General features: G+C 74.5%; 187 protein-coding genes, 3 pseudogenes and 1 riboswitch (2 of these 191 cut by a window edge). Of the genes and pseudogenes, 113 read left to right on the top strand and 77 right to left on the bottom strand.

Going from position 1 to position 230,686, the window contains the following annotated elements:
• Both ACZ7LK_RS13235 and ACZ7LK_RS13230 read right to left on the bottom strand, forming a co-directional pair.
• Nucleotides 1–2,517: the 5' portion of an nSTAND1 domain-containing NTPase gene (locus ACZ7LK_RS13235; protein ID WP_471140331.1), read on the bottom strand. 1,443 nt of this gene lie to the left of the window's left edge; 2,517 of the gene's 3,960 nt are visible here — the first part of the coding sequence; its start codon is at nt 2,515–2,517; its stop codon lies beyond the left edge, outside the window.
• Nucleotides 2,518–2,685: 168 nt separating this feature from the next.
• On the bottom strand, nt 2,686–3,051 hold the full coding sequence (locus ACZ7LK_RS13230; protein ID WP_469463445.1) for a hypothetical protein: 366 nt from the start codon (nt 3,049–3,051) through the stop codon (nt 2,686–2,688).
• Between the two features lie 228 nt (nt 3,052–3,279).
• Between ACZ7LK_RS13230 and ACZ7LK_RS13225 the strand changes: the two genes are divergently transcribed.
• Entirely contained in the window at nt 3,280–4,035 is a 756-nt protein-coding gene (locus tag ACZ7LK_RS13225; RefSeq protein WP_392272781.1) for a ZIP family metal transporter, read from the top strand.
• Nucleotides 4,036–4,058: 23 nt separating this feature from the next.
• Here the strand turns inward: ACZ7LK_RS13225 and ACZ7LK_RS13220 are convergent, their stop codons facing one another.
• Both ACZ7LK_RS13220 and ACZ7LK_RS13215 read right to left on the bottom strand, forming a co-directional pair.
• Nucleotides 4,059–4,283, bottom strand: coding sequence for a hypothetical protein (locus ACZ7LK_RS13220; protein WP_392272782.1), 225 nt, complete (start codon nt 4,281–4,283; stop codon nt 4,059–4,061).
• Between the two features lie 191 nt (nt 4,284–4,474).
• On the bottom strand, nt 4,475–5,140 hold the full coding sequence (locus tag ACZ7LK_RS13215) for a TOPRIM nucleotidyl transferase/hydrolase domain-containing protein (protein ID WP_392272783.1): 666 nt from the start codon (nt 5,138–5,140) through the stop codon (nt 4,475–4,477).
• 182 nt (nt 5,141–5,322) lie between these two features.
• Here ACZ7LK_RS13215 and bdeA point away from each other — a divergent pair, with 182 nt between their 5' ends.
• From bdeA to ACZ7LK_RS13200, 3 genes are all read left to right on the top strand, one after another.
• Entirely contained in the window at nt 5,323–6,282 is a 960-nt protein-coding gene (gene bdeA / locus ACZ7LK_RS13210) for a bis(hydroxyethyl) terephthalate hydrolase (RefSeq protein ID WP_471140327.1), read from the top strand.
• 232 nt (nt 6,283–6,514) lie between these two features.
• The gene (locus tag ACZ7LK_RS13205) at nt 6,515–9,334 is read left to right on the top strand and encodes a helix-turn-helix transcriptional regulator (protein WP_471140324.1); all 2,820 of its coding nucleotides are present in this window, start codon (nt 6,515–6,517) and stop codon (nt 9,332–9,334) included.
• Nucleotides 9,335–9,503: 169 nt separating this feature from the next.
• Nucleotides 9,504–17,096 (top strand): SDR family NAD(P)-dependent oxidoreductase, encoded by a 7,593-nt coding sequence (locus ACZ7LK_RS13200; RefSeq protein WP_471140322.1) that lies wholly within the window; start codon nt 9,504–9,506, stop codon nt 17,094–17,096.
• A gap of 69 nt (nt 17,097–17,165) precedes the next feature.
• Here ACZ7LK_RS13200 and ACZ7LK_RS13195 read toward each other — a convergent pair whose 3' ends face one another.
• Together ACZ7LK_RS13195 and ACZ7LK_RS13190 are read right to left on the bottom strand one after the other, a co-directional pair.
• Nucleotides 17,166–17,960 (bottom strand): VOC family protein, encoded by a 795-nt coding sequence (locus ACZ7LK_RS13195; protein ID WP_392272786.1) that lies wholly within the window; start codon nt 17,958–17,960, stop codon nt 17,166–17,168.
• Between the two features lie 146 nt (nt 17,961–18,106).
• A complete protein-coding gene (locus ACZ7LK_RS13190) occupies nt 18,107–19,795 on the bottom strand; it encodes an FAD-binding oxidoreductase (protein ID WP_392272787.1) in 1,689 nt (562 codons plus the stop codon).
• Between the two features lie 102 nt (nt 19,796–19,897).
• Between ACZ7LK_RS13190 and ACZ7LK_RS13185 the strand changes: the two genes are divergently transcribed.
• Together ACZ7LK_RS13185 and ACZ7LK_RS13180 are read left to right on the top strand one after the other, a co-directional pair.
• A complete protein-coding gene (locus ACZ7LK_RS13185) occupies nt 19,898–20,446 on the top strand; it encodes a DUF2165 domain-containing protein (RefSeq protein ID WP_392272788.1) in 549 nt (182 codons plus the stop codon).
• 144 nt (nt 20,447–20,590) lie between these two features.
• On the top strand, nt 20,591–23,734 hold the full coding sequence (locus ACZ7LK_RS13180; protein ID WP_471140319.1) for an AfsR/SARP family transcriptional regulator: 3,144 nt from the start codon (nt 20,591–20,593) through the stop codon (nt 23,732–23,734).
• 64 nt (nt 23,735–23,798) lie between these two features.
• Here ACZ7LK_RS13180 and ACZ7LK_RS13175 read toward each other — a convergent pair whose 3' ends face one another.
• Complete coding sequence (locus ACZ7LK_RS13175; protein WP_392272790.1) at nt 23,799–24,395, bottom strand: Type-2Aa cytolytic delta-endotoxin; 597 nt, start codon at nt 24,393–24,395, stop codon at nt 23,799–23,801.
• 144 nt (nt 24,396–24,539) lie between these two features.
• Here ACZ7LK_RS13175 and ACZ7LK_RS13170 point away from each other — a divergent pair, with 144 nt between their 5' ends.
• The 3 genes from ACZ7LK_RS13170 (at nt 24,540) to ACZ7LK_RS13160 (ending at nt 27,389) form a co-directional block, all read left to right on the top strand.
• Entirely contained in the window at nt 24,540–25,490 is a 951-nt protein-coding gene (locus ACZ7LK_RS13170) for a glycoside hydrolase family 5 protein (RefSeq protein ID WP_392272791.1), read from the top strand.
• Between the two features lie 233 nt (nt 25,491–25,723).
• The gene (nadE, locus tag ACZ7LK_RS13165) at nt 25,724–26,554 is read left to right on the top strand and encodes an ammonia-dependent NAD(+) synthetase (RefSeq protein WP_469463452.1); all 831 of its coding nucleotides are present in this window, start codon (nt 25,724–25,726) and stop codon (nt 26,552–26,554) included.
• A 91-nt stretch (nt 26,555–26,645) separates the two neighbouring features.
• Nucleotides 26,646–27,389: a PIG-L deacetylase family protein gene (locus tag ACZ7LK_RS13160; protein WP_469463453.1), complete on the top strand. Its 744-nt coding sequence runs from the start codon at nt 26,646–26,648 to the stop codon at nt 27,387–27,389.
• On the opposite strand, the gene ACZ7LK_RS13155 is transcribed toward ACZ7LK_RS13160, so the two are convergent.
• Nucleotides 27,379–28,830 (bottom strand): pyridoxal phosphate-dependent aminotransferase, encoded by a 1,452-nt coding sequence (locus ACZ7LK_RS13155; RefSeq protein WP_471140316.1) that lies wholly within the window; start codon nt 28,828–28,830, stop codon nt 27,379–27,381. The genes ACZ7LK_RS13160 and ACZ7LK_RS13155 overlap by 11 nt on opposite strands.
• A gap of 201 nt (nt 28,831–29,031) precedes the next feature.
• Here ACZ7LK_RS13155 and ACZ7LK_RS13150 point away from each other — a divergent pair, with 201 nt between their 5' ends.
• The 11 genes from ACZ7LK_RS13150 (at nt 29,032) to ACZ7LK_RS13100 (ending at nt 39,666) form a co-directional block, all read left to right on the top strand.
• Nucleotides 29,032–30,009: an NADPH:quinone oxidoreductase family protein gene (locus tag ACZ7LK_RS13150; protein ID WP_392272795.1), complete on the top strand. Its 978-nt coding sequence runs from the start codon at nt 29,032–29,034 to the stop codon at nt 30,007–30,009.
• Nucleotides 30,006–31,187, top strand: coding sequence for an acyl-CoA dehydrogenase family protein (locus tag ACZ7LK_RS13145; protein ID WP_392272796.1), 1,182 nt, complete (start codon nt 30,006–30,008; stop codon nt 31,185–31,187). The genes ACZ7LK_RS13150 and ACZ7LK_RS13145 overlap by 4 nt, the downstream gene beginning before the upstream one ends.
• Complete coding sequence (locus ACZ7LK_RS13140; protein WP_471140313.1) at nt 31,166–32,242, top strand: acyl-CoA dehydrogenase family protein; 1,077 nt, start codon at nt 31,166–31,168, stop codon at nt 32,240–32,242. Before ACZ7LK_RS13145 ends, ACZ7LK_RS13140 begins: the two co-directional genes overlap by 22 nt.
• Nucleotides 32,243–32,361: 119 nt before the next feature.
• Entirely contained in the window at nt 32,362–33,966 is a 1,605-nt protein-coding gene (locus ACZ7LK_RS13135) for an ABC transporter substrate-binding protein (protein WP_392272798.1), read from the top strand.
• A 23-nt stretch (nt 33,967–33,989) separates the two neighbouring features.
• Entirely contained in the window at nt 33,990–34,955 is a 966-nt protein-coding gene (locus ACZ7LK_RS13130; protein ID WP_392273261.1) for an ABC transporter permease, read from the top strand.
• Nucleotides 34,948–35,814 (top strand): ABC transporter permease, encoded by an 867-nt coding sequence (locus ACZ7LK_RS13125; RefSeq protein WP_469463459.1) that lies wholly within the window; start codon nt 34,948–34,950, stop codon nt 35,812–35,814. Before ACZ7LK_RS13130 ends, ACZ7LK_RS13125 begins: the two co-directional genes overlap by 8 nt.
• A 41-nt stretch (nt 35,815–35,855) precedes the next feature.
• The gene (locus ACZ7LK_RS13120; RefSeq protein ID WP_471140654.1) at nt 35,856–36,755 is read left to right on the top strand and encodes an ABC transporter ATP-binding protein; all 900 of its coding nucleotides are present in this window, start codon (nt 35,856–35,858) and stop codon (nt 36,753–36,755) included.
• Complete coding sequence (locus tag ACZ7LK_RS13115; RefSeq protein ID WP_392272799.1) at nt 36,748–37,410, top strand: ABC transporter ATP-binding protein; 663 nt, start codon at nt 36,748–36,750, stop codon at nt 37,408–37,410. Before ACZ7LK_RS13120 ends, ACZ7LK_RS13115 begins: the two co-directional genes overlap by 8 nt.
• A gap of 95 nt (nt 37,411–37,505) precedes the next feature.
• Nucleotides 37,506–38,318, top strand: a complete 813-nt coding sequence (locus ACZ7LK_RS13110; protein ID WP_471140310.1) for a hypothetical protein — start codon at nt 37,506–37,508, stop codon at nt 38,316–38,318.
• A gap of 41 nt (nt 38,319–38,359) precedes the next feature.
• Nucleotides 38,360–39,226: an ANTAR domain-containing protein gene (locus ACZ7LK_RS13105; protein WP_392272801.1), complete on the top strand. Its 867-nt coding sequence runs from the start codon at nt 38,360–38,362 to the stop codon at nt 39,224–39,226.
• Nucleotides 39,227–39,471: 245 nt separating this feature from the next.
• On the top strand, nt 39,472–39,666 hold the full coding sequence (locus ACZ7LK_RS13100; protein ID WP_392272802.1) for a hypothetical protein: 195 nt from the start codon (nt 39,472–39,474) through the stop codon (nt 39,664–39,666).
• Nucleotides 39,667–39,692: 26 nt separating this feature from the next.
• Here ACZ7LK_RS13100 and ACZ7LK_RS13095 read toward each other — a convergent pair whose 3' ends face one another.
• Nucleotides 39,693–40,940, bottom strand: coding sequence for a phosphodiester glycosidase family protein (locus ACZ7LK_RS13095; RefSeq protein WP_471140305.1), 1,248 nt, complete (start codon nt 40,938–40,940; stop codon nt 39,693–39,695).
• Nucleotides 40,941–41,102: 162 nt separating this feature from the next.
• The gene (locus ACZ7LK_RS13090; RefSeq protein WP_392272804.1) at nt 41,103–41,870 is read right to left on the bottom strand and encodes an AAC(3) family N-acetyltransferase; all 768 of its coding nucleotides are present in this window, start codon (nt 41,868–41,870) and stop codon (nt 41,103–41,105) included.
• A gap of 283 nt (nt 41,871–42,153) precedes the next feature.
• Between ACZ7LK_RS13090 and ACZ7LK_RS13085 the strand changes: the two genes are divergently transcribed.
• Both ACZ7LK_RS13085 and lysA read left to right on the top strand, forming a co-directional pair.
• Complete coding sequence (locus tag ACZ7LK_RS13085; protein WP_471140302.1) at nt 42,154–42,525, top strand: SAV_915 family protein; 372 nt, start codon at nt 42,154–42,156, stop codon at nt 42,523–42,525.
• 12 nt (nt 42,526–42,537) lie between these two features.
• Nucleotides 42,538–43,875 (top strand): diaminopimelate decarboxylase, encoded by a 1,338-nt coding sequence (gene lysA, locus ACZ7LK_RS13080; protein ID WP_471140300.1) that lies wholly within the window; start codon nt 42,538–42,540, stop codon nt 43,873–43,875.
• A gap of 27 nt (nt 43,876–43,902) precedes the next feature.
• Here lysA and ACZ7LK_RS13075 read toward each other — a convergent pair whose 3' ends face one another.
• The 5 genes from ACZ7LK_RS13075 to pgm form a co-directional block, all read right to left on the bottom strand.
• Nucleotides 43,903–44,493 carry a GTP-binding protein gene (locus tag ACZ7LK_RS13075; protein ID WP_392272806.1) on the bottom strand — a complete coding sequence of 197 codons (591 nt, stop codon included), beginning with the start codon at nt 44,491–44,493 and terminating at the stop codon, nt 43,903–43,905.
• On the bottom strand, nt 44,480–44,845 hold the full coding sequence (locus tag ACZ7LK_RS13070) for a DUF742 domain-containing protein (RefSeq protein ID WP_392272807.1): 366 nt from the start codon (nt 44,843–44,845) through the stop codon (nt 44,480–44,482). The genes ACZ7LK_RS13075 and ACZ7LK_RS13070 overlap by 14 nt, the downstream gene beginning before the upstream one ends.
• On the bottom strand, nt 44,845–45,243 hold the full coding sequence (locus tag ACZ7LK_RS13065) for a roadblock/LC7 domain-containing protein (protein ID WP_392272808.1): 399 nt from the start codon (nt 45,241–45,243) through the stop codon (nt 44,845–44,847). Before ACZ7LK_RS13065 ends, ACZ7LK_RS13070 begins: the two co-directional genes overlap by 1 nt.
• A complete protein-coding gene (locus ACZ7LK_RS13060; protein ID WP_392272809.1) occupies nt 45,240–47,609 on the bottom strand; it encodes a sensor histidine kinase in 2,370 nt (789 codons plus the stop codon). The genes ACZ7LK_RS13065 and ACZ7LK_RS13060 overlap by 4 nt, the downstream gene beginning before the upstream one ends.
• Nucleotides 47,610–47,994: 385 nt before the next feature.
• Entirely contained in the window at nt 47,995–49,635 is a 1,641-nt protein-coding gene (gene pgm / locus ACZ7LK_RS13055) for a phosphoglucomutase (alpha-D-glucose-1,6-bisphosphate-dependent) (protein WP_471140294.1), read from the bottom strand.
• 159 nt (nt 49,636–49,794) lie between these two features.
• Between pgm and ACZ7LK_RS13050 the strand changes: the two genes are divergently transcribed.
• The gene (locus tag ACZ7LK_RS13050) at nt 49,795–50,229 is read left to right on the top strand and encodes a DoxX family protein (protein WP_392272811.1); all 435 of its coding nucleotides are present in this window, start codon (nt 49,795–49,797) and stop codon (nt 50,227–50,229) included.
• Here the strand turns inward: ACZ7LK_RS13050 and ACZ7LK_RS13045 are convergent.
• Nucleotides 50,226–51,113: an oxygenase MpaB family protein gene (locus tag ACZ7LK_RS13045; protein WP_469463466.1), complete on the bottom strand. Its 888-nt coding sequence runs from the start codon at nt 51,111–51,113 to the stop codon at nt 50,226–50,228. The genes ACZ7LK_RS13050 and ACZ7LK_RS13045 overlap by 4 nt on opposite strands.
• A gap of 154 nt (nt 51,114–51,267) precedes the next feature.
• On the bottom strand, nt 51,268–51,663 hold the full coding sequence (locus ACZ7LK_RS13040) for a DUF5997 family protein (RefSeq protein ID WP_392272812.1): 396 nt from the start codon (nt 51,661–51,663) through the stop codon (nt 51,268–51,270).
• Between the two features lie 57 nt (nt 51,664–51,720).
• Here ACZ7LK_RS13040 and ACZ7LK_RS13035 point away from each other — a divergent pair, with 57 nt between their 5' ends.
• The 4 genes from ACZ7LK_RS13035 to ACZ7LK_RS13020 all read left to right on the top strand — a co-directional run bounded on the left by ACZ7LK_RS13035 (nt 51,721) and on the right by ACZ7LK_RS13020 (nt 55,731).
• Nucleotides 51,721–52,482 carry a LysR family substrate-binding domain-containing protein gene (locus ACZ7LK_RS13035; protein WP_471140290.1) on the top strand — a complete coding sequence of 254 codons (762 nt, stop codon included), beginning with the start codon at nt 51,721–51,723 and terminating at the stop codon, nt 52,480–52,482.
• 185 nt (nt 52,483–52,667) lie between these two features.
• A complete protein-coding gene (locus ACZ7LK_RS13030) occupies nt 52,668–53,441 on the top strand; it encodes a maleylpyruvate isomerase N-terminal domain-containing protein (protein ID WP_471140288.1) in 774 nt (257 codons plus the stop codon).
• Nucleotides 53,442–53,601: 160 nt separating this feature from the next.
• Nucleotides 53,602–54,810 (top strand): RNA ligase, encoded by a 1,209-nt coding sequence (locus ACZ7LK_RS13025; RefSeq protein WP_392272815.1) that lies wholly within the window; start codon nt 53,602–53,604, stop codon nt 54,808–54,810.
• 3 nt (nt 54,811–54,813) lie between these two features.
• Complete coding sequence (locus ACZ7LK_RS13020) at nt 54,814–55,731, top strand: phosphatase domain-containing protein (RefSeq protein WP_392272816.1); 918 nt, start codon at nt 54,814–54,816, stop codon at nt 55,729–55,731.
• A gap of 111 nt (nt 55,732–55,842) precedes the next feature.
• Here the strand turns inward: ACZ7LK_RS13020 and ACZ7LK_RS13015 are convergent, their stop codons facing one another.
• Nucleotides 55,843–56,229: a transglycosylase family protein gene (locus ACZ7LK_RS13015; protein ID WP_392272817.1), complete on the bottom strand. Its 387-nt coding sequence runs from the start codon at nt 56,227–56,229 to the stop codon at nt 55,843–55,845.
• Nucleotides 56,230–56,303: 74 nt separating this feature from the next.
• Nucleotides 56,304–57,158, bottom strand: coding sequence for an alpha/beta fold hydrolase (locus tag ACZ7LK_RS13010; protein ID WP_471140284.1), 855 nt, complete (start codon nt 57,156–57,158; stop codon nt 56,304–56,306).
• Between the two features lie 81 nt (nt 57,159–57,239).
• Between ACZ7LK_RS13010 and ACZ7LK_RS13005 the strand changes: the two genes are divergently transcribed.
• From ACZ7LK_RS13005 to ACZ7LK_RS12995, 3 genes are all read left to right on the top strand, one after another.
• Complete coding sequence (locus ACZ7LK_RS13005) at nt 57,240–58,463, top strand: MFS transporter (protein WP_471140281.1); 1,224 nt, start codon at nt 57,240–57,242, stop codon at nt 58,461–58,463.
• Nucleotides 58,464–58,538: 75 nt separating this feature from the next.
• Nucleotides 58,539–60,668 carry a SpoIIE family protein phosphatase gene (locus ACZ7LK_RS13000; RefSeq protein WP_392272820.1) on the top strand — a complete coding sequence of 710 codons (2,130 nt, stop codon included), beginning with the start codon at nt 58,539–58,541 and terminating at the stop codon, nt 60,666–60,668.
• 2 nt (nt 60,669–60,670) lie between these two features.
• Nucleotides 60,671–63,136: a SpoIIE family protein phosphatase gene (locus tag ACZ7LK_RS12995; RefSeq protein ID WP_392273263.1), complete on the top strand. Its 2,466-nt coding sequence runs from the start codon at nt 60,671–60,673 to the stop codon at nt 63,134–63,136.
• Here the strand turns inward: ACZ7LK_RS12995 and ACZ7LK_RS12990 are convergent.
• The 5 genes from ACZ7LK_RS12990 to ribA form a co-directional block, all read right to left on the bottom strand.
• Nucleotides 63,108–64,658, bottom strand: a complete 1,551-nt coding sequence (locus tag ACZ7LK_RS12990) for an urease accessory protein UreH domain-containing protein (RefSeq protein ID WP_471140277.1) — start codon at nt 64,656–64,658, stop codon at nt 63,108–63,110. The genes ACZ7LK_RS12995 and ACZ7LK_RS12990 overlap by 29 nt on opposite strands.
• A complete protein-coding gene (locus tag ACZ7LK_RS12985; RefSeq protein ID WP_471140275.1) occupies nt 64,655–66,031 on the bottom strand; it encodes a tetratricopeptide repeat protein in 1,377 nt (458 codons plus the stop codon). Before ACZ7LK_RS12985 ends, ACZ7LK_RS12990 begins: the two co-directional genes overlap by 4 nt.
• A 98-nt stretch (nt 66,032–66,129) precedes the next feature.
• The gene (locus ACZ7LK_RS12980; RefSeq protein WP_392272823.1) at nt 66,130–67,683 is read right to left on the bottom strand and encodes a DUF4331 domain-containing protein; all 1,554 of its coding nucleotides are present in this window, start codon (nt 67,681–67,683) and stop codon (nt 66,130–66,132) included.
• Nucleotides 67,684–67,771: 88 nt separating this feature from the next.
• Nucleotides 67,772–68,326, bottom strand: a complete 555-nt coding sequence (locus ACZ7LK_RS12975) for a hypothetical protein (protein ID WP_471140270.1) — start codon at nt 68,324–68,326, stop codon at nt 67,772–67,774.
• Between the two features lie 106 nt (nt 68,327–68,432).
• The gene (ribA, locus tag ACZ7LK_RS12970; RefSeq protein ID WP_392272825.1) at nt 68,433–69,131 is read right to left on the bottom strand and encodes a GTP cyclohydrolase II; all 699 of its coding nucleotides are present in this window, start codon (nt 69,129–69,131) and stop codon (nt 68,433–68,435) included.
• A gap of 65 nt (nt 69,132–69,196) precedes the next feature.
• On the opposite strand from ribA, the gene ACZ7LK_RS12965 reads away from it, so the two are divergent.
• Both ACZ7LK_RS12965 and ACZ7LK_RS12960 read left to right on the top strand, forming a co-directional pair.
• Nucleotides 69,197–69,958, top strand: a complete 762-nt coding sequence (locus ACZ7LK_RS12965; RefSeq protein ID WP_469463475.1) for a creatininase family protein — start codon at nt 69,197–69,199, stop codon at nt 69,956–69,958.
• A complete protein-coding gene (locus tag ACZ7LK_RS12960) occupies nt 69,955–70,902 on the top strand; it encodes a RibD family protein (RefSeq protein WP_471140266.1) in 948 nt (315 codons plus the stop codon). Before ACZ7LK_RS12965 ends, ACZ7LK_RS12960 begins: the two co-directional genes overlap by 4 nt.
• Here ACZ7LK_RS12960 and ACZ7LK_RS12955 read toward each other — a convergent pair.
• From ACZ7LK_RS12955 to ACZ7LK_RS12935, 5 genes and pseudogenes are all read right to left on the bottom strand, one after another.
• Nucleotides 70,834–71,742, bottom strand: a pseudogene (locus ACZ7LK_RS12955) (lysylphosphatidylglycerol synthase domain-containing protein); the annotation flags it as partial. The gene ACZ7LK_RS12960 and the pseudogene ACZ7LK_RS12955 overlap by 69 nt on opposite strands.
• Complete coding sequence (locus ACZ7LK_RS12950) at nt 71,739–72,605, bottom strand: class I SAM-dependent methyltransferase (RefSeq protein WP_471140263.1); 867 nt, start codon at nt 72,603–72,605, stop codon at nt 71,739–71,741. The pseudogene ACZ7LK_RS12955 and the gene ACZ7LK_RS12950, both read right to left, overlap by 4 nt.
• Entirely contained in the window at nt 72,602–73,717 is a 1,116-nt protein-coding gene (locus ACZ7LK_RS12945) for a glycosyltransferase family 4 protein (RefSeq protein WP_471140652.1), read from the bottom strand. Before ACZ7LK_RS12945 ends, ACZ7LK_RS12950 begins: the two co-directional genes overlap by 4 nt.
• Before the next feature lie 101 nt (nt 73,718–73,818).
• Entirely contained in the window at nt 73,819–74,217 is a 399-nt protein-coding gene (locus ACZ7LK_RS12940) for a 6-pyruvoyl trahydropterin synthase family protein (RefSeq protein WP_392272829.1), read from the bottom strand.
• Between the two features lie 82 nt (nt 74,218–74,299).
• Nucleotides 74,300–75,280 (bottom strand): zinc-dependent alcohol dehydrogenase, encoded by a 981-nt coding sequence (locus tag ACZ7LK_RS12935; RefSeq protein ID WP_392272830.1) that lies wholly within the window; start codon nt 75,278–75,280, stop codon nt 74,300–74,302.
• A gap of 127 nt (nt 75,281–75,407) precedes the next feature.
• On the opposite strand from ACZ7LK_RS12935, the gene ACZ7LK_RS12930 reads away from it, so the two are divergent.
• Nucleotides 75,408–76,349: a CDP-alcohol phosphatidyltransferase family protein gene (locus tag ACZ7LK_RS12930; RefSeq protein ID WP_471140258.1), complete on the top strand. Its 942-nt coding sequence runs from the start codon at nt 75,408–75,410 to the stop codon at nt 76,347–76,349.
• Here ACZ7LK_RS12930 and ACZ7LK_RS12925 read toward each other — a convergent pair.
• On the bottom strand, nt 76,327–78,018 hold the full coding sequence (locus tag ACZ7LK_RS12925) for an alkaline phosphatase family protein (RefSeq protein WP_471140255.1): 1,692 nt from the start codon (nt 78,016–78,018) through the stop codon (nt 76,327–76,329). The genes ACZ7LK_RS12930 and ACZ7LK_RS12925 overlap by 23 nt on opposite strands.
• 269 nt (nt 78,019–78,287) lie before the next feature.
• Between ACZ7LK_RS12925 and ACZ7LK_RS12920 the strand changes: the two genes are divergently transcribed.
• Entirely contained in the window at nt 78,288–78,854 is a 567-nt protein-coding gene (locus tag ACZ7LK_RS12920) for a PadR family transcriptional regulator (RefSeq protein ID WP_392272833.1), read from the top strand.
• Nucleotides 78,855–78,915: 61 nt separating this feature from the next.
• Nucleotides 78,916–80,646: an acyl-CoA dehydrogenase family protein gene (locus tag ACZ7LK_RS12915; protein ID WP_471140253.1), complete on the top strand. Its 1,731-nt coding sequence runs from the start codon at nt 78,916–78,918 to the stop codon at nt 80,644–80,646.
• 85 nt (nt 80,647–80,731) lie between these two features.
• Here ACZ7LK_RS12915 and ACZ7LK_RS12910 read toward each other — a convergent pair whose 3' ends face one another.
• Nucleotides 80,732–81,355 carry a TetR/AcrR family transcriptional regulator gene (locus ACZ7LK_RS12910; RefSeq protein ID WP_392272835.1) on the bottom strand — a complete coding sequence of 208 codons (624 nt, stop codon included), beginning with the start codon at nt 81,353–81,355 and terminating at the stop codon, nt 80,732–80,734.
• Between the two features lie 209 nt (nt 81,356–81,564).
• Between ACZ7LK_RS12910 and ACZ7LK_RS12905 the strand changes: the two genes are divergently transcribed.
• Entirely contained in the window at nt 81,565–83,019 is a 1,455-nt protein-coding gene (locus ACZ7LK_RS12905; protein ID WP_392272836.1) for a glyceraldehyde-3-phosphate dehydrogenase, read from the top strand.
• Between the two features lie 105 nt (nt 83,020–83,124).
• Here ACZ7LK_RS12905 and ACZ7LK_RS12900 read toward each other — a convergent pair whose 3' ends face one another.
• The 8 genes from ACZ7LK_RS12900 to ACZ7LK_RS12865 all read right to left on the bottom strand — a co-directional run bounded on the left by ACZ7LK_RS12900 (nt 83,125) and on the right by ACZ7LK_RS12865 (nt 89,959).
• Entirely contained in the window at nt 83,125–83,481 is a 357-nt protein-coding gene (locus ACZ7LK_RS12900; RefSeq protein WP_392272837.1) for a DUF6204 family protein, read from the bottom strand.
• Between the two features lie 64 nt (nt 83,482–83,545).
• Complete coding sequence (locus ACZ7LK_RS12895) at nt 83,546–84,532, bottom strand: TauD/TfdA dioxygenase family protein (RefSeq protein ID WP_392272838.1); 987 nt, start codon at nt 84,530–84,532, stop codon at nt 83,546–83,548.
• 74 nt (nt 84,533–84,606) lie between these two features.
• Nucleotides 84,607–85,941 (bottom strand): LLM class flavin-dependent oxidoreductase, encoded by a 1,335-nt coding sequence (locus ACZ7LK_RS12890; protein ID WP_471140249.1) that lies wholly within the window; start codon nt 85,939–85,941, stop codon nt 84,607–84,609.
• A gap of 89 nt (nt 85,942–86,030) precedes the next feature.
• On the bottom strand, nt 86,031–86,945 hold the full coding sequence (locus ACZ7LK_RS12885; RefSeq protein WP_471140246.1) for an ABC transporter permease: 915 nt from the start codon (nt 86,943–86,945) through the stop codon (nt 86,031–86,033).
• The gene (locus ACZ7LK_RS12880; RefSeq protein ID WP_469463482.1) at nt 86,942–87,799 is read right to left on the bottom strand and encodes an ABC transporter ATP-binding protein; all 858 of its coding nucleotides are present in this window, start codon (nt 87,797–87,799) and stop codon (nt 86,942–86,944) included. Before ACZ7LK_RS12880 ends, ACZ7LK_RS12885 begins: the two co-directional genes overlap by 4 nt.
• An 8-nt stretch (nt 87,800–87,807) precedes the next feature.
• Nucleotides 87,808–88,923 carry an ABC transporter substrate-binding protein gene (locus ACZ7LK_RS12875; RefSeq protein ID WP_471140243.1) on the bottom strand — a complete coding sequence of 372 codons (1,116 nt, stop codon included), beginning with the start codon at nt 88,921–88,923 and terminating at the stop codon, nt 87,808–87,810.
• An 88-nt stretch (nt 88,924–89,011) separates the two neighbouring features.
• Nucleotides 89,012–89,572, bottom strand: a complete 561-nt coding sequence (gene ssuE / locus ACZ7LK_RS12870; RefSeq protein WP_392273265.1) for an NADPH-dependent FMN reductase — start codon at nt 89,570–89,572, stop codon at nt 89,012–89,014.
• 288 nt (nt 89,573–89,860) lie between these two features.
• A complete protein-coding gene (locus ACZ7LK_RS12865; protein ID WP_391815688.1) occupies nt 89,861–89,959 on the bottom strand; it encodes a putative leader peptide in 99 nt (32 codons plus the stop codon).
• A 377-nt stretch (nt 89,960–90,336) separates the two neighbouring features.
• Between ACZ7LK_RS12865 and ACZ7LK_RS12860 the strand changes: the two genes are divergently transcribed.
• The 7 genes and pseudogenes from ACZ7LK_RS12860 (at nt 90,337) to ACZ7LK_RS12830 (ending at nt 98,702) form a co-directional block, all read left to right on the top strand.
• Entirely contained in the window at nt 90,337–91,107 is a 771-nt protein-coding gene (locus ACZ7LK_RS12860) for a GntR family transcriptional regulator (protein ID WP_469463484.1), read from the top strand.
• Between the two features lie 36 nt (nt 91,108–91,143).
• On the top strand, nt 91,144–91,371 hold the full coding sequence (locus ACZ7LK_RS12855) for a 4Fe-4S dicluster domain-containing protein (RefSeq protein ID WP_392272844.1): 228 nt from the start codon (nt 91,144–91,146) through the stop codon (nt 91,369–91,371).
• A 13-nt stretch (nt 91,372–91,384) separates the two neighbouring features.
• Entirely contained in the window at nt 91,385–92,746 is a 1,362-nt protein-coding gene (locus ACZ7LK_RS12850; protein ID WP_392272845.1) for an ABC transporter substrate-binding protein, read from the top strand.
• Nucleotides 92,743–93,576, top strand: a pseudogene (locus tag ACZ7LK_RS12845) (ABC transporter permease); the annotation flags it as partial. The gene ACZ7LK_RS12850 and the pseudogene ACZ7LK_RS12845, both read left to right, overlap by 4 nt.
• 248 nt (nt 93,577–93,824) lie before the next feature.
• Nucleotides 93,825–94,592: an ABC transporter ATP-binding protein gene (locus ACZ7LK_RS12840; protein ID WP_392272846.1), complete on the top strand. Its 768-nt coding sequence runs from the start codon at nt 93,825–93,827 to the stop codon at nt 94,590–94,592.
• Between the two features lie 11 nt (nt 94,593–94,603).
• On the top strand, nt 94,604–97,321 hold the full coding sequence (locus ACZ7LK_RS12835; RefSeq protein WP_471140236.1) for a fumarate reductase/succinate dehydrogenase flavoprotein subunit: 2,718 nt from the start codon (nt 94,604–94,606) through the stop codon (nt 97,319–97,321).
• Between the two features lie 625 nt (nt 97,322–97,946).
• Nucleotides 97,947–98,702, top strand: coding sequence for a DUF2637 domain-containing protein (locus ACZ7LK_RS12830; protein ID WP_471140234.1), 756 nt, complete (start codon nt 97,947–97,949; stop codon nt 98,700–98,702).
• A gap of 76 nt (nt 98,703–98,778) precedes the next feature.
• On the opposite strand, the gene ACZ7LK_RS12825 is transcribed toward ACZ7LK_RS12830, so the two are convergent.
• Both ACZ7LK_RS12825 and ACZ7LK_RS12820 read right to left on the bottom strand, forming a co-directional pair.
• On the bottom strand, nt 98,779–99,036 hold the full coding sequence (locus ACZ7LK_RS12825; protein ID WP_392272849.1) for a helix-turn-helix domain-containing protein: 258 nt from the start codon (nt 99,034–99,036) through the stop codon (nt 98,779–98,781).
• Nucleotides 99,036–99,533, bottom strand: a complete 498-nt coding sequence (locus ACZ7LK_RS12820; protein ID WP_392272850.1) for a DUF2975 domain-containing protein — start codon at nt 99,531–99,533, stop codon at nt 99,036–99,038. Before ACZ7LK_RS12820 ends, ACZ7LK_RS12825 begins: the two co-directional genes overlap by 1 nt.
• Nucleotides 99,534–99,723: 190 nt before the next feature.
• Here ACZ7LK_RS12820 and ACZ7LK_RS12815 point away from each other — a divergent pair, with 190 nt between their 5' ends.
• The 8 genes from ACZ7LK_RS12815 (at nt 99,724) to ACZ7LK_RS12780 (ending at nt 107,218) form a co-directional block, all read left to right on the top strand.
• Nucleotides 99,724–100,782, top strand: a complete 1,059-nt coding sequence (locus ACZ7LK_RS12815; protein ID WP_471140230.1) for an RICIN domain-containing protein — start codon at nt 99,724–99,726, stop codon at nt 100,780–100,782.
• A 683-nt stretch (nt 100,783–101,465) separates the two neighbouring features.
• Entirely contained in the window at nt 101,466–101,888 is a 423-nt protein-coding gene (locus tag ACZ7LK_RS12810) for an acyl-CoA thioesterase (RefSeq protein WP_471140649.1), read from the top strand.
• Nucleotides 101,889–102,021: 133 nt separating this feature from the next.
• Entirely contained in the window at nt 102,022–102,636 is a 615-nt protein-coding gene (locus ACZ7LK_RS12805; RefSeq protein ID WP_392272852.1) for a hypothetical protein, read from the top strand.
• A gap of 285 nt (nt 102,637–102,921) precedes the next feature.
• A complete protein-coding gene (locus ACZ7LK_RS12800) occupies nt 102,922–103,323 on the top strand; it encodes an ATP-binding protein (RefSeq protein WP_392272853.1) in 402 nt (133 codons plus the stop codon).
• Between the two features lie 57 nt (nt 103,324–103,380).
• Complete coding sequence (locus ACZ7LK_RS12795) at nt 103,381–103,728, top strand: STAS domain-containing protein (RefSeq protein ID WP_392272854.1); 348 nt, start codon at nt 103,381–103,383, stop codon at nt 103,726–103,728.
• Between the two features lie 133 nt (nt 103,729–103,861).
• Entirely contained in the window at nt 103,862–105,070 is a 1,209-nt protein-coding gene (locus ACZ7LK_RS12790; RefSeq protein ID WP_471140225.1) for a phospholipase D-like domain-containing protein, read from the top strand.
• Between the two features lie 168 nt (nt 105,071–105,238).
• Nucleotides 105,239–106,087 (top strand): RNA polymerase sigma factor SigF, encoded by an 849-nt coding sequence (locus ACZ7LK_RS12785; RefSeq protein WP_392272856.1) that lies wholly within the window; start codon nt 105,239–105,241, stop codon nt 106,085–106,087.
• A 165-nt stretch (nt 106,088–106,252) separates the two neighbouring features.
• Nucleotides 106,253–107,218, top strand: a complete 966-nt coding sequence (locus tag ACZ7LK_RS12780; RefSeq protein ID WP_469463489.1) for a YihY/virulence factor BrkB family protein — start codon at nt 106,253–106,255, stop codon at nt 107,216–107,218.
• Between the two features lie 55 nt (nt 107,219–107,273).
• On the opposite strand, the gene ACZ7LK_RS12775 is transcribed toward ACZ7LK_RS12780, so the two are convergent.
• From ACZ7LK_RS12775 to ACZ7LK_RS12760, 4 genes are all read right to left on the bottom strand, one after another.
• A complete protein-coding gene (locus ACZ7LK_RS12775) occupies nt 107,274–107,789 on the bottom strand; it encodes a MarR family winged helix-turn-helix transcriptional regulator (protein WP_392272858.1) in 516 nt (171 codons plus the stop codon).
• A 221-nt stretch (nt 107,790–108,010) separates the two neighbouring features.
• A complete protein-coding gene (locus ACZ7LK_RS12770; protein ID WP_392272859.1) occupies nt 108,011–108,436 on the bottom strand; it encodes a DUF6003 family protein in 426 nt (141 codons plus the stop codon).
• A gap of 86 nt (nt 108,437–108,522) precedes the next feature.
• The gene (locus ACZ7LK_RS12765) at nt 108,523–111,006 is read right to left on the bottom strand and encodes a GAF domain-containing SpoIIE family protein phosphatase (RefSeq protein WP_471140219.1); all 2,484 of its coding nucleotides are present in this window, start codon (nt 111,004–111,006) and stop codon (nt 108,523–108,525) included.
• Between the two features lie 80 nt (nt 111,007–111,086).
• Complete coding sequence (locus ACZ7LK_RS12760; RefSeq protein ID WP_392272861.1) at nt 111,087–115,601, bottom strand: HAMP domain-containing protein; 4,515 nt, start codon at nt 115,599–115,601, stop codon at nt 111,087–111,089.
• Nucleotides 115,602–116,008: 407 nt separating this feature from the next.
• Between ACZ7LK_RS12760 and ACZ7LK_RS12755 the strand changes: the two genes are divergently transcribed.
• Entirely contained in the window at nt 116,009–116,359 is a 351-nt protein-coding gene (locus ACZ7LK_RS12755; protein ID WP_392272862.1) for a PRC-barrel domain-containing protein, read from the top strand.
• A gap of 408 nt (nt 116,360–116,767) precedes the next feature.
• On the opposite strand, the gene ACZ7LK_RS12750 is transcribed toward ACZ7LK_RS12755, so the two are convergent.
• Nucleotides 116,768–117,271: a MarR family winged helix-turn-helix transcriptional regulator gene (locus ACZ7LK_RS12750; RefSeq protein ID WP_392272863.1), complete on the bottom strand. Its 504-nt coding sequence runs from the start codon at nt 117,269–117,271 to the stop codon at nt 116,768–116,770.
• A gap of 102 nt (nt 117,272–117,373) precedes the next feature.
• Here ACZ7LK_RS12750 and ACZ7LK_RS12745 point away from each other — a divergent pair, with 102 nt between their 5' ends.
• On the top strand, nt 117,374–118,540 hold the full coding sequence (locus ACZ7LK_RS12745; RefSeq protein WP_392272864.1) for a PP2C family protein-serine/threonine phosphatase: 1,167 nt from the start codon (nt 117,374–117,376) through the stop codon (nt 118,538–118,540).
• A 92-nt stretch (nt 118,541–118,632) separates the two neighbouring features.
• On the opposite strand, the gene ACZ7LK_RS12740 is transcribed toward ACZ7LK_RS12745, so the two are convergent.
• On the bottom strand, nt 118,633–119,070 hold the full coding sequence (locus ACZ7LK_RS12740) for an ATP-binding protein (protein WP_392272865.1): 438 nt from the start codon (nt 119,068–119,070) through the stop codon (nt 118,633–118,635).
• Between the two features lie 226 nt (nt 119,071–119,296).
• Here ACZ7LK_RS12740 and ACZ7LK_RS12735 point away from each other — a divergent pair, with 226 nt between their 5' ends.
• Together ACZ7LK_RS12735 and ACZ7LK_RS12730 are read left to right on the top strand one after the other, a co-directional pair.
• On the top strand, nt 119,297–119,512 hold the full coding sequence (locus tag ACZ7LK_RS12735) for a hypothetical protein (RefSeq protein WP_392272866.1): 216 nt from the start codon (nt 119,297–119,299) through the stop codon (nt 119,510–119,512).
• An 82-nt stretch (nt 119,513–119,594) separates the two neighbouring features.
• Nucleotides 119,595–120,773 carry a PP2C family protein-serine/threonine phosphatase gene (locus ACZ7LK_RS12730; RefSeq protein ID WP_392273267.1) on the top strand — a complete coding sequence of 393 codons (1,179 nt, stop codon included), beginning with the start codon at nt 119,595–119,597 and terminating at the stop codon, nt 120,771–120,773.
• 7 nt (nt 120,774–120,780) lie between these two features.
• On the opposite strand, the gene ACZ7LK_RS12725 is transcribed toward ACZ7LK_RS12730, so the two are convergent.
• Both ACZ7LK_RS12725 and ACZ7LK_RS12720 read right to left on the bottom strand, forming a co-directional pair.
• Nucleotides 120,781–122,010 (bottom strand): DUF418 domain-containing protein, encoded by a 1,230-nt coding sequence (locus ACZ7LK_RS12725; protein ID WP_392272867.1) that lies wholly within the window; start codon nt 122,008–122,010, stop codon nt 120,781–120,783.
• Nucleotides 122,007–123,068: an alpha/beta hydrolase family protein gene (locus ACZ7LK_RS12720; protein WP_471140211.1), complete on the bottom strand. Its 1,062-nt coding sequence runs from the start codon at nt 123,066–123,068 to the stop codon at nt 122,007–122,009. Before ACZ7LK_RS12720 ends, ACZ7LK_RS12725 begins: the two co-directional genes overlap by 4 nt.
• 123 nt (nt 123,069–123,191) lie before the next feature.
• On the opposite strand from ACZ7LK_RS12720, the gene ACZ7LK_RS12715 reads away from it, so the two are divergent.
• The 21 genes from ACZ7LK_RS12715 to ACZ7LK_RS12615 all read left to right on the top strand — a co-directional run bounded on the left by ACZ7LK_RS12715 (nt 123,192) and on the right by ACZ7LK_RS12615 (nt 145,260).
• The gene (locus ACZ7LK_RS12715) at nt 123,192–123,830 is read left to right on the top strand and encodes a GNAT family N-acetyltransferase (protein WP_471140209.1); all 639 of its coding nucleotides are present in this window, start codon (nt 123,192–123,194) and stop codon (nt 123,828–123,830) included.
• Between the two features lie 125 nt (nt 123,831–123,955).
• The gene (locus ACZ7LK_RS12710; RefSeq protein ID WP_471140646.1) at nt 123,956–124,786 is read left to right on the top strand and encodes a PaaX family transcriptional regulator C-terminal domain-containing protein; all 831 of its coding nucleotides are present in this window, start codon (nt 123,956–123,958) and stop codon (nt 124,784–124,786) included.
• Between the two features lie 852 nt (nt 124,787–125,638).
• On the top strand, nt 125,639–126,544 hold the full coding sequence (locus ACZ7LK_RS12705; protein WP_471140206.1) for a nucleoside-diphosphate kinase: 906 nt from the start codon (nt 125,639–125,641) through the stop codon (nt 126,542–126,544).
• Nucleotides 126,537–127,292, top strand: coding sequence for a YqcI/YcgG family protein (locus ACZ7LK_RS12700; protein WP_469463294.1), 756 nt, complete (start codon nt 126,537–126,539; stop codon nt 127,290–127,292). The genes ACZ7LK_RS12705 and ACZ7LK_RS12700 overlap by 8 nt, the downstream gene beginning before the upstream one ends.
• Nucleotides 127,289–128,410, top strand: coding sequence for a GNAT family N-acetyltransferase (locus ACZ7LK_RS12695; protein ID WP_471140203.1), 1,122 nt, complete (start codon nt 127,289–127,291; stop codon nt 128,408–128,410). Before ACZ7LK_RS12700 ends, ACZ7LK_RS12695 begins: the two co-directional genes overlap by 4 nt.
• Nucleotides 128,407–128,928 carry a hypothetical protein gene (locus tag ACZ7LK_RS12690; protein ID WP_392272873.1) on the top strand — a complete coding sequence of 174 codons (522 nt, stop codon included), beginning with the start codon at nt 128,407–128,409 and terminating at the stop codon, nt 128,926–128,928. Before ACZ7LK_RS12695 ends, ACZ7LK_RS12690 begins: the two co-directional genes overlap by 4 nt.
• A 7-nt stretch (nt 128,929–128,935) precedes the next feature.
• The gene (locus ACZ7LK_RS12685; RefSeq protein ID WP_471140200.1) at nt 128,936–129,529 is read left to right on the top strand and encodes a thiamine pyrophosphate-dependent enzyme; all 594 of its coding nucleotides are present in this window, start codon (nt 128,936–128,938) and stop codon (nt 129,527–129,529) included.
• Entirely contained in the window at nt 129,526–131,541 is a 2,016-nt protein-coding gene (locus ACZ7LK_RS12680; RefSeq protein WP_471140197.1) for an alpha-hydroxy-acid oxidizing protein, read from the top strand. Before ACZ7LK_RS12685 ends, ACZ7LK_RS12680 begins: the two co-directional genes overlap by 4 nt.
• Entirely contained in the window at nt 131,538–132,227 is a 690-nt protein-coding gene (locus tag ACZ7LK_RS12675) for a class I SAM-dependent methyltransferase (RefSeq protein WP_392272876.1), read from the top strand. Before ACZ7LK_RS12680 ends, ACZ7LK_RS12675 begins: the two co-directional genes overlap by 4 nt.
• On the top strand, nt 132,224–133,495 hold the full coding sequence (locus ACZ7LK_RS12670) for an MFS transporter (protein ID WP_392272877.1): 1,272 nt from the start codon (nt 132,224–132,226) through the stop codon (nt 133,493–133,495). Before ACZ7LK_RS12675 ends, ACZ7LK_RS12670 begins: the two co-directional genes overlap by 4 nt.
• Nucleotides 133,492–134,337, top strand: a complete 846-nt coding sequence (locus tag ACZ7LK_RS12665) for a hypothetical protein (protein WP_471140193.1) — start codon at nt 133,492–133,494, stop codon at nt 134,335–134,337. The genes ACZ7LK_RS12670 and ACZ7LK_RS12665 overlap by 4 nt, the downstream gene beginning before the upstream one ends.
• Nucleotides 134,338–134,339: 2 nt before the next feature.
• Complete coding sequence (locus ACZ7LK_RS12660) at nt 134,340–135,215, top strand: nucleotidyltransferase domain-containing protein (RefSeq protein ID WP_392272879.1); 876 nt, start codon at nt 134,340–134,342, stop codon at nt 135,213–135,215.
• Between the two features lie 17 nt (nt 135,216–135,232).
• A complete protein-coding gene (locus ACZ7LK_RS12655) occupies nt 135,233–136,294 on the top strand; it encodes an amidohydrolase family protein (RefSeq protein ID WP_392272880.1) in 1,062 nt (353 codons plus the stop codon).
• Between the two features lie 17 nt (nt 136,295–136,311).
• Nucleotides 136,312–137,484, top strand: coding sequence for a hypothetical protein (locus tag ACZ7LK_RS12650; RefSeq protein ID WP_471140189.1), 1,173 nt, complete (start codon nt 136,312–136,314; stop codon nt 137,482–137,484).
• Nucleotides 137,477–138,751 (top strand): ATP-grasp domain-containing protein, encoded by a 1,275-nt coding sequence (locus ACZ7LK_RS12645; RefSeq protein ID WP_471140186.1) that lies wholly within the window; start codon nt 137,477–137,479, stop codon nt 138,749–138,751. The genes ACZ7LK_RS12650 and ACZ7LK_RS12645 overlap by 8 nt, the downstream gene beginning before the upstream one ends.
• Nucleotides 138,748–139,527 carry an inositol monophosphatase family protein gene (locus ACZ7LK_RS12640; RefSeq protein ID WP_471140183.1) on the top strand — a complete coding sequence of 260 codons (780 nt, stop codon included), beginning with the start codon at nt 138,748–138,750 and terminating at the stop codon, nt 139,525–139,527. Before ACZ7LK_RS12645 ends, ACZ7LK_RS12640 begins: the two co-directional genes overlap by 4 nt.
• Complete coding sequence (locus ACZ7LK_RS12635) at nt 139,524–140,849, top strand: ATP-grasp domain-containing protein (protein ID WP_471140181.1); 1,326 nt, start codon at nt 139,524–139,526, stop codon at nt 140,847–140,849. The genes ACZ7LK_RS12640 and ACZ7LK_RS12635 overlap by 4 nt, the downstream gene beginning before the upstream one ends.
• A 91-nt stretch (nt 140,850–140,940) precedes the next feature.
• The gene (locus ACZ7LK_RS12630; RefSeq protein ID WP_392272885.1) at nt 140,941–141,708 is read left to right on the top strand and encodes a metallophosphoesterase family protein; all 768 of its coding nucleotides are present in this window, start codon (nt 140,941–140,943) and stop codon (nt 141,706–141,708) included.
• A 246-nt stretch (nt 141,709–141,954) separates the two neighbouring features.
• A complete protein-coding gene (locus ACZ7LK_RS12625; protein ID WP_392272886.1) occupies nt 141,955–143,046 on the top strand; it encodes a sugar ABC transporter substrate-binding protein in 1,092 nt (363 codons plus the stop codon).
• A 130-nt stretch (nt 143,047–143,176) separates the two neighbouring features.
• The gene (locus tag ACZ7LK_RS12620) at nt 143,177–143,956 is read left to right on the top strand and encodes an ATP-binding cassette domain-containing protein (RefSeq protein WP_392272887.1); all 780 of its coding nucleotides are present in this window, start codon (nt 143,177–143,179) and stop codon (nt 143,954–143,956) included.
• Complete coding sequence (locus ACZ7LK_RS12615; RefSeq protein WP_471140177.1) at nt 143,953–145,260, top strand: sugar ABC transporter permease; 1,308 nt, start codon at nt 143,953–143,955, stop codon at nt 145,258–145,260. Before ACZ7LK_RS12620 ends, ACZ7LK_RS12615 begins: the two co-directional genes overlap by 4 nt.
• A gap of 48 nt (nt 145,261–145,308) precedes the next feature.
• On the opposite strand, the gene ACZ7LK_RS12610 is transcribed toward ACZ7LK_RS12615, so the two are convergent.
• Genes ACZ7LK_RS12610 through ACZ7LK_RS12595 form a run of 4 tightly spaced genes read right to left on the bottom strand, consistent with a single transcriptional unit; the run spans nt 145,309 to nt 150,474 of the window.
• On the bottom strand, nt 145,309–146,340 hold the full coding sequence (locus ACZ7LK_RS12610; RefSeq protein WP_392272889.1) for a DUF5914 domain-containing protein: 1,032 nt from the start codon (nt 146,338–146,340) through the stop codon (nt 145,309–145,311).
• Nucleotides 146,337–147,368: a phytoene/squalene synthase family protein gene (locus ACZ7LK_RS12605; protein ID WP_471140174.1), complete on the bottom strand. Its 1,032-nt coding sequence runs from the start codon at nt 147,366–147,368 to the stop codon at nt 146,337–146,339. Before ACZ7LK_RS12605 ends, ACZ7LK_RS12610 begins: the two co-directional genes overlap by 4 nt.
• On the bottom strand, nt 147,365–148,951 hold the full coding sequence (gene crtI / locus ACZ7LK_RS12600; protein WP_469463269.1) for a phytoene desaturase family protein: 1,587 nt from the start codon (nt 148,949–148,951) through the stop codon (nt 147,365–147,367). The genes ACZ7LK_RS12605 and crtI overlap by 4 nt, the downstream gene beginning before the upstream one ends.
• Nucleotides 148,948–150,474, bottom strand: coding sequence for a polyprenyl synthetase family protein (locus ACZ7LK_RS12595; RefSeq protein WP_469463266.1), 1,527 nt, complete (start codon nt 150,472–150,474; stop codon nt 148,948–148,950). The genes crtI and ACZ7LK_RS12595 overlap by 4 nt, the downstream gene beginning before the upstream one ends.
• 238 nt (nt 150,475–150,712) lie before the next feature.
• On the opposite strand from ACZ7LK_RS12595, the gene ACZ7LK_RS12590 reads away from it, so the two are divergent.
• From ACZ7LK_RS12590 to ACZ7LK_RS12575, 4 genes are all read left to right on the top strand, one after another.
• Entirely contained in the window at nt 150,713–152,008 is a 1,296-nt protein-coding gene (locus ACZ7LK_RS12590) for a lycopene cyclase family protein (protein ID WP_469463264.1), read from the top strand.
• A 54-nt stretch (nt 152,009–152,062) separates the two neighbouring features.
• Nucleotides 152,063–152,833: a methyltransferase domain-containing protein gene (locus ACZ7LK_RS12585; protein ID WP_392272894.1), complete on the top strand. Its 771-nt coding sequence runs from the start codon at nt 152,063–152,065 to the stop codon at nt 152,831–152,833.
• A complete protein-coding gene (locus ACZ7LK_RS12580) occupies nt 152,830–154,392 on the top strand; it encodes an FAD-dependent oxidoreductase (RefSeq protein ID WP_469463262.1) in 1,563 nt (520 codons plus the stop codon). The genes ACZ7LK_RS12585 and ACZ7LK_RS12580 overlap by 4 nt, the downstream gene beginning before the upstream one ends.
• Before the next feature lie 151 nt (nt 154,393–154,543).
• Nucleotides 154,544–155,788: an NAD(P)/FAD-dependent oxidoreductase gene (locus tag ACZ7LK_RS12575; RefSeq protein WP_471140644.1), complete on the top strand. Its 1,245-nt coding sequence runs from the start codon at nt 154,544–154,546 to the stop codon at nt 155,786–155,788.
• A 133-nt stretch (nt 155,789–155,921) separates the two neighbouring features.
• Here ACZ7LK_RS12575 and ACZ7LK_RS12570 read toward each other — a convergent pair whose 3' ends face one another.
• The 3 genes from ACZ7LK_RS12570 to ACZ7LK_RS12560 all read right to left on the bottom strand — a co-directional run bounded on the left by ACZ7LK_RS12570 (nt 155,922) and on the right by ACZ7LK_RS12560 (nt 157,671).
• Entirely contained in the window at nt 155,922–156,185 is a 264-nt protein-coding gene (locus tag ACZ7LK_RS12570; protein ID WP_471140167.1) for an HU family DNA-binding protein, read from the bottom strand.
• Nucleotides 156,186–156,466: 281 nt separating this feature from the next.
• A complete protein-coding gene (locus ACZ7LK_RS12565; RefSeq protein ID WP_392272897.1) occupies nt 156,467–157,324 on the bottom strand; it encodes a hypothetical protein in 858 nt (285 codons plus the stop codon).
• On the bottom strand, nt 157,321–157,671 hold the full coding sequence (locus ACZ7LK_RS12560; RefSeq protein ID WP_392272898.1) for a hypothetical protein: 351 nt from the start codon (nt 157,669–157,671) through the stop codon (nt 157,321–157,323). The genes ACZ7LK_RS12565 and ACZ7LK_RS12560 overlap by 4 nt, the downstream gene beginning before the upstream one ends.
• Before the next feature lie 106 nt (nt 157,672–157,777).
• On the opposite strand from ACZ7LK_RS12560, the gene ACZ7LK_RS12555 reads away from it, so the two are divergent.
• Complete coding sequence (locus ACZ7LK_RS12555) at nt 157,778–160,804, top strand: CHAT domain-containing protein (protein ID WP_471140164.1); 3,027 nt, start codon at nt 157,778–157,780, stop codon at nt 160,802–160,804.
• An 18-nt stretch (nt 160,805–160,822) separates the two neighbouring features.
• On the opposite strand, the gene ACZ7LK_RS12550 is transcribed toward ACZ7LK_RS12555, so the two are convergent.
• The 4 genes from ACZ7LK_RS12550 to ACZ7LK_RS12535 all read right to left on the bottom strand — a co-directional run bounded on the left by ACZ7LK_RS12550 (nt 160,823) and on the right by ACZ7LK_RS12535 (nt 166,786).
• Entirely contained in the window at nt 160,823–161,488 is a 666-nt protein-coding gene (locus tag ACZ7LK_RS12550) for a DUF5825 family protein (protein ID WP_471140161.1), read from the bottom strand.
• A 73-nt stretch (nt 161,489–161,561) separates the two neighbouring features.
• The gene (locus ACZ7LK_RS12545; protein WP_471140158.1) at nt 161,562–163,511 is read right to left on the bottom strand and encodes a RiPP maturation radical SAM C-methyltransferase; all 1,950 of its coding nucleotides are present in this window, start codon (nt 163,509–163,511) and stop codon (nt 161,562–161,564) included.
• 144 nt (nt 163,512–163,655) lie between these two features.
• Nucleotides 163,656–165,482, bottom strand: a complete 1,827-nt coding sequence (locus tag ACZ7LK_RS12540; protein WP_471140641.1) for an alpha/beta hydrolase family protein — start codon at nt 165,480–165,482, stop codon at nt 163,656–163,658.
• Nucleotides 165,483–165,544: 62 nt separating this feature from the next.
• Nucleotides 165,545–166,786: an MFS transporter gene (locus tag ACZ7LK_RS12535; RefSeq protein ID WP_471140155.1), complete on the bottom strand. Its 1,242-nt coding sequence runs from the start codon at nt 166,784–166,786 to the stop codon at nt 165,545–165,547.
• 595 nt (nt 166,787–167,381) lie between these two features.
• On the opposite strand from ACZ7LK_RS12535, the gene ACZ7LK_RS12530 reads away from it, so the two are divergent.
• A complete protein-coding gene (locus ACZ7LK_RS12530) occupies nt 167,382–167,744 on the top strand; it encodes a hypothetical protein (protein ID WP_392272903.1) in 363 nt (120 codons plus the stop codon).
• Nucleotides 167,745–167,877: 133 nt separating this feature from the next.
• Nucleotides 167,878–169,692: a serine/threonine-protein kinase gene (locus tag ACZ7LK_RS12525; protein WP_471140152.1), complete on the top strand. Its 1,815-nt coding sequence runs from the start codon at nt 167,878–167,880 to the stop codon at nt 169,690–169,692.
• A 25-nt stretch (nt 169,693–169,717) separates the two neighbouring features.
• Here ACZ7LK_RS12525 and ACZ7LK_RS12520 read toward each other — a convergent pair whose 3' ends face one another.
• Nucleotides 169,718–170,701, bottom strand: a complete 984-nt coding sequence (locus ACZ7LK_RS12520; RefSeq protein ID WP_392272905.1) for a LuxR family transcriptional regulator — start codon at nt 170,699–170,701, stop codon at nt 169,718–169,720.
• Nucleotides 170,702–170,910: 209 nt separating this feature from the next.
• On the opposite strand from ACZ7LK_RS12520, the gene ACZ7LK_RS12515 reads away from it, so the two are divergent.
• A complete protein-coding gene (locus ACZ7LK_RS12515) occupies nt 170,911–172,323 on the top strand; it encodes an aminopeptidase P family protein (RefSeq protein ID WP_469463246.1) in 1,413 nt (470 codons plus the stop codon).
• Nucleotides 172,324–172,422: 99 nt separating this feature from the next.
• Here ACZ7LK_RS12515 and ACZ7LK_RS12510 read toward each other — a convergent pair whose 3' ends face one another.
• Nucleotides 172,423–174,267 (bottom strand): cholesterol oxidase substrate-binding domain-containing protein, encoded by a 1,845-nt coding sequence (locus ACZ7LK_RS12510; RefSeq protein ID WP_471140148.1) that lies wholly within the window; start codon nt 174,265–174,267, stop codon nt 172,423–172,425.
• A 614-nt stretch (nt 174,268–174,881) separates the two neighbouring features.
• On the opposite strand from ACZ7LK_RS12510, the gene ACZ7LK_RS12505 reads away from it, so the two are divergent.
• Genes ACZ7LK_RS12505 through ACZ7LK_RS12485 form a run of 5 tightly spaced genes read left to right on the top strand, consistent with a single transcriptional unit; the run spans nt 174,882 to nt 179,096 of the window.
• Nucleotides 174,882–176,288, top strand: a complete 1,407-nt coding sequence (locus ACZ7LK_RS12505) for an ATP-binding protein (protein WP_392272908.1) — start codon at nt 174,882–174,884, stop codon at nt 176,286–176,288.
• Nucleotide 176,289: 1 nt separating this feature from the next.
• Nucleotides 176,290–176,697: a roadblock/LC7 domain-containing protein gene (locus ACZ7LK_RS12500; protein WP_392272909.1), complete on the top strand. Its 408-nt coding sequence runs from the start codon at nt 176,290–176,292 to the stop codon at nt 176,695–176,697.
• Entirely contained in the window at nt 176,694–177,050 is a 357-nt protein-coding gene (locus ACZ7LK_RS12495; RefSeq protein ID WP_392272910.1) for a DUF742 domain-containing protein, read from the top strand. Before ACZ7LK_RS12500 ends, ACZ7LK_RS12495 begins: the two co-directional genes overlap by 4 nt.
• Nucleotides 177,031–177,654, top strand: a complete 624-nt coding sequence (locus tag ACZ7LK_RS12490) for a GTP-binding protein (protein ID WP_392272911.1) — start codon at nt 177,031–177,033, stop codon at nt 177,652–177,654. The genes ACZ7LK_RS12495 and ACZ7LK_RS12490 overlap by 20 nt, the downstream gene beginning before the upstream one ends.
• Nucleotides 177,651–179,096, top strand: a complete 1,446-nt coding sequence (locus tag ACZ7LK_RS12485; RefSeq protein ID WP_469463242.1) for a cytochrome P450 — start codon at nt 177,651–177,653, stop codon at nt 179,094–179,096. The genes ACZ7LK_RS12490 and ACZ7LK_RS12485 overlap by 4 nt, the downstream gene beginning before the upstream one ends.
• Before the next feature lie 60 nt (nt 179,097–179,156).
• On the opposite strand, the gene ACZ7LK_RS12480 is transcribed toward ACZ7LK_RS12485, so the two are convergent.
• Nucleotides 179,157–180,185, bottom strand: a complete 1,029-nt coding sequence (locus tag ACZ7LK_RS12480) for a terpene synthase family protein (protein ID WP_469463241.1) — start codon at nt 180,183–180,185, stop codon at nt 179,157–179,159.
• Nucleotides 180,186–180,630: 445 nt separating this feature from the next.
• Between ACZ7LK_RS12480 and ACZ7LK_RS12475 the strand changes: the two genes are divergently transcribed.
• Genes ACZ7LK_RS12475 through ACZ7LK_RS12435 form a run of 9 tightly spaced genes read left to right on the top strand, consistent with a single transcriptional unit; the run spans nt 180,631 to nt 201,714 of the window.
• Nucleotides 180,631–181,644, top strand: a complete 1,014-nt coding sequence (locus tag ACZ7LK_RS12475; RefSeq protein WP_392272914.1) for a 3-oxoacyl-ACP synthase — start codon at nt 180,631–180,633, stop codon at nt 181,642–181,644.
• Entirely contained in the window at nt 181,641–181,910 is a 270-nt protein-coding gene (locus ACZ7LK_RS12470) for an acyl carrier protein (protein WP_392272915.1), read from the top strand. Before ACZ7LK_RS12475 ends, ACZ7LK_RS12470 begins: the two co-directional genes overlap by 4 nt.
• Nucleotides 181,894–183,120 carry an acyl-CoA dehydrogenase family protein gene (locus ACZ7LK_RS12465; protein ID WP_392272916.1) on the top strand — a complete coding sequence of 409 codons (1,227 nt, stop codon included), beginning with the start codon at nt 181,894–181,896 and terminating at the stop codon, nt 183,118–183,120. Before ACZ7LK_RS12470 ends, ACZ7LK_RS12465 begins: the two co-directional genes overlap by 17 nt.
• A complete protein-coding gene (locus tag ACZ7LK_RS12460; protein WP_471140138.1) occupies nt 183,117–184,193 on the top strand; it encodes an HAD-IIIC family phosphatase in 1,077 nt (358 codons plus the stop codon). The genes ACZ7LK_RS12465 and ACZ7LK_RS12460 overlap by 4 nt, the downstream gene beginning before the upstream one ends.
• A complete protein-coding gene (locus ACZ7LK_RS12455) occupies nt 184,190–186,085 on the top strand; it encodes a non-ribosomal peptide synthetase (protein WP_471140135.1) in 1,896 nt (631 codons plus the stop codon). The genes ACZ7LK_RS12460 and ACZ7LK_RS12455 overlap by 4 nt, the downstream gene beginning before the upstream one ends.
• A gap of 22 nt (nt 186,086–186,107) precedes the next feature.
• A complete protein-coding gene (locus ACZ7LK_RS12450; protein WP_471140133.1) occupies nt 186,108–191,594 on the top strand; it encodes a condensation domain-containing protein in 5,487 nt (1,828 codons plus the stop codon).
• Nucleotides 191,595–191,626: 32 nt separating this feature from the next.
• Nucleotides 191,627–192,682 (top strand): 3-hydroxyacyl-CoA dehydrogenase family protein, encoded by a 1,056-nt coding sequence (locus ACZ7LK_RS12445; RefSeq protein WP_471140130.1) that lies wholly within the window; start codon nt 191,627–191,629, stop codon nt 192,680–192,682.
• Nucleotides 192,675–196,916 (top strand): amino acid adenylation domain-containing protein, encoded by a 4,242-nt coding sequence (locus ACZ7LK_RS12440; RefSeq protein ID WP_471140127.1) that lies wholly within the window; start codon nt 192,675–192,677, stop codon nt 196,914–196,916. Before ACZ7LK_RS12445 ends, ACZ7LK_RS12440 begins: the two co-directional genes overlap by 8 nt.
• A gap of 52 nt (nt 196,917–196,968) precedes the next feature.
• Nucleotides 196,969–201,714 carry an amino acid adenylation domain-containing protein gene (locus ACZ7LK_RS12435; RefSeq protein ID WP_471140124.1) on the top strand — a complete coding sequence of 1,582 codons (4,746 nt, stop codon included), beginning with the start codon at nt 196,969–196,971 and terminating at the stop codon, nt 201,712–201,714.
• Nucleotides 201,715–201,913: 199 nt separating this feature from the next.
• On the opposite strand, the gene exaC is transcribed toward ACZ7LK_RS12435, so the two are convergent.
• Complete coding sequence (exaC, locus tag ACZ7LK_RS12430; protein WP_471140121.1) at nt 201,914–203,437, bottom strand: acetaldehyde dehydrogenase ExaC; 1,524 nt, start codon at nt 203,435–203,437, stop codon at nt 201,914–201,916.
• A gap of 51 nt (nt 203,438–203,488) precedes the next feature.
• Entirely contained in the window at nt 203,489–204,775 is a 1,287-nt protein-coding gene (locus tag ACZ7LK_RS12425) for a winged helix-turn-helix domain-containing protein (protein WP_471140118.1), read from the bottom strand.
• Between the two features lie 158 nt (nt 204,776–204,933).
• A riboswitch (ZMP/ZTP riboswitch) is annotated at nt 204,934–205,022 on the top strand.
• A 22-nt stretch (nt 205,023–205,044) separates the two neighbouring features.
• Here ACZ7LK_RS12425 and ACZ7LK_RS12420 point away from each other — a divergent pair.
• A complete protein-coding gene (locus ACZ7LK_RS12420; RefSeq protein ID WP_469463229.1) occupies nt 205,045–205,905 on the top strand; it encodes a bifunctional 5,10-methylenetetrahydrofolate dehydrogenase/5,10-methenyltetrahydrofolate cyclohydrolase in 861 nt (286 codons plus the stop codon).
• Between the two features lie 206 nt (nt 205,906–206,111).
• Here the strand turns inward: ACZ7LK_RS12420 and ACZ7LK_RS12415 are convergent, their stop codons facing one another.
• Together ACZ7LK_RS12415 and ACZ7LK_RS12410 are read right to left on the bottom strand one after the other, a co-directional pair.
• Nucleotides 206,112–207,434: an SWIM zinc finger family protein gene (locus tag ACZ7LK_RS12415; protein ID WP_471140114.1), complete on the bottom strand. Its 1,323-nt coding sequence runs from the start codon at nt 207,432–207,434 to the stop codon at nt 206,112–206,114.
• Nucleotides 207,431–210,406, bottom strand: a complete 2,976-nt coding sequence (locus ACZ7LK_RS12410; RefSeq protein WP_471140111.1) for a DEAD/DEAH box helicase — start codon at nt 210,404–210,406, stop codon at nt 207,431–207,433. The genes ACZ7LK_RS12415 and ACZ7LK_RS12410 overlap by 4 nt, the downstream gene beginning before the upstream one ends.
• A 279-nt stretch (nt 210,407–210,685) precedes the next feature.
• On the opposite strand from ACZ7LK_RS12410, the gene ACZ7LK_RS12405 reads away from it, so the two are divergent.
• From ACZ7LK_RS12405 to ACZ7LK_RS12390, 4 genes are all read left to right on the top strand, one after another.
• Nucleotides 210,686–211,786 (top strand): fatty acid desaturase family protein, encoded by a 1,101-nt coding sequence (locus tag ACZ7LK_RS12405; RefSeq protein WP_392272928.1) that lies wholly within the window; start codon nt 210,686–210,688, stop codon nt 211,784–211,786.
• Between the two features lie 83 nt (nt 211,787–211,869).
• Complete coding sequence (locus ACZ7LK_RS12400) at nt 211,870–212,052, top strand: hypothetical protein (protein ID WP_392272929.1); 183 nt, start codon at nt 211,870–211,872, stop codon at nt 212,050–212,052.
• Nucleotides 212,053–212,196: 144 nt separating this feature from the next.
• Complete coding sequence (locus ACZ7LK_RS12395) at nt 212,197–212,739, top strand: MOSC domain-containing protein (RefSeq protein WP_471140106.1); 543 nt, start codon at nt 212,197–212,199, stop codon at nt 212,737–212,739.
• 50 nt (nt 212,740–212,789) lie between these two features.
• Nucleotides 212,790–212,984 (top strand): hypothetical protein, encoded by a 195-nt coding sequence (locus tag ACZ7LK_RS12390; protein ID WP_392272931.1) that lies wholly within the window; start codon nt 212,790–212,792, stop codon nt 212,982–212,984.
• Nucleotides 212,985–213,078: 94 nt separating this feature from the next.
• Here ACZ7LK_RS12390 and ACZ7LK_RS12385 read toward each other — a convergent pair whose 3' ends face one another.
• On the bottom strand, nt 213,079–214,089 hold the full coding sequence (locus ACZ7LK_RS12385; protein ID WP_471140103.1) for a hypothetical protein: 1,011 nt from the start codon (nt 214,087–214,089) through the stop codon (nt 213,079–213,081).
• Between the two features lie 108 nt (nt 214,090–214,197).
• The gene (locus ACZ7LK_RS12380) at nt 214,198–214,527 is read right to left on the bottom strand and encodes a hypothetical protein (RefSeq protein ID WP_471140100.1); all 330 of its coding nucleotides are present in this window, start codon (nt 214,525–214,527) and stop codon (nt 214,198–214,200) included.
• 104 nt (nt 214,528–214,631) lie between these two features.
• Here ACZ7LK_RS12380 and ACZ7LK_RS12375 point away from each other — a divergent pair.
• Nucleotides 214,632–215,461 (top strand): annotated as a pseudogene (locus ACZ7LK_RS12375) (alpha/beta fold hydrolase).
• Nucleotides 215,462–215,559: 98 nt separating this feature from the next.
• Here ACZ7LK_RS12375 and ACZ7LK_RS12370 read toward each other — a convergent pair.
• Nucleotides 215,560–216,159, bottom strand: a complete 600-nt coding sequence (locus ACZ7LK_RS12370; RefSeq protein ID WP_392272935.1) for a class I SAM-dependent methyltransferase — start codon at nt 216,157–216,159, stop codon at nt 215,560–215,562.
• Between the two features lie 121 nt (nt 216,160–216,280).
• Nucleotides 216,281–216,937: a dienelactone hydrolase family protein gene (locus ACZ7LK_RS12365; protein WP_469463211.1), complete on the bottom strand. Its 657-nt coding sequence runs from the start codon at nt 216,935–216,937 to the stop codon at nt 216,281–216,283.
• A gap of 257 nt (nt 216,938–217,194) precedes the next feature.
• Between ACZ7LK_RS12365 and ACZ7LK_RS12360 the strand changes: the two genes are divergently transcribed.
• Complete coding sequence (locus ACZ7LK_RS12360) at nt 217,195–217,608, top strand: roadblock/LC7 domain-containing protein (protein WP_392272937.1); 414 nt, start codon at nt 217,195–217,197, stop codon at nt 217,606–217,608.
• Nucleotides 217,609–217,717: 109 nt separating this feature from the next.
• Complete coding sequence (locus ACZ7LK_RS12355; protein WP_471140096.1) at nt 217,718–218,626, top strand: DUF6397 family protein; 909 nt, start codon at nt 217,718–217,720, stop codon at nt 218,624–218,626.
• On the opposite strand, the gene ACZ7LK_RS12350 is transcribed toward ACZ7LK_RS12355, so the two are convergent.
• Complete coding sequence (locus ACZ7LK_RS12350) at nt 218,616–219,677, bottom strand: phosphatidylinositol-specific phospholipase C domain-containing protein (RefSeq protein ID WP_392272939.1); 1,062 nt, start codon at nt 219,675–219,677, stop codon at nt 218,616–218,618. The two genes, ACZ7LK_RS12355 and ACZ7LK_RS12350, sit on opposite strands and share 11 nt — an antisense overlap.
• A gap of 227 nt (nt 219,678–219,904) precedes the next feature.
• Here ACZ7LK_RS12350 and ACZ7LK_RS12345 point away from each other — a divergent pair, with 227 nt between their 5' ends.
• Nucleotides 219,905–221,467 carry an ATP-dependent DNA ligase gene (locus ACZ7LK_RS12345; protein ID WP_469463202.1) on the top strand — a complete coding sequence of 521 codons (1,563 nt, stop codon included), beginning with the start codon at nt 219,905–219,907 and terminating at the stop codon, nt 221,465–221,467.
• On the opposite strand, the gene ACZ7LK_RS12340 is transcribed toward ACZ7LK_RS12345, so the two are convergent.
• A complete protein-coding gene (locus ACZ7LK_RS12340; RefSeq protein WP_392273271.1) occupies nt 221,443–221,973 on the bottom strand; it encodes a DUF6328 family protein in 531 nt (176 codons plus the stop codon). The genes ACZ7LK_RS12345 and ACZ7LK_RS12340 overlap by 25 nt on opposite strands.
• 323 nt (nt 221,974–222,296) lie before the next feature.
• Between ACZ7LK_RS12340 and ACZ7LK_RS12335 the strand changes: the two genes are divergently transcribed.
• Entirely contained in the window at nt 222,297–222,974 is a 678-nt protein-coding gene (locus tag ACZ7LK_RS12335; protein ID WP_471140091.1) for an HAD family hydrolase, read from the top strand.
• 75 nt (nt 222,975–223,049) lie between these two features.
• Here the strand turns inward: ACZ7LK_RS12335 and ACZ7LK_RS12330 are convergent, their stop codons facing one another.
• Nucleotides 223,050–223,376, bottom strand: a complete 327-nt coding sequence (locus tag ACZ7LK_RS12330; protein WP_392272941.1) for a plasmid stabilization protein — start codon at nt 223,374–223,376, stop codon at nt 223,050–223,052.
• A gap of 165 nt (nt 223,377–223,541) precedes the next feature.
• Here ACZ7LK_RS12330 and ACZ7LK_RS12325 point away from each other — a divergent pair, with 165 nt between their 5' ends.
• Entirely contained in the window at nt 223,542–223,937 is a 396-nt protein-coding gene (locus tag ACZ7LK_RS12325) for a hypothetical protein (RefSeq protein WP_392272942.1), read from the top strand.
• Nucleotides 223,938–224,116: 179 nt separating this feature from the next.
• Here ACZ7LK_RS12325 and ACZ7LK_RS12320 read toward each other — a convergent pair whose 3' ends face one another.
• Together ACZ7LK_RS12320 and ACZ7LK_RS12315 are read right to left on the bottom strand one after the other, a co-directional pair.
• Nucleotides 224,117–224,758, bottom strand: coding sequence for a cysteine hydrolase family protein (locus ACZ7LK_RS12320; protein ID WP_471140087.1), 642 nt, complete (start codon nt 224,756–224,758; stop codon nt 224,117–224,119).
• 7 nt (nt 224,759–224,765) lie between these two features.
• On the bottom strand, nt 224,766–225,737 hold the full coding sequence (locus ACZ7LK_RS12315; protein ID WP_392272943.1) for an LLM class F420-dependent oxidoreductase: 972 nt from the start codon (nt 225,735–225,737) through the stop codon (nt 224,766–224,768).
• A gap of 169 nt (nt 225,738–225,906) precedes the next feature.
• Between ACZ7LK_RS12315 and ACZ7LK_RS12310 the strand changes: the two genes are divergently transcribed.
• From ACZ7LK_RS12310 to ACZ7LK_RS12295, 4 genes are all read left to right on the top strand, one after another.
• Nucleotides 225,907–226,668, top strand: coding sequence for a polysaccharide deacetylase family protein (locus tag ACZ7LK_RS12310; protein ID WP_392272944.1), 762 nt, complete (start codon nt 225,907–225,909; stop codon nt 226,666–226,668).
• Between the two features lie 462 nt (nt 226,669–227,130).
• Nucleotides 227,131–227,823, top strand: a complete 693-nt coding sequence (locus ACZ7LK_RS12305; protein ID WP_471140082.1) for a thiaminase II/PqqC family protein — start codon at nt 227,131–227,133, stop codon at nt 227,821–227,823.
• A 130-nt stretch (nt 227,824–227,953) separates the two neighbouring features.
• Nucleotides 227,954–228,391 carry an SRPBCC family protein gene (locus tag ACZ7LK_RS12300; protein WP_392272946.1) on the top strand — a complete coding sequence of 146 codons (438 nt, stop codon included), beginning with the start codon at nt 227,954–227,956 and terminating at the stop codon, nt 228,389–228,391.
• Between the two features lie 38 nt (nt 228,392–228,429).
• On the top strand, nt 228,430–230,151 hold the full coding sequence (locus ACZ7LK_RS12295; protein WP_469463304.1) for a phytoene desaturase family protein: 1,722 nt from the start codon (nt 228,430–228,432) through the stop codon (nt 230,149–230,151).
• A gap of 56 nt (nt 230,152–230,207) precedes the next feature.
• Here the strand turns inward: ACZ7LK_RS12295 and ACZ7LK_RS12290 are convergent, their stop codons facing one another.
• Nucleotides 230,208–230,686: the 3' portion of a hypothetical protein gene (locus ACZ7LK_RS12290; protein WP_471140078.1), read on the bottom strand. 172 nt of this gene lie beyond the right edge of the window; only the last 479 of its 651 coding nucleotides appear in the window; the start codon falls outside the window, past its right edge; the stop codon is at nt 230,208–230,210.

The following is a 230,686-nucleotide window of genomic DNA, read 5'->3' as shown; positions in this document are numbered from 1 at the left end:
CGCGTTGACGCGCCCCCGATGGCCCCGCAGCGTCCCCGCCGCCCGGGGCCGGGCGCCACCGACGTCCCACAGTCCGACCGTGCCGTCGGCGCCCGCGACGGCCAGCGTCCGCCCGCGCGGGGCGAAGGCCACCGCCCGGGCCCCTGCCGTGCGCGCGGGCAGCGCGCCCGCCGGCACCGGCCGGTCCGCCGCCGTGTCCCACAGCCGCACCGGCCCGTCCGTGGACGTCACCGCGAGCACCCGCCCGTCCGGGCCGAAGGCGACCGAGCGCACCCGCCCGGGGACCGGCAGCGCCGCACCGGTCCAGCGGTCGGCCACCCGCCACAGCCGCACCGTCCCGTCCGAACTCGCCGACGCCAGCAGCCGGCCGCCCGGCGCGAACGCCACGGCGTTCACCGGCCCGTCGTGCCCGCGCAGCCGGCCGGAGAAGGGCTGCGCCTGGGTGCTCAGCAGCGCCCCCCGCGCCTCGGTCGTGGGCGCCGTACGGTAGGCCTCCTCGGCGAGCAGCATGGACGCCTCCGGCTGACCGGCGGCCAGCGACGTGGACCGCGCGGCCAGCGCCTGCGAACGGGCGGCCCGCTCCTGGTCCAGCGCGCCCGCGCGCTGCTGGTACGCCACGCCCCCGGCCGTCAGGGCCACGGCCAGCAGGACCACGAGCGTGGCCAGCATCCGCTGCTGCCACCGGACCTGACGCCGTGCCTGCTCGGCCCGCGCGTCCTCCTCGGCCCGGCTGGCCCGGAGGAAGGCGGCCTCCCGCGGGCCGAGCCGGCCGATGCCTTCCCACTCCTGTGCCCAGGCCCGCACCGTGTCCAGCCGGGTCCCCCGGTACAGGGCGGACGGGTCGCGTCCCTCGCGCTCCCAGTCCTCCGCCGCGTGGGTGAGCTGCTGGTGCGCCAGCAGCCCCGCCCGGTCGGCGTGGATCCAGCCGCGCAGCCGGGGCCAGGCGTGCAGCAGCGCCTCGTGGGTGATCTCCACGGTGTCGCAGTCCACGGTGATCAGCCGGGCCCGTACGAACGCGTCCAGCGCGGCCGCCGCCCCGTCCGCGTCCGTCAGCTGCTCCAGCAGGGCCGTCCGGCTCGTGCGGCGCCGGGTCGCCCCGGTGCCGTCCTCCACATGGACCAGCCGCACCAGGATCCGGCGGATGGTCCTCTGCTCGGCCGGGTAGAGGCGGGCGAACACGTCCTCCGCCGTACGGGCGATCGCCCCCTGGATGCCGCCGGTGTCCTCGTAACCGGCCACCGTCAGCGTGCCGTCCTCACGCCGCTGCCACGTGGCCATGAGCGCGTGCGACACCAGGGGCAGGGCACCGGACGGCGCGTGTTCCGCCGCCCGGCCCGGCTCGCCGGCGCCCGCCTCGCGCAGTCCGGCGTCCCGCAGCAGCAGGGGGACCAGGCCCCGTTCGAGCGTGACGCCGGCGAGCCCGGCCGGGCCGGTGATGGACTCGCGCAGCTCCGCCACCGACATCGGCGGCAGCACGAACAGACCGCCGGTGAACACCGGTGCGAGTTCCGGGAGTTCGAGGCAGTTGCCGGTGAAGTCGGCCCGCACCCCGATCACGACGGCCGCGGCGTCCTGGCCGGCCGCCTCGGGCGGGGACGCGGCGAGCGCGGTGAGCACCCGGACGAAGGCGCGCCGCTCGTCCTCGTCGGGGCAGAGGGTGAACAGTTCCTCGAACTGGTCGACGATCAGCACCGGCCGGACGGGTGGCGCCGGCCGGTCGCCGGGCTCCGGCGCGGACCGGCCGTCCGAGAGCCGCCGCACCGCGTCGAGCAGCGCCCCGGGCCGGTCGCGCAGCTCCCGCGTACTGACCCCGAGGTCGCTCCCCACGGCCTTTGCGGTGCGGTCGAGCAGCTCCTGGAGGGGCTGTGCGGTCGGCGTGCACAGCACCACGGGCCACTCGTCGGCACCCGGCATCGGGAAGCCGCCACCGCGCCGGAGGGCCGGTACGAGACCGGCGTTGAGCAGCGACGACTTCCCGGCGCCCGAGGGGGCGACCAGCAACACCGGGCCGGAACCGATCCGTTCGAAGACCCGCTCGACCAGCGCGGCCGTCGCCCGCTCCCGGCCGAAGAACCACCCCGCGTCCTCGGGGGTGAAGGCCGACAGCCCCCGGTAGGGGCAGGGTCCGTCCGGTGGTTCGCCCGGCGGGGGAGGGGGCGCGGGCCCCTCCCGTACCAGGCGCAGCAGCTCGCCCTCCGCCCGCAGGACCTGGTCGCACCGGCGTGCGACGTCGAAGGTGACCCGCTTGGCGCCCGTCTCGATCTTGCTGAGGTAGCCCTTGCTGTAGTGCGTCCGGCGAGCCAGATCGGCCAGCGACAGCCCGCGCTCCAGTCGCAGGTGTCTCAGCCGCGCGGAGAAGGGCGCCGCCGTGTCCCCGGGCGACTCGCGCGGACGGCCGGTTCCGCGCGGACGGCCGGTGTCGTGCGGACTCTCGGTCGCGTGCGGACTTTCGCTCTCGTGCGATCGGTCGGTTGCGTACGGACGGTCGGTCTTCCGTCCGCGGTCCGGATCCCCCAAAGCATCCCCCTGGCAAGGCGCGCCCGGATCGTGAGATGACAGGTGCCCAGGCTACAGCGGGGGTCCGACAACCGGCCAAGTCGTCGGGCCGGTGTGGCGGGAACAGGACTTCCGGAACCGCCGCGCGGGCGGTTCCGGAAGCTGTCCCTCGGGTGGGGAGGCCGGTGACTACGGCTGGAGGGTGATCGAGTTGATGGGCGTCATGTCCTTGTCGATGTACCAGCCGGCCGGCAGGTAGCCCTGGCAGCCGGTGCCGTTGTAGCCGGTGCAGGTCCGCACCGTGGCCCCGCCGGTCTGGTTGTTGTAGATGCGGTAGGTGCCGTACATGTTGCTGAGGTTGTGGGCCCCGTAGGTGTAGTAGGTGTGCGTGGGCCGGTCGTTGTTCCAGCCCGCACCCGGGTAGAGGCAGACGTACCCTGACGGGCACCCGTGGCTCGCGGCCGCCTCGGCCGCCTGGGCCTGGGTCGCGCCTACGGTGGTCATCGTCCCGACGGCCAGTGCGAGCGCCGCGACGGTCCGCATCATCTTGCGCATGTTTCCCCCTTGGTGGGTCGTGTGGAGCGCTGACGACTCCAGACTGTCCACGGGGTCCGCCCGGGTCGACGGGTTTCCTGTTGCCCGTCCGGCCGCCACCCGGGAAACAGCCCCTGACCAGCGCGTCCACCACCGCCCGGTCAACGGCTCCGGGGGTACGGCGGGCCCGCCGCACATGCGACCCGCCCGGGAGGAACGGCGGCCGCCCCGGTGGGTATGAGGCACGGCATGACTGAAGTGGTGCAAGCGGCTCTGTGGGGTGGAGTGGCGGGTTCGGCGCTCCTGCTGGGCGCGCTGGTGGGGTTCGCGGTGCCCGTGCCCCGGTGGCTGATCGCGTCGGTGATGGCGTTCGGGGCGGGCGTCCTGCTGTCCGCCGTGTCGTTCGAACTGGTGGAGGAGTCCTACGAACAGGGCGGTCTGGCGCCCGCGGCCGTGGGCACGGTCGCGGGCGCCGTCGCCTACACGGCCGGCAACCTGTGGCTGGCCCGGCGCGGCGGCCGCCACCGCAAACGGTCCGGGCACCGGCAGGCCCAGCCCTCGGAGGCGCAGGCCGGCGGCTCCGGCCTCGCCCTGGCCCTGGGCGCCCTGCTCGACGGCGTACCGGAGTCGGCGGCCATCGGGGTGAGCCTGCTCGACGGCGGGGCGGTGAGCACGGTGACGGTCGCCGCGGTGTTCCTCAGCAATGTGCCGGAGGGGCTGTCGAGTTCAGCGGGCATGAAGCGGGCGGGCCGCGGCAAGGGGTACGTCTTCGGGGTGTGGGGCGCGATCGCGGTGGCGAGCACCGTCTCGGCGGTGCTGGGCTACACGGTGGTCGGCGCCCTGCCGACGGCCGTGGTGGCCTCGGTGACGGCCGTGGCCGCCGGGGCGATCCTGGCGATGATCGCGGACACGATGATCCCGGAGGCGTTCGACGACGCGCACCTGGGCATCGGGCTGATCACCGTCTGCGGCTTCCTCGTCTCCTTCGCGCTCTCCCACGCGTGACGGAGGCGGCGCTCCGGGAGCCGTCAGCACGACGGGGAGCGGAACGTGGGGGAGGACCACTCGTCCTGGGCCGCCCAGTCGGGCATGCCGTGGGCCCGTTCCCGCAGTTCCCACGGGGCGCGGCGCTCCCAGGGCGACGCGGCGGCCCGGAAACCGGCGGGGAGGCCGGCGGGTAACCCCGGTAAGACGGTCAGTCCCGCGTCCGCCTCCCGGTCCGTCCAGTGATCGGTCCCGGATTCTTCGATCATCCGACTGCCCTCCTGGTGGTTCGGTGCCTGCTGAGCACCGTAGGGGCAGGGCGGCGGCAGCACATCCTCCGCGGTGCGTATACCTCACCGGTCCGGAGCCCGAGCCCGAGCCCGAGCCTGAGCCCGGTTCCGGTTCCCGCTCGCCGGAGCGGGCCGGTGGTGGCGCCCCGGCGGGCCGGCGGCCGGGCGGGTCAGGCCGTCGCGTCGGCGAGCAGGCGCGTCAGCGGTGCGGGGACGCGCTCCGGGTCCAGACGCGTCACGAGCAGCCGCGCGTACCGGGCCTTGCGGCCGCTGTGCGTGCCCATGAACCGGTGGAGCTGTCGCTCGACCGGCCGGTCCCGCTGCGCGGGCTGGTTGCGGAAGGTGCGGAAGGCGCGCAGCTCCCCCGCGGCGGCGATGACCTCACCCACCGCCTCGGCGCCCGACGCCCGTATCAGCTCGTCCTCCAGGTCGGCGTCGCACACGTGGAAACCGCACCGCTCCATGCCGGCACGGCCGAGGCCGCCGCCGAGACCGGCCCGCTCCAGCCCGCGCCGGAACCAGCGCTCCTCCGCCACGTCGCACAACCCGGCCAGACCGAGCCCCAGCCCCCGGGGCCCCACCACCTCCAGGAACCGGCCGATGCTCGTCACGCCACCGAGCGGGACGACCGGGAAGCCCTCCGCGTCCAGGTCCCGGCCCCGGCACGCGGCCAGGGCCTCCACCGCGACCCGGTCGCTGGGACCCTCGACCAGCAGGACCTTCTTCGGCCGGGCCCGCGCGGCCAGTTCGCGCGCCGCCACGGCCGCCGCCGGGGCGTCCTCGCCGCCCGCGGCCCAGGCGATCACCGCCGACCGGAAACGCTGTACGTCGTTCATCCGCGCCAGTCTGGCAAACCCGTACCGACCGCGTCGCCGCGTTTTTCCCGCCGCCGAGACCGGCGATTACACCGATGCCGCAGCCCCCGGGCCGCCGTGACAGTGGCACCCCCACCCGCCACGGCGATGCGGACCGGGCCGCTCCGGGCCGCAGCCGCCACGACAGAGAGGACGACTCCGTCGTGCAGCACGCACCCGCCGGCACCCCCCTCGGCGCCGCCCACCCCACCCAGCAGCCCGCCACCACCGCCTCCGCCGCGCGCCGGCGCCGCCACCGGCCGTTCACGGCGGCCCTGGTGGCGTTCCTGGCCGTCACCGGCCTCAGCAGCGCCATGACCACCGGCGCCCAGGCCGCGGACAACCCCTACGAGCGGGGCCCCGCTCCCAGCACCGCGAGCATCGAGGCCCTCCGCGGGCCCTACGCCGTCTCGCAGACCGGCGTCTCCTCGCTGAGCGTCACCGGCTTCGGCGGCGGCACCATCTACTACCCCACCACCACCGCGGACGGGACGTTCGGGGCGATCGCCATCTCCCCCGGCTTCACCGGCACCCAGTCGTCCATCGCCTGGCTGGGCCCGAGACTCGCCTCCCAGGGGTTCGTCGTCATGACGATCGACACCCTCAGCACCCTCGACCAGCCCGACAGCCGGGGCCGCCAACTGCTCGCCGCCCTCGACTACCTGACCCAGCGCAGCACGGTCAGAGGCCGGATCGACAGCACCCGGCTCGGCGTCATGGGGCACTCCATGGGCGGCGGCGGCACCCTGGAGGCCGCCAAGAGCCGGCCCTCCCTCCAGGCCGCGATCCCGCTCACCGGCTGGAACACCGACAAGACCTGGCCCGAACTGCGCACCCCGACCCTGGTCGTGGGCGCGGACGGCGACACGATCGCGCCCGTCGCCACGCACTCGGAGCCGTTCTACGAGTCGCTGCCCGGCACGCTCGACAAGGCGTACCTGGAGCTGAACAACGCGACCCACTTCACGCCCAACACCTCGGACACCACCATCGCGAAGTACAGCATCTCGTGGCTCAAGCGCTTCATCGACAATGACACCCGCTACGAGCAGTTCCTCTGCCCCCTCCCGCGCCCCAGCCTGACGATCGAGGAGTACCGCGGCACCTGTCCGCACACCTCCTGACCGCACCGCACACCTCCTGACCGCACCGCCCGGCCGGCGGCGACCGCACCCCGCGGCCGCCGCCGGCCCTGGTTGTGCACGCGCACAGAGTTGGCCCACCGCGCTTGGGGACGCGCCCACCGGAACCACCCCACGCGCATCGTCTCCGCAGGTCGACGCGGGTTCACCGGGTCGGTGAAGCCGGTGGACGCCAGGCTTCCGGCACTCGTTACGCGCAAGTAACGTGATCGGCGTGACCACGAAGACGACCGCTCGGACCGCTCCGCGCCTGCACGGCCGCGAGGCCGAACTGGACGCCGTCGCCGCCCTGTCGGAACGCCTGCGCTCCGGCCGGTCCGGCGTGCTGCTCGTGGCCGGTGGACCCGGCCTCGGGCGGACCGCCCTGCTGGACCGGGCGGCGGCCGGCGTCACCGACGGGACCGTCCTGCACACCCGAGCCGCGCCCGCCGAACGCCACCTCGCCCACAGCGGGCTGCACGCCCTGCTGAGCACCGCCCCCACCGCCGCCCCCCTATCGGGCGCTCCCGGCGACCCGGCACCCGCCCCGGCCGCCCCGTGCTCCGCCGCCCCCGCCCCATCGCCCGGCGGCATCCTGCACACCGGACTGCCGCCCACCGCCCTCCTCGACCTGCTGCGGTCCACCGCCGCCCGCCGGCCCCTCCTGGTCTGCGTCGACGACGCCCACCTGTGGGACCCGGCCTCACGCGCCGCCCTGGGCTTCGCCGCCCGGCGCGTCGACTCCGCGCCCGCCGTCGGCCTGCTGCTCTCGGTGGCCGCCCACCGGGCCACCGCACCCGACTTCGCCGGTCTGCCGCTGCTTCACCTCGGCCCGCTGACCGACCGGGCGGCCGGCGGCCTGCTGGACGACCTCACCGGCGGCGCCGCCGACCCCCTCGTACGCGAGGAACTGCTGCACGAGGCGGAGGGCAACCCGGCGCTCCTCACCGCTCTGGCCCGCCGGCTGTCCGCCGCACAGCTCTCCGGGCACGCCCCGCTGCCCCGGCCGCTCGCGGACGGCCCCGCCCTGACGGGCGTCGTGGGCGCCCGGCTGGCCGAACTGCCCGCGGCCACCCGCGACCTGCTGTTACTGGTGGCCGCCGCCCATGAGGGGCAACCGGACGGCGGGGGCGCCGACGCGGCCCTGGTGCTGCGCGCCGCGCACGCCGCCGGTCTCGACCCGGCCGCGCTGGACGCGGCCGAGGTGGCGGGCGTGGCCCGCGGCACCGGCGACCGCATCCGCTTCGACGACCCGCTGGTGCGCCGCGCCGTCCACCGGGGCGCCCCGCTCACCCGCCGCCGCGCGGCGCACACGCTCCTGGCCGCCGCCCTCGACGGCGAACGCCACCGGCTCGCCCGCCTGTCGCACCGCGCCCTGGCCGCCGACGGGCCCGCCCCCCGGCTCGCCGCCGAGCTCGCGGCCGCCGCGGCCGACCCCGACGCGCCCGCCGAACCCCACCAGCGGTCCCTGGCGTTCGCCCGCGCCGCCGGCCTCACCGGCACCGACGGCGACCGCGCCGCCCGGCTGACGGCCGCCGCCGAGTACGCCAGGCTCGGTGGCCGGCCGCGCCGGGCACGGGAGCTGCTGGCGGCGGCCCAGCGGGGCACGGCCGGCCACGACGACGCGGTGCGGGGCGGCGCCGAACTCGTGCGCGGCGCCCTCGCCCTGCGCGACGGCCCCGTGGGCGACGCCCACCAGGCCCTGCTCCTGGCGGCCGCCCTGCTCGACCGGCACGACCCGGCCGGCGCCCGCGACGCCCGGTTCGGCGCCATGGAGGCGGCCTGGGCGGCCGGTGACGTGCCGTCGTGCCTGGCCGCCCTCGGAACCGGACCGGCCGGTCCCGATCCGTACGACGAGGACTTCCGCGCCGGGATGGTCGCGGCGCTGGGCGGCCGGTTCGACGAGGCGCGCGGACCGCTGCGCCGCGCCCTCGACCGCACGGCGGACGACGCCGATCCGGCGCGGCTGATGCGCGCCGGGGCCGCGGCGCTCGTCCTCGGCGACATCACCGCCGCGTGCCGGGTCAACGCCCGCGCGCTGGCGGTCGCGCGGGCTCGCGGCATCACCACCCTGGTCCCGCAGGCCCTGGAACACCTCGCCTACGCCGAGCTGCGGGCCGGGCGGCACGCCCGCGCCCGCGCCCACGCCGAGGAGGGCCTGCGGGCCGCCCACCGCGCGGGCCAGCGCAACGTGGTGGCCCACCACCACGCCGTACTCGCCCTGGTCGCCTCCATCGAGGGCGACGGCCCGGCGCTCGCCGCGCACACCGGCGCCGTCCAGCAGGCCGCGGCTCCGCACGGGCTCACCCAGGCCGCCTCGCTCGCCGAATGGGCCCGCGCCCGCGCCGACCTGGCCCGTGGCCTGGCCCCGGAGGCCGCCGCCCGGCTGGGTCCCCTGGTGCGCCCCGGGCACCGGCGCGGCCACTTCGCCGTACGGATGCTCATGGCGCCGTGCTTCGTCGAGGCCACCGTGCTCGCGGGCCGGTGGGACGCCGACACCGGCACCGCGGTCGAGGAGTTCGCCCTCTGGACGGCCCTGGGCGCCGACCCGCAGGCGCCCGCGCAGCTCGCCCGCTGCCGCGCCCTGCTCGCCCCGGCGGCGGAGACCGAGGCGCTCTACGGGCACGCGCTCACCCGGCACGAACGGGCGGGCGGTGACTTCGAGCGCGCCCGCACCCTGCTGCTGTACGGCAAGTGGCTGCGGCGCCGACGGCGGCCCCGCGAGGCCCGGGGCCGGCTGCTGGACGCGCTCTGCGCCTTCGAGCGCTCCGGCGCCGCGGTGTGGGCCGAGCAGACCCGGGCGGAGCTGCGGGCGACCGGCGGGGCGTCCGCGCCCGGGACGGCCGGCCCGCTGGCGTGCCTCACCCCGCAGCAGCTCAGGATCGCCCGGTGCGTCGCCGAGGGGGCGACCAACCGGGAGGTGGCCGTGCGGCTGTCCATCAGCCCGCGCACCGTCGACCACCACCTGCGCAACGTCTTCGCGCTCCTCGGGGTCCGCTCCCGCGTCGAACTCTCCCGGCTGGTGGCCCGGGAGGAATCCGTTCCCACCGGCTGACCGCCCGTCCCTGCCGTCCCCGGGCCACGCGGACGATTTCCCGCCGGGGGAAGTGCCCCGATCCGGCGGAGTCCGGCGTGTGGGGCGGGCGTCTTCCGCCGACGGCCGTAGGTTGCAGTGCCGAGCACCGTGCCGACCACGGCCGTCGATTTCTACGGGAGGCGTATTCATGGGATTTTCCGACGTCGAGGGTCGCGGGCCCGCCGTCGCCGTGGTCGGTGCCGGATGCCGGCTCCCCGGGGACATCGCCGACCTGGCCGGACTGTGGAGCGCCCTGGACGACGGACGCGACCTCGTGGGCGAGGTCCCCGACGACCGTTTCGACGTACGGAGGTTCGTCGACCCGGCCGCGCCCCGGCCGGGGAAGTCGTACACGGCCGCGGGCGGATTCCTTTCCGACATCGCCGGGTTCGACGCCGCCTATTTCGGCATCTCACCCAGAGAAGCGGCGCAAATGGACCCCCAGCACCGGCTCTTGCTGGAATTGGCGGTCGAGGCCCTGGACGACGCCGGAATTCCCGCCTCTTCACTGGCCGGATCGGACACCGGCGTATTCATCGGAATGTCCGACCATTCCTACGGCACGCTCCAGCTCTCCCTCACCGACGACGTCGACCCCTACACCATGCTCGGCGCGGCGAGCGCGCTCGGGGCGAACCGCCTGTCGCACGTCCTCGATCTGCGCGGACCCAGCATGGCCATCGACACGGCCTGCTCCTCCTCGCTCGTCGCGCTCGACCGCGCCTGCCGCTTCCTCGCCGAGGGCGGCGGCCGCGCCGTCCTGGCCGGCGGCGTCAACATCCTGACCGGTCCGCTGTGTTACGTGGGCTTCGCCCAGGCCGCCATGCTGTCGAAGCGGGGGCGGTGCGCCGCCTTCTCCGCCCGGGCGGACGGCTTCGTACGCGCCGAGGGCGGGGGAGTGGTCGTCCTCAAGCGCCTGGCCGACGCCCTGGCCGACGGCGACCGCGTCCACGCCGTGATCCGCGGCTCCGGCACCAACTGCGACGGCCGGACCCAGGGCGTGGCCCTGCCCAGCGCGAGCGCGCAGGAGCGACTGCTGCGCACCGTCTACGGCGAGGCGGGCGTGGACCCGGACGACCTGGTGTACTTCGAGGCCCACGGCACGGGCACCCAGGCCGGTGACCCCGTCGAGGCCCGCGCCGTCGGCAACGCGCTGGGGCGGCGGCGCGGCGGCGGAGCGCTGCCGCTCGGCTCGGTCAAGTCGAACCTCGGGCACCTGGAACCCGCCTCCGGCGTGGCCGGACTGTTCAAGGCCCTGCTGGTGCTCCGCCACGGACACGTCCCCGCGTCCCTGCACGCCTCGCCGCTCCACCCGGACATCGACTTCGCGGGCCTCGGACTGGCCCCGGCCGTCGAGCCGCACCCGGTGACGGTGACCGAACGGTCCGCCGTGGGCGTCAACTCCTTCGGGTTCGGCGGTGCCAACGCCCACGTCGTGCTCACCCCGCCGCCCGCCCCCGCCCCGCTGCCCCGGCAGGCCACCCCCGCGGACGGCCGGCCGCTGCCGGTGCTCGTCTCGGCGCGGTCGGCACGGGCACTGCGCGAGGCGGCCGCCCGGGTCTCCGAACGCCTCGCCACCGCCGGGCCGGAGGAGTTCTACGACCTCGCCCGCACAAGCTGCCTGCGGCGGGACGCGCACCCCCACCGCGCCGTCGTGTTCGCGACCGGCGCCCCGGAGGCGGCGGCGCGGCTGACGCACCTGTTCGGGGGCGACGAGGGCCCGGAGGCCACGCCCCGGACGGCCGCCACCGGCCCGGCCGACTCGGCCGACTCGGCCGACTCGGCCGAAGCGGTCCGTTCGGCCGGCGCGGTCGGGGAGGCGACCGGGCCCGGCGGCGTGACGTTCGTCTTCTCCGGCAACGGCTCGCAGTGGCCCGGCATGGCCGCCGACCTGATGGCACGCGAGCCGGTCTTCCGGGCGGCCGTCGACGAGGCGGACACGGCCCTCGCCCCCCACCTCGGCTGGTCGGTGGCCAAACGGCTGGAGACGGGCGAGGCCCACCGGTGGGAACGCACCGAGATCGCCCAGCCGATGCTGTTCACCGTGCAGACCGCCCTGGTCGCCCTGCTCGCCGACCGCGGCGTGCGCCCCGCCGCCGTCATCGGGCACAGCGTCGGCGAAGTGGCCGCCGCCCACACCGCCGGGGCACTGGACCTGCCGTCCGCCGCCCGCGTGATCGCCGAGCGCAGCCGTGCCCAGGCCGCCACCACGGGCAGCGGGCGCATGGCCGCCGTGGGCCTGGGCGAGGCGGACGCCCTGGCGGCCATCGCCCCGTACGAGGGCCTCCTGGAGATCGCCGGGACCAACGGCGCCCGGGACGTCACCGTCGCCGGCGACCCCGACGCCCTCGCCGACCTCGGCGACCGGCTCGCCGCCCGCCAGGTCTTCTTCCGCGACCTGGACCTCGACCACGCCTTCCACAGCGCCGCCATGGACCCGCTGCGCGAACCCCTCGCGCACGCCCTCACCGGCCTCACCCCCACCGCCACCCGCCTGCCGATGATCTCCACCGTCACCGGCGCCCCCGTGCGGGGCGAGGAACTGACCGCCGACTACTGGTGGCGCAACGTCCGCGAACCCGTCCGCTTCGCGCGGGCGGTCGAGCACGCGCTCACCGACGGGCCCCGCGTCGTCCTGGAGGTCGGCCCCCATCCGGTGCTGCGCCCCTACGTGCGGCGCGCCACCGGTGCGCACGCCCCGGTCGCGTACGTCCCGACCCTGCACCGCGACTCCGACGGCGTGGCCGCCGTCGCCGACGCCCTGGCCGCGCTCGCCGCGGCCGGCGCCGGCGTCGACTGGAACCGCCACTTCCCGCACCCCGCCCGGCCCGCCGACCTCCCGGCCTACCCGTGGCAGCGCGAACGCCACTGGAACGGCACACCGGAGCAGTGGGTGCTGCGCACCGGCGGCGACGGCCGCGTCGACCACCCCCTGCTCGGCGAGCGGATCCCGGCACCGCAGCCCCTGTGGTCCGGCGCCGTCGATCCCGCCCTGGTCCCGTGGCTCGCCGGGCACCGCGTCTCCGGGACCGTCGTCATGCCCGCCACCGGGTACGTGGAGATGGCCCTGGCCGCCGGCCGGCGCACCGGAAGCAGCCCCGTCGAGGTGTCCCACCTCCGCATCGAACGCCCGCTCGCCGTGCCCTGGCCCGACCCCGGCCGGCTGCGGACCCAGGTGACGCTGACACCGGACGACGGCATCCTCACGATCACCAGCACCGACGCGCGCGCCGCCGAACCCCGCGCCCATGTACGGGCCCGGGTGCGCGCCCTGCTCGACCCGCGCCCCGAACCCCTGGACCCCACCGCCGTGCGCGACCGGTGCCGGCGCACCGTCACCGGCCCCGACCACTACCGGACCTGCGAGCGGGCCGGCCTGTCCTACGGGCCCGCCTTCCAGGTGCTGACCGAACTGCGGGTGGGACGCGGCGAGGTGCTCGCCGCCTACCGGCACGCCCCCGCCGGCGACGGGCGCGAGCCACGGGAGTACGAGGTCCACCCCGCCCTCCTGGACGGCGCCCTGCAAGCCGGGGCACCCCTGCTGTACGACGACCCGGCCGCCCGGTCGGCCCACCTGCCGTCCGCCGTCGGCGCCGTACGCGTCTGGCGCACCCCCGCCGCCACCGGCCTGGTGCACGTCCGCGAGCGGTCCCGCACCGCCACCGACGTCTGCTGGGACGTCACCGTCACGGACGACGACGGCACCGTCACCGTGGAGATGGAGGGCTGCCGCCTGCGCCGGCTCACCGAGGCCGACCCCGCGCCCCTCATGGTCCGCCGGACCGAGTTGCGCGCCGCCCCCCGGCCCGGCGACCCCGCGCCCTCGGCACCCCCGCCCACGCCGTCCGGCCTGGCCGCCGCGGCCGCCGAGCGGATCGCCGCGCTGCGCACCGCCTGGCGGGACATGCCGCACGACCGGTTCTCCACCCGGGCGAAGGAGGCCCTCGCCCACGTCTGGGCCGAGGTGCTGGACGGCTTCCTGCCCGGCCCGGGCACGGCCTTCGACACCCGGACGCTCATCCGCTGCGGCCTCCGGTCCAGGCACCGTTCGCTGGTGGACCTGATGCTCCCGGCGCTGGAGCGGCACGGTCTGCTCGCACCGCTCCCGGACGGACGGTGGTACCTGACCGACCGGGTCCGCCGGGGCGGGGAACTCCTGCGCGCCCTCGTCTCGGACCACCCGGCCTTCAGCGCGGAGGCCGCGCTCTGCGCCCGGCGGGCCCGGCACCTGGACGCGCTGCTCCGCGGCACCCGGGACCCCATGGAACTGGTGGCCGCCGACGCGATCGCCCTGGAACACGTCTACGACCTGTCGCCGGTGACCCGGTTCCACAACCGCATCGCCCAGACGCTGGTGCGCTCCCTGGTCGCCGCCTGGCCGGCCGACCGGCCGCTGCGGGTCCTGGAGGTCGGCGCCGGAACGGGTGGCACCACGGCCGCCCTGCTGCCGCTCCTCCCGCCGGAGCGCACCCACTACACGTACACGGACGTCTCCGCCGCCTTCCTCACCCGCGCCGAACACCGCTTCGCCGCCTACGACTTCCTCGACCACCGCACCCTCGACCTCGACACCGACCCCACCGCCCAGGGCTTCCCCGAAGGCGCGTACGACCTGGTCGTCTCCGCGCACGCCCTGCACACCACCACCGACCTGACCGCCGCGCTGCGCCGGGTCCGCGCCCTCCTGGCGCCGGGCGGGCTGCTGCTGGCGCTGGAGCCGCACGACCCGGAGGAGCTCAGCGGTCTCTTCGGCACCCTGGAGAGCTTCTGGCAGCGTGCGGACACGCACCTGCGGCCCCACTCCGTCCTCCTCGCCCGCGACCAGTGGCCGCCGCTGCTGGCCGAGTGCGGTTTCACCGACGTCGTCGTCACCGGCGACGACCGGCGCCCGACGGGCGAAAGCTGCTCCGTGCTCCTCGCCGCCGCCCCCACCGGCGACCCGGCCCCGCCCCCGCCCCCGGCCGCCCCGGGACCGGACACCGCCTGGGCCGTCGCCGTCGAGACCGACGAGGAGAGCGAGGCCGGCCGGGCGCTGGCCGACCGCCTCCGGGAGGCGACCGGAGCCTCGGCGGACGGCGCCTCAGCCTCCGGCCCGGCCGCCGCCGTCCTGACCGCCGCCGCCGGTTCCGCCCCGGAGACCCTCGCCGGGCTGCTGGCGTCCGGCGCCCGGGAGGTCACTCTCGTCCTGCTGTTCGCCGCACCGGAGACCGACCCCGTCCGGTTGACCGCCCAGGCCACCCGCCGGACGGCCCTCCTGCGCGACCTGGCCGGGGTCTGCCGGGACGGCCTGCCCGAGGACGTCACGCTGCGGCTGTGGCTCGTCACCCGGCCCAGCGGCCTCTTGCCCGCCCCCGAGAACCCCGCCTTCCCCGGCGACGCCGCCGTGTGGGGCACGGCCCGCACCCTCGCCAACGAGCAACCCCGGCTCGGCATCCGCCGGGTCAGCCTGGAGCGCGGCGACGACCTCGGGGCGGACGCCCGGCGACTGGTCGCCGAGCTGCTCGACCCCGGCGACGAGGACGAGATCGTGCTCACCCGGGGCGGCCGCTTCGTCCCGCGCGAGAGCCACGCCCGGCCCGGCCTCACCCGGTCCGCCGCACCGGCCGGGCCCTTCACCCTGCGCGTCTGCGACCCCGGCCTCGGCTACCGCCTCGGCTGGGAACGCGCCACTCCCGCACGGCCCGGCACCGGACAGGTCACCATCGCCGTGCGCGCCGCCGGGCTCAACTACCGCGACACGCTGACGGCCAACGGGCTGCTGCCCCCCGAAGCGGTCGAAGGCACCCCCACCGCCCTCGGCCCCGGGCTGGAGTGCGCCGGTGTCGTCACCGAGGTCGGCCGCGGCGTGACCCGGTGGGCCGTCGGGGACCGGGTGTACGGGCTCGCCCCCGCCGCGCTCGCCTCGCACACCGTCACCTCCGAGCGGTCTCTGGGCCGGGTGCCCGAGGGAATGGGCTTCGCGGAGGCCGCGACCCTCCCGGTCGTCCACGCCACCGTCCACCACGGTCTGCACCGCCTCGCCCGCCTCGCACCCGGCGAGACCGTCCTCGTCCACGGCGGCGCCGGCGGCATCGGCATCGCCACCCTCCAGTACGCCCGCGCCCACGGCGCCCGGCTGATCGCCACCGCGGGCACCGAGGCCAAGCGGGACTGGCTGCGCGCCCAGGGCGTCGCCCACGTCCTGGACTCCCGCGGCCTGGACTTCGCGCCCGAGGTGCGCCGCCTCACCGACGGCACCGGCGTCGACGTCGTGGTGAACTCCCTGGCCGGCGAGGCCCTCGCCCGGAGCTTGGAACTGCTGCGGCCCGGCGGGCGCTTCGTCGAACTCGGCAAGCGGGACATCCTGGAGGACAGGCCGCTGCCGATGCGCCCCTTCGACCGCAACATCGCCTTCTTCGGCGTCGACCTCAACACCCTGCCGCTGGACGCGCCCGGCAACGCCGGCCTCTTCGCCGAGGTGGCCGACCGGGTGGCGGCGGGCACCTACCGGCCGCTGCCCTACACCGCGTACCCGGCCGCGCGCGTCGAGGAGGCCTTCCGCCTCCTCCAGCACTCCCGCCACACCGGCAAGGTCGTCGTCACCTTCGACCCCCTGGACGAACCGGTCCCGGTCACCACCGGACCCGACGAACCGTGCCTCGACCCGTCCGGCACCTACCTGGTCACCGGCGGGCTCGGCGGCTTCGGCGCCGCGACCGCGAACCGGCTGGCCCGCCTGGGCGCCGGGCACCTGGCCCTGGTGAGCCGGCGCGGGGAGCGGGCCCCGGAGGCGGAAGCCGTCCTGGCGCGCCTGGCCGAACGGGGCGTACGGGCGACCGCGTACGCCGCCGACATCACCGACCCGGACGCCGTACGGCGCCTGTTGCGGGACGTCGACGCCACCGGCCACCCCCTGCGGGGCGTGGTGCACTGCGCCATGCACCTGGACGACGCGCCCCTGACCGAGCTCACCGACGAACGGACCGCCGCCGTCCTGGCACCCAAGACGACGGGCGGCGCCCTGCTGGACCGGCTCACCCGTGACCGGCCGCTCGACCTGTTCGTCGCCTACTCCTCCCTCACGGCCTCCGTCGGCAACGTCGGCCAGGCCCCCTACGCGGCCGGCAACGCCTACCTGGAGGCGCTCGCCCGCCACCGCGCGGCGGCCGGACTGCCCGCCACGACCCTCGCGTGGGGCGCGATCGCGGACACCGGGTACGTCGCCCGCCACGACCTGGAGCACGCCGTCGCGCGCCGCGGAATGGTGCCCGCCGTCCCGGACGAGGCGCTCACGGCGGCCGGCCCGTCGCTGGTCGCCGGCACCGCCGTCGCCGGCGTCGAGCGGTGCGAGTGGGGGCGCGTCAAGGGGCTGCTCCCCCTGCTGGGCGGCGCCCGCTTCCGGGCCCTCGTACCGGACGCCACGGACGACGGCGACCACGCGCGGGCCGACCTGCCGGCGCAACTGGCCCACATGGCGCCCCAGGAGGCCGAGGCCGCCATCACCGCGGCCCTCGTCACCCTGCTGGCGGGCGTACTGCACATGAGCGGCGACGGCATCGACCCGAGCCGCCGGCTGGAGGACTACGGAATGGACTCCCTCATGGGCGCCGAACTCCTCGTCGCCGTCCGCAACCGCTTCGACCTGGCCGTCTCACCCGCCGAACTGATGGGCAACGGCCTGACCCTCGCCGACATCGCCCGCCTCGTCCACCAACGGCTCACCGCCCGCCCCGCCACCCCCGCCCCGGCCACCACCCGCTGACCATCCGTCCCGTCCCCCCCGGGGCCCGGAGACCCGGGCGCCGGGGGAGCGGACCCCCCGTCCGGGGAGTCAGCCCATGGACGGGGTCAGGACCACGAAGTCCGCGCCCGCCGGGTCGACGCAGACGGCGAGGCGGCCGACGCCCTCGGCGTCCTCGGGGCCCATCTGCACCGTGCCGCCCTTCTCCCTGACCTTCGCGATCGTCGCGTCGCAGTCGGCGGAGCCGAAGACCGGGTGCCAGTAGGGGCGGCCGCCGGTCAGGGTGAGCGCGTCGGCGGGGAGCTGCATCAGACCGCCGTGCATGCGCTCGGGAGGCAGCCCGGACGGCGTGATCAGCGAGTACGTCCCGCCGCCGCCCGGCAGGTCCATGTCCTGGGTCTGCCAGCCGAACAGGCTGCCGTAGAACTCCTTCGCGGCCGCCGCGTCGGTCGTGTACAGCTCCGTCCAGCCGAGGCTGCCCGGCCCGTCCACCACGTCCACGCCCTTGGTGCCGCCCGGCTGCCAGACCGCGAACTGGCCACCTTGCGGGTCGGTGTACTGGGCCATCCGGCCCTCACCGCCGGCGTCCATCGGGGCGACCCGGACCGTGCCGCCCGACCGTCGCACGGCCTCGGTGGTGGCGTCCGCGTCGGGCGTGCTGAAGTAGATCATCCAGGCGGAACGGGCGCCCTCCTCGGTGAGCTTCCCGAGTCCGGCGACCGTCTTGCCGTCCAGCCGGAAGGAGCCGTAGTCCCCCTCCTCGGCGCTGAACGGCAGGAACTCCCAGCCGAACACCGAACCGTAGAAATCCGCCGCTGCCGGGACGTCGGGCGCCCCCAGGTCGAGCCAGCAGGGGGAGCCGGGTGCGAAGTCAGTGGTGATCACGGCGCATGCCTCGTTTCGCGGGTCTCACGGAAGTCGCGTACGGCACGAGCCTGGCACCCGCCACCGGCATCCGCCCTCCGGGAGGGACGAACCGGTGAAGCGGCGGACCGGCCGCCGGACCGGCCGCGGGGCCCGGCGGCCGGGGCTCAGAAGCCGTGCGGGTGCCGGAACAGGCGCCCAGGGTCGTACGTCGCCTTCACCTTCGCCAGCCGGCCGGCGTTGCCGCCGTAGTAGGCGCGGCGCCAGTCCCGCAACGCCGGGTCCGTGTAGTTCTGGTACGCCTGCCCGCTCGCCCACGGCCGCATCACGTCGTACGTGCCGTCCAGCCACGCCCGGTGGCGGGCCACCGTCGCGGCCGGGGCACGGTCCGGCCAGGAGACGATGTACTGGGCGAGGAAGAGCGCGTCACGGTGGACGAACGCGGTGTCGGCCGCCCGTACCCGGTTCACCGCGCCGCCCATCGCGTCCAGCGCGATGCTGCCCGACCCGCCGCCGCTCAGCCGCGCCAGGCCCTCCACGCGGGAGATCAGCGCCTTGATCCCGGCGGCGGGGACGGGGCGCGTGTAGAAGTCGGAGCGCGCGGTGTACGACTCGCGGGCCACCCGGCCCTGCGCGGTGCGCCCCGGCAGGGTCCCCTTCTGGTGGGCTTGCGGCACGGTCCAGCCGGACACCCCGCCCATGACCTTCATCGCGTCCATGAACGGCCGGGTGCGGATCGACTCCGACCGGGGCGCCGCGCCGATCGCCCCGGCCAGCCGGTCGAGCCGGTTCTCCAGGTCCCGGCGGCCGGTGAGGGCGAGCCCGCCGACCCGTACCGAGCCCGGCCGCCCGCCCACCGGGGCGGCGAGGTGGAGGTTGGCCCAGATGCCGTCCGGCGCGGTGGGCGCCCACCGCTGCCACTCCCGCACCACCGCGGCGGCGCGCGACCAGGGCCAGGAGAGGAAGAACGTGGTGCACTCCGGCGCCGCGTGTGTACGCATCCGCAGCTCCGTGACCACACCGAACTGTGCGTTGCCCGCGCCGCGCAGCGCCCAGAACAGGTCCGGGTCGTGGCGGGCGTCCACGTCCCGTATCCGGCCGTCGGCGGTCACGATCCTGGCACCGGTGACGCTGTCGCTGGTCAGGCCGTACGCACGGCTGACCACCCCTATGCCGCCGCCCAGCGCCAGACCCGCCACCCCCACGGTCGGGCAGGACCCGGCCGGCACGGTTCGGCCGCGGGCGGTCAACCGGTCGTAGACGTCAATGAGTTTGGCGCCCGCGCCGATCGTCGCGGTCCCGCCCGTCAGGGAGACGGACGCCATCCGCTGGACGTCCACGACCAGCCCCGGACCGGACGACCAGCCCGCGTACGAGTGCCCACCGCTGCGCACCGCGACCGGTACCCCGTGCCGGCGGGCGAACGCCAGGCAGCTCCGGACGTCCTCGGGGCGCGCGCAGTAGGCCACTCCGGCCGGACGCACCCCGTCGAACCGCGGGTTGAAGAGCGTACGGGCCACGTCGTAATCACGGTCGCCCGGCCGGACCAGCGTCCCGTCGAGCCCCTTGGCGAGCGCCGTCCAGTCCGCCGCCCGGGGCGGGGCCGGCGCCTTGGCCGCGCCCGCCGTCCCGGCTCCCGCGCCCGCCGTCCCGGCTCCCGCGCCCGACGCCCGGGTGCCGGCCGTCCCCGCGAGGAACGCCCCCGAGAGCACCGCGGCGGCACCGGCGCCGAGCAGACGGCGACGGCCCGGAGCGCCGCCCGGATCCGTCCGCGCCGCCGCGCCGCTGTCCGCGCCCGTCCTCGTCCCCGTCGTCGCCCTGTCCGCCCGCCGTGCCTTCGCCGCCGACTCGTCCATCGTCCGTTCCCCACTGCCGTGTTGACCTGTCGCAGGGAGGATGATGGGAAGGAGCGGCGCGGGGTTGCCCGCGACCGGCCGACCGATGAGGGGGATCTCGACGTGGCAGGCACCACCGAACGCACCGGCACCACCCCGGCCGACCGGCTCCTCCGGCTGGGCACCCCGCCCGTCGCGGCAGCCGTGCTGACCGCCACCGTCGCGCTGTCCATGGTCCTGGTGGCCTTCGGCAACATCACCGACTACGGCACCAACCAGCAGTTCGTCCGGCACGTCCTCGCCATGGACACCACCTTCAGGGACCCGCAGCTCATGTGGCGGGCCGTCACCTCCCCGGCCCTCCAGAACGCCGCGTACCTCGCCATCATCGTGTGGGAGGTCCTGACCGCCGCCGTGCTCGTGCTCGCCACCTGGCTGTGGGCCACCGGCCTGCGGCGGGGCATCCACGACCGCGCCCGCCGGGCGAGCACGCTCGGCCTGGTGATGGTGCTGCTGCTGTTCGGCGCCGGCTTCTTCGGCATCGGGGGCGAGTGGTTCGCCATGTGGCAGTCATCCGACTGGAACGGCCTCGACTCGGCGCTGCGGTACGTGGTGCTGGCGGCGTTCGCCCTGCTCACGGTCAACCTCCCCGGCACCCGCGACCGGCACTGACGGCGGCGCGCGGCAGCGGCGCGTCACGAGGGCGCGACCGGGGCGCGTGAGGGCCCGCGGGCGGAAAGTCCGGAATCAGCCTTGGGCCCGAGGCCGTTGGCGGATAGGCCGGTGTCCGACACAACCGTGACGGAGGCGGGTCGGGTGGCTGTGCGGTTCGGGGTTCTGGGCGCCGTCGAGGTCCGGCACGACGGCATGCCGGTGGAGGTGGGGCACGTGCGGCAGCGGCTGGTCCTCGGGGCGCTGCTCCCCGATGCCGACCGGGTCGTGCCCGCCGACGTACTGGTGGACCGCGTATGGGGCGACCGTACGCCCCGGCGCGGGCGGGAGGCGCTGTACGGGTACGTCTCACGGCTGCGCCACGCGCTGGCCGGCACCGGGGCGGTCCTCCGCCGGGAACGCGGCGGCTACCGGCTCGCCGTGGACCCCCGTACGGTCGACCTGCACCGGTTCCGCGCCCTCGCGGGGCAGGCCCGGGCGGCGGACGGGGACGGGACCGCGCTGGCCGCCTGGGAGGAGGCACTGGCGCTGTGGCGGGGGGAGCCTTTCACCGGGGCGGACACCCCGTGGTTCAACGCCCAGCGGGAGGTCCTGGAGCGGGAACGGCTGGCCGCGCGGATCGAGTTGGTGGACGTGCGGCTGCGGCTGGGGCAGCACGCCCGGGTGCTGGGCGAGTGCGCCGCCCGGGCGGCGGAGCACCCGCTGGACGAGCGGGTGGTCGGGCAGCTCATGGTGGCCCTGCTCCGCAGCGGTCGCCAGGCGGAGGCCCTGGAGTGCTTCGAACGGACCCGGCGGCTGCTGGCCGGTGAGCTGGGGGTGGACCCGGGAGCGCCGCTGCGACGGCTGCACCGGCGGATCCTCACCGCCGACCCCACCCTCACCGCCGCCCCGGCGCCCATCCCGGGCCCCGGCCAGGACACCGGCCCGGGCCCCGGCACGGACCTGGACCCGACCCCGGCCTCCGGCCGTCCACCGGACGCGCCCACCCCCGCCCCCGCCGCCGCCCCACCCGCGCCGCGGCCGGTGGACGGCGGCACCGGGGAGGCGCCGGAGGACCGGCCGGGGGCGAGTGCGCGGCAGCCCCTGCCACGGCTCCTGCCACCCGCGCCGCCCGTCTTCGTGGGGCGGGAGGAGGAGATCGCCCGCGCCCGCCGGCTGCTGGGGCGAGGCGGCTCCGGTCCGGTGACGCTGCTGGTCACCGGGCCGGCCGGGGTCGGCAAGACCGCCTTCGCGGTGCGTACCGGCCATCTGCTGGCGCCCCGCTACCCCGACGGCCAGCTCTACGCGGACCTGCGGGGCTTCGGCGACGGACCGGCCGAGCCGTTCACGGTGCTGGGCACCTTCCTGAGGGCCCTCGGCGTCCGGGGCGGGGCGGTGCCCACGGAGGCGACCGGGCGGCTCCACCTCTACCGCAGCCTGCTGGCCCAGCGGAAGATCCTGGTGGTCCTGGACAACGCCGCCGACGCCCTGCACGTCGACGACCTCCTCCCCAGCGGCGACGCCTGCGGCGCCGTCGTCACCAGCCGCACCACGCTCGCCGGCCTCGGCGGGCACCGGCTGCCCCTCGGCGTGCTCGATCCCGCCACCGGCCTGACCCTGCTGCGCGAGATGCTGGGCGCCGACCGGACGGCGGCCGAGGCGGAGTCGGCGCGGTCCATCGTGGAGACCTGCGACGGCCTCCCCCTCGCGGTCTGGGTCGCCGGGGCCCGCCTGGCCGCCCGGCCGCACTGGCCGCTGGCGAAGGTCGCCCGGGCGCTGGCCGACGAGCAGCGCAAGCTCGACGAACTGGCGGTGGGTCACATCGCCGTACGGGCCAGTCTCGAACTCACCTACCGGGGCATGGACCGGACGAACCGGCACGCCCTGCGGATGCTCGCCCTGCTGCCCGGACCCGACTTCGCCGCCTGGGCCCTGGCCGCCCTGCTGGACCTCGACCTGCGCCGCGCGGAGGCCGTGCTGGACGACCTGGTGGAGGTCCACCTCATGGAGGCCGGCCCGGCCGGCGGCGCCGGGACGCGCTACCGGCTGCACGACCTGGTCCGGCTGCTGGGCCGGGAGCGGGCGGAACGCGAGGACCCGCCGACGGACCGCACGGCCGCGTTCGGCAGGCTGCTGGACGCGAGCCTGCACCTGGCCGACCTGGCGGCGGACACCCTGAGCGTCGACTTCCAGGGCATCTCGCACCGGGACCTGGCGTCCTGGCGGTTGTCCCCTGAGGACGTCGACCAGCTCCTCGCCGACCCGCTGGCGTGGTTCACCGACGAGCGCCAGTTCCTCATCGACGTGGCGGACCGGGCGCTCGACGGCGACGGGATCGCCCCGGCCGCCGCCCTGGCCACCACGCTCACCACGCTCTTCCAGGTCGGCAGCCACTTCGACGACTGGGAACGGCTCCAGAGCCGCGCCCTCAAGGCGGCGCTGAGCGCCGGCGACCGGCGCAGCGCCACCCAGCTCCACCGCTGCCTCGGCGAACTCACCACCGTCCTCGACCGCTACCCGGAGGCGCTGGACCACTTCGAGCAGGCCCTGCGGCTCGCCGACGGAGAGGGCCCCGCCCACCGGGCCGGCGCCACCGCCGGGCTGGCGTACGTCCACCGGCTGCTCGGCCAGTACGCCTCGGCCGTGCGGTACTTCGACCGGGCGGCGGAGCTGGCGCGCACGGCGGGGAACGTCAACTGCCTCGTCTACGCCACCAACGGCATCGGCGTCATCGACCTCGAACAGGGGCGTGTGCGGGAGGCGATGGAGCGGTTCACGCAGTGCCTGCGGGCGAGCCGGGAGGCCGGCTACCGGCCGGGCGAGGCCCAGGCCCTGCGCTGTCTGGGACAGAGCCACCGCGCGCTCGGCGCCCTCCAGGAGGCGGCCGACTGCTTCCGGCGGGCCGCCTCGATCAGCGAGGGCCTCGGCGACCGGCTCGGCGCCACCCACGCCACCTGCTGGCTCGGGGACGTCCTGGTGCGCCGGGGCGCCCACCGGGAAGGGCGCCGGCTGCTGGCCCGGACCCTGTGGACCTACCGGGAGTTCGGCAACGTGTGGGGCGAGGCGGCGACGCTGTACGCGCTCGCGGAGGCGCAGCTCGCCGCCGGCCGCCCGGAGCGGGCCCGCCGCCGCGCGGAGGCGGCCGTGACGCTGTGGCGGCGGATCGGGTCCCGCACCTGGCTGGCCGTCGGCCTCGACACCCTGGCCCGGACGCACGCCCTGGCCGGTGACCCGGAGGGCGCCGCCCGCGCACGGGACGAGGCCGCCGCGCTGCGGGCGGCGGCCATGGACGGCGCCCGGGAGCGGTGAGGCGGGACGCCGTGCCCCGCGCCGAGCGCGTAGCCACGACGGCCCGCCGGCGGCCGGGGGGCGGTCAGTCCGCCAGGGGCGGGGTCCGCCGTACGGTGATGGCGTTGACCCGGATCGTGTACGGGGCGGTGTCCTCGACCGTCAGGGTCCGGACGTCGTCCGGGCCGAGGGCGACCGTCACGTCGGCACAGAGGGCGACGGCGTACACGGAGCCCTCGGTCTCCTCGTCCTGGAGGGCGAACAGCAGGTTGTAGTAGTAGCCGGTCGCGTCCGGCTCCTCCCGGTAGAACGACAGATGGGTGCCCGTCTGCCCGTACAGCCCCACGAAGGCGTCGGTGAGGGCCCGTTCGGTCCGGTCCCAGAAGGCGGGGTTGGCGAACGGCCGCGGCAGGGCCTGGCGTACCGCCTCCCGCAGGGAGAGGACCATCACGCTCACGGGCGCGGTCTCCTGGAGGCCCCAGCCGCGGACGATCCTCACGGTCGAGCCGTCGGGGATGCCGTGCGCCGCCCGGCTGATCTCGCCGAAGTCGAAGTCCACCGTCGCGGGGGCGATCGCGTGCTGGAACCGGGCCTCGATGCCCCGCGCCTGCTCCATGAAGGACGATCCCACCTCGAAGACCGGCCGGAAGGTCGTCTTCTCGGCGGCGATCCGGTCAACCATGGCTGCTCCTAGCAAGTCGGAAGTGATCGCGCCCGGTCGCAGTATGCCGTTCCGCCGCCCGGCCGCCGCACGGGCGTCCGGATGCCGGCCCGGAGGACCCGCCCGCCGCCACCGCGCCCGGCAGGCGGGGCGGATCATGGAACGGTGAACAGCTCACCCGCCCCCACCGCCGCGACCCCGGTCGCCGTCCACGGCAGGCTTCAGGTTCGCGGAACCAGGCTCTGCGACCGCCACGGCAGGCCCGTCCAACTGCGCGGCATGTCCACCCACGGTCTTCAGTGGTACCGCCACTGCCTCACCCGCGAGTCCCTGGACGCCCTGGCCACCGACTGGAACGCGGACGTCCTGCGCCTCTCCCTGTACGTCCAGGAGGACGGCTACGAGACCGACCCGCGCGGCTTCACCGACCTGGTGCACTCCCTCATCGAAGAGGCCTCCGCGCGCGGGATGTACGCCATCGTCGACTGGCACGTCCTGGACCCCGGCGACCCCCACCACAACCTGCGCGACGCCACGGCCTTCTTCACCGAGATCGCCCGGCGCCACGCCGGCAAGGAGAACCTGCTCTACGAGATCGCCAACGAGCCCAGCGGCGTCGGCTGGTCCCGCATCAGGAGCTACGCCGAGGAACTCGTCCCCGCCATCCGGGCCTTCGACCCGCACAGCCCCGTCCTCGTCGGCACGCGCGCGTGGTCGTCGTTCGGCGTCTCCGAGGGCTCCGACGAGAACGAGGTGGTCCGCGACCCGGTCCGGGCCTCGAACATCATGTACACCTTCCACTTCTACGCCGCCTCCCACGGCGAGGAGTACCTCCGGACCCTCTCCAGGGCGGCGGACGAGCTGCCCGTCTTCGTCACCGAGTTCGGCACCCAGGACCACGCGGGCGAAGGTGCCGACGACTTCGCCATGGCGCAGCGCTACCTCGACCTCATGGCCCGGAAGGGGATCGGCTGGGTCAACTGGAACTTCTCCGACGACCACCGCTCCGGCGCGGTCTTCCAGCCCGGCACCGGCGCCCGCAACGGCCCCTGGGCCGGAACCGCCGCCCTGAAGCCGGCCGGTGTCTGGATCCGCGACCGGCTCCGAGCGTCCTGACCGCCCCCGGCCGGCCCCCGGCCGTCCGCACCACCGGCCCCCCCCGCCCGCACGGCTCCCCGTCCGCACGCCCCGCCGTGCGCGCGGGGCGCGGGGCGGGGCCGTCGCCGGGCCGTCGGCGCACGTCGCCGCCCTCCCCCTTTAGAGTGCTCGTGTCCCCTGCGCGCGTCCGCGGCCCCGGCCCGGTCGCGCGCGCCCGCCGTGCCCACGGGCCCGACCGAGGAGCAGCAGCCGTGACCGACCTGGCGCCCATACCGACCCAGCGCGAGATCGCCCGCGATCTCGGGGTGAGCGAGTCCTTCGACGCACAGCAGGAGATCGAGCGCCGGGTGGCCTTCCTCGCCGACCGGCTCCTCTCCACGGGCCTGCGGTCGCTGGTGCTGGGCATCAGCGGCGGCGTGGACTCCACGACCACCGGCCGGCTCTGCCAGCTCGCCGTCGAGCGGGTGCGCGCCACCGGGCGGGAGGCGACCTTCTACGCGATGCGGCTGCCGTACGGCGTCCAGGCCGACGAGAAGGACGCGCAGCGGGCGCTGGAGTTCATCCGCCCCGACCGGGTCCTGACCGTCGACGTCAAGCCCGCCAGCGACGCCGCCCTGGAGGCCGTACTGGCCGGTGACGCGGTCTTCCGGGACGCGCACCACCAGGACTTCGTGCACGGCAACATCAAGGCCCGGCAGCGCATGATCGCCCAGTACGCGGTGGCGGGCGCGCACGAGGGTCTGGTCGTCGGCACGGACCACGCCGCCGAGGCGGTCTCCGGCTTCTTCACCAAGTTCGGGGACGGCGCGGCCGACCTGGTGCCGCTCACCGGGCTCACCAAGCGCCGGGTACGGGCCGTCGCCGAGGCCCTGGGGGCGCCGTCCGAACTGGTGCGCAAGCCCCCGACGGCCGACCTGGAGTCCCTGAACCCGGGCAGGCTCGACGAGGAGGCGCTCGGCGTGACGTACGACGACATCGACGACTTCCTGGAGGGCAGGCCGGTCGACGGGGCCGCCCACGAGGCCATCGTGAACCGCTACCGGCTCACCGAGCACAAGCGGCAGCTCCCGATCGCCCCCTGAACCGGCGCCGCCCGCCGTCCGGTTGCGGTGTCCGCGACCGGTCGGCGGGACGTCCCGCCCCGGGGACGAGCACGCCCGTAGGCTGGCGGCCATGACCGATCATGTGAACGACCAGCTCAAGCCGATGCCCGAGGACTGGCGGCGCGCCCTCGCCGTGGTCGCCCACCCCGACGACCTGGAGTACGGGTGCTCCGCGGCCGTCGCCGCCTGGACGGACGGCGGCCGGGAGGTCGCCTACGTCCTCGCGACCCGCGGCGAGGCGGGCATCGACACCCTCGACCCCGCGACCTGCGGGCCGTTGCGGGAGCGGGAGCAGCGGGCGAGCGCGGCGGTCGTGGGCGTCTCCGAGGTGGAGTTCCTGGACCACCGGGACGGTGTCATCGAGTACGGCCTGGGGCTGCGCCGGGACATCGCGGCGGCGATCCGGCGCCACCGCCCCGAGCTCGTCATCACGCTCAACCACCGTGACACCTGGGGCGGGGTGGCCTGGAACACCCCGGACCATGTCGCGGTCGGCCGGGCCACCCTCGACGCGGCCGGTGACGCGGGCAACCGCTGGATCTTCCCCGAGCTGACCGAGCGGGGGCTCGAACCCTGGAACGGTGTGCGCTGGGTGGCCGTCGCGGGCTCGTCCACGCCGACCCACGCCGTCGACGCGACGCCCGGGATGGAGCGCGCCGTCAGGTCGTTGCTGGAGCACCGCGCCTACATCGAGGGGCTGACCGACCAGGACCCGGAGGAGTACTGCCGGTCCTTCCTCACCGCCAACGCCCGGACCGTGGCGGAACGCTTCGGCGGGCGTCCGGCCGTGGCGTTCGAGCTGTTCAGCCGCTGACGAGCCGGTCCACGGCCGCGGTGCCGGAGGAGGTGTACCCCCGGGCCATCGCCATGGGGCCGACCGCCGGCGCCGCGGGCGCGGCCGGGGCGGCGGGGACGGTCGCGGCGGCGGGTGGCGCGGCGGCGGGCCGCGACGGCGGCGGCACCAGGACCGGTGCCGACGCGGGCACGAGCTGGAGGCCGTGCGGCACGCCCGCCACCGCGAGCGGGGTGCCCCCGACCGGCGTGCCCGCCACCGCCGGTGCCGGGAGGGGCGGCGCGGCGAGGGACGGCGCCGGCAGGGGAGCCGGCCGCACCGGGCCCCCGTACAGCACTCGCTCCAGCGCGGACACCAGCCGCCCCACCTCCTCCGGCGGGCGGACGACCAGCCGCAGGAACCGGCTGGAACTGCCCAGCTTGTTGCCGCACTCCCGCACCAGTACGGAGTGCTCGGTCAGCAGCCGGTCCCGCAGTGCCGCGCCGTCCACGCCCACCGGCAGTCGTACGTAGACGAAGTTGCCCTGCGAGGGGTAGACGGTCAGGCCCGGCAGGCCCGAGAGCCGGACGGTCATCTCCTGCCGGTCCTGCCGGGAGCGGCGCAGACTCTCCTCGTACTCCCGGCCGTGCTCCCGGAGCATGAACACCACCGCCTCGGCGAAGGAGTTGAGGTTCCACTTCGGCAGCATCGAGCGGATCAGCCCGGCGATCGCCGGGTTGGCGACGAGGTAGCCGAACCGCACGCCGTGCAGGCCGAAGTTCTTGCCCAGGCTGCGCAGCACGATCACATTGGGCCGCAGCACCGCCTCGTCGGCGATGCTCGTCGCGGCGGCCGCGTCGGAGAACTCCAGGAACGACTCGTCCACCACCACCAGGTCCAGGTCCTGGAGGGCGTCGCACAGCGCCAGCACCTGGTCCTTGGCCAGCAGCCCGCCGTCCGGGTTGTTGGGGTTGCAGATGACGGCCGTACGGGACCCCCGGGTGCGGATGAAGCGTACGAAGGCGTCGGGATCGAGCCGGAAGCCGTGCGCCTCGGGCAGCAGCATCATGTCGACGCGCTTGCCCGTCTCCATCGGCTGGTCGGTCCACCGCCCGAAGGTGGGCACCGGCACGGCGAGGGATTCCCGCACCAGCAGGTGGTCGATCCAGGTGATCAGCTCGGTGGAGCCGTTGCCCATGGCGACGGTCTGCGGGTTGAGTCCCAGCGTCTGGCACAGCTCGGCGGTGATGGTGTCCGCGCTGCTCGGGTAGTACGTGAGGATCTCTCTGAGGCGTCCGCCCAGCCGCTCGAACATCGCGGGGGTGGGGAAGTAGGGGTTGCAGGGGATGCAGAAGTCGGTGATCCGGCCGGGCGCCCCGCCCCCGCCTCCGCCTCCGCCTCCGCCTCCCGCCCGGTCCAGCATGGCGATCGAGGGGCTGTGCGCGGTGGACGCACGGAAAAGCGTGGTGATGTCGCCGGCCATGGATCTGCCCTCCCTGCCCGAGGAAGGCCCGCACGGGGGAGTGAGGGCCGCCGATCCATACGGATCCGGCCGGGACCCTGTTCAACCGGTGACGGCACCGCCGGGCGGGCGGCGAGGTGTTCCCAACCAGGCAAGCGACCGCTTAGTATGCGGTCCAGTGCGACCCAGCGCGGTACTGCCCGACTCTTGTGGAGGCCCCCGATGCAGGCATGGCGAGTACACCGGAACGGCGAGCCGGGCGAGGTGATGCGGTGCGAAGAGGTGGACCGGCCCGTGCCCGGCGACGGGCAGCTCCTGCTGAAGGTCCTGGCCGCGAACATCAACTTCCCCGACGCCCTGCTGTGCCGCGGCCAGTACCAGGTGCGGCCGCCGCTGCCGTTCACCCCGGGCGTGGAGATCTGCGGCGAGACCGAGGACGGCCGGCGCGTGATCGCCACGCCCGCCCTGCCGCACGGCGGACTCGCCGAGTACGTCGTCGCCGACGAGGCGGCGGTCCTGCCCGCGCCCGACGCGCTCGACGACGCGGAGGCCGCCGCCCTGCACATCGGCTACCAGACCGGCTGGTTCGGGCTGCACCGCCGCGCGGGCCTGGAGGAGGGTGAGACGCTGCTGGTGCACGCCGCCGCCGGCGGGGTCGGCAGCGCGGCCGTCCAGCTCGGCAAGGCGGCCGGGGCGCGGGTCATCGGCGTCGTGGGCGGCCCGGACAAGGCCGCCGTCGCCCGTGAGCTCGGCTGCGACGTGGTCGTCGACAGGCGTACGGACGACATCGTGGCGGCCGTCAAGGAGGCCACCGGGGGCCGGGGCGCGGACGTGGTCTACGACCCGGTGGGCGGCGACGCCTATGCCAAGTCCGCCAAGTGCGTGGCCTTCGAGGGCCGGATCGTGGTCGTCGGCTTCGCCAGCGGCGACATCCCCGCCCCCGCCCTCAACCACGCCCTGGTGAAGAACTACACGATCATGGGCCTGCACTGGGGCCTGTACAACCAGAAGGATCCCGGGGCGATCCGCCGCTGCCACGAGACACTCACCGCGTACGCCGCCAAGGGCCTGATCAAGCCGTTGATCAGCGACCGGGTCGCCTTCGCCGACGCGGCCGCCGCGGTGCAGCGCGTCGCCGACGGCACCACCACGGGCCGGCTGGTCGTCCTCCCGCCCGTCCGGGAAGGAGCCGCACGATGACCGACACCGCCGAACTGCGCCGCCGAGTCCAGGAGTTGGTGGCCGCGCACCCGCCCGCCACCACCGGCCGCACCGAGTTCCTCCGGGCCCGTTTCGACGCCGGCCTCGCCTGGGTGCACTACCCCGCCGGACTCGGCGGGCTCGGCGCGCCCCGCTCCCTCCAGAGCGTCGTCGACGCGGAACTCGAAGCCGCCGGCGCCCCCGACAACGACCCGCGCCGCATCGGCATCGGCCTCGGCATGGCGGCCCCCACCATCCTCGCGTACGGCACCGAGGAGCAGAAGCGGCGCTTCCTGCGGCCCCTGTGGGTGGGCGAGGAGGTGTGGTGCCAGCTCTTCAGCGAGCCCGGCGCCGGCTCCGACCTCGCCGCGCTCGGCACCCGCGCCGTCCGCGACGGGGACACCTGGGTCGTCAACGGCCAGAAGGTCTGGACGTCCAGCGCCCACGTCGCCCGCTGGGCCATCCTGATCGCCCGCACCGATCCCGACCTGCCCAAGCACCGGGGCATCACCTACTTCCTGTGCGACATGACCGACCCCGGCGTCGAGGTGCGGCCGCTGCGCCAGATCACCGGCGAGGCGGAGTTCAACGAGGTCTTCCTCACCGACGTGCGCATCCCCGACACGCACCGCCTCGGCGAGGTCGGCGACGGCTGGAAGGTCGCGCAGACCACGCTGAACAACGAGCGCGTCGCCATCGGCGGCGCCCGGATCCCGCGCGAGGGCGGCATGATCGGCCCCGTCGCCCGGACCTGGCGCGAGCGCCCGGAACTGCGCAGCCACGACCTCCACCAGCGGCTGCTCGACCTGTGGGTGGACGCCGAGGTCGCGCGGCTGACCGGGGAGCGGCTGCGCCAGCAGCTCGTGGCGGGCCAGCCCGGCCCCGAGGGCAGCGGCATGAAGCTCGCCTTCGCCCGCCTCAACCAGCAGATCAGCGGCCTGGAAGTGGAACTCCTCGGCGACGAGGGCCTGCTGTACGGGGACTGGACGATGCGCCGCCCCGAACTCGTCGACTTCACCGGCCGCGACGCCGGCTACCGCTACCTCCGCTCCAAGGGCAACTCCATCGAGGGCGGGACGAGCGAAGTGCTGCTGAACATCGTCGCGGAACGCGTCCTCGGGCTGCCCGCCGAGCCGCGCAACGACAAGGACGTCGCATGGAAGGACCTGGCGCGATGACGGACCTGCTCTACTCGGAGGCCGAGGACGACCTGCGCGCCGCCGTGCGCTCCCTGCTCGCCGGCCGGGCCGCCCCCGCGGACCTGACCGGCCGCGTCGAGGACGCTGGCTTGCACGACCCGGCCCTCTGGAAGGCCCTCGCCGCCGACATGGGCGCGGCCGGGCTCCTGGTCCCCGAGAAGCTCGGCGGGCAGGGCGCGTCCCACCGTGAGGCCGCCGTCGTGCTGGAGGAGCTGGGCCGCGCGGTGACGCCGGTCCCGTACCTCACCAGCGCCGTCGTCGCGACCGAGACGCTCCTGGCGGCCGGGGCCGGCGACCTCGCCGGAGAACTCGCCACCGGCCGCACGGTCGCCGTGCTCGCCGTCCCGCTGTCGGCCGGGCCCGGCCACGAGCCCGCGAGCACCGGGACGGTCACCGGCGTCGCCGACGCCATCCGCGCCGACGTCCTGCTGGTGGTGCGGCCCGACGGGCTGTACGCGGTCGGCGCCGGGGACGCCACGATCACCCCCCGGACCCCACTGGACCTGACCCGCCCGCTCGCCGACGTGGCCGCCACCACCGGCGGCACCCGCCTCGCGGACGCCGCCACCGCCCGCGAGGCGGTGCGCCGCGGCCTGCTCGCCGGCGCCGGGCTGCTCGCCTCCGAGCAGCTCGGGGTGGCCGAGTGGTGTCTGGAGGAGACCGTCCGGCACACCCGCGAGCGCCACCAGTTCAACCGGCCGGTCGGCTCCTTCCAGGCGCTCAAGCACCGGATGGCGCAGCTCTGGCTGGAGGTGGCGGGCGCCCGTGCCGCCGCCCGCAACGCCGCCGACGCGCTGGCCACCGGCAGCCCGGAGGCGCCGCTCGCGGTGGCCGTCGCCCAGGTGCACTGCTCGCGGGTCGCGGTGCACGCCGCCGAGGAGTGCGTCCAGCTTCACGGCGGCATCGGGATGACCTGGGAGCACCCTGCCCACCTCTATCTGAAGCGGGCCAAGTCCTCCCAGAGCGCCCTGGGGTCGGCGGGACACCACAAGCAGTCCCTCGCCGATCTGGTCGACCTCCCCGCCCCGGCGTGACCGGGTAAGGACCGCGGTAGGCACCCACCCCTCTACATGCTGTTTAATTGCGAATCGTTCGCAACAACGGTTGATCTTCAGTAGCTGTTTCCCGGCTGCTCGACGAGGGGTGTGGAACCATGACCACCCGATCCATACGCGGCACGGCCGCCGCGGCGCTGGCCGGGGCCCTGGCCCTCACCGCGGCGGCCTGCTCGAACCCGGGCACCGGTGGCACCGGCCACCGTGCCGGGGACAGCGCGGTCGTCGGCATCGCCTACGAGCCCGAGTCGCTCAGCCCCCTCCTCGGCTACGGCAAGGACGGCAACTCCAAGATCTTCGACGGTCTGCTCGCCTTCGACGGCGACATGAGGCTCACACCGGCCCTCGCGGTCGCGCTGCCCGAGGTGAGCGCGGACGGCCTGACGTACACGTACAAGCTCCGCAAGGGCGTGAAGTTCAGCGACGGCACCCCCTTCACGGCCAAGGACGTCGTCTTCACCTACAAGACGGTGCTCAGCCCGAAGACCAACAACGCCTCCAAGACCGAACTGGACGCCCTGAAGGACGTCAAGGCGGTCGGGGACGACACCGTCGTCTTCACCCTCGCGTACCCCTACGCGCCCTTCGCCGAGCGCACCGTCCTCGGCATCGCACCCGAGCACATCGCTGCCGGGCAGGACGTCAACAGCGGTCCCTTCACCACCAGGCCCGTCGGCACCGGACCGTACGTCCTCACCGACTGGTCCAAGGGCGAGAAGATCAGCTTCAAGGCCAACCCGAACTACTGGGGCGGCGCGCCCAAGGTGAAGAAGTTCACCATGGCGATCATCAAGGACGACGACGTCCGCGCCACCCGCCTCCGCTCCGGCGACCTCGACGGCGCGATCCTGCCCCCCAACCTCGCCAAGGGCTTCACGAACGACGACACGAAGAAGACGTACGAGGCCACCACCTACGACTACCGCCTGGTGACCCTGCCCACCCACAACGAGGTCACCGGCGACACCGCGATCCGCCGCGCCCTCGACATCGCCGTCGACCGCCGGGCCATGGTCGACACCATCCTCGAAGGCGCCGGAAAGCCCGCCTACGGCCCGGTCCCGACCGACAGCGAGTGGTTCACCAAGGGCACCGAGCGCCGCCACGACCTCGCCGGGGCCAAGAGGATCCTCGACGCCGCCGGCTGGAAGCCCGGCCCCGACGGCATCCGCGTCAAGGACGGCGTCCGCGCCGCCTTCCCCCTCTGGTACCTCTCCGGCGACAAGCTCCGCCAGGACCACGCCCTCGCCTACGCCTCCGACGCCAAGAAGGCCGGTATCGACATCCGGACCCAGGCCGGTACCTGGGAGGTCATCGAGCCGCGCATGAAGCACGACGCGGTCCTCGCGGGCGGCGGCTCGCCCGGCGACCCGGACTTCGACCAGTACTCGCTGCTCAGGTCCTCCCTCGGCGGCGACGGCTTCAACAACATGGCCCGGTACGACAACCCCGCCGTCGACAAGGCCCTCGACGACGGCCGCAAGACCGACGACAAGGCCGCCCGCAAGGCCGCGTACGACACCATCCAGCGCGAACTGGTGAAGGACCCCGGCTACACCTTCCTCACCCACATCGACCACCTCTACGTGGTGAACGACTCCTGGAAGGGCCTGTCCACCCAGGTCGAACCGCACGACCACGGCCTGGCCTCCGGCCCCTGGTGGAACGTCGAGGACTGGATCCCCGAGGGCGGGGAGAAGTGACCCGCCGCCTCCCCTGGGCGGCGATGGCCAGGATGGCGGGACGGCGGGCCCTGTTCGCCGTCCCCGTCCTCCTGGTGGTGACGTTCGCCGTCTTCGCCGTCGCCGCCGCCTCCCCGTTCGACCCCGTCAAGGCCTACGCCGGCACCGCCGGGCTCACCGCCTCGCAGGAGAACCTCGACCAGCTGCGCGCCAACCTCGGCGTCGACCAGCCGCTCGTCCCGCGCTGGTGGAACTGGCTGACCTCCGCCCTCACCGGCGACCTCGGCGACTCCGGCGTGATGCGCCAGCCCGTCGCCGACGTCATCGGCGAACGCATCGGCTGGTCGGCCCTGCTCGCCGCCACCGCCTTCGCCGTCGCCGTCCTGCTCGGCACGGCGCTGGGCGTCCTGGCGGCACGGCGGCAGGGCGGCTGGCTCGACCGGTGCGTCAGCTCGGCCGCGTACACCCTGGAAGCCGCCCCCGCCTTCTGGCTCGGGCTGCTCGCCATCTGGTTCTTCGCCCTGGAACTGGGCGTCCTGCCGGCCGGCGGGCTCACCGACACCGCCAGCGAGACCGTCACCCCCGGGCAGGTCGCCTCGCACCTGGTGCTGCCCGCCCTCGTCCTCGGCGTCTCACAACTGCCCTGGTTCTTCCTGTACGTCCGCCAGGGCGTCGGCGACGCCCTCGAAGAGGACCCGGTGCGGGGTGCCCGCGCGCGCGGCCTCGCCGAACGCACCGTGCTCCTCGGACACGCGCTCCGCTCCGGCATGCTGCCGATGCTCACCCTCATCGGCTCGCGCGTCCCCGAACTCATCACCGGCGCCCTGCTCGTCGAAACGGTCTTCAGCTGGCCCGGCATCGCGGCCGCCACCGTCCAGGCGGCGACCTCCGTCGACTTCCCGCTGCTGGCCGCGCTCACCGTGCTCGCCACGGCGGCCGTCCTGCTCGGCAACCTGCTGTCCGACCTGCTCTACGGACTCGCCGACCCGAGAGTGGGTTTCGATGGCTGACCCGGCCTGGCGCTCCCACGGGCGCACCCGCCGCTCCACGCGCACGATCCGGATCTCCGCCTCCGCCGCCGTCGTCGCGGCGGTCACCCTCGCCGTGCTGCTCGTACCCCCGCTGGTCCAGCTCGACCAGCAGGCCGTCGACCTGTCCCTGAAACTCCGGCCGCCCTCCTGGGCACACCCCTTCGGCACCGACGACGTCGGCCGCGACCTGCTGCTGCGCTGCGTGTACGGCCTGCGCGTCTCGCTCCTCGTCGGCCTGGTCGCGGCGTTCGTCGCCACCGTCATCGGCACCGCGGTGGGCGCGACCGCCGCCGCCTTCGGCGGCTGGACCGACCGGCTGCTGATGCGGCTGGTCGACACCTTCGCGTCCGTGCCGCACCTGCTGCTCGGCATCTTCGTCGTGGCGATGTTCCGCCCCGGCGTCTGGCCGGTCATCGTGTCCGTCGCCCTCACCCACTGGCTGTCCACCGCCCGGATCGTCCGCTCCGAGGTGCTGTCGCTGCGCTCCCGCCCGTACATCGACGCCGCGGTCTCCGGCGGGGCGACCCGGTGGCGGGTGACGGTCCGCCACCTGCTCCCGGCGGTGCTCCCGCGAGCCGGGCTGGCGGCGGTGCTGATGGTGCCGCACGCCATGTGGCACGAGTCGGCCCTCTCCTTCCTGGGCCTGGGCCTGCCCGCCCACCAGGCCAGCCTCGGCACCCTGGTGCAGACCGCCCGCGGCTCGCTCCTCGCCGGCGACTGGTGGCCCACCCTCTTCCCCGGGCTGTTCCTGATCGTCCCCACGCTCGCCGTCGCGGGCCTCGCGGGCGCCTGGCGGGAACGGCTCGACCCCCGCCGCCGATCGGAGCTGATGCTGTGAACACGGTCCTGTCCGTCCGCGACCTCTCCGTCCGGTTCCGGATGCGCGGGGGCCGCCACGTCGCCGCTGTCAGCGGGGCGAGCTTCGACCTCGCCACCGGCGAGTGCCTCGCCCTCGTCGGCGAGAGCGGCTGCGGCAAGTCCGTCCTCGCCTCCGCGCTGCTCGGCCTCCTGCCCGGCAACGCCCGGTCCGCCGGCACGGCCGTCATCGACGGCACCGACCTGCTCTCCGCCGACGAACGCACCCTCGCCCGCACCGTACGCGGCCGGCGCGTCGGCCTCGTCCCGCAATCCCCCGCCGCCCACCTCACCCCCGTCCGCACCGTGCGCGCCCACCTGGAGGAGACGCTGCGCGAGCTGGCCGGCACGCCCCGGGCGGAGCTGGGCCGCGCGGCCGTGGAGGCCGCCGAACGGGCCGCCTTCCCGCCCGCCCTGCTCGACCGCTACCCGCACGAACTGTCCGGCGGCCAGGCCCAGCGGGCCGCCACCGCCCTCGCCCTCGTCGGCGACGCCCCGCTGCTCCTCGCCGACGAGCCGACCACCGGACTCGACCGCGACCTCGTCCACCGCACGGCCGACGAACTGCGCCGCCACACCGACGACGGCCGCGCCCTGCTGCTCATCACCCACGACCTGGCCGCCGCCGAGCGCATCGCCGACCGCGTCGCCGTGATGTACGCGGGGCGGATCGTCGAACTGTCCGCCGCCGGCCGCTTCTTCGGCCGCCCCGGCCCCCGGCACCCCTACGCCCGTGGCCTGCTCGCCGCCCTCCCGGAACGGGACTTCACCCCCGTCCCCGGCATGCCCCCCGAACTCGGCGCCCTACCGGACGGCTGCGCCTTCGCCCCCCGCTGCGACCGGGCGAGCGGCGCCTGCGGGACGGCACCGCGCTTCGAGGACGGCGTCGCCTGCCACCACGCCGAGGAGACCGACCGTGCTTGAACTCGACGCGCTCACCGCCGGGTACCACCCCCGCACCCCCGTCTTCCGGGACGTGTCCCTGACCGTCCCGCCCGGCGAGGCCGTGGGCCTGCTGGGGCCCAGCGGCTGCGGCAAGTCGACCCTCGCCCGGGTCGCCGCCCTGCTCCACCGCCCGGACGCCGGCCGGGTCGTCGTGGACGGCCGGGAGGTACGCGGCTGGCGGCACCGGGCCCCGCGGGACCTGCGTACCGCGATCGGCGTGGTGTTCCAGCAGCCGCGCATGTCCGCCGACCCCCGGCTGCGGCTGCGCGACCTGATCGCCGAACCGCTCCGGGCCACCGGCCGCCGCCACGAGGTGGACGGCCGGGTGCCCGGACTCGCCCGGACCGTCGGCCTCACCGGCGACCTCCTCGGCCGGCGCCCCCACGAGGTCAGCGACGGCCAGCTCCAGCGCGCCTGCCTGGCCCGCGCCCTGGCCCTCCGCCCCCGCTGGCTCGTCTGCGACGAGATGACCGCCATGCTCGACGCCTCGACCACCGCCGCGCTGGTCGCCGCGGTCGAGGCGTACCGCCGGGAAAACGGCGCGGGGCTGCTCGCCGTCGGCCACGACCGGGTGCTGCTGGACCGCTGGTGCGACCGCACCGTCGACTGGGCCGACCTGGTCGCCGCCCCCTGACGGGCCCCTGGTAACGTCGCGCTCTTCGGCCCCGCGCACGTTCCGTCCCGGAGCAGGCCCGCGCGGAGGCAGGCCGGAGTACCCCGGGGGTCCCCTTGGACCGCGCCACCACGGCCGCCGCCGCCGACCTCGAAGCGGCCCTCCACCGCGTACGCCGCGCCTTCGCCGGCATGACGGCCCGCCCCGACGAGTCCAACTGCCCGTGCCACTGGGGCAGCGAGGAGGAGCTCCGGCTCCTCAAGACGCCGGACGTGCCGCTCGACCCCGACCTGCTCCACCGCACCTGGTCGGCGCCCGACTGGCGCGACCACGCGGCGGTCACCCGGCGCGTCCTCCCGCAGTTCGCCGAGGCCCTGGCGGCAGGGGAGTGCGACGAGGCCGGCCGGGCCGGCAGGTCCCTGGCGATGGCCGGGTGGCGCACCTGGCCCGAGGCGCCGGTCGTCCGCGCCTTCCTCGACGCGTGGTGGGCCCGCACCCTGGAGCGGGACGCCCCGCCCCGGCCGGCGTACGACGTCTTCGAGACGTGTGTCGTCGCGTCCGGGTCCGTCACTCCCTGGCTGGCCGCGTGGAGCCGCCGCACGGACCCCACCGCGGACCGGCACCTGCTCGCCGCCGCGCGGTGGTGGGTCGACGACCTGGAGAGGGACGAGTACCCGTCGTACGACGTCCACTGGGACGACGACGAGGAGGAGCTCGCGCGCGAGCTGAGCGCCTGGCTGGGCCGCCACGCCCCGGCCCGGCTGGCCGCCCTCGGGGCGGAACCGGCACTGGTGGACCGGCTGACCATGCTCGGGGTGCCGTCCGAGTGGCGCCGGCCCGACGAGGGCGGGACCGACATGGGCGGGCCCCCCACCGGCGGCCCGGCCACGGGCGGGACCGTCGGCGGAAACCGGCCCCCGCAGGGGTGAGCCGGGGTGTGGCCCGCACCGCAGCGGGCAGGCGCGCCCTCATGACCGAGATGTTCGAGGCCGGCGCGTGGCGGACGGACGATCCGCGCGACGAGCTGGCGCGGCTGCGGGAGCAGGTCCGTCACCTCCGGGCCCAGGCCCGCAACCGGCCGCTGATCGCCGAGGCGCAGGGCATCCTCGCGGAGCGGTACCGGCTCGCGGACGCCGAAGCCGCCTTCGCGCTGCTCCAGCTCGCCTCGCAGCGGTACAACGTGCGGCTGCGCACCCTCGCCGACGCGGTCGTCCGGCTCGAACGGCCCGACGAACGGGCCGGGACGTGGTTCCCCGGCCGGGTGCGCCACCCCGCCCCGGCCCTGGACTCGCTGGCCATCGAGGACGCCACCCACGCCCACCGGAGCGCCGTCCTGTCCGGGGTCCTGGCGCAGACGCTGGCGGTCACCACCACCCACATGGGCAACGTGCAGGTCGGGGACCGCGCGGCCGGCGGGCTGCTGATGGAGAAGCACACGGGACTCTGCGACGACTTCGTGAGCTTCTTCGAGTTCGTCGGCGGGGAGGGTACCTCCTGCGCCCAGGCGGCCAAGGAGGTGGCCCAGGTGACCGTGCGCGACGTGGCGACCGCGCCGGTGTTCACGGAGGACGCCCGCCGGACGATCCTGGAGGCCGGGAGCCGTTCCTGCCACAGCGTGCCGCTGGTCAGCGGCGGGCGCTGCATGGGCATGGTCTCGGCCCACTTCGACCACCCCATCCAGGACCTGAAGGCCGCGCAGCTCAAGGCCCTCGACCACACCGGCCGCCAGGTGGGACGCTGGCTGGCCTGGTACGACCGTACGGTCGTCCTGGACGCACTCGAGCACCTGCACGCCGCCGCCCGCCACCCCGGAATGGCACGGGCCCGCCGGCGCTGACCCGCGGGGGCGCCCCTCCCGGCCCCCGCCCGGACCGAACCGCCCGCCGTCCGCGCCGGCCACCTCGGCACCGACGACCCGGCCGGTCTCGCGCGCTTCCTCCCCGCGCACGGCGAGTAACGGGTCACGGCCCGGCAATACCCGTTCGGCCGACATGCCGTACGCCCGGACGGCGCCCCCGCTCCGCCAGACTGGCCGCCGGACGCCGCACGCCCGGTGCGGCGACTGGCCGAGGAGGGTGACACATGGCCGTATCCATCTCCGTGGTGCTGCTGCTGCTGGTCCTGGCGGTGATCTTCCTGCGCAACGGCGGGCTGAAGATCTCCCACGCTCTGGTGTGCGGGCTGCTCGGGTTCTTCCTCGCGAGCACCAGCCTCGCCCCGACCATCTACAACGGCGTCTCCGCCACCGCCGACGTCGTCAGCAGCCTCAAGCCCTAGGGAGCGTCTCGCCGATCAGGCCGGGCTCACGACGCCTGGGCCCCGCCGTTGCCACGGACGAAGATCCCGATGCCGTTGGGGACCGGACGCTGGGCGCCACCGCTGGGGTGGTTGAGCACGCTGACCTTCGCCGCCCCGCCCTGCCGCGCCACCAGCGTGGAGGACCCGCCGCCGTCCAGGTTGACGGCGTCGGTCGCACCCTGGTCCCGCATCGCGTCCGCCACCTCCACCACCGTCAGGCCGCTGCGGAACCCCGGGGAGCCGTCCAGCGCGAGCAGCAGCATCCGCCGCCCGCCGTCCCGGACCCCCGCCGCCGTGCGCACCGCGGGCGTCACCTTGTCCATCCCGCTCAGCGGCTCCCCGTCCCGCAGCACCGGATAGCCGCCCACCGCGAAGCGGTACGCGCCCCCCGCGGCACCCACCCCGCCCGCGGCGAGCGCGTACCGGACGTCCACCCGGTCGCCGACCGCCAGCTTCCGCAGCTCCCGCGCGCCCGCCTCACGCCCCACCAGCACCTCCGTGCCCGGGGCGACGGCACCCCGGCCGGGCGTCTGCGCGACCTCGACCACCTGGCCGCCGCGCACCGTCACCTCGTAGGTCTCGTCGCTGCACGGCGCGTCCCGCCGCGTGTCCGTGCCGCAGGTGGCCCGCACCCGTGAGGCGGCGCCCCAGTCCTTGGTGAACACCCCCACCGAACCCACCGGCAGGGCGTACTGGTTGAGCCCGCCCAGCTCCACCTCCGCCCCGTCCCACGACACGGTCCCCTCCAGCACCAGTTCACCGGTGCGCGCCACACCGTCCTCGCCGACGCCCAGCACCTGGCGGGTGTTCGTGCCCGGCGGCAGAGCGGGACCGAACCGCTGCCCGTCCGGCACGGCGGCCTTCAGCGCCCGCCCGTCCGCGACGGCCGGCCCCACCGGGGAACCGGTCGCCTCCACCCCCGGGTGCTGGGTCTCCGACAGATGGAAGAAGTCACCGTTGACACCACCCACCGCCCCGGCTCCGTCGGCGAGCGCGGACAGCGGCGAGCGCGCCGCGACCACACCCGGGTACAGCAGCCCCACCGACACCCGCGCGTCGGCCAGGTCCACCGAGAGCAGATGCGCCCGGGCCGTACCCCGGGACGACCGGATGTCGAACCACCGGTACTCCACCCCCGGCGCGACCCGCTGCCACACGGGCGCCGGGGCGGCGGGCGGCGCGGCCGCCAGCAGGGCACCCAGCAGCGACACCAGAACGAGCGTCAGAAAGGCACGGCCGCGCAGCACGGTCACAGTCCCCCCACGGTCCAGGGCAACTCCCACAGGTCTCGGAAGAGTTGCCCGCCCGGGACCGGTCCCGAACCGGCCGGCCGTGAACGGGTGAGGGAACGTAGGCCATTCGGGGCCTCCCGGGTCACCCGTTCGGGACCGCCCGGCCGGGTCCGGCGGTGACCGTCACCGATTCCGGGCCAACCACAGCCGCGCGAAGTCCACCGCCTCGGCCACCCCCAGCAGCCGGCACCGCGCCGCCCCCACCCGTCCCGTGCGCACCGTCCCGCCGCCGGACCGCTCCAGGTCCGCGCCCAGCTCGGCGAAGTCCCCGTCGTCCAGGGCGACGTCCTCGTACGGCCACCAGCGCCGCGCCCCACCGTCCCGCACCACGCAGCGGTACATGCGGCGCGGCGGCCGTGCCACCCGGTACTCGCCGAGGTGGAAGGCGGTGCAACTGCCGAAACCCGCGCCCAGGAGCAGGATCCGCCCCCGCAGGTCGTAGAGCCGCGCGAGGGGCGAGTCCTCGCCCAGGTGACAGTCCGGACGGTGACCCGAGACCACCTTCTCCGCGTACGCCCCCAGGGCCGCGAACGAGGTCTGCGGGTGCGCGCTGCGGAGCGCGCCCGGGCTCGTCCGGACGACCTCCGGCAGCACCCCGAGCCCCTCGTCGCACGGCATCGTCTCCGCGTCGTACGGGGGCATCGCCGCCCGCACCGCCGCCCGCTCCGCCGCGCCCAGCCCCCGCACCCGCTCCCGGTAGACGGCGGAGGTGTCCGAATTGCGCGCCGTGAACGCCGGGACCACCACCGTGCCGTCCGGCCCCAGCGCCGCCCGCAAGGCCCGGAGCACCGCTTCCGCGCCGCCCGCCACCGGCCCCACCGCCCGCAGCGACGCGTGCACCAGCAGGAACCCGCCGGGCTCCACGCCCAGCTCGGCCAGGTGCGCCGTCAACTGCCGTTCCGTATGGACCCCGGTCCCGGTCAAAGCCACTCGTTCCCGTCCGCCGCCGGCCATGGGCGCCCATCGTAGAACCTCCGGCAGGCGCCGTCCGCCCCCGGAAACAGCCAACCCACGAACCGTCAGAAAGGCGTCAACACACGGCACCGCCCCGTCAGCATGGCGTCAACGACGTTCGGACCGCCCGGCACACCGGGCATACCGTCGACAGCACGCCCCGGCGGCCTCCCCGCGCCGGGGCACCCGCCTCGTTCCGAGGATCCTCCAGGAGGGACCCATGCCCACGATCCCGTGCGGTGACGATCCGGAACCCTCACCACCCGCCCCGGCCGGACCGCTGTACGTGCCCGTCCGGCCGGGGCCCCGGGCGTGCGCCGTACGGCTGTTCCGCACCTCGTGCGGCGCCCGCACCGCCATCGGCTTCACCACCGCCCCCCGGCTCACCGCCGCGCTCGGACCGGACCAGGCGTGGATCCGGCTCACCCGCCCCGCCCTGCGGACGCTCACCGCACCCCTCGGCGTCACCACCCTCAGCGTCGACCCCCGGCTCACCGCACCCGCCGCCACCCCCGTGCCGTCCCCGGCCGGACCGGGCCGCACCACCGCACCCGCCCCGTCCCGGTGGACCGGGCCCCTGCGGACCGGCTGAAAGGACCGCCCGATGACCACCCTCGACACACCCGCCGCCACGGCGACACCGGACGACGGCGACCTCGCCGTCTGGCCCGCCTCCACCCGGCGGCTGCCCGACGGCGACCTCCGGGTGGGCGGCGTCCCGCTCACCCGGATCGCCGACCGGTTCGGCACCCCCGTCCACCTGCTGGACGAGGACGAGGTACGCGCCCGGTGCCGCCTCTACCGCCACGCCTTCCCCGACGCCGGGGTCTTCTACGCCGCCAAGGCGTTCCTGTCCCGCGCCCTGGTGCACTGGGCCGACGAGGAGGGACTCGGCCTGGACGTCTGCTCCGCCGGGGAACTCCAGCTGGCGGTCACCGCCGGCTTCCCGCCGGAGAACATCGTGCTGCACGGCAACGCCAAGTCCCCGTACGAACTGGACACCGCGCTGCGGCTCGGCGTCGGCCGCATCGTCATCGACAGCGCCTCCGACATCGTCCGCCTGGCCGCCGCCCTGGGCCCCGACGGGCGCCAGAAGGTGATGGTCCGGGTGGCGCCCGGCATCAGCGCGGGCGGCCACGACAGGATGCGGACGGGCACCGAGGACCAGAGGTTCGGCCTGGCGATCAGCGACGGCTCGGCCCAGCACGCCGTCGGACGCGTGCTGGACCGGCCGGAGCTGCGCCTCACCGGGCTCCACTGCCACCTCGGCTCCCAGATCGCCTCGGCCAAGCCCTACGCCACGGCCGTGCGCCGCATGGTCGGCCTGATGGCACGCGTCCGCGACGCCCACGGCGTCGTCCTGCCCGAACTGAACCTGGGCGGCGGCCACGCCGTCGCCTACCGACCCGGCGAACGGGCCCTCGACGTCACCCGCCTCGCCCGCACGGTCCGCGGCGCCCTGGCGGACAGCTGCGCCGCCGCCCGCCTGCCGGTGCCCCGCCTGCTGATCGAACCGGGGCGCGCCGTCGTGGGGCCGGCCGGCGTCGCGGTCCACCGGGTCCTGGCCGTCACGCACTCGGGCGAGCGGATCTTCGTCGCGGTGGACGGCGCCATGAGCGACAACCCCGGGTCCGCCCTGTACGGCGCGCGCCGCACCCCCCGGCTCGTCGGGCGGCTCCCGGCGGCCCCGCCCCGCACGGTCACCGTCGTCGGGCGGCACTGCGAGGCGGGCGACGTGCCGGCGGACGTCGCCCTGCCGGGGGACGTCCGCCCCGGCGACCTGCTCGCCGTCCCGGTGGCGGGGGCCTACCAGTCGTCCATGGCGTCCGGCCACCACCTCGTCGGCCGCCCGCCCGTCGTCGCCGTCACCGCGGGCCACGCCCGGCTGCTCGTCCGCCGGGAGTCCCTGGCCGACTTCCGCACCCGGGACGTCGGGCTGTGAGCGCGGGCCGCGCCGAGGCCGGCCGTCTCAGGCGGGGGCGGCCGCCCGCGCCCCGGCGATGACGGTGTCCAGGAGCGCGAGCAGCACCGCCCGGACGTCGGCGCGGGCACGCGCGTCCAGCATGAGAACGGGCGTGCCCGGGTCACGCAGGTGCAGGGCGGCCCTGATCTCCGCCTCGGTATAGGCCTGTTCACCGTGGAAGCAGTTGGCGCCGACCACGAACGGCAGCCCCCGGCTCTCGAAGAAGTCGACCGCGGGGAAGCTGCGCTCCAGGCGGCGGGTGTCGACCAGCACGACCGCCCCGAGCGCCCCGTTCAGCAGCTCGTCCCACATGAACCAGAAGCGCTCCTGCCCCGGCGTGCCGAACAGGTAGAGGACGGCCCCGGCGTCGTCGAGGGTGATGCGGCCGAAGTCCATCGCCACGGTGGTCACCGACTTCGACTCGATGCCGTCGAGGTCGTCGACGCCGACACCGGCGGCCGTCAGCCGCTCCTCCGTACGCAGGGGCTCGATCTCCGAGACCGTCTCCACCAGCGTCGTCTTGCCCACGCCGAACCCGCCGGCGATCAGAATCTTGACGGGGGCCGCTTCCTGGGCAGGAGTGTCATATCCGGGCAAGGTTGTCCCTGATTCTCATGAGCAGATGGACGTTGCTGGTCCCGGCCCCCTCCAGGGGCGGCCGGTGGTGGATCAGTCCGCGGTCCGCGAGCTCGCCGAGGAGCAGCGCCATCGGGGTCAGGCGCATCCCCATCCGGGCCGCGATCTCGGCGACCGCCCGCCCCGCGGGGGGCGGGCACATGGCGAGGACGGCCCGCCACTCGGTCGGCAGGCCGTCCTGGGCGTCCCCGGCGACGGCCGCGGTGATGGTGGTGTCCATCGTCAGGACGGTCCGGGGCGCGGCCGTACGGCCGTCGGTCAGGGCGTACAGCCGCGTCCGGCGACGGCTCCCGCGCTGCGGCTCGTCGGGCATTACGACGTGGCAGCCTGGTCGCGCTCCGGTGTGCCCAGCCACTCGCCGAGCGCCTGCGCGGTCCGCACCGCCTCGCCGCCCAGCTCCCCGAGCCGTGCTTTGCGGGACGTCACGACGATCAGCGTGCTGCCCTCGCCGCAGCCGACGATGCACAGGTACCGGTCGTCCATCTCCACGAGCTGGCGGATCACCCGGCCGCCGTCGATGTCCCGGGAGATCGCCTTCATGGTCGAGGCGATGCCGGAGGACGCCGCCGCGATGCGTTCCGCCTGCGGCCGGTCCAGCAGGTACGCGCTCAGCTTGATCCCGTCGTTGGACAGGAGCACGGCTCCCTGGATGCCGGCGATCCGGCTCAGGTTGTTGTCCAGAACGCTGTAGATCATGTCGTTCGTCGTCATGGCTGATCCTGTCGGAGTTCGTTTTCCACTGTCCGGGTCCCTCGTTCGTAGTCGTCCCAGGCGTCGGCCACCTCCTGCGGCGTGGCCCCGTCCGGGCGGGGCGACGGGTCCGTCGCGCGCGGCTCGCGGAGTTGCTCGGCCATGTGCGTCTGCGGCACCCGTTCGGGCAGCGCCGGGCGTTCCGCGGCGGGCCGGCCGAGCGCGGGGCGGTCGGGGGCGCGGCGCGCCGGCGGCAGCGAGGGGCGGTCCGTGACCCGCCGGACCGGGAGCGGGTCCGCCGCGTGCGGCACGGGGCCGGGCGCGTCCTCGCCGGAGCGCCGCGCGGCGAGCGCGACCGGTGCCGCCGGAGCGGGCAGGGGCTCGCGTTCCGGGGCGCGTTCCGCGTCGCGCTCCCGCCCGTGGTCCCGCTCGGGCGCCGGTGCGCGATCCGTCGGCACGAGCAGGTCGCGGGGGAGGATCACCACGGCCGACGTGCCGCCGTACACCGAGCGGCGCAGCGTGACGGTGGCGCCGAGTCGGTCGGCGAGGTGGCCGACCACGAAGAGCCCCAGCCGGTGGGCGTTCTCGGCCAGGACGGAGTACGGCGGCGCCGAGTGCAGCCGGCCGTTCATCTCCGCGTACCGCGCGGCCGTCACGCGCGGACCGCGGTCCTCGACCTCGACCGACAGCCCGTCGGCCACCAGCTCGGCGCGGATGACGACCTTCGAGCGCGGCGGGGAGAACCGGGTGGCGTTGTCCAGCAGCTCGGCGAGGAGGTGGCTGACCTGGCTGATGACCCGCGGTTCCACGCTGATCTCGTCCAGGGCCTGACGGTCGATCCGCCGGAAGTCCTCGACCTCCGCGGCGGCCTCCCGCAACAGGTCGGCGACGCGCATCGGTTCGGTGTGCGGGTCGGGGACCTCGCCGCCCGCCAGGATCAGCAGGTTCTCGATCTGCCGCCGCATGCCCACCGTCAGCTGGTCGGACCGCATCAGCCGGGCCAGCAGGGCCTCGTCGCCGCCGAAGGTGTCCTGGAGCTCCTCGGTGAGCGCAAGCTGGCGGCTCACCAGGTTCCCGGTCCGCGAGGCGATCCCGGCCGCGAACACCCCGAAGCCATGACGCTCCGCCGCGAGCTCCCGGTGCCCGTCGACCGACACGGCCACGACCCGGGCGAACGCGTCACCGACCCGCCCCACCTCGTCCTGCTCGCCGCGCACCACCGGCAGGGCCGCGGTGTCCACGGGCCGGCCCTCCTGGAGCCGGGCCACGACGTCCGGCAGGGTTTCCTCGGCGACCCTTACGGTCCGGTCGTGCAGCACCCGCAGCCGGCGCAGGACCGAGCGGGTGGTCAGCACGACGACGGCCGTGACGAGCAGCAGGGCGCCACCGCTGCCCGCGATCAGCCGGACCACCTCGGCCTCCAGCTCATCGGCCCGTGCGTCGCCGTGGGCGAGCAGCGCCCGCGTCCGGGCCGCGTCGAGGGCCTCCAGCCGGGGCGACCACATCCGGTGCGCGGCCGCCCAGTCGCCGATCCCGCGCGGCAGCCGGACGACGCCCGACGCGGTGTCCTTGTGGTCCGACAGGACCTGGTCCTCGACGCGGGTCTTGGTCTGCCAGGCGTCCGTGCCGGTGACGCGGATGAAGCGGTCGGAATCCTCCGCGGGCAGGTACGGCAGGATCCACCGGTCGTACAGGTGCCGGTGGGCCCCTACCGCGTTGACGAAGTCGGCGAACCGGCGGGTGGACAGCTCCCGGGAGGGGCCGGCGAGCGCCAGCAGCGCGTCCTCCTGGGCCAGGGTCTCGGAGGCGGAGAACATGGTGATGACGACACGGCTCTCCTGGGTGAGGCCGACGTCGTCGGTGTGCCCGAACGCGTCCTGGAAGTAGCGGATCATCTGGCCGATGAGGTCGCCGTAGAAGACGAGCATGCCGTCGGCGCTGCCGATCCGGGCGTCCGCGCGTTCCCGGAGGGCGTCCAGGTCGTCCAGGCCCTCGATGATCTCCAGCAGCCGGCGGTCCGCCTCCTCCGACCCCGATCCGGCGGCGGTGGCGGACCGGCGGAAGTCCTGGGCCGCCGCGTCGGTGGAGGCGCGCTGGGAGCGCACCGCCTCGTCGGAGACGGTCGTGCCGGCCCACCGGGCCGCGGCCATCGTCCGCTCGGTCTGCATCTCGGCCATGAGCGCGTGCAGCGGCAGACCGATCCGCTCACCCGCCGCCACGTCGTCACGCAGGTGCCGGGACTGCTCCAGCAGCCCCTCCGCCATCATGGCGGCCTGCGTGCCCATCGCCACGGTGGGAACCAGCGCCAGCAGGATCAGCAGCGTACGGAGGCGCACGGTGCGCCGTCGGCGGCGCGGCGGCGCGGTGCGTGGACCTTCGGGTTCCATGGGAGACATCAGCCCTCGGGAGCGGGGAGCGGGACGGGCCGGTGGCCGGGACCCGCGCAGCCCTGGGCGAGGGCGTGGCGGACGGCCGGTCCGGCTCCGGTGGAGCGTGCGGGTGCCGATCATAACCAGCCAAGTCCGGTTACGGAGGGGTTGCTTCCAGGCTCACCGCGTGGTAGTCGCGCTGGTCGGCGCGTGGATGCGCAGCGGTTCCGCCCCCCAACCGGAGCGGCAGGGTCCCGTCCTGCCGTCGTGTCAGGGGCACCGATCGGGCCGCTTCGGGGCGTTCGGGACGCTTGCGGCCGGTGGGCCGGTGGGCCGGTGGGCCGGTGGGCACCACCGGCCGAAAGCGGGACCATCCGGCCGAAACGCCGCGGGGGAAAAGGTTTCAGCCGCTCAGAGCCGCCGACACCACCGACCGGGCCTCCTCCTGCACCCGGGCCAGGTGGTCCGGGCCGAGGAAGGACTCGGCGTACACCTTGTAGACGTCCTCGGTGCCCGAAGGCCGCGCGGCGAACCAGGCGTTGTCGGTCGTGACCTTGATGCCCCCGATGGCCGCCCCGTTGCCCGGCGCCTCCGAGAGCACGGAGGTGACCGGCTCCCCGGCGAGCGTGCCGGCCGTCACCTGCGCGGGCGACAGACGCCCGAGGACGGCCTTCTCCTCCCGGGTCGCGGGCGCGTCGACCCGCGCGTACGCCGGTTCGCCGAACCGCGCGGTGAGCGACGCGTAGTGCTCGCTGGGCGTCCGCCCCGTGGCGGCGAGGATCTCCGACGCCAGCAGCGCCAGCACGATCCCGTCCTTGTCCGTGGTCCACACCGATCCGTCCCGGCGCAGGAAGGAGGCGCCGGCGGACTCCTCACCGCCGAAGCCGAGCGTCCCGGTGGCCAGCCCGTCCACGAACCACTTGAAACCGACCGGCACTTCGACCAGCGGCCGCCCCAGGTCCGCGGCGACCCGGTCGATCATCCCGGACGACACCAGCGTCTTGCCCACCCCCGCCCCCGCCGGCCACCGCTCCCGGTGGCGGAACAGATGGCCGATGGCCACCGCCAGGTAGTGGTTCGGGTTCATCAGCCCGCCGTCCGGCGTGACGATGCCGTGCCGGTCGGCGTCCGCGTCATTGCCCGTGGCGATCCCGAACCGGTCCCGCCGCTCGATCAGCGACGCCATCGCATACGGCGACGAGCAGTCCATCCGGATCTTCCCGTCCCAGTCCAGCGTCATGAAACGCCAGGTCGGGTCGGTGACCGGATTCACGACGGTCAGGTCCAGCCGGTGCTCCTCCGCGATCCGGCCCCAGTACGCCACGGACGCCCCGCCCAGCGGGTCGGCCCCGATCCGGATCCCCGCGGCGCGCACCGCGTCCAGGTCGAGCACGGACGGCAGGTCCCGCACGTACGAACCGAGGAAGTCGTACCGTCCCGTGGTCCCGGCCGCCAGCGCCCGCGCGTACGTCAGCCGCCGCACGTCCTTCAGGCCGCCCGTCAGGATCTCGTTGGCCCGGTCCTGGATCCAGCCGGTCGCCTCGGACCCGGCCGGGCCGCCGTTCGGCGGGTTGTACTTGAACCCGCCGTCCGAGGGCGGGTTGTGCGAGGGCGTCACCACCACGCCGTCGGCCAGGCCCGAGGCCCGGCCCCGGTTGTGGGTGAGGATGGCGTGCGACACCGCCGGGGTCGGCGTCCAGCCGTCGGCCGCGTCGATCAGGACGGTCACGCCGTTCGCCGCGAACACCTCCAGGGCGGTCACCCGGGCCGGCTCCGACAGCGCGTGGGTGTCCGCGCCCAGGAACAGCGGCCCGTCGATCCCCCGCCCCGACCGGTACTCGCAGATCGCCTGGCTCGTCGCCGCGATGTGGTCCTCGTTGAACGCCCCGTTCAGCGAGGACCCGCGGTGCCCGGACGTCCCGAAGGCGACCCGCTGGGCCGGTTCCGCCGGATCGGGGTGCAGGGCGTAGTACGCGGTCACCAGCCGGGCCACATCGATGAGGTCCTCCGGCCGCGCCGGCCGCCCCGCGCGCTCGTTCGGCATCCGTCCACTCCTCCATGTCCGTCAGGAATCCCCTGCGTGCGATCCGTACACGAGCGATGATCGCCCGCCGACCGCGTTCCGTGCGAACGCCCCTCCGCGGGTCCCCGCGAGCGCGTTCCCGTGGGGCATGCCCCGTGCGGTCGCGGGCACCCGCATCGCATGGCGATTTTCCGAAAGTTGGCACGTCCGCTGCTGGCCTCCACCTTCATCTCCGGGGGACTGCGCACCTGGCGCGACCCCGGCGCCGTGGCCCCGGTGGCCGAACCGGTGACCCGGCCCGTCAGCGAGCGGATCCCGGCCGTCCCCGACGACCCCACGACGCTGGTACGGCTCAACAGCGCCGTCCAGATCGGCGCCGGCGTGCTGTTCGCCACCGGCAGGCTCCCGCGCCTGTCCGCGCTCGCCCTGGCCGGCTCCCTGGTGCCCACGACGCTCGCCGGACACGCCTACTGGACGGTGCGGGACCCGGAGGAGCGCGCCCGCCGGCGCGTCCACTTCTACAAGAACCTGTCCATGCTGGGCGGCCTGCTGATCGCGGCCGCCGACACGCACGGCAAGCCGTCCCTGGCGTACCGCCTGGAGAACGTCCGCTAACGGCCCGCCCCGGCCGCCCCGGCGCCCGGTGGGGGAGCGCCCGGCCGGGGAGCGCTCATCGCCCAGCGGATCGTCCTGGTCAGCGCGTGTCCGGACGCCCGGACGACGGTCCCCTCGACGCCCGGGAGGCGCGGCAGCCCCAGCGGCGCCCGCGCCCAGGGCGGCAGGGCGGCCACCGCGTTCGCCCCGAGGACGGCGTACGGGCCCCGGGCGATCCGGGGCAGCGGCGGGTGGAGCAGGATGAACCGGGCGGCCTCCCGCGCCTCGCGCGTGGCGCGCAGTTCCGGGCGGTACGCCGCCAGCCGCTCGGCCAGCCCCGCCAGGTCCCGCGGCGGGTCCACCACCCCGAGAGCGCTCGCCACGCGCGCGGTGTCGGCGACGTACGCGTCGCAGCCCGCCGCGTCCAGCGGACGTGCCCCGTAGCGCTGGTGGGCGGTGAGGAAGCTGTCCACCTCGGCCACGTGCACCCAGCCCAGCAGGTGCGGGTCGGCCGCGTGGTACGCCTCCCCGGCCGCGGTGGTCCCCCGCACCCGCTCGTGCACCGCCCGCACCCGGTCGACCGCCCGCTGCGCGTCCTCCGCCGTCCCGTACGTCGTCACCGCGAGGAACCTGCTGGTGCGCTGGAGGCGGCCCCACGGGTCGCCCCGGTAGCCGGAGTGGGCCGCCACGGCCGCCATCGCCAGCGGGTGCAGCGACTGGAGCAGCAGCGCCCGCAGGCCACCGATGAACATGGACGCGTCGCCGTGGACGACGCGGATGGGCCGGTCGGGAGCGAACCAGCGGGGCCCCGGCGTGCCGTGGATGCGGGCGCGGTCGACCGGGCCGGTGGGCCCGGCGACCCGGGCGAACAGATCACGGCCGAGACGTTCCCGGAGGGTGTCCATGCGGCAAGTATCCGCCCGCCGCCCGGCGCTCCGGGAGCCCCGTGCAGGACCCCGCTGCCGGTGCGGCGGAGCGGGCGGCGCCATGACGTACGACGGCGGCCGCACCGGGAGGATGCGGCCGCCGTCGTACGTCACCGGGGGTGACGGGGTGGTGTCAGTCGCGCGGCTTCTCGGCGCGCTCGGCCTGCATCTCCTTGATCCGGACCGCTTCCTTGCGGACCTCCGCCTGGACCGCGCGCTCCCGCACCAGCCACTCGGGGGCCTCCGCCTTCAGCGCCTCGATCTGCTCCGTGGTCAGCGGCTCCGTGACACCGCCTCGCGCGAGACCGGAGATGGAGACGCCCAGCTTGGCCGCGACCACCGGCCGGGGGTGCGGGCCGGTACGGCGCAGCTCCCGCAGCCACTCGGGCGGATCGGCCTGGAGCGCGGCGAGTTCGGCGCGGGAGACGACACCCTCCTGGAACTCGGTGGGGGTGGCCTCGAGGTACACACCCAGCTTCTTCGCCGCCGTGGCGGGCTTCATCGTCTGGGTGGTCTGGTGCGACTTCATGCGTCAAGGGTATCGAGCGCGTGCACGACCTCCGACCACGGCGGGTAACCTGGCGGGGTGACAGGCTCGGATGTATCCCCTTCGTTCCGGCTCGCCTACGTCCCGGGTGTGACGCCGACCAAGTGGGTGCGGATCTGGAACGAGCGGCTGCCCGACGTCCCGCTGACCCTCGTCCCGGTGTCCGCCGCCGAGGCGCCCGCGGCGCTGCGCGCCGGCGACGCCGACGCGGGTCTCGTACGGCTGCCCGTCGACGGGACGGACCTCAGTGCCATCCCCCTGTACACCGAGACGACGGTCGTCGTCGTCCCCAAGGACCACCTGGTGGCCGCGGTGGAGGAGGTGTCCGCCGGTGACCTGGCCGACGACGTGGTCCTGCACCCGCTCGACGACACCCTCGGCTGGGACGACCCGCCGGGGGTGCCCGCGAAGGAGCGTCCCGCCACGACGGCGGACGCCGTCGAACTGGTGGCGGCGGGCATCGGGCTGCTCGTGGTGCCCCAGTCGCTCGCGCGCCTGCACCACCGCAAGGACCTCACCTACCGGACGGTGACGGACGTCCCGCAGTCGCGCGTGGCGCTGTCGTGGCCGGAGGGGGAGACCACCGACCTGGTGGAGCACTTCATCGGGATCGTCCGGGGCCGGACCGTCAACAGCACCCGCGGCCCCAGGACCCCGGACGTGCCGAAATCCGAGCGCCCCGAGAAGAAGAAGGGCGCCGCCCCGCGCAAGGCCGCCGGCAAGCCGGCCGGCAGGACCGCCCGTGGCGGCTCCGCCGCGTCCAGGGGCGCCAAGCGCGGCAAGCCCCGCCGCCGGTCCTAGGGAGTGTCCGGAAAGTATCGGCGTCCGCCCGGAGGGCGGGCCAGGCGAGACTTTGCGGACACGACCCAGTGCTCTCGTGCTCAGGAGGCCGACCGACCCGGAGGGCCTGGCGCCGCCGGGCCGCACCCTGCGCAGGCCGACAAATTCGCTACCCGGCGGCCGGAGCGCCGTGATACACAGCCGAGGTGCACAACACTGTGGAGTTCCCCGAGGTCCTGCGGCTGATCGAAGACCGCTCGGCCGCGTTTCGCGCCGCGATGGCGTCCGCCCCCGACCTCGACGTCCAGGTCCCGAGCTGCCCGGACTGGACGCTGCGCGAACTGGCGCAGCATCTCGGCGACGGCCGCCGCCGCCAGGCCGCCGTCGTCGCGGCGGGCCCGGGCGCCGAGCCCCCGGCGAGGACGGACCCGAAGGGCGCACCGACCGCGCCCCGCGACCGCGAATCCCTGGACGCCTGGCTCGCCGAGTCGACCGAGCTCATGCTCGACGCGATGCGCGAGGCCGGCCCGGACCGAGGCTGCTGGACCTGGTGGGGCCGCTCGCAGGCCCCGGAGACCAGCGGGGCCGTGGCCCGGCACCAGATCCAGGAGATCGCCGTCCACACCTACGACGCCCAGCTCACCCAGGGGGCCCCGCAGCCGCTGCCGACCGACGTCGCGGTCGAGGGCGTCGACGAGTTCCTGACGACCGTCTCGGCGACCTCCGTCCCCTGGCCGTTCACGCCGGCGACCATCGACCTGCACGCGACCGAGGGCCGCTCCTGGCGCCTGACCCTCGACGCCGACGGCGTCCGCTGCGACGAGCTCGCCGCCGACGCGGAGCCGGGCGACATGGCGATGCGAGGCGCGGCGAGCGACCTGGTCCTCTACTTCTACGAGCGCCTCCCGCTCGACGGCCTGGAGACCACCGGCGACACCGAGCCGATGGAGCGGCTCGCGGACTGGGACCCGAACGCGTAACACGCGCACGTGTGACGCGTCCGTCGGCTGTGCGCGCGCTGCCGCGGGCGGCGCACCCGAGACGCCCGCTGTCCCCGTACCGGCACCGGTCATGGGGTTATTCACTGTCGTACGGACCCTCCCGAAGGCGAGAATGCGACATCTCGAACGGGAGGAATCCATGGGCCGGGCACACCTGACTCTTCATGAGCTGCTGCCGCCGCGCGAACTGGCGGCCGCGCTCGACGCCGGGCACGTCGTCCGCAAGACGCACCCCGAACTGCCGCTGTCGCTCTACACGTACAGCAGGGCGTGCCAGTACGAGCGGATCTGGAACAGCGTCACCATGCGCTGCCGCGGGCTGGTGGCCGACGACGTCACCGGTGAGGTCGTCGCGCTGCCGCTGCCGAAGTTCTTCAACGTCGGGGAGCACGAGGCAGGTCAGCCCTACGCCCCCGCGCTGCCGGACGAACCGTTCGAGGTGTACGACAAGGTCGACGGCAGCCTCGCCGTGGTCTTCCACTACGCCGGCCGGTGGCGGGTCGCCTCCAAGGGGTCGTTCACCAGCACCCAGGCCACCTGGGCACAGCGGCGGCTGGACCGCGCCGACACCTCGGAGCTCACCCCGGGCGTGACCTACCTCGCCGAGGTCCTCTACCCAGAGAACCGCATCGTCGTGGACTACGGCGACCGCCGTGACCTGGTGCTGCTCGCCGCGATCGGCGAGGACGGCACGGAGATACCCCTGGCCGACGCCGCACCCGCCTGGCGGCCGGTCGGCTCCGTCGTCACGGTCCGCCCGCCGATGCCGCTGGCCGAGCTGCTGGCGCTCACCGAGTCGAGCACCCTGCCCGACGGCCGCCCCTCCACCGGCACCGACGCGGAGGGCTTCGTCCTGCGCTTCGCGTCCGGCGTCCGGGCGAAGGCCAAGCTGTCGGAGTACGTACGCCTCCACAAGGTGCTGACCGGTGTCACCGAACGGGACGTCTGGCGCGGCCACGGCATTCAGCGCTTCGCCGGTCTGCCGGCCCAGCGGGTGGCGCAGGCGCTGGGCTGCTCGGCGTCGGACGTCACCGCGTCGGACGGGCGGCCGCTGGACGCCCTGCTGGAGCAGGTGCCGGACGAGTTCGACGCCTGGGTGCGCGAGGTGATCGCGCGGATCGAGAAGGACGTGGCGGACCGCGAGCGGGCCGTCGACGACGCCTACCGGTCCCTCGCCCCGCTCGCCGGTGACCGGGCCGCCTTCGCGCGCGCCGTGCGGGCCCTGCCGGACCCGGCCGTGCGCCCCGCCATGTTCCTGCGTCTGGACGGACGTCCGACGGAGCTGGTGACCTACCGTTCCGTGCGTCCCCGGGCGGCGGACCCCTTCAAGAACGACGAGGAGAACTGACCGGTGCCCGTAGTACACGTCATGACGGGGCTGCCCGCGTCGGGGAAGACCACCGAGGCACGCCGGCTCCAGGCGGAGGCCGCGGGCCGGCTGCGCCGGGTCAACCTGGACGACCTGCGCGGGATGCTCGACCTCCCGTCACCCGGCGGCGAACGGTCCTCCTACGCCCATGAGCAGACGGTCCTGGCGATCCAGGACGCGGCGGTCCGGGCGGCCGTCGACGACGGCTTCGACGTCGTCGTGGACAACACCCATCTGACGCCCCACATACCCAAGCGGCTGAAGGCGGCCGTCGGCGGGCAGGCGACCTTCGTGGTGCACGACTTCACGCACGTGCCGCTGGAGGAATGCGTCCGGCGCGACGGCGAGCGGGAGCGCCCGGTCGGCGAGGAGATCATCCGCATCCTGGCCGACAAGCACGCCAAGGCCCGCCAGGGCGGCTGGCGGCTCACCGGCGCGTGGCTGAACGACCAGCCACCGGTGGAGCCGTACGTCGCCGACCCGTCGCTGCCCCCGGCGGTGCTGTGCGACATCGACGGCACGCTCGCGCTGCGCGGGGACCGCGGCCCGTACGACTTCACCCGCTGCGGCGAGGACCTGCTCAACGTCCCGGTGCGGCAGGCCCTGCGCTCCTTCCGGCGCGCCGACGGCGATGTCGTCGTTCTGCTGTCCGGGCGGGGCGAGGAGCACCGCGGGACGACGGAGGAGTGGCTGCGGCGGCACGAGGTGCCGTACGACGAGCTGTGGATGCGGGCGGCCGGGGACGGCCGGCGTGACGACGTGGTGAAGGCCGAGCTGTTCGACCGGCACGTACGCCACCGCTTCGCCGTACGGGTGTCGCTGGACGACCGCGACCGCGTCGTCGCCGTGTGGCGCCGCATGGGCCTGCCGACGTGGCAGGTCAACTACGGCAACTTCTGACCGGAGACCGGAGACCGGAGACCGGAGACCGGAGACCGGAGACCGGAGACCGGAGACCGGAGACCGGGGACCGGCGCGTGCGCCGTGAGCGCCGCGCCCGCCGGCGCCCCGTCAGCGCCGGGCGCACGCCCAGGCGCCCATGCCCTGCATGGCGGCCAGCCGCCGGGCGGTGGCGATCTGCTCGCGCTTGGTGGCCAGATCGGCCCGGGGCGCGTACTTCAGGCCTCCGGCGGCCACCCAGCTCGACTGCTTGAACTGGAGGCCGCCGTAGTGCCCGTTGCCCGTGTTGGCCCGCCAGTTGCCGCTGGACTCGCACTGGGCGATGGCGTCCCAGTCCACGCGTCCGCCGGTGCGGTCGGCGGCGATCCACGGGGCGTGGGCGGCCTGGGCGGCGGTGGGGGCGACGAGCACCAGGGCGGCGGCCGACGCGCACAGCGCCGCCGCGGCCAGCCCCCCGACGGTGTTCCTGCCGCCGGTACGGGCGTGCTGACCGTGCATCGGGTTCCTCCGGATCGGTGGCGCCGGGTCCGGGCGAGGGACCGGCAAGGTGACTACGACCGTAGGCGGACGAGTCACGGGTGGCACGCGGGGTTGCGCCCATCGGGTCCCGGGTGTTCCGGCCGGGGGAGGGAGAGGTACCGCGCGACGCGCCGGCCCCAGGTGCGGACGTCGGACGGGGTGCGGGACACGTGCAGGTCCGCGTGGAGCAGCCGCGCCAGCGCCCCGGCGGTGGAGAGCGGATGGCCGGGGTCGCCCGCCCAGGCGAGAACCAGGGCGGGCACGTCCAGCGCGGCGAGTTCCTCCGGGGGCGGCAGGTCGGACATTGCCAGGCCCCGCAGCACGGACGGCAGCAGCCGCTCGGCGGGCGTCGGCGGTACGTCTGGGACGCCGGCCGCCACCGCGGGGCGGGGCGCGCCGGCGCGGGCGGCGCGCCAGGCGGCCGCGCCCTCGCGTGCGACGGTGCGGGCGGCCTCGCGGTTGCGGCGGGCGTACTCCTCGCGCGTCGCCCAGGCGGTGGGCGGGACGAGGAGGACCAGCCGGGAGAACCGGCGCGGCGCCCGGACGGCCGCGTGCAGTACCGTCCCGCACCCCATGGACGCGCCCATGGCGTCGACCGGCCCGGTGGCCCCGAGGTGGTCGAGCAGGGCCAGCAGGTCGTCGGCGAGACGGGGATAGGTGTAGTCGGCGTCCACCGGCTCGCCCGTGGACCGGCCGTGCCCGCGGGCGTCGTACCGGACCAGGCGCCGTCCCACGGCCACCACCGGAGCCCAGTCGAACAGGCCCATGGCGTCCTCGGCGGCCCGGCCGGCGAAGCCGCCGTGCGCGTACACCGCGAGGGGACCCCGGCCGGTGTCCTCGTACGCCAGTTCTGCGCCGCGGTGCCGGAAGGCGCCTCCCCGGGCCGTGTGTCGTCCCTGCTCTCCCACTGCCGGCCTCCGAGCCCAAAACGGCGTTCCCCGCGTGCGGGTTTTCGAGAATGATCGGATTTCTTCCCTAGTGTGATCGTCATGACCCGTCCATCCCCCGCGTCCCGGCGTACCCGCCCCGACCGCGACAGGCGCCCCGGCTACCGGGCGGCGGCCGCCGTCTTCGCCATCGGCATGGCCGGCACGACGCTCCCCACCCCGCTGTACGGGCTGTACCGCGAGGAACTCGGCTTCTCCGAATTGATGGTGACGGTCGTCTTCGCCAGCTACGCCGTCGGTGTGATCCTCACCCTGCTGCTGGTCGGGAACCACTCCGACCGGGCGGGACGGCGCCCGGTCCTGCTGTGCGCGCTGGGCCTGGCCGCCGCGAGCGCCGTGTGCTTCCTCCTGGAGGGCGGCCTGCCCGCCCTCTTCGCCGGCCGGGTCCTGTCCGGCTTCTCGGCCGGGCTGCTGAGCGGGGCGGGCACCGTCACCGTGCTGGAACTCGCACCGCCCGAACACCGGTCCCGGGCGGGCTTCGCCGCGACGGCCGCCAACATGGGCGGCCTGGGCTGCGGACCCCTGCTGTCCGGCTTCCTGGCGGAGTACGCGCCGCTCCCGCTGTCCCTGCCGTTCCTCGCCCACCTCGGGCTCGTCGCCGTCGCCTGCGTCATCGTCCTGCTGCTGCCCGAGGCCGTCCCCGACGCCCGGCCACGGGCGCGGCCGAAGCCGCAGGGCCTCTACGTGCCGCCGGAGGTCCGCGGCGTCTTCGCGCCCTCCTCCCTCGCCGCCTTCGCCGGGTTCTCCCTCCTCGGCCTGTTCACCGCCGTGGCACCGAGCTTCGTCTCCCGGACCCTCGGCATCGACAACCTGGCGGTCACCGGACTCGTCGTCTTCTCCGTCTTCCTCTCCTCGACCGCCGGCCAGTCGCTCACCGGCCGGGTGGCCGCCCGGTCCGCCCTGCCGCTCGGCTGCCTGGTCCTGGTGGCCGGACTCCTCCTCGTGGGCGCGTCCCTCTGGGTGAAGGCCCTGCCGCTGATGGTGGCCGGCGCGGTCTGCGGCGGGCTCGGCCAGGGCCTCGCCTTCCGCGCCGCCCTCACCGCGGTCGGCGACGCGGCGCCCCCCGCGCACCGGGCGGCCACCATCTCCTCGTTCTTCGTCGTCGCCTACACCGGCATCTCCCTGCCGGTCGTCGGCGTGGGCGCGCTGACGATGTGGCTGGGCCTGCAACGCGCCGGACTGACCTTCACGGCGTGCGTCACCCTGCTCGTCGCGGCCACCGCCCTGTACCTGGTGCGGCACCCCGCCCCGACGCGCGGCCACTGACACCTCGGATAGGATGATTTTTCAGTATTCGGCGCCCATGAGGCGGCGTCATGCCCCGGTGGTGAGGTCATCGCGTTGGACACGCCCGAGTCGACCAGTGGTGCACCGGACCAGCCCCTGACCGCGGTGGGGTACGCGGGAGTGCTCGGGGACCTGCTGCCGATCGCGCTCTGGCGCACCGACGCGGACAGCCGCATCGTCGAGTGGTCCCTCGCCGCCCAGGACCTGCTGGGCCACCTCCCGGAGGAGGCCCTCGGCCGGCACGCCGAGCCGCTCCTGGTCCCCGAGGCCAACTGGGAACTGGCCGGGCAACTGGCCGACCGGGTTCTGGCGGGCGAGGCCGTCGTCGCCACCCTCCCGGTGCGGCACCGCGACGGACACTTCGTCCAGATGGAGATGTGGCTCTGCCCGGCCCCCGACCGGCGCGGCGGGACCGGCACCCTGGCCATCGCCATGGAGACCTCCGCGGTCAGGCGGATGCGCGACTCCCTCGCCGCCCTTGAAGGGCTGTTCACCCAGTCGCCCATCGGCCTCGCCCTCCTCGGACCCGACCTGCGGTTCCTGCGGGTCAACGAGGCGCTGGCCCGGATGAACGGCGTCCCCGCCGCCGACCACCTCGGCAAACGCCTCACCGAGGTCGCGCCCGGCATCAACGCGGGCACCCTGGAGACGGTCATGCGGCGGGTACTGAAGAGCGGCGAGGCGGTGGTCGACGTCCGCCGCACCGGCCGCACCCCCGCCGACCCCGGCCGCGACCGCACCTGGTCCTGCTCCTACGCGCCCCTCCGCGACACCGCCGGCCGGAGCCTCGGCGTCGTCGCCTCGCTCATCGACATCACCGACGGGCAGCAGGCCCAGCTCGAGGCCGAACGGGCCCGCCGGCGCTTCGCCCTGCTGGCCGAGGCGGGCACCCGCATCGGCACCACGCTGGACCTGCGGCGCACCGCCGGGGAAGTGGCGGACCTGCTCGTGCCCCGGCTGGCCGACTCCGCCGACGTCCACCTGCGGGAGGCACTCCTCGACCCCGACGAGGCCGCCGCGTCCACCCAGGGGGTGATGCGGCGCGTCGCCATGTCCTTCACCGACCCGGACGCCCCCGCCGAGGAGCTGGCGGCCGGGCTGACCTACCGGATCCCCAGCGGATCGGTGTACGAGCGGGTCATCGCCGAGGGCGTGCCCATGAACCTCTACCGCACCGACGTCCCCGCCCTGATCAGCGACCCCCTCGCCGGGGAACTGCGCACCTACCTCAGCACCCGGCTCGGCGCCGCCCGGCTGGTCCCCCTGGTCGCCCGCGGCAAGGTGCTCGGCGCGGTCGTGGTGACCCGCACCCTCAGCCGCGAACCCTTCGACGAGCAGGACCGCGTCCTCATCGACGACCTGGTCGCCCGGGCGGCGCTGAACATCGACAACGCGCTCATGTACACCGGCCAGCGGGAAGCCGCCCTCACCCTCCAGCGCAGTCTCAGCAGCAACGCCCTGCCGGACGTGCCCGGACTGGAACTCACCGGCCGCTACCTCCCCACCAGCGACCACCAGGTCGGCGGCGACTGGTTCGACGCCATCGCCCTCCCGCGCGGCCGCACCGGCCTGGTCATCGGGGACGTCATGGGCCACGGGATCCACGCCGCCGCCGTCATGGGACAGCTCCGCACGGCGGTCCGCACCCTGGCTCGGCACGACGTCCCGCCGACCCGGATGCTCCTCTCCCTGGACGCCGCCGTCGCCGACCTGGGCGAGAACGAGATGGCGACCTGCGTCTACGCCATCCACGACCCGGTCGCCGGGGAGTGCCTGATCGCCCGGGCCGGCCACCCCCCGCCCGCCGTCGCCGACCCCCGGGGAGTGATCGCCTTCCTCGACGGACCCCCCGGAACGCCCCTGGGCACCGGAGTACGGGACTTCCGCACGGAGCGCGTGCCCCTGGCGCCCGGCGGGCTGCTGGTGCTCTACACCGACGGCCTCATCGAGGCCCGCGACCGCGACCTCGACCAGGGCATGGCCCAGCTCGCCCGGGCCCTCCACCACCTCGACCGCCCCCTCGACGAGATCTGCGACCACGTCCTCGGCAGGCTGCTGCCCGCCGCCGCGCAGGACGACGTGGCCGTGCTCCTCGCCCGGGCGCTGCGCCCCACGGGTACACCGGTGGGCCGCGCCGACCGCCATCACCTGCCCGTACCCACACGTAAGGTGCGAGAGTGGTGACGATGGACACACCGGTGACGACGTTCAGCGAGGGCCCCGAGGACCCGTTCGCCGTGCGCCACTCGGCCTCGGCCGTGGTGGACGACCGCGGCACGGTCGTCGGCTGGAGCGAACGGGCCGAGGCGCTGCTCGGCCACTCCGCCGAGGAGGCCCTGGGACGCCCGGCGGCCGCGTTCCTGGTCGACCCGCGCGACCGGCACGTCGTCATGGACGCCGTGGCCGACTGCGTACGCGGCCTCGGCTGGTTCGGCGTCCTGCCCGTACGGCACCGCGACGGCCGGCGCGTCGACATCGGGTGCCGGGCCCGGGCGATCTCCCGGGAGGGCGGCCACCACGAGTGGTTCCTCGTCGGCGCCCCCGCCGAGGAGGTCATCCAGTGGGAGACCGACCGCTCCGTCCTGGACGGCCTGTTCAGCCGCTCACCGATCGGCCTGTCCATCCACTCCCCGGACCTGACCATCCTCCGGGTCAACCGGGCCATCGCCAAGTTCAGCGGCATGCCGGTCGAACAGCACCGCGGGCTGCACACCAGCGACTTCCTCATCCAGCGCGACACCGACACCGTCGAGGGCCAGCTCCGCGACGTGCTGGAGACCGGCCGCTCCTCCGTCTTCGCCGAGCAGCCCTGCGTACTGCGCCACGACCCCGGCCGCGAGCTGTACGTGTCGGTGTCGGCGTTCCGCCTCCAGGACCCCTCCGGACGCGTCCTCGGAGTGACCCAGACCGTCGAGGACGTCACGGACCGGCACCGCGCCCGCCGGCGGCTCGCCCTGCTCAACGAGGCCAGCGCCCGCATCGGCACCACCCTGGACGTCACCGAGACGGCCCGGGAACTCGCCCAGGTCGCCGTCCCCGGCCTCGCCGACCTGGTCTCCGTCGACCTGCTCGAACCCGTCACCCGGGGGGAGGAACCCCGCCAGGAGGTGGCCGGCCCACTGCGCCGGGCCGCGGTGCGCACCGTCCCGCCGGACGCGGCGCGGCTGATGCACCCGGTGGGCAGCACCCTGCCCGTCCCGCCCGGAACGGTCCAGGCCCGCTGCCTGGACGAGCGCAAACCCCTCCTGGACGAGGGATCCCGCGGCCCGGCCGCATGGCGGTCCGTGGAGCCGGAGCGCCCGGAGCGGGTGCCCGGACCGGACGTCCACTCCCTGCTGGTCGTGCCCCTGGTGGCGCGCGGACTGGTGCTCGGTCTGCTCAGCCTGTGGCGGTCCCGCCGTCTCGAACCGTTCGAGGAGGACGACGTCACCCTCGCCGAGGAGTTCGCCTCCCGCGCCGCCGTCTGCATCGACAACGCACGCCGCTACACCCAGCAGCACGAGGCCGCGCTCACCCTCCAGCACAGCCTGCTGCCGCACGTGATCCCCCGGCACCCCGCGGTCGACGCCGCCCACCTCTACCTGCCGGCCGATGCCACGGCCGGGGTCGGCGGCGACTGGTTCGACGTCATCCCGCTCTCCGGCCTCCGCGTCGCCCTCGTCGTCGGCGACGTGGTCGGCCACGGCATCCACGCCGCGGCCACCATGGGCCGGCTCCGCACGGCCGTGCACACCCTGGCCAATCTGGACCTCGCCCCCGACGAGGTGCTCTCCCACCTCGACGACCTGGTGGACCGGCTGGCCGCCGAACAGGAACCCTCCGACGACCTCTCCCGCCAGGTCGTCGGCGCCACCTGCCTCTACGCGGTGTACGACCCGGTCTCCCGGCACTGCGCGCTCGCCCGCGCCGGCCACCCGCCACCCGCCGTCGTCACCCCGGAGGGGGAGGTCGGCCTCCTCGACCTGCCCGCCGGCCCGCCGCTCGGCCTCGGCGGCCTGCCGTACGAGTCCGCCGAGGTCGACCTCGCCGAAGGCAGCCTGCTCGCCCTCTACACCGACGGCCTCGTCCAGGCCGGCGACCGGGGCAACGACGAGCGGGACGTCGACGAGCGCGTGGCGGACCTGTGCGCGGCGCTCGTCCGCCCCGCCCGCACCCTCCAGGAGCACTGCGAGGCGGTGCGCGACGCGCTGCTGTACGACCACCCCACCGACGACGTCGCCCTGCTCGTCGCCCGGACCCGGGTGCTGGCCGAGGAGAAGGTGGCCACCTGGGAGCTGCCCGTGGAGGCGACCGCCGCCGCCCGCGCCCGGGCGCTGACGGCGGACCGGCTCGCCGAGTGGGGGCTGGAGGACATGCTCTTCACCACCGAACTGGTCGTCAGCGAGCTGATCACCAACGCCTTCCGGTACGGCGGCGGGCCGATCACCCTGCGGCTGATCCGCGACCGGCACCTCATCTGCGAGGTGTCCGACACCAGCAGCACCTCGCCGCACCTCCGGCGCGCCCGCAGCACCGACGAGGGCGGCCGCGGACTGTTCCTGGTCGCCCAGCTCACCGAGCGCTGGGGAACCCGCTACACCCGGGACGGCAAGACCATCTGGACCGAGCAGGCGCTGCCGGCCGTCACGCCAGAGCCGTCGCCGCGCCCCTGAGCACCAGACCGCACCCCAGCGCCAGGACGACGGCGGCGGTGCCGAGCGGTGCCGTCCGGTGGGCCAGCGCGACCAGCCGGCCCCGCGGCCGCCGCACCAGCCGGCGCCGGGTGGTCTCCCGCAGGCGCACCACGGCGAACCCGGCGCCCGCCAGGGTGAGGGCGAGCCCCGCCCCGTACGCCAGGACGAGCAGGAACCCGAACCACGCCTGCCCCAGGGCGGACGCCCCGACCAGGACGACCACGGCGGACGGGCTCGGCACCAGCCCGCCGGCCAGGCCGAGCAGGACCACCCCGCGCAGGCCGGGAGCCGGGGGGAGGTGGGAGTGCCCGTGCGCGTGACCGTGGTCGTGGTCGTGCGCATGGGTGTGGCCGTGGCCGTGGTCGTGCGGGTGACCGTGCTCGTGGTCGGCGTGTGCGTGTGCGTGGCCGTGGGTGTGGCCGTGGGCGTGATGGCGTCGGCGCCATGCCCGGCGCAGCAGCAGCGCGCCCGCCACCGCGACCAGGGTGCCGCTCGCGATGCCCAGCCAGGACACCACGGAGGGCGCCGCCGCCGAGCCCGCGGTGATCAGGGCGCCGAGGGCGAACACGCCCAGCGTGTGGGTGAGCGTCACCGAGGCGCCGAGCGCCAGCATGTCGCGCACGGAACTGCGGCCCCCGGCCGCCGCGGCGGCGGCCATCATGGTCTTGCCGTGCCCCGGGGCCAGCGCGTGCAGAGCACCCAGCAGCAGGGAGGCGCCGAGCGCCAGCACCGCGAAGCCCGCCGTCAGCTCGTGCCGGGCCACCAGGCCCGTCAGCGCCTGCGCCCAGCGGTCCGCGCCGCGCGGCAGCACGCCCGCCACCGGTGACGCCCCGGCCCCGGCCCCGTCCGCGTCGCCGGCCAGCGCCGGGCCGCCGGACCGTACGGTGAGGGACACCGACCGCGCGTCCGGCGGCGAGGAGAGCAGGTCGTCCGGGTAGGCGGTCAGGCGCCGGGACACCGAACCGGCCGGCACGCCGCCGCCCGAGAGGGTGGTGCGGTCACCCCGCGCGGTGATCTCCCGCCATCCGTCGCCGGCCGCCACCGCCGCCGGGCGGTACGACAGCCGGGTGCCGTCCGCGCGCGGCAGCGGCGCGGTGAGCGCGCACGTCACCCGCAGCGTCTCCAGCCCGGCCTGCCCCGGGCGCACTTCCGCCCGGGCGGCCCCGGCGGTCACCGGGCGGGCGGCGGCGTCGCCGGTCACCAGCCGCGCGTCCCGGGCCGCCGCGTCGCACCGCGTCCGGGCCCACGCCGCGAGCTCGCCCGGCGCCAGCCGGTCGTTCCCGTCGGTGTCGATCCGCGTGCGTTCCTGGGAGGCCGGGATCTCGGCCAGGTCCTCCACGTGGTCCACGAGCAGCTCGCCCGGGGCGACGACGAGGCCGTCGTACTGGCTGACCGTGAAGTTGCCCAGCGGGTGGGCCTGGGCGGCCTGGGCAGGGAGCAGCGCCAGGGCCGTGCCGCCCAGCAGGGCCGCGAGGGCGCGGGCGGTCGTCCGGCGGTTCACGACGCACCCCCGGTCGCGGCCAGGGCGGCCTTCGCCGTGCGGGCGCCGGTCGCCGAGAAGCCGGGGTTGAGGTCCAGCGCGGCGCGCAGGTCGCGACGGGCGGCCGCGTCGTCACCGAGGGCGCGCTCGATCATGCCCCGGTGGAAGAGGAACGAGGCGTTGCGGTAGCCGGGCGAGGGTGCGGTGGCGCGCTCGGCGTACGCCAGCGCCTCCCGGTCCTTGCCGTTGGCGTGCAGGGCCCAGGCCAGGGCGTCCGCGGTATGGACGCTTCGGCGGCGGCCCCATTCGGCGCGCGCCGCCGTCAGCGCGCCGGCCGCGTCGCCGTGGTCGGCCCCGACCAGGGCGGACTCCAGGTCGGTGGCCACGCCGTTCGCACGGGCCAGCCGGGTCCAGGTGCGGACGAGCGCGTACTGCTCCTCGGCCCGGTCGCGCCGGCCCAGCACCTCGTACAGTTCGCCGAGCGCCGCGAGCTGCCCCGGGAGCGGGTAACGCCGTACCACCTCCTCGAGGTCGGCCAGCGCGCGCTTGGTGTCGCCGAGCGCCGCGTACGCGCGCCCCCGGCCCTCCCGGGCGGGCAGGTGCCGCGGGTCCGCGCGCAACGCCGCCGCGAAGTGCTCCAGGGACTCTTTGTACGCGCCCCGGCTCCACTCGAGCTGGCCCAGCGCGGTGGAGACGTAGGCCACGTCGGCCGGGCCGAACGCGGACTGCCGAGCGCGCGACAGCACCCGGCGCGCCCCCGCCACGTCGCCGCGCAGCTCCAGGACGTACGCGTACCGCGTGAAGACCGGGATGCCGGGACGGCGCCGGTCGGCGAGCCGTACCGCGGCCAGGGCCTGGTCGTAGCGGCCGAGCTCGACGAGGGCGTCGACCCGGACGGACAGGGCCCGCTCGCTGTACGGGTTCACCGCCAGCGCCCGGTCGGCCTGGCGCAGCGCCCCGGTGAAGTCGTGGCGCGCGGCGGCCAGGGCCGCCCGGCCGGCGAGCGCCGCGTCGTTCGAGGCGGCCGGGCGCAGCTCCAGGGACCGACCGAACGCCTTCTCCGCCCGCGGGTACCGGGTCGGATCGCCCGTGGTGCGGGCCTGTTCGACGTACGCCGCGCCCAGCGTCGCCCATCCGGTGGCGTCGCGGGGCTGGTCCTCCAGGTGCCGTTGCAGGGCGGCGACGCCCTGGGCGAGGTCCCCGGCCGCCAGGCGTTCCACCGGGACGACCGCCGCGAGGGCGGGGGCCGGCCGCCTGCCGGGGCCGGGGTCGTCCGCGGCTCCGTAGGCCACCGAGCCGGCGGTGAGCCCGAGGGCCACGACCACGACCGCGGCGGTCCGCCACCGGCCCGGCCGCCCCTCCCGGGGGGCGGACTGCGGCTTCCGTACGAGCATCGGTTGTGCCTTCCTGGGTCGTGCGTGCGGAGAGGGGCCCGGCAGCGCCGTGGGGGGAAGGAACGCTGCCGGGCCGTCAGGGGGTGGGGCGGTCCGGGTCAGCCGATCCAGGACCGCTGCTCGGGCCGGCGGCGGGACCGCGACCACATCGCCCGGCCCAGGCCCACCAGCAGCACGCACGCGGCACCCGAGGCGGCCGAGACGAGCATCACCGTGTTGTCGCCCCACGACGAGGTGAGCGCGGAGACCCCACCGGTGAGGCCCGTGGCGTCCGCCTTCGTGGCGGCCTGGGCGGCCTTGGTGTCGGACCCGGCGCTGGGCAGCGCCACGTACGGGAAGCTGCTGCCGAACTTCTTGTCGTTGGCGTCGACCGCGTCACCCAGGTCGTTCTCGGCACCCACGAGTTCGCCCTCGACGACCTGGAGCGCGATGTCCAGCACGTCGTCCGTCAGCCGCCGCCCGTTGGGGAAGCCGGCGTTGTCACCGTCGAGCACGCCCAGCCGCTTGGGTTCGGCCACCGGCTTGATCGAGGTGTTGAGGCGCAGCATCTCCGACGGCTTGCCGTTCGGCTGCTGGTTGAGGTCCTTGACGCCGGTCAGGAACACCGAGACGAGGTCGTTGCGGGGCTCGGCCGGAGCCTTGATCTTGTAGATGCCCTCGATCAGCTTGGGCAGTTCCGGCTCGGTGACGTTCTTCAGGAAGCGCCCGTCGTTCTCGGGCGAGGAGGCGTTGAACCGGTCCTTGTCCTTGACCGGGTTGACGACCTCGTTGACCAGCGGCATGCCGAGCCGGGACACCCGGGTCCACTCGCCGTAGGCGTTCTTGCGCTCGGTCGTCGCGTAGAGGCCGACCACCGGCTGCTTCTCCGACTCCCTGAGGTACGAACTCGGCACCTGGAGGGCGATGGTGTTGACGTTGTAGCCCTTGAGCGTGTCGTTGCCGACCTCCGAGAGGTCGCCGCCGTACAGCAGGTCGAAGACCCGCAGGTCGAGGAAGAACGGGTCGTCGGCCTGGCCGGCGAACGCCTTGAGCCCGCCGGGGACCTTCCGTACCGCCTGGTCGCGCAGCTTCTGGTAGTCCGGCATCGACGCCTTGCCGACGTTGGAGGGCGCGACCGGCAGGTGCTCGGCGAGCATGTGCCGGGAGGCGACCTTCCCGTGCTTGAGGCGCTGCAGCTCGATGTCGTACGACTGCGTGAAGTTGAGGTCGGGGTCGTCCAGGCTCTCCACCGCACCCGTGTTGTAGAGGAAGGTCTTCTCGTTCTTGCGGTGGTCCTTGAAGGTGAACCGGTACAGCAGGTCGTCCTGGGCGTCACCGTCGCTGTCGACGTGGATGTCGTAGCGGGCGTCGGTGGCGAAGGGGTAGAAGTTGGGCCCGCCGGCCGGCTCCTGGAACGGCAGCCAGTTCGCCACCACCGTCGTCGAGTCGGGATGGTCCGGACTGACGAACGCGTACACGTCGGTGGTGTCGAACTGTGGTTGCCCGGATATCAGCGGGGCCTCCCGGTGGCTGGAGGCGCTCGCCGTCCCCGGCTGGAGCACCCCCACGCCGGCGGCGGCCAGGCCTCCGGCGGCCAGGGCGCCGCAGGCGAGCAGTGCGACGCTCCTGCTCCGCCAGGTCCGTCCGCTCCCGGTGGGTGATGTCGTGGTCATCTCGTCCGTCCTTCATTCGTCAACGCGTCCGTCCGGCTTGCTTGTTGGACCATTACGTGCGCCGTGGCCGTTGTGTTCGGCACGGGCGTCACCGGGACGGGGCCGCGGGGTCCTGGAACCTGGCCGCGACGGCCTGGACCTCGATGTGGTAGTGCCCGTGGGACCCGCCGCCCGGGTGCAGCCGGGGCAGCCGGTAGGTGCGCCGGGGCGCCTCGCGCCCTTGGGTGCCGGGGTCCGCGCGCGAGCCGTTCACGTCCTCGTGCGGCGGGCGCGCCCGCTGCCCGGACGGGCCGGCGTCACCGGGCGCCAAGGCGCCGTGGGACAGCATCGAGGACACCACGAGGAGGCCGCCCACCGCGCCGACGCCGCACGCGCCGACCCACCGCGCCCGCCTCGGCGGTCCGACCGTCCGGAGGTCCTCGGGGTGCGTCGCGTCACGCGCCCACAAGGGTTCCACGGTGCGTCGCGGCGGTGGGACGTCGGCGAGCGGGGCGTCGGGGAGCGGCGCGGTGCCGCGCAGTTCGGCGCGTGCGGCGTCCAGATCGTCCAGCACCCGCTGGAAGGACTCCATGATCGACTGTGCGGAGGCGGGCTCCGCGCCCGGAAGTCGCGGGTTGCGCTGGGGTATGTCGTCAACGTGCACGGCGGTGCTCCTCGCGGGGGTACATGCCTTCCGTGGCGATCCGGGGGTGATCCGGGCCGCGGTGTCGCTTCGTCGTCAGGCAGTACGCAGGGCGAGCGGGCTTGTCTCATCCGCCGTCGTGCGCCTGGGCCACCAGGGGGCCGTGGCCGGCGCCGCGGTCCGGCCCGGCGGGCAGGTGCGGGAGATGGTGACCGAGGCGCTCCCGCTTGGTCCACTGGTAGGCGAGGTTCTCCTCCCGCGGCGGGATCAGCAGCGGCACCCGCTCGCTGATCGCGATCCCGTACCGCTGCAACGCCTGGTGCTTGCGCGGGTTGTTGGACAGCAGCCGCACGGACCGCACGCCGAGGTCGTGCAGGATCCCCGCCGCGCCCCCGTAGTCGCGGGCGTCGTCCGGGAGCCCCAGCGCCAGGTTCGCCTCGACGGTGTCCAGCCCCTCCGCCTGCAACCGCATCGCGCGCAGCTTGGCCAGCAGCCCGATGCCCCGGCCCTCGTGGCCGCGGAGGTACACCAGGACGCCGCGTCCCTCGCTCGCGATGGCACGCAACGCCGCGGAGAGCTGCTCGCCGCACTCGCAGTGCCGGGACCGGAAGGCGTCCCCGGTCAGGCACTCGGAATGGAGCCGGGCGAGGACGTCATGGCCCTCGATCTCGCCGTACACCAGGGCTATTTGCTCCTCGCCCCGGTCGTGGTCCATATACCCGGCGGCGCGGAAATCGCCGAATTCGGTGGCCAACTGCACATTCACCACATGCTCGACGCCCGTTCGGCGAGTGGTGTCACGGAGCACATCATCGGTGTCTATCATGGCCCGATCGTATCGGGTAACGTCCGGCAGTGGGCGGGAAACTGACGAAGGAAAGGGCGGGGAAGATGAGCGTTCCGCAACCGCGGATACCGGCATTGGGCATGCTGCCGCTGGACACGACGACGGAGGACGTCCGCCGGGCGCCGGCGGACGTGGCGGTCCTCCCCATCGGGAGTTTCGAACAGCACGGTCCGTTCCTCCCGTTGATGACGGATACCGTGGTCGCCTGCGCCATCGCCCGCGAGGTCGCGGCCGCCCACCCCGTACACCTGCTCCCACCTGTGACGATCTCCTGCTCGCACGAGCACGCCGGGTGGCCGGGGACCGTGAGCATCTCCGCCGTGACCCTCTGCGCCGTCGTCCGGGACATCGCCGGATCGCTCCGCCGCTCCGGTATCGAAAACCTCGTCCTGATCAATGGGCACGGCGGCAACTATGTATTGCGCAATGTGGTTCAGGAATCCGCGGACACCGGTACGCGAATGGCGCTTTTCCCCGGATCCGACGATTGGCGGACGGCGCGGGAACGGGCCGGTGTGCTGACGTCGTCGCACAGCGATATGCATGCGGGGGAGGTGGAGACATCCATACTTCTCCACGATCACCCGGAACTCGTGCGTCCCGGTTATGAAACCGCCGATCTGATCGCCGACGACCGCAAGCATTTGCTGTCGCTCGGTATGCGTGCCTACACGGAATCCGGAGTGATCGGCCGCCCGTCACGGGCGTCCGCCGAAAAGGGGAAACTCCTGCTGGCCGCCCTGGCCGAATCGTTCGGCGCGTACCTCTCCCTCCTCGCGCCCGCCTCCCGGCATGGTGCGCGGTGACCGCCCTGCACACCGGACCCGCGACCGGTGCCCGACCCGCCCCCACGACGGACGTCCGCCCCCTCGACGCGGACCGCGCCTGGCGGTCGCTGCGCGGCATCCGCACCCCGGCGGACGCCGGGGCCGCCGGTCTGGTCACGGGCGAGGACGGCCGGCCGCGCTGGCGGAACGGCTCGCCCGAGGCGGACGACCTGGCCCGCCGCTACCTGCCGCTGTGCCTGGCCGGCCCGCACGTCACCTTCGCCCAACTGGGCCAGAGCCTCGACGGCTTCATCGCCACCCGCACCGGTGACGCCGACTACGTCACCGGCGAGGAGGACCGCGCGCACCTGCACCACCTGCGGGCCCTGGCCGACGCGGTGGTCGTCGGGGCCGGCACCGCCGTGGCGGACGACCCCCGGCTGACGGTGCGGGCCTGCCCCGGAGACAACCCGGTCCGCGTCGTCCTCGACCCGCGCGGCCGGGTCCCCGCCGGGCACCGGGTGTTCACCGACGGGGAGGCCCCCACCCTGTGGGTGGTGGGCGCGGGCGGCGGGCACGCGCGGGCGGTGGCCGGCCGCCGCACCGGCACCGGCACCGTCGATGTGCTGGAGCTGCCCGACCGGGACGCGTTCGCCCCGCGCGCGCTGGTGCGCCACCTCGCGCGGCGCGGCCTCGGCCGGGTCCTCGTCGAGGGCGGCGGTGTCACCGTCTCCCGCTTCCTCCGGGAAGGCGCCCTGCACCGGCTGTACGTCACCGTGGCACCGGTCCTGCTCGGCGACGGCGTCCCGGGACTCGCCTTCCCCGGCCCGGAACGGATGCGCGACGCGCTCCGCCCGCCGACCCGACGCACCCTCCTCGGCGACGACACCCTCTTCGAACTCGACTTGGGGACGCCGCGCCCCGGCGAGCCGGTCGGCCACCAGTACACCGGCGCCGGGCAGGCTCGCGGCGAGGCTCAGTAGCCCGTACACCACCGAGACGGTCAGCCCCTGCGCCGTCCCCAGGCCCGCCGCGCCGAACGCCCAGGCGGTGGCCCCCTCCCGGGGCCCCCACCCGGCGACGTTCAGCGGCAGGGCCATGGCGAGCAGCGCCAGCACCATCAGCGGCAGCAGCACGCCCGCCGGGGCGGTCGCCCCGGCGGCACGGGCGGCGACCAGGAACATGGCCAGGAACCCCGCCAGCACCGCGACGGACGACCCCAGCACCCCCGCCCACACCCACGGCCCCGCCCCCGGGGCCACCGGGCGCCCGGCATCCCCCGGCGCCCGGCGGCGGCGCCGCACGGCCACCACCGCGCCCCCCGCACCCAGCACACCGGCCACGACCGCCACCACCGCGCCCCGGCCCGGCCCCGCCTCCGCGAGGGCCGGCACCGGGTACGCGCACAGCAGCACCGCACCGGCCGTGACCAGCACCGCCTGGCCCGCGACCCGCTCGACCACCACCGCCCGCACACCCCGCCCGACGTCACCGGCGCTCCGCCCGTGCCGCACCGCCCGGTGCACGTCGCCGAGGACCCCGCCGGGCAGCGCCGCGTTCAGGAACAGGGCGCGGTAGTAGTCGGCGACCGCCCGGCCCAGCGGCAGCCGCACGCCCAGCGCGCGGGCCACCAGGCACCAGCGCCACGCGCTGAGCACGGTCGTGAACAGGCCGATGCCCAGGGCGGCCGCCAGCACGGGAGCGTCGACGCCCCGCAGCCCCGCCACGAAGGCACCGCCGCCGTGCCACCACACGACCGCCCCCAGAAGGGCCGCCCCGGCCACCGCGCCGAGACGGCCCCGCACCACCGCCGGTGCCCTCACGCGCCGCCCCCCGCCGCCCCGCCACCCGGCAGGGCCAGCACATCGGTGTGATGGACCACCACGCTCAACCGGCCCTCCTCGCACGCCTCCAGCCGGCGCCGCAGGTACGCGGTGGCACGCGGCGCCAGGTCCGGCCGCTGCTCCCGCGCCGCACCGACCCAGCCCCGCAGCCACTCGGCCGTCAGCGCCGAGTCGCCGGGACCCAGCCGCCACGGACTCGACCGCGTCAGCACGGTCATGCCCCGGGCCGCGAAGAGCTGCCGGGCCGCCGCCACCGCGTCCGGCCCGAGCAGCCGGCGGCCGCCCTCCATCCGGCGCTGGTGGTCGTTGAACGCCCCCTCGACGGCGCCGTCCAGCGGGTCACCGGGCGTCAGCTCGACGCGCCCCGCCACCGACAGCGCCAGCAGCACCGGACACCCCGCCTCCGCGCAGGCCGCCGCCAGCCCGTCCAGCTCCTCGCGGGTGAGCAGGTCCAGCAGCGCCGACGCCGTCACCAGCGCCGTACCGGCCAGTTCGGCCGCCGTCAGCAGCCCGATGTCACCCTGCCGGGTCGTCACCGTGATCCGGCCGCCGCCGTCGCCGGTGCGCGGCATCCGGGTGGCGGCCAGGTCCAGCAGCCCGGCGTCGTGGTCGTGCAGCACCCAGTGCTGCGGCCCCGCCAGCCGGGGCGCCAGCCAGCGCCCCATGGAACCGGTGCCGCACCCCAGGTCCCGGATCACCGGCACGCCGTCCCGCCGCGCCGGGTCGAGCCCCGGGAGCCGGCGCAGCGGGCCGAGGAGCCCGGCGGCGCGGGCCGCCGCGTCGGCGGGCTCGCGGAGCGCCAGCCAGTCGGGGGCGTAACGAGGTCTGCCGGTCACGCTCATGCGGCCTCCCGGGGTTCGTGACGGAGCTGGTCCAGGGCCCGGGCCAGGCCGCGGGCGGTCGTCTCCCACCCGGCCAGCGCGGTACGCCGCCCTCGTGCGGCGACCTTGGCGCGATGGCGCTCGCCGGGCTCGCCGAGCCAGCGCCGCAGGGCGGCCACCAGCGCGGCCGGGTCGTCCGGCGGTACGAGGAGCCCCGGCACGCTGCCGTCGGGCGCGCGGCCGACCGCCTCGGGGAGGCCCCCGACGGCGGTCGCCAGCACCGGAACGCCCCGCGCCAGGGCCTCGGTCACCGCCATGCCGTACGTCTCCGCCCGCGAGGCGAGCACCAGCAGGTCGGCGGCCGCGTAGTGGGCGTTCAGCTCCGGACCGCCGCGCGGGCCGGCGAGCCGCACGCGGTCCTCGAGACCGGACCGCGCGATCAGCTCCCGGAGCCGCTCGACGTACCCGGGGTCCTGCCCCAGGCCGCCCACGAGGACGCACTCCCACGGCAGGCCGGCGACGGCCGCGAGGGCCTCCACCAGTTCGTACTGCCCCTTGCGCGGGGTCACCGAGGCGACGCACAGCAGACGTGGGACGCCGGCCCCGCCGCCGGGCGCCAGCGGTCCGACGTCGGCCCCCGGCGCGGCGACCCGTACCCGCTCCGGGGCCAGCCCGTGGTGGTCCACCAGCCGGTCCGCCGCCCAGCGGCTGGTGGCGACGACCAGCGCCACCGCCCGCAGCGTCCGGCGCTCGGCGGCGTCCAGTTCCGCCGCCTCCTCCGGGGCGAGCCCCGTCTCGTCGGCCAGCGGCAGGTGCACCAGCACCGCCAGCCGCAGCCGGCCGGCCTCCGGGACGACGACGTCGGGGACGCCGCACGCGACGAGCCCGTCGAGCAGCACCACGGACCCGTCCGCCGACTCCGCCAGCACCCGGGCCAGCGCCGCGCGTTCGGCGGCCGTGGGGCGCGGCCAGGCGCCCGCGACGAGCCGATCGTGGACCTGCCAGCCGACGGCGGGCAGGTCCCGGCACACCCTGCGGTCGTAGACGTTGCCGCCGCTCGGCGCCGCCGGGTCGTCGACGCCTCCGGGCAGCACCACGCGGACCGAGCGCGCCGGCGGGGCCGCGTCCGGCACCTCCGGCCGGCCCGCGCCCCACCCGTCCGCGCCCGGCCCGTCCGCGCCCCGCCCGTCCGCGTCCCGCGGGTGCGGGTCGTGGCCGTGCACCGCGTCGTCGCTCACAGGGCCCGCTCGTAACTCGCCCACGCGATGTGCGACTCGTGCAGCGTGACGGTGATGCCCGCCAGTCCCCGCGCGCCGCCGCCCAGCGCCCCGGCGTGCACCCGGTCGGCGAGACGGTCGGCGATGACCTTCGCCAGGAACTCCGTCGAGGTGTTGACCCCCGCGAACTCGGACTCGTCGTCGAGGTTGCGGTAGTTGAACTCCGCCACCACGCTCCCCAGCTCCTTGGTGGCGAGCCCGATGTCCACGACGATGTTGTCGGCGTCCAGCTCGGCACGGCGGAAGGTGGCGTCCACGAGGTACGTCGCCCCGTGCAGGCGCTGCGCGGGTCCGAACACCTCCCCCCGGAAGCTGTGGGCGATCATGAGGTGCTCGCGGACTGTGACACTGAACAACGGCTGTGACCTCCCGGTCCGTCCTTTCGGTGACCCGCTCCGGGCCCCCGTCGTTCCAGTACGGACCGGGGGCGCCGTGCGTTCAGTGCCCGTCGTACCGCACCCGGTGGCACAGTCCGGGCAGGTCGCCCGAGGCGATGGCGCCCAGCACCGACGGCAGTTCCTCGAAGGCGCACTCGCCCGTGACCAGGGCGTCGAAGACCGGGTCGGCCAGCAGGTCCAGGGAGAGCGCCAGCCGGTCGGCGAACGTACGGCGGGAGCGCCGCGCCTCGGACACCCGGCCCACCTGGCTGCCCCGTACGACCAGACGCCCCGAGTGGAACGCCTCGCCCAGCGGCAGGCTCACCCGCCGGTCCCCGTACCAGCTCAGCTCCAGCACCGTCCCCTCCGGGGCCAGGAGTTCCAGGGAGCGCACCAGCCCGGCCTCGGTGGCGCTCGCGTGGACGGCGAGGTCGCAGTCGCCCAGCGCGTCCCCGGGGAGCGCGAAGTCCACGCCCAGGGCCGCGGCGACGGCGGCGCGGGCCGGGTCGGCGTCGACGAGCTGGACGCGTACGCCCGGGAAGCGGGCCAGCAGCGCCGCGACCGAGCAGCCCACCATCCCGCCCCCGACGACGGCGATCCGGTCACCGACCAGCGGCGCCGCGTCCCACAGGGCGTTGACCGCGGTCTCCACCGTCCCGGCCAGCACCGCCCGCGCGGCCGGCACGGTCCCGGGCACCGGCGTGACGGAGCCGGCGGGCACGACGTACCGGGTCTGGTGCGGGTAGAGGCAGAAGACGGTCCGCCCGACCAGGTGACCGGGGCCCTCCTCGACCAGACCGACGTTGAGGTACCCGTACTTGACGGGCCCGGGGAACTCGCCGTCCTGGAACGGCGCCCGCATCGCGCGGTACTGGCTCTCCGGGACACCGCCCCGGAAGACGAGGCCCTCCGTCCCCCGGCTCACCCCGGAGAACAGGGTGCGGACGACGACGTCGTCGGCGCCCGGTTCGGGCAGGACGACCTCGCGGGTCTCACCATGGCCGGGGGAGCGCAGCCAGAAGGCGCGCGCGGTGCGCTGCATGGGGTTCTCCTGTTGAACGCTGGGGTGTCGGTGCACGTTGTGAGGGTGACGAGGCCGCGCGCCCTGCCGGGCGGCGGCCCATGACTCTGTCACAGGTCCGAAAGGGTGTCCCGTGTCCGTGGGCGACATGACCGCTGCACGTCCGTTGCGCCGTTTGCTGGCCCGGTTCCCCTCGGGGGCGCCGGTCGTGCCCGCCGGCGGCCGTCGGCGGCCGGCGGGCCGTTCCGAACGGCCGCCGCGCACCCTCCCGTACGACGGGGCCCCGCGGCCGCCGGCCCCCGTGGGGGGAGCGGCGCCGTGGCGGGCCCGCCGTGAACCGGCGGTCGCCGTGGCCGCCCAGCTCGGCCTGCTGGCCGCGCTCGGCACGGTGACGGATCTGGGGCCCGCCGGGTGGCTGACGGGCGGGGTGTTCGCCGTCGCCCTGTGGGCCGTGCTCACCCGGGCCCTGGACCGGTGGTGGCCCGGGGGCGCGGCCTTCGGTCCGGCCAACGCCGTGACCCTCGCCCGGACGACGCTCGTCGGGGGCGTGACGGCGCTGGTCGCCGAGCTGTGCGCGGGCGCGGCGCCGGGCGCGGCCCTGGTCGGGCTCACCGCGGTGGCCCTGTCCCTCGACGCCGTCGACGGCCGGGTCGCCCGCCGCACCGGGACGGCGACCGCCTTCGGGGCGCGCTTCGACATGGAGGCCGACGCCTTCCTGATCCTGGTGCTGAGCGTGTGCGTGTCCCTGTCGCTGGGCGCCTGGGTGCTGGCGATCGGTGGGATGCGGTACGTCTTCGTCGCCGCGGCCCGGGTGCTGCCCTGGCTCGACGGGCCGCTGCCCCCGAGCACGGCGCGCAAGACGGTGGCCGCCGTGCAGGGCGTCGCGCTGCTGGTGGCCGGCGCCGCGATCCTCCCGCGCGGAGCGGCGTTCGCCCTGGTGGGGGTGGCGCTGGCACTGCTCGTGTGGTCCTTCGCCCGGGACGTGCGGTGGCTGTGGCGCGTCCGGGTCGTGCGGGACGGCGCGGCGCCGGTGCAGGTGGCGGCGCGCGAGCGGGCCCGAGGCCGCCTCACCGCGGGCCGTACGCGGTGAGGAAGCGGTCACGGAAGGCGTCCATCCGCCACACCGGGGCGTCCGGGCCGGGCTTGAGCCCGTCCTGCCAGCCCCACCCGGAGATCCGGTCCAGCACCGCGCGGTCGCGGGCCAGGACCGTCACCGGTACGTCCCGCCCCAGCCGGTCCCGGGTGACGGTGGGGACGGGCTGGTGGTCACCGAGGAAGACCACCACGGTGTCGTCGTCGCCGTACGTCTCCAGGTACGAGACCAGGCTGTCGAGGGAGTACTCGATCGCCCGCCGGTACTCGGTGCGCACCTGGGCGGGGTCCTTCCACACCTCCTTGGGGTCCTTGCCGGACCGCTTGACCGACTCGTAGACCGAGCCGTCGCCGAGCTCGTCCCAGCCGAGCTTGGTGGGTATCGGCGCCCAGGGGTTGTGGCTGGAGGTGAGGATGATCTCCGCCATCATGGGGCCGCGGCCGGGCCTGCCGTGTTCGAGGCGCTCGAACGCCGCGAGGCTGTACTGGTCGGGCACGGGCGTCCAGCTGAACTTGGGGCCCCGGTAGCCGAGGTCCCGCGAGTCGTGGACGTGGTCCAGGCCGTAGAACCGCCCCTCCGGCCACGCCCGGGTGACGCCCGGCATGATGCCGACCGTCCGCCAGCCACCGGCCCGCCGGAAGGCGCCGGTGAGGGTGAGCCGGTCGCTCGACGTCAGATCGCGGTAGCGCTGCTGGTTGTCGATCCACAGTCCGGAGGCGAACGTGGAGTGGGCCAGCCAGCTCCCGCCGCCCGCCGTGGGGGAGGTGAGGAAGGCGCTGCGGGAGGAGAAGCCGGCGGCCCGCAGCCGGCGGTCGCCGTCCGCGAGCACCGCGCCGACCCCCGGCGCCAGGTCCGGGTCCTGGACGGCGCTGCGGCCGTAGCTCTCGATGAAGACGAACAGCACGTCCTTGCCCCGCAGTCCCGTCAGCAGCCGGTCGGCGGGCGTGCCGCGGAAGGCGTCGACGGCGGACTCCTCTGCGAACGCCTCCCGGTCGGCGATCCCCGCGCGCACCTGCTGGACCCGGCCGCGTACGGCGTCGGCCGTGCCGCGGGAGGCGACCGCCGCGCCCGAGACCTGCACGCCCAGGGCCGCGCAGACGACCCAGGCGGTGCCCGCGCCCAGGACGGCCTGGGTCGTCACGGCGCTGTGCCGGACCGCGAGGCGGCCGAGCCGGACCACCGACAGGGCCATGAGGACCACCACGAGGAGGGCCAGCAGCCCCGCCCCGATCACCACACCGGTCGCACCGGCCCCGCCTATGGAGTCCCGGAGGAACGCCTCGGCGTCGTCCAGCAGGACCCAGTCCAGGACCGGGTCGAAGGGCCGTGAGAGCACGGAGCGGAAGCCCATGTCGAGGAGGTTCAGCAGCGTGACCAGCCCGAGGCCCGCCCCGGCGGCCACCGCCACCACCCGCCTGGCGCGCGGCCGCAGCACCAGCAGCAGCGCGGCTCCGCCCACCGCCTCCACCGGGATGCGGGCGAACGCGCCCGGCGTGAGGCGCTCCACCCGGTCCGGCAACAGCAGCGCCGCCCCGACCAGCACGGCGGCGAGCACCGTGGCGGCCCTGGACGCGACGGCGCGCACGAGCACCCGGTCCGCCCGGAACCGCTCCCGGGGAGCGGCCGTGCCCGCGCGTGGCAGTTGACGAGACGTCCCGATCGACACCCGAAGTCCTTTCGTCCATGACCCGCCGGCAGGGCGGACCGGCCCACCGGCCGGGGCCGCCGTGGAAGGTACGGTTCGCCGGCCGGTGCCGTTCACGTCCGGGCCGGCGGTGCCGTTCACGCCCGGGCCGGCGGTGCCGTTCCCGTCCGGGGGCGCCGGTGCCGATCACGGCCGGGCCGCCGGGTGGGGGGCCCTCCCTCGGGTGAGCCGCGTCTCACCCGGGCTGCCGCGCTTGTCTATGCAACGAGTTGCATAAGAGGATCGGGGGCATGGCGCTCGACCACGCGATCCTCGTCTCCCTGCTGGAGAAACCGGGCTCCGGCTACGAGCTGGCCCGGCGGTTCGAGCGGTCCATCGGCTACTTCTGGACCGCCACGCACCAGCAGATCTACCGCGTGCTCAAGCGCATGGAGAGCGACGGCTGGATCGACGTCCGTGACGTGCCGCAGCAGGGCCGCCCGGACAAGAAGGAGTACTCCGTCGCCGCTCCCGGCCGGACCGCGCTCTCCGCGTGGCTGCACGAGCCGATCGAACCGGAGAGCATGCGCCACGACCTGGCGGTCAGGATCCGCGGCGCGGCCTTCGACGACCCGGCCGCGCTGATCCGCGAGGTCGAGCGGCACCACGCGGTCCACGCCGAGCGGCTCGCCCACTACCTCGCGGGTCAGGAGCGCGACTTCACCGGCCCGGACGCCCAAGGCGCCCCCGGCCCGCCCGACGCGGGGCGGGAACTCCAGCACGTCGTGCTGCGCGGCGGCATCGCGTACGAACGGATGACGCTGGCCTGGCTGGACGACGTGCTCGCCACCCTCCGCGGCCTCACCCCCGAGAGCTGAACCACCGCTCACCCCGCACCATCACCACGCAATCCCCATCCCTCCGGAAAGGCGGACACCCATGGCCGACCCGCTGCTGTTCAACCCGCGCACCTACGACCCGGCCCACTTCGACCCGGAGACCCGCAGGCTGCTGCGCGCCACCGTCGACTGGTTCGAGGAGCGCGGCAAGCGCAGGCTGATCGAGGACTACCGCTCCCGGGCGTGGCTCGCGGACTTCCTCGCCTTCTCCGCCAAGGAGGGGCTGTTCGCGACCTTCCTCACCCCCGCCTCCGCCGCCGCCGGACGGCCCGGCGAGGACGACAAGCGCTGGGACACCGCCCGGATCGCCGCCCTCAACGAGATCTTCGGCTTCTACGGGCTCGACTACTGGTACGCCTGGCAGGTCACCATCCTCGGCCTCGGCCCGGTCTGGCAGAGCGACAACGCCGCCGCCCGTACCCGCGCCGCCGAACTCCTGGACCAGGGCGAGGTGTTCGCCTTCGGCCTGTCCGAGAAGACGCACGGCGCCGACATCTACTCCACCGACATGCTGCTGGAGCCCGACGGCGAGGGCGGCTTCCGCGCCACCGGCTCCAAGTACTACATCGGCAACGGCAACGCCGCCGGACTGGTCTCCGTCTTCGGCCGCCGCACCGACATGGAGGGCCCGGACGCGTACGTCTTCTTCGCCGCCGACAGCCGCCACCCGGACTACCACCTGGTGAAGAACGTCGTCGACTCCTCCAAGTACGTCAGCGAGTTCCGCCTGGAGGGCTACCCCGTCGCCGCCGAGGACGTCCTGCACACCGGCCGGGCCGCCTTCGACGCCGCCCTCAACACCGTCAACGTCGGCAAGTTCAACCTGTGCACCGCCTCCATCGGCATCTGCGAGCACGCGATGTACGAGGCCGTCACCCACGCCCACAACCGGGTCCTCTACGGCCGGCCCGTCACCGCCTTCCCGCACGTGCGCCGCGAGCTGACCGACGCGTACGTCCGGCTGGTCGGCATGAAGCTGTTCAGCGACCGCGCCGTCGACTACTTCCGCTCCGCCGGCCCCGACGACCGCCGCTACCTGCTCTTCAACCCGATGACGAAGATGAAGGTGACCACCGAGGGCGAGAAGGTCATCGACCTGATGTGGGACGTGATCGCCGCCAAGGGCTTCGAGAAGGACAACTACTTCGCCCAGGCGGCCATCGAGATCCGCGGCCTGCCCAAGCTGGAGGGCACGGTCCACGTCAACCTCGCGCTGATCCTGAAGTTCATGCGCAACCACCTGCTGGACCCCGCCGCCTACGAGCCCGTCCCCACCCGCCTCGACGCGGCGGACGACGCGTTCCTCTTCCGGCAGGGACCGGCCCGGGGCCTCGGTTCCGTACGCTTCCACGACTGGCGTCCGGCCTTCGACGCGTACGCCGACCTGCCGAACGTCGCCCGCTTCCGCGAGCAGGCCGACGCGCTGTGCACGTTCGTCACCACCGCCGCCCCGGACGAGGAGCAGAGCCGCGACCTCGACCTGCTCCTCGCGGTGGGCCAGCTCTTCGCACTGGTCGTCCACGGCCAGCTCATCCTGGAGCAGGCGGGCCTGACGGACCTGGACCGGGACGTGCTGGACGAGCTGTTCGCCGTCCTCGTGCGGGACTTCTCCGCCCACGCCGTGGAGCTGCACGGCAAGGACTCCGCCACCGAGCAGCAGCAGCTCTGGGCGCTGGACGCGGTCCGCCGCCCGGTCGTCGACGAGGCCCGCTCGGCCCGCGTCTGGGAGCGCGTCGAAGCGCTGTCCGGCGCCTACGAGATGGCGGAGTGACACCGCCCGGGGCGGGGGGCGTGAGCGTCCCCCGCCCCGGGACCCGGCCGCACACCCGGTCCGGCCCCCCGCCCCGGCCGCGACCTCAGACCGCCGGCGGCTGCCGCAGCAGCGGGGTGAGCGTCCGGTCGAGCACGTCGGGGACCTCCGACGTCCTGAGGCGCCGGGCGGCCGCCTCTCCCGCGGCGGCGTGGAGGAGGCTGTAGAAGGTGGTGACGAGCCAGGTCATGGGGAGGTCGGTGCGGAAGGTTCCTTCGTGCTGGCCTCGGGTGAGGATGCGTTCGACGCGGCCGAGGACTTTTCGGTGGTGGGTGCGGCGGCGGGCGGGGGCGATGACGCCTTCGGATGCGGCGAGGAGGAAGGCGTGGCGTTCGAGGATGCGCCAGCTTGAGTGGATGAGGCGGGAGAAGGCCTGGTCGGCGGGGAGGTCGTCGAGGTTCTGTTGGTGCAGGAGGGTGTCGGCCTGTTCGACGGAGTGGGCGAGGACGGCGTCGAGGAGGGCTTCGCGGGAGGGGAAGTGGGCGTAGAGGGTGACGCGGCTGACGCCCGCGGCGGTGGCGACCTTGGTCATGCTGACGTGGGGGTCGCGGACGAAGCAGTCCAGGGCGGCGGCCACGATGGTCGCGATGCTGCGCTCCGCGTCCGCACGGCGGCGGGGAGCACCCTGGCCCCCGGTCGAGGGACGGGCCTTCTGGTGCGGCGTGGGCATGGGGGGAGCGTATTCCACCCGTGCGGAGCGGACGGCGGTCCGGGCCCGTCACCTGCCCGCCGGCCCGGCCCCACCCCACGGCAGACGTGGTGAAATCCGGTCGAACCGGGCGGCCTCCGGGGTCCGGAAGGCCCGGGGCGGGACCCCCTGAGTGACCACAGGAGCGGGGGGTTAGCATATGAGCGCCGCCTAGCTCGAAAGATAAACCTGTGACTGTCAACGACGACTCGTTCACCAACTGGAAGAACCGCGAGGAGATCGCGGAGTCGATGATCCCGATCATCGGGAAGCTGCACCGGGAGCGGGACGTCACCGTCCTCCTCCACAGCCGCTCCCTGGTGAACAAGTCGGTGGTCAGCATCCTCAAGACCCACCGGTTCGCCCGGCAGATAGCCGGCGAGGAGCTCTCGGTCACCGAGACCCTGCCGTTCCTCCAGGCCCTCACCACGCTCGACCTCGGCCCGTCCCAGATCGACATCGGCATGCTCGCCGCCACGTACAAGACGGACGACCGCGGTCTGTCGGTGGACGAGTTCACCGCCGAGGCCGTCGCCGGTGCCATCGGCGACAACAAGATCGAGCGCCGCGAGGGACGCGACGTCGTCCTCTACGGCTTCGGCCGCATCGGCCGCCTCGTCGCCCGCCTCCTCATCGAGAAGGCCGGCTCCGGCAACGGCCTGCGCCTGCGCGCCATCGTCGTGCGCGGCGGCGGCGAGCGGGCCGCCGAGGACATCGTGAAGCGCGCCTCGCTGCTGCGCCGCGACTCCATCCACGGCCAGTTCCAGGGCACCATCACCGTCGACGAGGCGACCAGCACGATCGTCGCCAACGGCAACGCGATCAAGGTGATCTACGCGAACGACCCGTCCGAGGTCGACTACACCGCGTACGGCATCAAGGACGCCATCCTCATCGACAACACCGGCAAGTGGCGCGACCGCGCGGGCCTGTCGAAGCACCTGCGCCCCGGCATCGACAAGGTCGTCCTGACCGCCCCGGGCAAGGGCGACGTCCCGAACATCGTCCACGGCGTCAACCACGACACCATCAAGCCGGACGAGCGGGTCCTGTCCTGCGCCTCCTGCACCACCAACGCCATCGTCCCGCCGCTGAAGGCGATGGACGACGAGTACGGTGTGCTGCGCGGCCACGTGGAGACCGTCCACTCGTTCACGAACGACCAGAACCTGCTGGACAACTACCACAAGGCCGACCGCCGGGGCCGCTCCGCGCCGCTCAACATGGTGATCACCGAGACCGGTGCCGCCTCCGCCGTCGCCAAGGCGCTGCCCGACCTCAAGGCGCCGATCACCGGCAGCTCGATCCGCGTCCCCGTCCCGGACGTCTCGATCGCCATCCTGAGCCTGCGCCTGGGCCGCGAGACCACCCGCGACGAGGTCCTGGAGTACCTCCGCGACGTCTCGCTGCACTCGCCGCTCAAGCGCCAGATCGACTTCACCACCGCCCCCGACGCCGTCTCCATGGACTTCGTCGGTTCGCGCCACGCCTCGATCGTCGACGCCGGCGCCACCAAGGTCGACGGCGACAACGCCATCCTCTACCTCTGGTACGACAACGAGTTCGGCTACTCGTGCCAGGTCATCCGGGTCGTCCAGCACGTCTCCGGGGTGGAGTACCCGACCTACCCGGCGCCCGTGGTCTGATCCTCCCGGGCGACACGAGGGGGCGGCGACCGGACCCGCGAGGGCATCCGGTCGCCGCCCCCTCCGCCGTCCCCGGCGCGCCGCCCCGGGGACGGCCGCGACGGCTCAGCCGTTCTTCCGCACGGCCCGCCGCTGCCGGGCACCCAGCGGCGCGCGGGACAGGTCCTCCGCCTGGGACCTGAGGTGCTTGTAGCCGTACCCGCGCCCGTCCAGCCAGGCCCTCGCCGCGTCCTCGGCGCGTAGCGTCGCGTCGAGGATGTCCTCCTCCTCCTCGCCCGAGTCCAGGAAGCGGAAGGTGAAGGCCGGCCGGGCGGCGATGTCGTAGCTGAGGTGCCCCTCCGGGGTGAAGGCGGCGTGCATCGCGTCGTGTTCGGCGGCGTGCGCCAGCAGCTCGGCCCGCCGGTCGGAGTCCAGCCCGTCGAAGACGCCACGGACCATGATGCGGAAGGTGCGTTCGCTCATCCCCGGACCCTAACCAGCGGGACCCGCACGGTTCCACCCGTTTTCGCCCGGCTCCGGTGCGGGATCAGGCCGCCGCGGGCGTGTAGTGGGCGGCGTCGTCGCCCTCCACGGCATGGCTGCGGCCACCGTCGGCCCCGACGGGCACGTCCCCGGCGACCGTGACGCGGTGCAGCAGGCGCGGCAGGTCGCCGTAGTCGTCCGGGGCGTAGTGCTGGGTGATCCGGTTGTCGAACAGCACCAGGTCACCCGGGCGCCAGGCGATCCGCACGACGTTCTCGGGCCGCGTCACGTACGCCTGGAGGAGCCGCAGCAGGTCCCGCGACTCCGACGGGCCGAAGCCCACCAGCCCCTGCGCGAACCCGCCGATGAACAGGCCGCGTTCCCCGCTCTCCGGGTGCACGCGCACCACCGGGTGGGCGGTGCGGTACCGGCGCGACACGAACCGCCGGCGGTGCTCCGCGGCCTTCTCGTCCTTCGGCTCGGCGTAGTCGTACGCGTTGGTGTGCACCGCCCACAGCCGGTCGGCGAACTCCCGGAGGGGCTCCGGCAGGTCCCGGTAGGCGGCGGCCGTGTTGGCGATCAGCGTGTGGCCCCCGTACGGCGGGACGACGAGGGCGCGCAGCGTGGACGCCTTCGGCGGCGTACGGACGAAGGTGACGTCCGTGTGCCAGTGGTTGGCGCGGATGCCCTCGTCACCGTCCACCGGAAGGATGTGCGGCTGCCCGTCCACCGACGGCACCGTGGGGTGGGCGGTGGTCAGGTCGCCGAACAGTGACGCGAAACGTAGCTGACCGGCCTCGTCGAGGTGCTGGTCCCGGAAGACGAGGGCCTTGTGCTCCAGCAGCGCCCGGCCGACCGCGGCGACGGACTCGGGCGTGAGATCGCCCGACAGGTCCAGGCCGAGGACCTCGGCGCCGATGCGCCCGCCGATCCGGCGGACCTCCGGGCCGCCCGCCGCGGCGGGCGCGGTGACCGGCGCGGTGGCCGCAGAGGCGTCGGGCGTGGTGGCGGGTGCGGCGTCGGGAGTGGTGGCGGGTGTCGTGGTCGTCATGACCGGTCGTCCTTTCGTCGTCGTACGGGGGGAAGGGGAGAGCGAGGGGTACGGGAGGGGCGCGGGGCCGGCCGTCACGCGGGCTCCGCCACCCGGCCGGCCGGCCGGGCGAGCCCGTAGTGCTCGCGCAGCGTGCGGCCCGTGTACGCGGTGCGGAACAGGCCGCGCGCCTGGAGGATGGGGACGACCTGGTCGACGAAGTGGTCCAGCCCGCCCGGCAGATAAGGCGGCATGATGTTGAACCCGTCGGCCGCGCCCTCGGTGAACCACTCCTGGAGCTCGTCGGCGATCTGCTCCGCCGTGCCCACGACCACCCGGTGGCCGCGTCCGCCACCGAGCCGGGCGATCAGCTCCCGGAGGGTGAGCCCCTCCCGCCGGCCGAGCTCGGCGACCAGGGCGAAACGGCTCCTGTTGCCGTTGATGTCCCGCTCGTCGGGCAGCTCGGGCAGCGGGCCGTCCAGTGGCAGGCCGGTCAGATCGGTGCCGAGCATCCCGGAGAGCTGGGCCAAACCGTACTCGGGCACCTGGAGGTCGGTGAGCTCCCGCTCCAGCGCGCGGGCCTCGGCCTCGGTGGACCCGATGACGGGGCAGATGCCCGGCAGGATCCGCACGTCGTCCTCCGTGCGCCCGTGGCGGGGCAGCCGGCTCCGGAGGTCCTTGGCGAAGGCCTGCGCGTCGGACAGCGTCTGCTGCGCGGTGAACACCGCCTCCGCGTACCGGGCGGCGAACTCCTTGCCGTCCTCCGAGGACCCGGCCTGCACCAGCAGCGGGTGCCCCTGCGGTGGCCGGGGCACGTTCAGGGGACCGCGCACCCCGAAGTGCGTCCCCCGGTGGTCGACGGGGCGGACCTTGTCGGTGTCCGCGTAGATCCCGGCCGCCCGGTCCAGGACGATCGCGTCGTCGTCCCAGCTGTCCCAGAGCTTCACGGCGACCTCGACGAACTCCCGCGCCCGCTCGTACCGCAGTCCGTGTTCCAGGTGCTCGTCACGGCCGAAGTTGCGGGCCTCGTCGACCGTGCCGGAGGTCACGATGTTCCAGCCCGCCCGGCCGCCGCTGAGGTGGTCCAGGGAGGCGAAGGCGCGCGCCGTGCTGAACGGCTCGTTGAACGTGGTCGAGACGGTGGCGATGAGCCCGATGCGTTCGGTGACCGTCGCCAGTGCCGACAGCAGCGTCAGCGGTTCGAAGCCGCCCAGGGCGTTGTGGCGGACCTTGCCCCACAGGGCCAGTCCGTCGGCGAGGAACACCGAGTCGAGCAGGCCCCGTTCGGCCGTTCTCGCCAGCTCCTGGAAGTACGTGAGGTCGGTGACGCGTTCGGGTGTGGTCAGCGGGTGGCGCCAGGCCGCGTCGTGGTGGCCGGCGTTCATGAGAAAGGCGTTCAGGTGCAACTGGCGGGGTGGCGATGCGGGCACGGCGGCGTCCTTCGGGTAGGTAGGTGGGTGGTACGGGAGGGGAGGGAGGCCCGGGGCCGGGGCCGGGAAGTCGGGCGGACGCGGCGGGGTCAGCCGTTCGCCGGGACCCGCCAGGAGCTGAGCCGCCGCTCCAGGGCGACGAGAAGCTGGTTGAACGCCACGCCGATCGCCGAGATGGTGATGATCCCGGCGTACATCTGCGGGATGGCGAAGTTGTACTGCGAGGCGTTGATCAGGTAGCCCAGCCCGGCCTTCGCGCCGATCATCTCCGCCGCCACCAGCACCAGGATGGACACGGCTCCGGCGAGCCGGATGCCGGTGAACACCGCCGGCACCGAGGCGGGCAGGATCACCTTCTGGAACAGTCGCACCGCGGGGAGGTCCAGCGACCGCGCCAGCCTCAGCAGCGTCGGGTCGACGGACCGGACGGCGCTGATGGTGCTGAGCAGCACCGGCCAGGCGCAGGCGTACACCACGATGGAGATCTTGGACGTCTCGCCGATGCCCAGCAGCAGGACGAAGACCGGCAGCAGTGCCAGGGCGGCGGTGTTGCGGAAGACCTCCAGCAGCGGTCCGAGGAGGTCCGCCACCCGCCGGTACCAGCCGATCAGCAGGCCCAGCGGCACGGCCACCGCCACCGCGATCCCGAAGCCGGTCAGGGAACGGGTGAGGCTGGCCAGGGTGTGGTCGGTGAGCTGCCCGTCGGCGGCGAGCCGCCACCAGGCGAGGGCCACCTCGCTGAACGGCGGCAGGAACGTGCGGTCGGCCAGCCCCAGCCGGGGCGCCGTCTCCCACACCAGGAGCAGCGCCACGACGGCGGCGGACCTGGTGCCGGCCCGCACGGCTCCGTACAGCACCCGGCGGACCGTGGACCACGCCCGTCCGCGGCGCGGCCGGGCCGGGGCGGACGGCGGTACGGCCGTGTCCGCGCGGGTCGCGGTGGGCGGGGGGACCGGGCCCGTGGCGACGGGGCTCCCGGTGGCGATGTCGGTCAGGGAACTCATAGGGTGGCTCCTTGCCTTTCCTCCTGCTGGGCCCTGGACACCTCGTCGCGCAACAGGGACCAGATCCGGTGCCGGTACCGTGCGAACTCGGGGGTGGAGCGCGGGTCGTCGCCGCTCGTCCCGGACGGCAGGTCGATCGGTACGACCTCCTTGATCCGGCCCGGCCGTGAGGTCATCACCGCCACGCGCTGCCCCAGGTGCACGGCTTCGTCGATGCCATGGGTGATGAAGACGATCGTCTTGCCGGTCCGCTGCCAGATCCGCAGCAGCTCGTCCTGGAGGGACTCCCTGGTCTGGGCGTCCAGCGCCGCGAACGGCTCGTCCATGAGCAGGACGTCCGGGTCGTACGCCAGGCTGCGCGCGATGGCGACCCGCTGGCGCATGCCGCCGGACAGCTCGTGGGGGTGGCGCCCCTCGAAACCGCTGAGCCCGACCAGGTCCAGGAACTCCCGGGCCCGCTCCGCCCGCCGGCGGCGCGGCACCCCGATGGCCTCCAGCCCGAACTCCACGTTGCCCTGGGCGGTGCGCCAGGGGAGCAGGGCGTACTGCTGGAAGACGATGCCCCGGTCGAGGCCGGGCCCCGTGATCGGCGAGCCGTCCAGCAGGATGGTGCCGGACGTGGGGCGGGACAGCCCGCCGAGCAGGTCCAGCAGCGTCGACTTGCCGCAGCCGCTGGGGCCCACGACGACGAGGAACTCGCCGGCGCCCACGGTCAGGTCGATCCCGTCGAGCGCGGTGACCGCCGACCGTGAGCCGTCCTTGGCCCGGACGGGGAAGTCCCGGCGTACGTCCCGGAACACGATCTTGGCGGTGTGGGCGGTGTGGGCGGTGTGGGTGTCGGGGGATCCGGTCATGGTGTCCTTCACCTCCCGCTCGCCGTCGCCGTCGCCGTCGTAGCGGCGCGTGGGGCCGGCGAGGTCGCTGTGGGGGTGGGGGTGGGGGTGGAGACGGGTGCCGCCGGGGCGGAGGCGTTGTACGCGTTGGTGTAGAGGGAGTCGAGCCGGACGCGGCCGGGGTCGACGTCGCCGCGCTCGGCGAGCCAGTCGATCCACAACTGGAGCTCCTTGCCCGTGATGCGCCCGCCCGGCTCGGCCACGCCGAAGGACTTCCAGTACCGCAGGTTGGCGGCGTCCTCGTTGCGGCCGCGCTTCTTCACGATCTCCGTCATCCGGTCGACCACCTCCTCGCGCGGTGTGGCGCGGGACCAGTCGAGCGCCCGCCCCACACCGGTGACGAAGGTCCGGACGGTGCCGGGGTTCCGCTTGATGAAGCGCTCGGTCAGGACGTACGTCCCGGCGCTGAACGAGCCCAGTAGCTGGTGGTCCGTGAACAGTTGGCGCAGCCCGCCGCCCGCCAGTGCCTTGTCCCGCAGCACGCCGCTCAGCACCGCGACGTCGATCTGCCGCTGCCGCAGGGACTGTTCGGTGTTCACCGGCGGGACGACCAGGGCCTCGACCTTGTCGGCCTCCGCGGCGGGGACGCCGCCGCGCTGGAGGTAGATGTCCAGCATGGCTTCGGAGTGGGCCCCGAGGGTGTTCATCCCGACCTTCTTGCCGACCAGGTCCCGGGCGGTGCGGATCGGGCTGTCGGCGCGTACGTAGTAGCCGCTGTAGGCGTGGGCGTCGGAGCCGTAGTAGCTGATGACGGCCTTGATCGGCGAGCCGTTGGCGGCCAGCTTCACCACCGCGCCGTTGAAGGCGCCGCCGAAGTCGGTCTGGCCGGTGGCCGCGGACTGGATGTCCTGGGGGCCGCTGATGGTGTTGCCGACCCACTCCAGCTTCACGTCCTCCAGGTAGCCCAGGTCCTCCGCCAGTTCGGCGGGGGTGACCTGGCCGGTCCAGCCCTGGTAGCGGAGCGTCTTGGTGCCGCCCTGACCGGACGGGCCGCCGCCCACGGCGGTGCCGCAGCCGACCGTGACCGCCGAGAGGCCGAGGAGGCCGAGGAAATGGCGTCGGTTCACCGGGGACAACGTGCTCATGGAAACGTCCTGTTCGGAAGGGTCGGAAGGGTCGGAAGGCCGGATGGATCGGAAGGCCGGAAGGCCGATGGCTCGGAAGGCCGGATGGTCAGGGGGTGCCGCTGAGGGCGAGCGCGTCACGGCCGGCGAGGGCGTCGGCGAACCCGTCCACCGCGTGCAGCAGCCGCAGTTCGGCCTCGGGCTCGATCCGGCAGGCGCCCGCCCCGACCCGCTCGATCACGGAGTCGAGCAGGAACGCCCCCGGGACGACGTGCCGGGCGCCGAGCGCGGAGAGCACCGGGCGCAGCGCGTAGTCCATGGCGAGCATGTGGGCGAGGCTCCCGCCGGTGACCAGCGGGAGCACGGCCTTCCCCGCCAGCCCGGACTGGGGCAGCACGTCGAGGAACACCTTCAGCAGACCGCTGTACGAGGCCTTGTACACCGGAGTGGCGACGACGACCCCGTCGGCGCGGGCCACCGTTCCCAACGCCCGCCGCAGCGCGGGGTGTTCGACGGCACCGGTGACGAGTTCGGCCGCGGGGAGGTCCCGTACCGCGAGGTGCTCCGCGTGATGCCCGCCGGCCGCGAGCCGGCGCACCACGTGTTCCACCACACGCGCGGTCCGCGAGTCCGGGGACGGACTTCCGGAGAGGGCGGCGACGTACGACAAGGGGACCTCCTGGAGGGAACGCGGCAGCGCGCGGCGGAACATGACGGCGCGGGGCATGCCGTGAAGGGGAACGGGTGGGACGGGTGAGAGGGCGCGCGGGCGCCACCGCCGAGCCGGCGTGACGGCCGCGCCCGCGTCACCGCCGTGGGGGAGCCGGGGGCGGGGCGGGGGAGCGGGAGGGAGAGGGGGAGGGGTGCGGGCCGGACGCCCGCGTCGAGCGGGGCGGGGCGCCGGTTCCCCTGACGCGCGGGGGCGGGGAGGGCAGTTCCTCAGACCCCCGGAAGGCGTCTAACAGCCGCGGAGGTCGAACGCACAGAGGGCGCTGGCGTGCCGACGGAGATCGACGTGGCGCCGCGCGGAGAAGTTCGCTGACTGGCTCACGTCCATGAGGCTGGCAGCGGAATCCAGCCACGTCAATGCGGGAAACGGCGCCGTCTCACATTCGGTGCCTCCCGCCACGCGCGTGAAGCGCGCCGTTCACAAAAGGGCCGCCGATCCCGCTTTCCCCGCCCGGAAACGTCCGCGACGCCGTCCGGGAGCACCCGGTCCGCCCGCCGTCCCGCCCCCGGCGCCGACGCCGCCCGCCGCCGGGACCGGGGCGACCGGTCCGGGACCGGGGGCGACCGCGCCGGTCCCCGCCCCGCTGTGGCGGATCTCCCGCCACCGCCCGCGAACATGCAGGTCACAGCGGTGTCGTGGCGTACGGAAGTGGCGCAATACTGCCGCAACACCACGGGGCGGGGTACGTCGGTATGGTCCGGCCCATGCCTGCCGAACGCACCCGTGACCATGCGCCGCCCGTCGCCGCCGCCCGCCGGCGACGGCTGCGCGCGGACCGCGCCCGGCAGCTCGCGGACCTGCTGCGGCACCAGGCGCGCACCACCGGTTTCCCCCGGGGCGTCCTGCCCCTGGAGAGCCGGATCGGCGCCGACTACGGCGTGTCCCGCAACACCGTGCGCCAGGCGCTCGACCTGCTCCGCGCCGAAGGACTGGTCGAACGGCAGCCCGGTGTCGGCACCGTCCTGGTGTCCGAGAAGTACCCGCACGGCTTGGACCGGCTCCAGGGCCTCGCCGAGACCCTGCACGAACACGGCGAGGTCACCAACGAGGTACGGACGGCGGGACCCGTCCCGGCGCCCGCCCCGGTGGCCCGCCGACTGGAACTGCCCGACCGCGCCGACGTCCTGTGCGTCGAGCGGCTGCGCCGGCTCAACGGACTGCCCCTGTCCCTGGACCTCACGTACATCCCCATGGACATCGGCTCCGCCCTGCTCGACTGCGACCTGGAACACAACGACGTCTTCCGGCTCATCGAACACCTCACCGGACAGCCCCTCGGGACCGCGGGCATCACCCTCGAGGCCGTCAGCGCCGACCCCCACTCCGCCGCGGTGCTGGAGGCCCCGCGCGGCGCCGCCGTGCTGATGCTGGAACGGCTCACCCACCTGCGCGACGGCCGGCCCGTGGACCTGGAGTTCATCCGCTTCCGCGGCGACCGCATCGCCATGAGCGGCCTGCTGCACCGCTCCCACTGACCCCGCCCCCCGCCCCGCCCCTTCCTGGAGACAGCCATGCCCCTGGCGCCCCAGCGTGCCGACGTGCCCGTGACCATCGACGAGTCGAAGTGCATCGACGGCTGCACCCTCTGCGTCGACATGTGCCCGCTCGACTCACTCGCGATCCACCCGGACAGCGGCAAGGCCTACATGCACGTCGACGAGTGCTGGTACTGCGGCCCGTGCGCGGCCCGGTGCCCCACCGGCGCCGTCGAGGTCAACATGCCCTACCTGCTCCGCTGAGAGGCCACCACCCATGATCCGCAGAGGACTCCTCCCCGCCGTCCTGACCACCGCGCTGACCGCCGGCCTCCTCACCGGCTGCGGCGGCGGCAACGGCGCGAACGGCTCCCGCACGGTCACCGTGACCGTCGGCTACCAGTCCAAGACCATCAACACCGTCACCGCCGGAACCCTCCTCCGCGAACTCGGCTACTTCGAGCGGGAACTGGAAAAACGCGGCACCAAGGACGGCATCACCTACCGCGTGCGGTGGCAGGACTACGCCACCGGGGCACCCATCACCGCCCAGATGACCGCCGGGAAGGTCGACATCGGCTCCATGGGCGACTTCCCCCTCCTGATCAACGCCGCCCGCGGCACCCAGCTCCACCGGCCCACCCGGCTGGTCTCCGTCACCGGCTACAACCCGCGCGGCGGGCTCAACACCATCGTCACCGCCCCCGGCTCGTCCCTGGACACCCTCGAAGACCTGCGCGGCAAGAAGGTGTCCACCTCCGTCGGCTCGGCCGCCGACGGCACCCTCGTCCGCGCCCTGCGGCGGGCGGGCATCGACCCCGGGAAGGACGTGCGCGTACTCAACCAGCAGCCGTCCGTCGGGGCTTCGGCCCTCCAGTCCGGGAGCGTCGACGCGCTGTCCCAGTTCGTGGCCTGGCCCGGACTGCTCGCCCACCAGGGCCGGGCCGAAGCCCTCTACGACGGGGCCGAGCTGAACCTGCCGACCTTCCACGGCGTCACCGTCCGCGAGGACTTCGCGAAGGAGCGCCCCGCCGTCGTCGAGGCCTTCCTCCGGGCGCAGGTCCGCGCCACCGACCACCTCCGGAAGGAGCCGGTGGCCGCCGCCGAGTCGGTCGCCCGCGCCACCGGCCTGCCGGCCGAGGTCGTCTACCTCTACAACGGCGCCCACGGCATCGCCACCTTCGACCCGTCCCTGAAGCCCGCGCTGGTCGAGGCCCTGCGCAAGGACGTCCCGGTCCTGACGTCGGCGAAGCTGATCGGCGACGTGGACGTGGACGCGTTCGTCGACGACACCCACCTCAAGCGGGTGTACGGCGCGGCCTACGGCAAGGTCCGGGACGCCGGGGCCCCCGCCGCCCGCCCCGAGGTGTGGTTCAAGGACGGCACCACCACGTCGTTCGACACCCCGGCGGCGCTGCTCGCGGCCGTGTCCGCCGCCGGTGCCAAGGTCCGCGCCGCGTACGTCCCCGACACCACGACCGGCACCCCGTGGTTCGCCGACAAGGCGGTGTGGGTGCTGGACGGGACGGAGCCGCGGCCGTTCGTCACCCGCTCGGCCGCCGCCAGGTACACCGCCGCCCACCCCGGGGCGCGGACCGTCCCCTACGGCCGACTGCTGGGCGCGCGGGGTGCGTCATGACGCGCCGCCGATTCCTGAGGCTGCTGTCGCCGGCCGCCGCACTGGTCCTGTGGCAGCTTCTCACCTCGTACGACGTCAACCTGTGGCTGCGGTTCGAGCAGTTCCCGACCGTGACGGACGTGGCCCGGGCCTTCGGGCAGCGGGTCCGCGGCGAGGCGTACTGGCAGGACCTCGTCGACAGCCTCACCCGCATCGTCACCGGCTTCCTGCTGGCGGCGGTCGCGGGCGTCGCCGTCGGCACCGCGATCGCCCGCTCCCGGCTCGCCGCCGACCTCGTGGGGCCCGTGCTCGAAGTGCTCCGCCCCATTCCCGCGATCGCCCTGGTGCCGGTGGCGATCCTGCTCTTCCCGAGCAACGAGCAGGGCATCGTCTTCATCACCTTCACAGCGGCGTTCTTCCCCGTCCTGGTGTCCACCCGGCACGCGGTCCGCGCGCTGACGCCGGTCTGGGAGGAGGCCGTCCGCACCATGGGCGGCGGACGCCGGCGCGTGCTGTTCTCCGTGGTGCTCCCCGGCGCCCTGCCCGGCATCCTGGGCGGCCTGTCCGTCGGCATCGGGGTCTCCTGGATCTGCGTGGTCTCCGCCGAGATGATCTCCGGCGAGTACGGGGTGGGGTACCGGACCTGGCAGGACTACACGGTCGTCGACTACCCGGGCGTGTTCGTCGGCATGGTGACCATCGGCCTGCTCGGCCGGCTGACCTCGACGGCCGTGGAGGTGCTGGGCCGGCGGCTGACCCGGTGGCTGCCCCGGACGCCGGCCGGCCGGCCGGCGCCTCCGCCCCACCACCGCCCGGCCCCCGTCACCACCCCGCGCCCGCCCGCCACCACCCGGCACACCCCGGCCCCCGCCACCACCCCGCGCGCGCCCGCCACCACCCGGCACACCCCGGCCCCCGCGGCGCACACCCCCGCCGCCGCGTCGGCTGCTGCGCCGGCCGCCGCGCCGGCCGCCGAGGAGCACGCCCCCGCACCAGCGCACGCCCCCGCCCCGGAGCGGGCGCCCGCACCGCCGGGCGACGCCCCGCGGCAGGACCGTTCCGGTGCCGTGCGGGTGCCCGTACGAGGAGAGACCCCGTCATGACCATCACCACGGCCACGAGCGCCGCCCCCCGGCCGTCCCCGCCCGGCGCCCGCCTCGCACTGCGCGGCGCGGTGCTCGGCCACGCCGGCGCGCCCGTCCTCGCGCCGGTCGACCTCGACGTCGAGCCCGGCGAGGTCCTGACCGTCGTCGGCCCGTCCGGCTGCGGCAAGTCCACCCTGCTGCGCACCCTCGCCGGGCTGCTCCCCGCCCTCGGCGGCGAGGTCACCCAGGACGGGGAGCCCATCGCCGGGCCCGGCGGCGACCGGGCGCTGGTGTTCCAGGAGGACGCCCTCCTGCCCTGGCGGACGGTGCGGGCCAACGTCGAACTTCCCCTGGCCGTCCGGGGTGTACCCCGGGCCGAACGGAGGGCCACCGCCACCGGCTGGCTGGAGCGCGTCGGGCTCGCGGAGCACGCCGGCAGCCACCCCCACCGGATCTCCGGCGGCCAGCGCCAACGGGTCCAGCTCGCCCGCGCCCTGGCGGCCGGCCCGCGCGCCGTACTCATGGACGAACCCTTCGGCGCGCTGGACGCCGGCACCCGCGCCGGAATGCAGCGGTTGCTCATCGACGTCCTGCGGGGCACCGGGGCGACCGTCGTGTTCGTCACCCACGACGTGGACGAGGCGATCCTCCTCGGCGACCGGGTCGCGCTCCTCGGCACGGGCCGGGTGCTGCCCGTACCCCGGCCACGTGACCGCGACGACCACGCCGACCCCGCCACCGACGCCCTGCGCCGCGACGTCCTCGCGTCGCTCGGCACCTGAGAGGCACGCACATGGACATTCCCTCCCTCACGGACGCGGAGGAGCTCTCCTGCGACGTCCTCGTCATCGGCGGCGGCACGGCCGGGACGATGGCGGCGCTCACCGCGGCCGAGCACGGCGCGCACGTCCTCCTGCTGGAGAAGGCGCACGTACGCCACTCGGGCGCCCTCGCCATGGGCATGGACGGTGTCAACAACGCCGTCATCCCCGGCCGCGCCGAACCCGACGACTACGTCGCCGAGATCACCCGTGCCAACGACGGCATCGTCGACCAGTCCACCGTCCGGCAGACCGCCACCCTGGGCTTCGCCATGGTGCGGCGGCTGGAGCGCTACGGCGTGAAGTTCGAGAAGGACGAGCACGGCGAGTACGCCGTCCGCCAGGTCCACCGCTCCGGCTCGTACGTCCTGCCCATGCCGGAGGGCAAGGACGTCAAGAAGGTCCTCTACCGGCAACTGCGGCGCCGCGAGATGCGGGAGCGCATCCGCATCGAGAACCGGGTGATGCCGGTCCGCGTACTGACCGGCGACGACGGCCGGGCGGTCGGCGCGGCCGGGTTCCACACCCGCACCGGGGCCTTCGTGACCGTACGGGCGGGCGCGGTGGTCCTGGCGACCGGCGCGGCCGGCCGGCTCGGACTGCCCGCGTCGGGCTACCTCTACGGCACGTACGAGAACCCCACCAACGCCGGTGACGGCTACGCCATGGCGTACCACGCGGGAGCCGAACTCACCGGCATCGAGTGCTTCCAGATCAACCCGCTCATCAAGGACTACAACGGCCCCGCGTGCGCTTACGTCGCCAACCCCTTCGGCGGCTACCAGGTCAACCGGCACGGCGAGCGGTTCGTCGACTCCGACTACTGGTCCGGCGCCATGATGGCCGAGTTCGCCGAGGAACTCGCCTCCGACCGGGGCCCGGTCTACCTGAAGCTGAGCCACCTCCCGGAGGAGTCGGTGGCCGCCCTGGAAGGCATCCTGCACACCACCGAACGCCCCACCCGCGGCACCTTCCACGCCAACCGGGGCCACGACTACCGCACCCACGACATCGAGATGCACATCTCCGAGATCGGCCTGTGCGGCGGCCACTCCGCCTCCGGCGTCCGCGTCGACGCCCACGCCCGCACCACCGTGCCCCGGCTGTACGCGGCGGGGGACCTGGCCTGCGTCCCGCACAACTACATGATCGGGGCGTTCGTCTTCGGCGACCTGGCCGGCCAGGACGCCGCCCGGTACCGCGCGTACGAGGGCGAACTCCCCGCCGACCAGCTCCGCGAGGCCCACGAGCTGGTCTACCGGCCGCTGCGCCACCCCGACGGCCCGCCGCAGCCCCAGGTCGAGTACAAACTGCGCCGCTTCGTCAACGACTACGTGGCGCCCCCCAAGTCGGGCGCCCGGCTGTCGCTCGCGGTCGAGCACTTCGAGCGGATGCGCGCCGAGATCGCCGGCATGGGGGCCACCACCCCGCACGAGCTGATGCGCTGCGCCGAGGTGGGCTTCATCCGGGACTGCGCCGAGATGGCCGCCCGCGCGTCCCTCGCCAGGACCGAGTCGCGCTGGGGGCTGTACCACGAGCGCACCGACCATCCCCGGCGCGACGACCAGGACTGGCTGCACCACCTGGACCTGCGCAAGTCGGCCTCCGGGGCGATGGAGTTCACCGCCCGGCCGGTCGCCCCTTACCTGGTACCGGTCGACGAGTACGCCCCGGCCGGCGGCCCGTCACGGCACCTGGGCGAGGTGGTACTGGAACAGGTGGCGACCGCCGGGCCGCGCGACGCCGCGCCGACCGGCTCCCGCGCCGCCGCGCCCGTACGGGGGCGCGAGGGGGCCGCGGCCGGGTCGCCGCGCATCCTGGAACTGCTGGCGCTCGCCGAGACCGCGCCGCCGCTGACGGCCCTCGCGCCGTACCTCGCGGACCGCGACCCCGCGGTGCGCCGTGCCGCCGTCGCCACCCTCACGGAGACCGCCCCGGACGGCACCGGGCCCGCGCTGGCCCGGGCGCTCGCGGACGGGGACGCGGAGGTCCGGGGCGCGGCGGCCGACTCGCTGCGCGAACTGGCCGGGACGCTGCCGCCCGAACCAGCGCTCCGGGAACCCCTGGTGGCCGCGTTGTCGTCGCCGGACCCGGTGGTCCGCACCGCGGCGACCGCCGTGCTGCGCGCGCTGCGGCTGGGGGACGCGGCCCTGTACCGGCCCGGCCTGGCCGACCCGGACCGGGCGGTACGCGTCGAGACCGTACGGGCGCTGGTGTCCGTCGACGCGGCGGGGGACCTGGCGGCGGCGGCCCGGGACGGCGACCGTGAGGTGCGGGTCGCGGCGGCGAAGGGCCTCGCCGCGGTGGCGGCGGCCGGCCCGGGCGCCGTCCTGGGCACCCTGGCGGATCTGGTGCGCGACGGCGACGCGTTGGTGCGCGGCGCCGCGTTCGAGGCGCTGGGCACCACCGGCTGCCCGCCCGCCCTCGCCGCCGCCGCGGTCGCCGCGCTCGCCGACGCGGCGTGGCGGCCCCGCGCGGGCGCGGCGACCGCACTCGGCGCGGCGGATCCCGGGCCGGCCGTCCCCGCCCTCGCCAAGGCGCTCGACGACGCCAACGCCGACGTACGCAAGGCCGTGGTCCTCGCCCTGCTGCGGCACCGGGACCACGACGGGGCCCGCGCGGCGCTGGCGACCGCCACCGGCGACCCGGACGCCGACGTCCGCGCCTACGCGGCGCGCGGCAGCACCTGACGGCGGCCGCCGCGATTCCCGGATCCGTCGCGATTCCCGGATCCGCCGCGACGGTGACAATGAGTCACCGTCGCGACGGATCCGGGACGTGCCTCGTCCTGTCGCGGGCGAGGGGCGGAACGGCGCGCGTCGCGGCGATGTCCGCTCGGGAAGCGGGGCCGCACGAGGGAGAACGAGGCCCGCACGAGAGAGAAGGGGAGAAGTCACCGCGCTGTCCTCCGTACGCCACCGGGGTGATAAGCGGCTCGCGGAAACACCCGGTCGTCCCAGCGCTGTCACCCGCTTGACACGCACCCGGAGCGCAATCCGTGGCGTTAGGGGGACATGACCACAGCGCAGGTGAGTTCCTCGTTCCCACCCAACGTGGCCGGAGACCGTCGTGTCGGCCGCATCGGGGCGACCCGGGCGGGCACGTGGACATTCACCCCGGGTTTCTCCGCACCGAACGCCGGAAGGGGAACCGTACTGCCTACTCTGCGTAACGGGAGGCGGTGCGTCGATCTGCACTACTCGTCCGCCGACCTCGAGGACCTGCTGGTGACCCTGGGCAGGATCCAGGCCGAGTTCCACGCCGCCGAACCATCGGCAGGCCGGCGTGCCACCCCCCTCACGGGACGGGCCCGTGATGTATGAGACGCCCCCGCACTGCACCCCGCCCCACCTCGACGACCGGCAGCCCACGCCGTTCGACCCCCTGGACGCCTCCTGGGACGACGAACTGGCCCGTCTGCTGCTGGCGTCCGACCCGTCCTGGCAGTGGGACACCGCGCCCCCGCCCGTCCCCCCGGTGGTCGTCCACGCCGCCCCGACGGCGGGCGGTGCCGGGGTGTCCCCGGCCGGGCCCGAACGGACCACCGCCGAACCGGCCCCGCTCCCGCGCCCTTCGGCTGGCCGTCGCAGGGCGCCGCGGAAGAGGCGCGTCATCACCCTGCTGCGCACCGGCAGCGTCCTCATCGCGGCGCTCACCGCCGTGATCGTCGCCATGGTCGGCGTGTACGGCGGGGTGATCGCCTACGGTCCGCTGCTGCGCAACGCCTCGCAGCCCGGCACGTCCGCCGCGGTGGTCCGCTGGTGGCCCCTGCTGGTCTACGGCCCCTGGCTGCTGGCCTCCCTGTCCATCCTCCGGGCGGCCTTCCACCGGCGGCGTGCCACCCACTCGTGGTTCGCGGTCCTGCTCTTCTCGACGGTCGCCGTCCTGCTGTGCGTCGCCCAGGCGCCGAGGACGCCCCTCGACGCCCTGGCGGCCGCGCTGCCCGCCCTGGCGGCGCTGGCCTGCTTCCAGCAGCTCGTCCGCCAGATCACGCTGACCCGGCCGCCGCGCCAGGCCGCCCCCCGCCACCGCGACGCGACGGCCCCGCCCCGCCAACACCCGCCCGCCTGACCGCGGGTGCCCCGCCCGGGTGCCTGGGCGCCCCGCCCGGGCCGGTCCCGGGGGCCGGCCGGGGCGCGCCCCGGCGTCATCCGTCCACGACCTCCGGGGCCTCGGCGGGCCGCGGAGCCTCGGCGCCGGTCCCGGGCACCCACCGCAGCAGGTCGCCCGGCTGGCAGTCGAGCACCTCGCACAGCGCGGCGAGCGTGGTGAAGCGCACCGCCTTGGCCCGGCCGTTCTTGAGCACCGCCAGGTTGGCGGGCGTGATGCCGACGCGCTCCGCGAGTTCGCCCACGGACATCTTCCGCCGGGCCAGCATCACATCGATGTCGACGGCGATCGGCATCAGATCACCTCGTCCAGCTCGGCCCGCATGCGCGCCGCCTCGACGTCGCGTGCCACGGCCTGGGCGAGCAGCATGCGCAGGACGAGCACGATGAGCGCGACCCCGAGGACCGCCACAACGGCACCGCACACCAGCAGGACGATCCCCGGGGCGACGGCCTCGCCCGGCGCCAGCAGCACCGCGACGGCGAACAGCAGCAGGGCGGCCGCGGTGACCGCCCCGATGACGACGTCCACGTACCGGAAGGCGGCGTCCGAGAACACGGTGCCACGGCGCACCATCGTCACCAGCCGCCACACACAGACCAGGACGACCTGGACGGTCACGATGCCCAGGACCAGCACCGTCAACAGCGGTGCGCGGCCGTACGCCAGGCTCTCGGCGGACTCCTTCAGGTCAATCGCCAGCAGCGGCACCATCACCGCCTGCACGAACACCGAGCCGGCCAGCAGCACCACCAGCACGGCGCGCAGCGCAAGCACCGTCAGCTTCCCCATGACCACTCCCTCGATCGAACCACGATAGGAATCTATCGAGATTCGATAGATCGAGCAACAGGGCTTTCCGGACACCGGACGGGCGGCGCGAGGGGGGAGGCCTTGGCGCGCCCCGGCCCCCGGTGATGGGATGCCGGTCCCGACCACCACCACACGCACCACCGTCCACACCCAAGGGGGTTGTTCTGGCATGCACCAGTCCGGACACAGCGGTTTACCCAGGGCGCTCGCCGTCCTCGTCGCCGCGCTCTGCGTCACCCTGGGCCTGACCGCCCAGACGGGTACGGCCCACGCCGACGACGGGCCCGGCCTGACCGGCCTCACCTTCACGTCCGTCAACAGCGGCCGGAACCTGGACGTCCAGAACGGCAACACCGGGGACGGGGTCTTCCTCGTCACCAACTCGGCACCCGGCTACTACCAGAAGTGGAACGCCCAGACCCAGCCCGACGGATCGTTCACTCTGGTCAACGGGACCACCGGCAAGTGCGTCGAGGTCGGCTTCCCGCTCCGGCAGCAGTCCTGCACCGGATCGACCGCGCAGCGCTGGTACTTCCAGCCGGTGCGCGGTACCGGCGACGTGTTCATGCTCCGCAACGCCGGCGACAACAAGTGCGTCGACGTCGTCCTCGCCTCCCAGAGCAATGACGCGTGGACCCAGACCTACGGCTGCAACGGAACCAGGGCGCAGCAGTGGCGCGTTCCCCCGGCGGCGGCCGGTGCCGCCTTCCGGGCGGCGGTGGACTACGCGTCCAAGCGCTGCCAGAAGGACGCGTCGACGTGCTTCTGGACCAAGGGCTCCCAGGCGCCCGCCGAGCCGCTGCCGACGCAGTGCGTCTCGCCCGTCTGGTTCAACGGCACCGAGGCGCCCGTACCGTGGACGTTCTCGCTGCACACCTCCACCGGCTGGGCCAGCCAGCTCGGGGTGTCCTTCACCTCCAGTCTCGGCACGGGCATGGCGAGCCCCGTCCAGACCAGCGTCAGCCTCACCCTGTCCGGCAGCGTCAGTTACGACCTGCGCCAGGACCTGGGCAACAGCCTGATGATCAGCGTCCCGTCGCACCAGTACGGGTGGGTGGCCCTGTCGGAGCTGGCGACGAAGGTCACCGGTGAGTGGACCTTCGACGCGAACGGCCTGCCCTGGAAGGCGACCGACACCGTCACCGTTCCGCTGAAGAGCGACGACCAGGGCAGGTCCAGCATCTACCTGGCCCGGACGAGCCCCCGGTTCACCTCCTGCACCGACTGAGAACGACCGGTGGAGTGCCCGCACGGATCGACCCGTGCGGGCACTTCCGTGTCCCCCGGCCCCCGCAGAAGGTGGTCCTCCCGCCGAACAACCAGCACGACAACCACCCGGCCGAGCTGACGGTCCAGGGCCCGCCGCACACCCGGATCACCCACGTCAACCCCAACTGCTACGGCATGTCCTGCCCGGTGACGATCTCGCCGGACGGCAAGGCGGCGAGGGTGCCGTTCAACAGCAACAACAACGTCAACACCCGCCCCTACGACGTCTACCTGCGGGCGGAGAAGGACGCCCCTCTGGTCGGCGGCACCTTCCACGGCTCGTTCACCGCCCACGGCGAGACGCAGGACCTGACCGTCAAGATCAAGCCGCGCCCGGTGGTGCAGGTCGAAGGGGTGACCGCGGTACCCGGTGGCCTGGCGGTGCCGAAGGTCCTCGTCACCAACACCACCGGCGAGCGGATCGGGCAGCGCGACGTCACCCTGACGCTGGGGCCGGGCGGCCTGCACTGGATGGGCTGGCAGAGCGTCTACACCCCGCGCAACGGCGGTACGGAGGAGTTCAAGAACGCCCGGCCGGGCCCCGGCCGGGCGTTCCCGGTGGGCCGGCGGAATGTCCGGCCCGGCGCGGCGGTTGCCAAGGTCAACAGGCGCCCGATCAGCGCCGACACCGGGAGGAGCGACGTGGCAGAGCCGTTTTCCGTGGCCGTTGTGGTGCGCGGGTACGAGACCGATACCCAGGGCCACCTCAATCAGGCCGTCTACCTCCAGTACGCGGAGCACGCCCGCTGGTCGCTGTTGCAGGCGGGCGGTATCCGGCAGACGGACCTGCTGGCCAAGGGCGTGGGACCCGTCGCCCTGGAGGTGACCGTGTGCTATCTGCGGGAGTTGCGGGCGGGCGACGAGGTGGAGGTGACGTGCGCCTTCGTCTGGGGCGAGGGCAAGACCTTCCGCATCGAGCAGACGATCCGCAGGACCGACGGCACGGTGGCCGCCGAGATCACCGGTGTCGGGGGCCTGCTGGACCTCGAGCGGCGGAAGCTCGTGGCCGATCCGCGCGAGCGCTTCAGGGCGCTGGCCGACGCCCCGGAGGTCTTCGGCCTCTGAGCCGGGCCGGGCCCGGCTGCCGGCCCCCGGTACGCTGCCCGGGCGATCCATGTCGAGCGACGGGGGACGGACGATGCACATCCGGGGTTTTTCCGACATGCGGGGTTTCTCCGGCATTCGCCGGGTCAGGGCCGTGACGCGGGTGGTGGGCCGGCGCACCGCGCTCCGCTACCTGGCCGTGGGAGTCGGGGCGTCGCTGCTGGCGGCGTGCGGGAAGGGCACGGGCGACGGCGGCGGACCGGGCGCCGGCGCGGCCGCGCCGGGGGCGGGGAACACGGGAGCCGGGAACAACGGGCCGGGGAACACCGGGTCGGGCGGTACGGGGTCCGGTCCCGTCACCAAGGCCTTCGCCGCCTTCGTCACCGGTACGTGGAACGTCGTCGTCGAGCCGACCGGGAACGGCACGGCCACCACCCTGACCGCGGACATCACCGCCAGTAGCTGGAGCCTGACCCTCGCCGGCCGTCAGAGCGCCCCGTGGGGCGGCCAGTGGGCCCTCATGGGACGCACCCTGGCCATCCACGGCCCGGAGAACCCCGAGGACCTCGACGAACTGGTGCGGGTGGCCGCGCTGAACGTCCCCGCCCGGGTGGGCCCGCGCGAATCGCTGGTCCTCCCGTGGCAGCCGCCCGGCGGTTCCTCGGCCGACACGGGCCAGAACCTCGAGGTCGAGTACGCCAAGGGCACCCTCCGCATCGCCCACGTCGAGGGCGACAGCCGGACCGTGTACACCTGCACCCGCGGCTGACCGCGGCGGCACCCGGCGGAGACCGCCGCGGTCACCCCAGGAACTCGGACGGGTGAGGTTTCGCCGAACCGGCCTGCCGGTGACCTACCAGAAGAGGCAAGCTTGCGGGGCGCTGGAACGGTGTCAGTGGCCTGATTCAGAATATGGGTACGGGGTAGAGGCCAGCGGAAGGAGACCGGAGCGCAATGGGGGGCGGATTGGATGCACAGTGACAGCACAGCCTCCCTTGAGGCTTCGCGACCGGACCGGGTGGCTGAGCGGATGACGAGGCGGGGAGGTTCGCCTGTGGGAGGCACGCAGGCATCCGCCTCGAAGGTCTACACGGACCTGAACGGGGCCATCGGATCGGCCAGGGACTTCACCGCTGCGTTCCTGCTGGCGAACAAGGGCGACGGGGCGTCGATACGACCCCGCGCGGTGGACGACGCCCGGCTCGTGGTGAGCGAGCTCGTCACCAACGTCGTCCGGCACGCCGGCGGGCCCTGCCGGGTCGAGCTCGACCTCAACGGCGGGATGCTGGAGATCGCGGTGTCCGACGGGTACGAGGTGGCTCCGGTCGCCCACGCACCCGACCCGGGCAGGGTCGGGCAGCACGGCCTGGAGATCGTGCTCGCGCTGTGCGTGAGCGTGGACGTGGAGCCCCTCTCGACGGGCAAGCGCGTCCGGGCCTGCCTCGTGATGGAGTGACGTACCCCCTGATTTTCGGCCGGTCCAGACAGTTGCGGTGCTGAGGAGGAAGCAGACATGGAGCGCTCCGGGGTGCAGGTGGGGGTCGAGGTGCGTCCGGGCGGCGTGGGGGTCGTGACCATCGGTGGCGAGCTCGACTACGAGGGCGTGGCCCACCTGGACGAGGCGGTCGACCGTGCCCGGGAGCAGGGCGTCCACTGCCTGCTGCTCGACCTGTCCGGCCTGACGTTCATGGACTCCTCCGGGGTCAACGCCTTCCTCCGGGTCCAGCGCGACACCCACGCCCGGGGCGGCTGGGTCCGGCTGGTCAACCCGCAGCCCTCGGTGCTCAGAGTCATCGAACTGGTGGGCCTCGGCGAGGCGATCCCGCTGTACCCCACCGTCGGCGACGCCCTCGCCGCCTGACCCGGCGCCCACCGCGGAGGCGGTGGCGTGGAACGGGCCCGACAGGGCATGCGGAGCTTCGTCAGTGTCCCCGCGACCCGCGGCCGTCCAGGCATCCCCGGGAGCCGCGGGTTCCCCCGGAGCTGGAGCCCACATGACTGTCACCGACCCCATGAGACCCGGCGCCCCGGTCGCGCGCATGACCGTGACCGAACGGAAGCAGCGCCTGCGCCGGCGCCTCGAACGGCTGATCGGAGCCGCCGCCACCGAGGGGAACCAGCTCCTCCGCCTGCGCAACGGCGACGAGATCTTCCCCGCCATGCTGCGCGCCATCCGGGGCGCCGAGCACACCATCGACATGATGACCTTCGTCTACTGGCGGGGCGAGATCGCGCGTGAGTTCGCCGCGGCCCTCGCCGAGCGCGCCCGGGCGGGAGTGCGCGTACGCCTCCTCCTCGACGGCTTCGGCGCCCGGCAGATCGAGAACACCCTGCTCGACGACATGGAGAGTGCCGGCGTCCGCGTGGCCTGGTTCCGCAAGCCGCTGTGGCTCTCACCGCTCAAGCAGAACCACCGGTGCCACCGCAAGGCATTGATCGTCGACGAGCACACGGCGTTCACGGGCGGCGTCGGCATCGCCGAGGAATGGTGCGGCGACGCCCGCAACCCCGACGAGTGGCGGGACACCCACGTCCAGGTCCGCGGCCCGGCCGTCGACGGGATAGCCGCCGCGTTCGCCCAGAACTGGGCCGAGTGCCACACCGAGCTGTTCGACGCCCGGGACCGCTTCACCGAACACTCCCAGCACGGTGACGCGATCGTGCAGGTGGTGCGGGGCTCCGCCAGCATCGGCTGGCAGGACATGCAGACGCTCATCCGCGTCATGCTCGACTCGGCGCAGGAGCGCTTCCGTCTCGCCACCGCCTACTTCGCCCCCGACGCGTACTTCGTCGACCTGCTCTGCGCCACGGCCCGACGCGGGGTCGCCGTCCAGATCCTGCTCCCCGGTGAGTACACCGACCAGCGGGCCTGCCGGCTCGCCGGGCAGCGCCACTACGGTGCGCTGCTCGAGGCCGGCGTCGAGATCCGCGAGTACCGGCCGACCATGATGCACGCCAAGATCATCACGGTGGACGGGATCGCCTCCCTGATCGGATCCACCAATTTCAACCGGCGCTCCATGGACCACGACGAGGAAGTGATGCTCGCCGTCCTGGACGAGGCCTTCACCGCCACCCTCGACGGCGACTTCGACGAGGACGTGGACCGCAGCCGTGCGGTCAGCCTCACCCGCTGGCGCCACCGCTCCCCCCTCCACCGCGTTCTCGAGGCGGCGGTCACCCCCATCCGGCGCTTCCTCTGAACCTCCCCCGAACCGCCCCCGGCCCGGCCCCCGAACCGTCCCCGTCGTGTCCGCGGAAGACGCCGTAAAAAAAGTGTGCATGAGATGCTTAGGACGGGGTAAGCGCCGATCTGCGGCCGACTACCAGGCCTTTTTCGATGATGTGTTCGTGTGGGAGGGGACAGGGCGATGACGACTGCCGTGGCATGGGGAACGGACACGCGGGCCGGTGTCGCCGAACTGCCCGAGATCGAGGCACCGGAGAATCTCGCGCCCAAGGACGCCCGTGCCCTGTCCAGAATGTTCTTCGACAAGCTGGCGGTCCTCGAGGAGGGCACCCCGGAGTACCAGTACGCCCGGAACACCCTCATCGAGATGAACATGTCGCTGGTCCGCTACGCCGCGGGCCGGTTCCGCAGCCGCGGCGACCAGATGGAAGACATCGTCCAGGTGGGCATGATCGGACTGATCAAGGCGATCGACCGGTTCGAGCTCTCCAGGGAGGTCGAGTTCCCCACCTTCGCCGTGCCGTACATCGTCGGCGAGATCAAGCGGTTCTTCCGCGACACCTCCTGGGCGGTGCACGTGCCGCGCCGGCTCCAGGAGGCGCGCGTCGAACTCGCCAAGGCGACCGACGAACTCAGCACCCGGCTCGGCCGCGCTCCCAAGGTCAGCGAGCTGGCCGCCCTGATGAGCCTCACCGAGGACGAGGTCATCGAGGCCCGGCTGGCCTCCAACGGATACAACTCGACCTCACTGGACGCCGCCATCAACAGCGGCGACGAGGACGACGCGGCCCTCGCCGACTTCATCGGCACCGAGGACCCGGGCATGGAACTCGTCGAGAACTTCCAGTCCCTGGCGCCCCTCATCCACCAGCTCGACGAGCGCGACCGCTCCATCCTGCACCTGCGGTTCGTCGAGGAGCTCACCCAGGCGCAGATCGGCGAGCACCTCGGCGTCTCCCAGATGCACGTCTCCCGCCTCCTCACCCGCATCCTCGGGCGCCTGCGCGCCGGGATGCTCACGGTGGACTGACCCCGAACCCTCACCGACACCCCACGCGGGCCGGCCCGCACCGCCGCGCCGGCCCGCGGTCGTGCCACCGGGCCTTCCGGTACTGTTCGGCGACGCGGACGGCCACGACCGTGGCGACCACGCCCACGGCCACGACCGCGGCGGCACAGGCAGGCGGAAGGACCCATGGGAACGGTCGTACACGTCCCGCAGACCCGGGACATGGTCGGCGAGGAACTGTCCGGCGACGAGGCGTTCGCCGCCCTGCGGCGCTACGGCGGGCGCAAGCTGCTCATCGACTCCTTCGCGCGCTTCCGCTACGCGGACGGGTTCAGCTTCGCCCGCAGCCTCGGGTACCAGGTCGTCCTCGGCATCGTGCCGTTCACCATCGCCCTGGTCGGCATCGCCACCACCATGCACACCGAGAGCATCGGACGGGCCATCGAACTGGCCCTGGCCGGGATCGTGCCCGGCGTCAGCGGCGACGTGGTGCGCCAGGTGCTCAGCGACACCCGGCGCAGCGCCGGCGGGGACGCGGCCGGCGCCGTGGCCATGTGGATGGGCCTGGTTTTCGCCGTGGTCAACCTCGCCTCCGCCATGGGCCAGGTGGAACGCGGCTGCAACCGCATCTACGGCATCGAGCGCGACCGGCCCTTCGCCGTGAAGTACGGCAGGGGAATGCTGCTCGCCCTGTTCGCCGGACTCCCGCTGGGCGGCGGGTTCCTCGCCATCGTCGCGGGGCGGGACATCGGACGGGCCGTGGTGCGGGCGGCACACTGGCCGCCGTCGCTGCTCACCTGGTGGGACCACCTCCACCTGCCGGTCGGGGTCGTCCTCGCCGCGCTCGCCTCGGCCGTCGTCTTCCGCTGGGCGCCACGCCGCGACCAGCCGGGCTACACCTGGCTCGTCTTCGGCTCGTGCGTCCACCTGCTGCTGTGGGTCGGCGCCACCGTGCTCCTCGCGCTGTACATCAACACCAGCGGTTCGTTCGGAGCCGTCTACGGTCCCTTGAGCGCCTTCGTCGCCCTGCTGCTGTGGGCGAACGTGACCGGCGCGGCGCTGTTCCTCGGGATCGCGTTCGCCGCCCAGCTCGAAGCGGCCCGGGCCGGCATCACCCGGCCCGTCCACCCCGACCCCGGCCCCGGCCGCTGAACGGGGCGGCCATGGGGCCGCCCCCAGGACGCCCGCCGGCCGGTCACGGGGCGGCTCAGGCGGTCTCCACGGACTCCACCGTCGCCGGGGCACCGCCGTCCGTACCCGCCGCCGCCTCGCCGTCCTCGAGGGCGAGGCGGAAGCCGTTCAGGCCGGTGGCGAGTGCGGCGCGTTGTGCGGGTGGCATGGCGGAGATGACGTCGAGCAGGGCGGTCTGGCGGCGGGCGCGGAGGTCTTTGAGGTAGCTTTCGCCGCGGCTGGAGAGGCGTAGTTCGAGTTCGCGGCGGCTGGCGGTGCTGGGGGAGCGTTCGATGAAGCCGAGGGCGTCGAGGCGGTCGCACATCCTGCTGATGGAGGAGGGTGCGGAGCCGAGGTCGTCTCCCAGGGTGCGCAGGTTGATGGGCCGGTCGCGGTCCAGGATGTAGAGCACGCGTAGCTGTGAGGAGGAGACGGGGGCGGGCGAGGTCATGTCCCGGCCCTTGTTCCACAGCACTTCGAGCAGCTCGATGACTTCCCGCGCGGCGTGGGCGGCGGCATCCCGGTCGGCACCTGGAGAAGTCTCGGAATGCATGTCATCAACTGTGACACTTCGCAACGGCCTTGTCAGGGGCTGGGACACGTGACCCTCCTTGGTACCGCTGATCGACAACCTCGACGTACGACTCGTCCGTGGCACCGCGGGACGCTTCCGAGCCGCGGGCCAGCCTATGCCCCCGTCGCGGGGCCCCCGGGGGCTTGCCGCCCCGGGGCACGCGGGGCGCGGCGAGCACCGGGACGGGGACACGACGGCCGTCAGGACTGGAGCAGCCGGCCGATGTCCTGCGGGTCCAGGCCCGTGAGCAGGGCGATGCGTTGCGCCGGCACACCGGCCGTGAAGGCCCGGTGCACCAGGGCCTCCCAGTCCTGCGTCGTCTCCCGGAACTCCAGGAGCTCGGTCTCCATCTCGGTGACCGTCTGCGGCGCGCACTCCTGGCGGACCCGCGTCTCCTCCTCCTCGCTCAGCGGTACGGGAAGGCGCTCGGCGTCCTCGGGGATGAACACCTCCGCGTCGGCGGGCAGCACCCGGAGCTGCTCCGAGGCGGCGGGCACCTCGTGGGCCTGGAGCCAGGCGCGTACGGCCGGTGTCTCGGCGCACTCCAGCGGGCCGACCGCCGCCAGGGCGGCACCCAGCCGGGGGCGCCGGTCGGGGAGCAGGAACAGGTACGCGTCATCGGCCATCGGGTGCATCGCCTTCTTCCGTCGGTCCTGAACAGGGGGCGTCGCCGCCACCGGCTCCGTATGCCCCGGCACACGGAGCCGACGCGTCAGACGACCTGGATACCGATGAGACAGGTGTCGTCGTCGGTGTCCGACTTGCTGTGCGTGAGCAGACCGTCCAGCCGCTGCTCGAGGGTGGTGGTCGGTATACGGGCGTTGGTGAGCAACTGGGCCAGGGAGTCCTGGACCGACTCGTCCCGGCGCTCCACCAGTCCGTCGGTGTACATCAGCAGGGTGTCGCCCGGCGACATCTGGAGTTCCTCCTCCTCGTAGGAGGTCTCCGCCAGGGCGCCGAGGAGTATGCCGCTGACGGTGCGCAGCGTGGTGGCCTTCTGGCCCCGGATCAGCACCGGCGGGAGGTGCCCCGCCCGGGCCCAGCGCAACGTGCCCTTGTGCGGGTCGTACAGACCGCAGACGGCCGTGGCGGTGACGGGCTCGGTCAGGTAGTGGGCCACGATGTTCAGCCAGGACAGAAGCTGCCCGGGGCCCGCACCGGTGACGGCCAGACCGCGCATGGCGTTGCGCAGCACCACCATGCTCGTGGCGGCCTCTATCCCGTGCCCCGCCACGTCCCCCACGCACAGCATGACCTGCTTGGAGGGCAGGACGACGGCGTCGTACCAGTCCCCGCCCACCATGGACTCGGACTCGGCGGGCCGGTAGCGCACGGCGATCTGGAGGCCCGGACTGTCCAGCGGCGCCTGGGTCGGGGGCATGATCGCGTGCTGCAACTGGAGCGTGAGCCGGTTGCGTTCGGCGGCCTGCTGCTCGGTGTGGGCGAGCTGGTCGCGGGTCGCCGCCAGCGCCACCTCGGTCCAGTGCTGCGCGGAGATGTCCTGGTAGGCGCCCCGGACCGCCAGCAGCCTGTGGTCGGCGTCCAGGACCGGCTCGGCGATCACCCGGATGTGCCGGGTCACCCCGTCCGGGCGCTGGAGGCGGAAGGCGGCCGACGCCGGCCGGCGGTGGTGCAGCACCGCCCGCAGGAAGCGCCCGATGGACACCGCGTCGTCCGGGTGCGCGTGCGCGGCGAGCTCCGCCAGGGGCACGGGCCGCGTGGTGTAGGGGAGGCCGTACAGGTCGAAGAGCTGGTCGTTCCAGACGATCTGGCCGGTGGCCACGTTCTCCTCGAAACCGCCGATCCGGCCCAACCGCTGGGCGTGCTGGAGGAGGTTCGCCAGCCGTGCCGCCTCGTCCTCCACGCGCCAGATGAGCAGGACGCTGCTGCCGTGCCGGCTGGCGCTGATGTCGACGACGGCGCTCAGGGGAACCTGGTCGACCAGGGCGGTCAGCGTCATCCGCTGGGCCCGGAACGGCTCACCGGTGGCGTAGACGCGCTCGATCTTCTCGAACAGCTCGCTGCCGCCCATGGCCATGGGGTACGCCTCCAGCAGCAGCGCCCCGTGCACCGCGTTGCGGGGACGGCCGGCCGGATCGACGAAGTGGTCGTTGACGTGGTGGATGCGGAAGTCGGCGAGCTGGCCCTCGGGGGTCAGGAAGGGGACCAGGACCAGCGCCGGGTCGTACAGCCCTTCCACCAGGTCCACCAGCTCGGTCAGGTCCGGCATGCCCGTCCAGGCGTCCACCGACGGCGGGCCCACCGTGCCGGGCCGGCCCTCCAGGGTGTGGGCGCAGAGCTCGGCGAGCGCCTCGATCTGCCGCACGATCTGCGGCGGCTGCGGCTCCAGGGGGCCGGGCCAGCAGATCTCCAGGATCCCGTGGATCCGGCCACCGGTTCCCGCGGGGACGGCGATGCGCCCGCCGCCGGGGTTGCGCGTCCAGCCGATGGACGGCGGGCCCGCCGCGGACAGGGAGGCCGCGCGGACCGCCTGCCGCCGGCTCAGGGCCTGACGGGCCAGGGTGGCCACGCCCGGCGGTACGTACCGCCAGCGGCCCGCCTCGTCGGCCGGGAACCCGGCGTACCCGGCCAGGGTCAGCGACGCGTCGGAGCCGACCGTCCACACGGCGACCGCGACGGCGCCCAGCGGGGTCAGCGCGTGGGCGAGCAGCGATTCGGCCACCGCCTGGGTGTCCCCGGCCGCCAGGGCGCCGCTCTCGGCCGTGCGCAGCCGTACGCCCACCGAGGCGCCGTCCTCCTCGTCGGTGTCCGCCTCGCCGCTCGTCCTGCGGACGAAGCCGGTGGCGATCTCGGTGACGTGGTCCCGGGCCGCCTGGTTGACGATGTCCGCCGCGAGTTCCAGCTGCGAGACGCCCGACTCGTCCGCCAGCGCGGCCAGTTGCTGGGCGGCCACCGTGGGGCCGCAGCGGAGCCGCTCGATGAGCACGCCCTTGGCCAGCTCGATCAGGGCACGGCCGTCGGCCGCCGCCTGCGCCGCCAGGATCTCGCCGCGCAGCCGCTCCACGGTCGCGGCCAGTCTGCCGACTCCCTGCGCCTCTCCGCCGGGGACGGCCGGTGCCGTCGGTTCCGCACCGGCCTGGACCGGGACGTGCGGGGAGGGCCGGCCCGGCGGGAGGCCGGGCGTCGGCGACTCGTCCTCCTGGACGGGTCGCCCGGGATACTCAGGAGTGCTCACGGTGTTGCTGACTCCTCGGTCGGCAAGGACGGGGGACGGCGCGGGGACGCGGGCCCGGCCAGGGCCCGCGTCGTGGTACCTCAGGCGGGCAGCCACCGCCCGATGCAGGCGATGAGGTCGTTGGCGTCCACCGGCTTGGTGACGTAGTCGCTCGCCCCCGAGGCCAGGCTCTTCTCCCGGTCGCCCGGCATGGCCTTGGCCGTCACCGCGATGATCGGGAGCTGGGCGTAGGCCGGGTCCTCCCGGATCGCCAGGGTCGCGGCGTAACCGTCCATCTCGGGCATCATCACATCCATCAGGATCAGATCGACCTCGGGGTGCTCGCGCAGTGCCTCGATCCCCTTGCGGCCGTTCTCGGCGTGCAGCACCTCGATGCCGTGCAGCTCCAGGATGCCGCTGATCGCGAACAGGTTGCGGGCGTCGTCGTCCACCACCAGTACGGTACGCCCGGTGAGGGTGCCGTCGACGGGCTGGGAGGACTGCTGGCGTGTCTCGTCGGCGCGCACCAGCGGCAGGACGTCCCCCGGTTCCTCCGCCGACAGGTGCAGCGCGATGCGTTCGCGCAGCTCGTCGAGGCTGGAGATCAGCTCCAGCGGCCGGGTGGCCGACCGGGACTCCAGCTTCTCCTCCTGCGCCCGCTCCAGGCGGCGGCTGTTGTGCGCCAGGACCGGCACCGTCGTCACCGCCGGGTCGCCGTCCATGGCGTCCAGGAACTGCGTGGCCGCGTCCTTGGGCATGTCCAGCTCCAGGACGACGCAGTGGAACGGGCCGGCGGCCAGGCTCTCCGCCGCCTCCTGCGCGCCCACCGCGCTGATCACCTCGATGTCCGACGTGCGCTTGGCGAGGTCGCCGTTGCCGGACAGGTCGGACACCGCGCTCTCGGCCACCAGGGACAGCAGGCCCCTGTTGCGCTCCTCGACGACCAGGAGGCGCCGCTTCTGCCGTGGCACGGGCGTCGGGCGGACCGGTGCCGCGCCGCTGTCGGCGGACTCGGCCGCCCCGGCCGCCGCCTCCAGGGCGGGGCTGCCCGCCGTGCTGGTGCTGACCTCCCAGTCGCCCCGCGCCACCGGCAGGTAGAGGGTGAAGGTGCTGCCCCGGCCCAGGGTGCTCTCCGCGGTCACCGCGCCACCGAGGAGGTGGGCGATCTCCCGGCTGATGGAGAGCCCCAGTCCGGTGCCGCCGTACTTGCGGCTGGTGGTGCCGTCGGACTGCTGGAAGGCGCCGAAGATGGCCTCCAGGTGCTGCTCGGGGATGCCGATGCCGGTGTCCTTGACACGGAACGCCATCACCGGCCCGCCCCGGTGGACCGACGGCGGCAGCTCGCCTTCCGCGGCCATCTCGATGCGCAGCTCGACGCTGCCCCGCTCGGTGAACTTGACCGCGTTGGACAGCAGGTTGCGCAGCACCTGCCGCAGCCGCGAGTCGTCGGTCATCACATCGGTCATCACACCCGGAGCGGTGCTGATGGTGAAGTCGAGGTTCTTCTGCGTGGTCATCGGCCGGAACGTCGCCTCGACGTAGTCGAGGAGCTGCCGCAGCGCCACGACCTCCGGGTTGATGTCCATCTTGCCGGCCTCGACCTTGGACAGGTCCAGGATGTCGTTGATGAGCTGGAGCAGGTCGGACCCGGCCGAGTGGATGATGCCCGCGTACTCGACCTGCTTGGGGGTCAGGTTGCGGGTCGGGTTCTGCGCCAGCAACTGGGCGAGGATGAGCAGGCTGTTCAGCGGGGTGCGCAGCTCGTGGCTCATGTTGGCCAGGAACTCCGACTTGTACTTGGAGGCGAGGGACAACTGCTGGGCGCGCGCCTCCAGTTCCTGCCGGGCCTGCTCGATCTCCAGGTTCTTGGTCTCGATGTCGCGGTTCTGGGCGGCCAGCAGCGCCGCCTTCTCCTCCAGCTCCGCGTTGGACCGCTGGAGCTCCTCCTGCTGCACCTGGAGTTCCTCGGAACGGGCCTGGAGCTCGGCGGTCAGGCGCTGAGACTCGTCCAGCAGCTCGTCGGTGCGGGCGTTGGCGACGATGGTGTTGACGTTGACGCCCAGCGTCTCCATGAGCTGTTCGAGGAAGTCCCGGTGCACCGGGGTGAAGGTGGTGAACGACGCCAGCTCGATGACGCCGAGGACCTGGTCCTCCACGACGATCGGCAGGATGATCAGGCTGGCCGGGGCGGACTCGCCGAGTCCGGAGGACACGCTGACGTAGTCGCCCGGCAGCTCGTCGACGGCGATCGTACGGCGGCTGCGCGCGGCCTGGCCGACCAGGGACTCGCCGAGTCTGAAGCGGGCGTGGCCGGCGAAGTCGACGGGACGGCCGTAGGAGCCGACGAGCGTCAGCTCCGTCCCCTCCTGGGCCTCCTCGGCGAGGTAGAAGGCGCCGTACTGGGCCGACACCAGCGGCGTCAGCTCGTCCATCACCAGCTCGGCGACCACGGCGAGGTCCCGGTGGCCCTGCATCAGACCGGAGATGCGGGCGAGGTTGGACTTGAGCCAGTCCTGCTCCTGGTTGGCCAGGGTGGTCTCGCGCAGTGACTCCACCATGGAGTTGATGTTGTCCTTGAGCTCGGCGACCTCGCCGGAGGCGTCGACGGTGATGGAGCGGGTCAGGTCGCCCTCCGCCACCGCGCTGGCCACCTCGGCGATGGCCCGCACCTGCCGGGTCAGGTTGCCCGCGAGTTCGTTGACGTTCTCCGTCAGGCGCTTCCACGTGCCCGACACGCCCTCGACCTCCGCCTGCCCGCCGAGCCGGCCCTCACTGCCCACCTCGCGTGCCACACGGGTGACCTCGGCGGCGAAGGCGGAGAGCTGGTCGACCATCGTGTTGATGGTCGTCTTCAGCTCCAGGATCTCGCCCCGGGCGTCGACGTCGATCTTCTTCGACAGGTCGCCGTTGGCGACGGCGGTGGTGACGAGGGCGATGTTGCGCACCTGATTGGTCAGGTTGTTCGCCATCGAGTTGACGTTGTCGGTGAGGTCCTTCCAGGTGCCCGCCACGTTGGGCACGCGCGCCTGGCCGCCGAGCATGCCCTCGGTGCCCACCTCGCGGGCCACACGGGTGACCTCGTCGGCGAACGCGGAGAGCGTGTCCACCATGGTGTTGATCACCCCGGCGAGCGCGGCGACCTCACCCTTCGCCTCGACGGTGATCTTCTGCGACAGGTCACCCCGGGCCACCGCGGTGGCCACCTGGGCGATGGACCGCACCTGTCCCGTCAGGTTGGAGGCCATGACGTTGACGTTGTCGGTGAGGTCCTTCCACGTGCCCGACACGCCCCGGACGGTCGCCTGCCCGCCGAGGTTGCCCTCGGTGCCCACCTCGCGGGCGACGCGGGTGACCTCGTCGGCGAAGGCGGAGAGCTGGTCGACCATCGTGTTGATGGTCTCCTTCAGCTCCAGGATCTCGCCCCGGGCGTCGACACGGATCTTCTGCGACAGGTCTCCCTGTGCCACCGCGGTGGTCACCTCGGCGATGGAACGCACCTGGGCCGTCAGGTTGTCGCCCATGACGTTCACCGACTCGGTGAGGTCCTTCCAGGTGCCCGAGACGCCCTTGACGTCGGCCTGCCCGCCGAGCCGCCCCTCGGTGCCGACCTCGCGGGCGACGCGGGTGACCTCGTCGGCGAAGGCGGAGAGCTGGTCGACCATCGTGTTGATGGTGTTCTTCAGTTCCAGGATCTCGCCGCGGGCCGTGACGGTGATCTTCTGGGAGAGGTCGCCCTTGGCCACCGCGGTCGCCACCTGGGCGATCGAGCGCACCTGGGCGGTGAGGTTGCCGGCCATGAAGTTCACCGAGTCGGTGAGGTCCCGCCAGGTGCCGGAGACCCCCTTGACGTCGGCCTGGCCACCGAGGATCCCCTCGGTGCCCACTTCCCTCGCCATACGGGTGACTTCGTCGGCGAACGACGACAACTGGTCGACCATCGTGTTGATGGTGTTCTTCAGTTCCAGGATCTCGCCGCGCGCGTTGACGGTGATCTTCTGCGACAGGTCGCCCTTGGCCACCGCCGTGGTGACCTGGGCGATGTTGCGGACCTGGTCGGTGAGGTTGCCGGCCATGAAGTTCACCGAGTCGGTGAGGTCCCGCCACACGCCGCCGACGCCGGGCACCTCGGCCTGGCCGCCCAGCCGGCCCTCGCTGCCGACCTCGCGGGCGACGCGGGTGACCTCGTCGGCGAAGGCGGAGAGCTGGTCGACCATCGTGTTGACGGTGTCCTTCAGCTCCAGGATCTCGCCGCGCGCGTCCACGTCGATCTTCTGCGACAGGTCGCCCTTGGCCACCGCCGTCGCCACCTGGGCGATGTCGCGGACCTGGGTCGTGAGGTTGCCCGCCATGGCGTTCACCGAATCGGTGAGGTCCGCCCAGGTGCCCGACACGCCCGGCACCACCGCCTGGCCGCCGAGGGTCCCCTCGGTACCCACCTCCCGGGCCACACGGGTCACCTCGGAGGTAAACAGCGACAACTGGTCGACCATGCCGTTGAAGACGGTGGCGATCTCGCCGATCAGCCCGTCTTCCTCATCGGGAAGCCTGGTGCCGAAATCCCCGTCGCGCACCGCCGTGAGACCCGCCAGCAACTGCCGGAGTTCCGTCTCACCCACCTTGCCGCCCCCTCGGGAGGGCCGTGACCGCGGCACGGCACGTGCACCTTCGACCGCCGTCTCAGCCATGACCAACCTCGTTCCGCTCAGATCCCGCGACGAAAAGATCGAACCGGCGCACACCCAGGATCGAGGGAGCGCGCCGTCATACCATTCTTTCGACACTTAACCATTGCCGTACGACAAATACGCCGCAGGCTAACCCACGTGGCATCACGAGAGCAATCGGGGCCCAAGGCGCACTTCCCGCCAGTCCCGGCCGAATCCGGCGGCCCCGGGGGCAGGCGCCGCGGCCCCCGCGGCCCGTGCGGGGGCGCATGACCGTCCGGCGCCCGGGAAGAAGCGCGGCCAGGAGTGAAGCACACCACCTGAGCATGCCCCACAGCGGGCCGCACCAAGGGAGCCGTATGTCCGAAAGCCTCTGGGAGTACCCGTCCGTCCTCCGCCACATCGACCCCGCACAGCTCGAGGGCTACGAGGTGGAGGCGACCGACGGGAGCATCGGCAAGGTCGACAGGCACTCCGGTGCGGCCGGATCCGCCTGCCTGGTGGTCGACACCGGTCCGTGGATCTTCGGCAGGCGCGTGCTGCTGCCCGCCGGCACGGTGACCGAGATCGACCTCGAAGAGCACATCGTACGTGTGGACCGCACCCGCGAGCAGATCGACAACGCCCCCGGGTTCGACCCGGCCGAGCACCTCGGGAACCCGGAGTACCGCCGACTGCTCGGCGGCTACTACGGCACCCCCGCCATGTGAGGGGCGGTCACCCGGGAGGGTGGTCCACCGGGCCGTGACGCCCGGCACCGCCCTGCCTCCAGGGCGGTGCCGGGCCGCCCTGGAGGCAGGCCACGGCGTTCCGGTCGGCGGACCCCGACGGCGCCGGCCCGGGCGGGGCACCGGCTCGGTGGCGAAATGGTGGGTATGCACCGGAACGGCGACGTCGAGTGCGCGGAGCGGGTGCCGGTGGGGCCACCGTGGCGGACGGGCGGGGGTGCGGGTGAACGCAAGGTGACGCGAAGAAACAGTTGCCGTTTGACAACTATGCGCCGCAGGAAACACTCTTGCCTCGTGCGAGTCGCTCTGCGTGCTCCGTCGATGACCGCGCGCCCGAGAACCGAAGGCAGGTGACTGTGTACCCGGCGACATGCCGACCGCTTCCAGTGGTCATGCGGACTCGGCCGTGCCGTCCTCGTCCGTGCCGTCGGATCTCTCCGTGGTGTCCTCGAGGGCGAGGCGGAAGCCGTTCAGGCCGGTGGCGAGTGCGGCGCGTTGTGCGGGTGGCATGGCGGAGATGACGTCGAGCAGGGCGGTCTGGCGGCGGGCGCGGAGGTCTTTGAGGTAGCTTTCGCCGCGGCTGGAGAGGCGTAGTTCGAGTTCGCGGCGGCTGGCGGTGCTGGGGGAGCGTTCGATGAAGCCGAGGGCGTCGAGGCGGTCGCACATCCTGCTGATGGAGGAGGGTGCGGAGCCGAGGTCGTCTCCCAGGGTGCGCAGGTTGATGGGCCGGTCGCGGTCCAGGATGTAGAGCACGCGTAGCTGTGAGGAGGAGACGGGGGCGGGCGAGGTCATGTCCCGGCCCTTGTTCCACAGCACTTCGAGCAGCTCGATGACTTCCCGCGCGGCGTGGGCGGCGGCATCCCGGTCGGCACCTGGAGAAGTCTCGGAATGCATGTCATCAACTGTGACACTTTGCAACGGCCTTGTCAGTCGCTGGGACATAAGAGGCCATCCACTCCTTCTACTCTTTCTTCCCGAACAGGTGGTAATCGAACGGTGGACAGATTCTCGGCTGTGGAACGCGCGCTGCGCGGGGCCCCGCCCCACGCTCTCCTGGAAGCAGTACGGGACGCGCTCATCACCCACTACACGGCCGTCTCCGTCGACCTGCTCATGGCCGATTACGCGATGACCATACTGCAACCGGTCAATGCCCTCCCTGTCACCACCGAGCCCGTTCCCGTCCACGCCAGCGCTCCCGGACGCGCCTTCGGCTCCCAGCGGCCGCACGTGGAGAAGCGCGTCCCCGGCGCCGACGTGATCGCCCACCTCCCCGTCAGTGTGCGCGGCGACCGCATCGGCGTGCTCACGGTCCGCCTCCCCGAGGACGCGTACACCACCGCCACCGAGCGGGAGCTGCACGACATCGCCGAGGTCCTCGGGCACGAGATCGTGGTGGCGGAGCGCGACACCGACCTGTACCTCCAGGCCCGCCGCGCCAGCCGGCTGACCCTCGCCGCCGAGATGCAGTGGCAGCTCCTGCCCGGCCGCTCCTGCTCCCGCCCCGAGTACGAGATCGGCGCACAGCTCGAACCGGCCTACGCGATCTACGGCGACAACTTCGACTGGTCCGCCTCCGCCGACCATCTCACCCTCACCGTCACCAACGGCATGGGCGAGGGCATCGAGGCGGCCATCCTGACCAGTCTCGCCATCAACGCGCTGCGCAACGCCCGCCGCGCCGGCCTGTCGCTCGCCGACCAGGCGTTCCTCGCGGACCAGGCCATCTACGGCCACTACCACGGAGCCGCGCACCTCTCCGTCCTCCTGCTCCGCTTCGACCTCGCGACCGGGCAGGCCGAGATCGTGGACGCCGGATCGCCGAAGATGTGGCGGCTGAGGCAGGGCAAGGCGGAGCCCGTCGCCCTCGAGGCCCAGCTCCCGCTCGGCATGTTCGAGGACACCAACTACGCGCCCCAGTCCTTCAGCGTGCAGCCGGGCGACCGCCTGTTCTTCCTCAGCGACGGGGTGTACGACGTCGCCTCACCGGCCGGCGAGCGCTACAGCGAGCAGGCCCTCACCCGGGCGATGGCCGCGACCCGGCTGCTCCCGCCCTCCCAGGTGCCCCGCGCGGTGCTCCAGGAGCTCGCCGGACACCGCGGGTCCATCGACGCCGATGACGACGCCATGGTCGTCTGCCTCGACTGGCACGGCCGCCACTAGCCCGCGGCCCGGCCGGACCCCCTCCCCGGCCGGGCTCGGGGAAGGCGGCCCGGAGGCGGGGCGGCCCGGCGCCCACCGGAGCGGCCCGGCGCCTACCAAGGCAGGAAGACGTGCACCTCTTTGCCGTCCTCCTGGAGCAGTACGCTGACCTCGCCCAGCGCCTGGACGATCAGCCAGCCCAGCCCGCCGGGCTTCCCGGCCGAGCTGCGCGGCACCGGCCTCGGCGGCTCCGGGTTGCCGTCCCGGACCATCACGTGGACCCCGTCGAAGGTGCGCCGCACCCGCAGGGCGAAGGGCCCCGGAGCGTACTGGACGGCGTTGGCCGCCAGCTCCGTGACCACCAGCATCACGTCGTCCCTGCTGTCGGCCTCCGTGGGTGGATCGGAGCACCCGAGGGTGTCCAGGAAGAGACCCGCCGCCAGCCGTGCGTCCGTGACATTGCCGATGTCCCCGTCGAAACGTGCGCTCAGGCCCTCGGCGACGTCGCCGTGCACTCCGTTCCAGTCGTCCTTGAGTGGTCCGGAAACCATCCTTGACCTCCCGCCTGTCCGTCTGGTGTGAATTGTCCGCCTTCCCGGTCGCCGGTGATCTACTCACCGGCGATCGCCGCCTCACGCGACCGGCCGACCCGCCCCGCCCCACCGCTACCGGGAACCACCGGCGGCTACCGGGAACCACCGGCGGCGGGGCGTCGAGCGGCCGATCACGGGTATCCGCGCCGGTGACCTTCAGTCGTCCCACCGACCCGGAGCGCCGATGAACCTCGTCCATGCCGTTCCCACCCTGATGCTCGCCGCCGCCTTCCTCACCCTGGCGGCGATCATCGCCTCCCTCTGCTCCGCGAGCGGCCCCCGCGGGCGCGCCGGGGCCGGGGCGACGGACCGGCGCGGTGCCGTCCCGGGCGGTCACCGGCGGGACCGGCCGAAGGCCGCCGGGACGGGCATGCGGCGCCCCGCCGGTTCTGGTCGGTGACCGCGGGCGGCCCCGGGCCGCCCGGCCTAGACTGAGGCAGGTGGAGCCCCTACCGTCGCCCCAGGGAAACACCGTGCAGGACGTGGACAGGCTCACCGCCGTCGACCGGGCCCTGCGGGCCGCCGCGCCGCACACGCTCCTCGAAGTCGTCACGACCGCCCTGACCCGGGAGTACGGGGCCGACCGCGTCGACCTCAGGCTCGCGGACTACGGGGTGCGGTCCCTGCAAGCCGTCGAACGGGTGCCGTGGGCCAGCGAACCGGTCGCCATCCACAACAGCCCGGAAGGCCGCGCCTTCGGCTCCCAGGAGCCGGTGGTCGTCGCCGACGAGGCGACCGGCGCGACCGACGTGCACCTGCCGGTCACCATCCGCGGCGACCGGCTGGGTGTCCTGTCGGTGCGGCTGCCGGCCGGCCGGCCCGTCACGGAGGTGCTGCCGGAGATACAGCACATCGGCGAGGCGCTCGGCCACGAGATCCTGGTCGCCGAACGGGACACCGACCTCTACGTCCTGGCCCGGCGCGCCGCCCGTCTCACCCTCGCCGCCGAGATGCAGTGGCAGCTCCTGCCCGGCCGTGCCTGTTCCCGCACGGAGTTCACCATCGGGGCACACCTGGAACCGGCGTACGCGATACTCGGCGACAACTACGACTGGTCCATCTCCGCCGACCACCTGACCCTCACCGTCACCAACGGGATGGGCGAGGGCATCGACGCGGCCCTGCTGACCAACCTCGCCGTCAACGCGCTGCGCAACGCCCGTCGCGCCGGCCTCGACCTCGCCGGCCAGGCCGCCCTGGCGGACCAGGCGGTCTACGCCCAGTACCGCGGCCGCTCCTATGTGTCGGTGCTCCTCCTGCGCTTCGCGCTCGAAACGGGACAGGTCGAGGTGGTCGACGCGGGATCACCCCGGGCCTGGCAACTGCGCGGAGGCGTGGTGGAACCCCTCCACTTCGAGGCCCAGTTGCCCCTCGGCATGTTCGAGGACACCCAGTACCGGCCGGAGTTCTTCACCGCGGAACCCGGTGACAGGCTGCTGTTCGCCAGCGACGGCGTCTACACGACCCCCTCGGCCACGACCGGGGAGGCGTACGGGGAGCAGGTCCTGGCTCGGGCGCTGAGCGCCGCCCGCCTGCTGCCTCCCACCCAGGTGCCGGCCGCGATGATGCGCGAACTCACCGCCCACCACGGCGACAACCCGCTGGACGACGACGCGCTGGTCATCTGCCTGGACTGGCACGGGCGTCCCGCCCAGGCCTGACCGGTCGCTAGCGGGCTCCGGTCCTCCGCCAGGCGGGCCGGGCGAGGTTGGTCCAGGCCCGCAGCACCCATTCGACCGGCCCGTACGGATGGCGGGCGAGCCACCACCGGCAGGCCACCGCCTGGACGGTGAACAGCGCGACGGCGACGCCCGCGACGCCCGCGGGCGGCACACGGCCGACGAGCCCGGCTCCGTATCCGGTGAACAGCAGGGCGCACACCAGTGACTGTGTCAGGTAGTTGGTGAGCGTCATCCGCCCGGCCGGTGCCAGCGCGGCGGTCACGGTACGGGCGCGGGGGCCGTGGGCGAGGCGCAGGACGGTGGCCGCGTACGCGGCGGCCAGCAGCGGCGCGGTGACCACGTCGACGCCCACGGCGAGGAGGTGGTAGGCGCTCCCGGGGCGGGTCGAGGCGGCGTGGGCGTAGACCGCGCCGCCGCCCAGTCCCACGGTGAAGCCCCAGACCTGGAGGCGTTTCAGCACCCGGGTGTGCGGGGCGATGCCGTCCAGCGCCCGGTGCTTGCCCGCGGCCAGGCCGAGGAGGAAGGCGGCGAGCGCCGCCGGCGCCTGGAAGAACACCAGCATGAGCACGACGTCCGGCAACTGCTCCAGGTGGGCCGCGACGACCGAGGCGGCGTCCCCGCGCAGGGCGTCGGTGGCCGCGGCTCCCTCGGCCGCCGCCGCGGCCCGGTCCGGGCCGCCGCCACCGGCCGCGCGCAGGGCCATCGCGAGCAGCGCGAAGGCGGCGGCGGTGACGGTGAGCAGCGCCACCGCGAGACGTACGGCCGTACGCGGTGCGATGCGCCGGAGCGCCAGCAGGACCAGGCCGAGGACGGCGTAGGTGGTGAGGATGTCGCCGGGGAACAGCAGCACGGCGTGGGCGACGCCCAGGAGGAACAGCCCGGCCAGGCGGCGGAGGAAGCGGGGGGCGAACCGCGCCCGGGCCCGCGCGGCGGACGCCAGTTGCAGGGTGAAGCCGTAGCCGAACAGGAACGAGAACAGCAGGAAGAACTTGGCCTCGAAGAACATCGCCACCAGTGCGCGTACCGCGTGGTCGACGGGGCCGTCGAAGCCGGGGTCCTCCACACCGGTGCCGTGGTGGGCGGAGGCGAGGTAGGTGATGTTCACGATCAGGATGCCGAAGAGGGCGAAGCCGCGCAGCGCGTCCACCGCGGCCAGGCGCCCGGTGGCCGTCCCCGGGGCGCCGGCCGGGGGAGCGGTGCCGGTGGTGCTGGTCATGCCGCCCCCTTCCGGACGCCCAGGCGCGCGACGTACCCGGACTGGTCGGCGAGGAACCCGTCGGTGTACAGCTTCCTGGGTGCGAGGACGGCGGTCAGCGTCAGACGCCACTCGGACCCCTCCACGTCGTGGTCCACCAGGGAGTGGGTGGCGCCGGGGTAGCGGGCGACCCGGAGGGAGGCGGCCGGCAGGACCCGGCGGTAGACGGCCTCGGTCTCGGCGACGTCCACGTTGACGTCGTGGCCGGCCAGCACCAGCAGGACGGGTGTGCCGCGCATGGCCCGCAGGTCCGCGGTGGCGTCCGACGTGAAGTTCCGGGCGATGAAGGACCATCGCGCGGCTGTCATCCCGTCCCCGTCGCCGACCGTGTCCCGGTACTCGGCGAAGGGCGCGCCCCGTTCGAGCAGACGCAAGGTGGTCTCCCGGCGGCGCAGCGCCGCTCGTGTCTCCCGGGGCGTGGCGCCGTCGCGGCGCAGCTCGGCGAGGAGGTTGTACCGGCCCTGGCGCAGCCAGTTGACCGCCGGGGAGACGGCGATGACGAACTGGAGGCGCGGGTCGCGCGCGGCGACCTTGGGCAGCACCCAGCCGGCCTGACTGGCGCCCCACAGCCCGACCCGCCGCCCGTCGATGTCCGGGCGGCTCCGCGCCCAGGCCACCGCGGCCAGCGTCTCCGAGGCCCGGTCCGCCATGCTCTGGTCCAGCCAGTCGCCCTCGGAACCGCCGGTACCGGGCTTGCTGAACGACAGCGAGGCGTACCCGGCCCGGGCGAAGGACTCCCACATCGGGCGGTAGAACGTGTCGTGTGTGGCGTCGACCGGTCCGTCCCCGTGGACGAAGACGACCACGCCGAACGGCCCGTCACCCGTCTCGGGAAGGGCGAGCACGCCCTGGAGCAGTTTCCCCGCGTGCCGCAGCGACACCTTCTCCTCCCGTAGCGCGTAGGTGTTCTGCCACACCGTCACCCCGGCGAGCCCGGCGGTCACCACCAGGGCGGCCACCACCGTCCACACCGTCCAGCGCCACCGGCGTCGTTCGGGCATCCGCAGTCGCACCGACATCCCCACCCCTCAAAATCGTTCGTGTTTGAAACGCTCGTTGTCAGCATGAACGTATTACACTCGACCATGCAAGGGCGATCCGCGCAAGGGCGCCCGTGGAGAAGGCGGAAGGGGAGGAGCGGCATGGTGTCGACGGATGGCAGGAGGCCGGCGGCGGTACGCAGGGGCGTGCCCGAGGGTGAGGAGGAGCGGGTGGCGGCGCTGTACTGGGAGGCGTTCGGCCGCAAGCTCGCCCCCGCCCTCGATCCGCCCGAGGTGGGGCGTCGGTTCATCGCGGACCACCTGCGGCACGACCGGGGCGTGACCGCCCTCGTCGGGGGCCGGGTGGTCGGAGTGGCGGGATACCGGCTCGGTGACCGGGCGCTGACCGGCGGCGGCGTGAAGGACGTGCTGTCGGTCTACGGCCTGTTCCGCGGCCTGCCCCGCCTCGCGGTCCTCGCCCTGTTCGAGCGGACGCCCGCCGAGGGCGAACTGGTGATGGACGGCATCGCCGTGGACGCCGCGCACCGCGGCGGCGGCATCGGCGGTCTGCTCCTGGAGGAGATCGCGGCGGTCGCGGCCGACCACGGCTGCCGCCGCGTCCGGCTGGACGTCATCGACGTCAACCCCCGGGCCAAAGCGCTGTACGAACGGCACGGGTTCACCACCGTCCGTACCGAGCGGACCCCGTACTTGCGCGGCCTGATGGGGTTCGGCGCGGTCGCGACGATGCACCGCCCGGTCACCGGAGCGGACGCCTCCGCGACGGGAGGGTCCCGGTGAACGCCCGCCCCACCACCCCGCGGACCACCGCGCCGGGCGGTTCGGACGCCACCGCGCCGGGCGGCCCGGACGCCGCCGCCCCGGGTGCCGCCGACCCGGCCGGCGGTCCGGAGATCCCCACGCGACTGCTGGTGCACGCCCTGGTCCGCGAGGACGGCACCGTCGACGCCGGCGAGCTCTACACCGTCGCCGGGCTGCTGGGCATGACCGACCAGCAGGTCAGACTGTGCGTCAAGCGCCTCGTCGGCGAGGGCCGCTTCACCCAGGAGGGCCGTGGCCGCAAGGCCGTCCTCCGCGCCGTCGCCGACGTCACCGGGGCCCTGGCGCCGGACGCCGCGTACGTCCGCCACGCCTACCGGCAGGACGCCGGGCTCGCCCCGTGGGACGGGACCTGGCACCTGTTCGCCTTCGCCGTCCCCGAATCCCGCCGCGCCGCGCGCGACGCCCTGCGCGAGCACCTCCTCCACCTCGGTGCCGCCCCCGTCCAGAGCGGGCTGTACGTCACCGCCCACGCCGTCACCGAACTCGTCCGAGCCCACGCCGCCCACCTCGGCGTCCTCGACTCGCTGAGCTGCCTCAGCAGTACCGACCTGCGGATCGGCGACACCGCCGAACCGCGAGCACTGGCGGCCGCCCTGTGGCCACTCGACGAGATCGCCGACCGGCACACCCGTCTGGCGGCCTTCGCCGAGACCCGCCTCGCCCGGCTGACCCGGGGCCCGGAACCCTCGGACGCGGAACGGCTCACCTTCACCGTGGAGCTGGCCGCCCACTTCACCACGGCGATGACCCCCGACCCCCTCCTCCCTCCCGAACTGCTGCCCACGCCCTGGCCCGGCAGCCGGGCCCGCCGTCTCACCGCCGAGTGCTGGCGCCGCCTCTGTACCCCCCGACCGGCCGACGAGGCCCCTGCCTTGCGCCTGTTCGCGCTGTACGCCGACGCCCTGGACACCTGACACAACACAACGCAACGCGGCGCGGCACACGCCACACCACGCGGCGCAACGCAACACGACGCAACACGACACGGCCCTACCCCGGCACCGGTGCGGTACGCCGGGTGGAATCGGCCCCGTCGATCGGGGCCGATGTGGGCGATCTTGTATGCATAAGGCCGCGCACATATGGCGCTTCCGCTCCGGGGGCGCGGGGGAGAGGTGTCCGGATCCGTACCCCCGCCCCCCGGCAGCGCGCGAATGCGGCCACCGGACATCTCGATAGAAGGCCCCCACGGTGGTGCGAAAGCCCCGGGGATCGGCGGCCGCGGGATCGGGACGGCGCATATTCAGCCGTCAACTGTTCGGACGCTGGAAACCCTATAAAAGGGGCATTTCCGAGTGAAGATCGCCTCGCTCGCCCGTTCGATGGCGAGCGAACCCCCGGTCGACACCGTACGAAGTCGTGTCAAACAGGACGAGAGACGCCGGTGAGGCACCGTGGCCGGTCTGCCCCGGTCGCTCTCCTATTTCATTGACGCCCCTGGTGCGGCTACTTAGCTTGTTGTCGGTGGCCGGCACATCCAGCGAAAACAGGATGGCGGTCCGGTGAAATCGGCACTTCCGGCACGGGAAGGCCGTGAGCGGTGCGAGCGAGGGTGGTCACCATTCCTCCACACGCCCTTCACCGATCGCACGGACGGGGCTGTCGCCCATACCGGCGGCCACCGTGGTCCGGCACGTCCGACACATCCGACCGCAACGTCCCTTCTCCGCTTCACCTGCCTCGCGAACGAATGCTTCTGGAAGCTGTTCATGCATGCGTGAAAGGAAATAACAACGGTGGACTGGTCCCGCTCAGCAGTAGTGGTGGTGAGCCCTGATTCCTTCGTCCGGGGCCTGGGGCGCCGCATCGTCGACGAATTACTGGGCACCGGCTGCGAAGAAGTCGCGGCCAGGGTGGTGCAACCCGGAAGTCTCCTGCTGGACACCATCTACGACGACCTGGCGGCCAAGCGGATCCATTTCGGGACCTACCGGTACCGGGCGATCGACGCGCTGTACGGTCTGGGGCCGTCACTGGCCCTGCTGCTGCGCGGATCGCCCGGCATCCACCAGCGGTTCACCGACCTGAAGGGCTCCGGCCCCCTGGAACGGGCGCCCGAGTCGTCGCTCCGCCGCCGCTACGGCGCCGTGAACACCATCCTCGGTCTCCTGCACGCCTCCGACAGCCCGGAGGAGGCCGAGCTGGACTGGCGGACCTTCTTCGCGCGGGAGTGGAACAACCTCGGCCGCAGCGAGCTGCCGGAGAGCCACACCCGGCCGGCGACCCCCGGGGCACGGGTGCTCGCCGGACTGCTCGACCGGCCCCAGGGCGCCCGTGAGGGCCGGGGATTCCTCCAGGTGCGCGACCAGTTCCGGCGTACCGTGATCGCGTACCTCTGGGAGCTGCTGCCCCCGTCCGAGGCCGCCCCCCTGGCCCGTGACCTGGAGCTGCTCGGCGACGGGCCCCTGGACGACCACCTCGTGGCCCGGTTCGCCAAGGGGCTGGACGGTGCCGCGGACCTGCTCGTGCGGCGGGCGCTCGCCTCCCGCTTCACCCCCGAGGACCCGCCGCTGGACACGCACCGGTTGTGGACCTCGCTGCGGGGACACGGCATCGAGGTCGACGACTGGTCCCGGGCGGTGCTCTCGACCTCCCAGTACTTCCCGCCCGTCGTGCACTCCGGGGCGGACCCGGCCCCCGCGGCGACCCCGGCCGGCAGCACCCATGGGTGAGACGAGGACGCCGAGGCTCTGGACGAGCGGTCGGGCCGTCCCCGCCACCGTGCCCGGGTGGGCCGCCCGCGAGCACCGGCGGGTCCGCGACACCCTGCTGGCGACCCGGCCCGCCCCGTACCCCTGCCATTTCGGCGTCATCGGCGAGAGCGGGAACTCCAACCACTACACGTACTGGGATCTGGGGCGTGATTCCGGTGCCGAAGCGGAAGCCGTGGCACGGGACCTGGAGGAATTCATCGCCCTTCAGCGCGGTCTCCCGGAGGAACGTCTTTCGCTCCTCATCATGGTCGGCCCGCCGGCCCCCGGTCGCGCCTTCTCCTGGTACCGGGACGTGTTCTGGCAGGTGCTTTCCGGACTGCACGCGTGCGACCGGGATCCACAGCCCCCGGACGTGCCGGACGACCCGGACGACCCGAAGTGGGAATTCACTTTCGCCGGAGAAGCGCTCTTCACCTTCGGTACCTGCCCGGCCTACGGCCCCCGGCGCAGCCGCGTCCTCGGCGAATGCCTGGTGATAGGAGTGCAATCGCGCATGGTCTTCCGTTCCATCAGCGGATCCACACCGGCCGGACGGGCGGCGAAGAAACGCATTCGCCGGAGCCTGGCCGCCTACGAGAACGTTCCCCTGCTCGCCGACTCCGGCGACGGTACGGGTTCCACCACGGAGAAATGGAAACAGTACTTCCCCGCGATCGACGGCCGGCCGCTGACCGGTTCGTGCCCCGTCCGGTGGGGGGCGCGGTGACGCGTACGGAAGCGGACGTACGCACGGCGCCCGCCCGGACGCTCGTCGTCGACCAGTCCCTCCCCCCGCGGTGGCCGGACCGGACGTTCCTGACCTCCCCCGCCTGGCTGACGATGATGGGGGACCGGCCGCCGGGCACCGCCCACTGGTTCCGGCTCGTGCAGGACGGCGTCACCGTCGCCGCCACCACCGGATACCTCATCGAGGACCCGCACTGCTACGAGGCGTTCAACATCCACGACCTCCTGTTCCGCGACCCGCCGGTCTTCCCCGACCAGCACAGGACGGCCGTCCCGCCACCCGCCCGGGCGGACCTGTTCCCCTTCCTCGCGATCGTTCAGCCCGGCTACGACGCCGAGGTGGTGACCGCCGGGGAACCGGCCGCCGAAGCGGTACGGGACCTCCTGGACGCCGTCGTGCGCTGGGCCCGGGACGCCGGTGCCGTGTGCGCCGCCGTGCTCTATGCCGCCGGGCCCGTCCTGCCGGCCGTCCTGCGCGCCGATCCGGGCTGGCACCACGTGCCCGGAACCGTCCGCTCCCTCCTCGACGTCCCGCCCGGCACCTTCGACGACTACGTCGCGGGCCTCACCAAGACCAGCCGCCAGAAGGTCCGGTGGGACGTGCGCGACCTGGCCCGGGCGGGGGTCCGCACGGCACCGGCAGAGGCGGCCGGACTCGGCGGGACGGAGCTGCGGCTGCGGCTGCGGCTCGTCGGGAAGTACGGGGGCTACAGCACGGAGGACATCGAGCGGTCCCGGCTGGAGAGGCTGACGTCGCTCTTCCCCGCCGACCGCCTCCGGCTGTTCCACAGCACCACGGCGGACGGCGACGTGGTGGGCTTCAGCCTCTTCATCGGCCACGGCGAACAGTGGCACGTGTTCTGGTGCGGCTTCGACTACGAGAACCCGGCCTCCCGAAGGACCTACTTCGACGCCATGTTCTACGCCCCGGTGCGGGCGGCGCAGCGGGAGGGCGTGCGGCTCGTCGACTACGGCCTCGGCTTCGAACGGAGCAAGAAGTGGCGGGGCTGCCGCGGAGCGGCACGGGACATCTGGGTCCGGGACCTCAAGGGGAGCCCGGCCCTCACCGGCGGACGGGAGGACCGGTCGTGCACATGAACGCCGCACAGCGGGCGGAGGAGGACTCCGCACTGGTCGAGGAGGTGTTCGCGGCCGGGTACGACTTCATCACCGGCGTGCCCGACTCGTATCTGGGCGGGTTCCTCGGCGCACTGGAACGGCACGGGCGCGCGGCCGAGTGCTACGTCCCGGGCACCCGCGAGGACAACTGCGTCGCGCTCGCCGTGGGCGCCCACCTGGCGGGCGCGACCCCCCTGGTGTTCATGAAGAGCGCCGGCCTGGGCACCTGCGTCGACGCCCTGACCAGCCTGGCACTGGTGTACCGGACACCCCTGGTCCTCCTGGTGTCCTGGGCGGGCCACGACGGGCAGGACGTGCCCCACCACAACGTCATCGGCGTACCGGCCCCCGCCGTGCTCGAAGCGCTCGGCATCCCGGTGCTGCGCTGCCGGTTCGGCGACCCCGCCGGCGTCGCGGAGCGGTTGCGCACCGCCCGCGCGACGGCGGCCGGCACCGGCGGACCCGTCGCGGTGCTCTGCGCACCGGAAGGAGAGTGAGACTCCCGTGCTGACCAGAGACGACGCACTCGCCCGCATCGCCCGGGCGGCCGGGGCCGAGGACGCCGCCGTGTTCATCGGCAACGGGCTCAACCCGCGGGCGCTGTACGCCCTGGAGGACCGCGCGCGGAACTTCTACATGATGGGCAGCATGGGCCTCGCCCTCCCCCTGGCCATCGGCTTCTCCCGGCGGTCCGGCATCCCCGCGCTGGCGGTGGAGGGCGACGGCAACGCCCTCATGGGCCTCTCCGGGACGGCACTCGCCCCGGCGGCCCGCGGGACGCTGGTGCACATCGTCCTGGACAACGAGGCCTACGAGAGCACCGGCGGCCAGCGGACCCCCGCCCCCGGCTTCTCCTTCACCACGGCGGCGCGGGCCGCCGGCTACACGACGGTGGCGTCCGTGAGGGACGGCGACGCGCTCTCCGACGCGCTTTCCGGGGCGATCGCCGGGAAGCACACCGGCTTCATCCACGTGCGGACGGCCGTCGACTCCGGACCGCCCCCGCCCCGGGTGCCGTTCCACCCGGCCGAGATCACCCGCAGGTTCACCGCCAGTCTTCGCACGAGCGACACCGTCCGGAATGAGGTGGCCTTATGAACGAGTTGCGCATCGGCATAGGTGTGCACAGCCCGATCACCGCGCTGCTGGCGGAGGAAGCCGGCGCCGACGTCCTGTGGCTGGGCAGCCTGGAGATGTCCACCAGCCGCGGGGTGCCTGACCGCGAGGTCCTGGAGCCGCACGAGATCGCCGGGATCATCCGCTCCGTACGGGCGGCGACCTCCCTGCCGATCTACGTCGACGCCGACACCGGCAGAGGCTCCGACGAACTGGCCGTCCTGGCGACGAAGCTCTACGAGGAGGCGGGCGCCGACGCGATCTGCGTCGAGGACAACCTCTTCCCCAAACGCAACTCGCTCGACGACAGGTTCGGCGGCCGGGCGCTCATGGACCCCGAGGCGTTCGCCGGACGCATCTCCGCCATGGTGGCCGCCCGCCGCTCGATCCAGGTGATCGCCCGGACGGAGGCACTGGTGGCCGGGCACGGCGTGGACGCGGCCGTCGACCGGTTGCGCCGGTACGCCGACGCCGGCGCGGACGCCCTGTTCGCCCAGGCGAACCGGGCCAGCGCCGGGCAGTTGCTGCCCGTCGTGGAGCGGATCGCGCCGATCCGCCCGATGGTGCTCGCGCCCACCGTCCTGCCCGGGACGGACGCCGAGGCCTTTGCCGCGCACGGGCCGGTGACCGTCATCTTCGCCAACGTCGTCATGCGCAGCCTGGTGGCGCAGACCTCGCGGGTGCTGCACGAGGTGGTGGCGTCCCGGCGCCTGGACGCGGTGTCCACCGAACTGGCAGATGTGGAACGCCTGTTCGAGCTCGCCGAGCGGAGCCGCGCCCTCGACGAGGAGCCCCCGCCGGCACGGACGGATGCCCCCCGGACGACCCGCCCCGCACCCCCGGTCCCGTCCGCCGCCCGGCCGGCGCCGCGCCCGGCGGCCGACACGGCGACCCGGGCGGTGGCGGAGGCGGGACCGGACCGGGAGCGGGCCCGCGCCCTGATGACCGAGGCGGCCTTCGACTACTGCGCCGGCGGTGCCGGTGACGAGGCGGGGATGCGCCGCAACACCGAGCGCCTGGACGCGCTGACCCTCACGCCCCGGGTGCTGCGCGACGTCTCGGAACGCAGCACCGGGACCGAACTGTTCGGCAAGCGGCTGGCCGCCCCGCTGCTCGTTACCCCGATGGGTCTCCAGGCCCTGTGCCACCCCGAGGCCGAGCGTGCCACCGCGGCCGCCGCGAGGTCGCTGGACCTGGGCTTCACCCTCTCCATGTTCGCCTCGCGCACCGTCGAGGAGGTCGCGGAGGCCGCCCCCGACTGCTGGTGGCAGCAGGTGTACCTGCTGGGGGAACGCGCCATCAGCTGGTCGATGGTGCGCCGGGCCGAACAGGCCGGTGCGAGCGCCCTGGTGTGCACCGTGGACGTCCCGCTCGTCGGCCGCCGCACCAGGGACGCCCGCAACGGCTTCCGGCGGTTCGACGCGGCGCCCCCGGCGATCGTGCGGGACCCGGTCTTCACCGACGTCCTCGCACACCGCAGGCGCCGGACGCCCTCCCTGACCGAGGAAGGGCTCCTCGCGGAGGTGTTCCCGGACCCGGCGGTTTCCTGGCGCGACCTGGCGGAGCTGCGCTCACGCACCCGGCTCCCGCTGGTCGTCAAGGGAGTCCTGCACCCGGAGGACGCCGTGCGCGCCGTGGACGCGGGCGCGGACGCGATCCAGGTGTCCACGCACGGCGGGCGCCAGTCGGACCGCCACGTGGCGGCGGTGGACGCCCTGCCGCACGTGGTGGCCGCCGTCGGCGACCGCGTACCGGTCCTGTTCGACTCGGGTGTGCGCAACGGCACCCACATCGCCTCGGCGCTGGCCCTCGGGGCGCGCGCCGTACTCGCCGGCAGGCCGGTGCTGTGGGGCCTGGCCGCGAACGGCCAAGAAGGGGCGGCGGCCGTGCTGCGGTCCCTCGTGGAGGAGCTGGACCACACGATGGCCCTCCTCGGCACCCCCTCCGTCACCGACCTCGGCCGCGAACTCGTCAGCATCCAGGAGCAGGCATGAACCACACGCCCACCGACAGCACCACCGCACACCGCCACTGGGACGAGGTGTGGAAGACCAGCGGGGGACGCGCCGACTGGTCCACGGTCGACCCGTGGGTCGCCGGAACCGTCGACCTGCTGCGCGAGCGCGGGGTCCGCCGGGTCCTCGACCTGGCCTGCGGCGTCGGCCGGCACGCCGTCTTCCTCGCCGGGGCGGGCTTCGACACGTGGGCGGTGGACGCCAGCGACACCGCGATCGAGCACACCCGGGCGGCGGCCGGCGAAGCCGGCGTTGACGTCGACCTCCGCGTCGGGCCCATGGATCGGTTGCCCTACGAGGACGGCCACTTCGACTACGTGCTGGCGTACAACGCCATCTACCACGGCGACCGGGAGGCGGTACGGGCCACCGTCCGGGAGATCCACCGGGTGCTGAGGCCGGGAGGGCTGTACCAGGTGACCATGCTGTCGCGCCGCAACCACGGCTGCGGCAAGGGCGTCGAGGTCGGCGAAGGAACGTTTGTGCAGCCCGATGCCACCGACGACAAGGTCCATCCGCACCACTACTGCGACGCGGCCGAGCTGATCTCCCTGCACCGGCCCGCGGCCCTCCTCATGGCCCACGACCACGAGCACACGGCCCCCGGATCGTTCCACTGGCACTGCCTGTTCGAGCTGGCCGAGGAGGCAGGGGGCCCCGCGTGACGCACGGACGACGGGCGGCACTGCTGTCGCGTCTGGCGGACCGGCCCCAGCTCCAGCCGTTCCGCGACCGGAACTTCAGGCTCCTGTGGGCCGGGTTCGCCTCCTCCCTGCTCGGCGACGGCATGATGTTCGTCGCCCTGCCGTGGCTGGTGCTCTCGCTCAGCAACACCACCTCCGCCCTGGCCACGATCGGCGTGGTGATGGCGCTGACCGCACTGCCCGTGGCGCTGGTCGCCGGAGCGTGCGTGAACCGGTACGGGGCCCGCCTGGTGATGCTCACCGGTGACCTCGTGCGGGCACTCGTGCTGGCGGCGATCGGTGTGCTCGGCATGCTGGACCTGCTCACCACCTGGCACCTGCTGGTCGGGCTCGCGGTGTTCTCCGCCGCCGAGGCCGCCTTCGTCCCGGCGTTCAACACCATGGTGCAGTCCCTGGTGCCGGCCGAGTACCTGGTCGGTGCCAACGCCGCCGACCAGGTCGTACGCCCCCTGATGTGGCGGCTGATCGGTCCGGTCGCGGGCGGCGCCCTGGTCGCCACGACGGGCGCGGAATGGGTGTTCGTCCTGGACGCGGCCACCTTCCTCGTGTCCTTCGGCTTCCTGCTCGCCGTGGGGGCCGAACGCAGGCCCCAGGGCGAACGGACACCGGCCGGCCTGCTGGCGGAAAGCCTCGACGGCCTGCGGTACGTCCGGGCGCACCCGTGGCTGCTGTACGCCTTCACCGCCGGCGCGGTGACCGTCATCTGCGTGATGGGACCCTGGAACGTCCTCGTCCCCTACGTCCTGCACAACGACATGGCCCGGGGCGCCGGGGCCTACGGCCTCGTCCTGGCCGTCGGCGGGGTCGGCCAGATCGCGGGGGCACTCGCCGTCGGCGCGAAGTCGCTCGACGGCCGCGCCCTGGTCTCGCTGTACCTCGCCTGGGGGGTCATGGCGGGCGGACTGGTGGGCTTCACCTTCCACTCCTCGCTGCTGCCCGCGCTGATCGGCAGCTTCGTGATCAACGCGGCGCTCGCGGTGTCGGCGGTGCTGTGGGGCGCCCTCCTCCAGACCGCCGTGCCCCGGGCGTACGTGTCCCGCATGTTCGGCATCGACTGGGCGCTGTCCCAGGTGCTCGTGCCGCTCTCGTACTCCCTGACGGGGGCGTTCGCGAGCACCACCTCCACGAGCACCGCACTGCTCGTCGCCGCCCTGGGCGGCCTGATCGGCGTCCCGGCCGTCCTGCTCGTACGGCCCGCCCGCCGGATCCCGGAAATGAGGACCCGATGACCGACGAACTCGCCGGCCCGCTGGCCCGGCGCTTCTCCTGGCCCGCCGGCAGCGGGGTGCTATTGGCGGGCTCCACCGCCGAAGGCGTCGCCATGCGCGGCTCCAACGTCAACGTCCTGGTGATCGGCGCCCCGGACGACTGGGTACCCGCCGGCGGCCCCGAGGAGCCGGTGCTCCGCCCCATGGGCCTGGCCCGCAACTACCTCTACGAGCACGACCCGGCCGTCAACATGGACGTGCTGCGCCCCGACCGGATGGACGACCTGGCCGGCCTCGCGAGAGGCATGGCCCGCCTCCAGGACCCGAGCACACCCGACCTCGAACTGCCCGTCCTGGACACCCTGGAGATCCGCTTCCTCGCCCGGCTCCGCGCCGGCCGGATCCTGCACGGCGACCGCGTCGTCGCCGAGTGGCGCGACCGGATGGGACTGCGCTGGCTGCCCGCGTTCCACTGCGCCACCACCTACCTGACGGCGGTGCACTTCCACCGCAAGGCCGTGACGGCCCTCGCCGACGGCCTGCCGCTCGACGCCTCCGTCCTGCTGCGCCTGGCGGTCGAACACCTCCTCGTCAGTGCCCTGGCCGCCGGCGGGCGCGTGCTGCACGAGGTGAAGAACCTCGGCCGCAACGTCGGCGCCGCCCTGGCCGCCGACCCGGAGGGCCCCCTGCTGCTCCGGGAGGCGCGCACGCTGCTCGGCGGCGGCACGGAACCGCGGCCGGAGACCTTCGCCCTGATCGAGCGGTACTCCGCCGACCTGCTGCACCGGCTCCCCTCCACCGCACACGGCCGGCCGGCCGCCGCCTATCTCGCCGGCCAGGGCCACGCCCCCAAGGGAGAGTGACCGTGACCACCGACCACAGCCCCCGCGTCCCCGACCTCCCCCCGGCCGTCCGGCAGGTCGTCGACGGCCTGGCCGGGCTCCCCACCGTGCGGTCCGTCCGCGTCGGGGGCTCCCGTGCCCGGGGCGGGCCCACCCGCCCCGACAGCGACTGGGACCTCCTCGTGTACGTCGACGACCTGCCGGCCCTCACGGAGCTGCGCCCCCTGCTGCCCCCCGACCAGGACCGCCACGGGCCCGTCGAGTACGCCACCGCCAACGAGGACCACCCACTGGAGGAGGCCGAACTCTCGATCCCCCTCTCGCCCCGGATCGACGTCTGCTTCCGCCCCATCGCGCGGCTGCGCCACGAGGAACGGCGCGCGGCCCGGGGGACGTTCACCGTCCACGCGTACCCCAAGACCGCCGGCGGTGTGCCGTCGTACATCCTGCTGAGCGAAGCGGCGCTGTCGGCGCCCGTGCACGGCGACGTCGGCGCTCCGCCCTGCCCGGCGGAACTCGTCCGCACCGCCGTGCCGTGGTGGCGGGGGCGCGCCGCGTGCGCTCTGCTGCTGGCGGTCGACCACGTCACGGCGGGGGAGCGGGTGGGGGCCCTCGGCCACGTACTCGCCGCGGCCACCTCGGCCGCCCACGCCGCGCTGATCGCCCGCGGCCACTGGTACCCCATCACCAAACGCCTGCTGAACGAGCCCGCGGCCCTGGGCGACGAAGCCCGGCGCACCCTGGACGGCCTGTCGCCCGCGACGCTGACCACCGACGTGGTGCGGCGCGTCGCGGACGACCTGGGGACCGACCTGGAGGCCGGGCTCGACTGGCTCGCCGGCGGCGAACACCTCACACCGGGAGCGGGCCCCCGTCGCACGCACCCCGGAACCCACTGAAGAGAGGCGGAGACACCGTGCCGGACAACCACCTGTACGACTGCGACACCCACTTCACCGACCACCTGCCCGAGCTCTGGACGGACATCGGGTTCACCCCCGCCGAGGCCCCCCAGGTCGTCACCGAGGCGGGAGTGACCCGGCTGCGCCTCGGCGACCGGCTGTTCCCCCGGCCCGACGGCCGCGGCCACGGCAACCCCAAGGGCCTCGGCCACCTCATCGGACCCGGCGAGGACGCGGACCGCGCCGACTTCATGACCAAGCACTCCATCGCCGCGGCCGTGCTCCAGCCCGGCTTCGTCGGCCTCTCGGTGCAGGCGGTCGACGACCCGGAGACCCGTCTGCGGCTGCTCGACGGCTACAACCGGCTCGCCTCGCGGTCCTGTGCCCGGTCCTCCCTCCCGCTCACATGGGCCTTCCTCGCCTCCGTCGAGGACCCCCGGTGGAGCGAGGAGACGCTGCGCCGGTACGCCGACGACGACAACCTGGTCGGTGTGGTGGTCCGGCCCACCGGCCGCACCCCCTCCGTACGGCTCAACGACCCGGCCGTGACACCGCTGCTCGAGACGGCGGCCCGGCTCCGGCTGCCGCTGTTCGTCCACGGGGGCACCGGGTGCTACCAGTGGTCGCCGCTGGCCGACGCCTACGAGGACTACGCCATGACCCACGCCTTCGGGCACATGGGCGAACACATGATCGCCCTCGCCGACCTGGTCACGCGGCCCGACGGGCTGCCCGACGGGCTGAACGTGGTCATGCTGGAATCCGGCATCGCCTGGATCCCCAGCGTGCTGGGCCGGCTCACCAGCCACACGAAGAGGCTCTCCGGAGGGACGACGAACCCCACCGACATCTTCCGCGAGCACTTCGCCGTGGTGCCCGACCCGGGGGAGGAGCACGTGACCTGGGCGGTACGCCGACTGGGCGCCGACTCGGTGCTGTTCGGCTCCGACTACCCCCACTGGGACACCGTCGAGGCCGACGGCTGGCTGGCCGGGTTCGAGGACCTCGCCCCCGCCGCCAAGCTGGCCGCCAACACCTCCCGGCTCGTCCCCCGCCTCACCGGGCGGCCGTCATGAACGGGGGAGCGGACACGATGACACCGAACCATCCCCCACGGGACGACGGCCGTCCCGTCCGCATCCTCGTCGTCGGCTGCGGCGACCTCGCCGTCCGCGTACTGCACGGACTGGCCGGTCCGGCCGGACCGGCCGGACCGGGGTGGTCACGGCACCTGGGAGTGCTCGGCCGCACGGAGGACCTCGTCGTCCGCACGGCCAACATGGTGTCCCTCTCGGCCGCCCAACTGGGCCGGTCCTGCCCCGTCGAACCCCTCGTCCAGGACCTGGACGACGTGGCCGGCACCGCGGAGGCCATCGCCCGGTTCGCCCCGGACATCGTCTTCGCCGCCGCCAGCCGGCAGTCCTGGCACGTGCTGTCCCAGCTACCGCCGGACCGCTTCGCCCGTATCAGCGCCGCCCACTTCGGTCCCTGGCTGCCCATGCACCTGGACCCGGTGCTCAAACTGATGAGGGCGGTACGAGCCGCCGGCAGCCACGCCACCGTGGTGAACGCCGCCTACCCCGACGCGGTGCACCCGGCCCTCCACGGAGCCGGACTCAGCCCGCACCTGGGCATCGGCAACGTGGCCAACTCGGTCCCCGCGCTGGCGGCCATCGCCGCGGAACACCTCGGCTGCGCACCGGCCGACGTCCAGCCCCGCTTCGTGGCCCACCACTTCGTCAGCCACCGGATCTCCCGCACCGGCGACAGCGGCGGGGCGGCCTTCGACCTGACCTTCCGGCGCGGCACCGACGACGTCACCGCCGCCCTGCCGACGGACACCCTGTTCCACCGCATGCGGACCGACTACCGCCGGACCGGCGGCCGGGAAGGACAGATGATGACCGCCGCTTCCGCCCTCAGCGTGCTCGAACCGCTCGTCACCGGCACCACCGCGACCGTCCACGCGCCCGGCTGGCACGGGCTGCCCGGGGGCTACCCGGTGCGCATCACCCCGGATGGGACCGCGCTCGACCTGCCGCCCGGACTGGACCGGCGGGCCGCCGTGGAGATCAACCTGGACGGCCAGCGCCACGACGGGATCGCCCGCATCGGGGAGGACGGCCTGGTGGAGTTCACCGAGGAGGCGGTGGAGGTCATGCGCACCGAACTCGGCCACCACTGCAAGGAACTCGCCCTTGCCGACGTCGAGGAAGCGGCCGTGGAGCTGGCCGCCCGGTACGCGGAGTACTGCCGCCATGAGTGACCGGATCAGAGACGTCCTCGTACTCGACCACATCGGCTACCGGTACTACCGGGACACCGACGGCCGCCCCTTCCTGCCGGCGGACCGCAACCGCGTCCGGCTGGTCACCGACATCCGCAAGGTGGACCAGGCCCACGGCGACGAGCTGGCCGCGATCACCGGCGTCCCGCGCGGTGACGAAGCGCTCCTCGACGCGGCGGCTCGCTTCCACCACACCACGGCCGGGAACGCCCTGGACGGTGTCGTCGCCATCAGCGAGGGCCTCCTGCTGGCCGCCGCCCGGCTGCGGGACCGCCTCGGCGTTCCGGGACCCACCGAACGCCAGGTCCTGCGGTACCGCGACAAGGTGACGATGAAGGAGCACCTCCGCGACCACGGCGTACGCGTCCCGGACTTCGCGCCCTTCACCGAACCGGACGCACGGCGGCTGCTGCGCCGGCACGGCCGCGTGGTGGTCAAGCCCCGCCGCGGCGAGAGCTCCGCCGGGATCACCTTCCTGGACGACGAGGACGCCCTGCACCGCCTCCTGGCCACGGCACCGCCGGACCCGGCCGGGTACGAGGTCGAGGAACGCGTCGGCGGCGACCTCTTCCACATCGACAGCGTGGTCCGCGACGGGGTGCCGCTCGCCGCCACGGCCGGGCGGAGCGTGCAGGAGACGACGTCCTACCGCCGGCTGGAGGCCTTCCGGGACGTGGCCGTCGGTCCCGGAAGGACGCTGGACCGCCTGCTGCGGTTCAACCGCGACGTCCTGGCCTGCTACCCCGACTTCAGCGGGGTCACCCATCTCGAGGTCTTCCTCGACGCCGACGAGGTCTGCTTCTGCGAGATCGGCGGCCGCCCCGGCGGCGGGGGCATCATCCCCGGCTTCCAGTCCCGCACGGGCGTCAACCTGGACGAGATGACCATCAGGGCCCAGCTCGGGGACACCGTCCCCCAACCCCCGCCGCCGGCGGCGCACCTGACCGGCTACGCCCTCGTCTACGCGCCCGCCGGGCGGCTGACGGCCGACCTGACACCGCCGGCCGCCGACTGGATCATCGACACCCAGCTCCGCTTCCGGGTCGGCGACGTCATGCCCCGGCCGGCCGGCTGGAACCAGGCGGCGGCCATCGTGACCGTGCGCGGCGACTCCGAGGCCGAGGTCGAGTCACGGCTCGACCAGGTCATCGAGGCGGTCCAGGACCGGCTGCGCGGGAGCGCCCGGAGTGACGGCCCGGGCGCGGTGGCCGGTACGGGCCCGGGGACCGGCGGGGTGGCCGGATGACCGTCGCGGACATCGAAACGCTCGCGGTCACCATGGCCCGGCACGCGGCGGCGGAGATCACCGCCGTGGCCCGCCGGGGCTACCGGGTCGACGAGAAGAGCGGGGCCCACGACCTGGTGACCGAGGCGGACCTCCGGGCCGAGTCCGTCATCACCGGCCTGCTCGGCCGGGCCAGGCCCGGGGACGCGGTCCTCGCCGAGGAGTCGGGCTACCGCGCCGGGCACACCGGCGTGACCTGGATCATCGACCCGCTCGACGGCACCGCGAACTTCGTCCGCTCGTCGCCCCACTACGCGGTGAGCGTCGCGGCGCTCTCCGGTGGCGACTGCCTGGGCGCCGCCATCGTCCGGCCGGCCGACGGGCAGTGGATGGCCCTCCGCGACGGCGCCCCGGACGGCCACGTCACCGACCCGCCGCGCCCGCCGGGCGACACCGCCCGGGTGGCCGTCGCCCTGCCGTACGGACCGGAGGAGCTGGACGAGGCCCACGGGATCCTCCGCCTGGTCGGCCGGCGCTACGAGGTGTCCCGGACCGGATCGGCCGCGTGCGACCTCCTCCGGGTGGCGACCGGCGCGCTGGACGCCCACATCGCGGTGGCGCTCCCCTGGTGGGACACGGCGGCGGGCCACGCCCTGGTCCGGGCACGCGGCGGGACGGTGCTGCACCGGCGGTCCCGCCGCCGCACGAGGATCGACATCTCGGGCAGGCCGGGTGTGGTGGAGGAGCTGGCCCGGCTGCTCGCCGCGCACCACGGGGTGGACGGGGGCGGCCCATGACCGCCCCCGCCCCCGGCCCGGCCGGCGGACCCGCTCGTGCACCCGGCCCGGCCGACGGACCCGCCCCCGCCCCGGCTCCCGCACCCGGCCCGGCCCGGGCTCCCGGTGGCGGCGGCCGGCCCGTACTGGCCCTGGTCGTCAGCCGGCGCCGCCGCTTCACGCGGCACGTACTGGACCGGCCGGACATCGACACCGTCCTGCTGCGCCCGGAGGGCTCACCGGTCGGGGCACCCGGCGACCGGCCCGTCTTCGTCCTCCGGGACGCGGCACCGCCGGACCGGGAGGCGGCCCGCTTCCGCGCGTGGTGCGCCGCCCTGGGGCGGCGACCGCGGTACTTCTGCAACCCGGACGAGGCCGCCCAGCCCTCGATGCACCGGTTCGCCGCGGCCGCCGGGCTGCCCCACCTCTCCCCGGAGCAGGTCCGCCGGGCCACCGACAAGACCGCGATGAAGGAACTGTTCGCGGACGCCGGACTGCCCGCCGCGCGGTTCCGGGTGGTCACCTCCGCGGCGGAGGTGAAGGACTTCGCGGGCGGCCACGGATGGCCGGTCGTCGTGAAGCCCGCCCTCTCCGGTTCCTCGGTGGACACCTGGAAGGCCGGCCCCGACGACCTCGCCGCCATCGACCGCGCGCTCGCCGCCCGGCCGGAGCGGACGTGGATCGTGGAGGAGTACGTCCGGGGCACCGAACACCAGTTGTGCGCCCTGGTGCACGGCGGGGAGGTGCTGGACGCGTTCATCGCGGTCAACCCGGCACCGCTGCTGGACGCCCTCAGCGGCGCCATGAACGCCGACATCACCCTGGCGCCGTCGGAACCGGAGCCCGTCGACGGCCGCGAGGTGGCGCGGCGCGTGGTCGACGCGCTCGGATACCGCGACGGCTACCTGCACGCCGAGTTCTTCCTCCGGCCGGACGGCTCGTTCGTGATGGGCGAGGTCGCCGCACGGCTGGGCGGGGCCGAACTGCCGGTCAGCCACGGCCTCTCCCGGGGCTTCGACATGCTGGCCGCCGTCGCGGACGTGTACGTGGGACGCCGGCCGCCCCTGGAGTACACCCGCTCCCGGTCGGTGGGCGAGCTGCTCCTCCCCGCGCGCCGGGGGGTCGTCACGGAGATCACCCCGCTGGAGGAGCTGCTGGCCATGCCGGGGGTGCTGTCCGGTGAACTCACCGCGTCCGTGGGGGACCGCCTCGACCCGCCCCGCGCGTCCAGCGCCTGTGCGGGACATGTGCACATCGAGGGGGAGAATTCCGGAGTCGTCCTGAACCGCATGAGGGAGGTGCTGTCCTCCTTCACCCTGGAGGTGTCCGAAGCCGCCCCCTGATCACCCTCACCCCTCACCCCTCACCCCTCACTCCTCGTCCGGCGCCCGGCGCACGGCCGCCGGACCGACACGAACCCCCGGAAAGGCCACCATGGTTGCGAGTGTCGCTGTTCTGTCCGACATCCACGGAGTGCTGCCCGCGCTCGAAGCGGTACTGGCGGAGCCCGGCGTACGGGCCGCCGACCTGATCGTCGTCACCGGCGACCACGCCGCCGGGCCGCAGCCGGTGGAGGTGCTCGACCGGCTGCGTGACCTGGGGGACAAGGCCGTGCTGGTGCGCGGGAACGCGGACCGCGAGCTGGTGGCGATGGCCCGGGGGGAGTGGCCGGAGGCCGACGAGGCGTGGGAGATCGACCTCTGGGCCGCCGGGCAACTGCGGGACGAGGACGTGGAGTTACTGGCGGGCCTGCCGCACCCGGTGACGCTGGAGGTCGACGGGTTCGGCCCGGTGGTCTTCTGCCACGGGACCCCGCGGGACGACGAGGAGGTGGTCCTGGTGGACACCCGCCTGGAGCGCTGGGCGGAGGTGTTCGCGGAACTGCCGGACGAGGTGCGGACCGTCGTGTGCGGGCACACGCACATGCCGTTCATGCGGCTCGTCGACCAGCGGCTGGTGATCAACGCGGGGAGCATCGGCATGCCCTACGGGCGCACCGGCAGCCCCTGGGTGCTGCTGCGGGACGGTCACGTACACCTCAACCACACCCCCTTCGACGTCGACGGTGCCGTCGAGGCCGTGGTGAAGGGATCGGGGTTCCACGACTGCCGCTCCTGGGCCGAGCACTACGTCCGGTCGGTCACCACGGACGCCGAGGCGGTGCGCACCTTCGGCCCCCGGGACGGCCGGCCCACGTCCTGACGGTGGTCGCGTGGGTCGGGGGCGGGGGCCCGCCGCCGGATCCCGTGGGTCCGGCCGGGCCCGCCGCCCGGCTCCCGGTGGGAGTCCTCCCTGCTCACAGGGGGTGCGGGCGGGGCGGCGGCGGGCGCCGGCCGGACGCCGGGAGGCCCCGCCCAGTGGATGAGTTAATGTCGATATAAGGCCATTAGTGCACGTTTGCTCCCACACCCTCCCGGTAAGGAAGCGGCCGCACGAAAGGAGCCTGCCATGGCTCATCCATTGCGAGGCGCGATAGTGCTTGCAGGAGCCGCAGCCCTGAGCCTGGGCGCGGTGGCGACCACCGGTGCGGCCCAGCCGCCCGCCGGCACCGCGCCGGGGGACGACGTCAAGATCGGTCTGCTGCTGCCGGAGAGCAAGACCACGCGGTACGAGAAGTTCGACCGGCCGTACATCGAGTCCAAGATCAAGGCGCTGGCGCCCGGCGCGCAGATCGACTACTACAACGCCGCCGAGAGCGCCACCACCCAGCAGCAGCAGGTGAACACCGCGCTCGCCAAGGGTGACAAGGTACTGATCCTGGACGCCGTGGACGCCAAGTCGATCCAGTCCTCCGTGCAGAAGGCCCGGGACGCGGGCGTGAAGGTCGTGGCGTACGACCGCCTCGCCCAGGGCCCCGTCGACGCGTACGTGTCGTACGACAACCGCAAGGTCGGCGAGCTCCAGGGCCGGGCGCTGCTGGAGGCGCTGGGGGACAAGGCGGAGAACGGCCAGATCGTCATGCACAACGGCTCGCCGACCGACCCGAACGCCGCCGAGTTCAAGGCCGGCGCCCACTCCGTCCTCGACGGCAAGGTGAAGATCGGCAAGGAGTACGACACGCCGAACTGGGACCCCAACAACGCCAACCAGCAGATGTCCGGCGCCATCAGCGCCCTGGGCAAGGACAAGATCGTCGGTGTCTACTCGGCCAACGACGGACTCGCCGCGGGCATCGCCACCGCCCTCAAGTCCGCCGGCATCAACGTGCCGCTGACCGGCCAGGACGCCCAGCTCGACGCCATCCAGCGGATCCTCCTCGGCACCCAGACGATCACGGTCCAGAAGCCGTACAAGCCCGAGGCCGACATCGCCGCCACGATGGCCGTCAACCTGGCGCAGGGCAAGCCCGTCCCGGAGAACCTGGTGCCCACCACCGTCACCAGCGGCAGTGACGACAAGGTCCCGGCCACGCTGCTCACCCCGATCGTCGTCCACAAGAACAACATCAAGGACACGGTCGTCAAGGACGGCATGTACACCGTCAACGAGATCTGCACCCCGACCTACGCCGCGGCCTGCAAGGCGGCCGGTCTCCAGTAACCCCGGAGGCGACCGCGGAGGGTTGCCGCCCTCCGCGGGGCGCCCACCGGCCCGGCGGGGGCGAGGCGTTCCACGCCGGCGGGGGTGAGGGGGCCCGCGCCGGCGGGCGAGCGGAGGAGGCGGTTTTACGTTGCCGGAAACACCTGTGCTGAGACTGCGGGGCATCTCCAAGCGGTTCGGCGCCGTCCAGGCGCTGTCCGGCTTCGACCTGGAGGTCCACTCCGGTGAGGTCGTCGCCCTCGTCGGCGACAACGGCGCCGGCAAGTCGACCGCCGTCAAAGCTATCGCCGGGGTCAACCCGCCCGACCAGGGCGACATCGAATGGGAGGGCCGCCGGGTCGGCATCAGCCGCCCCCACGACGCCCAGAACCTCGGCATCGCCACCGTCTACCAGGACCTCGCCCTGTGCGACAACCTCGACGTGGTCGGCAACCTCTTCCTCGGCCGGGAACTGCGCCGGTTCGGCGTCCTCGACGAGGTCCGCATGGACAAGCGCGCCCGCGAACTGCTGGAGACGCTGTCCATCCGCATCCCCAGCGTCCGCATCCCGGTCGCGTCCCTCTCCGGCGGCCAGCGGCAGACCGTGGCCATCGCCCGCTCCCTGATCGGCGAGCCGAAGGTCGTCATCCTGGACGAGCCCACCGCCGCCCTCGGCGTGGAGCAGACCGCCGAAGTGCTCGACCTCGTCGAGCGGCTCCGCGACCGCGGTCTCGGCACCATCCTGATCAGCCACAACATGGTGGACGTCATGGCGGTGGCGGACCGCATCGCGGTCATGCGCCTCGGCCGGAACAACGGCTTCTTCGACAAGCGCGCGACCAGCACCGAGGAGATCATCTCCGCCATCACCGGGGCCACCGACAGCGCCGTCACCCGCCGCCAGGCCCGCAAGCTGGAGGACGAACGATGAGACGGGAGAAAGGGCGCCACGACCCCTCCGCCCCGGACACCTCCGCCCCGGACACCTCCGTCCAGGAGCCGGCCCGCGGCGCCGTGCCGGCCGTCGACACCCGGCTGCTCGTCCGCGAGGAGGGCCTGCGGGGCTACCTCGGCGAGTTCCGCCGCAAGCTGCGCAGCGGTGAACTGGGTTCCCTCCCCGTCGTCGTCGCCGTCATCATCATCTGGACCGTGTTCGGCAGCCTCAACAGCACCTTCCTCTCGGCGCAGAACCTCTCGGACCTGAGCCAGCAGATCGTCGGCACCGGCATGATCGCCGTCGGGATCGTCTTCGTCCTGCTGCTCGGCGAGATCGACCTCTCGGTCGGCTCCGTCAGCGGCCTGTGCGCCGCGATCTTCGCCGTGCTCAACGTCCTGCACGGGATGAACCAGTGGCTGGCGCTCCTGGTCGCCGTGGGCGGCGGAGCCGCCGTCGGCCTGCTGCACGGCTTCTTCTTCGCGAAGGTCGGGGTACCGGCGTTCGTCGTCACCCTCGCCGGCAACCTCGCCTGGAACGGACTGATGCTCCAGGTGCTCGGCACCACCGGCACGGTCAACATCCCCAGCGAGAGCGTGGTCTCCAAGCTCTACTCCACCATCTTCGACAGCCCCTTGGTCGCCTATGTCACGGCGGCGGTGGGAGTGGGCCTGTTCCTGGCCGCCTCCCTCCTGGACGCCAGACGCCGCCGGGCGGCCGGCGTGCCGTACCGGCCGGTCGCGGAGATCGTGCTGCGCACGGTGGTCATCGCCGCGATCGCCTTCGCCGCCGCGTACATCCTCAACCAGTACCGGGGCCTGCCGCTGGCACTGCTGATCTTCCTGGTCCTGCTGGTGGTCCTGGACTTCGTGCTGCGCCGCACCACCTACGGCCGGCGGGTCTTCGCGGTCGGCGGCAACATCGAGGGCGCCCGCCGGGCGGGCATCAGCGTGCCGTTCGTCCGCATGAGCGTCTTCTCGATCGCGGGCACCATGGCCGCGATCGGCGGCATCTTCCTGGCCGGACAGATCCAGTCGGCGAGCCAGACCTCCGGCGGCGGCAACCTGCTGATGAACGTCATCGCCGCGGCGGTCATCGGCGGCACCAGCCTCTTCGGCGGCCGGGGCACGGTCTGGTCGGCCCTGCTGGGCGCCCTGGTGATCGGTTCCATCCAGTCCGGGATGAACATCATGGGCCTCAGCAACGCCATCCAGTTCATGATCACCGGAGCGGTGCTGCTCGCCGCCGTGGTCGTCGACTCCCTGTCCCGCCGGACCCAGAAGGCCGCCGGCCGCGCCTGAACCCGCACGCCGGCCGAACCCCCCGCGGGCCGGCCGGCGGCGGGAACCTCAGCCGGGGAACCGCCCCGTGGAGCGCAGCGCCCACCGCCGCTCCGCGTAGGCCAGGTCGTCGCGCCACAGCCGCCCGGCCGCAGTGCGCACGAGCGGGCGCAGCAGCGGCGCCGCCCGGCGCGCCACGGCGAACCCCGGCCGGTCCGAGGCCGCCACCACGGCTTCCACCACCGCCGTACGGGGGCGTCCCCGCGCGTCCGGCCCGAGCGGTGTCGCATGGGTCTCGACGACGGACCCCGCGCCCTCCCCCTCCGTGATGTGCATGACGACCGTACGCGGCTCGGGAGCGGTGAACACCGCCCGGACCGGCACGACCAGCCGCCCCGCCACCTTGAAGGAGACGTCGACGGTGAACCCGTCCGCCCCGCCTCCGCCCTCGTCCCCGCCCTCGCTGCCGTCCGGCGTGCCGACCACGGTGAGGTCGACGAACGAGTACGGGTGGAACCACGCCCCGTGCCACGGATCGAGCCGATTGGCCACGATGTCCTCCGGCTCGCACGTCCCGGTGGCGACGTGGACCGCCGACAGCGAGCGTGCCCCCTCGGGCCGCCGGGGGACGACGGGCGCGTCCAGCGGCGGCTCCCCGCCGGCCTCGTCCAGCCGCACCCACACCAGGACGCCGTCGTCGTGCACCGGCAGCGGCGCCCAGCCCGCGAACGGGGCGCCGTCCAGCGCGAGACCGTGCCAGTGGCACACCAGGGTGCCGCAGCGCACCGGGCTGTCCCGCAGCGGCGCCCCGAGGTGCGGGCACACGCCGGGGCCGCCCACCGGACGCCCGTCGGGGCCGCGCCACACCACCACCTCCCGCCCGGCCACGGTCGACGCCAGCGGACGGTCGCGGCGCAGGGCCAGGGACGCGCCCACCACGTACCAGTTGCCGGACGGCCGGGCCTGGGCCCGCTTCAGCGCCTCGGCGATCAGCGAGGGCCTGGCGTCCCGCCAGGTGGGCGGCTGACGGTCCCACGGGACCGGGCGGCGGCGCAGGGCGAGCGGGAGACGGGCGCCGCGGCGCGGCGGGCGGGGGCTCACGCGACCTCCTCGGCGACCGGCCGGCAGGGCGCCCCGGGCACGGCGCTGGACGGGGCGCCGCCCGGTGCGACGGGCCCGCCCCGCCCGCCGCCGCCCCGGGCGCGCAGGCGCGCGGCCGCCACCCGCGCCAGCCCGTCGGCGGCCACCACCGCGCGGCGCCGGCGCGGCACCACGGCACGGCGGTGCAGCACCGCGTAGCCGTCCCGGGCGACGGCGTCCAGGATCCCCCCGTACAGCACCGTCGCCGTACGGATGCACGGCCGGGACACCGGGTCCAGCATGTCCAGCCCCGGCGCCGCCTCCCGGTACACCCCCCGGGTCAGCGCCTCGAACTCCCGCAGGGCCGCGGTGACACGTCGGTCACGGCGGCCGGTGTCCCGGCACCACCGCAACAGCTCCCGGCCGGCACCGTGCCCGGCGAGCAGGTCGGCCGGCAGGTACACCCGGCCGCGGTCGAGGTCCTCGCCCACGTCCCGCAGGAAGTTGCTGAGCTGGAACGCCACGCCCAGGGCGGCCGCGTGCGGCGCGGCCTCCTCGCGCGGGACCACGGTGCCCAGGACCGGCAGCATCTGGAGCCCGATCACCGCGGCCGAACCGTGCGTGTACCCGCGCAGGTCCGCGTAGGTGGGGTAGTCGGTCACCACCAGGTCGGCGCTCATCGAGGCCATGAAGTCGCGGAAGTGCGCGTGGTCGATGGCGTAGCGGCGCGCGGTGTCGGCGAGGGCCCGCACCACCGGCTCGCGACCGTGCCCGTCCCGCAGCCCCCGGCGCAGGCTCCGGTCGAGCTCGGCGAGCGCCGCCGCCGTGCGCCCGGTGTCCGCGTCCGGCCCGGGCGCGTCGACGATGTCGTCGGCCCAGCGGGCGAAGCCGTACAGCGCGTGCACCGCCGGCCGGCGCTCCACCGGCAGCAGCCGGGTGGCCAGGAAGTAGGTCTTCCCGTGCCGCGCGTTGAGGGCGCGGCAGTGGCGGTACGCCGCCCGCAGCGCCGGATCGGAGATCCCCGCCGCGTCGAGTTCCCGGTCGGTCATACGGGGGTCTCCTTCGTGGTGGGCGGTGCCGGGGCGGCCGGTGCCGGGGCGGCCGGCGCGCCGCGGCGGGCGGCGGTACGGGGGCGGGCGGACGCGCGGCCCGGGACGCCGGTGATCCGGGCCGCGGCGAGCTTCCCCGACACCAGGACGGTCGGCACCCCCACGCCCGGGGTGGTGCCGCAGCCGGCGAGGACGGCGTTCCCGGTGCCCCGCACGAGGTTGCGGGGCCGGAACGGGCCGGTCTGGGCGAAGGTGTGGGCGGCCGAGAACGGCGTGCCCGCGGCGTGCCCGAGCGCCTGCCAGGTGGCAGGGGTGACCAGGCACTCCTCCTCGATGGCGGCCTCGAGACCGTCGAGACCGCGCCGCTGAAGTTCCCGCAGCAGCGAGTCCCGGTAGCGCGGGGCGAGATCGGTCCACGCGGCCGCCCCCGGCCCGATCGTCGTGTTGGGGCAGGGCGCCAGGACGTAGTGCAGGTGGCGGCCCGGGGGAGCGAGACCGGGGTCGGTCGCGGTGGGCCGGGTGATCAGCAGGGACGGGTCGCTCATCAGCCGCCCGCTGCGCGTCAGTTCGTCGAACGTACGGCTCCAGGCGTCGCCGAACCAGATCGTGTGGTGCGCCAGCTCCGGCCAGGTGCGGTCCGTCCCGGCGTGCAGGACGACCGCCGACGGCGAGTGCCGCAGCCGCAGCGGCCGCCGGGGGGCGCGGCCGAGGAGCCGGTAGACGACGGGCAGGTCCGGGGTGAGGACGACCGCGTCGCACACGATGCGGTCCCGGTCGGTGACCACGGCGGTGACGCGCTCGCCCGACCGCTCCAGCCGGACCACCTCCTGCCCGAACCGCAGGTCGGCGCCCGCGTCCCCGGCGGCGTCCGCCATGGCCCGCGGCAGGGCGTGCATGCCGCCCCGGGGGAAGTACACCCCGGCCACCGTGTCCATGTAGGCGATCACGGCGTACGCGGCCAGCGCCCGGGCCGGCGGGACGCCCGCGTAGAGGGCCTGGAAGGAGAAGACCCGGCGGAGCCGCTCGTCCGACAGGAAGCGGCCGATGCGCGCGTCCAGCCGGCCGAAGCCGCCCAGCGCGGCGAGGCGGGCGAGGTCGGCGTTCAGCAGGTCCAGGGGCGAGTCGAAGTTGGCGTCGATGAACCGGCGCATCTGTGCCCGGTACAACCGCTCCAGCCAGGTGCGCAGCCGCCGGTAGCCCGCCGCCTCCCGGGGCCCGGCGAACCGTTCCACCTCGGCGGCCATCGCGTCGGCGGCGGTGTGCACGTCCAGCGTGCTGCCGTCCGCGAAACGCGCCTTGTACGCCGGGTGCAGCGGGATCAGGTCGACCCGCTCGCGCAGGCTGTCACCGACCGCCGCGAACGCCTCGTCGGCCAGGTCGGGCATGGTCAGTACGGTCGGGCCGGTGTCCATCCGGTAGCCGCCCAGGTCGAGCCGCCCGGCCCGGCCGCCGGGCAGCGCGTCCCGCTCGACGACGGTGACCCGGCGTCCGGCGCCCAGCAGGTGCAGGGCCGCCGACAGCCCCGCGAGTCCGGCGCCCACGACCACCACGTGGTCGGTGCGGCCCGGCAGCGTGCGGGTCATCGGAGGACCTCCCCGGCGCCGGGGACGACCGCCGACGGCTCCTGGCCCGTCGCGCAGGTCAGGACGGGGCCGGGGTGACCGGCTGGATCGGGGGATCCGGCGGACGCGGTGGACCCGGCGGATCCGGCGGACCCCGTGGACCCGGCGGACCCCGTGGACCCGGTGGATCCGGCGGTGGACGTGCCGCCGGCCGTCGCGGTCAGCAGCCGGCGGAGCCGGTACTCGCCTGCCGGGGCCAGGGCGGCGTCGTCGAGCCGGCGGAGACCACGGGTGACGAGCCGGTCGATCCGGGTCTCGACCGTGGCCCGGGCGCCCGTGCGGTCCAGGACGTCCCGGACCTCGTCCAGTTCCGCCCCGGTCAGCGCCGCGTTGCCGAGGGACCGTTCCAGCACGGCCAGCGCATGGTGGTCGGCCGACGCTTCGGCGCGGGCCCACGCGAGGGCGGTCAGGCAGGTGGGTTTGCCCTCCCGGATGTCCCCGCCGCACGGGCGGCCGGTCAGCCGCGGGTCGCCGAAGACGTCGTCCAGGTCGTCGCGGAGCTGGAAGGCCGTACCGACACAGCGGCCCGCCGAGGCCAGCGCCCGCGCCGTGGCGTCGTCCGCGCCCGCCAGGGCGGCCCCCAGGGCGAGTGGCCGTTCCACCGAGTAGCGGGCGCTCTTGAGGCAGGCGGTGCGCAGCGCCCGCGCCAGGGAGCGCGACCGCGTCACCTGGCCCTGCACGTCCAGGTACTGACCGGCCACCATCTCCAGGCGTATGTCGCTCCACAGGCGCCGCACCGCGACCGCCGTCCCCGGGCCCAGGGGCGTCTCGGCCACCAGGTCGTCCGCCCAGGCCAGCGCCAGGTCACCGGCCAGGACCGCGGCCGCCTCCCCGAAACGTCCGGCACGGGCGGCGGGCGCGCGTCCCGCGTACTCGGCGGCCACGTCGGCGTGGAGCGCGGCGCGGCCGCGCCGCCGGACCGATCCGTCCATGACGTCGTCCTGCACCAGGGCGCAGGTCTGGAGGAGCTCCAGCGCCGCGCCGATCCGCAGCACCGCCGAGGCCGCCGCCCGGTCACCGCCGCCACAGGCACGCCAGGCCCACCAGACCAGCCGGGAACGGCCGCGTTTGCCGCCCGTCCGCGTGAAGCGCGCGACCCGCCCGGCCAGCTCCCGCGCGAACAGCGGGTCCACGGCCCGGGCACGGGCGACCCGCTCGTCCAGTACGCCGGCCAGGACCCGCCCGACGGCCGCGGGCACGTCGGCGTCGACGGCGCGCGGGTCCTCGGCCCCCGGCCGGAGCACGCCCGCCCCCGCCGGGAGCACGCCCGCCCCCGCCGGCAGGACGCCCGCCCCCGGGAGGCCGCCCGCCCCCGCCGCGCCCGAGGCCCCCGCCGCGCCCGCCCCGGCCGCCGCCCCGTCGCGTGGGGCACCTGTCGTTGCGCCGTCCGGCCGCACCCGGACGGGGGTCACCGGCAGGGTGAGCGCACGGACGGCGGGTGGCGGCGCGGCCGCATGGTGTTCCCTCGCCTGAGTGGGACGCATCCAGGTTCCTCTCGTCGTGCTCGCTGATCGCTCCGTCACCGACGTTCTTCGGCGCGGGTGCCGGTCACGGATGCGCCGGGGGCCACAGCGCACGGGCCGGCGTCGCAGGTTGTCCCTTCCACGGTCCGCCGCCCCGGCGGCAGCCGCCCGTCACGAACGAGTGATGTGCATCCGTTCGGGCACCGGGACGGGAACATCAGCGAAGTGCGCCGACCGGCGCGGGAGGGAGGGAGCCGTCGTGCTCGACGCCGACGTGGCCGTCGTGGGGGCCGGAGCCGCCGGGCTGTCCCTCGCCCACCGCCTGGCCGGTCACGTCCCCGGCGCGCGGACGCCGTCGGTGGTCCTGGTGGACGCCCCGCCCGGCCCGCTGCGGCCGCCGCGCCGCACCTGGTGCTACTGGGGGCCCGGCGGCGGCCGCTTCGACGCCGCCGTGACGGCCGAATGGGAGCACCTGCGGGTGCGTCCGCCGGCCGGCGCCCCGGTGTGTGCCGGAATCGCCCCGCTGCGGTACCGGATGATCCGGTCCGACGACTTCGAGCGCCTGGTGGCACGGGACCTGGCGGCCAGCCCCAACGTGCGGCGCCTGGAGGCGACCGTCGACACGGTGGAGGACGTCCCCGGCGGCGCCCTCGTCCACCTGCGCGAGCCGGACGGCCCCACCCGGGCGTACGGCCCGTCCCCGGCGAACGACCTCTCCCGGCCCCACGGCCCGTCCCCGGCGAACGGCCCGTTCCCGGCGAACGGCCCCAGCCCGCCGCACGGCCCGTCCCGGGTGCTGCGCGTGCGCTGGGTGTTCGACTCCCGCCCCCTGGGCAGTCTGCCCGCCGCCCGCACCACCCTGCTCCAGCACTTCCACGGCTGGTTCGTCCGCACCGACCGGCCGGTCTTCGACCCCCGCACCGCGGACCTCATGGACTTCCGCACCCCGCAGCCCGCCGAGGGCCTCTCCTTCGGCTACGTCCTGCCCACCGGACCGCACGAAGCGCTCGTCGAGTACACCGAGTTCTCCCCCCGCCTCCTCACCGCCCACGGCTACGAGTCGGCGGTACGCGGATACGTCGACGACGTCCTGCGGCTCGGCGACCTCCGGGTGCTGGCGACCGAGACGGGGGTCATCCCCATGACGGACGCCCCCATGCCCCGCCAGGTCGGGGAGTCGGTGTTCCGCATCGGGGCGGCGGGCGGCGCCACCCGCCCCGCCACCGGCTACACCTTCGCCGGCCTGCAACGCCAGACCCGGGCCGTCGCCGGCGCCCTCCGCCGGGGGCGCCGGCCCGTACCGCCGCCCGCCCACTCCGCCCGCTCCCGCGCCATGGACGCCGTGCTGCTGCGCGCCCTGGACAGCGGCCGGGTCGACGGTCCCGCCCTGTTCTCCCACCTGTTCGCCCGGGTACCCGCGCGCCGGCTGCTGCGCTTCCTCGACGGAGGCACCCACCTGCACGAGGACCTCGCCGTCGGACTGCGCACGCCGGTCGGGCCGATGCTCCGTTCGGCGCTCGAACTGCCCCTCCTGCCCCGCCGCCCCTTCGACTGACCGGTCCGGACGCCCCGTACCCCCGCCCGCTCGCCCCCGGCCCCTGGAGACCGCATGACCCTGCTGCGCGACGAGGACCTCGCCGCCGCGTTCGACCACGCCTCCCGCAGTTACGACTCGCTGGTGGCCGCCAACCCCGGCTACCACGCGCACCTCCGGCGCTCGGTGCGCCGCCTCGGCCTGGCCGGCGGCCAGGGGCTCCCGGAGGACGGCGCCGGGCTGCGCCTGCTGGACCTCGGCTGCGGCACCGGCGCCTCCACCGCCGCGCTCCGCTCCGTCCTGCCCGGCGCGGACGTCACCGCCGTGGACGCCTCGGCCGGGATGCTGGAACGGGCCGCCGCCAAACCCTGGGCGGACGGGGTGTGCTTCGTGCACGCCCCCGCCGAACACCTGGCGGAGGCCGGGGTGACGGGACCGTTCGACGCCGTGTTCGCCGCGTACCTCTTCCGCAACGTCACCGACCCGGACGCCGTCCTCACCTCGGTACGGGGTCTGCTGGCCCCCGGCGGACGGCTCGGCGTGCACGAGTACGCCCTCAGCGGCCGCCGCGCCGACCGCGCGGTGTGGACCCTGGTGTGCCGGGGCCTCGTGCAGCCCGCGGCGACCGTCCTCGGGGACGGCGCCCTCTACCGCCACCTGTGGCGCAGCGTCGTGGAGTTCGACACCGCCGGCCGCTTCGCCCGCCGCGTCCGCGCCGCCGGGTTCGACCGGGTCCGCACCCTTCCCCTGCCGGGCTGGCAGACGGGCATCACCCACACCTTCGTCGCCCGCCGGGCGGACACCCTCCCCGGCCACCCGGACACCACGGCGGAGGCCGGGCGATGAGGGGCGTCCCGTACCGCCCCGACGGCACCCGTCACGGCCGGGACCGGCGGGCCCGCGTACTACCGGCGCCCCCCGGTGCCCGGCGCGCCGACCCCGCCCGCCGCCCCACCACCGCGGTCGTCGGGGGCGGCATCGCCGGCCTGGCCGCCGCCACCGCGCTGGCCGAGCGCGGCGTCGCCGTGACGCTGTACGAACGCCACCCCTACCTCGGCGGGCGCGTCGGCGGCTGGACCGTCCGGCTCCGGGACGGCACCACCGTGACCATGAGCCGGGGCTTCCACGCCTTCTTCCGCCAGTACTACAACCTGCGCGGGCTGCTGCGCCGCACCGACCCCGGACTCGACCGGCTCACCGGCCTGCCGGACTACCCGCTGCTGCACGGCGGCGGCATGCGGGACGGCTTCCGCCACGTCCCGCGCACCCCGCCGTGGAGCGCGCTCGGCTTCGTCGCGCTCAGCCCGTCCTTCGGCCTGCGCGACCTGCGCGCCATGGACCCGGTCGCGGCCCTGCCGCTGCTCGACGTACGCGTCCCCGAGGTGTACGACCGCCTCGACGGCACCAGCGCCCAGGACTTCCTCGACGCCGTCCGCTTCCCCGACAGCGCCCGCCACCTGGCGTTCGAGGTGTTCTCGCGCAGCTTCTTCGCCGACCCCCGCCTGCTTTCGGCGGCCGAGATGGCGCTGATGTTCCACATCTACTTCCTCGGCTCCGCGGAAGGCCTCCTGTTTGACGTCCCCGCCGCGCCCTTCCCGGCCGCCCTGTGGGACCCCCTGGCCGACCATCTGCGGCGGCACGGCGCCGACGTACGCACCGCCACGCCCGTCGAGCACATCGCGCCCACGGAGGACGGCGGCCACCGGGTCGTCACCGCCCGGGACGAGCGGCGCCACGACGGCGTCGTCCTGGCCCTGGACGTCGCCGGGCTGCGCTCCCTCGTCGCACGCTCGGACCTGCTGGGCGACGCCCCGTGGCGCGAGCGGGTCGCACGGCTGCGCAACGCCCCGCCGTTCCTGGTCAGCCGGCTGTGGCTGGACCGGCCCGTGGCGCCGGGCCGGCCCGGGTTCCTGGGCACCAGCGGCTTCGAGAACCTCGACAACATCAGCGTCCTGGACCGCTGGGAGGACGAGGCCGCCCGCTGGGCCGCCCGCACCGGAGGGTCCGTCGTGGAGCTGCACGCCTACGCGGTGGCACCGGAGGCGCCCCGCGACGTCGAGGAGAAGCGCCTCGCCGCCCAACTGCACCGCGTCTACCCGGAGACACGTACCGCCACGGTCGTCGACGCCCGCCACGAGTGGCGCGACGACTGCCCCCTGTTCCCGGTGGGCGGCTACCGCGACCGGCCCACCGTCCGCACCCCGCACCCCGGCCTGGTGGTGGCGGGCGACCTGGTCCGTACCGACCTGCCCGTGGCGCTGATGGAACGCGCGGCGACCACCGGGTTCCTCGCCGCCAACGCCCTGCTGGAGCAGTGGGGCGTCCAAGGGCAGACGCTGTGGACGGTGCCCGGCCGCGGACGCAGCGGCCTGCTGCGGGGGCTGGCGAAGTGGGGGACCGGATGAGCGCCCCCCGCGGGCGCCGGCGCCCCCGGGAGTGCATCCGCCCGTACGGGCCACCCGGAAGACGAACGGCAATGAGGTGCGCCACGGCGCACCACCGCCGTCCCCGCGCCCGCGGCGGACGGCACGGACGTGGCAGTGGAAGAGGTGGGTCATCGTGTCCGCTCCCCGGGGCGCAACGGACGTACTGGTCGTCGGAGCCGGCGCCGCCGGCCTCGCCTGCGCCCGCGACCTGCTCGCCGAGGGCGTCGGCGTACGGGTCCTGGAGGCCTCCGACGCGCCCGGTGGCCGCATGCGCTCCGACCGCGTCGACGGGTTCGTCGTGGACCGGGGGTTCCAGGTCTTCAACACGTCCTACCCCCAGGTCCGGCGGCGCCTCACCCTCCGCGACCTGAGGCTGCGGCCCTTCACCCCCGGCGTGCTCATCCACACCGGGTCCGGCCGGCTGCGCTTCACCGACCCCACCCGGCGGCCCGGTACCCTGCCCGACCTGCTGCCGGGCCGCCTCGCGGGCCCCCGCGACCTGGCCGCCCTGGGCGTGCTGTCGGCCAGGGACGCGCTGCTCCCGCCGCGGCTGCTCAAGAGGTCGCCCGACACCACCACCCGGACCGCCCTCGCCGCCGCCGGGGTCTCGGACGCGCTCGTCGAGCGGTTCTTCCGGCCGTTCCTGTCCGGGGTGTTCCTGGAGGACGAACTGGAGACCTCCGGGCGGGTGTTCCACCTGGTGTGGCGGAGCATGCTGCGCGGCACCCTGTGCCTGCCCATGGAGGGCATCGGCGCCGTCCCGCGCGCCCTGGCGGCCGCCCTGCCCGCCGGAACGGTACGCCTGGAGGCGCCCGTGGAGCGGCTGACCGAGGACGGCGTGCTCACGGCGGACGGCGAGGACGTGCCCGCCCGTGCCGTGGTGGTCGCGACCGGCCCCGGGACGGTCGCCGCCCTGCTGCCGGACGTGGAACTCCCCGCCTACCGGGTCGTGACCACCTACTACCACGTCGCCCCCCGCTCCCCGGCCGGTGAACCCACCCTGCTGGTGGACACCCGGCGCCGGTTCCTCAACACCTGTGTGCTCAGCGACGTGGCGCGCGCCTTCGCCCCGCCCGGACACGCGCTGGTCGCCACCTCGGTGCTGGGCGAGGACACCCGGAGCCGGGAACGCGAGGTGCGCGCGGCGCTCGACGAGGCGTACGACACCGGCACCGGCTCCTGGGACCTGCTCACGGTCCGGACCGTCCAGGACGCGCTGCCCGCCATGCCACCGCCGCAGCCGCTCAGCCGCACCACCCGCGTGGCGCCGGGCCGGTACGTGTGCGGGGACCACCGGGCCACCGGGTCGGTGCAGGGCGCCCTGGCCTCAGGGGCGCGCGCGGCCCGCGAGGTGCTCCACGACCTGGGACGGTGACGCCCGCCCCCCGCCCCGTGCCGCCCCGGCCGCCGCCCCAGGGGGCCGGGGGCGCCGGCGCCGGGTGGCCCGCAGCGTCAGCTCCGCCATGGACACCTGCCGCCGGGACGCTCCGGTCCGCCGGCCGGCGGGCTCACCGCACCTCGCCCTGGAGGAACTCGGTGAGCGCCTTGCCCGGACGGAAGGAGGTCGTGCCGCCGTCGCCGTGAAAGCTGCCGAAGCTGCCGAGGACGACCGTCTCACCGTTCCGCAGCGCCCGGGCGATCGCACCCGGGTGCTCCACGGTGCCGAAGAGCGCGTCGACGATCCGTTCGACGTCCTCCCGGGGGAGCCCAACCCCGTCGCCGTGCCCGCCCGCCCCGGCGGCGGTCGTCTCGATGAGCTGCGCCTTGTCCATGAGCCGTACCCGTTTCCCGTGAGGTCGGAAAGACCGAAGAACCTGAAGCACCCGAGGAGCCCGGAGATCCGGAGAACCCGGAGATCCGGAGAACCCGGAGACCCGGAGATTCCGGAGACCAGCATCACGGCCGCCCGCCGCCCCCGCACGTCGGAGCCACCGGGCTTGCCGCCCCGCGCCCCCGGACCGCCCCGCGCCCCCCGGACCGCCCCGCGCCCCCCGGACCGCCCCACGCCTCTCGGACCGCCCCGCGCCCCCCGGGCCGGGCGCGGCCCCCGTCCTCACGCCCCCTTGCGGAAGCGTTCGCTCAACTGTCTGCCCACCGCCGGGGTGACGCGCCCGGCCGGCAGGTCCACCCCGAGCCGCAGCGCGAGGTCGGCCGCGTACAGGTCGACGGCCGACTCGGTCAGGTCCGCCAGCCCGGCCGCCGCCTCACGGCCGCGCCGCCACCCGGCCAGCACCAGCGCCGTGCCCGCCAGGGCCGCCGGCCACCACTGGACGGCCAGGCACAGGTAGAGCAGCCCCCAGCCGCCGAGCGTCGCCGCCTCGGCCATCGCCCCGCGGGCGGCGACCAGATCGGCACGGCACGGTTCGGGCAGCAGCGTCCACAACCGGGGCCAGGCGTACGGGAAGTCCAGCCCGTACTGGCCGTGGACCCGGACCCCCACGCCCCGCAGCCGGTCGCCGATCCACGTCGGCCTGGCCGGCCGGGTGAGCGCGATGGCGTTGCGGGCCTCCGCGAGGGCGGCCCGGTCCGCGGCGGCCGCCCGCCCGAAGGCCACGACGGCACGGTCCCACCGGCCCTGCCGGCGGCGGACGAGCCGGCCGGTCAGCCACCCGGGCCCGGACGCCAGCCACATCCGCTCGACCGCCGTGCCGAGCCCCCGCGCCACGAGCCCCGCCACCGCGGCCGCCGCCAGGAACGCCAGGGACAGCAGCACGGCCGACACCGGACGGCGGTCGTAGTGCGCGGCGAACCCCTCGACCGCCCGCACCAGCAGCCGCGGGTCCAGGGCGTGGCGGTGGCCCAGCACGGCACCCGCGGCGGCGACGGCCGCGAACAGCGCGCCCGGCAGGAGCAGCAGGCCCACCCAGCGTTCGGCGAGCTTCTTCCCCAGCTCGGCCAGGAAGGCGTTCATCCGAAGGACAACGGCTCGTCGAACACCGCGCACTCCGGCAGCGGGCCACCCGGCTCGCGGGCCTCCACCCGCGAACAGCGCCCGCCCGGACACGAGTAGGACCCGGCCGGGGGCGCCACCGCGTCCTGACCGGGCACCGGGGCGTACCCCCGTGACCGCAGCGGCAGCCCCAGCCGTCCGCAGACCCGCTCCACCACCTCCGTCACCGGCACCGTGCCGGCGCGCAACTCCGCCAGCGACCGGGCCAGTTCGGCCGACCAGCCCTCCGCGCGGGCCTGCTCGCGCAGCTCCGGCAGATCACCGCAGAGCCACCCGAGGCCGTCCGCGTCCACGGCCGTGCTTTCCACCCGTTCCCCTTCCCCCCGGCGTCGCACGGAATAGTCTCATCGTTCGTAGCCGTGAGTCAGGTACAGGGCGGCATCACGCACGGCCGCACGGGGGCTGGGGGGCGGGATGAACACGGAAGACCTCACGTTCGCCATGGAGGACCGGCTCGACGCCTTCTCCACCGGCGGTGACCCGGCGCTGCTCCGGGAGCCGGAGGCACGGCTGCTGGCCGACCGGCTCCACCACGCGGTGGACTGGTTCGCCCCGCGCACCGGACCGGCCGACACCGCCCGGGCGTTCAACGTCGCGGTGCTGCTGGCGACCTTCCACTGGTACCGCTTCCAGCAGGACGGGACGCGCGCCGACGCCGAGCGCGCCGCCCTCTTCTTCAAGCTGGTGCACCCCGTGGCCGCGCACTGCGTCCCCGCCGTGCTGCTGGAGGCGTTCGCGGGGCAGGGCGGCCGGCCGGGCGGCGCGCTCACCGCGACCGAGGCCGCCGCGTACACCGCCCTCGCCGTCAACCTCCTGAAGGACGCGGAGGCGAACGGCGACCCGCGCCTGCTCGACGACGCCGTCGAACTGTGCCTGTTCGCCGCCCGCGCCCACCCGGAGCAGGACCTGGTGCAGGCCGAGGCCCTCGTCACACTCGGGAACGTCCTCACCCGCCGCTACGAGTACACCGGCGATCCGGACTCCCTCACCCGGGCCTACACGGTGACCGTCAAGGGCGGGCAGCGGATCCCCGAGGGGCACCCCTACCGCCTCACGCTGTGCTCGGGCCTCGGCCACACCGCGATCCGCGTGTACGAACGCGGCGGCGACCCCGGCACGCTCGACCTGGCGATCCGGGCCCTGCGCGAAGCGGCGTACGAAGCGCCCCGCGACCACCCGCACCGCGCCGCCTTCCTCACCAACCTCGCCTCGGCACTGAGCCGCCACTACGCCCACACCGGCCGCACCGAGGCCCTCGACGAGGCGCTGGAGGCACAGTTCGAGGCCGCCAGGACCACCCCCCGTGACCACCCCGACCTGCCGAGCCGGCTGGTCAACCTGGCCGCCGCCCTCGAAAGCCACCCCGGCCCCCTGCCCGGGCGCACCGACGGGGACGACCTGGTGGTCACCCTGCTCCGGGACGCGCTCTCCCTCCTCACCGAGGGCCACCCCGACCGGCCCGGTTGCCTGCACCTCCTCGCGGGCGCGCTCCTGGCGCGGTTCACCCGCACCCGTGACCCGCGCGACCTCCTCGACGCCGTCGAGGCGGCCCGTACGGCGGTCGGCACGGTCCCCGCCGGGGACCACCGGCGGCCGAGGACGCTGAGGGGCCTCGCCCGTTCCTTACGGGAGTACGCCGGCCACTTCGCGGCCCCCGACGCGCTCGCCGAGGCCATCGGCGCACTCCGGGAGGCGGAGGCGCTCCTGCCCGCCGACCACCCCGAGCGCACCGAGACCCTGAGCGCGCTCGGCTTCGCCCTGGCGGAGCGCCACACGGCCACCGGCGACCCGGCCGACCGCGAACGGGCGGTCCACCACCTCCGCCAGGCGTCCTCCGTACCCTCCGCCCCGGCCCGGGCCCGCGCCCGCGCGGCCGCCGGCGCGGGCCACCTCGCCGCCGACGCGGGGGACTTCACCACCGCCCTCGACTGCTTCGCCCTCGCCCTCGAACAGCTTGAGCTGACCGTCTGGCGCGGCCTGGAGCGCGACGACCGGGAACGCCTGATCGCGGAGTACCCGGGACTCGTCCCGCACGCCGCCGCCGTCGCCGTACGCGCCGGAAAGCCGGAACGCGCGGTGGAACTCCTCGAACAGGGCCGGGGCATCCTCCTCGCGCAGTCCCTGGAGAACCGCACCGAGCACACCGGGCCCCGCGCCGTGGCCCCGGAACTCGCCGACAGCCTCCGCCGGGTCCTCGACGAACTGGACCGGCTGCCCGAGGCCCCCCACGCCACGGCCGCCGGGGACGCGCGGGGACGCCGCCACGTCAACGAGCGGCGCGTGGCCCTGGCACGGCGGCGGGAGGAACTGCTCGCCGCGATCCGCGCCCTGCCCGGGCTCTCCGGCTTCCTGCGCGCCCCGTCCTTCGCCACACTGCGCGCCGCCGCCGACGACGGCCCGGTCGTCCTGCTCGTCCCCAGCCGGTACGGGTGCAGCGCCCTGCTCCTGACCGGCGAGGGCGTCCGCGCCCTCCCCCTGGACGTCGACGACAGCGCCCTCGGCGCACGGGTCCTCGCCCTCACCGGCGCCCTGGGCGCGGGCGGCTCGCCCCTCACGGCCCGGCGGGTGCTCGTGGAGACCCTGTCCTGGCTGTGGGACACGGTCGCCGGACCGGTACTGGCGGCGCTCGGCCACACCGGGCGGATCGCCCCGGACGCCCGGGGGCCCCGCCTGTGGTGGTGCCCCACCGGCCTGTTCACCCTGCTCCCCGTGCACGCGGCGGGCCGCCCCCTCCCCGCCGGCGACGGGACGCCCCGCCACACCGACACCGTGCCGGACCGGGTCGTGTCCTCCTACGCCCCGACCCTGCGGACCCTGCTGCACGCCCGCGAGCGGCACGGCCGGCCGGCCCCGGCGGCGCACGCCCGCGGCCTCATCGTGGCCATGCCCGCGACCCCCGGCCGGCCCGACCTCCCCGCGGCCGGCGAGGAGGCCCGCGCCCTGCGCCGACGGCACCCCGACGCCGAGTTCGTCACCGGGCCCGCCGCCACCGCGCCCGCCGTACTGGACGCCCTGACCCGCTGCTCCTGGGCCCACTTCGCCTGCCACGGGGCACAGGACCTGGCCCGCCCGTCCCGGGGCGCGCTCTTCCTGCATGATGGTCCGCTGTCGCTGCGGGACATCGCCGGACTGCGGCGCACCGGGGCCGGGTTCGCGTTCCTGTCCGCCTGCGAGACCCACCGCGGCGGCATCGTCCTCGCCGACGAGGCGATCACCTTCGCCACCGCGCTCCAGCTCGCCGGCTTCCGTGACGTGGTCGGCACCCTGTGGTCCATCGACGACGCCTTCGCGGCGACGGTCGCCGGCCTGGTCCACGACCGCCTCGCCGGGCCGCCCGGGACGGACCCGGCCGCCGCCCTCCACACGGCGCTGCGCACCGTACGGGAGCGGCGGCCGGAAGCCGTGCTGAGCTGGGCGCCGTACGTTCACGTCGGCCCGTGAACGTCCGCGCCCCCGGCCTCAGATGGTCATGGACTCCTGGAGCCAGCGGCTGATCCGGTACGGCACCCACCAGGCGAGCGGACCGACGTCCAGCACCAGCTTCTCGCTCCGGAAGTCGTCGAGGACGGCGGCCGGGACGGAAGCGGCGGGCGCTCCGTACGCGAGACGCTCGATGGTCCGCTCGTACTCCGGTTCGTCGGCGGTGAAGCGGCGCAGCTCCCCCCAGCGGCGGTCCCGGATCTGCACGAAGCCGGGCCCCTTCCGCCACAGGCACTTGCACAGGTAGTGGCCTCGCCGCCAGGCGCGCAGGGCCTCGTCGCAGCCGGCGGGCCCCGCGAGGGTCCGGGGCGGCTGGAGGTGGCTGAGGACCTGCCAGGCGCCGGCCAGCTCCGCCGGGTCGAGGACGAGGTCCCACTCGACGAGGACGGCCCGCGCGGTGAGGTCCCGCACCAGGCTCAGGGCGGCCACCGTGCCGGCGGCCCGCCCGGGACCGGCGTCCCCCCTCAGGTCGACGGCACCGGGCAGCCGCACGCGCCGGGCGCCGAGCTGCCAGAGCCGTTCGCTCTCGCCCTCCAGCGGCCCGGGGAGGGCCAGTTCGCCGAGGAACATCCCGGGCAGCTCGCAGGCGTCGGGGTCGTAGTCCCGCCAGGCGAGGACGGCGGGCGGGCTCAGGGTGGTGCTCATCGGGCGTGCTCCTCCTCGGGTCGGACGCGGTGGGCCGCGGACGTGCCCGCGCGGGCGCGGTCCTCCGGCACGGTCATACGCGGACGGGTTCGGCGGACGCGGCCGGAGCGGCGGGCCCGTCGGGTTCGGCGGGTGCGGCCTCGGCCGCGTACGCGTGACGCATGAAGTCCAGTCGCAGCAGGTCCTCGTTGACGGCGGCCGGGGCGACGTGGACGTACTGCCCGCCGTCGGTGAAGACCAGCCCGAGGGCGACCCAGGAGTCGAGGAGCCGCTGGACACCGTCCTCGTCACGGGCGGCCCCGGGCGCCTTGCGCGCGGCCTTCCTGGCGAGGGCGGCGGGAGTGTGCGGCTGGTCGAGGAGGCGGAAGACGGCCTGCTCGAACGGGTCGGTGAGCTCCATGGTCCGCCAGCCGAAGGCCCGCCGGCGGGAGACCAGCACGATCCGGTCGCCCAGGTCGTCGTGGGTGAGCCGGGCGTCCGCGTGGTGCTTCTTCCAGGCCGCCAGCGCGTCGTTGAGCGCGGTGACGGTCGGCTCGCCGATGCCGCGGGCCGGTGCCTCGAAGACGTACGCCAGGTCGTACAGCTCCGACTCCGGCAGGTCGTAGGTGAAGCGGTAGTGCTCCTCCGGCCGCAGCCCGGTGAAGCCGAGCTCGGGGCGCTCGAAGTACGGGCTGAAGCGTTCGATGGCGATCCGCGCGGACAGGTCGACCGGCGGGTCGAGGTGCTCCAGGGCCGGGATCTGGGCGATCACCGGTTCGTAGTCCCGGGCGGTCTCGCCGGGGAAGCCGTGGAGGTAGTTCCAGGCGACGGACAGTCCGGTCTCGGCGCCGTCGCGGAGCATCCGGACGTTCTGGCAGCCGCTGACGCCCTTGTCCATCAGGTCCAGCACCCGGTGGTTGAGCGACTCGATCCCGGGCTGGACGTAGATCATGCCCGCCTCGGCGAGCGTCCGGAGCTGTGGCCGGCGCATGTTGGCCTTGATCTCGATGTGCAGCCGCAGGTCGTACTCGCTCTCGATGATCCTGGGCAGCACGGTCGTCAGGTAGCCCATGTCCAGGATGTTGTCGACGACGTACATGTCCAGGACCCGGTGGCGGCGGGCCAGTTCGATGATCTCGTCGTAGAATGTGTCCGGGCTCTTGGACCGGAACTCCATGAACGACCCGTTGAGGCCGCAGAAGGTGCAGTGGTGCTTCTCGCCCCACCAGCAGCCGCGGGCGCCCTCGACGACCAGTTTGGGTTCGACCCAGTTGCGGGCGACGGAGGCGGCCAGGCGCTCGAAGTAGCCGCTGTAGTCGGGCGGCAGGATCGCGGCGGGCGGCAGCGGCCGGGTCGCCATCGGGTTGGCCTCGCTCTCCCCGCCGGGGCCGCGGTGGCACAGGCCCGGCACCCCGGAGAGGTCCGACCCGTCGGCGAGGGCGGTGAGCAACTGCGGGAAGGCCGCCTCGCCCTCACCGCGTACGACGTGGTCCACGAACGGGAAGTTGCGGTGCACGGCGGCCCCCTGCGCCCCGTCGCAGTTGGCCCCGCCCATGACGGTGACGATGTGCGGGGCGAGCTGCTTGACCCGCCGCGCGGCGGCGAGCGCCGCGGTGTTCTGCTGGAACGTGGAGGTGAACCCGACCACGTCGGGGGAGTGGTCCACGATCCGCCGCGCGATCTCGTCGACGAACTCCGGCACCACCCGGTGCAGCGCCCGGGTCATCTCCATGCGCGACTTCTTGAGCTTCCCGCGCATCACGGTGGTGAACTCCTCGTCGCGCCAGTGCGGGTCGTCGTGGAGCGCGGAGGAGAACACCCAGTCGCCGCAGCCCATGAAGTAGGACGACAGGGCGTAGTACTCGTAGTCGTCACCGGTGAACCCGGTGCGCGCGGTGATCCAGTCGGTGAACTCGAGATTGGCGTGCAGGACCTCGGCCTCGGCGCCGGGCACGCGCTCGTCCACGCTCCGTTTGAGGATTCCCAGCGCGAGGGACGGAAGGTCGATGGGCGACCAGGGCATGTTGACCAGCAGGACACGCATGTCGGCTCCTCGGGGATGGGGGACCGGCCGGCCCGGCGGTGCACCACCGGGCCGGCCGGCGGCGGTCAGTCCTCTTCCGCGTCCTCGGCGTTGCGGAACGGGACGGTGACGGTGATGCCGACGCTCGGCTTGCGGTTTTCCTCGTCACCCGCGAGCGGGTCGTTGTGGATGATGTCCTTCTGCATGGGACCTTCTCCTCTCCGTGGTGCGTTCGGCGGTGCGGTGCTCCCCGCTCCGGGCGGAGCGGGGCGTCTGGGGGCGGCGGACGGGGCCGCGCAGTTCCCGGTCGAGGAAGACCACGGCGCGGCGCAGCACGGTGACGTGGTCGCCGCCGTCGTAGCCGTCGTGGCCGGAGTCGAGCCACAGGGACTCGTACGGGACCCCGGCGGCGCGCAGCGCGGCGAGGTAGCCGCGTACCTGGCCGGGCGGGCATTTGGCGTCATGGGTGGCGGCGGCCACCAGCAGTGGGTCGCGCACCGAGGCGGCGTAGTGGATGGGCGAGCTGCGCGCGTACCTCTCCGGGACCTCGTCGGGCGTGCCGCCGAAGAGCCGTTCGTCCAGGGCGCGCAGGGCGGGGGTGGTGGTGCGGTGGGCGGCCACGCAGTCGGCGACCGGCTTGACCGCGACCCCGGCCCGCCAGAGGCCGGGGCGGGTGCCGAGGGCGAGCAGGACCAGGTAGCCGCCCCAGGAGGTGCCCCACAGCCCCACCTCGTCGGCGCGGACCAGCCGCCGGGCCACCAGGTCGGCCCGGACGGACGCCAGGTCCGCGACCTGGGCGAGGCCGACACCCCGGTCGGCCCGGTCGGTGCGGCCGTTGTGGCCGGGGTCGTCGGCCGTCCCGCCGAAGGCGCGCCGCCAGCGGGGCCCGTAGCCGGTGGAGCCGCGGTAGTTGACGCGGGCGACGGCGAACCCGGAGGCGACCAGGGAGTGGACCACGCCGTCGTAGGCGTCGCGGTCGTGGTCGGCGGGACCGCCGTGCACCAGGAACACCGCCGGGGCCGGACCGCGCGGCGCGTCGGGCAGGCTGAGCAGGGTGTGCACGGGCCCGTCCGGGCCGGGCGTCCACACGTCCCGGTGGGTGCCGGGCACCCGGTCGGCGACGGTCGGCAGCGGAGGTAGGGGGGTGCCCAGCGACGAACGCAGCCGGGGCGGCTCGCCGGTGGACGTCCAGAGGCAGTGGAGGTCGCCGCCGGGCCGGGTGGCGGCGTCCAGCAGGGTGCCGGGCGGGGTGGGGACGGCGGTGACGGTCCGTGCGGTGAGGTCGGCGCGGTGCAGGGTGGAGCGGCCGTGGCGGTCCTGCCGTACGAGGACGCGGTGGCCGCCGGCGTCCCAGCGGGCGGTGATCTCGGTGTCGAAGGCGCACCATTCGTGGGTGGTCAGCCCGCGGTCGGGCCGCCAGGTGGCCAGGACGTAGCGGTCCTCGTACTCGCGGACGAGGAGGAGCTCCTCGGCGTCGCCGGCGGGGGCGAAGCCCAGGGACCACAGCCTTGCGGTGTCGCCGCCGCCCGGCAGGACCGCGACCACGGCGCCCTCGCCGGTGAGGACGGTGACGGCGCCCGCGCCGGCCAGGGCCAGCAGCAGGCCGCCGGGCGTGATGCCGGTGAGGGTCGCGTGACCGGCGGCGCGGGTCACCGTCCGGGCGGCGCCGCCGCGCGGGCCGACGTGGACGGTGGTGGCGTGGCCGTCGCCGAGCGCCACCGCCACGATGGCGTGGTCGCTCACCGCGAGGCCCCGGGGCCGGCCGGGCGGGACGCCGGTGAGGCCGGGCCGGTCGGGGCCGCCCGTGAAGGGCTGGAACCGCCAGAGCCCCGACCCCCGGGTGTCCTCGTCGAACCACCACACGTACGCGTCCCGGTCGATGGCACCGTGCAGGGTCCCCCGGGGGCGCCGGGTGACCTGCCGGGCGCGGCGGGCGGCGGCGTCCCAGGTGAACACCTCGCAACGGCCCTCGGCGTCGGCGGTGAACACCATCTTGGCCGGGTCGGCGGCGCACACCTCGGGCAGGGCGGCCCGGTACACCTGGTAGCCGCCGCTCACCGGACGGCCTCCACGGCCAGGGCGCCGCGCACCGGGCGCCGGGAGGTGTGGGCCGCGAGGACGGCGAGCGTCACCCCGCAGGCCAGGGCGGGCGCGGTGGTGGAGACCCGCTCCGCCAGCGCCCCGGCCAGGACGGGGGCCAGGGCCGCGGCGCCGGTGGTCGCGGTGGCGAGGACCGCGCCCGTACGGGCCTGGAGCGCGGGGGCGGTGGCCCCGATCGCCCGGGCCTGGAGGATGACGGAGGCGAGCGGCATCAGCAGGCACACCAGCCCGAACAGCGCCCCGTACGCCCACGCGCCCACGACGGTGGCGAGCGCGGCGGTGAGCGGGACGAGCAGCCAGGTCACGCCGGCCACCACCCGAGGGGCGCCGAAACGTTTCGCCACCCTGGGCGCGGCCAGCGCCCCGGCCAGGCCGGCGGCGCCCGAAGCGGCGAGGACCGCGCCGAGCACGGCGCCGCCGTGGCCGCCGCGCTGGAGCGTGAAGACGGCCCCGTAGTAGAGCGCCACCACCACGAGGTTGACCGTCGCGCTCCACACCAGCACCAGCCGCAGCAGCGGTGACGAGCGCACCAGCCGCCACCCGGCCGCCGCCTCCCGCACCGGCCCCTCGCCCCGCTCGCGCGGTGCCGGCGCGGTGAGGTCCGCGCGCATGGCCCGTACGCACAGGGCGCCGACGACGTAGGAGAGGGCGTCGGCCAGGAACGGCAGGGCGCGGGCGGCCTGGTAGAGGACGCCGCCGAGCGCGGGCCCGACGATCAGCGCACCCTGGTCGGCCGCGGTGAGCCGGGCGATCGCCCGGGGCTGCTCGGGCCCCGGGCAGACCAGGGCCACCGTCCCGCGCGCCGCCGCCTCGAAGCAGGCGGTCGCGAACCGCTCGACCAGCACGGCGGCGAGGACCAGTCCCAGCGGCGGCTCGCCGGCGGTCAGGGCGACGGCCACGCCGCCCATCGCCAGGGCGGACACGGTCGCGGACCCGAGCATCACGCGCTTGCGCGCGCCCCGGTCGACGGGCACGGCGACGAGCGGGCCGAGCAGGAGGCCCAGGGCGGTGGAGACGCCTGCGACCAGGCCGACGGCCTGGGGGGAGTGGCCCAGTCCGAGCAGCAGGAGCGGAAGGGCCGCACCGGAGGCCTGGCTGCCGATGCCGTCGGCGGCGTTGGCCCACCAGAAGAGCCGTAGGTCGCGCGATCCCGCCCGGTGGTGGGACGGTCGTGCGGTTGACGCGGGCCGTTCCACGCAGCACCTCACCGATTTGGCGAAACCGTGCAGAAAGTGTGTGGGAAGCGAAACGAGCGGGAGCTTAATCACGCTCGAACAAGCGCCACAAGAGCCCGTCGTGGGTGGCCGAATTCCTTCAACGGGGCGCCCTCCGGGGCGTGGTGGGAGGAGAGGGCAAGTGAAGGGAGATCATTCCGCCGGCGGTGCGGACACCCCGTGCTCCCTCCAGGCATGACGCGTGTCCGCGCGCCCGCCGTCGCCGCCGCCGGGCGGCGGACGGGCGGCCGCGTCCGGCGATCGGCTCCTGCCCCACCGGGCCGGACCGCGCGGCGCTTTCGGCCGAGAATGTTCGCTGACGCCGGTCCCGCTCCCCGGCCGTCCGGCCCCCGCACGCCGCCGCCGGCCGTACCGACCCCCCCATTCGGGTCATTGCGGTGCCGGGACGGAGCCCCGACATTGGTGAGGGACGGTGCGGCCGGTCCGTACCGCGGACCACGGGGGGCTCGTGATGGACAGGTATCGGCAGACAGCGGGGATGTGTCGCGGAAGCGGCGTCCGCCCGGAGGGCGGGGCCGGGCGGTCCGGCGGGTCCCCCGGGACCCGCCCCAGGTCCGTGACGCCCGCACGGCGGCGCCTGGCGGCGGTCACGGCGGCCCTCGCCGCGGCCTGTGCCCTGGGAGTGCTGACGGCCCCGCCGGCCGCCGCCGAGGTCAAGTCCACGTGCGGCAGGTACATCTGCGTGGCCACGGCCTACCAGGGGCGCGACTACGTCCAGGACATCACCGTGACGACGAGGGACGGACTGCCCGGGACGCTGCGCGCCTTCGTGGGCGACTTCCGCGACAGCAAGGCCGGTGTGTCGCGGTGGCGGTTCGTCGTCAACCGCGAGATCAGGGCCTATCCGCGCTTGGCCGTCTGCGGCGGCCTGGACCGCAGCGGCAGGTTCATCGAGAACCACTGCGTCATGATCCCCTGACCTCCCGCGCCGGGGCTCCGGGCCCGGTGCGTCCCGGTGCGGGCGGGGCGCCGGGGGCGTCCGCCTCTCCGGGTAACGGGTTTGGGGTACCTGCGGCGCGGGCAGGAGCATGGGCCGCCTACGATGACCGCCCATGAGCATGAGCGAGAGCGGCAGACCCCTGGTCGACGCACGGTTCGAACTGGTCTCCCGCTTGGGCAGCGGCGGTATGGGCACGGTCTGGCGGGCGCGTGATGTCGCCCTGGACCGGGAGGTGGCGCTCAAAGAGGTCCGGCCGCCCGACCCGGCCGTCGAGGAGGCCAACCCCGGCCTCGCCGCGCAGATGCGCGAGCGTGCCGTCCGTGAGGCCCGGGCGCTCGCCCGGCTGTCGAACCCGCACGTCGTGACGATCCACCACATCGTGGAACCGGCCGACGGCTCGCACCCCTGGATCGTCATGGAGCTCGTCGAGGGCCGGTCCGTGTACGACCGGCTCCTCGAGGGCCCCATGCCCGTGCCCGAGGTCGTCCGGCTCGGCCTGGAGGTCCTGTCCGCGCTGCGCGCCGCGCACTCCGCGGGCATCCACCACCGCGACGTCAAGCCCGCGAACGTGCTGCTGCGTCCCGACGGGGGCGCCGTGCTCACCGACTTCGGCATCGCCGCGCTCTCCGAGGCGACGTCCCGCCTCACCTCGACCGGCGACCTCATCGGCTCGCCGGAGTTCATCGCGCCCGAGCGCGTGCGCGGGGAGGAGGGCAACCCGGCCTCCGACCTGTGGTCGCTGGGCATGCTGCTGTACGTGGCGGCCGAGGGCCACCACCCGTTCCGCCGGGCGACCAGCCTCGCGACCGTCGTCGCCGTCCTGGACGACCCGCTCCCGCCGCCGGTCAGGTCGGGTGCGCTCACGCCCGTACTGGAGCGGCTGCTGGTCCGCGACCCCGCGCGACGCCCCGACGGCGCGGGACTGGAGCTGCTGCTGCGCGAGGCGGCGGGCCGCGCGGGCACGGCGGCGCCGGCGGACGCCGCGCCGGAGGACTCCCGCCCGGCTGACCGGCCCGCGGGCCCCGCCCACCCGCACGCCCCGTTCCCCCCGGCCGGCCCGCCCACCGCTCCCGGCCACGCCCAGCACCCGGGCGCCGACCCGGGGCCGTACGGGCCGTACCCCGGGTACGCGGGGCCGGGGGCCCACCACCCCACCGGGACGCCGCACGGCACCCCGCCGCACGGGACGTTCGGACCGCCCGTGGCGCCCACCCGCCGGCCGGCGGGCCGCCGCGCGGCCGTCGTGTCCCTCGCCGCCGCCGCGACCGCCACCGTCGTGGTCGCCGCCGCCCTGAACTGGCCGCTGGGCAAGGACGCCGCGGACGAGGGCAAGAGCCCCACACCGTCGTCCAGTTCCGCCCGGCGCACGCCGGTGGCCGACACCGGGGGCACCACACCCGGCACGGGAACGCCCGCCGGCACCGGCACCGGCACCGGCAACGGCTCGGGCACCGGCGGCGCCCGGACCACCGGCACGCTGCTGACCCCCGCGAACGTCCGCACCGTCCTCGCCGCGTTCCGCGAGGCGAGCGGCAACGGTCAGGTCAAGGAGGTGACGGTGTACGAGAACTACGCGATGGCCGACATCCCCACCAAGCCGGGCGCCAAGACGTACGACAGCTACCGGTACAGCGACGGCATCGCGACGCGGACCGGACCGGGCGGCACCATCGACCCCGACTCCCCGGACGACCAGACCTTCGACCCGGCGGCCGTGGCGTGGGACACCCTGCCCGCGCTCATCCGGCGCGGGGAGAAGGAGCTCAACGTGGAGAACCCGAACCTGCGTTACCTCGTCCTCCACCGGTGGACGTTCAACGCCGACCAGCCGACGCTGCACTTCTACCTCACCAACGAGTACATGGCGAGCGGCTACCTGGCCACCGACGTGCGCGGCAAGGTCGTGTCCTCCCACCCGGCGTCCTGAGCCGCCCGGGCCGCCGTACCGGTCGTCACAGCCACCCGTTGCGTTGGGCGTGCAGCGCCATCTGGAAGCGGTTCGCGGCGCCCAGCCGGGCCATCAGGACCTGTAGGCGGCGGTAGAGCGTGCGGCGGCCGATCCCCAGCTCGCGGGCGATGACGTCGTCGCCCGCGCCGCCCGCGAGGAGCCACAGCAGACGGCGGTCGTCCGGCGGCAGCCCGCCGGGGCGGGTGGTGCGGCCGTGGAAGGGCAGGGCGTTCTGCCAGGACTGCTCGAACAGCGCGGTGAGCGCGGAGAGCAGTCCGCACGGCTGCACCACCAGCATCGTGTTGTGCACGTCCGCCTCCCTGATCGACAACGACACGAGCGCGTACGCGTCGTCGATGATCACCAGCTTGACCGGCACCGACGGCAGCACCCTCGCCTGCTCGCCGGCGGCGACGCACGGCTCGATGACCTCCTTCAGATGGCCCGGGTGCTCCAGTGACTCCCGCGAGTACACGACGCGCTGGGTCACCCCACGGGCGAGGGTGGCCAGGGCGTCGTCCGTGGCGCCCGGCAGGGGGAAGTACGGCGGTGACTCGAACTGCCGGATCTGCTCGCGCGCGCTCGCCCACGCCTGCCGGATCCGCGGGCCCACGGCCTCCCCGGTGACCACCTCGACGAGACCGTCGTTGTACGCGGCCAGCCGCTGCCGCCGGAACGACTCGAAGGCGCCGCCGACGGCGATGCGCGACTCCTCGATCTCGGTCGCCCGGTGCCGGGCGAGGACCTCCAGGCCGGCGGCCGGCGGCACCGGGGCCACCATGTCCCCGCCCTCCTCGGCGGCGCTGGCCAGACCGGCGTCGACCAGAGTCCCGTACGCCGTGGCCAGTTCGGCCTCGCCCAGCCCGGTCGCGGCGGCGATGGCACGCAGCGGAGCGGGAGCCAGCTCCAGCAGCGCCAGGTACACCCGGGCGGCTGCCCCGTCGATGCCCAGGAGCCGCAGGGCCTCCCCGAGTTTCGCGTTCCTCATGCCCCGCATTATCGACGCCCCGGCGCGGCCCGTGGCCGATCCGTGCCAGTGGCACGATCCGGCCCCGGGGGCGTCCCGGGCGCGCTACGGTGCGCGAGCCGCCGACGACCGGCGGCGGCGAGGGCGGCTCCGCGCCGTACCGGAACGATCCTCGCCACCAGGACACCCCCGTTAACCCACCAGACCCCCGACGGAAGAAGGTGCACGCCGTGGCGAAAGGCCGGAAGAACGGTCTCTACTCAGGGATCTCCGAGGAACTCTCCGCGCTGATGCGGACGGGGTGGGCGGACACCGAGCGGCACGACCTGCGGCTCGACGCGCAGGCTCCGTACGCGGCCCGCCGCCGCGCCCGGCTCTCCGCGCGCTTCCCGGGCGAACGCCTGGTCATTCCCTCCGGCAACCTCAAGGTCCGGTCGAACGACGACACCTACCCGTTCCGTCCCTACTCGGGCTACGTCCACATGACGGGCGACCAGGCCCGGGACGGCGCCCTCGTCCTGGAACCCCGCGCGGACGGCGGCCACGACGCCTACTGCTACCAGTTGCCGCGGGACGGCAGGGACACCGACGAGTTCTGGACCGGCGCCACGGCCGAACTGTGGATGGGCAGGCGCCGCTCCCTCGCCGAGTCGCAGCGGGTGCTGGGACTGCCCTGCCGGGACGTCCGCACCGCGGCCGACGACCTGGCCGGGGCCTCCGGCGTGCCGACCCGGATCGTCCGCGGCGTGGACCCGTCCCTGGAGGCCGCCGTCACCACCGACGAGGAACGCGACGCCGGGCTGGAGGAGGCGCTCGGCGACCTCCGCCTCGTCAAGGACGAGTGGGAGATCGCCGAGCTCCGCAAGGCCGTGGACTCCACGGTGCGCGGCTTCACCGATGCGATCGGCGAGCTCTCCGGGGCCGTCGCGTCGTCGGAGCGGTGGATCGAGGGCACCTTCTTCCGCCGGGCACGCCTCGAAGGCAACTCCGTCGGCTACGGCTCGATCTGCGCCGCCGGCGAACACGCCACGATCATGCACTGGACCGACAACGACGGCCCGGTGCGCCCCGGGGACCTGCTCCTGCTCGACGCCGGCGTGGAGACGCGGACCCTCTACACCGCCGACGTCACGCGCACGCTGCCGATCAGCGGCACGTTCACCCCGCTGCAACGCGAGATCTACGACGCGGTGTACGAGGCCCAGGAGGCCGGGATGGCCGCCGTGAAGCCGGGAGCCGCCTACCGCGACTTCCACGAGGCGGCCCAGCGCCACCTGGCGGCCCGGCTGGTGGAGTGGGGCTTCGTCCCGGGCCCGGCCGAGCGCGCGTACGAACTCGGCCTCCAGCGCCGCTTCACCATGGCCGGCACCGGGCACATGCTCGGACTGGACGTCCATGACTGCGCGCAGGCCCGGAACGAGGAGTACGTGGACGGCGTGCTGGAGCCGGGCATGGTGCTGACCGTCGAGCCCGGGCTGTACTTCCAGCCCGACGACCTCACCGTGCCCGCGGAGTGGCGCGGCATCGGTGTCCGGATCGAGGACGACCTGGTCGTCACGGACGACGGCCACGAGAACCTGTCGGCCGGCCTGCCCCGGTCGGCGGACGCCGTCGAGGAGTGGATGGCCCGGCACGCGGGGTGAGGCCGTCGCGGCCGTGGGGACCCGGCAGGAGGGCGGGTCCCCACGCCGCGGTCGCCGCCGCGCCGGGGGGATCCGGGCGCCGCGGTCACCGGCCCGGCGTCAGGGCAGCAGGGCGTCCAGCAGGGGTGTGCTGAACACCCGGTGCGGGTCGAGGCGGTTGAGCGTCTCGCGCGCGGTGTCCCAGCCGGGCCCGCCGCTGGCCCGGTGGCTGTCCGGGACGGCTCCGGTGAGGATCTCGGGCGCGGCCCACGCGGCGCTGTCGGTGTAGGCCCACCCCTTGGACCATTCCACCCGGACGGTGGCGCGATCGCCGTCGAGGTCCTCGAACAGGAAGCGCTCGACGTCCCGGCAGAAGGCGTGCAGGCCGGGTGTGGACGGGTCGGTCAGGACGTCGAACCACACGGCGGTGTCGAAGTCCGGCCGGTCGGGCCGGGCCCGTACCGCCGACAGCAGCGGCGGCCGGGCGCCGGGAACCATGGGGACGGCGGGGTCGTCGGTGCCGGTGACCCGGATCTCCACCTGCCCGTTGACCGGGTACCGGCCGCGGGCGGCGTACTCGTCCAGCAGGCGCCGGTAGTGGCTGGTGAGCCGGTGCACCACCCACTGCACGTCCTGGCGCCGGGTGAGGACGGCGTACCCGTTGGCGGTCTCGCGCAGCGTGGTGGGCCTGATGTAGAGGAGCAGGTCGCGCGAGGCGCCCCACAGGTCCGAGCGGAGCCCCCCGGCCAGCAGGTGCGTGAGGACGTCCGCGGTCAGCAGGTCGCGGATGACGGTGGGGGAGGTGAGCACGTCGGTGAGGTCACCGGTCAGGCCGATCCTGGCGATGAGGTACTGGAGCCGGCCCAGCAGCGGGGCGCTCGCCCAGGACCCGGCGAAGACCTGGCCGGCGAGCCGGGCGACCGGCTCGGGGACGTTGTCGGAGAAGGGGTAGTTGTAGGGCTCCCGCACCTCCCGGGAGGCCAGGGGCCGGTTCGGGCAGACGCTCCAGGTCTTGAGCCAGGGGCGGTCGGTGAAGGCGAACCAGATCGCCTCCACCCGTCCGGTGGCGTCGAGGAAGCCGGCCAGCGTCCGTGACACCGGAACGCCCGAGTCGGGCGCGGCGAACAGCTCGGTGGCGGGGATGTCCAGGAAGGAGCGGCAGCGCAGGTTCTGGTCCCGCCCCACCCGCAGGACGGCCTCGACGACGAAGGCCCGCCCGAGGTGGGTGAGGAGCGCGGCGCAGTCGGGGTCGGCGCGGTCGACGACCCGCTGCGCGTACGCCCCGGCCGTGTCGTCCCACACGACGGCCGTCAGCTCCGTGACCAGGTTGCTGAGCGTCCCGAACCCCTTCCCGGCGGCGGCCGTCTCGCCCGCCGCGGGGACGGCGGTGCCGTGCGCGCCGACCGCGAGGGCCCCGCCCACGGAGAGGTCCCCCGGCGCGGGGCAGGCCGTCACCCCCAGGTGGTGCGCGCCCAGGAACTCCAGCAGGTCCTCCAGGAGCGCGCCGGCCTGCACCCGCACCGTGGCCGACCCGTCCGGCGCCACCGGCCCCAGCGACATCGCCGTCAGGTGACCGGTCGTGTCGACGAGCAGCACCCGGGCGTCGCCCCGGGTGCCGTCCGCGACGACCAAGGGGGCCCAGCCGTGCCGCTGCCCCACCGGACGCACCGTCCACCCCTGCCGCCACGCCCAGTCGCAGACGTCGGCCACCTCCGCGCCGGTGCGGGGGGAGCAGGTCCACAGGTCGTCCGTGCGGATCTCGCCCGCCCAGTTCTCGAACACCCGCCGGTACACGTCCACGTGCGGCGGGAATCCGTCGGGCTCGCCGCCCTCGACCGCTCCCGCCGGCCCCGGCCGCACCGCCCCCACCACCGACCAGCCCGCCACCGCCGCGCCCACCCCCGCGGCCAGCGCCCCCCTCCTCGACCAGCCCCGCTCGACAGCGTTCCGCGCCCCACCGGACATGACGGTCCCCTCCTCCACGCGCTCATCCGACCCGGCAGTATCGGCAGACCCCGGTGGTGGTGGCAGCACGAACGATCCATGCTCACTCTTTCGAATGGCATGTACGTGGCGGACCTGGTGGGAGCGGCCGGCCGGGCGTGGTGGGACGGGGGAGGCCCCGGCGGGGGCGTGGGGTGAACGGACGCCGCGATGTGATCAGTTCATTGCATTTTCGGTGCGGTGATTGGTCGTTATGTAGGGCCGGAATGACCGGTGGAGGTTGTCCTTCCAGCAAAGTCACATGGCGAACCCGAACTGACTATGCTCCCCGATGTGTTGCGCCGCGCTCACAGCGAGTCATGGACGCTGTGGTGCGCTCGGACGGAGCACGGCTGTGAAGGGTGGCGACCTCGGCGCGACCTCGAAGCGACCCCGCCGGGGCCCGGCCGGACACCCCTGGATGTCCGAGCGACGGTCCGGCTCGTCCCTTCCGGCGCATCGCACCACCTCAGTCCGCTCATTCCAGATCGTTTAGGGACCTCCTGATGGTTCGTGCAGGTGAAGTTTCCAGAGCCCGGCCCACCGCGGTTGCCCGGGCATGGCTCCTCCCTCCCGGAGTTCTGGCCGGAGCCGCGGTGATAGCGCTGCTCCTCTGCCCCGCACGGATACGGACACCGGTCGCCTGGTGCTGCCTCGGCGCCGTCGTGCTGACGGCCGTCACCTCCGCCGTGACCGCGCGCCGGCAGCGAGCGGCGGAGGCCGCCCGGCACGCGCGGGCGAGCGCCTGGGCGGAGGAGTACTACGCGCGGCGCGAGGCGGCGCTGCACGCGCGCCTGGCCGACCAGCGGGCCACCACCGTCTGGCTGTCCGAGGAACTCCTGCCCGCGGCGGTCGCCCGCCTCAAGAGGGGCGACCCCACCTCGGAGATCCTCCAGGCCGTCCGCTTCGGGGAGCACCTCGACGCCGAGTTCACCGAAGCGCTCAAGGGAGCCCTGCGGACGCTCCTGGAAGCGGTGGAGGCCGAGGAGCACACCAGGGACTCCTCCCAGCGGGCCCTCGTGGCGGTCGCGCGCCGGGTCCAGGCGATCGTGCACCAGCTCGCCAAGGACCTCCGCTCCATGCAGATCCTGCACGGCACGGACGTGATCGTCTCCCGCGGTCTCCAGGACATCGACCACCGCAACGCCCTGATCGGCCGCCTCGCGGCGAGCATCGCCGTCCTGGGCGACGCCCGGCCGGGCCGCCAGTGGTCCAAGGCGATCCCGCTCTACGACATCCTGCGGGGAGCCATGTCCCGCATCGTGGACTACCCCCGCGTCAAGCTGCAGTCCGTGGCGGAGGTCGCGGTCACCGGCCCCGGTGCCGAGCCGCTGATCCACCTGCTCGCCGAACTGCTCGACAACGCCACGACGTTCTCCCCGCCGCACACCCCGGTGGAGGTGACCGCCTGCGAGGTGCCCTCCGGCATCGCGATCGAGATCGAGGACCGTGGCGTCGGGCTCACCGAGGAGGTCCGGCAGCACGTCGAACGCGTCATGGCCCGCGCGGTGAACGGGGTCCCCCTGTCCAGCCTGGGCGACGTGACCCAGCTCGGCCTGCCCGTCGTGAGCCGGCTGGCCCAGGAGCACGGCTGCGACGTCGACCTGCGCACCTCCGCCTACGGGGGAGTCCGGGCCGTCGTGCTCGTACCCCGGGACATGATCACCACCTTGCCGCAGCCCGTGGTGAGGGGCCCGGAAGCCATCCGCAGGCGCACGGTCGGCACCATCCTGCCCGGCCCCAAACCGGTGCGGCCCGCCGTCACGGACTCCGGCGAGGTCAGGAAGACCGTCAACGGGCTCCCGCAGCGCCGGCGCGAGTCGCCCGTCCCGACACCGGTCGTCCAGACGACCACCACGCCCCCCGCGGCTCCGGCCACTCCCCGGCGGACTCCCGGCACGTCCCGCCAGCCGGGTCTGATGTGGGAGGCGTTCAACGGCGAGAAGCGATCGGTCGCCGAACCTTCCCCTTCCCCCAGCGAACCGTCAGATGAGGTTGAGTGACATGCAGCCACTGCCCAACATGGACTGGATGCTCAAGGAGCTCGTGGGCGGTGTCCCGTACGTGCGGCACGTCGTCGTCCTGTCGTCGGACGGCCTGTGCATCGGGCAGGCGAACACGGCGTCCGACACCGCCGACGCCATCGCCGCCGCCTGCTCCGGGATCCAGAGCCTGGCCCGGGCCATCTCGCAGATGTTCCCGCACGGGGACGGCTCGACGCGGATGGTCGGCATCGAGGCCGACGGCGGCTACTTCTCCCTGATGGCCGCCGGTCCGGGGGCGTACCTCGCGGTGCTGGCCGACCTGGAGGTGGACGCCGGACTGCTGGGCGACCGCATGCGGACGCTGGTGGTCCGGATCGGCCAGCACATGACCAGCCCGCCTCGACAGGACATCGGGCAGGCGATGTGACATCGGAGAACCAGGACCCCTGGGATGAAGGCACCCCCGTTCCCCTGTACGTCATTACCGAAGGCCGGGACTCCTCGGCCAAGACCTTCAATCTGGTCACCCTCATCGCGGCGAGGTCCGAACCCGAACCCGCGATGCAACCCGAGCAGGCGGCCATCCTCACCATGTGCACCTACCCGCTGTCGGTGGCCGAGGTGTCGGCGTACCTCAGCCTTCCCTTCAGCGTCGTCACCGTACTGCTCTCCAAACTCGTCGAGGACGAGCGGGTCGAGGCCATCGCACCCGTGCCCGTGGCGGCGTACCCCGAACGCGGACTGCTCGAGGCGGTGATCCATGGACTACGCAAGCTCTGACGCGCCCGTCGCCGGCCCGCGCGGCACCGACATGCTCCTGCCCCACGGGGCCAGGGGGGTCAAGGTCGTCATCGTCGGCGGCTTCGGGGTCGGCAAGACGACCATGGTCGGGGCGGTGAGCGAGATCCCGCCCCTGACCACGGAAGAGACCATGACCCAGGCCGGCGTCGGGATCGACCACAACCCCGGCGCCGCGGGCAAGAAGACCACGACCGTCGCGATGGACTTCGGACGGATCAGCATCAACCACGAGCTGATCCTCTACCTGTTCGGGACCCCGGGACAGGAGCGCTTCTGGTTCCTGTGGAACGGGATCTTCGAAGGCGCGCTCGGCGCCGTCGTCCTCGTCGACACCCGCCGTATCGAAGTCTGCTTCGAGGTCATCACCCGTCTCGAGGACCGCCGCGTCCCGTTCGTCGTCGCCGTCAACACCTTCCCCGACGCTCCCCAGTACCCCGTACCCGATCTGCGCACAGCCCTGGCCCTCAGCGATTCCGTGCCCCTCGTCACCTGTGACGCCCGGGACCGGGAGTCCTGCCGGGACGCCCTGCTCTCGCTGATGGTCTACCTGTGCTCCCTCGCCGCCGCCCAGGAGAACGCATGACCGTCCCACCCACCGAACACGACACCGCGTGGCCCGGCGAGGCACCGCCCCCGGGCTGCCCGGCCCACTCCGCCACGGGCAAGGGCGGCGCCACCCGCCTCTACGGCCCCGTCGCCGAGACCGATCCCATGGGCCTGTACGAGGAGTTGCGGGCCACCCACGGCCCGGTGGCGCCCGTCCTGCTCGACGGTGACGTCCGCGCCTGGCTCGTCCTCGGGTACAACGAGAACCGCGACGTGGCCAGCCGACCGACCCAGTTCTCCCGCGACCCGCGCGTCTGGCACGGCTGGCGGAGCGGGGAGATCGACCCGGCCACCTCCCCGCTCGTACCGATGATCGGCTGGCGTCCCGACTGCGTCTGCGCGGACGGCGAGGAACACCAGCGGCTGCGCGGGGCGGTCACGGCCGGCCTGAACAAGCTGGACCATCGCGGCATCCGCCGGCACATCACCCGCTTCGCCCACCAGCTGATCGACACGTTCTGCGAGAGCGGCGAGGCGGAACTGGTGGACCGGTTCGCCGAGCATCTGCCCATGCTCACCCTCACCCACCTGCTCGGCATGTCCGACGAGTCCGGCCCCACGCTCGTGCACGCCGCCCGTGACCTCTTCAAGGCCACCGAGACGTCGCTCGCCAGCAACGCGTACGTGCTGGAGAGCCTCGAACGGCTCGTCGTCATCAAGCGCGCCCGCCCCGGCCAGGACATCGCCTCGGCGCTGATGGCCCACCCCGCCGGCCTCACGGACGAGGAGGTCCAGCACCACCTCCGGCTCATCCTGCTCGCCGGCTACGAGACGACCGCCAACCTCATGTCCAACGTGCTCCGCATGGTCGTCACCGACCCGGGGTTCCGCGGCTCGCTGGCCGGCGGACAGATGACCCTGCCCGAAGCCGTCGAGCAGGTCCTGTGGGACGAGCCGCCCCTGATGGTGTGCCCGGGCCGCTGGGCCAACGGCGACACCACCCTCGGCGGACAGCAGATCAAGGCCGGCGACATGCTCCTGCTCGGCCTGGCCGCCGGGAACGTCGACAAAGCGATCCGCCCCGACCCCTCGGCCCCCGTGCACCACAACCGCGCACATCTGTCCTTCAGTGCCGGCAACCACGAGTGCCCCGGCCAGGACATCGGCCGCATGATCGCGGACACCGGCATCGACATCCTGCTCACCCGGCTCCCCGACATCACGCTGGCCGTCCCGGAGGAGAGCCTCACCTGGCGCTCCACCACCTGGGCCCGGCACCTGACGGCCCTGCCCGTGACCTTCGCCCCCCGCGCCCCCCGGGCCCACGAAGACACGGCCCCGCTGCCGGCCCCGCCTCCCCGCAGCGACACGATGCCCCTGGCACCGCCGCGACCCGCGACGGCCCCCGGGCCGGCGGACCGGTCCGACCCCCGAGCCTCGTGGTGGACGCGGGTCCGCCGCCTGCTGCGACGGCGGTAGTCGGGCCCGCGCGGCCGGGCCCGGCGAACGCGCCGGGCCCGGCCGCACGGGTCCGCGGCGCTACTCCTCGAACGGGGCGCCCGCGGCGTAGCGGGGCGCCCCGGTGTACCAGGCGTGGAGGCCGGAGAGGAAACCGCAGGCGCCCCGCAGCCAGGCCGCCAGCTCGGCCCGCTCGTCGTGGCCGAGCCCGGACCGCCGGACCAGCAGCGGCAGTTCGTTGTCGCGGAGGTGCTCGAAGTCCCGCAGCCGGGCGTTGACCAGGTTCAGGGCCGCCGGTACGGCGTCGTCCAGGGAGATGCCCAGGGACGAGCCCACGACCAGCACGAGGTTGTTGACGTCGTACTCCTCGTGCACCTCCCGCTCGTAGGAGGCGATGTCGTTCGCCAGCCCCATGAAGTCCATGAAGGCGTCCAGCAGGGCCCGGACCGTCCGGCTGTTACGGATCCGTTCGGGTATTCGCGCGCCGGTGGCCAGCTCGACGGAGTAGGGGGCGGTGTGGGCGGCGAAGCTGTCCCGCCGGAACGGGGCGTAGTCGATCAGGTGGGGGATGCGGCCGCTGCGGCTGTTGGCCAGTTCCTCGACACCCGCGTCGATGTATCTCGCCAGCGCCCGGTTGAACTCCTTGCGCCAGTGCGCCAGTCTCGGCGGGAAGAGGCGCTGCTGGAGATCGGCGATGCCCCTCTCGACGGCGTTCGTCGGCTCCGGCAGCCGGGCGTCCGGCTCCGGTCTCAGGAAGGCGTGCAGGCGGACGGTGAAGGCCCGCGCGCCGGCCAGGTCGCCGGTCCGCTTGAAGGCGTGGGCGAAGTAGTCGTCCCAGGCCAGCGCCCAGACGTTGAACCGGTGGTTGAGCCGGAGGTCGGCGAGGGAGGCGTCGGGCAGCGTCCAGGCGGTCAACTGGTCGACGGTCATGGCGTGGAACGCGGACCGGGTCCATATCGCGCGCCGCGCCGAACCCTCTCCCCGGCCCTCCAGCATCCCCATGGCCCGCGCCCAGGACTCGCTCTCCTCGTGCAGCGCCGGCAGGCAGGGGTTCACCCGCAGCGGATAGGGCATCCAGAGCTGGGGGAGTTCGACGGTACGCACTGTCATGGGGACCGGCCTCCTTCTCCTCCGCCCGCACCGGTGTGCGGACCAGCGTGCGAGCGGTCTGCCTGAGCGCGCATGCGGGCGGCCCGCCGGAGGGAGGCGGTACGCTGCGCCGCACCTGCTCCCGGGCGTGATGACGGCCGCCCATGACCGTGGAGCCGGACGGTGCCCGCCCCGCGGCTCTCCAAACCTGCCCACCATCAATGTCCGGCAACCCCCGGATCGCTCCGGGCCGGTCCATGGACATTCCGCCACATGGCACGTGCCCGCGTCATGGCCCTCCCGACCGGGCGCCGTCAGCGGCGCGTCAGTCCGGCGTCAGTCGCCCCCACGAGAATCCGGAACGTCCCGGCACACGCATGCGTCCGGAGACGGCACGACCCACGCGGTACGTCGCGGAAACCGGCCGGCGGCCGGACATCCCGACCTGGACGAGAGGGAACGACCCGTGCCCCAGCAGGCCCTCCCGCATGGCGCGGCCCCCCTCGCCATTCGCAGCGCCGCCTGGTACCTGCCCGACCCCACCGTGCCGGTCGGCGAGGTGCCGACGCTCGACGAGGCCGAGCGCGCCACCCGCGACGGCCTGGGCATCGACACGGTCCGGGCGGACGACCGGCTGGACTCCGTCGCCCTGGCGGAACGCGCCGCGCGCCGGGCGCTCGAACAGGCGGGGCTCGACGCCCGGGACCTGGAAGCCCTGGTGATGGTGGAGTCGCGGGTCCAGGAGACGCTCCTCAGTTCCGAGGTGACGCGGCTCCAGCACCGGCTCGGCGCCGCCGACGCCACCACCTTCTCGGTGGGCGGCCTCGGTTGCGTCTCGATCACCCCGGCCCTGCTGACGGCCCGCGGACTGCTGGCCGCGGACCCCGCCCTGGACCACGTCCTGGTCGTGCACGGCAGCAAGCCGGCCACCACCCACCGCTACCGCCACCCCGTCACCGTCAACGGCGACGGCGGACAGGCACTGCTGCTCTCCCGCAACGGGCGGACACGGGTGCTCGACATCGCGCAGCGGACCAACGGGCGCTACTGGGACCTCTTCCACGTCGACTACCGCGACCGCCCCACCGCCCAGTGGCGCGAACAGTGCACGGAGCCCACCACCTACTCCTTCCACCTGGCCATGGAGACCCGTGGCCGGCTCTCCGCGATGCTGGACGACCTGCTGCGGCGCAACGGCATCGGCCGGCAGGACATCGCCGGCTTCGTCAGCCAGAACCTGTCCGCCGCCGGCTTCGGCTTCCTCGAGGACTCCCTGGACATCGAACTGCTGCCGGCGTGCCGGGAGAACCTCCGGCGGTACGGACACCTCGGCCCCAACGACGTCTTTCTCAATCTCCGCACGGCACTCGACCGCAAGGAGCTGGCCTCCGGCGACCTCGCGGTCCTGATCAACGTGAGCCCGGTCGCCGCCTGGAGCCTGCTGCTGGTCGCGACCGGTCCACGGGAGGGCACGGCATGAACGACATCACCGAGCAGATCACCGGCTTCCTGAGCGCGGCCCTTCGCCGGCCGGTCGGACCGGACGACGACTACTTCGCGCAGGGCCTCGTCGACTCCCTGTTCGCACTGGAGCTGGTGACCTTCGTCGAGAGCCACTTCGCCCTGGACGTCCAGGTCGAGGACCTGGATCTGGACAGCTTCAGGACCGCCAACCGCATCGCGGAGTTCGTCCGGCACAAGGCCGGGATCACCGAGCCGGGAGAGGCCCATGCCGAAGGTCTCTGACGGCCGCCCCGGCACGACGACGGAGCCGCCGCCCGCGAAGACCATGGACCTCTACGAGGCCGCCGCCGGTTTCGCCGCCGACGCGCACGAGTCGGCCTCCCGCTGGGACCAGGACGGCGGGCTGCCCGATGCGGTGCGCCAGGAGTTCGCCGCGTCCGGGCTGCTCGCCGCCGACCTGCCCGAGCGGTACGGGGGCGCCGGCCTCGATCCGCTCGCCCTCGGGGAGATCACCGCACGGATCGGCGGTGAGTGCGGCGCGCTGCGCGGACTGCTGACCGTGCAGGGCATGGTGGCCGCGGCGCTGCTGCGCTGGGGCACCGAGGAGCAGCGGGCCGACTGGCTGCCCCGACTGGCCGGCGGCACGCTGACGGCCGGCTTCGCGGCGACCGAGCGGGGCGCCGGCAGCGCGCTGGGCTCGGTGGAGACCCGCATCGAGGCGTCGGGCGACCGGGACGTGGTCGTGACCGGCCGCAAGAGGTGGGTCACCTTCGGCGCGGTCGCCGACGTGTTCCTGGTCCTCGGCACGTACGGCGGGAAGCCCGCCGCGGTGCTCGTCGACGCGGACCGCGCCGGCGTCGAGCGGGAGCCGGTGCACGGCCAGCTCGGCCTGCGGGCCGCCCGCATCGCCCATCTGTCCTTCGACGGTGTGCGGGTGCCCCGGCGCCACCTCGTCGCCCCTCCCGGCCTGGGGCTCTCCCACGTGGTCGGCACCGCGCTCGACCACGGCCGGTTCACGGTCGCCTGGGGATGCGTGGGCATGGCGGAGGCGTGCGTCGAGGACGCCGCCACCCACGCCGCGGTCCGCCGGCAGGGTGACGTCCCCCTCGGGGACCACCAATTGGTCCGGTCACTGCTGGCCAGGGCGGCGGTGGACGCCGCCGGGGCCCGGGAACTCGCCCGCCGGGCCGCGGAGGCGCGGGCCCCGGGACCGGGCCACGGGGTGCCGGAGACGCTCATGGCCAAGTACGCGGCGGCCTCCGCGGCGGCGGCGGGCAGCCGCGACGCCGTACAGGTGCTCGGCTCGGCCGGCTGCGCGCCCGACAGCAGGGCGGGCCGGCACTTCCGGGACGCCAAGGTCATGGAGATCATCGAAGGAGCACAGCAAGTGTCCGAACTGCACATAGCGGAGCGGCTGTTACGGCGCTTCGGTGCCGCCCCGCACGGCACGGACCGCCCCGCCGGGCCCCGGCTCCCCGGGGAGTCGTGGTGACGGCGGCAGCGGGCGCGCCCACCGTCAAGTGCCTGGTGTGGGACCTGGACGACACCCTGTGGGACGGGGTGGTGCTGGAGGGCGACGACCCCGTCCCCTTCCCGCCGGCGCTGGAGACCCTGGCCGAGCTGGACCGGCGCGGCATCCTGCACGCCGCCGCCGGCCGCGGTGAACGCTCCGTCACCGAACGCCACCTGGCGGAGCGCCGGCTGGCCGACTGGTTCTGCGCGGTGGAGGTGGGCTGGGGCGCCAAGTCCGCCGCGGTGCGCCGGATCGCCCAGGCCCTCAACATCGGTCTGGACACCATCGCGTTCGTCGACAACGACCCGGTGGAGCGGGCGGAGGTCGCCGGTGAACTCCCCATGGTCCGCTGCTACCCGGCGGCCGAGGTCGCCCGGCTGCCCGAACACCGGGAGTTCCGGCCCGAGCACATCACCGCGGAGGCCACCGGACGGCGCCGGCTCTACCAGGCCGAGTGGCAGCGCCGGCAGGCCGAGGAGGAGTCCACCGAAGGACGCCAGGCGTTCCTCGCCTCGCTCGGCCTGGTGATGGAGCTGCGCCCGGCCACCGAGGACGACCTGTCCCGCGCCAGCGAACTGACCGTCCGCACACACCAGCTCAACAGCACGGGACTGACGTACGACATCGACGAACTGCGCCGGCTGAGCACCTCACCGGACCACCAGGTGCTGCTGGCCACCCTCCGCGACCGCTTCGGCGACTACGGGATCATCGGCCTCGCCGTCACCGCGCTCGTGGGCGGCGACGCGGTCCTGCGGCTGCTGCTGATGTCCTGCCGGGTCGCCTCGCGCGGCGCGGGGAGCGTGCTGCTGCACCATCTCGTCCGGCAGGCCCTGGCGGCCGGCCGGCGCCCCGTCGCGCACTTCGTCCCGACCGAGACCAACCGCAACATGCTGGTCACGATGCGTTTCGCCGGCTACGAGGCGACGGACACCGACGAGGACCGGCTCGTGCTCACCGTGGACCCGGAGCGGCCGCTGCCCAAGGCCCCCGGCCACATGCGCGTGATCACCGGCACGGCACCGACGGCACAGGAAGCGAGTCCGCGATGACCCTGCACCCCGGTGACACCGGCCGGCCCGTCCCCCCGGACGCCCCGGCGGAGGCCCGGTCCGTGTGGGCCGCCTTCCGGAGCCAGGTGGCCGACACCCCCGGGGCGACCGCGCTCGTCATCGGCGGGACCTCGCTGACGTACCGCGAACTCGACCACGCCTCGGCCGGCCTCGCACGGCTGCTGTGGCGGCACGGGCTGCGGCCGGGGCGGGTCGTCTGCGTCCGCACGCGCCAGAGCGCCCTGTCCGTGGTCGCCATGCTCGCCGCCCTGCGCACCGGGGCCACCTGGGCGGTCCTGGAACCCGACCTGCCGATCGGCAGGTTCGAGGCGCTGTGCCGGGACGCCGACTGCGCGGTGGTGCTGAGCGAGGACGGCGACGCCGTACCGGCCTCCGTCCTCGCCGCGCTGCCCGACCCGCCGGCGGTACTCGACGCGGCGGACCTCGAACCGGCACGGCTCGTCGAGGCCGGCCGGCTGCTGCCACCCGACCCGTACCCCCCGGCTGCCGGGCAGAGCCCCGCCTACATCGCCTACACCTCCGGATCCACCGGGGTCCCCAAGGGCGTACTGGTCGGCCGGGACCAGTTCGCGGTGTCCATCGGCTGCCGGGGGGCGGTGTACGGCACCGAACCCTCCGTCCTCCTGATCGCGCTGCGGCTGTCCTTCGACGGGATCCTCGGCGGCATGTTCTGGTCGCTCACCAGTGGTCACACGCTGGTGCTCCCCGACCCCGGACAGCTCGTCCACGTGGCGGAGTTCACCCGGCTGGCCAGGGACCACGGCGTCACCCACCTGTTCAACATCCCCTCCTACTACCGGGCGGTCCTCCAGGACCCCGATGGCCTGCCCGACACCCTGCGGATGGTCGTCATGGGGGGTGAGGAATGCACACCCGAGCTGGTGGGCGCGCACCACGCGCGACTGCCCGGGATCCGGCTCGTCAACGAGTACGGGCCCACCGAGACGACCATCGCCTGCACGGTGGAGACCGATCCCGACCCGACCCGGGACCGTGTCCCCATCGGGCGGCCCTGGCCGGGGGCGCGGACGCGGGTGCTGGACGAGCGGCTGCGCGAACTCCCGGCGGGGGAGCGGGGCGAACTCTACGTCGGCGGCGCCCTCGTGGCCCTCGGCTACGCGAACCGGCCGGCCCTCACGGCCGAGCGGTTCGTCGCCGACCCGTACGGGCGGCCGGGCGGCCGCCTCTACCGCACCGGGGACGTCGCCAGCGTCGACGAGCGGGGCGCCCTGCACTACCACGGCAGGACGGACGACCAGGTCAAGATCCGCGGCGCCCGGATCGAACTCGGCGAGATCGCGAGCGTGCTGGAACGTCATGCGGACGTGGAGCAGGCCGTGGTGCTGTGCGAACGCGCCGGGCAGGACGAACCACAGGTGATCGCTTTCGTCCTGCCGGCACCCGGCGGCGGACCGCCGGACGCCGCGGAGCTGCGGGCCCACTGCCGGACCCGGCTGGTCGAGCAGGCCGTACCGACCCTGTTCGTACCGGTCGACCACATGCCCCTCGACCGCAGCACCAAGGCGGACCGGGCCGCGCTCCGCGCGCTCGTCCCGACGGGCCCGCGGGCTGCCGCGGGCACCCCGGGCGGGGACTGGAGCGGGCACCGGAGCGCCGTCGGCCGGATCTGGGCGGAGGTCCTCGGGCACGCGCGCTCGGGCCCGGACGACAACTTCTTCGCCGTCGGCGGCAGTTCGATCAAGGTCGTCGACCTGCACGACCGGCTGGACGGCCGGTGGCCCGGGACGCTGCGGGTGGGCGAGCTGTTCGACCACGTGACGATCGCCGACCAGGCGCGGCGCATCGCCGAACGCCTGGGCGAGCACCCGCCCGGCGAGGACCACGCCCCACCGGCCGCATACGAGCTCTGACACACGTGAACGGAGAGGCGACATGAGCGGTACGGGCGTGACGCACGGCCGGCCGGCCGTCGCGGTGATCGGCATCGCCACGCGGTTCCCGCAGGCGGATTCCCTCGCCGCGTTCCGGGCGAACCTGCGGGCGGGCCGGGACTCGGTGCGTCCGATCCCCCCGGAACGGATCCGCACCACCGGGCTCGACCCCCGGCAGGACTATCCCGAACAGGGCTACCTGGAGCGCATCGACCTGTTCGACCACGAGCGCTTCGGGATGTCCCGGCGCGAGGCGGAGGTGACCGACCCGCAGCACCGGCTGGCACTCCAGCTCACCCACGAGGCACTGGAGAACGCCGGATACGCCCCGTCCGGGCTCCGGGACAGCCGGACGGCGGTGGTCTTCAGCTCACCGAACAACGGTTACGCGCCCCTGGTGCGCGAGCAGGGCACCCTCGGCATGAACGGCAACATCCCCTGCGCCCTGCCCGCCAGGATCTCCCACCTCTTCGGATTCACCGGCCCGTGCTACGGCGTGGACACCGGCTGCAACGGCTCACTCGTCGCCGTCCACCAGGCGTGCCGTGAACTCGGCGACGGGGACGCGGACCACGCCGTCGTGGGCGGGGTGAGCCTGCGCCACGTCGTCCCGCCGGCGGCCGCGGTGGCCGACTTCCCCGGCATCGCCTCGCCCACCGCCCGGTCCCGCGCGTTCGACCGTGCCGCGGACGGCGCGGGCTGGGGCGAGGGCGGCGCGGTGATGGTCCTCACCACACTGGAACGGGCGCTGGCGGAGGACGCGTTCATCCACGCCGTGATCCGCGGCAGCGCCGTGGTGCACAACGGCCGGCACTCCGCCACCATCAGCACACCGAGCGCCCGCTCCCAGGCCGAGGTCATCACCAGGGCGTGGCGCAACGCCTCACTGGACCCGGCGACCGCCGGATACATCGAGACGCACGGCTCGGGCACCCGGCTCGGCGACGCGGTCGAGGCCGAGGGCCTGGCCCTGGCCCGTCCCGACGGCGACCGTACGGTCAAGGTGGGCTCGGTCAAGACCAACATCGGGCACCTGGACCACGCCGCGGGCATCGCCGGACTGGTCAAGGCGGTCCTCAGCGTGCACCACGGCGAGCTGTACCCCTCGCTCCACTTCGAGGAGCCCGCCGACGAGGTCGACCTCGACGGTGCGCGCCTGGAGGTCGTCACCTCGCTCGAGCCGTGGGACGACGAGACGCGCCGGGCGGGCGTGAGCTCGTTCAGCCTCGGCGGCGTCAACGCGCACTGCGTGGTGGAACAGCCCCCGGCGACCGCGCCGGTGCCCCCGGCACGCCCCGCCGACGACGCCCCGCGGCTGGTGGCGGTGTCCGCGCGCAGCCGGGCGGACCTGCTCGCCCAGTGCGAGCGGCTGTCGCTGGCCCTGCGTCACGGCCCCCACCCACTGGCCGACGTCGCCCGTACCCTCAACGAGGGCAGGGACCACGATCCCCACCGTGCGGCCGTGGTCGCCCGGACCACCTCCGAACTGGCGGCGCGCCTGGCCGCCGAGGTCACCTGGCGCCGGCTCGAGGAGCCCGGGGCCGCCCCGGCGGCCCCGGCCGCGGCCCCGCCCCGGGTGGTCTTCCTGCTCTCCGGGGACGCCCCCGCCCCCGAGCCGTCCGACCGGCCGCCCCACCCGTTGCCGGACGAGCTGCCCGTACCGGCCGACCGCGCCGCCATGGTCGGCGGGCAGCTCGCGACGTACCAGTGGCTGGTCCGGGCCGGCGTCTCACCGGACGGGCTGATGAGTTCGGGGATCTCCCGCTACACCGCTCGGTACCTGCGGGGGGACCTCGGCGCCGACGACACCGCCGCGCTGCGGCGGGCACACAGCGGGCGGGACACGGCGGTGGCGGGCGACCCGCTGCGCGTGGACCGGCTCCACGCGGCGGCGGACGAGCAGCTCTCCGACGGCCCCGTGGTGTTCGTGGAGCTGGCGGCACGTGGCGAGATCGGCGACCGGCTGGCGGCCCACCTCCACGACCGCGCGGACGCCCGGGTGCTCCGTCTGCGGCCGGGTGCCGACGCCGGGGACGTCGCCCTCCTGGAGCTGCTGGGCCGGCTGTACGAGGAGGGTGTCGCCCTGGACTGGGCGGCGCTGCGGGCCGACCCGTCGGCGGGCCGGGTCCCGCTGCCGGGACACCCGTCCACCGGCGTCCGGTGCTGGGCCGGGCCAGAGGCGCCGCCCTCCGGCGACGTCCTCGACCGGGCCACCGCCCCGGCACCCGTTCCGGCCGCGCCCGCCCCCGTGCCGCCCGCGTCCTCCCGGCCCGCAGCCGAGCCCGTCCCCGTGACCGCAGCCGCGTCCGGAGCGGCGGCCGAAGCCGCGGCCGTCCGCGCGACCGTGTCCGCGTCCGGCCCCGAGGCCGCGACCGGGGCCGCGCCCGCCGCCGGGGAACCGGTCCGCGCGTCCGGCGAGCGGGGGACCGACGATTCCGGGTCCGTACTGGACTGGCTGCGGGACACCCTCGTCGACCTGCTGCACGCGGACGACGTCCCGGCCGACGCGGACTACTTCTCCATCGGCGGCAACTCCGTCATCGCCCTCCAGCTCGTGGAGCGGGTACGCGTACGGCACGGGGTCCGGCTCAAGCTGGCGGACGTGTACGACCACCCCGTCGTCAGCGCGCTCGCGCGGGCCATCCACGACCGGGCGCCGCACGCGCCCGCGCCGGAACCCACGCCCGAGGCGCCGAGTGGCACCGGCGCGCCGACGGCCACGGCCGTCCCCGAGGCGCCCGAGCTGCCCGAGGTGCCCGGTACCGAGCTGCCGCCGGTCACCCCGGGCGGCGAGCCGGTGCTGTCGTACGGGCAGGAACGCATATGGCTCCACCACCAGGTCGACCCGGCGACCACGCTCTACAACCTCCCCGGCGCCTCCCGGTACCGCGGCCCCCTGGACGCCGAGGCCTTCCGGCTCGCCTGGGAGGACCTGGCGCGGCACCACGAGGTGCTGCGGTCGAACTTCGTCGAGGCCGACGGCAGGCCCGAGCTGGTGATCCGGCCCGCCCTGGGCGACTTCTTCACGTACCTGGACGTCTCGGGCGAGGACGCCCCCGAGACCGCGGCGGCCGCGGTCGTCACCGCCACCGCCCGCCGGGTCTTCGACATCGCCGGCGAACCGCTCGTACGCGTGACCGTCGTGCGGCTCGCCGACGACGACCACATCGTCTGCTGGTGCATGCACCACGCGGTGAACGACGGCTGGGCCCCGCAGATCCAGCTCCGCGACCTGCTGGAGTTCTACACGGCCCGCCTGGAGGGCCGTGCCCCCGCCGTCGAGCCGCTGCCGGTGCAGTACGCGGACTACGCCCGCTGGCAGCGCGAGCTGGTGGCCGACGGCCGCCTCGACGGGGAACTGGACTACTGGCGTGAACGGCTGAGCGACCCGCCCGCGCTGGAGCTGCCCACCGACCGGCCGCGCCCCGGCCGGATGGACTTCGCGGGCGCGACCCACGGGTTCACCATCCCGGGCCCGCTGGTGCGGCGGCTGCGCGAGGTGGGCGCCCGGGAGACGGCCACGCTGTTCATGGTGCTGCTCACCGCGCTCAACGTGCTGCTCGCGCGCTGGTCGGGGCAGCGGGACGTCGTCGTCGGCACCTCCACCATCGGCCGCAGCCGGCCGGAGCTGTGGGAGCTGCTCGGCTTCTTCAACAACACCATCGCGCTGCGCTCGGACCTGTCGGGAGACCCGACCTTCCGCGAGCTGCTGCGCCGGGTGCGCGGCGTGGTGCTCGGGGCCCTCGACCACCAGGAGGTCCCGTTCGACAAGGTGGTGCGCGAGGTCGCGGCCGGCCGTGATCCCAGCCGCAACCCGCTCTTCGACGTGATGTACGTGCACCAGACGCTGCCGCCGGCCGCCGCCTTCGGCGAGGTCGCCGTCGGGCCCGCGCACGACCCGGAGGTCATCGAGCACTTCCCCGGACTGCCGCCCGGCACCGCCAAGTTCGACCTCTCGATGGTCGTCGGCGAGCTGGCGGACCAGGACGAGATCGTGGTCATGATGGAGTACGCGACGCGGCTCTTCGACGCCGGGACGATCTCCGCCATGTCCGAGGCGTTCCTGGAGCTGCTGCACGCCGTCGCGGACGACCAGGACACGCCCTACGACGACCTGCCCGGTGGCCCTCCTCCGGTGACCGGACCGGTCGCGGACCGGCCGGACCCGCCGGCCGCCCCGGTGGTCCCGCCCGCCACCCTCGTCGTCAACTGCCTAAAGCTGCGCGGGGAGGTGCGGATCCCCGCGCTGCGCACGGCGCTGGAGGAACTGGCCCGGCGGCACGCGGTGGCGGGTGCCCGGCCGGCCGGCGCCGCGGGGCACGGTCCGTCCGCCGGCGGTGGCCTCCTCACCACGGCGGACGTCTCGGGCGAGAGCGAACCGCTCGTCACGGCCGGGGAGATCGCGCAGGTCGAGGCCGCGCTCGTCCTCGATCCGGCATCGGGGCGCCGGCTGCACGCGCTCCTGGCGAAAACGGCGCCGGACCGGCACGTCCTGCTGGTCACCACCGACCAGGAGGCGGACGACGGTGGCCGGCCGGAGGTGTTCTTCCAGGACCTGCTGGCCCTGTACGGCGCCCACCGGGACGGGCGCCGGGCCGGGCCGCCCGTGCTCTCCCCGCTGCCCGGCGAGGCCCCCGAGCCCTCGACCGGCCCGGGGAGGGAGGAGCACCTCGCCTACTGGAGCCGGACACTGGCGGATCTGCCCGACGGCGCGGTGCCGCTCGACCGGGCCCGCCCCGCCCACGGCACCCGCGCCACCGCCACCGTCGGGTCCCGGGTCCCCGACGACCTGGCCCGCGCGGTGGTGCGTTCCGGGACCGGGGAGAGCGTGCTGGCGGCACTCGCCGCCCTGCTCGCCCGGCACACGGAGACGGACGACGTGCTGATCGGCCTGACCGGCACGGCGCTTCCCCTCCCGGTGGCCCCTAGGCGTGCGGGTTCCTCCGCGCGGAGCCTGCCGCTGCGCCTGGACCTGGCCGGCGACCCCTCCTTCGAGGAGCTCACCGAACGGGTGCGGGCTGCCGTCACCGGCGCGGAACAGCACCGGGACCTGCCGTTCGCCGACATCGTGAGCGCGGCCGGACTGCCCGGCGAGCCCGGCAGAGCCCCGCTGTTCGACGTGGCGTACTCCTGCCACACGTTGCCGGCGGCACTCGGCTCGACGGCCGGACTGGAGGCGGCCCCCGTGCGGTGGCCCGGCACGGACGCGGGACGGCTCACCCTGCCGCCCGGCCGCAGCGAGCCGGACCTCTCCTGGTCCGTCGTGGCGGGGCCGGGGCGGGACGAGCTGTCCCTCTCACTGGACTACCGCACCGAACTCTTCGACCGGTCGAGTGCCCGGGCCCTCGTCGACGGACTGCTCGCGATGCTGCGCGCGGCCGTCGGCACCCCCGGTGCGCCACTGTCCCGCCTGTGGCCGCTTCCCACGACGACCAGCGCGAGCACCCCCGCGGAGCCGGCCATGGCACGGCCCGCGCACACCGAATGACGCGGCCCGGCCGACGAAGGAGACCTGCAACAGTGGGCGAACACACAGACGTAGGACAGGCCGAGCGGGCCGTACAAACCGGGCGAACCGTAGGGACCGAGCAGGCCGTACGGACCGACCCGGCCGGGCAGGCCGTAGGGACCGACCCGGCCATGGGCACCGACCGGGCCGAATGGACCGTTCCGGCCGGGGCGCCGGTGGGCGTCGTCGGCGCGGGCACCATGGGGGTCGGCGTGGTGCAGTGCTTCGCCGAAGCCGGCCACCCGGTGGTCGTCGTCGACAACGACCCGGCGGCGCTGGCCGCGGGCCCGGCCCGGCTCCGCGCCGGGATCAGGACGGCCGCGCTGCTGCGCCGGGGGTCCCGGCCGGCCGGGGCGGCCGCGCCCGCGTCCCGCACCGAGTCCCTCGTCACCTGGTCCGCCGAACTCACCGACATGGCGGCCGCCCTCCTGGTGGTGGAGTGCGCCCGGGAGGACGAGGAGGTCAAGGAGGGGATCCTCCGCGAACTGGACGGGATCTGCGGGGCCGAGGCGATCTTCGCGTCCAACACCTCCTGCATCCCGGTCGCTCGCCTCGGGTCCTTCACCACCCGGCCCGACCGGGTCATCGGCACCCACTTCATGAACCCCGCACCGCTCAAGGACGCGGTGGAGGTGATCCGCGCCCCGCGGACCAGCGCCACGACCGTGGAGCGGACCAAGGGCTTCCTCGCCCGCGTCGGGAAGCACGCCCTCGTGGTGCGTGACGCCCCCGGCTTCGTCACGAACCGGGTGCTGATGCTGACGCTCAACGAGGCGGCCCGCGTGCTGGACGAGGGAACCGCCGACGCCGAAACCGTGGACCGCGTCTTCCAGGACTGCTTCGGCCACCCCATGGGGCCGTTGCGCACGGCCGACCTCATCGGCCTCGACACCATCGCCGACTCGCTGGAGGTGCTGCGCCGGCACACCGGCGAGGACCGCTTCCGGCCCTGCTCCCTGCTGGCCCGCCTCGTCGCCGAGGGCAACGTGGGACGCAAGTCGGGCAGGGGCTTCTACTCGTACGCGCCGTCGCACCCCGTCACGGCGGGAGGCACCCACCATGGCTGACCGCCCGGACGCGCCCACGAACGTGCCCGCCGCCGGACGGGACGCCCGGAGTGCCGTGGTCCCGCACTCCGGTACGGATCCCGCCGCCCCCGGCGGTCACGTCGCCCAGCTCGTGGAGATCCACGGCGACCTGGACCTCACCACGCTGGGCACGGCGGTCGCCCAGGTCGTGGCCGAGACGACCGCACCGCGGGTACACCCCGCCGGCCGGGGACCGGACGGGCCGCCCGCCCCGGAGCCCCCGGCCGGCATGCCGCTGCCCGTGGTGGACCTGAGCACGGAGGCGGACCCGCGCGGTGCCGCCGACGCGTGGACCCGCGCGGCGACCGAGCGGGCGGCGGACCCGGCACCGGGCGGCGAGGACACGGCCCGGCCCTGGTCCGCCCAGGCGTTGCTGCGGCTCGGCCCGGACCGCCACCACTGGTTCCACCAGCACCCCCGGGCCGCCGTCGACCGCTTCGGCTGCGCGCTGATCACCCGCCGGGTCTCCGAGGTGTACACGGCGCTCGCCGGGGGCCGCCCGGCCACCGACGGCGCCCTCGTCACCCGGGTCCGGCCGGCCCCGGTGGCTGCCGTACCCGCCGTACCCGCCGGGCAGGAGGCCGACCGCTCCCACCGGCCCCGGCGGTACGACGACCTCCCCGACCCCGTGACCTGCGCGTCCGCTCCCGTCCCGGACGCCGGGCGATCGCGCGCCCCTGTCGACTCCCGCCCGGTGACGCTCGGCACCACCGACACCGCGCGCGTACGTGCCGTCGCCCGCCACGGCGGTGTGCCGGTACGGGCGGTGCTCCGCGCCGCCGTGGCCGCCTACGCCCACCGGCTGAGCGGCACCACGGACGTCGTGCTCGGCATACCGGTGGACGGCCGGCCGACCCGGGCGAGCCGGCGTGTCCCGGACGCGAGCGAACACATCGTGCCGCTCACGCAGGCGGTGCGGTCCACCACCACCTTCGCCGAACTCGTCCAGGACGTGGCCCGCGGTGCGCGCGAGGCCGCCAGGAACCGGCGACCGGGCCACCAGGCGTCGTCCCACGAGACCGGAGCGCCGGACGAACGGACCCGGCCGTTCGGGACGATCGCCGACGTCCGCACCCCCGGCACCTCCGTGCGGTTCGGCGACCTGTCCGTGGTGGTCCACGACCTGGTGCCCGAGCCCGTCCACGACATCCGCGTCGTCATCGACGACGACCCCGCGGACCAGCGGCCGCGGGTCCACCTCAGCGGTGCGGCGGACCGCTGTACCGTCGCCGAACTCGACGCTCACGCACGTCGCTTCACGCGTCTGTTGTCCCTCGCCGTGGCGTTCCCCGAGCAGCCGCTCGGCACCCTGGACCTGCCAGTGGCGGACGCGGGAACGGCCGCTCCCTCCCGCACGGGCGGTGCGAGCTCCGGAACATCCCGCCGTACCCTCACCGGCCTGCTGGAGAGCGCCGCCCGGCACAATTCCGACGCGGTCGCCGTCGTCGCCGCCGACGGCACGCTCACCCACGCGGAACTCCACGGCCGCGCCAACCGGCTGGCCAGGCTCCTGCTCGACCGGGGTGCCGGGCCGGAGTCGGTCGTGGGCCTGCTGCTCCCCAGAGACGTCGGGGCCGTCGTGGCCATGCTCGCGGTGCTGAAGACCGGCGCCGCTTACCTGCCGCTCGACCCCCGCTACCCGGCCGAGCGCCTCCGCTTCATGGTCGAGGACGCGGCACCCGCCTGTGTGCTGACCGACACCGCGACCGGCGCGTACCTCGCGGACGTCGTGAGCGGGCCGGCCACGACCGTCCGGCTCGACGACCCGGCGGTGCTGCGGGAGCTGGAGCGGATCCCGTCCACGGCGCCCTCCGACGCCGACCGCCCCGAACCGCTGCGGCCCTCGCACCCCGCGTACGTCCTCTACACCTCGGGCTCCACCGGTACGCCCAAGGGCGTCGTGGTACCCCACCGCGGTGCGGTCGCGCTGGTGGACCGGGCGGCAGCCGAGTTCGGCATCGGGCCGTCGGCCCACGTGCTGGCGGCGAGCCCCTTCGGCTTCGACGTGTCGGTGGCCGAGGTGTTCCCCGCGCTGGCGGGCGGCGGTCGCGTCGAGCTGGTCGACAGCCTCCTGTCGCTGCTCGACGGCGACCCGCCGCGCTGGTCCGGCGGTCTGCTGTGCGCCATCCCTTCGGTGTTCTCCCGGCTGACCGGAACCGGAGGCCTCGATCTGTCGGCCACCACGCTCGTGATGACCGGTGAGGCGCTCCCCGCGACGCTCGCCGAGCGGATCCGCGAGACCATGCCCGCGACCCGGGTGCTCAACGCGTACGGGCCGACCGAAGCCACGGTGTTCGCGACCGTGGCGACGGTCCAGGCCGCGGCTCCGGCCGGCGACGGTCCCGTACCGGAGGGCGCGCCCCCGATCGGGCGGCCGCTGGACCACGTACGCGCCTACGTGCTCGACGGCTCGCTCCGCCCCGTGCGGTCCGGCCGCCGGGGCGAGTTGTACCTGGCGGGGGACGGCCTCGCCCGGGGGTACCTGCGCCGGGCCGGGCTGACCGCGGAGCGCTTCGTCGCCGACCCCTTCGGCCCGCCCGGCGAGCGGATGTACCGGACCGGTGATCTGGCCCGGTGGCGTCCCGACGGGCAGCTCGACTTCCTCGGCCGTGCTGACGCCCAGGTCAAGGTCAACGGCTTCCGCGTCGAACCCGGCGAGGTGGAGTCGGTGCTCGCCCGGCACCCGGCCGTCACCGACGTCATGGCCTGTGTCCGGAGGGGGACGAGTGGCGACGCCCGGCTCGTGGCCTACCTGGTGCCCGCGGAGGGAGCCCGCGTTCCGGGCCGCCGGGCGCTGCGGGAGTGGGCGGCCGAGAGGCTGCCGGCGCATCTGGTCCCGGCCGAGCTGAAGGCCGCCTCCGCGCTGCCCCGTACGGGCAGCGGCAAGCTCGACCGCGACAAGCCGCCGACGGGCGTACGGCCGCTGGAGGCCGACCCGCCGACCGCCGACGGAGCACGCGAGGAGCGGGGAGCACGCGAGGAGCAAGCGGCACAGGAGGAGCAGGGGGCACGCGAGGAGCAAGCGGCGTGGGAGGAGCACGTGGCGCGGGCGTTCCGCGCGGTGCTGCGACTCCCGGCAGCCGCCGCCGTCGACGCCGATGCCGACTTCTTCGACCTGGGCGGGGACAGCCTCCTGTCGATCCAATTGCTGAGCCGGCTGCGCCGGGCGGGCCTCGTCCTCACCCCCCAGGACGTCCTGGAACACAAGACGGTCGGAGCACTGGCCCGGATCGCCCGCGCGACCGCCCCCGGCGGTCCGCCCCCCTCGCCGGGGGCGGACGACGGCACCGCCCGTAACAGATGGGGCGGCGTCCAGCGGACGTCCGACGGCGACACGGGAGTCCTGTTGCCGCTGCGGGAGTCGGGCGACGAGGCGCCGCTGTTCTGCGTGCACGCGGCGGCGGGCTTCTCCTGGAGCTACGCGGGGCTCACCACACCGCTCGGCGCCGGCCGGCCGGTGTACGGCCTCCAGGCCCGGGGCCTGGACGGCACGGAGGCCATGCCGACGTCCCTGCGGGAAATGGCGGCGGACTACTTGGACCATGTCAGGTCCGTCCAGCCCACGGGTCCGTACCACCTGCTCGGCTGGTCCTTCGGGGGAGTGGTCGCCCACGAGATGGCGGTACAACTGGAGGAGAGCGGCGAGTCGGTGGGGACACTGGCGATCCTGGACGCCTACCCCATGGGCGCGGACGACCCCGACCCCGACGCCGCGACCCCGGCCTCTGCCCCGTCGTCCTCGGCTCCGGCCGCGACCTCGGCCTCGTCCTCCGCCCGGTCCGCGCCGGGTCCGGTCGTCGGCCGGGACGTCCTCGGGCTGCTCCTGCAATTCTTCGGCTACGACCCGTCCCTGTGGGCGGGCGAAGCGCTGACGTACCCGCGGCTGCTGGAGATCGCCCGCGCGGAGGAGGGGCTGCTGGCCTCGTTCGACGAGCGGCGGATCGCCGCCCTGGCGCGGATCATCACCAACAACGCGCGGATCACGCTGCTGCACGAGCCCCGCCCGTTCGCCGGGAACACGGTGATGTTCACCTCGCGGGACCACCCGCCCGAGACCGTGCTCGACCTGTGGCGCCCGCTGGTCAAGGGGTCGCTCGAGGTCCTGCCGGTCGATCGCACGCACATGGAGATGGGACGCGCCGACGGGCTCGCCGACGTCGGCCGCGTCCTCGTCGAACGGTGGGCCTCCGAGGCACACGGAAGGGGTCGGTGAACACGCCGTGAGGTACGAGCCGGAGCACGCGCACCCGGCGGATCGTCCGTCGATGCCGCTCACCACCATGCAGCAGGGGATCTGGTTGTCGCAGCAGCTCGCGGCCCCGGTCCGGTACCAGCTGGCCAGCGCGTTCGAGGTCGCCGGGGACCTCGACCCCGGGCTGTACGAGGCGGCCTTCCGGCTCGCCGTGGCGGAGACCGAGCCGTTCACGTCCCGGTTCGCCGTCACGGCCGCCGGGGAACCCAGGCAGTGGACCGGCCCCCTTCCCGACTGGCACATACCGGTCGTCGATCTCCGGCGGGAGCCCGCGCCGATGGCCGCCGCGCTGGCCTGGATGGGGGCGGACGTGGCCCGCCCGCTGGACCTGGAGAACGGACCCGTCTTCAGGACCGCGTTCCTGCGCCTCGCCGAGGACCGGGTCTGCTGGTACCTGCTCGTCCACCACCTGGTGGTGGACGGCTTCGGACTGGCGCTGTTCGCCCGGCGGCTCGGCCGGATCTACGCGGCGCTGGAGCGCGGGGCGTCCCCGGAGCCCGGCCACCAGGTGCCGCTGGACACCCTGCTCGACGCCGAGCGCGCCTACCGCACCACGCCCGACTTCGAGGCCGACCGGGCGTTCTGGACGGCGCGGATGGCCGGCTGGCCGGGAGCCGTCCGGCCGGGTTCGGCCGGGCCGGGTGCGGCGGGCCTCGACGTACCCGGTGGGACGGGCACCGGCCGGACGGGCGGGGCACCGGTGCGCGGTGAGCGCCGGATGCCCGACGCGCGGGTGGCCGCCCTCCGCGCCCGCGCACGCGAACTCGACGTCCCCTGGACGGCGCTGGCGACCACGTCGGCCGTCCTGCTGGAGCACGCCCGCAGCGGCGGGGGCGACGAGGTCGTCCTGGGGTTCCCGGTCGCCGGCCGGACCCCCAGGACGGCGGGTGCCGTCACCGGCGCGGCGTCGAACGTGCTCCCGCTACGGGTACCCGTCGACCTGCGCCGGCCGGGCGCCGAACTGGTCCGCACCGTCGACGAGGCGATCACCCTCGCCCTCGACCACCAGCGTTACCGGTACGAGGACATCCGCCGCGACCTCGGTTTCACCGGGTCCGCGCAGGCCCCCTACCGGTTGACCGCCAACATCGTCCCCTTCAGCTTCGGCCGCGACTTCGCCGGACGGCCGATGACCCTCCGGCAGCTCAACACCGGTGTGGTGGAGGACCTCTCGGTCATGATCAGACCGGAACGCGGCCGGGCCGGTCTGATGGTGGAGGTGCACGCCGAGGCCGGGCGGTACGAGCCCGAGGAGGTCGCCGCCGAGGCCGACCGCTGCGTACGCCTGCTCGACCAGTTGGTCGACGACCCCCGGCGCCCCGTCGGCGAACTGGACCTGCTGGCGCCGGAGGAGCGCGAGGTGCTCGTCCCGCGCGCCGGCACGCCCGCGCCCGCCTCGCCCCGGACCCTGCCCGAGCTGTTCGAGCGCTGGGCCGCGCGTACTCCGCACGCCCCGGCGCTCGGTCACGGCGACCGGCGGCTGACGTACGCCGAGCTCAACGCGCGCGCCAACCGGCTGGCCAGGACGCTGGTCCGGCGCGGCGCGGGACCCGAGACCACCGTCGCCGTCCTGCTTCCCCGCTCCGTGGACCTGATCACCGCGATCCTGGCCGTCTCCAAGACCGGCGCGGCCTACCTCCCGCTCGACACCGGCTGGCCGCCGGAGCACACGGAGCGGATCCTCGCCGACGCCCGGCCGGTGTGCGTCCTGTCCGGGACGGACCCGGCGGAAACCGCCCCGGCCGCACCCCCGTCGGCGACGAGCGACGCGGACACCGGCACCGACGCCGACCAGTCCGACGCCGACCTGACCGACGCGGACCAGACCGACGCGGACCAGTCCGCCGCCGACCGGATCGATGCCGACCTGACCGACGCGGACCGCACCGGGCCGCTGACGCCCGACCACGCTGCGTACGTCATCTACACCTCGGGCTCCACCGGCCGTCCCAAAGGCGTGGTGGTTCCGCACCGGGGCCCGGTGGCCCTGCTGGAAGCGGCAGCCACCGAGTTCGGACTCCGGCCCGACGACACCTGGACGATGTTCCACTCCTGTGCCTTCGACTTCTCCGTGTGGGAGATGTGGGGCGCCCTCGCCCACGGCGGCCGGCTGGTGATCGTCCCCCGCGAGGTGAGCCGCAACCCCCGCGCCTTCCTCGACCTGCTCGTACGGGAGCGGGTGACCCTGCTCAGCCAGACGCCCTCCGCGTTCCGGTCGCTGGACCAGGCCGACGCCGAAGAGCCGGAGCGCGGCCGCGAACTGGCCCTGCGCCGGGTCGTCTTCTGCGGTGAGGCACTGGCCCCCGCCGTCGTGCGTTCCTGGTACGGGCGGCACCGGGACTCCGGGCCCGTCCTGGTCAACACGTACGGCATCACCGAGACCTCGGTCCTCTCCACCCGGCTCGCCCTGGACCCCGACCACGGCACGGCGCGGGCCGTCCCGATCGGCACGGCCGTCGCCGGCACCCGGCTGTACGTGCTCGACGGCCGGCTGCGCCCGGTACCCCCCGGGGTGGCCGGTGATCTGTACGTCGCGGGCTCCGGGGTGGCCAGGGGATACCTGCACCGCCCCGCCCTGACGGCGCAGCGCTTCGTGGCCGACCCCTTCGGCCCCGCCGGGTCCCGGCTGTACCGCTCGGGCGACCTCGTACGCGCCCGTCGGGACGGCTCACTGGAGTACCTCGCCAGGGCGGACGACCAAGTCAAGATCCGTGGCTTCCGGGTCGAGCCGGCCGAGATCGAGGCGGCGCTGCTGGCCGCCCCCGGCGTGGCGGGCGGCGCCGTACTGGCGACGTCCGGCGGGCCGCGGGACCGGGCCCGCACGGAGGCGGACGGGGGCCCGGGAGCCGACGGGGCCGCGCGGTTGGTGGCGTACGTCGTGCTCACCCGCGACGCGGCGGCCGACGACCCCGGGCCGGCTCTCGCCCGGCTGCGGGAATGGCTGCGCGGGCGGCTTCCGGCGCATCTCGTCCCGTCCCTGTTCGTCCCGCTCGACAAGCTGCCGCTCACCCCCAACGGGAAGCTGGACCGGACGGCGCTCCCTTCCCCGGACGCCCGCGCGCACACGCCCTCCCGCGCCCCGGCAACGCCGCTGGAAGCCGAACTGGCCGGGTTCTTCGCCGACCTGCTCGCGGTGGAGCGGGTGGGCGCCGACGACGACTTCTTCGACCTCGGGGGCGACAGCCTGCGGGCGACCCGGCTGGTCAGCACGGTGCGCCGGGCCGGCCTCGGCACCCGGGCGGAGCTGGACGTCAGGGACGTCTTCGCCCACCCGACCGTCGCGGCGCTCGCCGCCCACCTCGGCGACCCGGCTCGCCCGGGCGGCACCTCCGCCGCGCCGGCGGCCCGGCCCGTCCCTCGCGTCCCGCGCGCCGAGGACCGCGGCGCCGAGCCGGTCCCGCTCTCCTCCGGCCAACGGCGCTTCTGGTTCCTGCACAGGCTCGCGGGCCCCGACAGCACCTACAACGTCCCCCTGGTGCTGCGCTGGGACGGCGAACCGGACCAGGAGGCGCTCCGGGCCGCCCTCGGCGACCTCACAGCCCGGCACGAAACCCTGCGCACCCTCGTCCGGCAGCGGGACGGCCAGGCGGTCCAGCACATCCTGCCCGTCACCGCCGCCCGCCCGGCACTCACGGTGGAACCCGTCACCCCGGACCGGCTGCCGGACGCGCTGGACGCCGCCGCCGGCCGTCCCTTCCAACTGGAGAGCGAGCTCCCGCTGCGCGCGGTCCTCTTCACCACCGGGACCCCGCACGGGCAGACGCTGCTCCTGCTGCTCCACCACATCGCCTGCGACCGCGCCTCGCTGCGGCGGCTGCTGGACGACCTCGGCACCGCGTACCGGGCCCGCGTCCACGGTGCCGCGCCGGACTGGGCGCCGTTGCCCGTCCAGTACGCCGACTACACCCTGTGGCAGCGCGAACTGCTCGGCACCGACGCCGAGCCCAGCGCCCTGCGCACCGGCCAGCTCGCCCACTGGGACAAGGCCCTGGCCGGCCTGCCGGAACGCATCGCGCTGCCCGCCGACCGTACGGAGCGGGCGCCGGCCGGGCGCCCTGTCCACGGCGCCGGCGACACGGTGGCCTTCACCGTTCCCGCGGACGTGCACGGGCGGCTCCTGGAGCTTGCCGCGCACGAACAGGCCAGCCTCTTCCTGGTGGCGCACGCCGCACTGGCCGCGCTCCTCACCCGCCTCGGCGCGGGTACGGACATCCCGATCGGCACGGCGGTCTCCGACCGCGCGGACGCGGAACTCGACGGCCTCGTCGGCTTCTTCGTGAACACGCTCGTCCTGCGCACCGACACCTCGGGAGGCCCGACCTTCCGTGAGCTGCTCGGCCGGGTCGTACGGGCCGACCTGGACGCCTTCGCCCACCAGGACGTGCCCTTCGACCTGGTGGTGGAGGCGCAGGGCCCCCGGCGGGCGGCGAGCGGCCGGGCCGTGTTCGGCCGCCCCCTGTTCCAGGTGATGCTGGTGCTCGCACCGTCCCTCCCCGAACGGCTGGAGCTGCCGGGCGCGTCCGCCACGGTGGAGCTGGTCGGCAGGGGTTCAGCCGGGTTCGACCTGACCTTCGGCCTGTTCGAGCGACGGGACGCCGACGGCACCTGCCACGGCCTCGAAGGAGTCGTCGAGTACCGCACCGCGCTGTTCGACCGCTCCACCGCCGAGGACCTCCGCACCCGCTTCACCCGGCTGCTGCGTGCCGTCGCCACCACCCCGGACGTCCCGGTCGACGACATCGACCTGTCGGGCCCCTAGACCTCCGGCACAACAGTCCCAAGGGCTGAGCCGCAATCTGGCCCGTGTATGGCCCGGAACTGCTGGTCAGGACTGGGATACGGGTGGGATGAACTGGAAGAGGAGGGGTATTTCGACGCCTCCCCCATGGGAAGGTTCGAGCGCTCCAAGAAGGCGCCTGACGGGTAAAAGCCCAGGTCAGGCGCCTTCTCTCGTGCCTCTAGAAGAAGCCGAGCCTCTTCGGCGAGTACGAGACCAGGAGGTTCTTCGTCTGCTGGTAGTGGTCCAGCATCATCTTGTGCGTCTCCCGGCCGATGCCCGACTGCTTGTAGCCGCCGAACGCGGCGTGGGCGGGGTAGGCGTGGTAGCAGTTCGTCCAGACCCGGCCCGCCTGGATGGCGCGTCCGGCGCGGTAGGCGGTGGTGATGTCGCGGGTCCAGACGCCGGCGCCGAGGCCGTAGAGCGTGTCGTTGGCCTGGGCGACGGCGTCGTCGAAGTCGGTGAAGGACGTGACCGCGACGACGGGGCCGAAGATCTCCTCCTGGAAGACCCGCATGCGGTTGTCGCCCTCGAAGACGGTCGGCTCGACGTAATAGCCGCCCGCCAGCTCACCGTCGTACTCGAGGCGCCGGCCACCGGTGAGGATCTTGGCGCCTTCCTGCTGGCCGATGTCGAGGTACGAGAGGATCTTGCGGAGCTGGTCGTGCGAGGCCTGAGCACCGATCATGGTGGCCGTGTCCAGGGGATGGCCCGGGACGATGCGCTCGGTGCGGGCCACGGCCGCCTCCAAGAACTCGCCGTAGTGGCCGCTCTGGACCAGCGCGCGCGACGGGCACGTGCACACCTCGCCCTGGTTCAGGGCGAACATGGTGAAGCCCTCCAGGGCCTTGTCACGGAAGTCGTCGTCCGCGGCCCACACGTCGTCGAAGAAGATGTTCGGCGACTTGCCGCCCAGCTCCAGGGTGACCGGTGTGATGTTCTCCGAGGCGTACTGCATGATCAGCCGCCCCGTGGTCGTCTCACCCGTGAAGGCGATCTTGGCGACGCGGGGGCTGGAGGCGAGCGGCTTGCCGGCCTCCGTGCCGTAGCCGTTGACGATGTTCACCACGCCGGGCGGGAGCAGGTCCGCGATCAGGCCCATCAGGACGTGGATGGACGCCGGGGTCTGCTCGGCCGGCTTCAGGACGACCGCGTTGCCCGCGGCCAGCGTCGGCGCCAGTTTCCAGACCGCCATCAGCAGCGGGAAGTTCCACGGGATGATCTGCGCCACCACCCCGAGCGGCTCGTGGAAGTGGTACGCGACGGTGTCCTCGTCCACCTCGCTCAGCGAGCCCTCCTGGGCGCGCAACGCGCCCGCGAAGTAGCGGAAGTGATCGATGGCGAGCGGCAGGTCGGCGGCCAGGGTCTCCCGGACCGGTTTGCCGTTCTCCCAGCTCTCCGCGACGGCCAGCCGCTCCAGGTTCGCCTCCATCCGGTCGGCGATCCGCAGCAGCACGCCCGCCCGCTCGGCCGGGGCGGTCCGGCCCCACGCGGGCGCGGCCGCGTGCGCCGCGTCCAGGGCGGCCTCGACGTCCTCGGCGGTGCCGCGGGCGATCTCGGTGAAGGGGCGGCCGTTGACGGGGCTCGGGTTCTCGAAGTACCGGCCGCGCGCGGGCGGCACGTAAGCGCCGCCGATCCAGTGGTCGTAGCGGGACTCGTACGAGACGATCGAGCCCTCACTGCCGGGCGCTGCGTAACGGGTCATGTGCGGAAGGCCTCCCTGGTGCGGCACCGCCGTCCGGTGCTCGCGGCGAGGCTAGGGACGCGGACGTTGCAACCGGGTTGCGCCGGCGCCGAGTTCCGCGTCCAGGGCCGTCAGGCGCGCCCGTACGGGGGCGAGGAGCGCCGCCGGCGCGCACGCCGCCAGGGACCGCCACACCTCCAGGTCGTCCTCGCCCCACGCGCTGTGCGCCCAGTCGGCGAGCAGCGCCGGGTCACCGCGCGCGATCAGCGCGGCACGCAGGTCCCCGGCCAGCCGCTCCCGCGCCCGCCGCACCGCCGGCGCGCACGAACCGGGCAGCAAGGGCCCGCCGTACCCGCCCAGCGCCGCGGCGACCGCACCGGACGCGAGCTTGCGCCGCACCGCCCCGAAGTCCGTGTCGACCGGCACCGCCAGCCGGTACGGGCGCGACCGCAGCACCCCGGGACCCAGTAGGCCCCGCAACCGGCTCAGTTCGGCCCGCAGGGTGACCGGGGTGACCGACTCGTCCTCGTACAGCGCCGCCAGCAGCTCCTCCCCGCCCAGGCCCCCCGGATGGTGGGCGAGCACCACCAGGATCTCGCTGTGCCGGCGACTCAGGCGCGTCCGCCGCCCGCCCGCCACCAGCACCGCCTCGTCCCTGCCCAGCGCCGACAGCCACCCATGGTCCCCGGCCGCCGGAGCCGGCCCCAGGAGGGCGAGGTGGGACTCCGCGGCCCGGGCCACCGCCTGGACGAACGCCAGGCTGTGCGGGTGCGCCAGCCGGTCGCCGCCCGTGATGTCCACCGCCCCCAGCAGCCGCCCGGTGCGCGGATCGTGCACCGGCGCCGCCGCGCACGTCCAGGCCTGCACCGACCGCCGGAAGTGCTCGGCGGTGAACACCTGGACCGGCCGGTCGACCGCGATCGCCGTACCGGGGGCGTTCGTGCCCGCCGCCGACTCGGCCCACCGCGCGCCCGCCACGAAGTTCATCCGGTCGGCCCGGCGCAGCGTCGCCGGGTGCCCCTCGACCCACAGGAGCCGCCCGTGCGCGTCGCAGACGGCGACCAGGTGCTCCCCGTCGCTCGCGTACGCGCCCATCAACTCCCGTACCACCGGCATCACCGCTGCCAGCGGATGACCGTCCCGGTGAGCGGCCAGCTCGTCCTCGTCCAGTTCCACGCACGCCGCGCCGTCCGGGCACACCCGGGCGCGCGCCGAGCGCCGCCACGAGTCGGCCACCACCGGCCGGACCGGCCCCTCCGGCCGGCCGCCCGCCGTGAACGCCTCGTGCGCGCGGTGTAGCGCCCGCGCCCGCTCCGCCGGATCGGCGTCCCGCTCCAAGGCCACCCATGGGTCGTTCACACGGCCCTCCCCATCGAGGTCTCCCGCTGCCGCCGCTGCCGCTGTGGCTGCCGCCGCTGACGTCCGCGCCCGGGCCATCGTCGTCGCGCGGGCCGGACTCCACAAGGGCGGGCGCGACGGGGCACCCGGGGGGCGATGGGGAACGGTCCCGTAGAGTGGTGGCGGGCCGTGACTGGCGCTTGGGTGGAGTACCACCGGGGAGCGGCCCGGCGGACCGACGCCACTGCCGCGCGCCTGGGCGATCCACTGACGACCGCTCAGGAGCCCGCATGTCCACCACTCCCGCCACCGCCCGCCTCATGGACGGCAGCGGCCTCGCCCGCCGCCTCGTCGAGGAGACCGCCGCCCGCGCCGCCGACCTCACCCGGCGCACCGGCACCCGGCCGTGCCTCGCCACCGTCCTGGTCGGCGCCGACCCCGCCTCCGTGACGTACGTGAAGATGAAGCGGGCCCGCTGCGAGAAGGCCGGCATCCGTTCCCGCCACGTCGAGCTGCCCGCCACCACGACCACCGCCGAACTGGTGGCCACGCTCGAAAACCTGTCGAACGACCCCGAGGTGCACGGCATCCTGCTCCAGCACCCGGTCGGCCCCGGCATCGACGAGCGGGCGGCGTTCGAGGCGATCGCCCCCGAGAAGGACGTCGACGGCGTGACCTTCAGCTCCTTCGCGACGATGAGCTTCGGCCTGCCCGGGTTCGTCTCCTGCACGCCGGGCGGCATCATGCGGCTGCTCGACGCGTACGGCGTCGACCCGGCCGGCAAGCGCGCGGTCGTGGTCGGCCGCAGCGCCATCCTCGGCAAGCCCGCCGGCATGCTGCTGCTGGCGCGGAACGCCACGGTCACCTACTGCCACTCGCACACGGCCGACCTGTCCGCGGCCGTACGTGAGGCCGACATCCTGGTCGCCGCGGTCGGGCGGCCCCGCTTCATCAAGGGCGAGGACATCAAGCCCGGCGCGGTCGTCATCGACGCGGGCTACAACCCCGGCAACGTGGGTGACGTCGACTTCGAGACCGCCGCCACCCGCGCGAGCCTGATCACCCCCGTGCCCGGCGGCGTCGGCCCGATGACCATCGCGGTGCTGCTCGCCCAGACGGTGGACGCGGCGGAGCGCGGGCTCTCCCGCTGACCGGGGGCGGGGCGCAGCGGGCGTGGCGTGGCGTAGGTGGGGCCGAGGCGTGCGGGCGGGGGCCGGGGCGTGCCACCTGGGCGTCCGACCGGAGCCCCGGCGGATCCGTGCCGGGGCCCCTGCGCACGCCCCGGGCGCCCACACCCGGCGCCCGGTCGGGCGCCCGGAGCGGGGCGCCAACGGTACGGACGGCCGGAGCGACCGTCCTAGGCGTCGGTTTCCGGGGTGACCGCCAGGACGCTCGCCAGGGCGGCGGCCGGATCGGGATCGGGCGGCCCGGCGGGTACCCAGGCCCGGTCCGGCTCCTCGCGGTACGGCCACCAGCGGCCCTCGCCGTCCAGCCGGAGCTGCGCGCCCGCGCCCGTCACCGTCCAGCACCCGGGGCGGTCCGCCCGCAACGGGGGACGCTCGCCGTCCTCCCAGGCAGCGGCGAGCCGCGCTTCGGCCCGCGCCAGCAGCTCCGGACCGGGCTCCGGGTGCGCCTCCAGCACGGCCAGCCCCTCGGCGCCGCCCAGCCGCCACGCGCGCGTGGCCACGTCCAGGCCTGCCCGGCGACGGCCGGTCCCCGAGGCGAGCCGCTCCAGGGCGGCCGCTCCCCAGGCGGCGGAGGCGGCCAGCCGGACGGCGTCCTGTTCCGCCGTCAGCACGGCCTCCGGGAGCCGGTCCTCGTGCCCCGGCGACAGCGCGTCGGCCAGCATCCGGTGCGCCCGGGCCGCCGCGTCGGCCGCCAGGGCCTCCAGCGCCGCCGGGTCGACACCCGGCCCGGGCCCGGCCTCGGTGTCCAGCGACGGCGGCTCCCCGGGTGACTCCGGCAGCGGGGGCGGCGCGGGCAGTGGCGGGAGGATGTCCCGCGCGGCGAACGCCTCGTCCGCCCGTACCCCCGGGACACCGTCCCCGGCCGGTTCCTCCCCGTCCCCGGTGACCGGGCCTCCCGCCGGAGCCCGGCGGCCCGCCAGGGCGGAGCCGCGTGCCTGCACCTCGTCGAGCAGCCGCCGCTCCCCACGGCCCCGCACCAGCAGCAGCACGAAGGGGTCCTCGTCCAGCAGCCGCGCCACCTGGTAGCTCAGCGCCGCCGTGTGCGGACAGTGGTCCCAGGCGTCACAGGTGCAGGCGGGCTCCAGGTCGCCGATCCCGGGCAGCAGTTCGATGCCGGCCGCCGCCGCGTCCTCCACCAGGTCCGGAGGCATGTCCCGGTCCAGGAGGGCGGCCAGGTGGCCGGCCCGGTCCGCGGCCATGTCCAGGAACCGGTCCCACTCCTCATCGGTCAGCTCCCGCAGCAGCACGTCCCCGCGCTGTGCCGTACCGTCGGGGTCCCGCACCACGGCGGTGATCCGTCCGGGACGGACCGACACGGCGCCCACCGCGCCGTCCCGCGCCCGTTTGCGGCCCTTTTTGAGCTGCTGGGCGTCGAGCGCCGTGTCCTCCAGGGCCTTGAGCCACGCGAGCCCCCACCAGGTCCGGGCGAAACCCCGGCCCCGGGCGGGCGGCAGCGCCGCGAACGTACGCTCGTCATCACCGTCGCGGCTCATCGCCCGCTCCCTCGCAGTTCCACCAGCTCCGCCAGTTCGGCGTCGGTCAGTTCGGTCAGTCCGGTCAGGGCGCCGTCCTCGCCGGAGCCGAGCACGGAGTCGGCCAGCTCCCTCTTGCGCGCCAGCATGGCCGCGATGCGGTCCTCGACGGTGCCCTCCGCGATCAGCCGGTGCACCTGCACGGGCTGGGTCTGCCCGATGCGGTACGCCCGGTCCGTCGCCTGGGCCTCGACCGCCGGGTTCCACCAGCGGTCGTAGTGCACGACGTGACCCGCGCGGGTGAGGTTGAGCCCGGTGCCCGCCGCCTTCAACGACAGCAGGAAGACCGGCACTTCACCCGCCTGGAACCGGTTCACCAGCGCCTCCCGCTCCGCCACCGGGGTCCCGCCGTGCAGGAAGCCGGTACGCACGCCCCGGGCCGCCAGGTGCCGCTCCAGCAGTCTGGCCATGCCCACGTACTGGGTGAACACCAGCACGCTCGCGCCCTCGGCCAGGATGGTGTCGAGCAGCTCGTCCAGCAGCTCCAGCTTCCCGGAGCGGCCGGAGGTCGTCGGCCGTTCCTCCTTGAGGTACTGCGCCGGATGGTTGCAGATCTGTTTGAGCGCCGTGAGCAGGGCGAGCACCAGGCCCCGGCGTTCCATGCCGCCGGCCGCCGCGACGGCCTCCAGGGTCTCGCGGACGACCGCCTCGTAGAGGCCCGCCTGCTCAGGCGTGAGGGACACCGTACGGTCGGTCTCCGTCTTGGGCGGCAGCTCCGGGGCGATCCCGGGATCCGATTTGCGGCGCCGCAGCAGGAACGGCCCCACCAGCGCCGCCAGTCGCCGCGCGGCGGCCGGGTCGGCGCCGCCCTCCACGGCACGGGCGTACCGGCTGCGGAAGGTCCCCAAGGGTCCGAGGAGCCCCGGGGTGGTCCAGTCGAGGACGGCCCACAGCTCGGAGAGGTTGTTCTCCACCGGGGTGCCGGTCAGGGCGACCCGTGCCTTGGCGCCGATGGTACGGAGCTGCCGGGCGGTGGCCGAGTAGGGGTTCTTCACGTGCTGGGCCTCGTCGGCGACGACCATGCCCCAGCGCACCGCCGCGAGCGCGGCCGTGTCGAGTCGCATGGTGCCGTACGTGGTCAGGACGAACTCGCCGTCCGTCAGGCCCTCCAGGTCCCGGCCGGAGCCGTGGAAGCGGCGTACCGGGGTGCCCGGCGCGAACCTCTCCACCTCGCGCTGCCAGTTGCCCATCAGGGACGTCGGGCAGACGACCAGCGTGGGTCCCGCGGCGGACGCGTCGGTCTGCCGGTGCAGGTGCAGCGAGATGAGGGTGATCGTCTTGCCCAGGCCCATGTCGTCGGCGAGACAGGCGCCGAGACCCAGCGAGGTCATCCGGTGCAGCCAGTTCAGCCCGCGTAGCTGGTAGTCGCGCAGGGTCGCGGCGAGCGCGGCGGGCTGCCCGATCTCCTGCCGGTCCGCCCCCCGGCGGCCCTCGGGGTCGGCGAGCCGGTCGCGCAGCGCCCGAAGCCACCCGGACGGCCGGACGTCGACCTGGCGCCCGTCCACCTCCGCCGTGCCGGTCAGTACGGCGCCGAGCGCGTCGATCGGGGTGACCTTGCGGTCGCGGTGCTCGCGGGCGCGGCGGGCCTCATCCGGGTCGATCAGCACCCACTGGTCCCGCAGCCGCACCACGGGCCGTCCGGCCTCGGCGAGCCGGTCCAGCTCGGCGCGGGTCAGTTCCTGGCCGCCCAGGGCGAAGCGCCAGTCGAAGGCGAGGAGGGCGTCGGCGGACAGGAAGGACGGCAGGCCGGAACGGCCCTCGTCGGACGCGGGTCCGCCCGGAGGGCCGATGACGGCGCTCGCGGTCAGCGTGCGCGCCAGCCGCCTGGGCCAGTGCACCTGGACGCCGGTGGCGGCCAGCGCCCGCGCGGCACCGCCCAGCAGTTCGGTGACCTCCTCGTCGGCCAGCTCGATCGCGTCGGGCACCGGGGCGGACAGCAGCGGCGCGAGCGCCGGCCAGGCCCGCGCGGCGCGGCGCAGCGCGAGCAGCGCGTCCAGCCGGGCGCGCGGAGTGAACCCGCCGGCCGCGCCGGACCACACGTCGGCGGCGTCGGCGACGAGCGCCGGGTCGTCGGCGCGGTGCAACTGGAGGACGGCGCGGAAGTCCGGCGTACCGCCGTCGTCGAGTCCGCGCGCCTCCACGCGCAACGACAGCCGTACGCCCGCGTCGTGACCGGCCGCCACGTCCGCCGCCCACGCGCGCCGTTCCGGCACCCGCTGTGGCTCGCTCGCCGCGAAGGCCGGCCCACCCACGGCGAGCGGGGCCGCCGGGGTACGGGGCAGCACGTCGGCGACCGCGTCCAGGAAGCACCGCAACAGCCGCTCCGGATCCGGCAGCAGGACCGTGCCGTCCGCCGCCCGGCCCGCGGGCACCGCGTGGGCGCCCGGCGGCATCGAGGCGGCGAGCGTACGCATCCGCTCCAGGTCCTCCGCGCCGAGGGGGCCGACCCGCCACGCGTCGTGGTCAGTGCCGGTGACGCCGGGCAACAGCAGGCCCCGGGACGTCAGTTGGAGGGCCAGGAGGGAGGCGGCGCCCCAGAACGCGACCTCGGGTGACGCGTCCGCGACGCGCCCCGCGCGGGTGAGCAGCGGCAGGGCCTCCGCCACGGGCAGCACCAGGGCGCGGACGGGGATGGGCAGGGCGTCCGGTGCCACGACGGTCAACTCCCGCACGCCGTACGGGCCAGGAGCGGTGACGGGGGCGGACCCTGCGGGGGCCTCGGGGGCACCTGGGGCACCTGGGGCATCGGGGGCGGCGTCGGAGCCGGGGGAGGGGGCGGCGCCGGAGGCCCGGCCGGTGGGGCCGCCCAGGGTCGACGGTTCGTCATCGGCCGGGTCCCAGAACGCCACACGTCCCAGACGAGGCGGATCGGCGGCAAGGAAGACGGCGGAGCAGCGGGCGAGCAGGGGTACGCCGGGAGTCGTATACGGCATTGCTTCGGGAAGCTTGGGCACAGCGCTGACGCATTCCTCAAATTTGACTAGCGGGGAGTCGAAGCGCCGAGGGTACCTGATGAACTCCGTGCGACGGCCGGGGAAGTGCCGTGACATAGCCCACTCCGCGGCCGGGGTGCAGGCAGCACCACCCCCGTACCCTGGGAAGCCCCACCCCACGTCCGGGTGGTGGTGCCATGGCTCTGAGCGGCCGCTCATCCGTACGTTCATCAGGTCGGCGCGCCTCCGCGCACAGACCTCACCAGACCCGGAGAAGCCATGCCACAGGCCCCCTCTGCCCTGACCCTCCCCGCCCCTCCTCCCTCCGCCGCCGAACGTCCCGTCCGCCCGGCGGGCGCGCGGCGCGGGTCCGGCAGCGAGTTCGGCCCGCTCCTCCGCACCATCAAGGACCAGGGCCTGCTGGAGCGGCGCACCGGGTGGTACGCCTCGGGCATCACGCTGAACTTGCTCGCCCTGACGGCGGTCGCGGTCGCCCTGGTGCTCTTCGGGCACTCCTGGTGGTCCCTGCTGCTCGCCGTCCCGCTGGCCGTGTTCTCCGCCCGGGCGGCCTTCTTCGGCCACGACGCGGGGCACGCGCAGATCAGCGCCGACCGGGGCAGGAACCGCCTGATCCAGCTCGTACACGCCAATCTGCTGCTCGGTATGAGCCAGGAGTGGTGGAACGACAAGCACAACCGGCACCACGCCCATCCGAACCACGAGGAGAAGGACCCGGACGTCGCCCCGGACGTCCTGGTCTTCAACCAGCACCAGGCGGTCGGGCGCACGGGCTTCCGTAGCTGGCTGACCCGGCACCAGGCCTGGCTGTTCTTCCCGCTGACCACGCTCGAAGGCCTCGCCCTGAAGGTGTACGGCTTCCAGGCCCTGTTCTCCAAGCACGGACCGCACCGGACGCCACGCGCGCGCCTCGTCGAGGGCGTCCTGCTGTTCGCCCATGTCGCCGGTTACGCGGCCCTGCTCCTCGCCACCATGTCACCGGGCCGGGCCCTCGTCTTCGCCCTCGTCCACCAGATGCTGCTCGGTCTGCACCTCGGCATGGCCTTCGCCCCCAACCACAAGGGCATGGAGGTCCCCGACCCGGACGCCGAGCCGTGGGGCCACCTCCGCCGCCAGGTGCTCACCTCACGCAACATCCGCGGCGGAGCCGTCACCGACTGGATGCTCGGTGGCCTGAACTACCAGGTGGAACACCACCTCTTCCCGAGCATGCCGCGCCCCCACCTGCGGCTCGCACAGCCCGCGGTGCGCGCCCACTGCCGCTCGCTGGGCATCCCGTACACGGAGACCGGGCTGGTCGACTCCTACCGCCAGGCGCTGGGGCACCTGCACCGGGTCGGCGACCCGCTGCGTACGGCCTGACGGGTGGAAGCCGGAACCGACCGGCCCGCCCACGCGTTCACGGAACACGGGAGCGGCCGACGCCGCCCGCGAAGGAGGAGCGCATGTCGACCAGAACGAAGATCGTCATCGGAGGCGTGGCCGTGGGCCTCCTCCTCTGGCCGCTGATCGGCTTCTGGCTGTCGCTGCTGGTGCTGATCGGCGTCCCCGCCGTCGCCTACCTGGCACTGGATCCGGGCCAGCGGCGCCGGCTGCGCCGGGTGAGCCGCAAGGAGCTCGGCCGCTGACGGCACCGCGTCCGGCACCGGATGCGGCGCGCGCCGGAGTCCGGAGGGGCCGGGGGTTCCGGACGGACCGCTCAGAGGTGATCATGGATCATCGTCACCGGACGCCGGTGACGGCCGGTACCGGCACGACACAGGGGGCCCAGGATGAGCGGGACGGTCACAGCGGTCAGCAGCAACGGCGCGTATACGTTCACCAAATCGAACCGGCCGGATATCACCCTGCTGGCCGGACTCGGAGTGGAGGGGGACGTGCACGCGGGCGTCACGGTCAAGCACCGCTCGCGCATGGCTCAGGACCCCACGCAGCCCAACCTCCGCCAGGTCCACCTCATCCATGAGGAGCTGTTCGAGGAAGTGGCCGGCGAGGGCTTCACCGTCCGCCCCGGCGACCTCGGCGAGAACATCACCACCCGTGGCATCGACCTGCTCGGCCTGCCGACCGGCACCCTGCTGCGCATAGGCGCGGAAGCGGTCGTCGAGGTCACCGGACTGCGCAACCCCTGCCTCCAGATCGACGCCTTCCAGGACGGGCTCCTCAAGCAGGTCGTCGGACGCGACGAGACGGGTGCCGTCGTCCGCAAGGCCGGGATCATGGGCATCGTGCGGACCGGAGGACCCGTACGGCCGGGTGATGCGGTCGAGATCGAGCTGCCGGACGGTCCGCACCGCCCTCTCGAACGGGTCTGAGCGGCGGGATCCCGGGTACCCGCCCGGCCGGAAAGCCGGAGGGAGACACCATGGACGACAAGCGGCTCGAAGGCGCGGGCGAAGACGGGCCCGGCGTGCCGAGGGACCTGCCCGACGAACAGGCGAGCGGCGGTTCCGACCACTGGGACCCGGACCTGGCCCAGGCCCAGGAGGCCGGGGACGAGGAGCGCGGCTCCGCCGAGGACACGCCCACGGAAGGCGCGCCCGAGGAACCCACCGGCTGAGCGGCCCGTACGGCTCGGGAAGCGCCCCGACCGACCGACCGGCCACCGGACACGGGCCTGCCCGTCAGGCCGCCGTCCGGTGGCCGGACACGCGTCACGCGGGGCGTACCGCCATGGCGTCGAGAGCGGCCAGCAGCTCCGGAAGATGAGGGCCGCGGCCGATGGGCAGTACCTCGCGGGGCATCTCGTCCAGCAGTACGAAGGCGATGTCGTCCGTCCTGGCCACGACCGACCAGCCGGGGCCGTCGGCCCGCAGCGTCCGGGCTCCGCCGGGGGCGAAGCCGGACCGGACGCGACCGGGCGGCGGAGGATCCTCCAGATAGCCGCGCAGCTCCGCCAGGACCCGCCGCAAGGGCCCCTCCGGGCCGCTCCCCTCGGCCGCGCCGGGCAGCCGCTCGCCGGCCGGCCCACTGCCCTCCGGCCCACCGGACGCCGCGCCGGAGGACGCCCCGGCACCCGCCGCCTGCCCACCCGGCCCCGGCCCGCGCGCCGGCCGGTCCGCCGGACGACCGTCACCCGCCGGCCCCGCCGCCGGACGAGCGTCACCGGCCGGCCGGTCATCCGTCGCCGACGGCTCGCCGGCGTCCACCGGCTTGGCGAAGTCGTCCTCGCCCAGCTGCTCGCGCCAGGCGGCCCACTGGAGCGCGACCTCGTCCGCGCCCATCCGGCGCTGCGCCGGTCCCCACTCCCCGGGGTCCGGCGGCGTCAGCGGCCGGCGCTCACCCGGGGGCGTCTCCGGGTCGTGCGGCGCGGGCACGTGCGGCGCGGCGACCGCCAGGGCGAGCGGCCAGCCCGGCAGGGCCATCACGACGCTGCGCTCGTCGGGGGACAGGTCGTACTCCATGCCGCAGTCCCACGAGGCGATCGCCACGGCGACCAGCGACACGTCGTCGACGACGACCGTCCACCGGGCACCCTCGCCGTCCTGGCCCAGCACCAGCCCGTAGCCCTCCGCGTACGGCTCCAGCCCCAGCGCCGCGCACGCCTCCGGGTAGTCGTCGCCGAGCAGGCTCGGGAACTGCGCGGGCGTCAGCAGCACGGCGGTCAACACGTACAGCGCGTCGTCGTCCGCGTCAGCGACGTCCACCGGTTCCGTCCCGGCCATGGCCGCCTCCCTCCCACATGCGTCGGCGCACCTTAACCAGCGGGTAACCCTGCCGTCGAGAGGTCCCGCCGTCCTGATCACAACGGTTTCGGCACGGCGCCGGCGGCCTCACGAGGTCGGCAGGCCCATGAGGCTGCGGGCCACCGTGCGCGGGGACTCGTCGCGCTCGCGGGCGAGGGCGATGACCGCCCGGCAGGCCAGTTCGCTCACCCCGAAGGACAGGGCCTCCGGCGACACCCACCCCTGTGCCTCGTCGACGGCCTCCTGGTCGTCGTCCGCGGACGCGGCCACATAGGCCGCGGCGGCCTCGAAGATGTTGTGCTGACGGGCGCCGCGCCGACCCGTCCCGGCTCCGTCCTCCTTCCCGGGCTCAGGGGCGGACAAGGACCTGACGAAAGAACCGACGGAGCCGAAGAACGTGCGGAGTCTGTCGTACACCGGGCCCACCTTCCCGCTGTCCGGCGGCGTGCGCCGCCGGTTTTCCGACGCTGGACCTCCAACGTAGGGTTCGGACCGGCAACCACAGAAGGGGAGGGACGCAGGTGCGAGGAGCCCGGTTCGACGACAGGGGCAGTCTGATCCGGTGGACGGAGGCGGTGGGGGAGGGGCCGAGGTGTACGTGCACGGGCTCGGCGCGCTGAGCACGGTGTACCACGCCCACGTCGCCGCGCATCCCGTTCTGGCGGGCCGCCGGTCGCTCTTCGTCGATCTGCCCGGGCACGGCATCAGCGACCGGCCGGCGGACTTCGCCTACACGCTGGAGGACCACGCCGACGCGCTCGCTGCGGCACTGGACGAGGCGGACGCGAGCGGCGCCGAGGTCGTGGGACACAGCATGGGCGGCGCCGTGGCCATCGTGCTGGCCCACCGGCGCCCCGACCTCGTGAGCCGGCTGGTGATCACCGAGGGAAACCTCGACCCCCACCCCCCGGTCTCCGAGGCCAGCAGCGGTATCGCCGGCCACTCGGAGGAGGAGTTCGTGCACGGCGGCGGCTACGCGCGCGTGCTGGAGCGCGTCGGGCCGGCATGGGCGGCCACCATGAGGCTCGCCGACCCGCTCGCCCTGCACCGCAGCGCGGTCGGCCTCGTGCGCGGCACCCGGCCGACGATGCGCCGCATGCTCATGGAGGCCCCGGTCGACCGGGTGTACCTCCAGGGCGCGCACAGCGGTGCACTTCCGGGCCACGACGAGCTGGAGGCGGCGGGCGTGCGCGTACTGACCGTGCCGGACGCGGGGCACAACGTCATGTTCGACAACACGCCCGCGTTCGTGCGGGCGGTCGCGGCGGAGGAGCGGGACCGGAGCCTCGTGCCGGGCGGGGACGCCCCGGCGGGAACCCCGGTCCTGACGTACGTCACGCCTCGGTCCTGACGTACGGCGGGTCCCCGGTCCTGGCGTACGGCGGGTCCCCGGTCCTGGCGTACGCCGGGTCCAGCCTTGACGCAGGTCCTCGGTCCTGACGCGGGTCCTCAGTCCTGACGTACGGCGAGGACGAGGAAACGGTCGTCCCGGTCCACGTACGTGACCATCCGCCAGCCCGAACCCGCCAGCAGGGGCCGCAGGTTGGCCTCCGCGCGCAGGTCGTCGTCGGTGAGCCGACGCCCGTGCCGGGCGGCCAGTGCCGCACGGCCGACCGGGTGGAAGAGCGCCAGCCGTCCACCCGGTCGTACGGCCCGGGCCAGCTCCCGCAGGTCGTCGGCCGGCCGGGACAGGTGGGAGACGAGGCCCGCTCCGAACACCGCGTCCAGCGCTCCGTCCCGCAGCGGCAGGCGCCCCACGTCGGCGAGCAGCAGGACCCCATGGGCGTCCCGCCCGGCCCGCGCCGCGGCCGCCAGCATGGCGGGTGTCAGGTCCGCGCCGACGACCGTGCCCGCCGGGCCCACGGCCTCCCGCAGGGGCGGCAGCGCGCGCCCCGTCCCGCAGCCCGCGTCCAGCACGGTGTCGCCGGGGCGCAGCCCGATCTCCGCCACGGCGGCGGCGTACGCCGGGCCGTCGTCGGGGAACCGCGTGTCCCAGTCCGCCGCGCGGGCGGTGAAGAACTCCTGCACGTGTGTGTGGTCGTCGGCCATGCGCCCATGATCCCCCATGCCCTCGACAGCCGGGGGGCGCACAAACGGATCCCGCGTGAGGTCATCGACCGACCGCGCGCCCTGTAGCCGCGCGGCGGCACGGGCCCGGCGGCCCGCTCCCTCACGGCTGCCCGTCCATGCGGAGGAACCACTCCCGGGCGGCGTCCGCCGCCTGTTCCAGGGTTCCGGGCTCCTCGAAGAGGTGGGTGGCCCCGGGGATCACCCGGAGGGCGCACGGGGCGGTCAGCCGCCGCGCCGCCTCCTCGTTCAGCCGCAGCACCTCCTGGTCGTGTCCCCCGACCACCAGCAGGACGGGTGCCCGCACATCGGCGAGCACGGCGCCCGCGAGGTCCGGGCGGCCACCACGCGACACCACGGCCCGCACCCGCTCGGGCCGGGCGGCGGCCGCCACCAGCGCCGCGGCGGCCCCGGTACTGGCGCCGAACAGCCCCACCGGCAGACCGCCCGTGTCCGGACGGTCCCGCAGCCAGTCCACCGCCCCCGACACACGGCGCCCCAGCAGCGGGACGTCGAACCGGAGCTCGGCGGTGACCATGTCCACGCGTTCCTCCGCCGCGGTCAGCAGGTCCATGAGCAGGGTGCCGAGCCCCGCCTCCTGGAGGACCCCGGCCACGGCCCGGTTGCGCGGGCTGTGGCGCGAGCTGCCGCTGCCGTGGGCGAAGGCCACCACCCCCCGCGCGTCGCGGGGAAGGACCAGATCCCCGTCCAGGGTGACCTCACCGAGGGTGAGGGAGACCGCTTCCGCCGCCCGTGCCATGGCTGCCACCTCCTGCGCCCGACGCCGCGGGCCAAGGACCGGACCCGCGGGACCGGCCCCACCGGACCGACCCCCGGGTACCCAAGGCCGGGCAGCGGATGCCCGGCTGCTCGACGCGCTCTCCTGGACCCGCCCCCGCCCCGGCCCCCGGGGTCCCGACGCCCCCGTGCGCCCCGTGCGAGTCCTTGCCCTGTCCACGTCAGTGCGCAAGGCTTACGGGGCAGCGGGGGGAACGTGGGAAACGGGGAGGACCGGACATGGCCTTGGACAAAGAACTCGACTGGCTCCTGGACGACTTGACCAAGCGGGTCGAGTACATACGACACGCGCTGGTGCTGTCCAACGACGGCCTGGTCACCGGCGCGAGCACCGGACTCGCCCGCGAGGACGCGGAGCACCTCGCCGCCGTCTCCTCCGGGCTGCACAGCCTCGCCCGCGGATCGGGACGGCACTTCGGGGTGGGGCGGGCACGCCAGACGATGGTGGAGTTCGACGAGGCGATGCTCTTCGTCACCGCGGCGGGCGAGGGCAGCTGCCTGTGCGTCCTCACCGCGGCCGAGGCAGACGTCGGCCAGGTCGCCTATGAGATGACCCTCCTCGTCAACCGGGTCGGCGAGCATCTCGCCGTCGCCGCCCGGCAGCACAAGGGCGCGGCACTCACCGACCGCTGACCAGCGGCGACACCGCGTCCACCGAGGGTTTTCCACAGGCCGGACGCGGGCGGTCCCGATCGCGCTACCTTCGTGACGCAAAGTAACCGAGCCTCACGGGGGAGACACCATGACGGTCAAGGAAACGGTCACCGCCCACACCCTTGCCTGCGGACGCGCGGCGCGGCAACTGGAGCTGAAGCGCAACGAGTTCGAGCTCGCCGTCCAGCTAGGACACGTACGGACCACGCCCGGTGCCGACGGAGGCCGGCGCCGGGTGGCCGCGGCGGAGATCGAACGGCTCCGCGCCGCGCCGGACTTCCCCTCCGGTCTGCGCGAGCGTGTCCGCACCGTCGGCACGTCCGAGGGAGCCGGGCTGGCCGCGATCACCAACGAGCGTTTCACCAAGCTGGCCAGGTCGGGCCACCTCAGCCCGGTCGCGTTCTACCTCAACCGCTACCGGGCGGTCGTCTGGCTCTACGTCGCCGCCGAGGTGCGGGAGTTCGCCGAGCGACACCCCGAGCTGCTCACCGGCAGGCTGCCGGCCGCCGTGCGCGCCGGGCTCGACGCCGGGCAGGACACCCGCTCGCGCAACTGGCGCGCACGACGCCTGGGGCTGCTGCTGCGCCAGGCCGACGACCCGTGGACGGCGGCGGCGGCCATCGCGTCCCTGCTGCCCCCGGCGCACCTCGCGGAAGTGGTCGGCGACCCCCGGGAGCGCGCCCACCTCGACCGGCTGCGCCCCGACCCGCCGAACGCCCGGCCCGAGTCCCTCGCCGCCCGGGACATCGTCGACGGGCTCCTGGTGGCGGACGACCCGGACGAGATCCTGTGGCACCGGACGAGCCTGGCGCTCGCCCTGGACGAGGCCCGGGCCGCCCGGCCGGCCCCCGGACCGGACGGCCCGGACCAGCACACGGTCCCGAAGGGCCGCTACGGCAGGTCCGGACTGCTCACCCGGATCCGGCTGGGCCGGCGGAGGCCCGTGGGTACCGGACGGGTCCGCGCCGCCCGGCAGGGGGTGAGCGTCAGCCCGTAGCGTCCTGGGCGCCGCCGCGGGGGAGCACGGTCGCGAGCACGCCGGGCAGCGGGTACCAGTCGGCCGACACGATGCTGGCGTGCCGCCCGGCGAGCAGGGCCACGCGGTCCCGGGCCTGCGCCTCCGTCGGACGCGTCCCGTCGATGGCGGGCGCCACGCCGTGCGCGTCCGTCATGACCACCAGGTAATGGCGGCCGTCGTACCAGGCGGTGTCGATGGAGCCGCCCGCGTAGGCGGAGGCGTCACCGTCGAAGACGACGAACCAGGGGCGTATGCCGGTGTCCGCGTACCGGGTCCGCGGGTCGCCCGCGGCGGCCCGGTGCACCGCGGGGAACGCCGCCGCCTGGGCCAGCCGGCCGGCCGCCGCCGCGTCCCGGAGGTGCGTGGCGTACTCGCGGTCGGTCCACAGGGTGTCCAGCGGGTTGTCCTGCTCGACGGTGCCCGGGATCAGTTCCACGACGAACTTGGCGGCCATCGCCGAGCGCGCCGGCCAGCCGTCCGCCCGTACGGCCGAGTCCAGGTCCGGGTGGGCCCCGGCCAGATCGGCCGGCCGGAACAGCGCGTCGCCCAGCCGGGCGGTCAGCAGCGCGTCCAGCGCGGCCGGCCCCCGGCCGTTCTTGGCCTGGAAGCCGTCCTTCAGCTCCAGCTTCAGCAGGACGGGCCGGTGCCCCGGATGGGCGTCGTGCCAGGCCCGGATGTCCGCGAGGCACCCGCCCAGGTCCTGGTTCCTCGGCTTGGTGCGCAGTTCACCGGCGTGGGACGCGTTCACGCAGTTGTTGTCGTTGCCGAGGGGGTTGTTATGGGAGACACGCCACGATCTGCCGAAGACATTGGTCCACACGTCGATCTCCAGCATGCCCGCGCCCGAGTCCAACGCGTCGGCGAAGTAAGGGTACTTCGCCTTCTCGTACGCGTTGTGGACGCCGACCCCGGTGGAGGCCGAGTAGGAGAGTTGCGCGGGATCGGCGGACACGGAACCCGCCGGGCGGGGTTCGCCCGGAGCGGCCCCGAGCGAGAGCACCCCGGCCAGCACGGCGGACGCCGCTGTCATCCCGGTACGAGACACCTTCATCATCGGCCCCTGTTCCTCTCGACGCCCATCAAGTCGAGCGCAGCGTAGGGGAGTTGCGTGAATGAAGGGAGACCTGGGGACGGCCGGGACGTCAAATCCCCCGCCGCCGCCCCGGGCGCCCCCGTCCCCCGGAGAATCGGCACCGCCGCACGGAAAAGGGCGGCCGTCCGGGTGCGCCGGAGGCGCGGGACGTGCACCATGGCGGCATGCTGCTGGCCCGACTCGCGGAGGTCTCCGACCAGGTCGCCGCCACCTCCGCCCGCTCCCGCAAGATCGCCGCCCTGGCCGATCTCTTCTCCGCGACCCCGCCGGAGGAGGTGCCGCTGGTCATCGCCTACCTCGCGGGCCGGCTCCCGCAGGGGAGGATCGGCATCGGCTGGAGCACCCTCAAGGAGCCCGTCCCGCCCGCCACGGAACCCACCCTGACCGTCGCCGACACCGACTCCGCCCTGACCGCGCTCGCCGGGGTGGCCGGTCCGGGGTCCCAGGCGGAACGGCAGCGGCTGGTACGAGAACTGATGGGCGCCGCCACCACGGCCGAGCAGCAGTTCCTGCTCCGGCTGCTGACCGGCGAGGTCCGGCAAGGGGCACTGGACGCGATCGCCCTCGAAGGCGTCGCCAAGGCGGCCGCGGCGCCCGCCGCCGACGTACGGCGGGCCGTCATGCTCGAAGGGTCCCTGCCACGCGTGGCCCAGGCGGTGCTGGCCGAAGGCCCGGCCGCCCTGGAGCGGTTCCGGCTGCGCGTGGGCAGCCCCGTGCATCCGATGCTGGCCCACTCCGCCAAGAGCGTGACGGAGGCCGTCGCCGCGCTCGGCCCGTGCGTCGTCGAGGAGAAGCTGGACGGGATCCGCGTCCAGGTGCACCGCGCCGGCGACGACGTCCGCCTCTACACCCGGTCCCTCGACGACATCACCGACCGCCTCCCGGAGATCACCGCGGCCGCACGCGAGCTGCCGGGGGACCGGTTCGTCCTGGACGGCGAGGTCATCGCCCTGGACGCCGCCGGCCGTCCCGTACCGTTCCAGGACATCGCGTCCCGCGTCGGCTCCCGCGTCGACGTGGCCACCGCCGCGGCCGCCCTGCCCGTGTCACCGGTCTTCTTCGACGTCCTGGCCGCCGACGGCGCCGTCCTCGTCGACCTGTCCGGCCGGGAACGGCACGAAGTGCTGGCCCGGCTGGTACCCGAGCCGATGCGGGTGCGCCGCACCGAGGTGGCGGATCCCGGCGCCCCCGGGCAGACGGAAGCGGCCGAGGCGTTCTTCGCGGACACCCTCCGGCGCGGGCACGAGGGCGTCATGGTGAAGGCCCTCGACGCCCCCTACAGCGCGGGCCGCCGGGGCCGGTCGTGGCTGAAGGTCAAGCCCGTGCACACGCTCGACCTCGTCGTCCTCGCCGCCGAATGGGGACACGGCCGCCGCACCGGCCTGCTGTCCAACCTCCACCTCGGCGCCCGCGCCGCCGACGGCACCTTCGTGATGCTCGGCAAGACGTTCAAGGGCCTGACCGACGCCATGCTGCGGTGGCAGACGGAACGGTTGCGGGAACTGGAGGTCGAGGACGACGGTTCCACCGTCCGGGTCCGGCCCGAGCTCGTCGTGGAGATCGCCTACGACGGACTGCAACGCTCCCCGCGCTACCCGGCAGGGGTGGCACTGCGGTTCGCCCGGGTGCTGCGCCACCGCCCCGACAAGCAGGCGGCCGAGGCCGACACCATCGAGCGCGTCCTGGAGGGGCGGGGGGACGGTCAGTCGTCGTCGAGCGTGGTGTAGCGGACGCGGGCCCACAGCGGCAGTACGAACCAGCACAGCACGTACCAGCCCACCACTCCGGCGACCAGCCACGGCACGTACTCGTCGTGCGTCGCCACCCGCAGCACCAGGAGCAGCGCCGAGATCAGCGTCGCCAGCAGCAGCACGAGCCCGACGAACGTCAGCCGCGACGCCCAGACCACGGCCTGCGGCTTGATGCGCCGTCCCGACACGATGCGGTGGAACGACACCGGCCCGATCAGCGCCCCGGTCGCCGAGGCGCCCAGCGCCACCGTGGTGATGTAGATGGTCTTCTGCGTGGCGGGCAGGCCGGCGTACGTCGGGGTGAAGACCACGGTGAGCAGGAAACCGAAGAGGATCTGGACGCCCGTCTGGGCGACGCGTATCTCCTGGATCAGTTCGGCCCAGCGCCGGTCGGCCCGCTCGTCCGGGGTCTCGTCGCGGCCCCGCCCCCGCTTCGTGCTCCCGCCGTTCGCGGACCTGTTCCGCTCGTCGTGCTCAGGCATGGCGATCCTCCCGCATTCGGTCCCGCACTTCTCTTCTAACCGGGGGCGTGCGGATCAAGCGCCACCCCCTCTCCGTACGGCACCCGAAGGAACTCGGCGGGTGTCGGGACGCGGAACGTGACCCCTCGCGCACGGGCCGCTCATGCTCGTACGGGCGACGCCACCGCCGGGAGGCGGCGGGACGGAGGCGACGGGCCGGACCGGACGGAGGCGACGGGGCCGGGCCGCGTCCGGAGGGGGATTGCGGCGGGGAATCGCGGCCAGAGATGAAGGCGGTCCCGACAGCACAGCCGTGCGAAGCACGGAGACGGAACGGAGAAGGAATGACACGCGCCGCGGTGTTCGACGTCGACGGCACCCTCGCCGACACCAACCACCTGCACGTGGCCACCTGGTGGGAGGCGTTCCGGCAGGCGGGGCACACCGTGCCCATGCACGCCGTCCACCGGGCCGTCGGCCTGAGCTCGCACGACCTGATCGCGCACCTGCTCGGTGAGGACCGGGACAAGGACCAGGACGACGCCATCAGCGCCGCCCACAAGACCCTCTACGGAACCTACTTCGCCCGGCTGCCCGCCTTCCGCGACGCCGGCCGCCTGCTGAAGACCCTCGCGGCGGACGGCTGGACCGTCGTCCTGGCCACGTCCGCCGGGGGAGCCGAGCTGTCCGCGCTGCGCCGCGCCATCGACGCGGACGACGCCATCACCGCCACCGCGAGCGCGGACGACGTCGAGGAGGGCAAGCCCGCGCCCGAGCCGGTACTGCACGCGCTGGAACTGGCGGGGGCGCCGGCCGAGCGTTCCGTCTTCGTCGGGGACACGGTGTGGGACATGAGGTCGGGCACTCGTGCGGGCGTCACCTGCGTGGGCCTGCTGTGCGGGGGGATCCCGCGGGCCGACCTCATGGAGGCGGGGGCCGCCGTGCTGTACGACGACCCCGCCGACCTGCTGGCGCACCGCGACCACGGCCCGCTGGGCGTGCCGGCCGGCCGGGCTGGCTGACGCCGACGGGCGGAAGGGGCCCGGCCGGCCGGCGGTGCGCGACCGGCCGGGCCCGCCGACGGCGCGCCGGAGGGGTCACTTCCCGAGCTGTCGCTGGAGCTCCGACTTGTTCATCGACGACCGGCCCTGGACGCCCTTGCGCTTGGCCTCCTGGTAGAGCTGGTCGTACGTCGGGCCCTTGGGGCCGCTGCCGCCGGACCGCTGCCCGCCCCGCTTCGAGGACGACATGTCCTGGGTGGAGGTCTTGCTGGCGGTCTTCGACTCGCCGGAGCGCGCCCGCTCCTTGTTCACCGTCCGGGCGGCCATCTCCTCGGCACGCTTCTCGCCGGCGCCGCGCTTTTTGGCGCTCTCCTTGATGTGCTCGTACTGCCGTTCACGCTTCGGGCTGGATCCTGCGGGCATGCGTTCCTCCTGCTGACGTCCCCCCTTGCGGACCCCCCTGCCTCTCCACACCCTCATACCAGGCACCCCCCTCCGCAAACGCGCCGGTGAAGATCCTGATTGGCGCGCCCGAGGTGAGGTATTCGTGCCTGTACGGGTAGGACCGGACCCAAGGAGTGGAGCGACGTGGAGAGCAACGGAACAAGGAACCACCCCGCGGACTGCGACGTCACCGTGCAGCTCAGCGACTGCGACCGTCAGGACGCCCGGGCCGTCTTCGAGACGCTCGACCGCGTCTTCGCCGGCTGCGACATGCCCACGCCGGGGCCGGAGCAGGCGCACGGCCATGAGCCCACCGTATGGATGGCCACCTTCGACAGCTCCGCGCGCCGGGACGAGCGGCCCGGGCCGCCCAACCTGAGCACGCCGGTCACGGCCCTGCTGACAGGGGACCACCAGGCGGTGGCGGAGGTGGAGAAGGCGCTCGGCGGGCTGTTCGAGGTGCGCTCGGCCTCCTCCGTGTCGGGCGAGCACGAGAAGGAGGCGCGCCTCCAGCTCGCCTCGCGCTACGTCACCCACTGAGCGGACCGCGCGCAGCCACGTGCACGACGCGTGCACGGCGCGCGCACGGCACGGAAGAGGCCGGTGCCGACGTCACGACCGCTGACGTCGGCACCGGCCTCGTCCCGTTGCCCTCCGGCCCCCCTGACGGTCCGCGCCGCGGTCCGCGCCGCGGTCCGCGCCGCCCGCACCGGACGCCCTCAATCCTCCGTGCCGTCCGTGCCGTCCGTGCCGTCCGCGTCAGACGCGTCGGGCGCCTCGGGCCGTCCGGCGGAGGAGCCGAAGTCGATCCGCTTCGCCTCCACCGTCCGGGCGCCCATGTTGCGCCGCATCATCTCCAGGGCGGCCCGTGCCAGCGGCTCGTGGATGTGCGCCACCGCGTCCGTCGGCACCGTCACGTCGAAGTGCCGGATGTGCGCGTCGAGGGCCGAGTACAGCACGCACTGCTCGGTCACCTGGCCGCACAGGACCAGATGGCTCACCCCCAGTTGCGTCAGCAGGTACGCCAGGGGCGTCTCGTAGAAGATCGAGTGCCGGGCCTTCACCACGAAGAGGGAGGAATCGTCCGGGCGGAGGGGTTCCACGAGCTCGGCGTGCGGGCCGGCCAGGGCCGTTTCGACGATCTCGCCGTGGTGGGACCGCCATTCGCCGAAGTTGTCGTTGACGTAGATCACCGGGACGTCGTGTTCCCTGGCCCGGGTCACCAGGTCCACCAGGACGGGCAGCGCCTCCCGGACGGAGGGGAGGAGCAGCTCGGCGTCCCGGTGGTCATAGGTGTTGATCATGTCGATGACGACGAGGGCGGTTCCGTGGGTCTCACCGCGCGGTGCGGACGTACCCATGGTCCGGTCAGCCGAACGCGTCGCGGAGGGCGGGCAGCAGCTTCTTCGCCGACCAGTCCAGGAAGGCGGGCTGCGAGTCACCGCCGATCTGCACGAGGGCGATCTCGGTGAACCCCGCGTCGGCGTACGGCTTCACCGCGGCCACGAAGTCCTCCGGATCGTCACCGCAGGCGATGGACCCGGCGACGTCCTCGGGCTTCACGAACTGGGTGGCCGCGTCGAACGAGTCGGGGTGCGGCAGCTCCGAGTTGACCTTCCAGCCGAGGCCGAACCACCGGAACTGCTCGTGCGCACGCCGGACGGCGGCCTCCTTGTCCGGGTCGTAGCACACGGGTAGCTGGCCCACCCGGGGCTTGCCCCCGCCCCCGTGCCGGTCGAAGGCGTCGAGCAGGTCACCCTTCGGCTCCGTGGCGATGACGAGGTCGGCGAGGCGGCCGGCCAGTTCGCAGGACCGCTCGCCCGAGACCGCCAGTCCGATCGGCGGCGGCTCGTCGGGCAGGTCCCACAGTCGGGCGGACTCCACGTCGAAGTGGGTGCCGCGGTGGTTGACGTGGCCGCCCTCGAAGAGTGCCCGGATGATGCCGACGGCCTCCTCCAGCATCTCGTGCCGCACGTCGACGGACGGCCAGCCGCCCCCGACCACGTGCTCGTTGAGGTTCTCGCCGGATCCGAGTCCGAGCCGGAAACGCCCCTCGGACAGAAGCTGGAGCGTCGCCGCCTTCTGGGCGACGACGGCCGGGTGGTAGCGGAACGTCGGGCACGTGACGTACGTCATCAGCGGGATGCGTGAGGTCGCCTGTGCGGCCGCTCCGAGCACGGTCCACGCGTGGGGCGCGTGCCCCTGCGAACGCAGCCAGGGGAAGTAGTGGTCGGACGTCACCGAGAAGTCGAACCCGGCCTCCTCCGCCTGGACGACGTGCTCCACCAGCGCTCGGGGCCCTGCTTGCTCGGTCATCATCGTGTATCCGATTTGCACCATAAACTCGCGATTTCCCCGATGATCGCACCGGAAAACATCGGAAACGCGCCTCGAGGGTGCGGCGGTGGACCCCCGCGGCCCCCGGTATGCATCACGTGTATACACCGTGTGTAGAGTGCGGGACGACCCGACCGACCGAACTCACGTACGCGCGGAAGAGAGCTGTCCCATGCCGTTCGGCACCAAGTCCCCGAGGCGCCGCAAGGCCGCCGTCTCCCTGCTGGCCGTGGCCTCGCTCGTCCTCGCCCTCGGTGGCTGCGCCGCCGAGCGGGTCGCCCCCGGCAGCGCCAGGGCCGACGCGAAGGGGGAGCCCGGGCCCGTCGACTGCCGGAAGCTCACCTGCATAGCGCTCACGTTCGACGCCGGTCCGGGCAAGGACACGCCGCACCTCCTCGACATCCTCAAGGAGAAGAAGGTCCCCGCCACCTTCTTCCTGCTCGGCCAGAGGCATGTCGACCGTTATCCCGACGTCGTGCGCCGTATCGCGGCGGAGGGGCACGAGGTGGCCAACCACACCTGGACGCACCAGATCCTCACCGATCTCGAACCGGACGAGATACGCCAGGAGCTGTCCCGCACGCAGGACGCGATAGCGGACATCACCGGCCGCAAGCCCACCCTGATGCGCCCGCCGCAGGGCCGTACCGACGAGACGGTCGCCGACATCAGCCGCGAACTCGGCCTCGCCCAGGTCCTCTGGAGCGTGACCGCCAAGGACTACTCGACCACCGACTCCGCGCTGATCCGGCAGCGGACGCTCGACGGCGCCAAGAAGGACGGCATCATCCTGCTGCACGACATCTACGACGGCACCGTCCCCGCCGTGCCCGGCATCATCGACGAGCTGAAGCGGCGGGGCTTCACCTTCGTCACCGTTCCGCAGCTCCTCGCCCCGGCCAAGGCCGAACCGGGCACGGTGTACAAGCCCTGAGGAGCCGGCCCCGCCGAGCCCGGGGCACACCTGGTCACCGGGGTGAGGCGAGTCACAGGCGCCGGGGTCCGGGCGCGGGAACACCCGGTTTTGGTTGACCGTTCATCGATATGTGACCGCGAAGGGGTCCGTGTCCCCGGCCCCCCGCCGAGTGCGACCGCCCTCCGCCGTCACGGCGCACGCCCCGGCTGGCTTCCCCCCGTCCAGCCGGGGCTGCGGTGTCCCCGGACCAGGCCGTCGTCGCCCGGACCACCTCGACGCGGCGCCCGCCCGCGCCCGGTCCGCCCGCGTCGCCGCTCCATCCATGTCCCCGGTCCGCCGCCCCTCCCCGGACCGCTCGCCGGAGGGCGCAGCCCGCCGTCCGGTTCTCGCCGCCCCCCCCGGCACACCCCCGCCCCCCTGCACCCCAGGCCGTGCGACGCTGACCCCACAGGACGCAGACCAGAGCCAAGGAGCGCGGCGATGACGCAGCAGGCCCGGGAACTTCTGGACGCCACCGCACAGGCACTCGCCCCTCGGCAGGGCACCAACCGGTTCGTCGCCGCCATGGCCGACGGCACGGCGAGCCGCATCGCCGTCGGCACCCTCGCCCTGGAGCAGCGCCACATCGTCACCTCCGACCGCCACTCCTTCCTGCACCTGGCCGCCCGCGCGGCCACCCGTCCCCAGGCCGCCGCGCTGTTCACGACCCTCGCCGAGGGGGAGTCCCTGGCCCTCGACCGCCTCCGCGCGCTGCTCGACGGCTGCGGACTGGACGACGTGGCCACGGAGGCGTACGAGCCGTCGGCCGGCTGCCAGGCCTACCCGGCGTACGTCGCGTGGCTCGCCCTCAACGGGGACCCGGCCGACGTCGCCATCGCCCTGTACGCCAATTTCGCCGCCTGGGGCGGCTACTGCGCCGCCCTCGCCGGGGCGCTGCGCACGCGCTACGGCTTCGCCGACGAGGCGTGCGGCTTCTTCGACTTCTTCGCCCTGCCCGCTCCCGCCCTCATGGACCAGGCCGTCGCCGCCGTACAGGAAGGCCTGGACGACGGCCGGGTCACCATGCCCGCGGCACTCCGCTACGGCCGGCTGCTCCAGTCGTACGAATCGCTGTTCTGGGACACCCTGTGGCCCCACGCCGCCGGTCATGGCGAGGGGCTTCCGCACGCCTGAGGCGCCGGGCGTCCCGGCCGCCCGTGCGGGGTCCCTCGTGGTCCCGTGCGCACCTGGCGGCGCGTTCGCACCGGCGCGATCCGGGTACCCGCCGTGCGTTCGTTCCCCGACGGTGGCACCGGAGGCGTTCATGGCGGTACGGCACCAACTGATCAAGCGGCCTCCCGAGGAGGTGTGGGCCGTGCTCGAGGACGGGAGCCGGTACGGCGACTGGGTCGTCGGCACCTCCGCGTCCTGGCAGAAGGACGGCGACTGGCCGAAGACCGGCTCGGCCATCGCGTACACGGTGCGTCTGGGCCCCTACACGGTCGAGGGCGAGACCGTCGTACGGCTCCACGAGCCGCCCCGGTGCCTGGAGCTGGAGGCCCGCAGCGGGGCCCTGGGCACGGCCAGGATCGCCATCGAGGTGCGGCCCTGGGGTGACGAGACGCTCGTCCGGGTCGACGAGCACCCGCTGCGCGGCCCCGGGGGCGCCCTGCACAACACGGTGATCGACGCGTTCATCCAGCTCCGCCACCGCACCATGCTCCGGCGCCTCGCCGACGTGGTCGAGGGACGCGCCCGGTGAGGTCCCGTCCCGTCGTGCCCGACGCGGCGCCCGACACCGTGCCGGACGCCGTGGTCATCGGCGCGGGCCCCAACGGCCTGGTGGCCGCCAACCTGCTCGCGGACGCCGGCTGGTCGGTCGAGGTCCTGGAGGCCCAGGACGAGCCCGGGGGCGCCGTCCGCAGTGACCGGGGCGTCCACCCGGACCACGTCAGCGACATGTTCAGCGCCTTCTACCCGCTGGCCGCCGCCTCCCCCGTACTGGCCCGCCTCGACCTGCACGAGGAGGGCCTCCACTGGAGCCACGCGCCGCGCGTACTGGCCCATCCCCTCCCGGACGGGCGGTGCGCGGTTCTGGAGCGCGACCGGACGGCCACGGCCGCCGGACTGGAGGCGTTCGCCCCCGGAGACGCCCTCGCCTGGGACGGCCTGTGCGACATCTGGGACCGGCTCGGCCCCGACATCCTGCGCGCGCTGTTCACGCCCTTCCCGCCGGTCGCGGCGGCCGCCCGGCTGGCCACCCGCGTCCGCGCCGCGGGCGGGCTCCGGTTGGCGAGGACGATGGTCCTGCCCGTACGGCGACTGGCCGAGGAGGAGTTCCGCGGGGAGGGCGGCCGGCTGCTGCTCGCCGGGAACGCGCTGCACGCCGACCTCGCCCCCGAGGCCGCGGGCAGCGGGGGCTTCGGCTGGCTGATGGCCATGCTGGGCCAGGCCCACGGCTTCCCCGTGCCCGTCGGCGGGGCGGGCGCGCTCACCGACGCCCTCGTCCGCCGCCTCCAGCGCCGCGGCGGGGTGGTGCGCTGCGGGGAGCGGGTCGTGGAGGTGGTCGTCCGCGGCGGCCGCGCGGTGGCGGTGCGTACGGCCTCGGGCGAGACGGTGCCGGTGAACCGCGCCGTCCTCGCCGACGTGGCCGCCCCCGCGCTGTACGGGGACCTCGTCGGCCCCCAGCACCTGCCCTCCAGGCTGCTCGACGACATGCGGCGCTTCCAGTGGGACTGGGCCACCTTCAAGGTCGACTGGGCGCTGTCCGGCCCCGTCCCGTGGACCGCCGGTGAGCCGGCGGCCGGCGCGGGGACCGTCCATCTCGCCGACGGCATGGACGAACTCACCCGGTTCTCCGCCCAGCTCGCCATGCGGGTGGTGCCCGACCGCCCGTTCCTGCTGTTCGGGCAGATGACCACGGCCGACGCCACGCGCTCCCCGGCGGGCACCGAGTCGGCGTGGGCCTACACCCACGTACCGCACCGCGTCCGCACCGACGGGGGAGAGGACGGCATCACCGGCTCCTGGGACCGCCGCGAGCAGGAGGCCTTCGCCGACCGCGTCGAGGCCCAGGTCGAGCGGTTCGCGCCCGGGTTCCGCTCCCGCGTGCTCGCCCGCCGGATCCTCGCCCCGCCGACCCTCGAGGCCATGGACGCCAACCTCCACGGGGGCGCCATCAACGGCGGCACCACGGCCATGCACCAGCAGCTCTTCTTCCGCCCGGGCCCCGGTACGGGCCGCCCGGAGACGCCCGTGGAGGGCCTCTACCTCGCCTCCGCCTCCGCCCACCCGGGCGGCGGCGTCCACGGGGCGCCCGGCGCTAACGCGGCCCGTGCGGCGCTCCGCACTTCCCGCCCGCTGCGCCGGGCGCTGTCCCGCGCGCAGACCGTCCTGGCCGGCCGGGGTCTCCGCTCGGCCGCCGAAGCCTCCTCCACCCCGGCCGGCTCGCTGGCCTCGTTCGACGCCTCGGGCCCCGAAGGGCGGGACGGCCCGGCCGGCGGCCTGCCGCCGACGGACTGACGGCACGTACCGGTGCGGCCGTGAGTGCCCGGGGGGCCGTCCGTGTGCCCGGGCGTTCAGTCGCCGCCGCCCGGCTGCCGCTGCCGCTGCCCCCGTTCCGCGCGGGCGGCCGCGTCCCGGGCCCGGCGGCGGGCGTCGCGTGCCGAGCGCTCGGCCCGCTGGAACCGCGTGCGCGCGGCGCGCACCTCCTCGTCCGCGCCGTGCCGGAGGAGTTCGGCCTCCTTGAGCTCCCGGGACAGCGCGCCCACCCGCCGCTCCGCCTCCCGGAACCCTTCCTCCGCCCGGGTCCTCTCCGTCCCGGCCCGGTCGCGTTCCTCCTCGGCCCGGCGGGCCTCCTCCTCGGCCCGGCGGGCCTCCTCCCGCAGCTCGGCCGCCCGCCGCTCGCGTTTCCGCTCCTCCTGCGCGTGCCGGTCCTGCTGGGCCCGCGCTTCGCCACCGGTACGACCGCCGTCCCCGCCCCGCTCGTCCTCCGCGTGCCGGCCGGCGGGCCGGTCGCCCGTCCGGGGCGGGACGCCCGTGAGGGCGGCGGCGAAGC

This window comes from Streptomyces sp. NPDC039423 (genome assembly GCF_055598725.1).
The sequence above is the reverse complement of the archived record's forward strand: the minus strand, read 5'-3'. Positions and strand labels throughout refer to the sequence as shown.

What these genes read in the sequence shown, in the direction of transcription:
- ACZ7LK_RS12715 (WP_471140209.1), top strand. Translation starts at nt 123,192, where the DNA reads ATGGTGTCGACGGATGGCAGGAGGCCGGCGGCGGTACGCAGGGGCGTG.
- ACZ7LK_RS12950 (WP_471140263.1), bottom strand. Translation starts at nt 72,605, where the DNA reads ATGAGCGTGACCGGCAGACCTCGTTACGCCCCCGACTGGCTGGCGCTC.
- ACZ7LK_RS12520 (WP_392272905.1), bottom strand. Translation starts at nt 170,701, where the DNA reads ATGAGGAACGCGAAACTCGGGGAGGCCCTGCGGCTCCTGGGCATCGAC.
- ACZ7LK_RS12410 (WP_471140111.1), bottom strand. Translation starts at nt 210,406, where the DNA reads ATGCCGTATACGACTCCCGGCGTACCCCTGCTCGCCCGCTGCTCCGCC.
- ACZ7LK_RS12780 (WP_469463489.1), top strand. Translation starts at nt 106,253, where the DNA reads ATGGGAACGGTCGTACACGTCCCGCAGACCCGGGACATGGTCGGCGAG.
- ACZ7LK_RS12565 (WP_392272897.1), bottom strand. Translation starts at nt 157,324, where the DNA reads ATGAACGCCTTCCTGGCCGAGCTGGGGAAGAAGCTCGCCGAACGCTGG.
- ACZ7LK_RS12635 (WP_471140181.1), top strand. Translation starts at nt 139,524, where the DNA reads ATGACCGCCCCCGCCCCCGGCCCGGCCGGCGGACCCGCTCGTGCACCC.
- ACZ7LK_RS12310 (WP_392272944.1), top strand. Translation starts at nt 225,907, where the DNA reads ATGCCGTTCGGCACCAAGTCCCCGAGGCGCCGCAAGGCCGCCGTCTCC.
- ACZ7LK_RS12455 (WP_471140135.1), top strand. Translation starts at nt 184,190, where the DNA reads ATGACCCTGCACCCCGGTGACACCGGCCGGCCCGTCCCCCCGGACGCC.
- ACZ7LK_RS12450 (WP_471140133.1), top strand. Translation starts at nt 186,108, where the DNA reads ATGAGCGGTACGGGCGTGACGCACGGCCGGCCGGCCGTCGCGGTGATC.
- ACZ7LK_RS12790 (WP_471140225.1), top strand. Translation starts at nt 103,862, where the DNA reads ATGACTGTCACCGACCCCATGAGACCCGGCGCCCCGGTCGCGCGCATG.
- ACZ7LK_RS13190 (WP_392272787.1), bottom strand. Translation starts at nt 19,795, where the DNA reads ATGGACGAGTCGGCGGCGAAGGCACGGCGGGCGGACAGGGCGACGACG.
- ACZ7LK_RS12785 (WP_392272856.1), top strand. Translation starts at nt 105,239, where the DNA reads ATGACGACTGCCGTGGCATGGGGAACGGACACGCGGGCCGGTGTCGCC.
- ACZ7LK_RS12640 (WP_471140183.1), top strand. Translation starts at nt 138,748, where the DNA reads ATGACCGTCGCGGACATCGAAACGCTCGCGGTCACCATGGCCCGGCAC.
- ACZ7LK_RS12350 (WP_392272939.1), bottom strand. Translation starts at nt 219,677, where the DNA reads ATGACAGCGGCGTCCGCCGTGCTGGCCGGGGTGCTCTCGCTCGGGGCC.
- ACZ7LK_RS13225 (WP_392272781.1), top strand. Translation starts at nt 3,280, where the DNA reads ATGACTGAAGTGGTGCAAGCGGCTCTGTGGGGTGGAGTGGCGGGTTCG.
- ACZ7LK_RS12300 (WP_392272946.1), top strand. Translation starts at nt 227,954, where the DNA reads ATGGCGGTACGGCACCAACTGATCAAGCGGCCTCCCGAGGAGGTGTGG.
- pgm (WP_471140294.1), bottom strand. Translation starts at nt 49,635, where the DNA reads ATGCCGAACGAGCGCGCGGGGCGGCCGGCGCGGCCGGAGGACCTCATC.
- ACZ7LK_RS12385 (WP_471140103.1), bottom strand. Translation starts at nt 214,089, where the DNA reads ATGGCCGGGACGGAACCGGTGGACGTCGCTGACGCGGACGACGACGCG.
- ACZ7LK_RS12545 (WP_471140158.1), bottom strand. Translation starts at nt 163,511, where the DNA reads ATGCGTGTCCTGCTGGTCAACATGCCCTGGTCGCCCATCGACCTTCCG.
- ACZ7LK_RS12700 (WP_469463294.1), top strand. Translation starts at nt 126,537, where the DNA reads ATGGGTGAGACGAGGACGCCGAGGCTCTGGACGAGCGGTCGGGCCGTC.
- ACZ7LK_RS13050 (WP_392272811.1), top strand. Translation starts at nt 49,795, where the DNA reads ATGGCGATTTTCCGAAAGTTGGCACGTCCGCTGCTGGCCTCCACCTTC.
- ACZ7LK_RS12305 (WP_471140082.1), top strand. Translation starts at nt 227,131, where the DNA reads ATGACGCAGCAGGCCCGGGAACTTCTGGACGCCACCGCACAGGCACTC.
- ACZ7LK_RS12885 (WP_471140246.1), bottom strand. Translation starts at nt 86,945, where the DNA reads ATGAGTTCCCTGACCGACATCGCCACCGGGAGCCCCGTCGCCACGGGC.
- ACZ7LK_RS12400 (WP_392272929.1), top strand. Translation starts at nt 211,870, where the DNA reads ATGTCGACCAGAACGAAGATCGTCATCGGAGGCGTGGCCGTGGGCCTC.
- ACZ7LK_RS12675 (WP_392272876.1), top strand. Translation starts at nt 131,538, where the DNA reads ATGAACCACACGCCCACCGACAGCACCACCGCACACCGCCACTGGGAC.
- ACZ7LK_RS12605 (WP_471140174.1), bottom strand. Translation starts at nt 147,368, where the DNA reads ATGACCGACCGGGAACTCGACGCGGCGGGGATCTCCGATCCGGCGCTG.
- ACZ7LK_RS12910 (WP_392272835.1), bottom strand. Translation starts at nt 81,355, where the DNA reads ATGCCCACGCCGCACCAGAAGGCCCGTCCCTCGACCGGGGGCCAGGGT.
- ACZ7LK_RS12735 (WP_392272866.1), top strand. Translation starts at nt 119,297, where the DNA reads ATGAACCTCGTCCATGCCGTTCCCACCCTGATGCTCGCCGCCGCCTTC.
- ACZ7LK_RS13100 (WP_392272802.1), top strand. Translation starts at nt 39,472, where the DNA reads ATGGCCGTATCCATCTCCGTGGTGCTGCTGCTGCTGGTCCTGGCGGTG.
- ACZ7LK_RS13065 (WP_392272808.1), bottom strand. Translation starts at nt 45,243, where the DNA reads ATGACGACGAACGACATGATCTACAGCGTTCTGGACAACAACCTGAGC.
- ACZ7LK_RS13105 (WP_392272801.1), top strand. Translation starts at nt 38,360, where the DNA reads ATGACCGAGATGTTCGAGGCCGGCGCGTGGCGGACGGACGATCCGCGC.
- ACZ7LK_RS12625 (WP_392272886.1), top strand. Translation starts at nt 141,955, where the DNA reads ATGGCTCATCCATTGCGAGGCGCGATAGTGCTTGCAGGAGCCGCAGCC.
- ACZ7LK_RS12550 (WP_471140161.1), bottom strand. Translation starts at nt 161,488, where the DNA reads ATGAGCACCACCCTGAGCCCGCCCGCCGTCCTCGCCTGGCGGGACTAC.
- ACZ7LK_RS12865 (WP_391815688.1), bottom strand. Translation starts at nt 89,959, where the DNA reads ATGGACGTGAGCCAGTCAGCGAACTTCTCCGCGCGGCGCCACGTCGAT.
- ACZ7LK_RS12825 (WP_392272849.1), bottom strand. Translation starts at nt 99,036, where the DNA reads ATGCCGATCGCCGTCGACATCGATGTGATGCTGGCCCGGCGGAAGATG.
- ACZ7LK_RS12360 (WP_392272937.1), top strand. Translation starts at nt 217,195, where the DNA reads ATGGCCTTGGACAAAGAACTCGACTGGCTCCTGGACGACTTGACCAAG.
- ACZ7LK_RS13160 (WP_469463453.1), top strand. Translation starts at nt 26,646, where the DNA reads ATGACCGATCATGTGAACGACCAGCTCAAGCCGATGCCCGAGGACTGG.
- ACZ7LK_RS12465 (WP_392272916.1), top strand. Translation starts at nt 181,894, where the DNA reads ATGCCGAAGGTCTCTGACGGCCGCCCCGGCACGACGACGGAGCCGCCG.
- ACZ7LK_RS13150 (WP_392272795.1), top strand. Translation starts at nt 29,032, where the DNA reads ATGCAGGCATGGCGAGTACACCGGAACGGCGAGCCGGGCGAGGTGATG.
- ACZ7LK_RS13085 (WP_471140302.1), top strand. Translation starts at nt 42,154, where the DNA reads ATGCCCACGATCCCGTGCGGTGACGATCCGGAACCCTCACCACCCGCC.
- ribA (WP_392272825.1), bottom strand. Translation starts at nt 69,131, where the DNA reads ATGATAGACACCGATGATGTGCTCCGTGACACCACTCGCCGAACGGGC.
- ACZ7LK_RS12415 (WP_471140114.1), bottom strand. Translation starts at nt 207,434, where the DNA reads ATGAGCCGCGACGGTGATGACGAGCGTACGTTCGCGGCGCTGCCGCCC.
- ACZ7LK_RS12775 (WP_392272858.1), bottom strand. Translation starts at nt 107,789, where the DNA reads ATGCATTCCGAGACTTCTCCAGGTGCCGACCGGGATGCCGCCGCCCAC.
- ACZ7LK_RS12335 (WP_471140091.1), top strand. Translation starts at nt 222,297, where the DNA reads ATGACACGCGCCGCGGTGTTCGACGTCGACGGCACCCTCGCCGACACC.
- ACZ7LK_RS12330 (WP_392272941.1), bottom strand. Translation starts at nt 223,376, where the DNA reads ATGCCCGCAGGATCCAGCCCGAAGCGTGAACGGCAGTACGAGCACATC.
- ACZ7LK_RS12875 (WP_471140243.1), bottom strand. Translation starts at nt 88,923, where the DNA reads ATGAGCACGTTGTCCCCGGTGAACCGACGCCATTTCCTCGGCCTCCTC.
- ACZ7LK_RS13140 (WP_471140313.1), top strand. Translation starts at nt 31,166, where the DNA reads ATGGAAGGACCTGGCGCGATGACGGACCTGCTCTACTCGGAGGCCGAG.
- ACZ7LK_RS12645 (WP_471140186.1), top strand. Translation starts at nt 137,477, where the DNA reads ATGAGTGACCGGATCAGAGACGTCCTCGTACTCGACCACATCGGCTAC.
- ACZ7LK_RS13060 (WP_392272809.1), bottom strand. Translation starts at nt 47,609, where the DNA reads ATGGAACCCGAAGGTCCACGCACCGCGCCGCCGCGCCGCCGACGGCGC.
- ACZ7LK_RS13125 (WP_469463459.1), top strand. Translation starts at nt 34,948, where the DNA reads ATGGCTGACCCGGCCTGGCGCTCCCACGGGCGCACCCGCCGCTCCACG.
- ACZ7LK_RS12930 (WP_471140258.1), top strand. Translation starts at nt 75,408, where the DNA reads ATGACCGCTGCACGTCCGTTGCGCCGTTTGCTGGCCCGGTTCCCCTCG.
- ACZ7LK_RS12395 (WP_471140106.1), top strand. Translation starts at nt 212,197, where the DNA reads ATGAGCGGGACGGTCACAGCGGTCAGCAGCAACGGCGCGTATACGTTC.
- ACZ7LK_RS12840 (WP_392272846.1), top strand. Translation starts at nt 93,825, where the DNA reads ATGACCATCACCACGGCCACGAGCGCCGCCCCCCGGCCGTCCCCGCCC.
- ACZ7LK_RS12860 (WP_469463484.1), top strand. Translation starts at nt 90,337, where the DNA reads ATGCCTGCCGAACGCACCCGTGACCATGCGCCGCCCGTCGCCGCCGCC.
- ACZ7LK_RS13015 (WP_392272817.1), bottom strand. Translation starts at nt 56,229, where the DNA reads ATGCACGGTCAGCACGCCCGTACCGGCGGCAGGAACACCGTCGGGGGG.
- ACZ7LK_RS12725 (WP_392272867.1), bottom strand. Translation starts at nt 122,010, where the DNA reads ATGACCAGCACCACCGGCACCGCTCCCCCGGCCGGCGCCCCGGGGACG.
- ACZ7LK_RS13230 (WP_469463445.1), bottom strand. Translation starts at nt 3,051, where the DNA reads ATGCGCAAGATGATGCGGACCGTCGCGGCGCTCGCACTGGCCGTCGGG.
- ACZ7LK_RS12630 (WP_392272885.1), top strand. Translation starts at nt 140,941, where the DNA reads ATGGTTGCGAGTGTCGCTGTTCTGTCCGACATCCACGGAGTGCTGCCC.
- ACZ7LK_RS12420 (WP_469463229.1), top strand. Translation starts at nt 205,045, where the DNA reads ATGTCCACCACTCCCGCCACCGCCCGCCTCATGGACGGCAGCGGCCTC.
- ACZ7LK_RS12740 (WP_392272865.1), bottom strand. Translation starts at nt 119,070, where the DNA reads ATGGTTTCCGGACCACTCAAGGACGACTGGAACGGAGTGCACGGCGAC.
- exaC (WP_471140121.1), bottom strand. Translation starts at nt 203,437, where the DNA reads ATGACCCGTTACGCAGCGCCCGGCAGTGAGGGCTCGATCGTCTCGTAC.
- ACZ7LK_RS13005 (WP_471140281.1), top strand. Translation starts at nt 57,240, where the DNA reads ATGACCCGTCCATCCCCCGCGTCCCGGCGTACCCGCCCCGACCGCGAC.
- ACZ7LK_RS12440 (WP_471140127.1), top strand. Translation starts at nt 192,675, where the DNA reads ATGGCTGACCGCCCGGACGCGCCCACGAACGTGCCCGCCGCCGGACGG.
- ACZ7LK_RS12690 (WP_392272873.1), top strand. Translation starts at nt 128,407, where the DNA reads ATGAACGCCGCACAGCGGGCGGAGGAGGACTCCGCACTGGTCGAGGAG.
- ACZ7LK_RS12570 (WP_471140167.1), bottom strand. Translation starts at nt 156,185, where the DNA reads ATGGACAAGGCGCAGCTCATCGAGACGACCGCCGCCGGGGCGGGCGGG.
- ACZ7LK_RS12665 (WP_471140193.1), top strand. Translation starts at nt 133,492, where the DNA reads ATGACCGACGAACTCGCCGGCCCGCTGGCCCGGCGCTTCTCCTGGCCC.
- ACZ7LK_RS13135 (WP_392272798.1), top strand. Translation starts at nt 32,362, where the DNA reads ATGACCACCCGATCCATACGCGGCACGGCCGCCGCGGCGCTGGCCGGG.
- ACZ7LK_RS12345 (WP_469463202.1), top strand. Translation starts at nt 219,905, where the DNA reads ATGCTGCTGGCCCGACTCGCGGAGGTCTCCGACCAGGTCGCCGCCACC.
- ACZ7LK_RS12615 (WP_471140177.1), top strand. Translation starts at nt 143,953, where the DNA reads ATGAGACGGGAGAAAGGGCGCCACGACCCCTCCGCCCCGGACACCTCC.
- ACZ7LK_RS12580 (WP_469463262.1), top strand. Translation starts at nt 152,830, where the DNA reads ATGAGGGGCGTCCCGTACCGCCCCGACGGCACCCGTCACGGCCGGGAC.
- ACZ7LK_RS13070 (WP_392272807.1), bottom strand. Translation starts at nt 44,845, where the DNA reads ATGCCCGACGAGCCGCAGCGCGGGAGCCGTCGCCGGACGCGGCTGTAC.
- ACZ7LK_RS12965 (WP_469463475.1), top strand. Translation starts at nt 69,197, where the DNA reads ATGAGCGTTCCGCAACCGCGGATACCGGCATTGGGCATGCTGCCGCTG.
- ACZ7LK_RS12680 (WP_471140197.1), top strand. Translation starts at nt 129,526, where the DNA reads ATGAACGAGTTGCGCATCGGCATAGGTGTGCACAGCCCGATCACCGCG.
- ACZ7LK_RS13145 (WP_392272796.1), top strand. Translation starts at nt 30,006, where the DNA reads ATGACCGACACCGCCGAACTGCGCCGCCGAGTCCAGGAGTTGGTGGCC.
- ACZ7LK_RS13025 (WP_392272815.1), top strand. Translation starts at nt 53,602, where the DNA reads ATGGGCCGGGCACACCTGACTCTTCATGAGCTGCTGCCGCCGCGCGAA.
- ACZ7LK_RS13220 (WP_392272782.1), bottom strand. Translation starts at nt 4,283, where the DNA reads ATGATCGAAGAATCCGGGACCGATCACTGGACGGACCGGGAGGCGGAC.
- ACZ7LK_RS12480 (WP_469463241.1), bottom strand. Translation starts at nt 180,185, where the DNA reads ATGACAGTGCGTACCGTCGAACTCCCCCAGCTCTGGATGCCCTATCCG.
- ACZ7LK_RS12315 (WP_392272943.1), bottom strand. Translation starts at nt 225,737, where the DNA reads ATGGTGCAAATCGGATACACGATGATGACCGAGCAAGCAGGGCCCCGA.
- ACZ7LK_RS12985 (WP_471140275.1), bottom strand. Translation starts at nt 66,031, where the DNA reads ATGCTCGTACGGAAGCCGCAGTCCGCCCCCCGGGAGGGGCGGCCGGGC.
- ACZ7LK_RS12340 (WP_392273271.1), bottom strand. Translation starts at nt 221,973, where the DNA reads ATGCCTGAGCACGACGAGCGGAACAGGTCCGCGAACGGCGGGAGCACG.
- ACZ7LK_RS12855 (WP_392272844.1), top strand. Translation starts at nt 91,144, where the DNA reads ATGCCCCTGGCGCCCCAGCGTGCCGACGTGCCCGTGACCATCGACGAG.
- ACZ7LK_RS13155 (WP_471140316.1), bottom strand. Translation starts at nt 28,830, where the DNA reads ATGGCCGGCGACATCACCACGCTTTTCCGTGCGTCCACCGCGCACAGC.
- ACZ7LK_RS12500 (WP_392272909.1), top strand. Translation starts at nt 176,290, where the DNA reads ATGCAGCCACTGCCCAACATGGACTGGATGCTCAAGGAGCTCGTGGGC.
- ACZ7LK_RS12815 (WP_471140230.1), top strand. Translation starts at nt 99,724, where the DNA reads ATGCACCAGTCCGGACACAGCGGTTTACCCAGGGCGCTCGCCGTCCTC.
- ACZ7LK_RS12370 (WP_392272935.1), bottom strand. Translation starts at nt 216,159, where the DNA reads ATGGCCGACGACCACACACACGTGCAGGAGTTCTTCACCGCCCGCGCG.
- ACZ7LK_RS12980 (WP_392272823.1), bottom strand. Translation starts at nt 67,683, where the DNA reads ATGACCACGACATCACCCACCGGGAGCGGACGGACCTGGCGGAGCAGG.
- ACZ7LK_RS12405 (WP_392272928.1), top strand. Translation starts at nt 210,686, where the DNA reads ATGCCACAGGCCCCCTCTGCCCTGACCCTCCCCGCCCCTCCTCCCTCC.
- ACZ7LK_RS13215 (WP_392272783.1), bottom strand. Translation starts at nt 5,140, where the DNA reads ATGAACGACGTACAGCGTTTCCGGTCGGCGGTGATCGCCTGGGCCGCG.
- ACZ7LK_RS12650 (WP_471140189.1), top strand. Translation starts at nt 136,312, where the DNA reads ATGACACCGAACCATCCCCCACGGGACGACGGCCGTCCCGTCCGCATC.
- ACZ7LK_RS13120 (WP_471140654.1), top strand. Translation starts at nt 35,856, where the DNA reads ATGCGCGGGGGCCGCCACGTCGCCGCTGTCAGCGGGGCGAGCTTCGAC.
- ACZ7LK_RS12750 (WP_392272863.1), bottom strand. Translation starts at nt 117,271, where the DNA reads ATGCATTCCGAGACTTCTCCAGGTGCCGACCGGGATGCCGCCGCCCAC.
- ACZ7LK_RS12320 (WP_471140087.1), bottom strand. Translation starts at nt 224,758, where the DNA reads ATGGGTACGTCCGCACCGCGCGGTGAGACCCACGGAACCGCCCTCGTC.
- ACZ7LK_RS13045 (WP_469463466.1), bottom strand. Translation starts at nt 51,113, where the DNA reads ATGGACACCCTCCGGGAACGTCTCGGCCGTGATCTGTTCGCCCGGGTC.
- ACZ7LK_RS12485 (WP_469463242.1), top strand. Translation starts at nt 177,651, where the DNA reads ATGACCGTCCCACCCACCGAACACGACACCGCGTGGCCCGGCGAGGCA.
- ACZ7LK_RS12365 (WP_469463211.1), bottom strand. Translation starts at nt 216,937, where the DNA reads ATGGCACGGGCGGCGGAAGCGGTCTCCCTCACCCTCGGTGAGGTCACC.
- ACZ7LK_RS12540 (WP_471140641.1), bottom strand. Translation starts at nt 165,482, where the DNA reads ATGGTGTTCACCGCCGACGCCGAGGGCCGTTGCGAGGTGTTCACCTGG.
- ACZ7LK_RS13130 (WP_392273261.1), top strand. Translation starts at nt 33,990, where the DNA reads ATGGCCAGGATGGCGGGACGGCGGGCCCTGTTCGCCGTCCCCGTCCTC.
- ACZ7LK_RS12920 (WP_392272833.1), top strand. Translation starts at nt 78,288, where the DNA reads ATGGCGCTCGACCACGCGATCCTCGTCTCCCTGCTGGAGAAACCGGGC.
- ACZ7LK_RS13200 (WP_471140322.1), top strand. Translation starts at nt 9,504, where the DNA reads ATGGGATTTTCCGACGTCGAGGGTCGCGGGCCCGCCGTCGCCGTGGTC.
- lysA (WP_471140300.1), top strand. Translation starts at nt 42,538, where the DNA reads ATGACCACCCTCGACACACCCGCCGCCACGGCGACACCGGACGACGGC.
- ACZ7LK_RS13040 (WP_392272812.1), bottom strand. Translation starts at nt 51,663, where the DNA reads ATGAAGTCGCACCAGACCACCCAGACGATGAAGCCCGCCACGGCGGCG.
- ACZ7LK_RS12850 (WP_392272845.1), top strand. Translation starts at nt 91,385, where the DNA reads ATGATCCGCAGAGGACTCCTCCCCGCCGTCCTGACCACCGCGCTGACC.
- ACZ7LK_RS12935 (WP_392272830.1), bottom strand. Translation starts at nt 75,280, where the DNA reads ATGCAGCGCACCGCGCGCGCCTTCTGGCTGCGCTCCCCCGGCCATGGT.
- ACZ7LK_RS13175 (WP_392272790.1), bottom strand. Translation starts at nt 24,395, where the DNA reads ATGGTTGACCGGATCGCCGCCGAGAAGACGACCTTCCGGCCGGTCTTC.
- ACZ7LK_RS12720 (WP_471140211.1), bottom strand. Translation starts at nt 123,068, where the DNA reads ATGTCGGTGCGACTGCGGATGCCCGAACGACGCCGGTGGCGCTGGACG.
- ACZ7LK_RS12585 (WP_392272894.1), top strand. Translation starts at nt 152,063, where the DNA reads ATGACCCTGCTGCGCGACGAGGACCTCGCCGCCGCGTTCGACCACGCC.
- ACZ7LK_RS12835 (WP_471140236.1), top strand. Translation starts at nt 94,604, where the DNA reads ATGGACATTCCCTCCCTCACGGACGCGGAGGAGCTCTCCTGCGACGTC.
- ACZ7LK_RS12510 (WP_471140148.1), bottom strand. Translation starts at nt 174,267, where the DNA reads ATGTCCGGTGGGGCGCGGAACGCTGTCGAGCGGGGCTGGTCGAGGAGG.
- ACZ7LK_RS12595 (WP_469463266.1), bottom strand. Translation starts at nt 150,474, where the DNA reads ATGCGTCCCACTCAGGCGAGGGAACACCATGCGGCCGCGCCGCCACCC.
- ACZ7LK_RS12355 (WP_471140096.1), top strand. Translation starts at nt 217,718, where the DNA reads ATGACGGTCAAGGAAACGGTCACCGCCCACACCCTTGCCTGCGGACGC.
- ACZ7LK_RS12755 (WP_392272862.1), top strand. Translation starts at nt 116,009, where the DNA reads ATGTCCGAAAGCCTCTGGGAGTACCCGTCCGTCCTCCGCCACATCGAC.
- ACZ7LK_RS12880 (WP_469463482.1), bottom strand. Translation starts at nt 87,799, where the DNA reads ATGACCGGATCCCCCGACACCCACACCGCCCACACCGCCCACACCGCC.
- ACZ7LK_RS12525 (WP_471140152.1), top strand. Translation starts at nt 167,878, where the DNA reads ATGAGCATGAGCGAGAGCGGCAGACCCCTGGTCGACGCACGGTTCGAA.
- ACZ7LK_RS12915 (WP_471140253.1), top strand. Translation starts at nt 78,916, where the DNA reads ATGGCCGACCCGCTGCTGTTCAACCCGCGCACCTACGACCCGGCCCAC.
- ACZ7LK_RS12900 (WP_392272837.1), bottom strand. Translation starts at nt 83,481, where the DNA reads ATGAGCGAACGCACCTTCCGCATCATGGTCCGTGGCGTCTTCGACGGG.
- crtI (WP_469463269.1), bottom strand. Translation starts at nt 148,951, where the DNA reads ATGACCCGCACGCTGCCGGGCCGCACCGACCACGTGGTGGTCGTGGGC.
- ACZ7LK_RS12770 (WP_392272859.1), bottom strand. Translation starts at nt 108,436, where the DNA reads ATGGCCGATGACGCGTACCTGTTCCTGCTCCCCGACCGGCGCCCCCGG.
- ACZ7LK_RS12795 (WP_392272854.1), top strand. Translation starts at nt 103,381, where the DNA reads ATGGAGCGCTCCGGGGTGCAGGTGGGGGTCGAGGTGCGTCCGGGCGGC.
- ACZ7LK_RS12435 (WP_471140124.1), top strand. Translation starts at nt 196,969, where the DNA reads ATGCCGCTCACCACCATGCAGCAGGGGATCTGGTTGTCGCAGCAGCTC.
- ACZ7LK_RS12830 (WP_471140234.1), top strand. Translation starts at nt 97,947, where the DNA reads ATGTATGAGACGCCCCCGCACTGCACCCCGCCCCACCTCGACGACCGG.
- ACZ7LK_RS12995 (WP_392273263.1), top strand. Translation starts at nt 60,671, where the DNA reads ATGGACACACCGGTGACGACGTTCAGCGAGGGCCCCGAGGACCCGTTC.
- ACZ7LK_RS12490 (WP_392272911.1), top strand. Translation starts at nt 177,031, where the DNA reads ATGGACTACGCAAGCTCTGACGCGCCCGTCGCCGGCCCGCGCGGCACC.
- ACZ7LK_RS12390 (WP_392272931.1), top strand. Translation starts at nt 212,790, where the DNA reads ATGGACGACAAGCGGCTCGAAGGCGCGGGCGAAGACGGGCCCGGCGTG.
- ACZ7LK_RS12555 (WP_471140164.1), top strand. Translation starts at nt 157,778, where the DNA reads ATGAACACGGAAGACCTCACGTTCGCCATGGAGGACCGGCTCGACGCC.
- ACZ7LK_RS12470 (WP_392272915.1), top strand. Translation starts at nt 181,641, where the DNA reads ATGAACGACATCACCGAGCAGATCACCGGCTTCCTGAGCGCGGCCCTT.
- ACZ7LK_RS12820 (WP_392272850.1), bottom strand. Translation starts at nt 99,533, where the DNA reads ATGGGGAAGCTGACGGTGCTTGCGCTGCGCGCCGTGCTGGTGGTGCTG.
- ACZ7LK_RS12895 (WP_392272838.1), bottom strand. Translation starts at nt 84,532, where the DNA reads ATGACGACCACGACACCCGCCACCACTCCCGACGCCGCACCCGCCACC.